The organism is Agromyces sp. 3263 (genome assembly GCF_031456545.1).
Lineage (GTDB): Bacteria > Actinomycetota > Actinomycetes > Actinomycetales > Microbacteriaceae > Agromyces.
In genome coordinates this window covers 226385-457070 of record NZ_JAVDUV010000001.1, presented here as the reverse complement: position 1 = coordinate 457070, position 230686 = coordinate 226385, and the positions used below count along the sequence as shown (strand labels likewise).

The window sequence follows — 230686 nt, the reverse complement described above, 5'->3', positions numbered from 1 at the left end:
CGCCGCAGCTGTGGCCCGAGACAGCGGCCTCGGCGTGAGCATTCCCGATGCGGCGTTCCTCGAAGGAGAGCACCATGCGTCGATCCACTGCGCTCGCCACGACCGCGATACTCACGGGGGTGGCGCTCACGGCGATCGCGTCGCCGGCCGTCGCCGCGCCGAACGGGCCGAAGCCGCCGTCGCCCGGCGAGACGGTGGCGCAGGCCGAGCACCTCATCGGGCCGCTCACGTTCGACGTGACGCCCGACGGCACCCTCTACGTCGGCCAGGACTTCGCGGGCCTGCTCACGAAGATCTCCGGCGGGACCTCGGAGGACCTCGCGACGGGTCCCGGCGTCGCGGCCGTCTCGACGCTCGACGGCGTCGTCACGTGGGGCGAGCGCGAGGGCGACATGGAGCAGGTCCTCGCGTCCCGGCTCATGCGGCGTGGGGCAGACGGAACGGTGACCTCGGTCGACGTGCTGGCGTGGGAAGAGGAGAACAATCCCGACGCGGACGCCGAGTACGGGTTCCGCGACCTGCCGGAGGAGTGCCTCGCACAGATCCCGCCGTTCCTGCTGCCGTTCGTCGGGCCGCACGGCGGCGCTATCGACACGCATGTCTATGGTTCCCTCATGCTGAAGGACGTGACGTACGTCGCGGATGCGGGCGCGAACGCCGTGCTCGCCGTCGACTCGGCCGGTGACATCTCGACGGTCGCCGTGCTGCCGCCGTCGAGCTTCGTCGCCACGGAGGCGCTCGCCGCGTCATTCGGCCTGCCCGACTGCGTCGTCGGCCATGAGTTCATCACCGAGCCGGTACCGACGGACGTCGAGCTGGGCAAGGACGGCTGGCTCTACGTCACCTCGTTGCCCGGCGGCCCCGAGGACGCGAGCCTCGGCGCGAACGGCTCGGTGTACCGGGTGAACCCGACGACGGGGGAGGTGCAGCTGTACGCGACCGGATTCGCCGGTGCCAGCGGCCTCGCGGTCGCGCCGAACGGAACGGTCTTCGTCGCCGAGTTGTTCGCCGACCGGGTGTCGGTCATCACGAAGCGCGGCGAGGTCAGCACCTTCGCCGAGCTGACCTCGCCTGCCGGCGTCGAGTGGCAGCGCGGCCGGCTCTACGTCTCGACCGACGTGTTCGGCGACGGGAGGGTCGTCTCGATCGGGCTGCGCTAGCGGCCGCGCTCGGGGCCGTCGCGGCAGGCGACGGCCCGGCCGACCTCAGACCAGCAGCTGGTGCGCCGCGAGGTCGCGGTAGAGCGGCACGGCGTCGACGAGCTCCGCGTGGGTGCCCTCGCCGATCACGTGCCCGCCGTCGAGCACGACGATGCGGTCGGAGTCGATCACCGTGGACAGGCGGTGCGCGATCACGATGAGCGTGCGGCCCGCCGAGACGGCGTCGATCGCCTCGCGCATCATGCGCTCGTTCAGGCCGTCGAGCGACGACGTGGACTCGTCGAGCAGCAGGATCGGCGGCGCAGCGAGCAGGGCGCGGGCGATGGCGAGGCGCTGGCGCTCGCCGCCCGAGAGCATGATGCCGTCCTCGCCGACCGCCGCGTCGAGTCCGGCCGGGTCGCGGTCGAGCACCGAGCCGAGGTTCACGGCGCGCAGCACGTGCTCGCACTCGGCGTCGGTCGCGTCGGGGCTGCCGAGCTTGAGGTTGTCGCGGAGGGATCCGGCCAGCACCGGGGCATCCTGCTCGACGTAGCCGATCTGCGCCCGAAGCTCGTGCCGGTCGAGCGTGCGCAGGTCGAGGCCGCCCATGCGCACCTCGCCGACGCTCGGATCGTAGAACCGCTCGATGAGGGCGAGGATCGTGGACTTGCCGGCGCCCGAGGGCCCGACCAGCGCCACCCGCTGGCCCCGCGGGACGTGGAACGAGACGCCGCGGAGCACCGGCTGGCGCGCGGTCACGTCGGGCTCGGGCAGGTGCTCGTCGGGGGAGTCGTTGCCGGGGTCGGCCGGGTCCTGCCGGGTGGCGGCGTACGCGAAGTGCACGTCGTCGAGCTCGATCGCGGGGGCGTCGGGCCGCACGGCGCTGTTCGCGTCGCCGACCATGACGGCGAGCGGGGCGAGGTCGCGGTCGTGCGCGTCCTCGTCGGGCAGGTCGAGGATCTCCTGGATGCGGCCGAGTGCGCCGAGCGCCTGGTTCACCGAGGTGACGGCCCCGAACGCCTGGCCGAGCGGCAGGATCATCATGAAGAGGAAGAGGATGAACGCGACGAGGTCGGCGACGGTGATGGCGCCCGAGGCGACGCGGAAGCCGCCGACGCCGAGCACGACGAGGAACGACACCTGCATGGCGATGCCCGCGACGGGCACGATGAGGGCCGAGACCTTGGCGACGCGCACCCCCATCTCCCACGCGCCCTCGGCGGCCGCGTCGACCGAGCGGATCTCGCGCTCGGTGGCGCCCGACGCCCGGATGGTGCGCACGGCGCTGATGGCCCGCTCGACGGAGGCGGCGACGTCGCCGACCTTCTCCTGCGCCTGGTGCGACGCCTCGCGCACCCGCCCCGAGAGCAGGGTGACCGTGGTGATCGCGATGGCGATGACGAGCACGGTGAGGCCGAGCAGCACGGGGTCGATGATGAGCATCGCGATGAGCGCGCCGATGAAGGTGACGGTGCCGCCGATCGCCTCGACGAGACCCTGGGTGAGGGCGGCGCGCAGCATCGTGGTGTCGCTGCCCACGCGCGACACGAGGTCGCCGGTTCGGCGCGTGTCGAACTCCGCGATGGGCAGGCGCAGCAGCTTCGCGACGAGGCGCTTGCGGCTCGAGAGCACGACGCCCTCGCCGGTGCGCTGCAGCAGGTAGTGCTGGTACCCCGAGATGATGCCGCTGATGATCACGAGGGCGATGAGGCCCCACACGATCCACCCGAGCGGCTGGCCGGCCTCCACGATGGTGATCACCTGGGCGACGAGCAGCGGCTGGGCGAGGCTCGTGATGGCGCCGATGATCGAGAGCACGGCGACCCAGATGAGCACGGGGCGGTGCTCGAAGATGAATGGCAGCAGCTGCCGGAACGTGGCGCGCGGGCCGGTCGGCGGGGTTCCGCGCCGGCCGAAGGAACTGCGTCGGGCGGGGGTGGGGGTCTGCGTGGTGCTCATCTGCTCTTCCTGGTGTGCGAGGTGAGCGGATGCCGCATCCGCCCGATGCCTGCGTCGTCGCCGCCTTGCAGCATACGTCGCCTACCTGCGTCCGTACTTCTTGTGCACCGCCTGCTTCGACACCTCGAGCGCGAGGGCGATGAGCTGCCAGCTGGATCCCGCCGCCCGCGCGCGCCGGACGGCGACGGCCTCGGCGCGGTCGAGCGCGAGGTTCACCTCGATGCGGGCGCGGTGCAGGTCGCGGAGCGCCCGGTAGGGGTCGTCGCCGTCGGCGGCGGCGATGGCGGTGCGGAGCGTGCGGTCGTCCATGTCGTCAACCGTAATTGACGAACGGGCGAAAAGTCAATTCAGGTTGACGGATGCCTCGCCGCGACCTCGGCGGCGGCCGGCGCGGTCGCCGCGGTCGGTGCGTGGGCGCCCGGGCTCGTGAGCACGGAGGCCGCGGCGGCATGACCCGCGAGGCACGCCGCCGCGGCATCAGCCCCCTGCAGCGTCGCAGCGAGGAAGCCGGCGGCGAACGCGTCGCCGGCGCCCGTGAGATCGCGGATGCCGGAGACCGGCGCCACGTCCACCCGCTCGGCGAGCTCGCCGGCGACGATCACGTCGGTCGGCAGCGGCCCGTGCTTGACCACGACCACGGGTGCGACGGATGCCGCGACCGCGCCGCCGCCGGCGAGGCCGAGCAGCGCGGCCTCGTCCTCGTTCGCGAAGCACACGTCGGCGCGCATCGCCCGGATCAGGCCGATCGCCGACCCGACGCCGAGCGCCGACAGCAGCCCGGTCGAGGAGGCGTCGACCGAGACGCGGGCTCCCGCCGAGTGGGCGACACCCGCGAGGCGGACGCACTCGCCGCGCATGGGCTCCAGCTCGAGCCCGTAGGCCGGCACGTGCAGCCAGGCCACCCCGTCGAGCCACCGGTCGTCGACGTGGGCCAAGTCGGCGGAGGCGCCGCGGTCGGGGAACATGGAGCGCTCGCCGTCGGGGTCGACGAGGAGCACGACCGTGCCCGTGCGCCCCTCGCGTTGCACGCGCACGTCGACCCCGGCCGCGGCCAGCTCGGTCATGAGCGCCTCGCCCGCGGCATCCGACCCCACCCGACCGATGAAGCGCGCCGGCACGAGCCGTGCGGCGAGGGCGGCGACGTTCGCGGCGCTCCCGCCCCGGGCGCGGAACACTCGTGCCGCCGTATCGGTCGCGGCGCGCACCGGCTCCGAAGCCCACACGACGACGTCCTCGACGAGGTCACCGACCACGGCGAGCACCCCGGCCGATGCCGCCGGCTCGCGCTCATCCGGCGATGGCACGCGCGATCTCCGCCCCGAGCGCGACGTTGCCGCGGTACACCGCGAGGTTGACCTCGAGGCTCCGCCCGCCGGTCGCCCGCTGCATGTGGTCGAGCAGGAACGGCGTGGTGTCGTGCCCGGTGATGCCGGCGTCGGATGCCGCGGCCAGCGCCTCGGCGAGCACCCGGTCGTGGAACGCGGGGTCGAGCTGCTGCTCCTCGTCGACCGGGTTCGCCACCAGCACCGCCGAGGAGAGGCCGAGCTCGTCGCGCGCGTGCGCCAGCGCCGCGGCATCCGCTGCGCTCTCGATGCGGTAGTCGAGTGCGAAGCCCGAGTCGGCGACGTAGAAGCCGGGGAACCGATTCGTGCGGTAGCCGACGACCGGCACGTTGAGCGTCTCGAGGCGCTCGAGGGTCGCGCCGATGTCGAGGATCGACTTGACGCCCGCGCTCACGAGCGTGATCGGCGTTGTCGCCAGCGTGCCCAGGTCGGCCGACTCGTCGAACGTCTCACTCGCCCCGCGATGCACGCCGCCGAGCCCTCCGGTCGACATGACGCGGACGCCGGCGCGGTGCGCGAGCCACGCCGTCGCCGCCACGGTCGTGCCGCCGTCGAGGCCCTTGGCCCGGGCGATGGGCAGGTCGCGCACGCTCGCCTTCACCACGTCGCCCGGGGTGCAGAGCCGCTCGATCTCGGCGGGGGAGAGCCCCACGACCGCGATGCCGTCGACGACGCCGATCGTGGCGGGCACCACCCCGGCGTCGCGCACCTGTCGCTCGGCCGCCAGCCCGACCTCGAGGTTGCGCGGGGCGGGGAGGCCGTGGCTCAGGATCGTCGACTCGAGCGCCAGCACGGGAGCGCCCGCGTCGATGGCGGCGCGCACCTCATCGGACACGCGGATCGCCGGCGTCAGGGTCTGCATGTCGTCATCGTAGGGGCGCGCTGCGACCGTGCAACAGGCCGCCGCGGCATCCGCTCGCCGATGTCGGCGGCCGCGGCTACGGTGGAGTACCGTGCCAGCACCTGTCATCGTCGCCCAGGACCTCGTGAAGCGCTATGGCGAGTTCGCCGCGGTCGACGGCATCTCCTTCGAGGTGGCGCCCGGCGAGTCGTTCGGTCTGCTCGGGCCCAACGGTGCCGGCAAGTCGACCACGATGCGCATGGTCGGCGCGGTCTCCACGCGCACGTCGGGCGACCTGGCGATCCTCGGGCTCGACCCCGACACGCACGGGCCCGAGATCCGGTCGCAACTGGGCGTCGTGCCGCAGGCCGACAACCTCGACGCCGAGCTGCGCGTGCGCGAGAACCTGCTCGTCTACGGCCGCTACTTCGGCATGCCGGGCCGCCTCGTCGCGAAGCGCGCCGACGAGCTGCTCGCGTTCGCCCAGCTGGAGGACAAGGGCAAGGCCAAGGTCGACTCGCTCTCGGGCGGCATGAAGCGGCGGCTCACCATCGCGCGGGCGCTCATCAACGACCCACGGGTGCTGCTGCTCGACGAACCCACCACCGGTCTCGACCCGCAGGCCAGGCACATCCTCTGGGACCGCCTGTTCCGGCTGAAGGAGCAGGGCACCACGCTGCTCCTCACCACCCACTACATGGACGAGGCCGAGCAGCTCTGCGATCGGCTCGTCGTGGTCGACAAGGGCGCCATCATGGCCGAGGGCACGCCGGCCGACCTCATCCGCCGCTACTCCTCCCGCGAGGTGCTCGAGGTGCGGTTCGGCAGCGACCGCAACAGCGAGGTGGCCGAGCGCCTCGCCGGCATCGGTGACCGCATGGAGGTGCTGCCCGACCGCATCCTCGTGTACAGCGACAGCGGCGAGGCCGAGCTGGTGCGCATCACCGATGCCGGCTTCCGCCCCATCACGAGCCTCGTGCGCCGCTCGAGCCTCGAAGACGTCTTCCTCCGCCTGACCGGACGGAGCCTCATCGAATGACCGAACGACTCTCGGTCGTGTCGACCGACCCGGCCACCGCGCGCGCGATCGCCGGCGGGCGCCGGACCCGCCGCTTCGGCGCCTGGTACGTGGCGCTGCACCGGTTCCGGGTGATGAAGAGCTACACCGGTACCGTCGTCGTCGCCGGCATCGGCAACCCGCTGGTCTACCTCTATGCGCTCGGCGTCGGCCTCGCGACGATCGTCGACGTCGACCTCGAGGGCGTCAGCTACCTCGTGTTCGTCGCACCCGCGCTGCTCGCGAGCGCCGCCATCACGGTGGCCAGTGAGGAGTTCACCTACCCGATCATGCTCGGGTACAAGTGGAATCCCACCTTCACCGGCATGAGCGCCTCGCCCCTGCGCCCCACCCAGATCGTCGACGGCATCGTCATCTCGGTGGCGGTGCGCATGACGGTGAACCTCGTGCTGTTCCTCCTGCTCATCCTCGTGTTCGGCGCCGCGCCGTCGCCGGTGGCGGTCGGCATGATCGTCGCCGGCCTCCTCGGCGGGCTCGCCTTCGGCACGGTGCTCATGGGCTACACGTCGACCCTCGAGGAGGACACCGGGCAGCTCGCCATGGTGATGCGCTTCGTGGTGCTGCCCATGACGCTGTTCTCGGGCACCTTCTTCCCGCTGTCCACGTTCCCGATCTGGCTGCAGTGGATCGGGTGGATCTCGCCGCTGTGGCACAGCACCGAGCTGGCGCGGGTGTTCTCCTTCGGGTACGCCGAGCCGATCTGGCTCAGCGTCGTGCACGTCGTCTACCTCGTCGTGCTCATCGCGGTGGGGTGGGCCTGGGCTCGCCGCATCGCCGTGCGGAGGCTCGGACGATGACCGACGTCACGCAGCGCCAGCGTGCGCAGTCCGGCGCCCGGCGCCGGCCGGTGCGCTCGCTCTACTCCGGCAACGCCAGGGCGGTCATGCTCCGGGGCTGGCGCGCCACCCGCAGCACGAACTGGCTGGTGGTGGTCAGCGGCTTCTTCGAGCCGATCTTCTACCTGCTCGCCATGGGCATCGGGCTCGGCACGCTCGTGGGCGATCTGACCGCGGCGAGCGGTCAGGTCGTGCCCTACGCCGCGTTCATCGCGCCCGCGCTGATGGCCGTGGCGGCCATGAACGGCGCGATCTACGACTCGACGTGGAACGTGTTCTTCAAGATCCGGTTCGCGAAGCTCTACGAGGGCATGCTCTCCACCTCGCTCGGCCCCCTCGACGTGGCCCTCGGCGAGATCCTGCTCGCGCTCCTGCGCGGCGCGCTCTACGCCGTCGGGTTCCAGCTCGTCATGCAGGTGCTCGGGCTCAACCTGTCGTGGTGGGCGCTCCTCGCCGTACCCGCCGTGCTGCTCATCGCCTTCGGGTTCGCGAGCCTCGGCATGGCGATCACGAGCTACATGAAGTCGTTCCAGCAGATGGACTGGATCAACTTCGTGCTGTTGCCGATGTTCCTCTTCTCGGCCACGTTCTACCCGATCAAAGTCTACCCCGAGTGGCTGCAGCGCGTCATCGAGGCCCTGCCCCTCTGGCACGGCGTCGAACTCGTACGCGGGCTCACGACCGGCGACGTCGGCTGGGGCCTGCTCTGGCACGTGCTCTACTACGTCGTCATGATCGCGATCGGCCTCGTCTTCACGACCCGCCGGCTCCGGGCGCTCTTCCTCGACTGACACACCGAGCGGGCCGAGGGCCGGTCACCGTGCTTCCCCGTGTTTCCGCGTGTGACGCCGGCCCGCGACATCCGCAGCACCCGCGCGTATCGTGGCCGCAACGATCACCGAGGAGCCCTCATGTCGCACCACGAGCCGCACGCCACCACCGAGCCCCGCACGGGCGCGGCGATGGGCATGCGCGGCTGCGAGTCGGCATCGGAGTGCCGCAGCGACCGCCCCGGGCACGGCCTGCACGCGATGCAGGAGCGGCTCGCGGCCACCACCGCGAGCAAGTGGATCGACGCGGTCGTCTCAGGCGTCGACGCGCACGGCTTCGCCACCGTCGTCGGCTTCCACGACGGCGAGGTGCACCGCGTCTGGCACCACGACGCGTTCGGCGACGCCTTGCGGGCCGGTGAGCCGGTCGCGCTGCACGCGCTCTACGGCGTGCTCGCGCGCGGCCGCGACCGGTTCAGCGTCGCCTACGCCTGAGCTTCCTCGGACCGGATCGCGGCGTCGAGCCGGCCCGCGTCCCCGCGATCTCGGCGATCACGCCACCGGCATCGCCTCGCTCATGGTGCCCATCATCTTCTCCATCGCCATGACGGCCTGATCGCACGCCATCGCGCACATGCGGCAGTGCTCGCTCATCTCGGCGTGCATCGCGCACTCCGCCGAGCAGGCCCGGCACATCATGATCGTCGTCTGCATCATGGACGTCATGACCTGCACGTCCCAGCCGTTCATGCGGAGCATCATCCGCATCATGGTGTCGCAGACGTCGGCGCAGTTCGCGCACATGCCCGCGCAGCGGCCCATGCCCTCGCCCGCGTCGGCATCGGCGCACATGATGCACGCCTGCATGCACGCGGAGAGGGCCTCCAGACACTCCTGCATCATCGCCGGGTCCATGCCCTCCATGGGCTTCCCCGACGACGACATGGCGCCCTTCATCATGTCCATCGTCATGTTCATCTGCGGCTCGCCGTTCCGGGTCCCCGAGCGCCGACGGTGCCGGCGGACGTCTCGACGGCCCTGTTCGCAGCCATGGTACGCCGGGCCGGGAACGGCGAGAAGGGTGCGTGCCGAGCGTTCACGAGCATGAAACAGGGCGGATGCCGCGGGCATGGGCCCGTGGCATCCGCCCCGGTCGATCGCCGTGGGCGACAGGGTCGCCGACCTACAGGCTGGCGGCCTCGGCCTGGCCCTCGGCGAGCTCGGTCTCAGCGTCGCCGGCGGCCTCGTAGTCGACGTCCTTCGTCTCCTTGGAGAGCAGCAGGGCGATCAACGTGAGGACCGCCATGACCGAGAGGTAGACACCCACCCAGAAGGGGCTGCCGCCGCCGGCGGCCCAGAGCGCCGTGCCGATGAACGGCGCCACCGCGGCACCGAGGATCGACGAGACGTTGTAGGCGATGCCCGAGCCCGTGTAGCGCACGTTCGTGGGAAACAGCTCGGGCAGCAGCGCGCCCATCGGCCCGAACGTGAGCCCCATGAGCGAGAAGCCGACGATGAGCCAGAGCATGACGCCCCAGAAGCCGGCGCCGAGCAGGGGCACCCAGATGAGGCCGAAGACGATGATGCCGAGCGTGACCCAGATGAGCGTGCGCCGGCGACCCCAGCGGTCGGCCCAGGGGCCGGACACGAGGGTGAAGATGCCGAAGAACACCACGCCGGCGATGAGCATGAGCACGAAGGTGTTGTACGAGTAGCCGAGTCCGGGCTGCGCGCCCTCGGGCGGCTCGACGGGCGAACGGCCGTACGCCAGCGAGAACGTGGTCATCAGGTAGAAGAGCACGTAGGTCGCCAGCATGAAGAAGGTGCCGAGGATGAGCTGCTTCCAGTGGTTGCGGAACACGCTGGCGAGCGGCAGCTTCGCGAGCTTGCCGGCCTTCGACGCCTTGGAGAACGCGGTGGACTCGACGAGCCGCAGCCGCACCCAGAGGCCCACGATCACCATAACGGCCGAGAACAGGAACGGGATGCGCCAGCCCCAGTCGAGGAAGGCCTGCGACGGCATCGACGGGTCCTCGGACGGCAGGACCGCGGCGATCACCAGGAAGAGGCCGTTCGCGATGATGAAGCCGATCGGTGCCCCGAGCTGCGGGAAGGTGCCGTACCAGGCGCGCTTGCCGGCGGGGGCGTTCTCGGTGGCCACGAGCGCGGCGCCCGACCACTCGCCGCCGAGCGCGAAGCCCTGCGCGATGCGGAGGATCACGAGGAGCAGTGGTGCGAGCCAGCCGACCATCGCGTAGGTCGGCAGCACGCCGATGAGGAACGTGGCGATGCCCATGGTGAGCAGGGCGCCGACGAGGGTCGCCTTGCGTCCGTGCTTGTCGCCGAGGTGCCCGAAGATGACGGCACCGAGCGGGCGGGCGACCATGGCCGCGCCGAAGACCGCGAACGACGCGAGCAGGGCCGCGGTGGGGTCACCGGGCGGGAAGAAGAGGTAGGGGAAGACCAGCACCGCCGCCGTGGCGTAGACGTAGAAGTCGTAGAACTCGATCGTCGTGCCGATGAGGCTCGCGAGCACGACACGGCTGCGCGGGTTGGCGGGAACCGGGGTGGCGGCCGTCGCGGCCGCTGGGGTGGGTGAGGACATCGCCTGCGTGACTCCGTGGAACGTGTGGAACGTGTGGGACCGCTCCGCGACGGGCACGTCGATCAGGCGTGGGCATGGGCGCGGAGGCCGGGAATCGTCGCTTGTGGCAACCGCAACACCCTACGCCCGCGGCATCCGCCGATCGAACCGGGTGCGACGAGCGGCCGGGATCTTGCGATGAGCGGCGTGCGCCGCGGGCACGCGCCGACGGGTCAGTGCCAGGCGACGGCGATGACGATGTTGGCGAAGGTGAGCGCGCCGACCGTCCAGAGCGCCCAGCTCGGAGCCGGCTTCCTCGTGCGGTAGACGAAGACGAGCACCGTGATCACGATCGCGATGAGGAGCTTCACCGCGAGCTTCACGTTGTTCAGCTCGAACAGGTCGCCCATCTGGATGGTCGCCACGAGGAGGACGCCCGTCACGATCTGCGTCAGTGCGCCCCGCCACATGATGGGCAGCACGGTGCCCTCGCCCCGTGCGATCGCCTTCTGTTGCACCAGGAATCCGCCGAAGAGCATCGCGAGACCGACGAAGTGGAGGATGAGGAGGATGATGCGCAAGACGTCCATGCCCAGAGCCTAGGGCGCCGGCGACCGCCGCCACGACGGAATCGGCGTCAGCGGGCCGAGATCATCCGAAGGTCGGAGGCTCGCAGGTCACCGCCAGACGGCGCGGATCGCCCGCGCCGTCGCGATGGCGGCCTCGGCCGCCTCGCGACCCTTGTCCTCCTTGGAACCCGGCAGGCCCGCACGATCGAGGCCCTGCTGCTCGTCGTCGAGCGTGAGCACGCCGAACCCGACGGGCTTGCCGGTGTCGAGGGCGACGCGGGTGAGGCCGTCGGTCGCGGCTGCCGAGACGTACTCGAAGTGCGGCGTGCCGCCGCGGATGATGACGCCGAGCGCCACGACCGCGTCGGCGCCCGCCTCGAGCGCCGCCTTCGACACGACGGGCAGCTCGAAGCTGCCGGGCACTCGCACGAGCTCGAACGAGGCGCCGGATGCCTCGAGGGTTCGGGTGGCGCCGTCGATGAGCCCGTTCGTGATCTCGTCGTGCCAACTGCCGGCGACGATCACCACCCGGAGGCCGGTGCCGTCGACGTCGAGCTCGGGGGAGCCTGCTCCACTCATGATGCGTGTCCTTCCAGGAGGGTCTCAGCCGCGGCATCCGTCAGCTGCTGATCGTCGATGGCGTGGCCCATGCGGCGACGCTTGGTGTCGAGGTAGCCCTCGTTGACGGCGCCCACGCCGACGACGAGCGGGAGCCGCTCGGCGACGCGGATGCCGTGGGACTCGAGCTGGCGCACCTTGTCGGGGTTGTTCGTGAGCAGGCGCACCGTGTCGATGCCGAGGTCGGTGAGGATCGCCGTGGCGGCCCCGTAGTCGCGGGCGTCGACCGGGAGGCCCAGCGCCAGGTTGGCGTCGAGCGTGTCGAGGCCGTCCTCCTGCAGACGGTAGGCGCGCAGCTTGTTGATGAGCCCGATGCCGCGGCCCTCGTGCCCCCGCAGGTAGACCACGACGCCGTCGCGGGCCTGGATCTCGTCGAGCGCGGCGTCGAGCTGCGGGCCGCACTCGCACTTCAGCGACCCGAACGCCTCGCCGGTCAGGCACTCGGAGTGCACGCGCACGACCGCGCCGGCCGCGTCGTTCGCCGGGTCGCCGTGGATGATGGCCACGTGGTCGGCGCCCGTGCTGCGGTCGCGGTACGCGCGAACGGTGAACACGCCGTGGTCGGTCGGCAGCGAGGTCTCGACCTCGAAGGCGACGCGCGACGACTCGGGCACGGCGACCGGGCCGGCGCCGGCGTCGTCGACGTCGGCGTGCCACTCGTTCAGCCAGGCGACGAGGGCCGCGACCGTGGTCACGGGCAGTCCGTCGCGGGCGCCCAACTCGATCAGCCCGGGCAGCCGCATCATCTCGCCGTCGTCGGCCACGATCTCGCCGATCACGCCGACGGGCGAGAGCCCGGCCAGGCGCATCAGGTCGACCGCCGCCTCGGTGTGGCCGGCGCGTTCGCGCACGCCGCCGTCGACCGCCCGCAGGGGAATGACGTGGCCCGGGCGGATGAGCCGATCGGGCGTCGACGCGGGGTCGGCGAGCACGCGCAGGGTGTGCGCGCGGTCGGCGGCGCTGATGCCCGTGGAGGTGCGGTCGGCCGCGTCCACCGAGATCGTGTACGCCGTGCCACGCAGGTCCTCGTTCCGCTCGGTCATGAGCGGCAGCTCGAGCCGGTCGGCGAGAGCGTTCGGCATGGGCGCGCAGAGGAAGCCGCTCGTGTGCCGCACCATCCACGCGATCCACTCCTGCGTGGCGAACTCGGCGGCCATGATGGCGTCGCCCTCGTTCTCGCGCGCCTCGTCGTCGGCCACGAGCACGGGCTTGCCCGCACGGAGCGCCTCGAGCACCTCGGGGATCGTGGCGAGGCTCATGCGAGGCTCCCCACGCTCGTGGTGTGCGCCGGCGGCTCGGCGGCCGGCCGCTCGGCGATCGACGGCTCGGTGAGCGACGACGGCAGGGAGCGATGCGCGTCGAGTCGCAGCATCCGCTCGACGTGCCGGGCCAGGATGTCGGTCTCGACGTTCACGCGATCGCCGACCTCGCGACGGCCGAGGGTGGTGGCGGCGAGGGTCTCGGGGATGAGCGACACCTCGAACCACGACCCGTCGGGCTCGTCGCCGAGCGCGCTCACCGTGAGCGAGACGCCGTCGACGGCGATCGAGCCCTTGTCGACGACGAGCGGGGCATGGGCGTCGTCGAGCGAGAAGCGGATGACGCGCCAGGCCTCGCCCGGACGGATCTCGAGCACGCGGGCGGTGCCGTCGATGTGGCCCTGCACGATGTGGCCGCCGAGGCGGTCGCCGACGAGGGCGGCGCGCTCGAGGTTGACCGGGAGGCCCTCGGTCGCGGCATCGAGGGTGGACATCGCGAGGGTCTGCGCCATGACGTCGGCCGTGAACGACGCTCCGTCGAATCCGACGACGGTGAGGCACACGCCCGAGACGGCGATCGAGTCGCCGTGCTTCACGCCCTGCACGGCGAGCGGTCCGCGCACGGTGAGCCGCACGGCATCCGCGCTGCGCTCGACGCGCGTGACGGTGCCGAGCTCCTCGATGATTCCGGTGAACATTCGTCAGTTCCCTTCGGTCGGTCTGGGGTGGGCGACGACGAGGAGGTCGTCGCCGAGCCGCTCGACGGCGGCGAAGTCGAGGCGCCGGGCGCCGGTGATGGTGGAGATGCCGAGGTCGCCGACCGCGAGGCGGGGTCCGCCGAGCAGCGCGGGCGCGAGGTAGACGAGCACCTCGTCGGCGAGGCCCGCGGCGAGGAACGCGCTCGCCAACGTGGGCCCGCCCTCGACGAACAGCGAGCGGATGCCGCGGCGCTGCAGCTCGTGCAGGTCGGCGGCCAGGTCGGCGCCCTCGAGAAGGACGGCGGCGTGCGGATGCCGCGTCACGGCCGCGCCGGCAGGCACCGGGCGTCGCCCGAAGACCACGGGAACGGGCTGCTCGTCGACGAGCCCGCCGCCGGCGTCGCGCGCGGTGAGCGCCGGATCGTCGGCGAGCACGGTGCCGGTGCCCACGGCGATCGCGTCGGCGGCCGCACGGCGACGGTGCACGTCGGCGCGCGCGGCCGGTCCGGTGATCCACTGGCTGGAGCCGTCGGATGCCGCGGCGCGGCCGTCGAGGCTCGACGCCCACTTCACCGTCACGCGCGGGCGGTGGTGCCGCGCCGCGAAGAGCCAGTCGTCGAGCATCGCCTCGACCTCGGCACCGAGAACCCCGGCCTCGACCGCCACGCCCGCCTCGCGGAGGCGCTCGGCGCCGCCGGCGGAGTGCTCGCCGGGATCGGCGACCGCGTAGACGACGCGGCCGATGCCGGCGTCGATGAGGGCGACCGCGCAGGGGCCGGTGCGACCCGTGTGGTTGCACGGCTCGAGCGTGACGACGGCGGTCGCGCCCTCGGCCGCGCCGGGGGCCAGCTTGGCGAGGGCGTCGACCTCGGCGTGCGCGGTGCCCGCGCCCCGATGCCAGCCCTCGGCGAGCACGTCGCCGTGCGGCGAGAGGATGACGCAGCCGACGCGCGGGTTGACGCCCCGGGCCGGGCCGCGTACGGCGAGCTCGAGGGCGCGGCGCATCGCTGCGGCATCCGCCATCGTGTGCTCACCCGTCGTCATCCCGTGTCCTGTCGTGAGGGCTCCGGGGGATGCATCGGCGATGCCGCGGTGTCGACCACCGCCTCCATCGGCTGCGCACAGCACAGCCGACACGTGCCGCCTCCCATCCGGACTTTCACCGTCGGTACCGGAATTCCACCGGTTCAACCGCTCGTGCGGGGCCTCTCGGCCTCGCACTCGCAGCTCGCGGACTGTCACCGCCGGCTCGGATTTCCACCGACCCCGGAGCACGTTTGTCGTGTCGATTCTAGGTCAACGCGTGCGCGGCCCGGCTATTCCCGTCATCCGGCGCCGCACGGCGCACCTCGCTCAGCGGCACTGCGCGGCGGCGGCGATCTGCGCGTCGGTGGGTCGCCCGTAGGCCTCGATGCCGGCCCCGGGGAGGTCGTAGCCCATGCCGATCGCCCACGCGGTCGCCCACATCTCATGGTCGCGCCGGAACTCGGCGCCCTCGAAGATGGGGGCGCACGACGGGCGGATCGCCTGCGTGTGGCCGACCTCGTGCACGACCACCGCCTCGGCGTTCCGGTCGTCCCAGCTGTCGTCGATGCTGTACGTCAGGGTGAGGTGACCCCAGCCGCCGTCCTCGGGCCAGAACTCCGCCGTGCCGGCGTACCAGCCGTCGCTCGGCACGCCCGCCACCTCGTACGCCCACTCGAAGTCGAGCGTGACGCCCTGCGAGATGGATCGGGCGAAGTCCTCGATCTCCGCGCGGCGCGGATGCTCGGCGCGCGCCGCCTCGACGGCGGCCTGCGACGCGCGCAGCGCGGTGACCGCGTCGACCAGCTGCATGAACCCGGTCGCGCTGTTCGACTGGCCGTCGACGCCGCTGCCGTCGATGAGGTGCCGCACGTCCAGCACCGTGCGGTACGTGGCGAGGGGGTGCGATGCGATCTCCGCGTCGGCTCGTTCCCTGGCATTCGCGAACACCGCGTCGACGCGCTCGGCGACCGTCTCGCGGGCCCGTCGCACCTCGGCTTCCGCCTGCTGGAAGGTCTCGAGCGCCTCGGAGCGCTCGGGAAGCGACTCGGCCATCGCGACGAGATCGGCGTAGCGCTCCCAGGCCGGTGAGAACTCCGTCGGTTCGTCGAAGAGGCCGGTGAGGGGGCCGCTCGCGGCGGGCGCCGTGTCGAGGGACGCGGTCAGCTGATCGGTCTCGGCGCCCAGGGCCTCGACGAGGTCGGGGGAGACGAGGTCGCCGCCGACGACCGTGCGGAGCGCCTCGGCCCGGGCGGCGACGGCGCCGGAGCGATCCAGCCCGGCCTCGTAGTCGTCGATCGTCTCGGTCAGCTCGGCCTCGGTCGAGGCGAGGGCGGTCCAGACCTGCTCGTAGGCGGTGGTCGAGATCCACTGATGTCCGAGGACGCCGAGCGCGAGCGCGACGGCCGTGCCGGCCACGATGGCGGCCACGGGCGGTCGGGACCGGTGCGCCGTCGGGTCGGACCGGTGCGGCGTCGGGTGGTCGCCTGCCTCCACGCCGCTCCTCCCGCCATGCCGCTCGTTGCGGCATCCATACGCTAACCCGGCGGCCGTGGCGTGGGGGTCACGATCTCGTCACGCCTCGACGAGCGCCCGGGCGGTGCCCTCGTCGACGATGAGGTCGGTGATGAGACCGGCCGCGAGCGCACCGCGCAGGCTCGGGAGCTTCGCCCGTCCCGAGACGACGCAGATCCGCCGGGGCGAACGCCGGAGCACGGCGAAGTCGGGTCCGGTCGCGCGTTCGTTCAGGGCGATGCCCTCACTCGTGCCGTCGGCGCGGTAGAAGACCGTGGCGACGTCCCCCACGGCGCCCTCGCGACTGAGCCCCTCGTAGTCGGCCCGCTCGAGGTAGCCGCCCTGGTAGACATGGCTCGGCACCTCGGCGAACGGCGACCCGACGCCGAAGATCGCGACGTCGAGGCGCCCCTGGAGGTCGAGGAGCCGCCGCGTGCTGCGCTCCTTCCAGAACGCCCGCTTCGTGGCGGGGTCGTCAAAGAAGGCCGGCACGGGGAACTGCTGCACGCGCGCGCCGAAGGCGTCGCCGAAGCGGCGGAGGAGCTCGCTCGCGTAGAGGATGCCGGTCGTGCGCACGTTGCCGGCGCCGTTCAGCTGCACGATCTCGGTGTTGTGGGTGGCCTTGGGCACGAGGTGCCGGCTCATGGCGGTCATGGTCGAGCCCCAGGCGACGCCGATGGCCTGGTTGGAGTCGACGTACTGGCCGAGAATCCGTGCAGCCGAGAGCGCGACGCGATCGAGCCGGTCCACGTCGCTGGCGTGGTCGGGCACCGGGATGACGTGCGCGCGCACCTCGTGCCGCGCGAGGATCTCCTGCTCGATCCGGCTCGGCAGGTCGAGCGGCGAGTGGATCGAGATCTCGACCAGTCCGCTGGCCCGCGCGTGGCTCAGCAGGCGCGAGACGGAGGAACGCGAGGTGTGCAGTTCGTGCGCGATGGCGTCCATCGTGAGGTCCTGCATGTAGTAGAGGTGCGCCGCGCGCAGTGCGTCCCTGGTCTTGCCGTTCACGGAGTCGCCGCCCTCGACGGTCGCTCGCGGCTCGTTCTCGCTCATCCGGTCCCCTTGCACATATGTTCACACGGCTTGCAACAGCGTGCGCTCGTGCTCACGATGTATTCATCCACACCCGGCCGATCGACGCAAGCCGACGCGGTCGAGCACCACTCGCACCACTGCACCCGCACCCGCATCGAGAGGACAGCGATGTCTCCGCATCCCACGACCCCGCAGCCGCACGAGCCCGGCCGAATCGACGGCACGCGCACGGATGTCGCGGCGCTCCGCGCCCGCCCGTCCGCCGACGTGCTCATCATCGGCGGCGGCATCAACGGCATCGCGACGTTCCGCGACCTGGCACTCCAGGGCGTCGACGTCGTGCTCGTCGAGCGCGACGACTTCGTCTCGGGCGCGTCGTCGGCGTCGTCGCACATGATCCACGGCGGCATCCGGTACCTCGAGAACGGCGAGTTCCGGCTCGTGCAGGAGTCGGTCGAGGAGCGCAACGGGCTCATCCGCATCGCGCCCCACTACGTGAAGCCGCTCGAGACGACCGTGCCGATCTTCTCCACCTTCTCGGGCATCCTGTCGGCGCCGCTGCGCTTCCTCACGCATCGGCAGGGCAAGCCCACCGAGCGCGGGGCCGCCCTCATCAAGACGGGCCTCACCATCTACGACGCCTTCTCCCGCGACGGCGGCGCCGTGCCCAGGCACCGCTTCCACGGACGTCGTCGGTCGCTCGCCGAGCTGCCCGCGCTGAACCCCGGCGTGAAGTACACCGCCACGTACTACGACGCGAGCATGCACGACCCCGAGCGCCTCGCGCTCGACGTGCTCTTCGACGGCCTCGCTGCCGGCCCGCACGCCCGAGCCGCGAACCACCTCGCCGCCGTCGGGCTCGACGCCGACGGCGTGCGGGTGCGCGACGGCCTCACGGGCGTGGAGTTCGCGATCGCCGCCGACGTGGTGGTCAACACCTCCGGGCCCTGGACCGACCTGACGAACGGCGACCTCGGCCGCCGGACGGCGTTCATGGGCGGCACCAAGGGCTCGCACATCGTGCTCGACAACGACGAACTGCTCGCGGCGACGGGCGGACGCGAGATCTTCTTCGAGCACGAGGACGGTCGCATCGTGCTGATCTACCCGCTGAAGGGGCGCGTCATGGTCGGCACCACCGACCTCGAGCACGACCTGCGCGAGCCCGCCGTGTGCACCGAGGAGGAGGTCGACTACTTCTTCGAGCTCGTCGCGCACGTTTTCCCAGACGTCCACGTCGACCGCTCGCAGATCGTCTACCGCTTCTCGGGGGTGCGTCCGCTGCCCCGCCACGACGAGACGCAGCCCGGCTTCGTCAGCCGGGACTACCGCATCGAGCGGTCGGATGCCGCAGCGCGGCCGGACACGACCGTGCTGTCGCTGGTCGGGGGCAAGTGGACCACCTTCCGGGCGCTGGCCGAGCACCTCTCGAACGAGGTCCTGGACCTTCTCGGGCGTGAGCGGACGCGTTCGACGCGCGGTCTGGCCATCGGCGGGGGAGCGGGCTACCCCGCCACCGACGATGCCCGACAGGTCTGGCTCGCCTCGCACGGCGACGAGGTGGGCCGTGTCCGCGCGGATGAGCTGCTCGAGCGCTACGGCACCCGTGCCGAGCTGCTCCTCGCGGAGACCGCCGGCCAGGGCGACCGCCCGCTCGCGCACCACGCGTCGTACACCCGCGGAGAGATCGCGTGGCTGCTGCGCAACGAGCGCGTCGTGCACCTGCCCGACCTCGTGCTCCGCCGCACGAGCATCGCCTTCACCGGCGCTCTCTCGGCGCCGCTCCTCGAGGAACTGGCCGACCTCGCCGCGGACGTCCTCGGCTGGGATGCGGCCCGCCGCACGGAGGAGGTCGAGGCGACCGGCCGGCTGCTCTCCGAGCGCCACGGCGTGCGCCTCGACGAGGTCGCCTCCGCCGCCTGACCTGGCCGGGCCCCCGCCGCCGGGGCGGTGAGATCTGCACGCATGTGCAGGCGAAACCGCCCCGCGGCGCCCCGGCCGATCGGTACGTTACGTCGGGGCCGATCGCCCCGGACACCACACGAGGCCGCCGAGCGGCGCCCTCGTCACGCAGAGAAGAAAGGTCAACGTGGACAATCTCGGAATCGTGTTCCTGTCGGAACTCGTCGGAACCGCACTGCTCGTGCTGCTGGGCTGCGGCGTCGTCGCCAACGTCGCACTCGTACGCACCAAGGGCAACAATGGCGGGTTCCTCATGGTGAACTTCGGCTGGGGCCTCGCGGTCTTCGCTGGCGTCACGGTCTCGTACGCGTCGGGAGCACAGCTGAACCCCGCCGTCACTCTGGGCCTCGTCGCCAACGGCGCCACCGAGTTCGGCATGGGCGTGCCGGTGAGCGTCCTGTCGGTGCTCACGTACATCTCGGCGCAGATGCTCGGCGCCATGATCGGCGCCGTGCTCTGCTGGCTCGCGTACAAGCAGCACTTCGACGCCGAACCGGATGCCGCGAACACCCTCGGGGTCTTCTCGACCGGTCCCGCCATCCGCTCCTACGGCTGGAACCTCGTCACCGAGATCATCGGCACGTTCGTGCTCGTCTTCGTCGTCATCGGCTTCGGCGGCGGACGCCAGGGCGACGGCGGCCTTGCCGCGCTCGGCGCCCTGCCCGTGGCGCTCCTCGTGATCGGCATCGGCGCCTCGCTCGGCGGCCCCACCGGGTACGCGATCAACCCCGCCCGCGACCTCGGGCCCCGCATCGTCCACGCCATCCTGCCCATCCCGGGCAAGGGCGGCAGCGACTGGTCGTACTCGTGGGTCCCGGTCGTCGGACCGATCATCGGCGGCGTGCTCGCCGGTCTCGCCGCGATCCCGCTCCTGCCGATCCTCGGCTGAGCCGGGGTATCCGCTCACACCCTCATCCCACCCATTCACTGAAGCAACGGAGTTTCTCAGATGGCCGACTACATCCTCGCGATCGACCAGGGCACCACCTCGTCGCGCGCGATCATCTTCGACAAGGCCGGGTCGATCGTCTCGACCGGGCAGCTCGAGCACGAGCAGATCTTCCCCAGGGCAGGGTGGGTCGAGCACGACCCGCTGGAGATCTGGCGCAACACCGGTGAGGTCATCGGACAGGCGCTGGGCAAGGCGAACCTGACCCGCCACGACATCGCCGCCGTGGGGATCACCAACCAGCGCGAGACCGCGGTGGTCTGGGATCGCACCACCGGCGAGCCGGTCTACAACGCCATCGTGTGGCAGGACACCCGGACCCAGTCGATCGTCGACCGCCTCGCCGCGGACGGCGGAGTCGAGCGGTTCAAGGCCAGGGTCGGCCTGCCGCTCGCCACGTACTTCTCGGGCACGAAGATCGTGTGGATCCTCGAGAACGTGCCCGGCGCCCGCGAGAAGGCCGAGGCCGGCGACCTGCTCTTCGGCACCACCGACACCTGGGTGCTGTGGAACCTCACGGGAGGCGTCGACGGGGGCGTGCACGCGACGGATGTCACGAACGCGAGCCGCACGATGTTCATGGACCTCGAGACGCTCCAGTGGGACGACGAGATCCTCGCCGCGTTCGGCGTGCCGCGCTCGATGCTGCCCGAGATCAAGTCGTCGTCGGAGGTCTACGGCGTCGCGAACGAGCACTCCCTCCTGCGGGAGACCCCGATCGCCGGCATCCTCGGCGACCAGCAGGCGGCCACCTTCGGCCAGGCGGCCTTCGACGCGGGCGAGGCGAAGAACACCTACGGCACCGGCAACTTCCTCATCTTCAACACGGGCGAGGAGATCGTCCACTCGAAGAACGGCCTGCTGACGACCGTCGGCTACAAGCTCGGCGACGCACCCGTGCACTACGCGCTCGAGGGCTCGATCGCCGTGACCGGCTCGCTGATCCAGTGGCTGCGCGACAACCTCGGCCTCATCTCGTCGGCGTCGGAGGTCGAGGCGCTGGCTGCGACCGTGGAGGACAACGGCGGCGCGTACTTCGTGCCCGCGTTCTCCGGGCTGTTCGCGCCGTACTGGCGACCGGATGCGCGCGGCGCGCTCGTCGGGCTCACCCGCTACGTGAACAAGGGCCACCTCGCGCGGGCCGCGCTCGAGGCGATCGCGTTCCAGACCCGCGACGTCGTCGAGGCCGTCAACGCCGACGCGGGCATCGACCTCAGCGAACTGCGGGTCGACGGCGGCGCGACCGCCAACGACACGCTGCTCCAGTTCCAGGCGGACATCCTCGGGGTTCCCGTGGTGCGACCTGTCGTCGCCGAGACGACCGCCCTCGGTGCCGCGTACGCGGCGGGCCTCGCGGTGGGGTTCTGGTCGGGCCTCGACGAGCTGCGTGCCAACTGGCAGGAGGACCGCCGCTGGACGCCGGCAATGGACGAGGCGGAGCGGCAGCGGCTCGATCGCAACTGGAAGAAGGCCGTCACGAAGACCCTCGACTGGGTCGACGAGGACGTCGCATAGCCCCCACCGCAGGTACGGTGGGACGACGGGTCGGACGCATGGGGGTGCGTCCGGCCCGTTCCACGTTCCAGGACCGTGCGCTCGCGCGGAGGTGCTGCGCCCTATGCGTTCGGCCGGCCGAGGCGCTGCGCGAGCAGTGCCGGGAGTTCGTCGAGCCCTCGGATGCGCACCACGCCCACCTCGTCGGCCTCGGCAGCATCGGCGGCGACCGGTTCGACGCCGTGGCGATCGAGCCAGACGCCGAGGAGCCCGGCACGGGCGGCGCCGATGGCGTCGGTGCGCAGGCGGTCCCCGACGTATGCGCCGGCCGAGACCGGCGCCGCGCCGCTGAATCGCCGGAGCGCCTCGTGGAAGATGCGGGCATCGGGCTTGGCGACCCCCACGTCGCCCGAGGCGACGACGTGCTCCATGCGCGCCTGCAGCGCCAGCCGCTCGACCTTCGAGGTCTGGAATGCGAGCTCGCCGTTCGTGATGATGCCGTAGCGCACGCTCGGCAGCGCCGCGGCGATCGCGTCGAGCGCGGGCAGGGCGTCGTCGTGCAGGGTCCATGCGTCGCGGTAGTGCCGGACGTACTCCCCGAACCAGGCGGTGGCCGCGGCCTCGTCGAGGTGCTCGCCGAATGCCTCCGCGAACGCGGCGGCTCGGGCGCGGCGCTGGCCCTCGTACGTCAGGGAGCCCTCGAGATAGGAGGTGTAGTGCTGCTCCTCCAGCTGGTGCCAGCGCTGCGCGGCTGCTCGCGTGTCGCCCTGATATGCACGTGCGCGCATGTGACGGGCGATGCCGGTCGCGACCGCCTCGCGATGGGCCATGAGCGTGTCGTCGAGGTCGAAGAGCACGACCGGGGTCGCCGCCGGGCCGGCCGCCGGCGAGGTCATCGATCGCCGCCGAGGATCGGGCGCCAGCTCTCGTCGACCCGCGGATCGACGGGCTCCGTGCGCACCGCGTGCCACGCGGGCAACGTGCCGCCGTCGCGTGTCGGCACCGTCGGCGCGGCCGGCTCTATGCGCCGGAATCCCGCGGCACGCGCCACCCTCGCGGAGGCGGTGTTCCCCTCGACCGCGCGCCACATCAACGAGGTGGCGCCGCGGATGCCGCCGGCCAGGACCCACTCCGTGACGGCCGTGGCGGCCTCGCTCATGAGGCCGCTCCCGCGGTGTGCGGCGCCGAGCCAGAAGCCGAGCTCGTGCTGCGCCTCGCGCACGCTGATCATGCCCATCACGGGCCCGCCGTCGGCGCCCCGGATCGCCCAGGTCAGCTCCCGGCCGCTCGCCCACGACTCGGGCACATACGATCCGAGGAATGCGTCGGCGTCAGCCCTGGTGTAGGGCCACGGCGTCGTGAGGTACCGCTCGAACAACGGATCCTGGCAGTACTCGGTCACGAGCTCGGCATCGGCGAGGCGGGGCTCGTCGAGGGTGAGCCGCGCCGTGCGCAGGGTGACCGGTCGCACGCTACGCCCGGCGGGTGAAGCCGACGCGGTCGTACGCCGCGGCGAGCATGCGCTCGGCCCGCTCGCCCGCCCGTTCCGCTCCGATCGCGAGCAACCGATCGAGCTCGGCCGGGTCTTCGAGCAGTTCGAGCGTGCGTGCCCGGATGGGCGCCAGGCGGTCGACCACCGCGTCGGCGACGTCCTTCTTGAAGTCTCCGTAGCCGCGGCCCTCGTACTCGGACTCGAGCTCGGTGATGGGGCGCCGCGTGATCGCGGCCAGGATGTCGAGCAGGTTCGAGATGCCCGGCTTCTCGGCCGGGTCGTAACGCACCTCGCGACCGGTGTCGGTGACCGCGCTCCGGAACTTCTTCGCGGTGACCGCGGGATCGTCCATGAGCTTCACGAGACCCGACTCCGAGGCGGCGGACTTCGACATCTTCGCCGTCGGCTCCTGCAGGTCGTAGATGCGGGCGGACTCCTTCGGGATGAGGGCCTCGGGCACGACGAACGTCTCGCCGAAACGCGAGTTGAAGCGACCCGCGAGATCGCGCGTCAGCTCGAGGTGCTGGCGCTGGTCATCGCCGACGGGCACGAGCTGGGTGCCGTAGAGCAGGATGTCGGCCGCCATGAGCACCGGGTAGGTGAAGAGGCCGACCGTCGTGGCATCCGCCCCCTGCTTGGCCGACTTGTCCTTGAACTGCGTCATGCGGCTCGCCTCGCCGAAGCCCGTGAGGGTGCCGAGCACCCACGCCAGCTCGGCGTGGGCGGGCACATGCGACTGGATGAAGAGCGTCGAACGGTCGAGGTCGACCCCGGCCGCCAGGTATTGCGCGGCCGTGCGGCGCACGTTGGCGTGGAGCGCCGCGGGATCTTGCTGCACGGTGATCGCGTGCAGGTCGACCACGCAGTAGATGGGGTCGTACTCGTCTTGCAGGGCGACCCAGTTGACGAGTGCACCCAGGTAGTTGCCGAGGTGCAGGGAGTCGCTGGACGGCTGCATGCCGGAGAAGACGACGGGACGGGAGGCGGTCATGCGGTGCGGATCCTTGTCGAGTGGAGTCGTGGGTGCGCGGGTCAGAGGTCGTAGTCGACGACGACCGGCGAGTGATCGGAGAACCGTGCGTCGTACGTCGCCGCGCGGTCGATGCCGTACGAGAGGGCGAGATCGGCGAGTGGGGCCGTGGCCAGCTGGTAGTCGATGCGCCAGCCGGTGTCGTTGTCGAAGGCCTTTCCGCGGAACGACCACCAGGAATAGGGCCCGTCGACCTCGCCGGCGAAGCGTCGGCCGACGTCGATCCAGCCGAGGCCGCCGCCGCGGTTGTAGTCGTCGTCGCCCTCCGCGCCGACGAAGCGATCGAAGTAGGCCCGCTCCTCGGGGAGGAAGCCGGCCCGCTTGACGTTGCCCTTCCAGTTGCGGATGTCGAGCGTGCGGTGTCCGACGTTCAGGTCGCCCACGACGAGCGCGAGCTCGGAGTGCGACGCGAGCTCGGGGAGGCGCGCCTCCATGGCGTCGAGGAAGCGGTACTTCTCCACCTGCTTCGCGGTCTCGGCCTCGCCCGAGTGGACGTAGGCGCTGACGACGGTGATGATGCGGTCGCCGACCTCGTAGTCGGCCTCGAGCCAGCGCCCGGCGCTGTCGAAGTCGGGCGCGCCGAGCTCCACGCGGTGGATGCTCGCGCGGTTGCGGCTCGCGATCGCGACGCCGGCGCGCCCCTTCGCCGTGGCGGGGTCGTGCAGGATGTCCCAGTCGTCGCCGAGCAGCGCCTGGAGGTCTTCGGTGGACGCCCGCACCTCCTGCATCGCGAGGATGTCGACGCCACGGCCGTCGAGCCACTCGCCCATGCCCCGGCGGAATGCCGCCCTGACCCCGTTGACGTTGACGCTGGCGACGCGGAGCGGTTTCGCTGAGGGCATGCCTCGATCCTACGGGAGCCCTCCGACCTCGTCGGGTGCCGGTGAGGCGGCGGCCGCCTCGAGCCGGGCGAGCTCGCCCTCAGCCCGCGAGAGTCGCCGCCGAGCGGAGATCCGCTCGAACCAGCCGGCCCGCTCGAGGTCGGCCCTGGCCTCCCTGACCCGCACCCGCGCCGCCGTGAGCAGCGCCTCCTGCTCGCGGGCGCGTTCCTCCTCCACGAGCTGCTCGGGCGTGACCCGGCGAAGCGTCTCGTTGTGATCGAAGGCCTCCACCGCGATCCAGCTGGCCGCCACGAGGATCACGATGCCGGTCAGGCGGAACCAGAGCAGCAGCGCGATGAACACCGCGAAGGTCGCGAGCAGCGGGTTCTTCCCTGCGCCGGTGATCACCAGTCCACCGAGCAGCTGCAGCACCGTCAGTGCCGCCGAGCCGAGCAGGGACCCGACCCACATCCGACGCCAGGGCATCGCGGCGCCCGACAGGAAGCGGAACAGCACCGCCAGCGCGGCGGCGTCGATCACGAAGACGACCAGCATCGATCCGGCCTGGAACAGGAGGTTCGACCACACCGAGTCGGGTGACAGGTGGAGCAGGGCGACCAGCCAGGTCCAGAGCGAGGTGGTGGCCACGGTGAGCACGGTGGCGAGGAGGAGGATCGTGCCGAACAGGAGCCCGACGATGAAGTCGCGCGTCTTCAGCAGCACATAGGCGCGGGTGTCCTTGGGCAGGAGGAAGATGCTGCGCACGGCGATCCGCGAGTAGGTGATCCACCCGATCGCGGTCCAGATCAGGCCGGCCAGGGCGACGGCGCCCGTCCAGCCGAAGAGGCTCGTGCTCGTCGTGGCGATGGTGTACAGGTCGTCGGTCGAGATGATGCCGTCGTCGCCGATGAGGCCCGGCGCATACGAGTTGAGGAGCGCGATGAACGCGTTGAGCGTCTGCGAGTCCGCGGTGAGCCAGATGCCGGCGACCGCGAACACGACGTAGACGGCCGCGAAGATGGCGAAGAGCGCTTGGTAGCTCATGCCCGACGAGAGCAGGAAGCCGTTGCGGGCGAGGAAGTGGCGCCACACTCGCACCGGGAACAGCGCCATAGTGCGATGCGTCAGGTCGCTGACCCGGCTGATCGGCTCTTCGAAGCGCTCCTTGAAGGCCTCGTTCCGCGACACGGGATGCGGCGCCGCGGTCCCCAGCGGATCATCGTCGATCGGGGTGCGCTCGCTCACGGCTCCACACTAGCGACGGGTCGACCGGGCGGCGGAAAGCGGCTCGGCAGGGACCGCCGAAGCTCATGGCGCACGCCTCGGGCCGCCCCCCGTCTTCGGGGGACAAATACGAGAAATCCTTGGAATGGCACCGGTGACGAGCGCAGACTGGCGGTCCTGAGCCCCTTACCCGAGCCGGCTCTGAACCCGTATCCCTGGAGCTGTCATGTACCCGATCATGCAGACCCGTCACGCGCGCCATTCCTCCGGAATGCGGGCGCGTGGAGGCATTCGCACCATCCTCGCCGGCGCCGTCGTCGGCGCACTCGTGATCTTCGGCGCCCCGACTGTGGCGGCCGCCGAGGAGATCCCGGCGGATCCAGTCGGGACCGAGGCGACCGTCGCGACGGAGCCCGTGGCCGAGCCGGCCGCGGAGCCGGCGCCGGCGCCCGACCCCGTCGTCGAGGCGGAGGCACCGCTCGCCGCGGTGGAGGAGTCGCCGCCGCCACCCGAACCGGATCCGGCGGCGGCGCCCGCGGTCGGGTCCGAACCGGAGGCGACGCTCTCCGATGCGACCGCCCAACAGGCCGCCGCCCGGGTCGCACCCGCCGACGCCGGGGGACCGCCCGTGACGACCATCCCCGAGTGGAACGACCACGTGGACATCTGCCACGCGACGGCGAGCGCGACGAACCCGTACGTGTTCATCAGCCCGAGCGTGCGCTCCATCATCGACCCCAACGGCGACCCGAACGACGAGTACGACGCGAACCACGCGCACTCGATGCACCAGGACTTCGGCGACATCATCCCCGAGTTCGACTACTTCGACAAGGACGGCGGGCAGCACCACTTCCCGGGCCTGAACCTCGATCTCCTGCCGATCTTCGAGAACGACTGCAACCTGCCGCCGGTCGGCGTGGTGCTCTCGGTCGCGCCGTGCCCGGCCGTGGTCACCGAGGGGCGCACCATCGAGTACGACCTGTCCGACCTCGCGATCTCGTTCGACTACGAGCTGACCGTGTACGTCGCCGGCACCACCGAGGTCGTCGGCACGGTCTCGTTCGAAGCCGCGAGCGGAACGCTGAGCGGCACCTTCAACCCGCTCCCGCCGGGCGACTACGACGTGGTGCTCCACCGTGTCGGCGCCGACCCCGAGACCGACCTCATGAGGACCATCACGCTCGAGGCCTGCCCGCTGCCGTTCTGGGAGCTGGAGAAGAGTTCGGACCCCGTTGACGGCGCCACCGTGCCGGCCGGATCCACGGTGACGTACACGCTGACCGCGACGAACACGTCCGAGGTGCCGGTCACCGACGCGGTGGCGCTCGATGACGTCTCCGACGTCCTCGACAACGCGACGCTCCAGCTCCCGCTGGCCAGCGGACTCAGCGGCCCCGTCGATGGCGTGCTGACGTGGGACATCCCCGACCTCCAGCCCGGCGACGTGGCCACCGTCAGTTACTCGGTCACCGTCGACGCCGACGCAACGGGCGAGCTCCTCCACAACGTGGTCGCGCCGACCGGCGACGGCGAGTGCCCCGTGCTCGAGGAGGACGACCCGTGCGTGGTCGACCACCCGGTGGGCGACGTGAACCTCGTGCTGGTGAAGGACGCCGCGACCGATGGCGACCAGCCGGTCGACTCGGGTGAGGGCGACGTGATCACCTACACGCTGACGATCACCAACGAGGGCCAGGTCGCGGCATTCCACAGCCTCGTCACCGACGAGCTGCCCGACGGCGTCACCTACGTCGAGGGCTCCGCGGTCATCTCACCGAACCCGGCCGAGTGGGGTCCGGTCGAGGTGGTGGACGGAGTCATGACCGTCCAGCACGACGGATACATCGAACCGGGCGACGTCATCATGATCACGTTCGATGTGACCGTGGGCGAGCTCGCGCAGCCCGGCACCGGCCCGATCCCCGACCTCGTGAACCGTGCCTGCGTGGCCAGTGAGCCGTACGAGGATCCGGGCATGAGCGGGGACGGTCCCCTGATCGGCTTCGAGGCCGACGAGTCCGACAACTGCGACGACGCGACGACACCGGTCAAGTCGATCGGCCTCACCGCCGCGGCGCAGTGCGTGAACGACACCCCGTTGTTCGATTACTCGATCACGCCGTACAACATTGACGACCCGTCGGCCAACCCGATCGTGCTGATCTGGTGGACGCCCGACGCATTCGCCGACCGTGACCCGTCGATCCCGGCGAGCGACGTCGCGGCGATCCTCGCCGACGGCGCCTCCCAGGTCGACCCGATCGCGTACCCGGACGGATGGATGAGCGGCCAGCCCATCTCCGACCAGAAGCTCTGGCCCGGCGCCGAGGTCGATGCCGCCGGCAACCCGATCGACTGGCCGGGATGGACGCTCCTCGCCGACGGCACCTGGGTCCTCGACCCGAGTGCGCCGTTCTACGACCTCCGGTCCGAGGCGGTCGTCGAGATCCGGATCAACCCGTCGAACGACGCGGTCGCGGTCTACCCGCCGCCGACGCCGAACTGCAACGCGGCGCCGCCGTCGAACACGCCGCCCACCGTGGTGCCGGCTTCGACGTCGAGCTCGGCACTCCCGGGCACGGGCTTCGAGACGGGCGGATTCCTCGCCGCCGCGCTCGGACTCCTCGTCGCCGGCGGGGTGGGACTGGCTGCCGCACGGTCGCGCCGCCGCATGACGGAGTGACCGCACAGCGCCCGTGATGACGGGCACGCGGATGCCGCGACCGAGCCTCGGTCGCGGCATCCGCTGTGCTCAGCCGACGGCCCGCGGAGCGGACGACCACCCCCGTTTTGGGACCAGCCCCCGGCCGTGCCCGACTGACAGGATGACGACTGAGTCCTATTACCCGGGACTCGGGCCCGTTCTACCCGACGGGTCGGTACAGCCCAGGGGCAGTGGCTGTCGCTTGCTGCTCCATCAACCCGAAGGCTGATGATGAGCGCGAAGACGCGTGTGCACGCCCGTTCGACCGACGACCTGCCCGACTCCCGGATGGCGCGACTCCTGCACCGCCGCTCGAGGCGGCGCCTGCTCAGCACCCTCGTCGTCGGCGCGCTGGTCGCGACGAGCGGGATGGTCGCCGTGGCGCTCGCGCCCGCGTCCTCCGCGGAGGCCGCGACGCTCACGAACGGCCTCGTCACGAGCTTCGAGATCGACGGCAACACCGCAGGCGCGAACGACTGGCAGGGCGTGGTGGGGTCCACGCCGAAGCCGCCGTACCAGACGAACATGGGTCCGTCGACCGGCATCATCGCCGCGCAGCGCACGGCCGACAGCGGCGCGACGCTCGGCTCACCCGGTACCTGTGGTGCCGCCGAGACGCTGAGCGTCTTCCCGGGCGGTGCGAAGGTCGACGACAACCCGTGGGCCGGCCTCATCAGCAACTCCGCGAACGCGAAGGGCGACGCGTGCACCGGCGGCTCGGCGTACGAGGTCGTCACGATCGGCGGGGTCCCGCACACGATCTTCTACGCGTACTGGACTCGGCTGTCGGGCAACGGCGACATGACTTCGTACGAGCTCTTCGAGGGACCGGCCGCGGGACGTGCCGACGACTACCTCATCGAGTTCAACTACGACCCGTCGGGAACACCGAACACCTCCATCCGCGTGCTGAGCTGGGACGGCAACAGCTGGGAGCCGATCGGCACGCCCATCGTCTACCAGGCCGCGGTCGGGAAGAACACCGACACCAACACGTCGGGCAACGACGCGACCTTCGGCGAGATGGCGGTCGACCTGACGGCCTCCAACCTCCTGCCGAGCGACGGCGCGTGTCGCACCTTCCTCGACGCCGGATTCATCACCCGCACGGGCAACAGCGACACCGCGACGCTGCAGGACATCCTGAAGTCGTCCAACCCGCTGACCATCACCAACTGCGGCGGCCTCGTCGTGAAGAAGGTCGCGAACCCGGCGGACGCCACGTCCGAGGACGTCTTCGACTACACCGTGACCCGTACCGGCGGTGGCATCGTGCACGACAGCACGTTGACCGGTCCGGTGCTTCCGCAGGGGAACAACAACGCGATCGCCGCGCCGATCGGCGTCGGGGACACCCACACCTGGGGCAACGTGTTCGCCGGCACCGACTACCAGCTCGCCGAGACGGTCGATGCCGGACAGCCGTGGGTGCACCAGTCCACCGTCTGCACGGTGACGAACCCGTCGACCAACCAGGTCGAGACCTACACGAACCAGCCCTTCAAGCTCTTCGTCGGGGCCACCACCACCTGCGTCATCACCAACTCCACCTCGGGCGTGAAGATCACGAAGGTCGCCCAGGGCGACCCGACCACGTTCGACTTCGCCGTCAACGGCACGCCGGTGAAGGTCGACGGCGGACAGAGCTCCGCGGTGACGTACTTCGTGCCCGGATCGACCGTGACGATCAACGAGTTCCCCGAGCCCGGCACGCCCGCCTGGCATCTCACCGACCTCACCTGCTCCACCCCGGCCACCACCACCCTCGCGACCGGCACCGCCGTGGTGACCACGGTCGCCGGGCAGATCACCGAGTGCACGTTCACCAACCGGCAGGACGGCGCGATCAGGATCATCAAGAACGTCGCGGGGGCGAACGGCACGTTCGACTTCACGACGACGATCCCCGGGGGTCCGTTCCAGATCACGACGACCGGAGACGCGAAGACCGGGTCGAAGGACTACACGAGCGTCGCAGCGGGCGACTACACGGTGACCGAGACGACGCCGGCACCCGCGTACGACCTCACCGCCCTCACCTGCACCGACGACGCCACGGGCGTCGCCTCGACGGGCGATGTGGCGACGGGCGTGGCGAGCATCCACCTCGAACCGGGTGAGCTCGTCACCTGCACCTACACGAACACGCAGCGCGGCAACATCATCGTCAAGAAGGAGACGAACCCCGACGGGGCGACGACCTCCTTCGACTTCACCCTCACGGGCCAGCCCGGCTTCGCGTTGAAGGACGGCGGCGAGAAGGCATTCAACCAGGTCAAGCCCGGCACCTACACCCTCACCGAGGCGGCGCTCGCCGGGTGGGATGTCACGAGCATGACGTGCACCAACGAGAACCCCACCACGGATTCGCCGATCACCATCACGCTCGACCCGGGCGAGACGGTCACCTGCACCGTGCTCAACACCGCGACGCGCGGCGAGGTCACCGTCACCAAGCACGTGGACGGCGCCGACGACTGGGCCTTCCAGATCGGGATCGACCCGGTTCCCGGCGGCCAGCAGAACCCGAAGACCGTCTCCGACGAGACCCCGACCGCCAAGTGGACCGACCTCATCGTCGGCCAGACCTACACGCTGAGCGAGCCGACCGTCGCCGGGTACACGACGCAGGGCTTCACCTGCAACGTCGGCGAGAGCCTTCCCGGAGCGAAGTGGCAGTTCACCGTGACCCCGGGTCTCGTCGTGACCTGCGACATCACGAACGTCGCCACCCCCGGCGAGGTGACCGTCGAGAAGACGGTGGCCGGTGTCGCGCCCGACACGGACTGGGAGTTCGACCTCACGATCTCGCCGAGTGTCGGGGTGACCCCCGGTGCCACGCAGACGGTGAGCGGCTCGGGCAACACGAGCGACAGCGTCACGTGGAAGCACCTCGACGTCGGCACCGAGTACACGATCACGGAGAAGCCCCGGGCGGGCTGGACCGGTGGCGCCGTCGAGTGCGGCCCCGACTCGAACCCGAACCTGGCCGGAGACCAGTTCATCGTCACGCCGGGCTTCACGCTCTCGTGCACCGTGTTGAACACGGCCACAGCGGGTTCCGCGAAGATCACGAAGACCTCGGTCGGTGCCGGCGGCACCTTCACCTTCGTGCTCACCCCGCTCGCCCCCGCGGGCGCCCCGGTCGAGCAGATGATCACGACCCCCACCGGCGGCGGGTCGGCCGAGACGACGTTCGCCGACCTCGTGCCCGGAACGACCTACTCCCTGGCCGAGAAGAACCCCGGGAGCGGCTGGGTCGCGGGGGAGCTCACCTGCACCGTGAAGCACGCGGGCAGCGATGCCGCACAGCCGGTCACCGAGAGCGGCTTCACCGTGCAGGCGGGCGATGTCTTCGCCTGCGACATCACGAACACGGCCAAGGGCAAGATCATCATCGTCAAGAACATCGACGGTGCTGACGGGACCTTCCAGTTCACGGGCACCTGGCCCTCGGGCGGCAACCCCTCGGTCGGCGCCTTCGACATCGCCACGGCCGGTGGTGTCGGTACGAAGATCTACGACTCCGTCGTGGCCGGCAGCTATAGCGTCACCGAACTGCTGACGAACAGCTACGTCGGTCACCTCGTCGGCTGCGTGGAATCGCGCACGGGCGGAGCCGATGGCGGCTCCTCCATCGACCAGGCGAACGCGCTGAAGGGCCTCATCGACCTCGATCCGGGCGAGACGGTCACGTGCACCTACTCGAACACCGAACTGTCGACGATCATCATCGACAAGGTGGTGCCGGGCGTGGGTTCGATTCCCGGCGGTGCATCCGTCGCCTTCCCGTTCACGTTCGACAACGGTGACGACCCCGCCACCGACTTCACCCTGACCGACGGCGACCCGGCGAAGGTCTTCGGGCAGCTCCTGCCCGGGACCTACACCGTGCACGAGTCGGGGACGGCGAACTGGGACCTCCAGGGCCTGGAGTGCTCGCCGAGCGGTGGTGTCGAGGTCACGGATGCCACGGCGGCGATCACCCTCGCGGCCGGCCAGACCGTCACGTGCACCTACACGAACGTGCCGGACACGGGCGACGTGACGGTGCGCAAGATCGTCGCAGGGGTACCGCAGGGCTACCCCTTCGACTTCGCGATCACGATCTCGCCGGCGGTCACCGGTCAGGACGCGACCCAGCACGTCACGCAGGGTGACTCCAGCGTGAGCTGGAACGACCTCGTGGTGGGCCAGACCTACACGCTCTCCGAGGGCGACGTGGGTGGCTGGAACGAGGGCGACGTCATGTGCAACAGCGGCGACCTCGAGGACGCCGATGCGGCGCTCGCCGGATTCCAGTTCCTCGTGACGCCGGGCCTCTCGCTCAGCTGCACCGTCACCAACACGGCGCAGCCCGGTGACGTCACCGTCACCAAGCACGTCACCGGCGTCCCCGTCGGATTCGACTGGGAGTTCCCGCTCACGATCACGCCGGCCGACGGCGTGCTGCCGCAGGCCGAGCAGTCCGTGTCGGGAACCGGCGACGAGACCGACAGCGTGACCTGGACGAACCTCGCGATCGGCACCGTCTACACGGTCGCCGAGGGCGAACTGCCCGAGGGCTGGTCTGGCGGCGCGGTGGTCTGCACCGACGACGACCCGGCGACGACGGGGAACCAGTTCGTCGCGACGCCGGGCGCCTCGCTCACCTGCGAGGTGACCAACGACGTCGTGCCGCCGACCGGCGTGATCTCGAAGGACCTCACGTCCATCGAGCAGGACGCCGACGGCACCTGGGACCTCGTCTATGAGGTGACCGTCACCAACCAGAGCCCGGTCGCGCCGCTCGTCTACGACCTCGACGACGAGCCCTACTTCGGCGTCGGCGTCGTGATCAACGATTCGTCGGCGACCGGACCGTCGGATGAAGCCGCGAACTGGGACGCGGAGGCGTCGAACTTCGTGCTGGCGCGGGACGCGTCGGTCGCGGCATCCGGCACCGACACGTACATCATCACGATCAACGCGACCGTGCCTGAGCAGGTCTACGAGACCAGCCAGGACCTCTGCCAGCCGGGCGACACCGAGCCGGGCGGATTCCGCAACACGGCGTTCCTGACCGTCGGGGAGGGTGAACCGCTCGCCGCAACCGACTGCGACGAGCCCGGACGCACGACCGTCACGAAGGACGTCGTGGGTTCGCCCGAGAACCTCGGCGGGGGCGACTGGAAGGTCGTCTACGAGGTCGTGGTGACGAGTCAGAGCGACCACCTCGACCTGTACTACGACCTCGAAGACGACCTCGGCTTCCCGGCCGGCGTCACGATCGAGGACGCCGCGGCAACCAACGACGCCGGCGTCGACACCTCGGCGTGGGACGGCGACAGCGAGACGGTGCTCGCCGACGACGAGGTGATCGCTCCGCTCGACGTGCACACCTACACGATCGTCGTCGTGGCGAACGTGGTGGACATCACCGACCTCGACGACGTGACCTGCCTCGCCTCGACGAGCGGCCACGGGTTCTTCAACGGGGCGACGCTGCTCAACGGCACGATCGTCACCCCGGTCGACGACTGCGCGACGATCCCGGTCGGACGCATCCAGCTCCAGAAGACGGTCGACAACTCGGCACTCGAGGCGATCCTCAGCCGGATCGACCTCGGCGGGGTGACGCCGGGATCGCTCTCGGTGCTCACTCCGGGCGACTGGAACCTCACCGGCGACAACGCCGCGAAGGCGACGCAGCTGCTCGTCAAGGGCGACGCGGGCCTCGTGTTCACGGTGCCCACGGGCGACTACTCGCTGCTCGAGGCGATCTCCCAGGCGAAGGCCGACTACCCGCTCCTCGCGTACTACTTCAACGGCGACTGGCTGTGCGGCGTCGACGGCGGCGCGAGGGTGGACACGAATGACGTCGGTACGGTCACCCTCGGTCACCTGACGAGCTGTGCGGTCGAGAACGAAGCCGAATCGGTCGACGTCAGCCTCGAGAAGGCGTACGAGCTGGCCGAGGGCGCGACCGCGGTCGACGCCGGCGACGAGTTTGACTACGTGCTCACGGTGCGGAACAACGGAACGCTCCCGGTCGCCGAGCTCGACATCGCCGACACCATCGACGCCAGGTTCGCGATCACGGGTGCGGCGACCTTCGACCCCGCGGCCGGATGGACCGAGACGACACCCGTCGACGACCCGGCGACCACCGACATCAACGAGGCGAACCAGTTCTCCGCCCACGGCGTCGGACCGTTCGCGCCGGGTGACGTCGTGACGGTGCACATCCCGGTCACGATGCTCCAGCCCGCACCGGTCGGCACGCCTCCCGTCGTCGGGCCGAACGATCCGCCGCCCGTGGTGGAGCCCGTCGACCTCGGTGACATCCCGAACGACGCGTGCGTCGCGATCACGGAGACCGAAGGCGCGTTGGCGGACCTCATCTCGACCAACGACTGCGATGACGTCGACGTGCCCCAGAAGGCCATCGACTCCGGCGCCTACCCGCGCTGCGTGAACGACGTGCCGTACCTGTACTACGACATCCAGGTGTCGGACAGCGTCGCGCCGGGCCCGATCACCGTGACCTGGACGTCGGGCGACGGCACGCTGACCAAGGTCGAGACGATCCCGTGGGACGCTCGCAGTGGGCGGCTGCTCTGGCCGGGCGCCGCGGTCGACGCGAACGGCATCCCCTACCAGTTCCCGGGATGGCGCCCGATCACCGAGCAGGACCTGATCACGCCGCCGACGCCGGGCACGAGGTTCGTCGACCTCATCCTCGATGAGACCGTGCCGACGTACCCCTGGCGCGACATGGTGAACCCGGCGACGGTGACGTTCTCGATCAACCCGAGCCAAGCGGTCCTCGTCACCTACCCGCAGGCACTGCCGTCGTGCGCGATCGTGCGTCCGCCCGACCTCGACATCGAGAAGACGGCGAGCGTCTCGTCGACGGCGCCGGGCGGCGACTACGAGTACACGCTGAAGGTCACCTCGGTGGGAACCGGGGGAGCGGAGCCCGTCGAGATCTTCGACGCGATCCCGACCGACCTCCGCGTCGACTCGATCGACACGGCGCCGGCGCCCGCCTTCCCCCGCTGGGAGGACTGCCAGGTGACGGGCAAGGACAGCGCCGGCTACGGAGGCGTGCTCCACTGCGACCTCCTGGGCGTGCTCGGGCCGAACCTCACGACGGCGCCGCCGATCACCCTCGGCGTGCACGTGAACGGCGCGAGCCACGCGACATCCATTTCGAACACCGGCGAGGTCTGCTGGGACGACGCGGATGCCCCGGACGACGCAGAACCGGTCATCACCTGCGCGGACGACACCGTCGACGTGCCCGTGAAGCAGGCGGCGATCGCCTCGACCGGACTCGACGTCACGCCGTTCGTCTGGGGCGGCGGGATCCTCGCCCTCCTGGGCGCGGTGCTCGTCGGCCTGACGATCATCCGCCGCCGTCGCGAGGTGCGCACGGAGGCCTGAGACAGGGGGAACGAACCCGATGGGGCCGGCGCGTGAGCGCCGGCCCCATCGGCGTGCGTGGCGCGGCGCGGATGTCCCCCATGGCGTCGTGTCATCCCACGCGAGGGCCGCGGGGCACATACCCCGTTTTCGGGTGACACGATTTCGCAGTGCCTGATCACGTGCGTTTTCGAAGCGGACCATGTCCCCCGTATTGGTGTCGAGTGCACCCTGTCGTGTCCCCCGTTCGCTCTGCTTGACTCGGCGCAGTTGCGCAATCCTCAGATCTGCGCCGCCCCCCGACGCGAAGGTTCGACAACCATGGACAGCTTGTTCGACCGGTCCTCATCCACTGGCGCCTCCACCACGCGCCGAAGCCGTCGAGAGCGGGTCCAGCGGCGCAAGCGCACGCTCCGCGGGGCCGTCGCGGCCGTCGCGGTCGCGGGCCTGCTGGCGATCGGCCTGCCGACGATGGCGTTCGCCGATCCGGCCGACGATCCGGCGACGGATGCGTCGACGAGCGAGACCTCGGAGGCGACGACGACGGTCGCACCGACGGAGGAGTCCTCCGACCCGACGGATCCGGCGACGGACCCGGCCGAGTCGACGCCGACTCCGGACGAGGGGAGCACGGAGCCGACGGACGAGCCGGCGGACGAGACGTCGACCGAGGAGCCCTCGGAGACCGACGAGCCGACCGACGCACCGCAGCAGCGCACGGTCGCCCCCGACGAGGCGCAGGGCGACGTCGGCGTGTTCGCCGTTCCGCCGGCCACGGGTGACAGCGCGGTCATCACCGTGCGCACCGGCGACGTGCGCAGCACCGCCGACCCGAACTCGATCTCGGCGCTCCCGGGGGTGCAGCTCGGGCTGTACACCACCCGCACCGGCGGATCCCTGCTCTTCAGCTGTACCGCGGATGCCGCGGGCGACTGCAGCTTCGTCGTCCCCGACACCGATCAGGGCGGCGTGAACCGCGACCGCGAGATGTGGGTCCGCCAGATCGCCGCGCCCGCCGGCTACTTCACGAACCCGACCCTGCGCACCGGCGACGCCTTCGGCGGCGACAACGAGGCGACGAGCTACAGCTTCCGCGTGGGTCTGCGCCCCCAGCAGGGCAACACGTGGCAGATCCGCCAGGGCCAGACGTACACCACCACCCCGCCTGCCGAGTTCATGGTGAGCTCGGGCAACACCAACCGCGACGCATCCGGCGGCGTCTGGCAGACCTCGCGCAACAACGTGGCCGCCCCCCAGCAGTGCGGACTGGACGTGGCCCTGGTCATGGACCTGTCCGGCTCGGTGAACTCCTCGATCGCGCAGGCCCGCGAGGCCGGAACGACCCTCGTCGACGCGCTCGTGGGAACGCCCTCGAACGTCGGCCTGTTCACGTTCGCCTCGTCGGCGCCTGCGAACAACAGCAACAACCAGAACCGGCCGATCACCGCCGTGTCCACGGCGGCCGGCGCGGCCACCGTGAACGGCTGGATCAACGGACTCACCGCACCGACGAACGGCAACACCAACTGGGACCGCGGCCTCCACCAGGTCGCCGTCTCACCCACGGCGTACGACGTCGCGATCGTCCTGACCGACGGCAACCCCACGGTGTACGGCAGCGAGACGAACCCCGGTGACTTCACCCGAGTGCGCGAGGTCGAGAACGCGATCTTCTCGGCCAACGCGATCAAGGCGGAGAACACCCGCGTCATCGCACTCGGCGTCGGCAACGGCGTGAGCAATGCCGACACCGCGCTGAACCTCCGCGCCATCTCGGGCCCGATCGCCTACAACGGCAGCAACCCGGGCACCGCCGACTACTACCAGACGGCGAACTACGCCGCGGCCGGCGCTGCACTCCGCCAGCTCGCCCTCGGCAACTGCCAGGGCTCGGTGAGCGTCGTGAAGCAGGTCGTGCCTCCGGGCGGCACGATCCAGCAGGCACAGCCGACCGGTGGCTGGGCCATCTCGGCCACGAACCCGACCGCGGGGGTCACGGTCGGCGCGCCGAACCCCGCCAACGGCCAGACCGGTGCCGGCACCGGCTCGATCAACTACCCGTTGGTCTTCGCGGGCGGCACGACGACGGGCACCGTGGTGGTGCGAGAGACGATGCAGGCCGGATTCTCCGGCTTGCCGCAGTCGGGCCTCAACGCCGTCTGTCGCAACCTCAGCGATCCGGCCCAGCCGATCATCGCCGGCGTGACGAACAACAACACCGTCCCCGGGCAACCCGGCGTCAACGTGCCCGTCAGCCCGAGCACCGCGGTCAGCTGCACCTTCTACAACCAGGCGCCCAACCCGGCCGCCACCGTCGTCGTCGACAAGCTGTGGGCGATCAACGGCCAGCCCGCGATCCCGCACGGGCAGAACCCCGCGCTGACCGGCAGCGCGGTGGTGAACGGGCAGGGCACCGGTTTCGGCAACGTCGTCGGCGGATTCTCCGCCGGCCAGACCATCCCGATCAACGAGACGCTCGGCTCCCTGCCGACCCTCTGCCAGGTCGTCAGCAAGACGGTCACCCAGGTCAACGGCAGCGGCACGAACGTCCCTTTGACGAACCCGTACCAGCTCCAGCTCGTGGCGGGGGCCAACACGGTGCAGATCACCAATACGGTGACGTGTCCGACGCGCCTCACGCTGCGCAAGGACGTCGCCGACGACGCGGTGCCCACCAACCTGTGGACGCTCGACGCCCTGACGCCCGGCGGTGGGGCCCTCGCCTTCCCCGAAGGCCAGGACAGCGGTTCGGGCGTCACCGGAACCATCACGCCCGGTGTCGTCTACCCGCTCGCCGAGTCCGGCGGCGACCCGCGCTACACGCAGCTCGACAACCGGGACCCGGTGCTCTCCGTGCCGGGGTCGACCGGCAGCTGGGCCTGTGTGCCCCTCGACGCGAACGGCCAGCCGACCGGTGGCAACGCCGGCGGCCTGAACGGCGGCGTGAACGTGGGCTTCGGCAACTGGGTGCAGTGCACCGCGGTCAACCAGACCGCGCGACTCACGCTCGTGAAGACGCTCCAGCCGCTCGCGGGCATCACCGCGGACCCCGCCGCGTGGAACCTGACGGCCACGCCGAACGCCCCGGCGATCCCCGGGCTGAACGCCCAGACGGTCGCCACGGGCCAGACGATCTCCGTCCGGCCCGGCAAGGCCTACACGATCTCCGAGTCCGGCGGTCCCGCCGGCTGGGAGCAGGTCTCCATCCAGTGCGACACCGGACCGAACGGCACCTACGTCACGACGACGACCGTCACGCTCCCGGCGCTCGACAACGCCACCTGCGTGATCACGAACCGTCCGATCCCGCCGAAGCTCTCCCTCGACAAGGTCGTGACCGGTAGCGTCGCGCCCGACACCGCCTGGACGCTGAGCGCCACCCGGAACGACACGGCCGCCGTCGTGGCATCCGGCGCCGGCGGCACCCCCGGCTTCGTCACGGTGCCCGCGGGCGTACCGTTCACACTCGCCGAGACGACGGCCCTGCCCAACGCCGACCAGTTCCAGGCCGGCACCTGGCAGTGCTCGAAGAACGGCGGCGGCAACGTTCCCGGCCCGGCCGTGGGCGCCCTCAGCGCCGGCGACTCGGTGGCCTGCGTCGTCACCAACACGCTGAAGCCGTTCACGCCGACGGTCGTGAAGAACGTGGCCGTGCCGACGATGAACGCCGACGGCACCTGGACCATCACCTACACGATCGACGTGAAGAACCCGAGTGCCTTCGGCCCGGTCACCTACGGACTGGCCGACCAGCTCGGCTTCGGCGGCGACATCACGATCCTCGACGCCGACTACGCCGAGCCGAACGGCGGCCCGTCGCATCCGTTCTCCGGTGGCTTCGGCAGCGTGCAGACGTTCACCGCCGGCAGGTCGCTGCCCGCCGGTGCGACCGACACCTGGACGGTGGTCGTGCAGGCGCAGGTGGATGCCGGCGCCTTCGCCGACCCCGAGAACGAGCTCGCCTGCCCGGCACCCACCTCGGGTGACGACGGCGGCTTCCTGAACACCGCGACCCTCTCGGTGAACGGGCAGACCGTCGGCGAGGATGACGCGTGCGCCGAGCCGGTGAACCCGACGATCACCAAGGTGGGCGGTGCTGCGGTCGCGAACGGCGACGGCACGTGGACGCTCCCGTACACGATCACCGTGCTCAACCCGTCGGCCACCACTGGCGTGATCTACGACCTCGAGGACGCCCTCGACCTCCCGGCCTCGGCCGAGGTGGTCGGCACCGCGACCGTCGTGTCCGCGCCCGTGCCGACCGTGGTGGGCTGGACCGGCCTCGCGCCGAACACCCTGCTCGCCGACGGCATCTCGCTCCCGGGAACGCCGGGAGTCGACCAGCACGTCTACCAGATCGCCGTGACGGTGCGCATCGGGGCGGATGACCCCGCCTCCACGTGCCCGTCCGACAACGGACTGAACAACACGGCCACGCTGCTCTCGGGCAACCAGGAGACGGATGCCACAGGCTGTGTCACCGTCGACACCCCCGACATCGTGCACGAGAAGTCGGTGGTCTTCGGCTCGGTGTCGCAGGGCGCCGACGGCCTCTGGACCATCGCCTACAACCTCGTCGTGACGAACACGGACGCGTTCGGCGGCACCTACTCCCTGGCCGACGAGCTCCACTTCGGTGCGGGCGTCGACCTGGGCGGAGCGGGCTACGCCATCACGAAGGACGGCGTGCCGTACCCGACGTCGTGGGCCGGATCCGGCGACCTCGCGGTCGACGCGTACCTCGCGGGCAACACCTCGACGACGTACCGGATCACCGTGACGGGCATCGCCCTCGATGGCCCCGACCTCACCCCGGCCCAGACCGCGTGCCCCTCGGGCGCGACCGACGGCGCCTTCAACAACGCCGCCGTGCTCACGGTCGGCGGCGAGGACACCACCGACACCGCGTGCGACAGCCCGAGCGCTCCGACCATCTCGAAGACCGGGGCGACCGCGGCCCAGCAGCCCGACGGCAGCTGGAACGTCAGCTACACGCTCACGGCCGCCAACACCGCGCCGGGGGCGAAGCCGAGCTTCTACTCGCTCATCGACGACCCGCAGTTCCCGGCGGGAGTGATCTACAACTCCTACGTGATCGACGGCGGCCCGACCGTCGCCTACGACGGCACGACGGACATCGTCATCGCGACCGACCAGCCGATCGCCGCCGGCGAGACCGACGTCTTCACGATCGTGCTGAACGTCGACGTGCCGTCGGGCAGCGTGCCCCCGGCCGACCTCGAGTGCACGGTCGCGGCACCCACTCCGGGCAAGGGCTTCTTCAACGAGGCCGTGCTGACGAGCGGTGAGATCGTCCGCGACGACGAGGAGTGCACCGACATCACCGACGGCGGCGTGCCGACGGTGTCGAAGGGCGACCCGATCGTCACCCAGGACGCCGACGGCGTGTGGACCGCCGTCTACGACGTGACCGTCACCGGCAACGCCGACTTCATCACGAAGTACACGCTGAGCGACACCCTGCGCTTCGGCCCCGAGGTCGAGATCCTCTCGGCCGAGTGGACGGGCGAGGGCGACGACGGCGACTGGACCGACCCCGAGGCGAACCCGACCGAGACGATCGTGGGCTCGCCCAAGCTCATCGGCATCGACGAGGTCGACACCTACACGGTGACGGTCACGGCGACGGTCGACGCCGAGGCGTTCGCGGACCCCACCACGGGCACCTGCGCACCGACCGACGGCGCTCCGAACGTCGGATTCCTCAACGAGGCGTCCCTCACCTCGGGCGCGACCACTCAGACCGACACCGGGTGCGGCCTGCCCGCGCAGCCCGAGGTCGTGAAGTCGACGGTCGGCGGCGTGGTGCAGGTCGGCGACCACTGGGAGGCCGGCTACCAGATCACGGTGCGGAACCTCAGTGCCGACCAGGGCCTCGTCTACGACCTCAGCGACACTCCGAACTTCACGGAGGATGTCACGATCGTCGATCGCGAGATCACCAGCGCGGATGTCACGGTGAACCCCGCCTGGAACGGCGCGGACTCCACCGACGACACGGTCGTCGAGGACCAGGCGCTCGCCGGCGGCGTGACCCACACCTTCCAGGTCGTGGTGTCGTTCACGGTCGACGACGTGCCGGGCGACGCCTCGCACCGCTGCGACGGTGAGGGCGGCCAGGGGCTGCTGAACGGGGCGCTCGTCGTCTCGGGCGACGACTACGAGTCCGAGGCCTGCTTCGACGTCCCCGTCGTGGTGGAGCTCCAGAAGCTCTGGGTCATCGACGGCGGCGACCCGATCGCCTGGGACAGCGACGCGCTGCCCGAGGGCTTCGAGGCCACGCCGACGCTCGACGGCGACCCGGTCGCCTGGGGTGAGGAGTACGGGCCCTACGTGGAGGACGACGAGGTGTCGATCGACGAGACCGACGTCGTCATCCCCGAGGGCTGCGAGCTCGTCGGCACCGACGGAACCGGCGTCGAGACCCTCGTCGACACGTACAACGTGTTCACGGTGACGAACGAGGTCGACTGCGAGCAGGAGGTCACGCTCGAGAAGATCGTCGACAACGCGCACGGAGGCGACGGCGTGGCCACCGACTGGACGCTCAGTGCCACGAACGTCGGCGACGACGCCGACACCTTCAGCGGTGACGGCTCCGCCACCGGTTCGGTGCAGGTCGACACGGGCTACACGCTCAACGAGGTCTCCATCGTCTGGGAGGACGGTGTCGCCTACGAGGTCTCGCAGACCTGGGCGTGCACCTCGCCGCAGGGCGACGACGCATTCACCCTCGTCACGAGCGACGGCGCGACGAACGCCACGCTCACCGTCACGCAGCTCGGCGCGAGCGTCGACTGCGAGATCGTGAACACGGATGTCGCGCCGAAGCTCACGCTCGTGAAGACCGTCGAGCCCGTCGAGGTCTCCGGCGAGTTCCCGCCGACGCTGTGGACGCTCACCGCGTCCGACGGCGGCATCGAGGTGCTCTCGGGCGCCGGCGGTGCCACAGGCGAGGTCGACTCGAACACGCCGTACACGCTCGCCGAGTCCGCGGACTTCCCCGGGGCCGACGAGTTCGAGGGGGGTGACTGGGTCTGCACGGTGACGAGCACCGACCCGAACACCCCGGCGCAGCTGGAGGGCTCCGACGTCACCCTCGATCCCGGCCAGACGGTCACCTGCGAGATCGTCAACACCGCCAAGCCGGCCGAGTACCTGGTCGACAAGACCGTGTCATCCACCGAGCAGCTGCCCGACGGCAGCTGGGTGATCGTCTACTCGCTCGAGGTCGAGAACCTCAGCGGGGTGTCGCCGCTCACCTACGACCTCGAGGACGACCTCGACCTGTTCGGCTCGGGCATCACGGTCGACGAGGCATCCTGGACCGGCCCCGATGGCGCATCGGGCAGCTGGGACGACCTGCCGGCGACGACGACCACGACGCTCGCGGACGACGTGGTGCTGCCCTCGGCGACCACCCACGTCTACACGATCACCGTCGGCGCGACGGTGACGGAGGAGGCCTGGGAGGACGAGACCACCGAGTGCAGCCAGGAGAACGTCGAGGAGGGCGGCTTCCGCAACGTCGGCACGCTGACCGTCGACGGGCTGCCGACCGAGGTGAGCGCGTGCGACGAACCCGGACAGGCGACGGCCGAGAAGCTCGTCACCGGCCCGGCGACGAACCTCGGGCTCGGCAACTGGGAGGTCGAGTACGAGATCACCGTCACGAACGACAGCGACGACGACCTGTTCTACGACCTGAGCGACACGCCGGCCTTCCCGGCGGGCGTCAGCATCACGAGCGCGGTGGCCACCGACCCGAACGGCGATGTCGTCGCCTCGTGGAACGGCGACACCGACACGACGCTCACCACCGGCGATGCCATCGCCGCGGGCACGACCGAGGTGTGGACCATCACGATCCAGGCGTTCGTCGCGAACATCGTGTCGATCGACACCGTGGACTGCGTGGCGTCGGAGACCGGCAACGGGTTCTTCAACGGCGCGACGTTCGGCAACGGCACGATCGTGACGGAGCTCGACGACTGCACCGATATCCCGGTCGGCCAGATCGGGCTGCAGAAGTTCGTCGACAACTCGGCCTTCGCGAACATCGACCTCGGCGGGCTCACCCCGTTGCAGGCGAACGCGTGGAACGTCTTGGCGGCGGGCCTCGTGAACGTCGGCGGCATCGGCAGCGGCCAGCTCGTGTTCACCGTCCCGACGGGCACCTACAGCCTGTCCGAGACGCCGAATGCGACCGGCCTCGCGAACCCGCTCCTGCAGTTCTACGAGAACGGAGCGTGGGGCTGCATCCGCGGCGGCCAGCCGACGGACGCGACGGTCGTGCTGGGCGCACGCGTGGACTGCCAGGTCACGAACGTGGCCGAGCCGGTCGACGTGGGCATCGTCAAGGAGTACGTGCTCCCCGAGGGCCAGACGGCCGTCGAAGAGGGCGATGCCTTCGAGTACACGCTCACGGTGACCAACAACGGCACCGAGCCGGTGACGAACGTGGTGGTCAGCGACCTGCTGCCCGACACGCTCGAGATCACGGGGCCCGCGACCTTCGATCCCGACAGCGGCGACTTCGTCGAGAACACGGTCGGCAACCAGTTCAGCGCGACGGCGGCCGGGCCGTTCGGCCCCGGAACGATCACGACCATCACCATCCCGGTGCTCTTCACGGTCGTGCCGGTCGACTCGCCGCCCGCCGTCGGACCCGACGACCCGCCCCCGGTGATCCCGCCGCTCGACAGCGACCCGATCCCCAACGAGGCGTGCGTCGAGGTCGATGAGGACGACCTGTTCACCACGAACGACTGCGACGAGGTGGATGTCCCCGTCAAGCGGATCGACTCCGGTGCCTACGTCCGCTGCGTGAACGACGTGCCGTGGCTCTACTACGACATCTCGGTCACCGACAACGTCGCCCCGGCCGACATCACGGTGACGTGGACGTCGGCGGACGGCACGCTGACCAAGGTCGAGACGATCCCGTGGGATGCACGCACCGGCCGGCTGCTGTGGCCGGGGGCCGCGGTGGACGCGAACGGCATTCCGTACGCGTTCCCCGGTTGGCGTCCGATCACGGAGCAGGACCTGATCACGCCGCCGACGCCCGGAACCAGGTTCCTCGACCTGATCCTCGACGAGACCGTGCCGACCTATCCCTGGCGCGACCAGGTGAACCCGGCCACGATCACGTTCTCGATCAACCCCAGCGAGGAGGTGCTGGCGGTCTACCCGCAGGCGCTGCCGACCTGTGCGATCGAGCGGCCCTCGGAGCTCGTCATCGAGAAGACCGCGAGCGTGACGTCCACGAAGTCCGACGCGAACTTCTCGTACACGCTGGGGGTCACCTCGGTGGGCACGGGCGCCGCTGACACCGTGGAGATCTTCGACACGATCCCGGGTCACCTCCGGGTCGACTCGATCACCACGGATGCCGCACCCGCGTTCCCGCGCTGGGAGGACTGCGAGGTGACGGGTGAGGACTCGGCCGGCTACGGCGGCACCCTGCACTGCGACCTGCTCGGAGTGCTCGGGCCGAACATCACGACGGCGCCCGACATCGTGCTCGGCGTGCATGTGCGACCGGGAACCACGGCGTCCTCCATCGTCAACACCGGCGAGGTCTGCTGGGATGACGCGGACACGGGCGACGACGTGCCCGACCTGATCGAGTGCGCCGACGACACGGTGACGGTGAGCCTGCCCCAGAAGACCGCGGTGACCGGCTTCGCGTCGGAGCCGTGGCTCTGGTTCGGCGGCGGCCTGATGCTCCTCGGCGGCCTCGGCGTCGCCTGGGTCCTCATCCGGCGGCGACGGGGAACGGTGTCCGGCGACTGAGCCCGGTAGCCCGGCGGGGCGGTGACGCCCCGCCGGGCCGGACTCCCGGCACGGCGCAGGGGAACCGCCTGCCGGTGCCACGACGAAGGGCCGGTGCATCGCACCGGCCCTTCGTCGTCTTCGTCAGTGCCTCAGGGCTTGCCGCGCATGATGGCCTGCTTGACCTCGGCGATCGCCTTGGTCACCTCGATGCCGCGGGGGCACGCGTCGGTGCAGTTGAAGGTCGTGCGGCAGCGCCACACGCCCTCCTTGTCGTTCAGGATGTCGAGGCGCACGGATGCCGCGTCGTCACGCGAGTCGAAGATGAACCGGTGCGCGTTGACGATCGCCGCGGGGCCGAAGTACTGGCCGTCGGTCCAGAACACCGGACACGACGAGGTGCACGCCGCGCAGAGGATGCACTTCGTGGTGTCGTCGAAGATCTCGCGCTTCGCGATCGACTGGATGCGCTCCTTGCCGGCCTCGGGCGTGGAGTTCGCGATGAGGAACGGCTGCACCTCGCGGTAGCTCGCGAAGAACGGCTCCATGTCGACGACGAGGTCCTTCTCGAGCGGCAGGCCCTTGATCGCCTCGACGTAGATGGGCTTCGAGATGTCGAGGTCCTTGATGAGGGTCTTGCACGCGAGCCGATTGCGGCCGTTGATGCGCATCGCGTCGGAGCCGCAGATGCCGTGGGCGCACGAACGGCGGAAGGTGAGCGAGCCGTCCTGCTCCCACTTGATCTTGTGCAGGGCATCGAGCACCCGGTCGGTGGGATACATCTCGACGTCGAAGTCCTGCCAACGCGGCTCGGTGTCGACATCGGGGTCGAAGCGGCGGATCAGGAACGTGACGGTGAACGACTGGATGGCGGCATCCGTCGACTGGGCCTCGAGCGTGGCGGTGGTCACGTCAGTACTTCCTCTCCATCGGCTGGTAGCGGGTGATGGTCACGGGTTTCCAGTCGAGCCGGATGTGGTCGTCGGCGAGCGAGGAGTGCGCGTCGCCCGACAGGTAGGCCATCGTGTGCTGCATGTAGTTCACGTCGTCGCGGTTCGGGTAGTCGTCGCGCATGTGGCCGCCGCGGCTCTCCTTGCGGTTGCGGGCCGAGAAGACGACGACCTCGGCGAGGTCGAGGAGGAAGCCGAGCTCGACCGCCTCGAGGAGGTCGGTGTTGAACCGCTTGCCCTTGTCCTGCACGGCGATGTTGCGATAGCGGTCGCGGAGCCCGGCGATCACGTTCGTGACGTGGGCCAGGGACTCGTCGGTGCGGAACACCTGCGCACCCTTGTCCATCTCGTCCTGCAGCTCCTTGCGGATCGCGGCGATCCGCTCGGTGCCGTTCGAGTCGCGCAGCAGCTGCAGCATGCGCCGGATGTCGCCGGCGGGGTCGTCGGGCAGCGGCACGAAGTCGGCCGTCTGCACGTACTCGACCGCGTTGCGGCCGGCCCGCTTGCCGAAGACGTTGATGTCGAGCAGCGAGTTGGTGCCGAGGCGGTTGGATCCGTGCACCGAGACGCACGCGCACTCGCCGGCGGCGTACAGGCCGGGTACGACGGTGGTGTTGTCGCGCAGCACCTCGGCGGCGACGTTCGTGGGGATGCCGCCCATCGCGTAGTGCGCGGTCGGCATGACCGGGACGGGCTCGTACACCGGGTCGACGCCGAGGTAGGTGCGCGCGAACTCGGTGATGTCGGGGAGCTTCGTCTCGAGCACCTCGGCGCCGAGGTGGGTGCAGTCGAGGAGCACGTAGTCCTTGTGCGGGCCGGCGCCCCGGCCCTCCGCCACCTCCTGCACCATGCAGCGGGCGACGATGTCGCGCGGGGCGAGGTCCTTGATGGTGGGGGCGTATCGCTCCATGAACCGCTCGCCCGAGGCGTTGCGGAGGATGGCGCCCTCGCCGCGGGCGCCCTCGGTGAGGAGGATGCCGAGGCCGGCCAGGCCGGTCGGGTGGAACTGGAAGAACTCCATGTCCTCGAGCGGCAGGCCCTTGCGCCAGATGATGCCGACCCCGTCGCCCGTCAGGGTGTGCGCGTTCGACGTGGTCTTGTAGATCTTGCCGAACCCGCCGGTCGCGAAGATGATCGCCTTGGCCTGGAAGACGTGCAGCTCGCCGGTCGCGAGCTCGTAGGCCACGATGCCCGACGGCTGCTCGACGCCGTCGACCTCCGTCATGACGAGGTCGAGTGCGTAGTACTCGTTGTAGAACTCGATGCCGAGCTTCACGCAGTTCTGGAAGAGCGTCTGCAGGATCATGTGGCCCGTGCGGTCGGCCGCGTAGCACGCGCGGCGCACCGGCGCCTTGCCGTGGTCGCGGGTGTGGCCGCCGAATCGCCGCTGGTCGATCTTGCCCTCGGGCGTGCGGTTGAACGGCAGGCCCATGTTCTCGAGGTCGATGACCGCGTCGATGGCCTCCTTGGCGAGGATCTCGGCGGCGTCCTGGTCGACGAGGTAGTCACCGCCCTTGACGGTGTCGAAGGTGTGCCACTCCCAGCTGTCCTCCTCCACGTTGGCGAGTGCGGCGGCCATGCCGCCCTGCGCCGCGCCGGTGTGGGACCGCGTCGGGTAGAGCTTCGAGATGACGGCCGTGCGCGCACCGGGGCCGGCCTCGATCGCCGCCCGCATGCCCGCGCCGCCGGCGCCGACGATGACGATGTCGTACTGGTGGTAGTGGACGCCGTCGACGATCTTCGTCTCGACGTGGGCGCTCTCGGGATTCACAGGTCTCCTAGACGGCGGGGCAGAACGAGGGGAGCAGGTCCGCGGGGGAGCCCGCGGGGCACGGGTCGAACGTGAAGACCACGAGGGTGCCGAGCACGATCAGCACGGCCGCCGCGGCGAAGAGCGCGCCCTTCAGCACCTTCTGCAGCGTGCCGGGGTTCGTGTAGTCGTTCACGATGGTGCGCATGCCGTTGGCGCCGTGGATGAGCGCGAGCCAGAGCATCAGCACGTCCCACCACTGCCAGAACGGCTGCGCCCACTTGCCGCCGACGAACCCGAAGTCGATGGCCTTGATGCCCTCACCGTCGATGAGGTTCACGTAGAGGTGCCCGAAGATGAGCACGAGGAGCACCACGCCCGAGGCGCGCATGTAGATCCAGCCCCACTTCTCCCAGTTCACGCCGCGCTTGCGAGCGGGGCGTGCGGGAGTGCGAGGCGCTTCGATGGCAGTCATGTCGCTGGGCCCCCTCAGTGGCTGAAGACGTTCATCAGGTGCCGGGGCACGAAGGCGAGCATGGTCACGACCCAGAGCGCGATGACCACGTAGAACAGCACCTTCTGGTGCCGGGTGGCCCACGCCCAGAAGTCGACGAGGATGATCCGCAGCCCGTTGAAGGCGTGGAAGACGATCGCGCCGACGAGCGCGGTCTCGCCGAGCCCCATGAGGGGCGTCTGGTACGTGCCGATGACCGCGTTGTAGGCCTCGGGGCTCACCCGTACGAGCGACGTGTCGAGCACGTGCACGAGGAGGAAGAAGAAGATCGCGACACCCGTGATGCGGTGCAGCACCCACGACCACATGCCCTCTCGGCCGCGATACAGCGTGCCGCCAGGCCTCTGCTTCGCCGGCTTCCCGGATGCGGTCAGGGTTCCTGCCGAGGTCTCTGGCATGAACAACCCTCCCTGGCTGTGTGATACGCCCTGGACATGAGGGCACGACGGGCGCACGGCCCGGTTCGAGTGTAGTCCCGAGCCGATCGCGACGCCGCTTAGGGCTGCCTAACTGTCTCGATGTCGAGACACCTGCTCGAGCGGATGCCGCCTGCCGTGTGCCGTTCGCCTGCGCAGCCCCCGGCCGAAACACACGGCCCGGTATCCTCGGACCCATGTCTGATCGTTCCCTTCCCCTCGACGGCTTCTACAGTGTGATTCCCGCCGGAGGCGTCGGCTCCCGACTGTGGCCGCTGTCCCGGGCGGACGCCCCGAAGTTCCTTCACGATCTCACCGGGTCGGGCCAGACGCTCCTGAAGGACACGTGGGACCGGCTCGCGCCGCTCTCGGGGGAGCAGCGCATCATGGTCGTCACCGGGCGCGCACACCGCGCCGCCGTCGAGGAGCAGCTCCCGTCCCTCGCGGACGCCAACGTCGTGCTCGAGAGCGAGCCCCGCGACTCCACCGCCGCCATCGGCCTCGCCGCGGCCATCCTCGAGCGCCGCGAGCCCGGCGTCGTGATCGGCTCGTTCGCAGCCGACCACGTGATCTCGGGCGATGCCCTCTTCCGCTCCGCCGTCGCCGACGCCGTGGCGGCTGCGCGCGCCGGCTACATCGTGACCATCGGCATCACGCCCACCGAGCCGGCGGTGGGCTTCGGCTACATCGAGTGCGGCGGACCCCTCGAGGTGCCCGGTGCCCAGCGCGTCGAGGCGGTCTCCAACTTCGTCGAGAAGCCCGACCTCGACACCGCCCGGCGCTACCTCGCGGGCGGCGACCACCTGTGGAACGCCGGCATGTTCATCGCGAAGGCGTCGACGCTGCTCGAGGAGCTCGCGCGCACGAAGCCCGAGCTGCACGACGCGCTCGTGGAGCTCGCCGCGGCATGGGACGACCCCGCGACGCGCGGACCGGCGGTCGACCGCATCTGGCCGACCATCGAGAAGATCGCGATCGACTACTCCGTCGCCGAGCCGGCGGCCGCGGCCGGGCGCCTCGCCGTGATCCGCGGGCACTTCCAGTGGGACGACGTGGGCGACTTCGCCTCGCTCGCCAAGCTCAACACGGCGGGGCGCTCCGGCGAGCTGGCGATCCTGGGCGAGAACGCGCGAGTGCTCGCCGACGCCTCCAGCGGCATCGTGGTGAGTCGCGCGAACCGGGTCATCAGCCTGATCGGGGTGCACGATATCGTCGTGGTCGACACGCCCGACGCGCTCCTCGTCACCACGAGCGAGCACGCCCAGCGGGTCAAGGCCGTCGTCGACGCGCTGCGCCTCGGCGGTTCGAGCGACGTGCTCTAGCGATCACACGAGGGAACGGGAGCTGCGGATGTCGGTGCGACGGTGGTTCGGCAGTGGGGCTGCGCTCGTCGCGGCATCCGTCATGCTCGCGGGCTGTGCACCCGCGCCCGAGTCGGGCGGCAGCGACGCCGCCGACGCGGGGTGCGTCCGCATGGTGACCAACTCGGGTGGGCTCGAGGACCGCTCCTTCAACCAGTCGAGCTGGGAGGGCCTGCAGCAGGCGGAGGACGAGCTCGGCGTCGACGCCGAGGCCATCGTCTCGACCGGCGAGACCGACCTGGCCCCCAACGTGCAGCAGGCGGTGGACTCGGGCTGCGAGCTCATCGTGACGGTGGGCTACGAGCTGGCCGAGGCGACGCTCGAGCAGGGCGAGGCGAACCCCGACCTCGCCTTCGCCATCGTCGACGAGACCGTCGAGGGCGACAACGTCAAGCCGGTGGTGTTCGACACCGCGCAGGCCTCGTTCCTCGCCGGGTACCTCGCCGCGGGCGTGTCGAAGACGGGCGTGGTGGCCACGTTCGGCGGCGGCAACCAGCCTCCGGTCACGCTCTTCATGGACGGGTTCGTCGACGGCGTCGCGAAGTACAACGAGGTGCACGGCACCGCCGTACGGGCGCTCGGGTGGGACAAGGCGAAGCAGGACGGCGCCTTCACCGGCGACTTCGAGGACATCAACAAGGGCAAGGCGCTCACCGAGGGCTTCATCGACCAGGGCGCCGACGTGATCCTGCCGGTCGCCGGCCAGGTGGGGGAGGGCGCGGCCTCGGCCGCGCTCGAGCGCGGCGGCGTGTCGGTCATCTGGGTCGACAGCGACGGGTACGAGTCGCTGGCCGCCGAGTTCCGGCCGGTGCTGCTCACGAGCGTGCTGAAGAACACGCAGGACGCGATGGTCGAGATCGTCGGCGCCGTACAGGACGGCTCCTTCTCGAACGAGCCCTACGTCGGCACCCTCGAGAACGGCGGCGTCGAGATCGCGCCCTACCACGACCTCGCGGCGCTCGTCACGCCCGAGCTCGACGGCGAGATCGAGGGCCTGCGACAGGCGATCATCGCCGGTGAGCTCGTCGTCGATTCGCCCAGCTCACCCGCTTCGCGCTGACCCGGAGCGGGCACGAGGGCCCCGGCCCGGAGCGCTGGCCCCCGTGCGGGGGAGTAACGGCCTGCTCATATGAGCAGAATGTCGCGTCTTCATAACCATTGCATGTCCCCGGGCGACTGGGCCGGGGCGGCGGCCGCAACATTCGGTAACGTGACTCATCGAGTCCCCGCGACGGTCGGGGCGCAGTCTTTGGAGGACACAGTGAAGGTCACGACCAGGAAGGCCGCCCTCGGCGGTCTTGCGATGTTCGGCGCAGCCGTGCTGCTCGCCGGTTGCGGATCCGCGCCCGAGGACTCGGGCTCCACCGACGGGGCGGCGGCATCCGACTTCCTCCCCTGCATGGTCTCCGACGCGGGCGGTTTCGACGACAAGTCGTTCAACCAGCTCGGGTTCGAGGGCCTGACCAAGGCCGCCGACGAGCTCGGCGTCGAGCCGGTCACCGTGCAGTCCGACTCCGAGACGGACTTCGCGCCCAACCTGACGAACCTCGTCGACCAGGGCTGCAACCTCATCACCACGGTCGGCTTCGCGCTCGCCGCCGCCGCCGGCGAGTCCGCCGCGGCGAACCCCGACATCGAGTACGTCTCGATCGACGACGTGGTCGACAACGACTTCGACGGCAAGACCGACTCCGACAACATCAAGCCGATCATCTTCGACACGGCCCAGGCGGCATTCCTCGCCGGCTACGCGGCCGCCGACTACTCGAAGACCGGCGTCGTCGGCACCTTCGGCGGCATGAACTTCCCGACCGTCTCGATCTTCATGGACGGCTTCAAGCAGGGCGTCGACTACCACAACACCGAGAAGGGCACGAATGTGCAGGTCCTCGGCTGGGATGGCACCGACGGCCTCTTCACCGGTGGCTTCGAGGCCAACGACACGGCGCGCAACACCGCGCAGGGCCTCATCGACCAGAACGTCGACGTGCTCCTGCCCGTCGGCGGCCCGATCTACCAGTCGGCTGCCGCGGCCATCCGCGACTCCGGCCGCGAGATCGCGATGATCGGTGTCGACGCCGACTTCACCGAGACCGACCCGTCGGTCGCCGACCTCATGCTCACCTCGATCCTCAAGGGCATCGACGTCGGCACCTACGAGGCCGTCATCGCCGCGGGCAACGGCGACTTCGACAACACCCCGTTCGTGGGCACGCTCGAGAACGAGGGCGTGGGCATCGCCCCGTTCCACGACTTCGAGTCGAAGGTCCCGTCGACGCTCCAGGGCGAGCTCGACGACCTCAAGGCCGCGATCATCGCGGGCGACGTCGAGGTCAAGTCCTACCTCGCCAAGTAGGAACGACGCTCTCTCGGGGAGGTCGGCACCAGCCGGCCTCCCCGATCGGCGTCCCGGCGCACTTCGGAGCGGAACGCGCAACATCTGCGCAGGACCTCTCCGGCACCCTCAACTTTCGCGCAGCATCTCCGACGGATGCAGCCACCTCAGTAGGATCGGGGACATGAAGCTCGAACTTCGCGGCATCACGAAGCGATTCGGCAGCTTGGTCGCGAACGACCACATCGACCTCACCGTGGAGGCCGGAGAGATCCACTGCCTCCTCGGTGAGAACGGTGCAGGCAAGTCGACGCTCATGAACGTCCTGTACGGCCTGTACCAAGCCGACGAGGGCGAGGTGCTCCTCGACGACCAGGTCCAGCACTTCGCCGGCCCCGGTGACGCCATGGCGGCGCACATCGGCATGGTGCACCAGCACTTCATGCTCATCCCCGTCTTCACCGTCGCCGAGAACGTCATGCTGGGACACGAGGAGACGAAGCTCGGCGGCCGACTCGACCTCCCCGCGGCACGCGCGAAGGTGCGTGAGATCTCCGAGCGGTTCGGGTTCGACGTCGACCCCGACGCGCTCGTCGACGACCTTCCCGTCGGCGTGCAGCAGCGCGTCGAGATCATCAAGGCGCTCTCCCGAGACGCGAAGGTGCTCGTCTTCGACGAGCCCACCGCCGTGCTCACGCCCCAGGAGACCGACGAGCTCATGGGCATCATGCGCCAGCTGAAGCAGACCGGCACCTCCATCGTGTTCATCACGCACAAGCTCCGCGAGGTGCGCGAGGTGGCCGACCGCATCACGGTCATCCGCCTGGGCAAGGTCGTCGGCGAGGCGTCCCCGACGGCGACGAACGCCGAGCTCGCCTCGCTCATGGTCGGCCGCGCCGTCGAGCTGACGGTGCACAAGGAGGAGCCCACGCTCGGCGACGCCGCTCTCCAGGTGCAGGGCCTCACGGTGATCGACCCCATCGGCCAGCTCGTGGTCAACGACGTGAGCTTCGAGGTGCGCCGAGGTGAGATCCTCGCGATCGCCGGCGTCCAGGGCAACGGGCAGACCGAGCTCACCGAAGCGCTGCTCGGCCTGCAGCCGCGGGTGCAGGGCTCCATCAGGATCGACGGCATCGAGCTCGGCTCCTCCAGCGTGAAGCGCATCCTCGACGCCGGCGTGGGATTCGTGCCCGAGGACCGCACGGAGGACGGACTGGTCGGTGAGTTCACCATCGCCGAGAACCTCATGCTCGACCGCAGCGACGGTGCGCCGTTCGTGCGGGGCGGCAGCATCCAGCGCGGCGCCCTCGCCGACTTCGCCCGCGACAAGGTGAAGGAGTTCGACGTCCGCACGCAGGGCATCGACTCCAAGGTGCGGCAGCTGTCCGGCGGCAACCAGCAGAAGGTCGTGCTGGCTCGCGAACTCAGCCGCGAGCTGCGCCTGCTCGTGGCCGCGCAGCCCACGCGGGGCGTCGACGTGGGCTCCATCGAGTTCATCCACAAGCGCATCGTCGAGACCCGCGACGCCGGCGTCCCCGTGGTCGTCGTGTCCACCGAGCTCGACGAGGTCGTCGCCCTCGCCGACCGCATCATGGTCATGTACCGCGGCCGCATCGTGGGCATCGTCCCGGGCGACACCCCCCGCGACGTGCTCGGCCTGATGATGGCCGGCGAACAGCCCGCAGAAGGAGCCGCCGCATGAGCGACCCCCGTCAGCCCGACGCCGCCGGCTCGGCCGGAGCGACGCCCGCCGACCTCGACGCCGACATCGCCATCGAGGAGCCCGGAGCCGTCGCGCCCGAACTCGAGACGGCCGACGAGGCCCGAGCCGCTTCGCGCGCACCCGCGGACGTCCCGCCACCGTCGCGCTGGCACACGACGCTCCACCAGATCACGACCGGAAACGCGATCATCTCGGTGCTCGCGGTGCTGCTGGCCCTGCTCGTCGGCGCGATCATGATCGCGTTCACCGACGAGCGCGTGCAGGAGGCGAGCGGCTACTTCTTCGCCCGTCCGGGTGACACCCTCATCGCCATCTGGGAATCGGTGTCCGGAGCGTACTCCGCGCTCTTCCAGGGCTCGGTCTACAACTTCCGGCGCGACGACTTCATCTCCGGCATCCGCCCGCTGACCGAGACGCTGACCTTCGCCACGCCGCTCATCGCCGGTGGCCTCGGCGTGGGCCTCGCGTTCCGCGTCGGCATGTTCAACATCGGCGGTCGCGGGCAGATGCTCATCGCGGCATCCGTCGCCGGCTGGCTGGCGTTCGGGTTCGACCTCCCCTGGGGCATCCACATGCTGGTCGCCCTCCTCGGCGGCCTCATCGGCGGCGCGCTGTGGGCGGGCATCGCGGGCGCGCTCAAGGCGCGCACCGGGGCGCACGAGGTGATCGTCACGATCATGCTCAACTACGTCGCCTTCTACCTCGTGTCGTGGATGCTGCGCACCCCGGGCCTCCTGCAGGCGCCGGGGTCGAGCAACCCGAAGACCCCCGCGATGAAGGAGACGGCGATCTTCCCGGCCCTCCTCGGACCGCAGTTCAACCTGCACTTCGGCTTCATCCTCGTGGTGGTCGCGACGATCATCGTGTGGTGGATCCTCAGCAGGTCGAGCCTCGGCTTCCGGTTCCGCGCGGTGGGCGAGAACCCCAACGCGGCGCGCGTCGCCGGCATCAACGTGCCGTCCATGTACATCTACGCGATGCTCATCTCCGGCGCGCTGCTCGGCCTGGCCGGCGTGAGCCAGGTGCTCGGCACCGTCACCACCGGCTTCACGGCCGGCATCGACGCCGGCATCGGATTCGACGCGATCACCGTCGCCCTGCTCGGGCGGTCCACGCCGTGGGGCATCTTCGTCGCCGGCATCCTGTTCGGCGCCTTCAAGGCGGGCGGCTTCTCGATGCAGGCGGCCGAGGGCGTTCCCATCGAGATCGTGCTCGTCGTGCAGTCGCTCATCGTGCTGTTCATCGCGGCTCCGCCGCTCGTGCGCACGATCTTCCGCCTGCCCGATCCGGCTTCGCCGAAGCGCAGGCCCGTCCCGAACGTCACGCAGGAGGTGAAGGCGAAGTGAGCACCGCCGTGCAGCACCCCGCTCCCGCGCCGCAGGTCGTCGCGCTCGACACGACCGTCGTCACGAGCTGGAAGGCGCCGATCGCGTTCGCGATCTTCACGCTCCTCGCGATCGCCCTCGCGGTCTTCGCGCCACAGGACGGCGAGACGACCTTCCGCCTGTCGACCCAGTCCGACATGATCCAGCTCCCCGAGATCACCGTGCCCACGATGCCGACCCTCTGGATCACCATCGTGCTGCTCGCGCTCGCCACCGCCTACTCGGCCAGGCTCGTGGCGTCGAAGCGCCGCGTGCCGATCTGGGTCGTCGTGGTCTTCGCGATCCTGTTCATGTTCGGCTTCCTGACGTGGGCGGCGTCCGGTGCGGCGATCCCCGTGATCGGGCTGCTGTTCGGCTCGCTGAGCCTCGCGGTGCCGCTCATCTACGGTTCCCTGGCCGGCGTCCTCGGCGAGCGGGTGGGCGTCATCAACATCGCGATCGAGGGACAGCTGCTCGCCGGCGCGTTCACGGCGGCGGTGGTGGCGTCGATCACGGGCCAGCCGATCCTCGGGCTCATCGCGGCCATGGTGGCCGGCATGCTCGTCGGCATGGTGCTCGCGGCGTTCGCGATCAAGTACTTCGTCGACCAGGTCATCGTCGGTGTGGTGCTCAACGTGCTCGTCGTCGGCCTCACAAGCTTCTTCTTCTCCCAGGTCCTCGCGCCCAACGCGGCCCAGCTCAACACGCCGCCCCGCTTCGAGCGCCTGCCGATCCCCGTGCTGAGCGAGATCCCGATCATCGGGCCGGTGCTCTTCCGCCAGACCCTCGTCGTCTACCTCATGTACATCGCGGTGGCGCTCGTGTACTTCGGGCTGTTCCACACCAAGTGGGGCCTTCGCCTCCGCGCGGTCGGCGAGCACCCGCAGGCGGCCGACACCGTGGGCATCAAGGTGAACCGCACCCGGTTCTGGAACGTCGCCCTCGCCGGCGCCATCGCCGGCCTCGGCGGCACGTTCTTCACCATCGGCTCGGGCATCGCCTTCAACAAGGAGATGACCGCGGGCGCGGGCTTCATCGCCCTCGCCGCCGTGATCTTCGGCCAGTGGGACCCCATCAAGGCGACCCTGGCGGCGCTGCTGTTCGGGTTCGCCTCGAACCTGCAGAACACGCTCTCGGTCATCGGGTCGCCGGTCCCGAGCGAGTTCATGCTCATGCTGCCCTACGTGGTCACGATCTTCGCCGTGGCAGGGCTGGTCGGCAAGGTACGGGGCCCCGCTGCGGCCGGCAAGCCGTACATCAAGTCCTGAGCGGATGCCGCCTGGCCGCGGCATCCGTCATCTCACCGAAGGCCGATCCTGAACGGGGGAGCACCATGACCGCAACGGATGCGATCGACTGGGCCTCGCTGCGCGACCGCGCGCGCGAGGCCATGGCCAAGGCCTACGTGCCGTACTCGGAGTTCCCGGTCGGGGCCGCCGCGATCGTCGACGACGGCCGGATCGTGAGCGGATGCAACGTGGAGAACGCCTCGTACGGCGTGACGCTCTGCGCCGAGTGCTCGCTCGTCTCGGCGCTCGTCATGTCGGGCGGCGGCAAGCTCGTCGCGTTCTCGTGCGTCGACGGGCACGGCAACACGCTGATGCCGTGCGGTCGCTGCCGGCAGCTCCTCTACGAGCACTCCGCCGAGGGCATGCTTCTCGAGACGGTGTCGGGCGTGAAGACGATCGACGAGGTGCTGCCCGACGCGTTCGGTCCCCGCCAGCTCGCGGAGTTCAAGGGGGCGTCCGCATGAGCGCCGTCGAGGCGTTCGACGCGGTCGACCTCATCCGCGCGAAGCGCGACGGCCACGAGCTCGACACCGCCGAGATCGACTGGCTGATCGACGCCTACACGCGGGGCTACGTCGCCGACGAGCAGATGTCGGCGATGACGATGGCGATCTTCCTCAACGGGATGTCCCGTCGCGAGATCCGCGACATGACCATGGCCATGATCGCGTCGGGCGAGCGCATGGACTTCTCGGGTCTCGGCAAGCCGACGACCGACAAGCACTCGACCGGTGGCGTGGGCGACAAGATCACCCTGCCGCTCATGCCGCTCGTCGCGACCTTCGGGGTCGCCGTGCCGCAGCTCTCCGGCCGTGGGCTGGGCCACACGGGTGGCACCCTCGACAAGCTCGAGTCGATCCCCGGGTGGCGGGCCGACCTCACGAACGACGAGATGTTCACCCAGCTCCGCGACGTCGGCGGGGTCATCTGCGCCGCCGGATCGGGGCTCGCGCCGGCCGACAAGAAGCTCTACGCGCTGCGCGACATCACGGGCACCGTCGAGGCGATCCCGCTCATCGCGTCGTCGATCATGTCGAAGAAGATCGCCGAGGGCACGGGGGCGCTCGTCCTCGACGTGAAGTTCGGGTCAGGCGCCTTCCTCCAGGACATCGAACGCTCGCGCGAGCTGGCCCGCACGATGGTCGAGCTCGGCGAGGATGCCGGTGTCGCGACGTCGGCGCTCATCACGAACATGAACGTGCCGCTCGGCCTCACGATCGGCAATGCGAACGAGGTTCGCGAATCCGTGGAGGTGCTCGCCGGCGGCGGACCCGCCGACGTGCGGGAGCTCACGGTCGCCCTGGCCCGAGAGATGCTCGAGCTCGCCGGCGTCCACGACGCCGACGTCGAGGCGGCCCTCGACGACGGCCGGGCCATGGACACCTGGCGACGGGCGATCGCCGCGCAGGGCGGCGATCCCGACGCGCCGCTGCCGGTGGCTCGGGAGCAGCACGTGGTCACCGCCGACCGGGACGGAGTGCTCGTGAAGCAGGAGGCCCTGCCCTTCGGCATCGCCGCGTGGCGCCTCGGCGCCGGGCGGGCGCGCAAGGAGGATCCGGTGCACCACGCGGCCGGCGTCGAGCTGCATGCGAAGCCGGGCGACGCGGTGCGTGCCGGCGAGCCCCTGTTCACGCTGCACGCCGACGAGCCGGCCCGGTTCGGTCGCGCGCTCGAAGCGGTGCAGGGCGCCTATCGCATCGGCGATGCGGGTGAGACCGTCGAAGACGGCGGCCCGCTCATCGCGGATCGGATCGGGCGAGACCGCTAGTCCACGAGCTTCGAGATTGCCGAGACTTCGCGGGCGGGGCGCCGCTATCGTGGACACGTGAACACGATTCCGACGGAGTACCGCCTCGAGGGCGACGGCACGAACATACAGGCACTGCCGAAGGTGTCGCTGCACGACCACCTCGACGGAGGCCTGCGCCCGCAGTCGCTCCTGGAGCTCGCCGACGAGATCGGACTCGAGGTGCCGGCGTCCGACGGCGAGGCGCTCGCGGCATGGTTCGCCGAGCAGTCGAACTCCGGCTCGCTCGTGGAGTACCTCAAGACGTTCGATCTGACGACCGCCGTCATGCAGACCCGCGCGGGCCTGCAGCGCGTGGCGCGCGAGTTCGTGCAAGACCTGGCGGCCGACGGCGTGATCTACGGCGAGATCCGCTGGGCGCCTGAACAGCACCTGGCGCGCGGGCTCAGCCTCGATGAGGCCGTCGAGGCCGTGCAGGAGGGCATCGAGCAGGGAATCGACGATGCCCGGCACCAGGGGCAGGCCATCCGGGCCGGGCAGCTGGTCACCGCGATGCGACACGCCGATCGCGGGCTCGAGATCGCGGAGCTCGCCGTGCGTCACCGCGACCGCGGCGTGGTCGGATTCGACATCGCGGGCGCCGAGGCCGGGTTCCTCCCCGCACGTCACCGCACCGCCTTCGACTTCCTCGCCTCCCAGTTCTTCCCGGTCACCGTGCACGCCGGCGAGGCCGACGGGCTCGAGTCCATCCGCAGCGCGCTCTTCGACGGTCGTGCCCTGCGTCTCGGCCACGGGGTGCGGATCGCCGAAGACCTCACCATCGAGCGGCAGGACGACGAGAACACCTATGTCTCGCTCGGGCCCATCGCGCAGTGGGTACGCGACCGCGAGATCGCCCTCGAGACCAGCCCCTCGTCGAACCTGCAGACCGGCGCGATCGCGGCGTGGGGGGACGAGCTCGTGGATCACCCGTTCGACCTCCTCTACCAGCTCGGGTTCCGCGTCACGGTCAACACCGACAACCGCCTCCAGAGCGGCACCTCACTGACGCGCGAGCTCTCGCTGCTCAGCGACGCCTTCGGGTACGACCTCGACGACTTCGAGACCTTCCAGCTCAACGCCGCGGCATCCGCCTTCCTCCCGCTCGACGACCGCGAGGAGCTCGCCGAGCTCATCCAGGACGGCTTCGACGAAGCCTGACCGGCGCCACGAGGCCTCGCCGCGACCCCACGCGCCCTGAACGGACCCCCAATGACCACTATCCCCTCGCTGCCCGACACTGCCGTGGTGCTCGGCGCCACAGTCGACGACTGGCGCGCCGCCGTGCGCGAGGCCGGCCAGGCGCTCACCCGATCGGGAGCGACGCGGTCGGAGTACGCCGACCGAATGATCGCGGTCATCGAGGAGTTCGGCGCCTACGTGGTCATCGCCCCGGGCCTCGCCCTGGCGCACGCCCGTCCGGGCCCCGACGTGCGGCGCGAGGGCCTCGCGGTCGTCACGCTCGCCGAGGCGGTGCCGTTCGGGCATCCGCACAACGATCCCGTGCGCGTGGTCGTCGGGCTCGCCGTCTCGAACGCCGAGGAGCACGTGGCATCCGTCGCCCGGCTCGCGAACGCGTTCAACGACAGCGGCATCGTCGGCCGCATCGCCCGCGCGACGACCGCCGACGAGGTGCGCAGCCTGCTCGGCGTCGAGGCGAGCCCGGTCGAGGGCGTCGGCATATGAGGATCGTCGCGGTCTGCGGCGCGGGCGTGGGCACATCGGCGATCCTGAAGGTCAACGCCGAGCGCGCCCTCGATCGCCTCGGCCTCAGCGCCGATGTCAGCGCCAGCGACCTCGCCGGCATCGCGGATGCCGCAGCCGACGCCCAGGTGATCATCACCTCGACCGAGCTCGCCGCCGCGGTCCGGCAGGCCATCGGCCGCAGCTTCGCGGAGGTCGTCGAGGTCGTGAACTACTTCGACGTCGAGGAGATCGGCGCGAAGCTCGAGGCCTCGCTGGGCTGAGCCGACCGGCTCGGCTCACCAGCGCACCGCGGCCGGTCAGGCCGTGAGTTGACGCATCCCGGCCTCGAGGGCCTCGACGGCGGCGGATGCCGCGGCGCGGCGCTCGTCGACCGAGCCCTCGGCGCCCACGGCATCGATGTAGACCTTGAGCTTGGGCTCGGTGCCGCTCGGCCGCACCATGACGCGGGCACCGCCCTCGAGCACGATCCGCAGCACGTCGGAGGGCGGGAGCGCGCCGAAGCCGTCGGCGAGGTCCTCGATGCGCTCGACGCGGATGCCGCCCACCGTGGCGGGCGGCTCGGCGCGGAGCCGCGCCATGATGGCGCCGATGCGCGAGAGGTCGGTGACGCGCAGCGAGACCTGCGTCGAGGCGAAGCATCCGAACCGCTCGACGAACTCGTCGAGGTGGTCGGCGACGGTGCGGCCCTCCGCCTTCAGCTCGGCGGCCAACGAGAGGAACGCGACGGCGGCCGAGATGCCGTCCTTGTCGCGCACCGTCCCGGGGTTCACCAGGTAGCCGAGCGCCTCCTCGAAGCCGAAGACGAGCCCGGGGGCGCGGGAGATCCACTTGAATCCGGTGAGTGTCGCCTCGAAGTCGAGGTCGTATGCGTGCGCGACGGCCTCGAGGCCGGGTGACGAGACGATCGAGCACGCGAGCGCGCCGTTCGGGCCGGAGTCGCCGGAGGCGTCGGCGCCAAGGCGAGCCGCGCGCCATCCGAGGAGCAGCCCGACCTCATTGCCGCTCAGGCGTCGGTAGCCGCCCTCGGCGCGAGGGTCGGGGATGGCGACGGCCAGCCGGTCGGCGTCGGGGTCGTTCGCGATCACGAGCTCCGCATCGACGGCGCGGGCCTCCTCGAAGCTGAGGTCCATCGCCCCGGGCTCCTCGGGATTCGGGAACGCGACGGTGGGGAACGCGGGATCGGGGGAGATCTGGGCCGCCACGGGCGCCGGGGCGTCGAAGCCGGCTGCCGCGAAGACGCGCGCGGCCGTCGCCCACCCGACGCCGTGCATCGCGGTGTAGACGACCCGGGGCTGAGCGGCCGGCGGGTCGGCGACCAGGGCGGTGCGGCGGATGTACTCCTCGAGGAGGTCTTCGCCGACCGTCTCGAACGCGCCGCGCGGCAGCTGCGGCACGGTCACGGTCGCCGCGACGCGCTCGATGTGCGCGGCGATCTCGGCGTCGGCGGGCGCGACGATCTGAGAGCCGTGGTCGCTGCCGCCGAGGTACACCTTGTAGCCGTTGTCGTTGGGGGGATTGTGCGACGCGGTCACCATGACGCCGGCAGCGGTGTCGAGGTGACGCACGGCGAATGCGAGGACTGGCGTCGGCAGCAGCGTCGGCAGCAGCAGAGCCCGAACCCCCGCGCCGCCCATGATCTCGGCGGAGTCGCGGGCGAAGACGGCGGAGTTCTTGCGTCCGTCGTAGCCGATGACGACCGAGGGTGTCTCGCCGGGCTCCGCGCGCTCGACCAGGTAGGCCGCGAGGCCCGCGGCGGCCTGCGACACGAGCACGCGGTTCATGCGGTTGGGGCCGGCGGCGATCTCGCCGCGGAGCCCGGCGGTGCCGAACGCGAGTCGGGTGTCGAAGCGGTCGGCGAGGTCGGCGACGGCTGCCGCGTCGCCGGTGCGCGCTCCCTCGACGAGGGCGGCCAGCTCGGCGCGGGTCTCGGGATCGGGGTCCTGCGCGATCCAGGACTCGGCGAGGGCGAGGCGTTCGGCGTCGGCGGCGTTCGTCTGCGGCATCCGTGTCTCCTAGAGCTCTGCGACGATCTTCGCGAGCAGGTCGGAGATCACCGATTCGGCGGCGCGACCGGCTTCGATGACCTCCTCGTGGCTGAGCGGCGTCGTCTGGATGCCGGCGGCGAGGTTGGTGATGAGCGACATGCCGAGGATCTCCATGCCGGCCTGGCGGGCGGCGATCGCCTCGAGCGCGGTGGACATGCCCACGATGTGGCCGCCGATGGCCTTGGCCATCTGCACCTCGGCGGGCGTCTCGTAGTGCGGCCCGCGGAACTGGCAGTAGACGCCCTCGTCGAGGGAAGGGTCGATGGAGCGCGCGAGGTCGCGCAGGCGACGCGAGTAGAGGTCGGTGAGGTCGATGAACGTCGCGCCCTCGAGGGGGGAGTCGGCCGTGAGGTTGATGTGGTCGCTGATCAGCACGGGCGTGCCGGGGATCCACGTCTCGCGGATGCCGCCGGCGCCGTTCGTGAGGATCATCGTGGTGGCACCAGTGGCGGCGGCGGTGCGCACGGAGTGCACGACGCGGCGCACGCCGTGCCCCTCGTAGTAGTGGGTGCGCGCGCCGATGACGAGGGCGCGCTTGCCGTTCGGCAGCGCCACCGAGCGCAGTGTGCCCACGTGGCCCTCGAGGGCGGGCTTCGAGAAGCCGGGCACGTCGGCGGCGGGGATGGTGTGGGTCGTCTCGCCGATGAGGTCGGCCGCGCGGCCCCAGCCGCTGCCGAGGGTGAGGGCCACGTCATGGCGTTCGACCCCCGTGAGCTCCGCGATCCTCGCCGCGGCCTCGGCGGCGATGGCGAAGGGGTCGGCAGTGGGGTCGTCGAGCGGGTTGGCACCGTGCATCCCACCACTCTAATGACGGGGCGGATGCCGCCGCTGGCGCGTGCTCGTTTGCTGGCTCACCGCGCACATACGACAGAATGTGAGCATGGCCTACGAGTTCGAGCGCACGCAACGGATCGCCGTCCTCGGAGGAGGACCCGGCGGATATGAGGCGGCCCTCGCGGGCGCCAGGCTGGGAGCGGAGGTGACGCTCATCGAACGGGCCGGGGTCGGCGGCTCCGCGGTGCTCACCGACGTCGTGCCCTCGAAGTCGCTCATCGCCACCGCCGAGGCGTCCAACGCCGTGAAGGAGGCGGCCGACCTGGGCGTGCAGTTCTACGCCAAGGGGCAGTCCGACAAGGCGGTGAAGCCCAGCGTGGCCATCAACCTCGCGGCGGTGAACAAGCGCCTCCTGGGGCTCGCGGCCCAGCAGTCCGAGGACATGCGCTCGAACCTCATGGACGCGGGCGTGAACCTCGTGCAGGGCGAGGGCCGGCTCGACGGCTCGAACGCGATCATCGTCGCCACGGCCAAGGGCGGCACCGACTTCGACCGCATCGAGGCCGACACCCTCGTCATCTCGGTGGGAGCCACGCCGCGCATCCTCCCCACGGCCGTGCCCGACGGCGAGCGCATCCTCACCTGGACCCAGCTCTACGACCTGCCCGAGATCCCCGAGCACCTCATCGTGGTCGGCTCGGGTGTGACGGGCGCCGAGTTCGCCTCCGCGTACCGCGCGCTCGGCTCGAAGGTGACGCTCATCTCGAGCCGCGACCAGGTGCTCCCGGGCGAGGACGCGGACGCGGCATCCGTCATCGAGAAGGTCTTCAAGCGCAACGGCATGAAGGTGCTGAACAAGTCGCGGGCCGAATCGGTCGTGCGCGACGGCGACGGCGTCGTGGCCACGCTGACCGATGGGCGCGAGGTGCGCGGCAGCCACTGCCTCATGGCGGTCGGCTCGGTGCCGAACACGGCGGGCATCGGCCTCGAGGAGGCCGGGGTGCAGCTCTCCGACAGCGGGCACATCCGGGTCAACCGCGTCGCGCGCACCTCCATCCCCAACATCTACGCCGCCGGCGACTGCACGACCTACATCCCGCTGGCGTCGGTCGCGTCGATGCAGGGTCGAACCGCGGTGTTCCACGCGATGGGCGACATCGTCGACCCGCCCGAGGAGCGCAACATCACCTCGAACATCTTCACGCAGCCCGAGATCGCGACTGTCGGGTGGACGCAGAAGGACATCGAGGAGGGCGTCGTGCCGGGCGTCATCTACAAGCTCCCACTCGCCTCGAACCCGCGCGCGAAGATGATGGGCATCCGCGACGGGTTCGTGAAGCTGTTCGCGTCGAACGGCTCGGGCGCGATCATCGGCGGCGTCATCGTCGCCCCGCGCGCCTCCGACCTGATCTTCCCGCTGACGCTCGCCGTGGAGCACCGGCTCACGGTCGACCAGTTCGCCGAGGCCTTCCCGATCTATCCGTCGCTGACCGGTTCGCTGACGGATGCCGCGAGGGCCATGCACGTCGTACGCTGAGACGACGCGGCGCTGCGGGGGCACCGCGCGGAGGCTCGGGGGGATCCATGAATCTGCGTGTGAAGTCCGTCGAGGCGTCGATGGCCGACGCCGCAGACCACGAGCGGAGCCTGCGGCGATCGCTCGGCACCTGGGACCTCGCCCTGATGGGCATCGCCGTCGCCGTCGGCGCCGGCATCTTCTCGGTCGGTGCGAAAGCGGCGGCGGACTTCGCCGGGCCCAGCGTGACCATCTCGTTCATCCTCGCCGCGCTCACGTGCGGGCTCGCGATCATGTGCTACGCCGAGTTCGCGTCCACCGTGCCGGTGGCCGGCAGCGCCTACACCTTCACGTACGCGACCATGGGGGAGCTCCTGGCGTGGATCATCGGCTGGGACCTCATCCTCGAGATGTTCACGGGTGCGGCCGTGATCGCGAAGTACTGGGGCGTCTACCTCGGCGAGGCGCTGCTCGCCGTCGGCATCCCGTTCCCCGCGACGATCGAGATCGCCGGACTGGAGGTGAGCTGGCCGTCGTTCCTGATCGTCGCCGTCTTCACGGTCCTGCTCGTCGCCGGCACGAAGCTCACCGCTCGTGTGGGCTCGGTCTTCACCATCATCAAGGTCGCGATCGTGCTGTTCGTGATCGTCGTCGGATTCTTCTTCATCAACGCCGCGAACTACGTGCCGTTCATCCCCGAGTCCGTGCCCACCGAGGGCGGCTCGAGCGACGTCTGGGCGCAGTCCCTCTTCTCGTGGGCGACGGGCGCCGAGCCCGCGCAATACGGCATCTTCGGCCTGCTCTCCGCTGCGTCGCTCGTGTTCTTCGCGTTCATCGGCTTCGACGTGGTGGCCACGAGCGCGGAGGAGGTGCGCGAGCCGCAGAAGCGGCTGCCGCGCGGCATCTTCCTCGGGCTCGCCATCGTGACCGCGCTGTACGTGCTCGTGTCGATCGTGATGACCGGCATGGTCTCGTACACGGAGCTGGCCGAGGAGGAGACCCCGTCGCTGGCCACCGCGTTCCGGCTCGTCGGCCAGGACTGGGCCTCAGCGGTGATCTCGATCGGGGCGCTCGTCGGTCTCACGACCGTCATCATGGTGCTGCTGCTCGGGCTCTCGCGCATCGTCTTCGCCCTCAGCCGGGACGGGCTCCTGCCGCGCTGGCTGTCGAAGACGACCGAGCACACCAAGACCCCGGCACGCATCCAGATCATCGGCGGCTCCGTCGTCGCCGTGGTGGCCGCGTTCACCGACGTGGGGCTGCTCGAGGAGATGATCAACATCGGCACGCTGTCGGCGTTCGTGCTCGTGAGCCTCGGCATCGTCGTGCTGCGTCGCACCCGACCCGACCTGCCCCGGGGCTTCCGGGTGCCGTGGTCGCCCGTGCTGCCGATCATCTCGGCGGTGCTCTGCCTCTGGCTGATGCTGAACCTGACGACCTTGACGTGGGTGCGGTTCTTCGTCTGGCTCGTGATCGGCATCGTCGTCTACCTGCTCTACGGCCGCCGCCGCTCCCGGTGGGGCAACGCCGGCGTCAGCGAGGTCGAGCTGCCGACGCCGCAGGGTGCGCCCACGGCCGACTGAGCCCTCCAGGTTCGGCGGGCCCGACGCGCGTCGGGCCTCGCGGACTCAGGCCGCCGGTGCGTCCGTGATGGCGAGCAGCAGGTGGCCGCTCGAGACGGTGGAGCCCGCCTCGGCGTTCACCAGGCCGATGACGCCGTCCTTGTGCGCCATGATCGGCTGCTCCATCTTCATCGCCTCGAGCACGAGCACCAGGTCGCCCTTGACGACCTTGTCGCCCTCGGCGACGGCGACCTTGACCACCGTGGCCTGCATCGGCGCCTTGACGGCGTCGCCCGTCGCCGTGTCGACGGCGTGGGCGGCCGTCCGGCGGCGCGGAGCGGGCCCGGCCGTCGCCGCGCTTCCGGCGGTCGTGCCGCTCACGAGTTTCTTCGGGAGGCTGACCTCGATGCGGCGTCCGGCGACCTCGACGACCACGCTGCTGCGGTCGGCCGGCGCAGCGGACTCGGCGAGTTCGCCCGACCACGGCTCGATGCGGTTGTCGTACTCGGTCTCGATCCACCGCGTGTACACCGAGAACGGCGCGTCGCCGTCGGGCGCGAATGCCGGGTTGCGCACGATGTCGCGGTGGAAGGGCAGCACGGTCGGGAGCCCTGCGACCTCGAACTCGTCGAGGGCACGGCGGGCGCGCTCCAGGGCGTCGGTGCGGGAGGAGCCGGTGACGATGAGCTTCGCGAGCAGCGAGTCGAAGGCGCCCGAGATCTCGTCGCCGGTGGTGACACCGGAGTCCACTCGCACGCCGGGCCCGCCGGGGAAGCGGAGCACGTGCACCGGCCCGGGCGAGGGCAGGAAGTTGCGGCCCGGGTCCTCGCCGTTGATGCGGAACTCGATCGAGTGGCCGGATGCGACGGGGTCGGGGTAGTCGAGCACGCCTCCCTCGGCGAGGCGGAACTGCTCGCGCACGAGGTCGAGGCCGGTGACCTCCTCGGAGACGGGGTGCTCGACCTGGAGGCGCGTGTTGACCTCGAGGAACGAGACCGTGCCGTCCTGGCCGATGAGGAACTCGCACGTGCCCGCGCCGACGTAGCCGACCTCCTTGAGGATCGCCTTCGACGCCTCGTACAGCAGGCGGTTCTGCTCCTCGGTGAGGAAGGGCGCCGGGGCCTCCTCGACGAGCTTCTGGTGTCGCCGCTGCAGCGAGCAGTCACGGGTGGACACCACGACGACGTTGCCGTGCGCATCGGCGAGGCACTGGGTCTCGACGTGTCGGGGCTTGTCGAGGTACTTCTCGACGAAGCACTCCCCGCGACCGAAGGCGGCGACCGCCTCGCGGGTGGCCGACTCGAAGAGCTCGGGCACCTCCTCGCGCGTGCGGGCGACCTTGAGGCCGCGGCCGCCGCCGCCGAAGGCGGCCTTGATCGCCACGGGCAGGCCGTGCACGTCGACGAAGTCGAGCACCTCCGAGGCATCCGCCACCGGGTTCAACGTGCCCGGTGCGAGCGGGGCGCCGACCTTCTCGGCGACGTGACGGGCCGAGACCTTGTCGCCGAGGCGCTCGATGGCCTCCGGCGAGGGACCGATCCAGATGAGGCCGGCGTCGATCACGGCGCGGGCGAAGTCGGAGTTCTCGGCGAGGAAGCCGTAGCCGGGGTGCACGGCGTCGGCGCCCGAGCGGCGGGCCACCGAGAGCAGCTTGTCGATGACGAGGTACGTCTCGGCGCTCGTGGTGCCGTCGAGCGCGTAGGCCTCGTCGGCGAGCTTGGCGTGGCGGGCATCGCGGTCCTGGTCGGCGTAGACGGCGACGGAGCCGATACCGGCGTCACGGGCGGCCCGGATGACGCGGACGGCGATCTCGCCACGGTTGGCGATGAGGACCTTCGTGATGCGCGGCATAATGCTCAAGCCTATTGGCCGGCCCCCGAAGGCCTTTGGGTTGCTTCCACAAAAAAGGAATCCAACCCTTGCGGGCGTCGACAATGGTCGTGGGGGCGGCGCATGCCGCGGGGCCGCTGATCCGGCCGGTCAGGCCCGGTTCCAGAGCGCGGTCCACTCGACGCCGAGCTCGCGAACCAGGTCGCGCAGCGTCGACAGCGACAGGCCGACGACCGTCGACGGGTCGCCCTCCACCCGTCGGACGAACGGACCGCCCAGGCTGTCGATCGTGAAGGCGCCGGCCACGAGCAGCGGCTCGCCGGTCGCGATGTACGCGTCGATCTCGGCGTCGTCGAGCGCGGCGAACCGCACGGTCGCGACATCCGCCCGTCCCACTGCCGCGTTCGCGCGGCCGCCGCGGTGGTCGATCAGCCAGTGCCCCGACCACAGGTCGCCGTGGCCGCCGTTCTGCGCGAGCCAGCGTTCGCGGGCCACGTCGGGCCGGTGCGGCTTGCCGTGAATGGAGCCGCCGGTGAGGAAGGCCGAGTCGCCGCCGAGGATGAGGCCGTCGATCGGCTCGCCGTCGTGGGCGACGCCGACGATCGCCTCGGCCTTGGCCCGCGCGAGCAACTGCACCATGTCGGATGCCTCGAGCCGGCCGGATTCCGCCTCCGCGGCCGCGACGGCGGCCTCCTCGTCGACGCCCGGGGCGATCGCGATGGGCTCGATGCCGGCGGCCCGCAGGGTCTGCAGCCGGGCCGGCGACGTGGAGGCGAGGTAGAGGCGCATGCCCCCATCCTGCCGTGACCGCCGCAGCCTGTGGAATGCTCGGAGCATGGCCGAATCCCGTCGTCGTCCCCGCCGTCCCGATCCGCGTGGCCGCGGCTCCCGGCGTCCGGCCCCCGCTCCGCCCGAGACGGACGGTCCCGTCGTCGAACTCGACGTCGAACGGGTCGCGCACGGCGGGGTCTTCGTCGCCCACCACGAAGGACGTGTGGTGTTCGTCGCCGACGCCATCCCCGGCGAGCGAGTCGTCGCCCGGGTCACCGACCGGCGGCACGACCGCTTCTGGCGTGCCGAGACCCTCGAGGTGCTCACGGCATCGGCCGACCGGCGCGAGCACGTCTGGGCCGAGGCATCCGTTGAACGTCCGCCGGCAGCGCGTGCCGGCGGCGCCGAGTTCGGCCACATCCGCACGGAACGGCAGCGGGCGCTCAAGGGGGAGGTGCTGCAGGACGCACTTGAGCGCATGGGCGGCGTCGAGCGCGACGTCGAGGTACGCGCCGTCGATCCGTCGCTCGCGCCCGGCGTGACCCCCGAGGGCACGGGGTGGCGCACCCGCATCCGCCTGCAGGTCGACGACGACGGCTCGGTGGGGCCCTACGCCGCGCGGACCCACACGGTCGTGCCCGTGGCATCCGTGCCCCTGGCCGTGGCGTCGCTGCAGGAGCTCGCGCCGCTCCACGGGCGGTTCCCCGGCGCACGCGCCGTGGACCTGGTCGCCCCATCGTCCGGCGACCCCGCCCTCGTGGTGGTCGACCATGAGCGGATGCCGCGTGGGTCGCGCCCCACGATCCAGGAGCGCGTCGGCGACCGCACGTTCCGCCTCGACCGCGACGGGTTCTGGCAGGTGCACCGCGGGGCGGCGGCGACCCTCTCGGCCGCCGTGCAGGCGCTGATCAATCCAGATCTCTTCGATCCCCGGGCGGCGAACCTCGACCTCTACGGGGGCGTGGGGCTGCTCGCTGCCGCGGTCGGCGACCGGTTCGGAGAAACGGTGCGCATCACGACCGTCGAGGCCGAGGCCGGCGCCACCGAGCACGCGGGAGCGAACCTCGCCGACTGGGTCGGTGCTCGCGCGGTCACGGCACGGGTCGACCGTTTCCTCGACGACCTCGCCGAGGGCTCGTCCGCCGGAGAGCGGTCCCGCCTGCGTGATGCCACGGTCGTGCTCGATCCGCCGCGGTCGGGCGCGGGCCGTGCCGTGGTCGACCGGCTCGCGGAGCTGCGGCCCCGCCAGCTCGTCTACGTGGCGTGCGATCCGGTGGCCCTGGCGCGCGACGTGGGGCTCCTGCGGGAACGCGGATACCGGTTCGACGACCTCGTCGCGTTCGATCTGTTCCCGAACACGCATCATGTCGAGGCCGTGGCCAGGCTGACCGCTATCGTGTGACTGTCGGGGAAAGGGGGACACGGATGTCTGGTGAACCACCCACGCCGGTTGCGGCGACCGTCGCGATCGTCGACGACCACGAGGCGGTCCGGCTCGGGCTCCGGGCAGCGTGCCGCGAGGCGGGCTACGTGGTGGTCGCCGAGACGGCGAACGTCCCCGACCTCCTCGTCGCCCTCGACGGCCGCTCCTGCGACGTGGTGGTGCTCGACCTGTCACTCGGCGACGGCTCCTCCGTGACGCGCAACGTGCACGCCGTGCGCGACACCGGCAGCGCCGTGCTCGTGCACAGCATCGCCGATCGCGTCGCCGCCGTGCGCGAGGCGCTCGCCGCCGGTGCCGCAGGCGTCATCCCGAAGGCGTCGCCCATGTCCATGGTCATCGGTGCGATCGCGACCGTCGCCAACGGCGAGGTGCTCAACAATGTCGAGTGGGCGAGCGCGATCGAGGCCGACCGCGACTTCGCGAAGGCGCAGCTCGGGCGTCGTGAGCGCGACGTGCTGCACCTCTACGCGTCAGGACTGCCGCTGAAGCTCGTCGCGGTGCAGCTCGGCATCGCCCACTCCACGGCCAGGGAGTACCTCGACCGCATCCGGGCCAAGTACGTCGAGGTGGGGCGACCCGCGCCCACCAAGGTCGACCTGCTGCGGCGCGCGGTGGAAGACGGCATCCTCCCCGGACTCGATGGCGAAGGCGGGGATGGCCGCCGTTGAATGGCGGGTCGCGCGACTCGCCACGCGCCGCCGGACCGCGGTCACGCGTGCGCAGGTCGAGACCGTCTCGGGGCGCGCGCTCGGCCTCTTCGGGCTCGTGTTCGGGGCGCAGACGCTGCCGCTCGCACTCGCGCAGTCCTCGGCGCTGATCCCCGGTGCCGGCGCCGCCCTCATGGCGGTGCTGTACGGCACCATGGCGACGCTCGCCGTCGCGAGCGTCGCGAAGGTGGCCGTGCGCGGTGCGGCCCTCGCGCTCGCGGGCCTCTACGCCCTCGCACTGCTGGTGTGGCCCCTGCTCGTCGTGGATCCTGCCGCACTCGACGGCCAGGCCCCCTGGCTCTACTACATCTGCACCGTCGCCACGGCCGCCGCCGTGATCGCCCTTCCCGTGCCGGGCGCCACGGCCTACACGATCGCCATCCCGATCCTCTACGGCATCATCCGGCTGTTCCCCGCGGGCGGGCAGGTCAACGGCCTGCTCGCGGTGCTCGACGCCATGTACGCGGTCATCCTCGGCGTCGCCGTCCTCGTCATCATCACCATGCTCCGCCAGGCGGCCGAGGCCGTCGACACCGCACAGGAGGGCGCGCTGCAGCGCTACGACCTCGCCGCCCGCCAGCACGCCACCGAGAACGAGCGGGTCAAGGTGGACGCCCTGGTGCACGACAGCGTGCTGACCACCCTGCTCTCGGCCGCGGCCGCGGCGTCACCCGAGGAGCAGGCGCTCGCGGCGCGAATGGCCCGCGATGCGATCAACCGGCTCGACGAGGCCGGCGCATCCGGCCCACGAGCGCTCGAGAACGTGGGACTGCCGGTGCTCGTCCGGCGGTTGCGGGCGGCACTCACCACCTTCTCGGCGCCCTTCACCGTGCGCGTGGTGAACGCGGGCGGGGTGGAACTGCCGGTCGAGGCGGTCGAGGCGCTGTACACGGCGTCCGTGCAGGCGATGGTCAACAGCATGCAGCACGCCGACGAACCCGGACGCGCCACCCGACGCGAGCTCCGGATCCGCGGGGTTCGGGCCGGCGGCTGCGTGATCGAGATCGCCGACAACGGTGCGGGCTTCGACCGGTCGAGCGTGCCCGACGAACGGCTCGGGCTCCGGGTGTCGATCGAGGAGCGCATGGCCAACGCGGGCGGCAGCGCCGAGATCGTCTCCGCTCCGCACCACGGCGCGACGATCACCATCGCCTGGCCGGCCGGCGCGTCAGGGGGCGACGTATGATCACCGTGCCCCGCTGGCTCCTCCTCGCGCTCGGCGCCCTCTTCTCGATCTACCATGTGGTGCTCGGCATCTACTCGCTGAACATCCCGCGCTCACCGCTGCCCACGATCGTCGCGCTGGTGCTCTACTCGGTCGCGACGGCCGCGAGCCTCTGGCCGGCGAAGCGCATGCGGATGCCCGATTGGCTGGCCGCGTTCGACCTCGCCGTGAGCATCGTGATGCCCCTCCTGGTGACGAGCCAACTCGATCCCGATGCCCCGAACGGATACGCGACCTGGTACGTGGCGGCGGTCGGCACGCTCATGACCATCGCGGCGGCCAGGCGTCAGCTGGTGGCGGCCTGGACGGGCGTGATCGTGCTCGCGGTGCAGACGGTGATCTGGGCCGGGCCGATCGCGCTCGGCACCCTGGGCGTGATCGGCAGCATGGTGTGGGTGGCGATCGCCCATATGTTGACGACCGCCCTCACGACCGCAGCGCGCGAGACCCGGCGGTATGCCCAGGCCGAGCGCGAGGCTGCGGCGTGGCAGGCCGCCCAGGACGCGCACCTCTTCGAGGGTCGCATGCGACTGGCCCAGACGAATCGCATCGCGGCGCCGATGCTCCGCCGCATCGCCGATGTCGGGGGCGTCCTGACCGAGGGCCAGCGGCGCGAATGCCGCATGCTCGAGGCGGCGATCCGCGACGAGATCCGTGGGCGGATGCTGCTGACCGACGCGGTGCGCACCGAGGTGCAGCGCGCGCGCGAACGGGGCATCACCGTGACGCTGCTCGACGAGGGCGGCATCGACGACCTCGACGAGCCATCACGCGACCGGGTGCTGTCGCGCCTGGCGGAGGCGGTGGCGCGGTCGAACGCCGATCGCATCATCGCCCGGACCGCTGCGGAGGGGTCTCCGGTCGCGGTGACCGTGGTGGGCCTCAGGGAACCGGCCGACGGCGCGGCGCCGGCACAGAACACCGACGACCTCGAGGTCGAGTTCTGGATGGAGATCCCGCGCAGCGAGGTGACCCGGGCGTGAGGTTCCCCGGACAAGAAGGTGGGGGGCCGATCTGAGATCGACCCCCCATCAAGCCCGAGCCACGGCGACAACCCGAATATCGCCCTGACTCGCCCCCAACGGTCACCGGTTACCCGACCGGTGACGGTGGCGACTCCATCACGGAGCCTGCAACACCAATACTGGACCAGATGCCATCGATCGCAAAGTCATCATTTGGGGGGACAACGAGGGTTTCGGGGGACAGCCCCGACCGATCGTTCCGAGCGGTCCCCGCGATACGGCGGCGGCGGGTTCCCGGCTCCGCATCGGCCGACGCCGAACGGGGGACACGCCGGGTCAGCGCGTGGAGCGCGACCAGGCGCCGCGGCCGACCTCGATGGGGGCGCGGAGGGCGTTGCCGCTCCGGACCCAGGGGTTGCGGCGGGGCTCGTCCTCGATCGCCGCGGTCCCGCCGGCCTCGTCGAGTGCCGCGAGGAGCACCGCGGTCACGGCGGCGGTCTCCTCGTCGCTCACCTGACGGGTGACGAATCGGATGGCGTCGACGCGGTCGTCGCCCGCTGCCTCGCCCGATGGTCGGGCGGTGCCGGATGCGCCGGGTGCGCCCGTCGTGGTGTCGTCGGTCATGGCGCCCCCTACAGCGGGATGTTCCCGTGCTTCTTCGGCGGCAGGCTGGCCCGCTTGGTGCGGAGCGCCCTGAGCGCCTTCACGACGGCCACGCGGGTCGCCGCGGGCTCGATGACGCCGTCGAGCTCGCCGCGTTCGGCGGCGAGGAACGGGGAGGCGACGTTGTACGTGTACTCGTTCGCGAGCTTCGTGCGAACCGCCGCGACATCCTCGCCCGCCTCCTCGGCGCGCTTGATCTCGCCGCGGTAGAGGATGTTCACGGCGCCCTGGCCACCCATGACGGCGATCTCGGCGGTGGGCCAGGCGAGGTTGATGTCGGCGCCGAGCTGCTTGGACCCCATGACGATGTACGCGCCGCCGTAGGCCTTGCGCGTGATGATCGTCACGAGCGGCACGGTCGCCTCGGCGTAGGCGTAGAGCAGCTTCGCGCCGCGGCGGATGACGCCCGTCCACTCCTGGTCGGTGCCGGGCAGGTAGCCCGGCACGTCGACGAGCGTGAGGATCGGGATCGAGAACGCGTCGCAGAATCGCACGAAGCGGGACGCCTTCTCGCCGGCGGCGATGTTCAGCGTGCCGGCCATCTGGCTGGGCTGGTTCGCGATGATGCCGACCGAGCGCCCCTCGATGCGGGCGAAGCCGATCACGATGTTCGGCGCGAACAGCGGCTGTACCTCGAGGAAGTCGCCGTGGTCGACGATGCCCTCGATGACGGCGTGCATGTCGTAGGGCTGGTTGGGGGAGTCGGGGATGACCGTGTTGAGCCGCCGGTCGCCGTCGGTGATCTCGAGCTCGGGCTCGGCGTCGTAGACGGGGGCGTCCGACATGTTGTTGTCGGGAAGGAACGAGATGAGCGTGCGCGCGTAGTCGAGCGCGTCGGACTCGTCGCTCGCGAGGTAATGCGCCACACCCGAGACGGTGTTGTGCGTCAGCGCGCCGCCGAGCTCCTCCATGCCGACGTCCTCGCCGGTGACGGTCTTGATGACGTCGGGGCCGGTCACGAACATCTGGCTGGTCTTGTCGACCATGATCACGAAGTCGGTGAGCGCGGGCGAGTAGACCGCGCCGCCGGCGGCGGGGCCGCAGACGATCGAGATCTGGGGGATGACGCCGGATGCCGCGGTGTTCCGCCGGAAGATCTCGCCGTACTTGCCCAGGGCGACGACGCCCTCCTGGATGCGCGCGCCGCCCGAGTCGAGGATGCCGATGATGGGCACTCCGGTCTTCAGCGCGAGCTCCATGACCTTGATGATCTTCTCGCCGGCCACCTCGCCGAGGGAGCCTCCGAAGATCGTGAAGTCCTGCGAGTACACCGCGACCTGCCGGCCGTGGATCGTGCCGGTTCCGGTGACCACGGCGTCGCCGTAGGGACGCTTCGCCTCCATGCCGAACGCGTGGGTGCGGTGCCGGACGAACTCGTCGAGCTCGACGAACGAGCCGGGATCGAGCAGCTCGGCGATGCGTTCGCGAGCCGTCATCTTGCCCTTGGCGTGCTGCTTCTCGATCGCGGACTCGCCTGACGCGGTCACCGCTTCGTGGTACCGCCGCTTGAGGTCGGCGAGCTTGCCGGCGGTCGTGGAGAGGTCTGGGCCGTCAGTCGATTCGGTCACGCCGTTCACTCTACCGGCGAGCATCCGGCCGACTTCGTTGATGGTTTCCTACAAATCCGCCCGGTGACGTGGTGCATTCCCGTCACGCACGGAACTGGGAGACTGTCGGCATGGACCTTCCGCTCAGCCGCGCGGCGGTGCCGCGCCTCGAGTTCCTCGCGTCGACCGGCTCCACCAACGACGACCTCCGCGCCGCCGCCGCCGGCCCTGAGGCGGCGGCCTGGCCGCACGGATCGGTGATCGTCACCGACGACCAGACCCGCGGGCGCGGGCGTCTCGGTCGCGTCTGGCTCGCCCCGACGGGCAAGGCGCTCGCGATCTCCGTGCTCCTGCGTCCGGCGCTCCCGGGCGGGGCGGAGTTCCCCGCCGACGCGTACGGCTGGATCCCGCTCATCGCCGGCGCCGCCATGACGGAGGCGGTGCGACGCGAGGTCGATGCCGCGGCATCCGCGGTGCTCGACGCCGACGAGGACGACCGCAGCGGCGGCGTCGACGTGGCACTCAAGTGGCCGAACGACGTGCTCGTCTCGGACTACAAGGTCTGCGGCATCCTCTCGGAGCTGCTGCCCGGGGCCGGCGCGGTGATCGTGGGCGCGGGCCTGAACCTCACCCTCGACGAGCACGACCTGCCCACGCTCACGTCCACGTCGCTGCAGCTCGTGACCGGCGTGCCGCCGCACGCCGACCGGGTGCTCGCCGACTACCTGGGCACCTTCCTCGGGCTCGTGCGGGCGTTCTCCGAGCACGGGGCGGATGCCGCGGCGAGCGGCATCGCCGACCGGGTCAGCGCCCTCTGCGGCACCCTGGGAACGGACGTTCGCGTCGAGCTGCCCGGCGGACGGGAGCTCCTCGGGGTCGCCGAGCGCCTCGACCGCGACGGCCGGCTGGTCGTCCGCGACGGGAATGGGGAGCTGCAGGCTGTCGCCGCCGGGGACGTCACGCACCTGAGGTATTAATGGGCGTATGAGCCCAGCCGTGCCGCAGCCCGCCGTTCCGCCGGCGATGCCGGCCGAGCGCGTCGTCGCACGGCTGCGGCGGCATGCGCGAGTGCTCATCGTGCCGGCAGCGCTGCTCGTCGTGGTCGCGGGCGCCGGAACCTACGGGGTCTTCGTGCTGCCCGAGCTCTGGCAGCAGCTCGCCGTCGTCGGGGTCGGCCTGCTCGTCCTGGTGCTCGGGTGCATCCTTCCGTTCCTCGCCTGGCTCGCCCGGCGGACCACGATCACCACCCGGCGGGTCATCTCCCGCAGCGGCCTGTTCGCGCGCGTGCGCCGGGAGTTGCTGCACAGTCGCGGGTACGACGTGGTCGTGCGTCGCACGTGGGGGCAGAGCGCGTTCGGGTCGGGCGACGTGCGCATCAACACCGGGCACGAGCATCCGTTCGTGATCGCCGACGTGCCGAAGCCGTTCCAGGTACAGGCCGCGCTCCAGGAGCTCATGGACGAGGCGCGCTCGCACGTGGCCGACCGGCGCCGCGCGGATCAGTCGAACGCCGACGGCGACACCGTCGCGTGGGGCGGGCGCTGAGCCGATCGCAGTCCGCCGATCGCCCGATGGCGCCGTTCTTTCCACGTGGTGCGGCGGCGGGCGCCCGGAGGACGTAACGTAGACAGGTGGTCTCGTGCGCCCCCGAGCGCGAGCCGCATGATGAAGGGTTCCAGTTGGCCGACGAATGCATCCACGGTTTCGATGACGGCCTCTGCGCCATCTGCTTCCCGCCGAAGGAGCCCGAGCCCAAGCCGGTGGTCGTCGCTCCGCGCACCCGGAACGCCGACGGCACGCGGGCCGCGCGTCCGGCGCGCCCCGCCGCGCGGGTCCCGGGGAGTGCCCGGGCCGGAGCGCCCGCGGCCGGCACGCCCGTCGATCCCAAGACGGTCCGCATCTACCACCTGACCCACGTCGACAACCTCGCGTCCATCCTCGGCGAGGGCGCGCTGCTCGCCGACGGGGCCGGTGCGGCGCCCGCCGTCGACCTCTCGGCGCCCGACGCGCGCGCGTTCCGCCGTGCCGCCCCCATCGACCACGTCGACGCCGTCGTCGCCGATTACGTGCCGTTCCTGCTCTCCACCGACGCGCACGTCTGGAACGCCATCCGCACCGCGACGCCCGATCCGCGTCTCGCGCCCGGGGCCGTCGAGCGCCAGCCGGCCGACCACGTGATCCTCGTGAGCTCCGTCGCCAGCGCCGTCGGGGCGCGAACCGACACGGCGGGAACGGTGGTCGTCACCGACGCCGACGCCGCGGCGGGCGGCGTGGCCGCGGCATCCGAGTGGCCCGACGTGCTCCGGATGCTGCAGCGACTGCATCGCGAGGAGGAGGGGTCGCGCATGCTGTCCGCCGAGTTCCTCGTGCGGGAGTCACTGCCGCTCGAGCGCGTGCTGCTCATCGCGGTCGGGAACGACCGGGTCCGCGACCGGGTGCGCACGGCGCTCGACGCGGTCGGCCTCAGGACCCGCGTCGCGGTGTACCCGCCGTGGTTCCAGCCGACGGCGCTCGTGGAGGAGTGATCTCGGCGGCACTCGTCGCCGGGGCATCCGTCGTCGTCGCGGCATCCGTCGCTCTCGTGCGATCCGAAGCTTCGTCGGGCTCTTCGAAGATGGCGCGCTGCGCCTCCTCGACCCGGTCGAGGTTCGACAGGCCGTCGCTGCGATGCTGCCCGTAGACCCAGTAGCGGTAGAGCACGAATCGGAAGGCCGTGCCGAGCGCGAGGCCGACGACGTTCGTGGAGATGTTGTCGGCGAGCAGGCTGGTGTATCCGAGCCAGTGGTGGGTGATCCACAGGCAGCCCAACGAGATGAGCATGCCGCCGACGGACACGATGGTGTACTCGATGAACTCGCGCACGTAGTTCCGCCGGCGGTGCGCCCGGAAGGTCCAGTAGCGGTTGCCCAGCCAGTTGAAGACGATCGCGACGCTCGTCGAGATGGTCTTCGCGCCGATCGCGGACTGCGCCCAGTGATCGTCGCCGAAGACCCCGAGCCGCAGCAGGTTGAAGAGCGTGACGTCGATCACCAGGCCGATGAGCCCGACCACGCCGAACTTCACGACGTACGCGAGGAGCCCGTGCCAGAGGCGGGCGAAGGCGCTGCCGACTCGTGTGGACACCGCCACATCCTATGTCGTCGGCCTCGGCCTAGACTGAACGAGGCGCCCTCGCAGCGGCGCATCGACGGACGACGGCGAATGGAGTGCACGGGTGCGGGTCGGAGTGATCGGCGGCGGGCAGCTCGCCCGGATGATGATTCCCGCGGCGATCGAGCTCGGGGTGGAGCTCCGGGTCCTGGCCGAGGCCGACGGCATGTCGGCGGCGCTGGCGGCCGACCGGGTGGGCGACTACACCGACGCCGAGACGGTGCTCGAATTCGCGCGGGGCGTCGACGTGGTGACCTTCGACCACGAGCACGTGCCGCAGGACGTGCTGCGGCGTCTCGTCGACGCCGGCATCCACGTGCACCCGGGGCCTGACGCGCTCCGCTTCGCACAGGACAAGCTGCTCATGCGCGAGCGCCTCTCGGAGCTGGGCCTGCCGGTGCCCGACTGGGCGCGCGTGCAGACCACCGACGAGCTCGACGACTTCATCCGCGACCACGGCGGGTCGGCGGTGGTGAAGACGCCGCGCGGCGGCTACGACGGCAAGGGCGTGCGCGTCGTCCGCGCTGCGGCCGAGGTGGCGGAGTGGTTCACGACCGTCGCCGAGGACGGCCGCGGCGGGGCGCTCCTCGTCGAGGAGCTCGTCGATTTCCGCCGTGAGCTGGCCCAGCTCGTGGCGCGCCGACCGTCGGGTGAGATCGTCGCCTGGCCGGTCGTCGAGACCGTGCAGGTCGGGGGCGTGTGCAGCGAGGTCATCGCGCCGGCGCCGCACTCAGCCGGTCGACTGTCGGACGTGGCCGCGGATGTCGCGATCTCGATCGCCGAGGGGCTCGGCGTCACCGGCGTGCTCGCCGTCGAGCTCTTCGAGACGACCGACGATCGGGTCCTCGTGAACGAGCTCGCCATGCGGCCGCACAACAGCGGACACTGGTCGATGGACGGCTCGACGACCGGCCAGTTCGAGCAGCACCTGCGCGCGGTCCTCGACCTGCCCCTCGGCGGCACCGGCAGCCACGAGGCGTGGTCGGTCATGGTCAACGTGCTCGGCGGACCGGCCGAGGGCACCCTCGCCGACCGCTACCCCGATGCGCTCGCCGGGCACCCCACCGTGAAGCTGCACAACTACGGCAAGGCGCCGCGACCGGGCCGCAAGGTCGGCCATGTCACGGCGACCGGCGACGACCTCGACGACGTCGTCTACGAGGCCCGCGCCGCGGCGGCGGTCTTCCAGGACTGAGCGGGCAGCACGCGGCTGCGGCGTTACAGGTCGGCGTGCAGCTGCCAGACCCGCTCGGCGGAGTCGCGCCAGCTGAAGGCGCGAGCGCGGTCATGCCCGGCGATCGAGAGCCGCTCGGCGATCTTCTTATCGGTCACGACCGTCGAGATCGCCGCGGCGAGGCGATTCACGTACCCCTCCCCGGCGACGCCGACCGCAACCGCGAGTCCCGCTCCCGCCGCCGTCTCGACGTACTCGGGGATGTCCGAGTGGATGACGGGCGTGCCGAGCGAGAACGCCTCGATGAGCGTGGCAGGGTCGCCCTCCTCGTGCCTCGGCGCGATGAAGGCCGTGGCGCCCCCGAGCACGACTGCGAGATCCTCATCGGACAGCGTGTCGAACGACTGCACCATGCCGCGACGGAGTCCCGACTCCTCGGCCACGTTCGCGAGCTGCTGCTCGCCCCATTCGCGTGGGCCGATCACGGCCAGCGGAAGCTCGGGCATGCCGAGTCGTCCGAGGGCGGCGAGCACGTCGCCGACGCCCCGGTGAGGCTCGAGCGAGCCGACCGTCATGAGATACGCGCGCGGAAGTCCGAGCGCTTCGAGTCGCCGCTCGGCATCCGCCGGAACAGTGAGCCCGGACCGTGCGGCCGAGCTGATGACGCGGATGCGGTCTCCGAAGTCGTGGAGATCGCCGACTCGCCCGGCGAGGGCGTGCGTGGAGACCACGACGGCGTCGGCATGCTTCCACGCCCGCTTGAGCATCGCCCTCCGCCACGCCCCCTCGGCGGTGGACAGGGACTCGGGATGCGTCGTCGCCATCGTGTCGTGCACCGTCACGACGACCTGGTTCCCGCTCGCGCGGTCATGCTTGCGCAGCGGCGCGAACAGGCTCGTGGAGTGGATGATGCCGCCGCCCGGCGATGTCGTCAGGCCCATCTGCCACGCGGCGGCGAGCTCGCGGCGGGCGAGGGAGGTGCGGTACAGGTCGGCGAGGCCGGGCAGCTCGGCTTCGATGCGCTCGTAGTCGGCGGGGGGCGACGACGAGACGATGCCGGCGACCTCGCAGTCCACCGGGGTCGTCGCGATGAGCGCTCGCGTGAGGTCGAGGGTGTACCTCCCGATCGCGCCGGGCACCGGAGCCGCCAACTGGTCGACGACGACGCGCAGCCGTGTGGTCATGTCCGCTCGCCTCCTGTTCCCGTTCAATCTATCGGCAGCTGCTGATCACCAGCCGTGCCCTGTGGAGAGCACCGGGATGCCCCCTGCGAGCCTTCGGTGAACTGCCAGTGCGGCCGTCTACACTCATCGGGTGACTGCAGCAACCACCCCGCTCGTGGGCGTCGTGATGGGTTCCGACTCCGATTGGAACGTGATGCGCGAGGCATCCGAACTGCTCGACGAATTCGGCGTCGCGCACGAGGTCGAGGTGGTCTCCGCGCACCGCACGCCCGAGAAGATGATCGCCTACGGCAAGGAAGCAGCCGGCCGAGGCCTCAAGGTGATCATCGCCGGCGCTGGGGGCGCGGCGCACCTGCCGGGCATGCTCGCCTCGGTCACGACCCTGCCCGTCGTGGGCGTGCCCGTGCCACTGTCGCGCCTCGACGGGCTCGACTCCCTGCTCTCGATCGTGCAGATGCCGGCGGGTGTCCCGGTGGCGACCGTGTCGATCGGCGGGGCGAAGAACGCCGGCCTCATCGCCGTGAAGATCCTCGCGACCTCGGATGCCGCGTTGAGCGCCGCCCTCGGCGACTACGCCACCGCCCTCGCCGCCCTGGTCGAGGAGAAGAACGAACGGCTCAAGTCCACCCGATGAGTCTCGCCGCAAGCCCGATCCGCTTCCCGGATGTCGCCTCCCGCACGGTCATGACGCGCCGCGCGTGGTGGCTCATCGTGCTCAACGTGCTCATCCCCGGCTCCGCGCAAGTGCTCGCCGGCGACCGAAAGCTGGGCCGCTTCGGACTCGGGGCGACCCTGACGCTCTGGTTCCTCGCCGTCGCCGCCGTCGTCGTCTGGATCCTCTGGCCCACGGTGCTCTACACGCTGTTCTCGACCTCGATCACCCTGTGGGTGGTGGCCGCCGTCCTGGTGTTCTACGCGGTCCTGTGGGCCATCCTCACGCTCGACACCCTGCGCCTCGTCCGCCTCGTCAAGACCGCGCCCTCGGCGCGAGCATGGGTCGCCGCGGCGTCGGTCGCGCTCATGGTGGCCGTCTCCGGCACGGCTGCGTACGGCGCGTACCTCGCGACGACGGCGAGCGGATTCCTCTCCTCGGTGTTCGTGGCCGGACCGAGCGAGCCGCCCATCGACGGCCGCTACAACGTGCTCCTCCTCGGCGGCGACGCCGGGCCAGATCGCGACGGGCTCCGGCCCGACAGCATCCGGGTGGTGAGCATCGACGCGGAGACGGGCCAGGCCGTCACCATCGGCCTCCCGCGCAACATGGTCGACGTCCCCTTCAACGAGGACTCGCCCCTGAATTCGGTCTATCCAGAGGGATACGGAGCCATCGACGGCTGCGAGGTGGACGTCTGCATGCTCAACTCGATCTACACCGAGGTCGAGCTGAAGAGCCCCGACATGTACCCCGACGCGGTCTCGCACGGCTCCGAACCGGGCATCGAGGCGATGCGGGATGCCGCGGAGGGGATCACCGGGCTCCCGATCCAGTACTACGTGCTGATCGACATGGCGGGATTCCAGCAACTCATCGACGCGCTGGGCGGCGTGACGATCAACGTTCCCGAGGACGTGCCGATCCACGCCGACGAGACCTTCACCACCGTTGCGGAGTGGATCCCTGCCGGGGAGCAGCATCTCGACGGCTACCACGCGCTCTGGTACGCGCGGTCCCGCCACGGCACGAGCGACTACGACCGGATGGCCCGTCAGCTGCAGCTCCAGGAGGCGGTGCTCGCGCAGTTCAATGCGGCGAACGTGCTCTCGAAGTTCCAGGAGATCGCGGCGGCCGGGTCGCAGGTCGTGAAGACCGACGTGCCGCAGGGAATGCTCGGGTACTTCGTCAACCTCGCGTCGAAGACGAAGGAACTGCCCGTGATCGACGTGCCGCTCGTCCCGGACAACGGCGTGGATCCGGAGGATCCCGACTACGAGTACATCCGCCAGCTGGTGCAGCAGGCCGTGTTCCCGCCCGCGTCGGAGGAGCCGGCCGAGGGCTGAAGCCGCGCTCGTGCGTCGAGGGTCAGGTGATCAGGGCCTTCAGCCACGTGGGGATCATGCCCCGGCGTCGGATTAGGCCGTGCACGGTGCCGGTGCCGATGGCCAGGACCTGCGCCAGGCGCTGCGGGCCGCTGATCATCGAGACGACCATGACGCCGGTCTCGCGCTTCAGCACGGTCAGCGCCCATCTCGGACGACGAGCCGCGTTCCGGAGGATCAGGTCGACGTTGTTCCTGGCGATGTAGTACCGCCGGAGCGGGGAGTGGTACTGGTACGTCGCGACGCGTCCGGACCGGTGCCGCATCGGCACGCCGAACGGGCGAAGCTCGGCCCGGCGTCCGATGGAATGCCGGATGTCGGTCCCGCGCGCGATCGCGATCCGGAAGCCCCGGTCGCGGGCGCGGAGGCAGTACTCCGTGTCCACGGTGTCGATGACGAGACGCTCGTCGAACAGCCCCGTGACCTCCAGGCATTCGCGGCCGATGACGAATCCGGTCTGAATGGCCTCGGGCACGAGGCCGAAGCCCTCTGGTGACGTCCACGTGGGGAGTGCCGGCGCGCCGTTGACCGCATCGACGCACACGATGCCGATGCGGGTGATCGGGCTGGCAGCGGAGAACACGTCGAGGGCGATGGCCACGTAGTCGGGCGGAAGGTCGCTGTCCTGGTCGACGTTGACAACGAAGTCCGCGCCGTCGCCGAGTGCCCGTCGTACCCCCGTGTTGAGCGCTGACGCGATGCCCGAGTTCTGTGACAGGCGAAGCACGGTCATGCCCTCGGCTTCCAGATCGCGCAGCACTGCGTGCGCCTCGTCGCCGGAGCCGTCGTCCACGGCGATCAGCGAGTCCACCTGATCGCGCAGCGCGCGCAGCCGTGGCACCACGTCGTCGCCCGGTCGGTAGAGGGGCACAACGGCGATCACATGAGCCAAGGGAATTCCTTCCAATGCGGCTCCGGGCGTTGACGGATGCCGCGGACATTAGAGTAGTTCACGGTCGTCAGTCGAGAGGAACCGATCAGGTGAGTCAAGGGGTCGCTGCGGCCGGCTGGAGTTCGAGCTCCGAGCATCAGATGTCCGACGTCGAGCGCGACCGCGAGGCGCAGTTCGGCGTCGTCGATGCCCTGATGGGGCAGCGCGAGGCATCCACGCACGGTCGTGAACTCCCCGCGCACACCCCGATGCCGTTCTACGTGCGGTACCCGCGCGGCGCGATGCGGCGGGTGGTCGCTTCGCCGTTGGGACCGCTGGCGCGGATCGGGATTCGACGCCTCGAGCGTGAGCGGTGGCGGCTCGGGCACTTCCTCGCGCGCCGGCGCCCGGTCCACCTCAGTGCCGCCGGGATCGACGTGGCGGAGGTTCCCGGCGATGCCGTCGTCGGGAATGCGATGCTCGCATCCACGAATGCCTCCCACTTGGTGCTCGTGCGGCCGGGCTCCGAGGTGACGGCGTCCGGGCTGGCGGAGGTCCGGCGGCTCCTCGAACGCGAGCCCGGCGTCGAGCTCGTGTACGGCGACAGCCGTTCCGCGCGCGGAGTCCGTTTCCGCGCTCCGGCGTTCTCGCCGGTTCGCCTCCGCGAGGAGGACTACCTCGGGCCCGCAGTGGTGCTGAACGTCGAGGCACTCCGTACGCGAGGCGGCTTCCGCGCCGCAGCCGACGGGGCGCACGTGCTCGACATCGCACTTCGCACGCCCGCGACGGCGGTCACACGTGTCCGCGAGGTCATCGGCGTCGGACAGCCGGTCGACCGCCCACTGGAGGCGGCGGGCGACGCGGCCGCCCGTGTCGTCTCCGAGCACCTCGAACAGATCGGCGTGGCGGGAACGGTGACGACGGAGTCGGGATATCGCACCGTCGAGTACCCGGTCCTCGGCCGGCCGCTCGTCTCGATCATCATGCCGACGCGTGGCAGTTCCGGTGCGGTCGCGGGTTCCGAACGCACGTTCGTCGTAGAGGCCGTCAGGGGCATCTGCGAACGGACCACCTGGGGTGAGGTGGAGATCGTCCTGGTCGCCGACGACGCGACGCCGCAGGCGGTGATCGACGAGGTGGAGGCCCTCGCCGGAGACCGGCTCGTCCTGGTCCGCTGGAGTGAGGCGTTCAACTTCAGCGCCAAGATGAACCGGGGCGCCGCGGTCGCGCGGGGAGACTACCTGCTCATGCTGAACGACGACGTCGAGGTCGTCACGCCCGACTGGATCGAGCGAATGCTCGGGCTCGCGCAGCAGGACGGCATCGGAATGGTCGGCGCGATGCTCTTCTTCGATGACGGCTCGGTGCAGCACCTCGGGCACATCTACCAGGGCGGGGGCGCAGGCCACGTCGCATTCGGTGTCACACCGGGCGCGCTTCGGCCGCTGGCCTCGCTGACCGTCACTCGCGAGGTGTCAGGGGTGACCGCGGCGTGCGCGCTGCTGCCCGCCGACGTGGTGCGGGAGGTGGGCGGCTTCTCACCGCTCTTCCCCGGGAACTACAACGACGTCGACCTCAGCCTGAAGGTGCGGTCAACGGGCCGTTCCGTCGTGTGCACGGGCGCGGCGCGGCTCTACCACTTCGAGTCGCGCACGCGGGAGGCGACGGTGTTGCCGTCCGAGTTCGCGACCCTCGCTCGTCGATGGGACGCGCTGATCCAGCGTGACGAGTACTCCCGCGAACTCGAGCGCTGACATACCGGCCGTCGCTCCCGGCTCATTCGCCGGCGAGCACTCCCTCGCTCGCCGCTTGGGCGAGCGCCGCCCGCCAGTCGCGCATGGGCGAGAGCCCGGCCGCGGCCCACGCCTCGTGGCCCAGCACCGAGTACGAGGGTCGCGCGGCCGGTCGGGTGAACGTCGAGCTGTCGGTGGGCGTGATGCGCTCGGGGTCGAGTCCCGCCTCCTCGAGCACCGCGCGGGCGAAGTCGAACCACGTCGCCTGACCGGAGTTCGTGCCGTGGTACACCCCCGCCGGAGCGTCGGCATCGAGCATGGCGACGATCTGCGCGGCGAGGTCGGCGGTCCAGGTCGGCTGGCCCAGCTGGTCGTCGACGACGGACCAGGTCTGCTTCGACGCGGCGAGCTTCAGCATCGTCGTGGCGAAGTTGGGCCCGTGGGCGCCGTAGAGCCATGCCGTCCGTACGATGAAGGTGCCGTCGGGGTGGGAGGCCAGCGCGAGCTCCTCACCGGCGGCCTTGGTGCGACCGTAGGCGTTGATGGGCTCGCGGCGGCGGTCCTCGGCGTAGGGAGTGGTCGCGCCGCCGTCGAAGACGTAGTCGGTGGAGATGGTGACGAGACGTGCACCGGTCGCGGCGCTCGCGGCGGCCAGGTTGGCGGGTCCGACGGCGTTCACCGCGTATGCGACGTCTTCGTGCTCCTCGGCGTCGTCGACCTTAGTGTAGGCCGCGCAGTTCAGGACCACATCGTGGCCGGCGACCGCCTCGCGGACTGCCGCCGCATCCGTCACGTCGAGGTCGGCACGGGTCAGGGCGGTCACGGTCCGGTCTGCCAGCACGGCCTGCAGGTCCCGTCCGAGCATGCCGGAGGCGCCCGTGATGAGGTAACGCACGTCGCTACTGTCCCTGCGCCTGGTAACGGGCTTCGGTGGCGTCCTTCTGCGGCGCCCACCATGCCTCGTTGTCTCGGTACCAGGCGATGGTGTCCGCGAGACCAGCCTCGAAGTCGGAGAACCGCGGTTCCCAGCCGAGTTCGGTGCGGAGCCGCGTCGAGTCGATGGCGTAGCGCAGGTCGTGCCCAGGGCGGTCGACGACATGGTCGTACGCGTCCGCCGGCTGGCCGAGCGTGGTGAGGATCAGCTCCACGACGTCCTTGTTGTTCCTCTCGCCATCCGCTCCGATGAGGTAGGTCTCGCCGAGCTCGCCCTTCTCCAGGATGGTGAGCACCGCCGAGGAGTGGTCGTTCGCGTGGATCCAGTCGCGGACGTTCTCGCCCTTGCCGTAGAGCTTCGGTCGTTCACCGCGCAGCACGTTGGTGATCTGCCGCGGGATGAACTTCTCGACATGCTGGTACGGCCCGTAGTTGTTCGAGCAGTTCGAGATCGTCGCCTTCACGCCGAACGAGCGGACCCATGCGCGGACCAGCAGGTCGCTGCCGGCCTTCGTCGAGGAGTACGGGCTCGACGGGTTGTAGGGCGTCTGCTCGGTGAACCTCGCCGGGTCGTCGAGCTCGAGGTCGCCGTAGACCTCGTCGGTCGAGATGTGGTGGAAGCGCGTGCCGTGCTTGCGTGCCGCCTCGAGCAGCGTGTAAGTGCCGACGATGTTCGTCTCGAGGAACGGACGTGGGTCGTCCAGCGAGTTGTCGTTGTGGCTCTCGGCTGCGTAGTGCACGACCGCGTCGTGCTCCGCGAAGAGCGCGTCGACGAGCGGGGCATCCGCGATGTCACCCTTGACGAACCTGAAGCGATCCGTCGGGAGTCCATCGAGGGACGCGAGGTTGCCGGCGTACGTGAGCTTGTCGAGGACCGTCACGGAGTGCTCGGTGTTCGCGAGCACGTAGTGGACGAAGTTCGAGCCGATGAAGCCGGCGCCGCCGGTCACGAGGAGTCTTGACACGCGCTTCATCCTAGCCAGTCGCATCTGGAAGTCACTTGTCGCCTGCGATTCCGCAGGCCACGGCACGGTAGACTTCCGGAGTGCAAATCCGCGAACTGAGCGTGCCCGACAGCTATGAGATCACACCGAAGCAGTTCGGCGACGACCGCGGAGTCTTCCTCGAGTGGTATCGGTTCGATCGCCTCGAGGAGATGATCGGCCACCGGCTCGAGATCGCCCAGGCGAACACGTCCGTCTCGCAGCGCGGCGTCGTCCGGGGCATCCACTTCGCCGATGTCCCGCCCAGCCAGGCGAAGTACGTCACGGCCACCCGTGGGGCCGTCCTCGACTTCGTGATCGACATCCGGGTCGGCTCGCCGACCTTCGGGACCTGGGACTCCGTGCTCCTCGACGAGGTGGACCGTCGGGCGATCTACATCGCGGAGGGCCTGGGCCACTGCTTCGTCGCGCTGACGGACGATGCGACGGTGAGCTACCTCGTCACGTCGCCGTTCAATGCCGAGCGAGAGCACGGGATCGATCCGCTCGACCCCGAGGTCGGCCTTCGATTCCCCGAAGCCGCCGGCGAGTTGCTGCTCTCTCCGAAGGACCGCGAGGCACCGAGCCTCCGCGAGGCGGCGTCAATCGGACTGCTTCCCTCCTGGCAGGCCGCCCGCGACTACTACGCGGCCCTCGGCCGATCGGAGGGCTGAGTCCGTGCGCGGCATCATCCTCGCCGGCGGCTCCGGCACGCGCCTGTGGCCGATCACCAAGGGCATCTCCAAGCAGCTCATGCCGATCTATGACAAGCCGATGGTGTACTACCCGCTCTCGACGCTGATGATGGCCGGGATCAGCGAGATCCTCATCATCACGACTCCCGAGTACAACGAGCAGTTCCGGGCACTGCTCGGCGATGGCTCGTCGCTCGGCATCCGCCTGGAGTATGCCGTTCAGCCGAGTCCCGACGGGCTGGCCCAGGCCTTCATCATCGGTGAAGAGTTCATCGGCGACGAGAACGTCGCTCTGGTCCTCGGAGACAACATCTTCCACGGCACCGGCCTGGGCTCGGCCCTGCGCGAGAACACCGAGATCGACGGCGCGCTGATCTTCGCGTACCAGGTGAGCGACCCGAGCGCATACGGGGTGGTGGAGTTCGACGAGGATTTCACGGCGCTCTCGATCGAGGAGAAGCCCGCGAACCCGAAGAGCGACTTCGCGGTGCCCGGTCTCTACTTCTACGACAACTCGGTCGTCGAGATCGCCAAGACCATCGAGCCGAGCGCGCGTGGCGAACTCGAGATCTCGACGGTCAACGAGCGGTACCTGCAGGCCGGCCGCCTCCAGGTGCGAGTCCTCGACCGAGGCACCGCGTGGCTCGACACCGGAACGTTCGAGTCGATGATGCAGGCGTCCGAGTACGTGCGGGTGATCGAGGACCGGCAGGGATTCAAGGTCGGATGCATCGAGGAGATCGCCTGGCGCGCAGGGTGGATCGATGACGATCGTCTGCGGCGCATCGCTGAGCCGCTCAAGAAGAGCGGCTACGGCATGTACCTCGAGCGGCTCGCGGGCAGTCGACGCTCCTGACCGACCCCCGGCGGCTCGCGAGGAATGCCCGCCGCACCGGAACGGTGGTTCCCAACTCAGGCCCTCGGCGCTAGCGTCGAGCCGTGGGGACAACGATGATGATGTACACGACGCTCGGCGTCTCAGCCCTCGTTTCGGCATTGATGCTCGGTGGGCCGGCAGTGGCGGGGGAGCCGCAGCCCGCGCCCGGCGGGATTCCGGCCGCCACCGCGTCGCCGGGCGTGGGCGACCCGGCGAACGCCGAGGTGACAACACCGGCGACCGCACCGCCGACGGACGATCCAGCGCCGGAGCCGACGGAGACGCCTGCACCGCAGCCGCCTGAGGCGGAGGTTCCGGTGGAGCAGGAACCCGCCGACCCTGAAGGGACGGAGACGGCCACCCCAGATGGCACGTCCAAGAGCGACGCAGTGGGACCCGTCGCCGAGCGTTCCCAATCCCTGCTGCGCGAGTCGGCGGCCCTGGCCGCGGTGCCGAGTTTCACGGCCGGTTACCTCATCAGCGACTTCAACTTCTTCAACTCCTGGGCGATGACCGAGGCCGAGATCCAGGCCTTTCTCCAGGCGAAGGTGGGCAGTTGTGCGAACTCCTACTGCCTGGCGGCGCTCCGAGTCGACACGCCGAATTTCGCATGGAGTTTCGGCACCTGCGATCCGTATCCCGGTGCGCCGGGCGAGCCCGCCGCACGCATCATCTACAAGGTGCAACGCCTCTGCGGCCTCAGCGCGAAGGTCATACTGACGACCCTGCAGAAGGAGCAGACCCTCATCACGGATCCCGACCCGACCGGCGGACAGCTGCGATCCGCCATGGGCATGGCGTGCCCCGACACTGCGCCGTGCGACACGGCATACTCGGGGTTCTTCTCGCAGGTCTATGGTGCGGCACGACAGCTGACGTGGTACACGAATCCGCAGAGCAGCATGTATCAGAGCGGACGGTATGCCGTCGGCCAGGTCCGATCCATCGCATACGATCCTGATCCCGGGTGTGGGTCATCGGGTGTCTACATCAACAACATCGCGACCGCTGCGCTGTATCACTACACGCCGTACCAGCCGAACGCCAACGCCCTCGCAGCCGGGTGGGACGCCAGCAGTGACCCATGCGCCTCGTATGGGAACCGAAACTTCTGGAACTTCTACAACCTGTGGTTCGGCAATCCGACCACTGCGCCGAACCCAGCGGCAACGCGACTTGCCGGCAATGACAGGTTCGAGACCGCCGTCATGATCGCCCGTTCGAGCTTCCCATCGACGGCGCCCGTCGTCTACGTGACCGCCGGCGGCAACTATCCCGACGCCCTCGCAGCTGGCGGAGCGGCAGCCGTCGACGGAGGGCCCCTGCTCCTCGTCGATCCGGGCTACGTCCCGTCGAGCACGCTCGCGGAGCTGAAGCGCCTCGCGCCGTCGAGCATCGTGCTCGTCGGCGGGCAGGCCGCAGTCTCCGTCTCGGTCGAAACCACCCTGAAGACGGTCGCGCCGGTGACGCGCCTCGGAGGGGCCGATCGCTACGACACCGCGATGAAGGTCGCCGACTTCGCATTCGGGACGGCCACCACCGCCTATCTCGCGACCGGCATGGACTTCCCCGATGCACTTTCCGCGAGCGCGGCCGGTGGTGCGAAGAAGGCCCCAGTCCTCCTCGCGAACGGAAGCCTCGGAGCGATCGACGCGGCGACGATCGCCGAGTTGCGCAAACTCGGCGTGACGACGGTGAAGATCGTCGGCGGAACGAGCGCTGTCTCGCCTGGGGTGGAGCAGGGCATCCGGGACGCGGGGTTCACCGTGCAGCGGCTCTTCGGGGCTGACAGGTACATGACGAGCGTCGCGATCAATCGCGACGCCTTCCCGAACCCGTCGAAGGTCTACGTCGCGACTGGAACGGGCTTCGCCGATGCGCTGTCCGGATCGGCAGCCGCAGCGAAGGCGGGAAGTCCGCTCTACGTGACGTTCCCCGGCTGCGTGAACAACGACCTGAGGTCCGATGCGCTCAAGGCGACGTCGCTCGTCATGCTTGGCGGGTCGGCGGTGCTGGGCGACCAGGTGGCCTATCTGGCGGTCTGCTGACCGCGGGTACCGGTGTCGAGGTACTCCCGGAACTCGTTCTTGAGGTCGGCGAGGGCCGGGAACTGGTTGGTCTCGTGCAGGACGAACTCGACTGGCGTGTCGACCTTCGTCAGCGTCCAGCCTCGCGATCGGGCCCTCGCGCACATCCATTGGTCCTCGAGGAAGGAATACCGACGGGGGAGCTCGGTGAAGAACGACGCATCCGCGACGATTTCGACGTCGCAGACGCACCCGCCCGTGCCGACATAGTCCGCGGGGTCGCCGGCCTCGACGGGCACCCGGTCCCAGTGCGACCGACCGAGATACCGCCAGGCCCAGACCCCCGCGATGCGGGCAGGGCCGCCGGCGGCGAGCAGGTCGTCCACGAACGAGCTGGAGATGTCCTGGTCGTCGTCCAGCATGATGAACTCGCGCGAGGCCATCCCCGTCGCGGCGGCCCGGCGGGCCAGGAAGAAGCGGGCGAGGCCGCCGACGTTGTCCTGGCTCGCGACGTACTCCACGCTGCGGAGCGATCCCCCCGCCGTGAACGCGGCAATCCGGTCCCGGTAGTGCAGGTCATCCGCCGGTGCGTTGTTCCACAGCATCAGGCGGATGCCGCGACCCGTGGATTGCCGGTCGAGCTGGTCGAGGATCGCGTCGATTCGACTCGGACGGTTCCAGAGGCAGACGATCACGGCGACATCCGCCGTCGAGACCTGACCCAGCAACGTCTCGATGCGGAACCGACCTGCTGCGGAGCGGCGGACCAAGTTCCGCCAGTGCCGAGCATCGCGTCGGGCGATCGCGCCGGCGCGCCAGAACCGCAGCCGTTCGGAGGTGCGACGCCGGACGGCCGCCACCACTCGCCTGGGCACGCGAACCGTCCCGCCCACGACCCACTTCGCGACGCCGAGCGGTCCGCCGGGAATGTCGGACGGGTGTCTCACGACCTGCTCACCCAGCGCTTCCGCGCTCCCAGGCCCATGCGGAGCAGCAGTCTGACTGGCGCGTGATACCACGACGCATACCGGCGGGAGAGATAGAGGTATGCGCTGTCGTGATGGACGGCCGCCATCCTGCTGCCGTCGCGGGACGTCGAGTGCGCTCCCGTGTGCATGACCGTCGATGACGGCTGATAGCGATTGCGCCATCCGGCTTCGCCGAGCCGAGCCCCGAGGTCCACATCCTCGAAGTACATGAAGAACCTAGGGTCGAACCCGCCGATCTGGTCGTAGGCGGCGCGCCGAACGAGCAGGCAGGCACCCGAGAGCCACCCCGCATCACGCGCACGGGTCGCGTTGTCGTACTCCACCCGATAGCTCCGCGACCAGGGGTTCGAAGGCCAGATCCGACCGAACACCGCATGACCGACGCCCGCGCCGAGCGACGGGAGGTTCCGCGCGGAGGGATATACGCTGCCGTCGGGATCGAGGATGCGGGGGCCGACGGCACCGACGGCCGGATCGGCATCGGCTGCCGCGACCAGCTCGTCGATCGAACCGGGTTCGAACACCACGTCGGGGTTCGCGATGAGGACGTATTCGCTCGGCTCCGAGGCCTCGACCCCGGCGGCGATGCCGGATCCGTATCCTCGGTTCTCCCGGAGGGGGATGAATCGAGCGTCGTATTCCGCGGCCAGCTCGCGTTCGCGGTCCACGGAGCCCGAGCCGTTGTCGACGACGACGATGCCCGGGGAGTCGACACTGGCGGAGCGCAGGCTGGCGAGGAAGGGGCGAAGTGTCTCACCGGTGTGATAAGTCACGGTCACCACGAGCACGCGAGATGTCATCCGAGTCGTGCCCTCGCATTCATGCGGCGGGACCCAGGTCGACGAACGCGGGCCGCGCGTAGCTCGCGCCCACCGCGAGGTCGTCACCCGCAGCGTCGAACGCGCACGCCTGCGCCAGGTCGACGATATGGCGGCCCGAGTGGTCCATCAATGACACGTTCACGAAGTACTTCCCCGCGCCGAACCGGAGGTCTTCCAGCACGAACTTGGCGGTTCGGCGACCGTCCGCGGGTGGCAACTGCAGTCCCATCCGGCGCGTGGTCGTGCCGTAGATCACCTGCCCGAGCGAGGTGTCGATCTGGATGGCCACCAACCAGTCATCGGTGGGGCGAAGGAATTCGAAGTCGACCTCGATCTCGAGGTCGTCCCCGAGGTGGACGTCGTCGGCCGGGCCACGGCCCACCGCGCTCGCGATCGCGCCGTGGATGATCGCCTCTCGTGGCTTCTCACTGGAGTCATCGCCATGGATGCTGCTGACCCGGCGGTCCTCCAGGATGTCGCGGAAGCGTGCGACGGCTTCGCGGGGCTCACCGTCGTAGTCGACCTTGCCCGCGTTCAAGAGGATCGCCCGGTCGCAGAGTTCCGTCACCTGGCTCAGGGTATGGGTGACGAGCACGATGGTGCGTCCCTCGTTCTGGAACGACCGGATCTTGTCGAGGCACTTCCGTTGGAACGCCTCGTCGCCCACGGCGAGCACCTCATCGACGAGCAGCAGATCCGGATCGGTGTGCACGGCCACCGCGAAGGCCAGCCGGACGTACATGCCCGACGAGTAGAACTTGACCTGGGAGTCGATGAACTCCCCGATGCCCGAGAAATCGAGGATGTCCTCGAATCGTTGCTCCGTCTCGGCCCGTGAGAGGCCCATGATCGACGCGTTGAGGAACACGTTCTCGCGTCCGGTAAGGTCCGGGTGGAATCCGGCTCCGAGCTCGAGCAGCGCTGCGATGCGTCCACGACGCTCCACCGACCCCGACGTCGGGTCGATGATGCCGCCGATGACCTTCAGGAGCGTCGACTTTCCCGACCCGTTGTGCCCGATCAGGGCGACCGTGTGACCGGCCTGGATGGTCGCGGAGACGCCGTCGAGGGCCCAGAAGTCCTCGCGGTGTCGGCGCCCCGCACGGCCGAGCGTGACCAGGCGCTCCTTGAGCGAGTTGTCCTTCCGCAGGACGAAGCGCTTCGTCACATCTGCGATGCGGACGACGTCGGGTCCGTCCGAGGCGTGCACTGACATGCTCATTCTCGTTCCTAGAGGGCCTGGGCGAAGTTGCCCTGCAACTTCGTGAACACTCGCTGCGCGCCGAGGAGCAGCGGGATGCCGATTGCGGACGCGATACCCAGCCGGAGCATGAGGTCGGGCGGATACTCCGCCACGCCGGTACCCGCCGTCCAGAGCGATCGCTGGAATGCGAGGACCCCGAGGGTGATCGGGTTGTCGGTGTAGATCTCCAACAGCAGGCTTTCGCCGAGAACGTCCTTGACCATGGACCAGGAGTAGACGATCGGAGATGCCCAGAGGAGCAGGAGCAGCAGCACCTCGACGAGGTACTGGATGTCGCGGAGGTAGACGTTCACCGCCGCGAGGAGCAACCCGAAGGCCGTGCCGTAGATCAGCAGCACGAACAGTCCGGGACCGAAGTAGATGAGCTCGGGGCTGATGGGGAATGCACCGAGCGCGAGCGTTGCCAGAAGCAGGAGCCCGAGCTGGATCGCGAAGTTGAACAGCGCGCCGCCCACCACCGCGAGGGGGAAGACCTCGCGCGGCAGGTAGATCTTCTTGATCAGTCCGGCGTTGCCCACGATCGAGGCGGTTCCGCCGGACACGATCTCGCTGAAGAGCCCGTATGCCGTCAGACCGGTGAACACGTAGATCGCGAAGTCGGGGATGCCACGCTCCGCCGACAGGAACTTGCCGATCACGATGTAGTAGATCAGCAACTGCGTCAATGGTCGGACCAGCGTCCACATGAAACCGAGCGCGCTGTCCTTGTAGCGCGACTTCAGGTCGCGTCGGACGAGGAGCGCGAGCATCTCACGGTGCTGGGCGATCTGGCGCAGCGAGTTGATCGCGCTCCGTTGCTCGCCGGAACCGATCACCTCCATCGGCTGCCGGGCGAGCGCTTCGAATCGCTCTTGAGCTGTCATGGGGTCCGGTCTCGTTCAGCGAATGGGGTACCGCGCAAGTATAGTCAGCGGGCCTGCGCTGCCTGTTCAGCCGCCCTTCGCTCGTTGAGCAGCCGGATGTTGCCGCGCTCGGCTGCGAATCGGCCGGGACTGAAGCGGCTCAGGTGGGTGACGACGGATGCTGCGGCCACCCGGAAATCGCCGTGTCCGCTGGAGCGCATCCGAAGGCCGAGATCCACGTCCTCGAAGCCGTTGGTGTAGAGCGGATCGAACCCCCGCACGGCGGCGAACAGATCCGCGCGCGTGGCGAGCGCGATCGCTGAGGGGAGCTCGATCGCGCGATCTGTCGTGGGTCGTTCCACCACGGGAAGGGGGAGTTCCTCGCCGTCGACGAGTCGGAACCCCGCATTCTCCACCGCTCCATCGGGATCCTCGATGATCGACTGGACGGCATCGGCGCCATCGTCGAGCGCGGCGAGGAGCGGAGGCAGCCAGCCCTGGTGCACCTCGGTGTCGTTGTTGAGGAAGACGACGCGGGCGCCCCGCGATGACGCGAAGGCGAAGTCGGCGCCGAGCGCGAAGTTCAGGTTGCGCTCGCGGAGGATCAGACGGATCGAGGGGTTCGCGCTGAGCGCTGCAGCGATGATGCCGGTGACCGGGGCGGGTGACCCGTTGTCGAGGAAGACGAGTTCGAACCGCGTGCTGTCGCGATCGGCGAAGAGGGCCCGCACGGCCCGGAGGCTCGCCCACCAGTCGGCGTAGGTCAGCATCACGATCGAGACCAGATCGCCGTCTCGCGTCGGAAGATCACGCTCGATCGCCCGCCAGTCCAAGAGGTACTTGGTGAGCGAGCGCTGCTCCCAACCCGTGACCTCGACCGTGCTGATCCGTCCGGTGTCCATCGAGGCGGTGTAGGCGACACCGACGAATGGAAGGAGTTCGAGCCGGCCGATCTCCGACAGGCGGATCACGAGGTCGTAGTCCACCCATCGACGAAGGGATTCGTCGAATCCACCGATCCGGTCGATCGATTCGCGACGCGCGACGAGGGTGTTCAGGTCGACGAAGTTACCGCCGTGCAGGAGGTCCTCACGGCCGCCGTCCAGCGCAAGGTACCGGTGGATCCCCTCGTCGTCGGTCATCTCCACGACCGAGTGCACGGCCACCGCGTCGCCGCGCTCCAACGCGGCGACCGAGGCTCCGAGCAGCTCGGGCAGCCAGCGGTTGTCCGAGTCCAGGAATGCGACGTAGCGACCGCGCGCCGCCCTCAGTCCGATGTTGCGAGAGGCGGACACACCGCCGGCCGACGCTCGGAGGAGCGTGATCCGGGGGTCCCCGGCCGTGTACCGGGCGACGACGTCGGGCGTCGTGTCCGTGGATCCGTCGTCGACCACGATGAGCTCCCAGTCGGGATACGTCTGGGCGAGAACCGATTCGATCGCGGCGCCGACGGTCGCCGGTCGATTCCGCACCGGCAGGACGATGGAGACAAGCGGTCCGGACGATGCCGTCTCCACAGCTCGTGCCGTCCAGGACTCGACCAGCCTGGGGCGGGTGTGCTGGACCCGCTGCCGATGCCAGCGGGTGAGGTCGATGGCGATCCGCCGTGCTTCGCCGAGCGTGGGGGTGCCGGAGCACAGCTCGTGCACCGGCAGTGGTGTGTTCGCGTCGGCGTGGGCGAGAAAGGCCTCGAGCGCCTCGCGCATCGTAGGGACGCGGGTGGGGAGCGCGCTCGCGTCGAACCACGGCGAGCTGCTCGCCGCAGGTTCGGCCCCGAAGAACATGGAGAGGAAGGTCGAGTCGCCCCCGCGGCCGGTGTGGAACGAGTACCACTCGTTCTGGAAGAGGGGGGTGACGGACAGTCCCGCTGCGGCGCCCTCGTCGAAGAAGTGCGTGGCGGCAGCGCGCCGGTTCCGGAAGACCGTGCCGGCTTCCGCCGAATAGAACTCGAGGTCCAGCACGGCGGAGCGGGCGATGCGGCGGATCCGAAGACGACGCTCGGCGCGGACGAGCGCGGCATCGGCGGCGGGGTTCCCGCTCATGCGAACGCGGAGCCCCGGCCAGAGCCGTCGCAGTCTCGCCATCGAGAATCGCGCCATCCGGGCCCCTTTCATGTACGGATACCGTAGCCCACTCGGTGGTGGCCGGGCTCCGAGGCCGTGAGAGAGTACTCAGGTGACTCAGACGACGACCAACTCGACCGACAGACGCAGCTCGTCGAAGCGGCTCGTCGGCGGTCGGGCGTGGGTGACACGAGTTCTTCCGCCGGCGCTCCTCGTCATCGCGAGCCTGCTCGTGGGTATCGTCCATGTCCCCCAGCATGAATCCCTCTCCCCGATCGACGAGTACGTGTACGTCGACTACTTCGACAAGGTTTTCGACCAGGGGGTGGTCCGGCACGGCGAGGAGGTGGGCGACTTCGCGCGACAGGAGCTCGGCTGCAGGGGTCTGCGGATCCTCCTGCCGGTACCCGACGACCGCTGCACGACCGCGGAGTCGATCCTGTCCGACGACAGCCGGTTCCCCATGGCGGGCATGACGTCGGCCGATATCTACACCCCGCTGTACTTCGCCGTCACGAGGGCGTTCGCCCAGCCGCTGCTCTGGACGGGGGTCGTCGATTCCCCGACGCAGGCCGGCCGGCTGGTGGGCACGCTGTGGCTCGCGGCGGCCGCTCTGCTCTTCTTCTTCGCCCTGAGGCGATTGCGACTGGGGCCGTGGTCCTCGGCGGGGATCACGCTGCTCATCGTCGGGTCGCTGCCGGCCTACTGGTACACGACGTACCTCAGCACCGATGCCCCGACACTTCTCGCCGGTGCCCTGATGCTGTTCCTGGGCATCCGTTTCGTGCAGGGCGACCAGTCGGGGTGGTGGTTGGTGGCGGCGGCGCCCATCGTCATCTGGCTGAAGTTCCAGAACTTCGCGGCGATCGGTGCGGTCGCGATCTCGCTGGCCCTGCTCGCCGTGTACACGTCGCTGGCTTCTCCTCGCGGCGGCAGATGGCGGTCCCTGCGCACCGATCGGCGGCTGCTGGTCGCCATCGGAATGGTCGTGGCGGCGCTCCTCGCCCAAGTGATCTGGGTGATCATCCGAGAGCAGCTCTCACTCGGAGTCTCGCCCGAGCAGAACACCGAGCAGGCCCTCACCGTCGACGGCCTCCTCGGCCTCGTCTTCAAGTACGTCTCCTCTTCGGGCCTCGGCGTCGGCGCACCGAGCGGGACGGCGATCGTCGCGTCGTGGATCTCGCAGTGGGTGGCGGTGGCGGGCGTCCTGGGGCTCGCGGCGGTCGCTCGCCCCGGCACGCGGACCTCGGCGCTCGCCTACGGAACACTGCTGATGGCGCTGGTCGTGGGCCCCCTGCTCGCATTGTCGATCATCGCGTCCACGGGGGAGTACTTCGCGCTGCCCGAACGGTACGGACTCTCGCTCTACCCGATCTTCATCGGGTGCGCGGCCGTCCTCGTGCGGCGGCGACGAAGCTCCACGGTCGTGCTGGCCGGGCTGGGAGTGCTCAGCTTCATCTGCGTGCTGCTCATCCCCGCGGTCTGAATTCAAGCCCCGGTTCGAGACCGCCGCCGCGCCACCCACCGAAGCGGCCTCGTGATGCGCCACGACGTGCTCTGCTCGAGGCTCTCGATCCGAATCCGCATCGCGTTCCGCTGCTCGGCGCGGACGGACCGCACGCCGCGGTCCGCCGCCGGCTTCGGAGCGCTGCAGAACTGGACGAGCGGCTGGAGCACATTCGACCAACGCATGCGCTCGGCGTAACGACGGACGTTCTCGCGGAGCCGGGCAGTCTCCATTTCGCTGTACAGGCACTCCTCCAGTGCCGTCGAGAGCGCGTCGACGTCCTCTGGCGGCACCACCCGGCCGAGCTGCTCGCTCAGCACGATGGTCGCGAACGTGTCGTGGTCGGTGCTGACGATCGGCAATCCGGCCCAGAGATAGTCGAGGATCCGCGTACGGAAGCTGAATGCGGTCTCGAGGTGGTCGAAATGGGTGCTGACGCCGAGGTCGGCGTCGAGGAGGTAATCGGCACGCTCGTCGTAGGGAACCCAACCCTCGTTGAAGAAGACGACCCGATCGAGCAGGTCGAGCTCGACCGCGACTCGTCGTGCGTTGACCGACATCTCCATCTCGGGGACGTTCGGATTCGGGTGCGCCACGCCGAGGAAGAACAGTCGAAGGTCGGGATGGCGCTCCGAGAGCTGATGCACGGCGCGGATGAGGGTGATCGGATCGAACCAGTTGTAGATGCCACCGCCCCAGATCACCACCTTGTCCGTCGGTGCAATCCCCTCGACGGCACCCTTGATGCCGTGACGACGCTGCACCGGGGTCTGGTCGCCGATCCCGAACGGAGCGACGGCGAGGAGCGACCGGAGCGTGTTGTCGGCGTCATAGCTCAACGGGTTGATCCGGCCGAGGGCCGCCATCTGTCCGAGCCAGAAGTCGCGCTGCTTCTCGGAGGCGCAGAGCAGGAAGTCCGCTCGTTCGATCTGGGCGTTGAGCACCTCCGTCGTCAGCTGGGAGACGTGCTGGCGATCCTCATCGGTGAGGTATCGCGTCTGCTCGAGCACTTCGAGGTGCATCGGGTCGTAGATGTCCGCCACCAGCACGTACTGCTCGTCCGCCAACCACGGGTGGCTCGCCATCACGTGCCCCTGGAAGACGACGGCGTCGGACCACTCGGCGTGATCGCGCAACGAAGTGTCATCGGCGAAGGCGACCTCGAAGTCGGGATGCGAGAGATCCGCCTGCTGGGTGGAGACGAGACGGACTTCGTTCTGCTGTGCCAGAACCTTGGCGATCTCCAGTGCGCGGATGGCCGGGCCGGCCATCTGCGCGCCGAGGGAATCGGGTGTGCAGACCAGGATCCGCGGTCGTGGTTCCTGATTCGATGCGGCGTTCTCGCTCTTCGGCTCGGTCACCGCAGGGAGACTAGCACGCGGCGGGCGTCGCCAAGCTGAGCTGGGCACCGTTGCTAGACTCCAGATTCGTCGCCGCCCCCAGAAAGGCCCGAATGCCGCCCCTTCGATCGCCGCGCATCCGCTCCCGTTCGGCCGACGACCCTCGATCGCCGCTCCCCGCGTGGCGATGGCTCATCTTCCCCGGCATCGTGCTCGTGATGCTCGTCTCCATGGTCGCGGCAGACCTGAACGGATCCTCGATCGGCGCGTTCTCCGAGTCCCCGTCCGAGCACGGGCTCCTGCTCGGTCATCCGCTCGGCGTTCGCAGCGACGAGTACCTCCTCGAGACGCCGAACGCCCTCTCATCGGCGCAGCAGGGGATGCCCACGTCCGCCTGGATCGGCCTGGCGGACGTCGACCAGGCGGTCGCCGCCGGCGGAGGACCGACGCTCGACTGGTCGACGTCGCTGAAGCCCCAGGACTGGGGATTCGTCCTGCTGGACCCGAGCCATGGCCTGTCCTGGAACTGGTGGTTCCCGTTCGCGGTCTGCCTCTGGGGCACGTTCGCCCTCATCGGGCTCATCACCAGGCGTCCCGGGCTCTCGGCCGTGCTGGCGATCGCCGCGACCTTCACCCCGTACTCGGCCTGGTGGATGCCGGACCTGCTCGTTGGCTTCGCCGCGCTGGCGGGTGCCGCCATCATCGGGGCGTGGACGACCTCGAGCAGGGTCGCTGCGGCCCTCCTCTCGGTGGCGGCCGCATGCTCCGCCGGTGCGCTCGCACTCGTCCTGTATCCCCCGTGGCAGTACTCGCTCGCACTCGTCATCGTGGCGATCTGCCTCGGTTTCGCGCTGGATCGGCGCATCGCGTGGCGACGTGTGCTCTGGACGTCCGGCATCGCGATCGCGGGCGCGGCGGCGGTGCTCTCGGTGTGGATCGTGCAGCACAGCGCGGCGGCGGCTGCGGTCGCCGGAACGTACTACCCGGGGCAACGGCGCACTGTCGCCGGCGGCGGGTCCCTGGCGGTGATCACGGGCGCGCCGCTGAACTTCTGGATGGTCGGCGACGCCGGTGCTTCGCTCGGAGCCGGGGGGGAGGGCGGTCAGTTCTCGAACCTCTCCGAGGCGGCGTCGAGCTGGATTCCGTTCCCCGTGCTGGCGCTGGTCGTGGCGGCCGCCATCGGGCTCGCGTGGCGCGATCGACGTCGCCGGCGGGCAGCCGGCGTCCCGGTCCCATCCAGGGGCGCGGATGATCAGGTGCCCGAGCCGGTCTGGACGATCCTGCTCCCAGCTGGTCTCATCGCGCTGCTGCTCGCGTGGACGTTCCTGCCGCTCCCCTCGTGGTTCGGGGTGATCACGCAGTTGCAGCGGGTGCAGCCGTCGCGCACCACGTTGGCGATCGGCTTCGCTTCGGTGCTCATGATGGCCGCGGCCACGGCGGTCCGCTCATCGCCTCGGGTGTGGAGCTGGCCATGGCTGGGCGCGGCCGCCGTGATCGGCGCCGTCGGAACGGTCTGGTCCGCCGAGAACCTACCGTGGAACGCCGAGCTCGTGCCGACCACGCTCGCCGCACTCAGCGGGTTCGTCCTCACCGGGCTCTTCGCGCTGCTCCTGTGGAAACGATGGGCGATTCCCGCGGCGGCCGGTCTCGCAGTCTACGCCTTCGTGAGCTGGTCGCTCGTGAACCCGCTGCAGCAGGGTATCGCCCCGCTTTCCGATGACCCGTTGGTGCGAGAGCTGCATTCGGTCGCTGACGCCGGCGAGAATCCCCGAACGCTGGTGTTCGGCGACCTCGCGACGGTCGCGCGCGCGCGTGCCGCCGGCTTCCAGAGCGTGTCCGGCACGACGCCGTATCCCGATGCGCAACTCATGGGCGAGCTGGCGCCGGCGCAGGAGGAGCTCTGGAACAACTACGCGCAGTACGAGTGGACCCCGGATCCGGACCCATCGGCGGCCCGGATCGAGCGGGTGACCGGGAGCCTCATGCAGCTGTCGATCTCCCCGTGCAACCCGGTGGTCGCCGAGCGAGCCGATCCGGCATGGGTGGTCTCGGAGACCTCGCTCGAGGACTATGAATGCCTGGTCCCGCTGACGCAGGTCGACGGCGTCGGCGACGCCACCCTGCACATCTATCGGTTCGAGTCGCCTCGGTGACCGCGCGAGCGGCGGCTTCCGATCCGGGGCGGCCTCCGCTCCCGCGCAGGACGTGCGTCGTCAGCGGGGAAGCGCGGACTCCACGCGCGCACCGAGGAACGGCGCGAGCGACATCGCATACGTGTGGCTCACGTGGTTGTCGTCGGCGTACACGACGACGCCGCCGATGACCGTGTAGCACGTCGACTCGTCGCAGTACGCGTCGGTGAGATCGACCAGCGGGACACGTCCGCCGAGGGCCTTCAAAGCCTGCGTTTGCGGATCGTCCACGAATCCCGATGCCTTGGGGATGGCACACGGAGCGGAACGGACCGTGCTGGCCTCGAGACAATTGGGGATGTTGACCCGGCTCGTTCGGGGGATATCGCGGACGGCGACGACCGTCTTCCCGGAGTCCATGACCCGGCTCCACGTCGCTTCGATGTCGCTGGCGTGGAGTTGCGAGGCCTCCGGCACGCCGTCCTCCGCATATCCGCTCGTGAAGCTCGTGTAGACGACGGCGTCGATGCTCTCCGAGGAGACGAGCTCGTCGGTCACGCGTGCCGACCAGTCGGCGCACGCCTGCTCTTCGATCGGTGTCCTGGAACCGATCTCGACCGGTGATTCGGAGAGGCCGGGGCAGCCGAAGCGCACGAAGGTCGTCACGCGCCATCCCACTTGTCGGAAGTACTCGTCGAAGGCGTCGATGAGGGCCGCGGCGTGCGAGTCGCCGACGAGGGCCAGATGCCCAGCCGTACCGGCGGGATCGCCGTACTCGCAGGTGCGCCACGCCTCCGCGAGTCCCGTCAGGCACCAATCGGGGTCGAGGTCGTGGGCCGCGAACGCCAAGTCGGTGCCGGGAGGAAGGGCCAGACGATCGGGGCAGTCGCGCCCGCCGAGCATGGCGTTGGCGCCGAAGCACTCGGCCTGCGTCGCGAGCATCTGCTCCGCGACCGCTGCCGCGTTGTCACGTCGCTCCTCGATGGCCGACACCTGCACGGTCGCGACCATGATGAAGAGTGCCGTGCCGGCCGCGGCGAATGCGAACGCGACGCGGCGGTGCTGTACGAAGCCGCGCCAGTATCTGAAGGGATCCTCGATGAGGTACTTCGTCGCGATGGCCAGCACGATGGCCGCCCCGACGATTCCCACGCTCTCGGCGGTCGAGTAGGACCGGGCGAACATCACTGGGAACGCGATGATGAGCGGCCAATGCCAGAGGTAGATCCCGTACGAGAGGTCACCCACCGATTGGACGGCGCGCAGCCCCAGCACCCGCCCGGGCGCCCTCCGGCCGCTCGGGTTGCCGGCAGAGATCACCGCGAGGGCGCCGAGCACGGGGAACATGGCGACCCAGCCCGGAAACGGCGATCCTCCGTTGAGCAGGAGTGCGCCACCGATGATCACGCCGATGCCCGCCCATCCGAGCGCCCCGCTCGAAACGAGCCGGGTGCGACGGAGTCGCGACAGGAGGTGGGGCGCGGCGGCGGCGAACATCGCGAGGAGCCCGCCGGCAGCGAATTCCCACGCGCGGGCGAAGGTGTCGAAGAACGCGAACGGCTGCGCCACGGCGGTCGCGATGACGGAATAGGTCAGTGAGGCCCCGAAGACCCCCACCAGGCTGATCGAGATCCATCGACGGCGCGTTCGCGCGCTTGGCGCGGTCCCCCGTCGACCGGAGGCGACCTTCACAAGAGTCAGGACGACGGCGATGAGCAACGGCATCACGATGTAGAACTGTTCTTCCACCGACAGCGTCCAGAAGTGCTGCACGAGAGTGGGGCGATTCGCCGCGTCGAGGTAGTCGATCGACTCCGTTGCGAGCAGCCAGTTCAGGACATACGCGGACGCCGCGCCGATCTGGCGCAGGCTGTCCTCCACGACCGAGGGCGGCGACACGAGCAGGGTGAAGACGCATGACGCGGCGAGCACGGTGAACGCGGCGGGAAGGAGCCGCCGGATCCGTCTGGCCCAGAATGTGCTCAGCGCGACGCGGCCGGTGCGCTCCACGTCGCGAACGAGGTGGGCGGTGATCAGGAAGCCGGAGATCACGAAGAAGACGTCGACGCCGATGTAGCCGCCGGGCAATCGGGCGGGCCAGAGGTGGTAGAGGACGACCAGCGCCACGGCGAGTGCGCGAAGGCCCTGCACTTCGGGCAGGAATGCCGCCCGATGCCGGTGGCGGGCAGGCCGACCCGACCCTATCCACGAGCGTTTGGCACGTGCCGGCCTGGGCTGTGCGCTTTCGACTACGACCACGTCGGCCCTATGCGGCAGTCGCGCCATGGCGCAGCGTCGGGACCGATCGAGGCGTCGGATACGGCGCGCTCATCGGTGACGGCGTTCTGCCGCACCAAGTGGACCATCGATCGATGATCGTTCTCCCTTCAGGTGGTGTCACGGGATTCTAACGAAGGGATCCGCCGCTGAAAGACCACGCTCATGGCCGGTCGGATCAGCGGCTCGCATGGTGCGAGGATCCGGCTTCCTCAGTGGGGCCTGCTGCCGTCGGCGGTGCGCTGCCCCGGTGTTGGTCGGTCGCCGGCCGGGTATTCCACCAGATCCAGAGAGCGAGGGCAGCCACGGTCGCCGCGAAAATGAGCGGCGAAGCGAGAGTGCCGCCCGGCGGAGCCCAGGCGGGGGCGCGGACGAGTTCGCTCCAGTGGCTGGGCCACCCTGCCGCGTACCGGCGCAGTACGTGGATGAACGCATCGAGCTGCGCGAACGCCCACGCCGCGGCGACGATCGCGAAGAGGCGACGCGCCGACCAGGCCTCGAATCGCTCCCCGACCGCATCGTCGAGCAGGGCGGCCGCCACGATGACGAGGGCGGCGAACGCCGGCATGGTGTAACGGCCCTGCCAGATGTACCCGCCTTCCGCCACGTAGACGGCCTGGACGAGTGCGGGGAGGAGTACTCCGGCGCCCACGAAGCCCACAAGGACCAGCAGGCGTCGTCCGCGCAGTGCCGCCAATCCGAACGCGACGAGCCCTCCCACCAGCGCTGACCAGAGGAAGTAGGAGAAGGCGGGCGCCGACGTGTCGTTCCAGCCGAACTCTCCGACCACGCCGCGCGCGAAGTCGAACGTCCGCAGCACCATCTCGACGAAGCCGGCGAACGGGTGGGTGCCGACGCCGGGGAAGATCGCATCGGCCTTGTCGTCGGCCATTCCCGTGCCGAGCGAGTTGCTTCCGACGGTCCAGGCCACCGCCGCTGCGGCGGCGACGGCGGTGACGATCGCCGCGACGCGAACGGGCGTCGTCGCGAGCAGGCTCCGCATCCGTGTCCAACCGAGCAGCACCAGGGGCAGGAGGATGCCGACCGCAAGCCACATCGGGCTGATCCCGCGCATGTTCAACGCCACCACCGCACCGACCGCGATGACGATGCAGTGCGCCCTGAGCTGCTCGACGTTCCGGCCTGTCGAGATCGACACGATGCCGACGACGACGGCGAGCGTGCCTGCGACCTCGGGACCGCTCGGATTCACGACGCCGCCCAGGAACAGCACCATCGGCGTGACGGCGCCCAGCAGGCCGAGCATGGGGATCACGCGACGGGGCCAGCTGCCCACCACCATGAAGCTGAGCGCGAGGAGGCCCGAGGTGAGCAGAGCGCTCGCGAATCGCATCGCGTAGATGCCGGCGTCGTCACCGAGGATCAATGACGGCCAGCCGACCAGGAGGTAGTACAGCGGGTTGTAGAGGCCGGCCGTGGTGCGCGCGTCGACGAGTTCGTCGGGATCGCCCGGTTCGAATTCGCAGTCCGCCGGACGCTCGGGGTGGAACGCGAAGCAGGTCCTGGCGTGGGACCGCGCGATGGAGTTCGGGACCTGCACGATCTCGCCGAAGCCGGTCGTCTCTCCGACGAACTGGCCTCGCACGACCGAGGCCGCCTTCACCAGGTGCGCCGGCTCATCCGGCGCGGCGCTGATCGGCGTCGCGATGGCCCAAAGGGTGCACACGGCGCAGAGGAATGCCCAGGCGACGACGAACCGAACCCAGATCGAACGCTCGAACGGTCCGCTCGCCACTGAGTCCTCCATCGTCCGCCGATGCCTCGCGTCATTCGATTCGCCGCGGCACGGCTGGGTACCGACCGACGCTGGTGCGAAGAGTCGAGTCGCTCGCGCTCGAAAGTCGATCCGCGCAAACGACCTCAAGGATAGGCCAATCCGCGCTGCTCATCCTCGCATTCGGCGTCGAACGGTTCTCGATCCCTCCCGATGCGAGTCGGGAAGTGATCATGCTGCGCGGCTCCCGTAGACTGAGTGCGCTGAGCGGGTGAGTTGCGCCCACGTTTCGTCAGCGCCGATGGACAGTTCGCCGGCGAATGGAAGCTGCTTATGACGTCGACCGAGACCGCCGGACTGCTCCCCGAGAAGGTGCGCTGGGCAGCACCAGGATCCATCAGCGAGGCGCTGGCCGGACACCGCAACTCGCTCGGAGTGATCCGCCTCGTGCTCGCGACGATGGTCATCTTCGATCATGCGTTCCCGCTCGGCGGATTCGGGCCGAACCCGAGCCTCGGCTGGTCGCGCGGCCAGGAGTCGATCGGAGGATTCGCCGTCGCCGGGTTCTTCGCGATCTCCGGATACCTGATCGCGAAGTCCGGCCTCAACTCCGACGTGGTGCAGTTCCTCTGGCGGCGAGTGCTGAGGATCTTCCCCGCCTTCTGGCTCGTGCTGCTCGTCGGAGCCGCCATCGTGGGGCCGATCGCCTGGACCGTCAGCGGTCGCTCGCTGAGCTCGTACCTCACGTTCGGCCCGGGCGGCCCGGTGGCGTACGTCATTTCGAACGCGGACCTCACGATGCGCCAGTGGGGCATCCACGACATCTTCATCGAGACTCCGTACGGTCAGGTCGTCGATGGCAGCGTGTTCAACGGATCACTGTGGACCCTGGTCTACGAGTTCGGCTGCTACCTCATCATCGCCCTGTTCGTCCTCTTCGGAATCCTGCGGCGTGCACGGCTCGTCGTCGTCGGGGTGACCGTCTTCTACTTCATCATGGAGATCGTCTCCATCGTCGCGCCGGGAACAGCCGGACAGGTGTTCCCGAACTTCGGAGACGGCTACACCCTGAAGCTGGGCCTCATCTTCCTCATCGGTTCCTGCATCGCGCTGTACTCCAAGGAGATCGTCTTCCACGACGGGCTCGCGCTGCTCAGCATGGTGGTCGTCATCGCGACCCTCCGCACGGGCGGCTGGACGGTGATCGGCTACCCCGCATTCGCCTACGTGCTGCTGTGGTTCGCGGCGCGGCTGCCGAAGTCCATGCAGTGGATCGGTGCCAAGAACGACTACTCGTACGGCATGTACGTCTACGGGTTCCTCGTGCAGCAGAGCACCGCGGCGCTGGGGCTGTACAAGCTCGGCTACCTGCCCTGGGTCGCCATCACCATCGCCATCGCTGCCGGCTGCGCCTGGGTGAGCTGGCACGCGGTCGAGAAGCATGCCCTCGCACTGAAAGACTGGGGTCCCGGGCGAGGTGTCCGGTACTGGTACGAATCATTCCTCGGCTGGGTGCGTGCGATCCGGGGGCGCCGGGCCAGGCCCGCCGCCGACGCCGGTGCGAAGCCCGATCTCGACGTCGGCTAGGCTCGTGGGGTTGTCGAGGTCCTGAAGGGGAGTGCACGTGGCTGAGTTGGGAACCGTCCTGGTGACCGGGGGTGCCGGATTCATCGGTACGAGGATGTCCCAGTTGCTCGCCCACCGCGCCGACCGCTGGGTCGTCGTCGACAACCTCCACCCGCAGGTGCACGCAGAGGCCGTTCGGCCATCCGACCTCGCTCGCGAAGCGGAGCTCGTCGTCGCCGACGTCACGCAGCCCGAGACGTGGGACTCGATCGTCGCCGACACGCGACCCGACACGGTGCTGCACCTCGCTGCCGAGACCGGCACGGGTCAGTCGCTGCACGAGGCCAGTCGCCACGCGAACGTGAATGTCGTGGGCACGACCGAGATGCTCGACGGATTCGGTCGCGCCGGACACGTGCCGGCGCACTTCGTGTTCAGCGGCTCCCGAGCCGTGTACGGCGAAGGCGAATGGAAGCGGGAGGACGGCACGGTCTTCCGCCCGGGTCAGCGATCGCACGCGCAGCTGGAATCCGGCGAATGGGACTTTCCCGGCGCACGATCCCTGCCGAGTGCTGCGGCACGCACGTGGCCGGCGCCCACGAGCGTCTACGGTGCCACGAAGCTGGCCCAGGAGCACATCCTCTCGGCATGGGCCGCGGCTCGCGAGTCGAAGCTCACCGTGCTCCGGTTCCAGAACGTCTACGGTCCCGGCCAGTCGCTGTCGAACCCGTACACCGGAATCGTCTCGCTCTTCTCGCAGATGGCACGTCGCGGCGAATCGATCCCCGTGTACGAGGACGGCCTCATCACGCGTGACTTCGTCTACATCGATGACGTCGCCTCGGCCGTCGCCGCGGTGGTGACCTCGCCGCCCGACGCGGGCGTCAGTTGGTACGACGTCGGGTCCGGTACCGGGACGTCCATCCTTGAGCTGGCCACCCTGCTGGCGGAGTACCACGGCGCTCCGCGGCCGCACGTGAACGGCGCCTTCCGCGACGGCGACGTGCGGCACGCGTCCTGCGACATCTCCGACACGCTCGAACATCTCGACTGGCGCCCCGAATGGCCGGTCGAGCGGGGCATCGCCGCGCTCCAGGAGTGGATCGAGCGCACCCTGTGAGGTCGGGTGTCTGAGGGGCAGGGCACTCGCTCAGGCGCATCGTGGGTACTCTTCGCCACGGCGATCGGCGGAGGCGCCGGGTACGTGCTCTCCGCGCTCGCGGGCCCGCTGCTCGGGGGCGTCGCCTATGCGTCCTTCGCGATCTTCTGGTCGGCGCTCTACCTGATCGTCAGTGCGGCATCCGGTATCCAGCAGGAGGTGTCGCGCAGCGCGCATCCGGTCGAGCTCGACGCAGCGACCCCCGTGCCGCGGAATCGCAGCTATGCGCGACGGTTCGCCCTCGTCGCGGCGGCGACGGTCGGCGTCGCGGTGATCCTGACCTCACCGCTCTGGCTGTCACGCGCGCTCGGACCCGAGTGGGTCTCATTCGTCTGGCCGCTCGCATTCGGCGTCGCCTCCTATGTCATCGTGACGGTCTACGCCGGCGTGCTGTACGGTCTTCGACTCTGGCGTCCCATCGCCGGACTCATCATCATGGACGGCATCCTGCGACTGGTGCTCGTCATCGGGACGATGCTGGTCACCGACGACCTGGTGCTCATCGCCTGGGCCGTGGTCATCCCATTCCTGGCGGCGCCGCTCCTGAGCTGGCCGTTCACCAGGAGCTCCGTGGTCGCGCGATACGACCTCGACGCGGCACCGCGCCGGCTGGCGGCCAACTCGGCGAAGACGGTCGTCGGTGCCGCCGCGACGGGCGTGCTGGTCAGCGGCTTCCCGCTGATCCTCGGGGCGACCACGAGCGGCGCGCAGGCCGCCGAGTTGGCGGCCATCGTCTTCGCGGTGACCCTCACCCGTGCCCCGATCGTGGTGGTCGTCATCGCGTTGCAGAGCTACCTCATCGTGCGGTTCAAGACGCATCGCGATGCTGCCGGCCGTGACGCCGCGCGGCTCATCCTCGTGATCGCCGCAGCTGCGGCGGTCATCTCGCTGGTCCTGCTCGCCTGGGGGGAGTCCGTGTTCCGGCTCGTCTTCGGCGAGGAGTTCGCGCTGAACGGGGCGTTGCTCGCCGGCATCGTCGGCTCGGCGGCCGCGATAGGAGCGCTGTGCGTCACCGGCCCACTGGTGCTCTCACGGTCGCGTCACGCGCTCTTCACGGCCGGCTGGGTGGTCGCGGCGGTGGTGATGGTCGTCGCCCTCATGCTTCCCCTCCCGTTGGAGGTCCGCGCCGTCGTCGGGCTCTGGGCGGGCCCGTGCGCCGGGCTGGTCGTGCACCTGTCTGGCCTGCGGGCGCACGGCCGGCGTGCCGTCATGACGCCCTGATCGTCCGCCGGTCGGGAGCACCGTGCTGAATCGCCGGCGACGCCGTTCAGCGGGTGCGGTCGTTCTGAACTCGCTCCTCGAGCTGGTCGATCCGGAGGGCGTGCAGTGCGGATTCCTCGGCGAGCACCCGCACCTTGTCCTCGAGCCGGGTGAGTTCGGCCGAGTGCTGGATGTTCACGAGGAAGAGGATGAACAGGCTCAGGAAGAAGATCAGGTTGGTCGGGATCTCGATCCCGACCACTCCGGCGGCCCACACCAGCACCTGCGGGAAGACGCCGATGATGAGGGCCAGGACGCCGGCGATGAGCCACCACACCGCGTGTCGCTCGCGCAGGCGTCGCCGGCGCAGCATCTCGATGACGACGATGAGGGTGACCAGGGCTGCGAGGATCCCGAGGAGATAGGTCGCGACGCTCATGCGCTCACCACGGCCGCCCCCATGGATTCACGAGGGCGCAGGAGCGCGATCACGAGGGCCATCGCGGCCCGACCGAGGTAGGCGGTGGACTTCAGCGGATTGTGCGACGGGACGCCGCCGGTGCGCGCGCGCATGGCGACGGGAACCTGGCGCACGGTGCATCCGGCCCGCAGCGCGATCACGAGCGACTCGATCGTGTCACCGAGGTACTCGGCCGGGTAGGTGCGCGTGAAGAGCTCCAGCGCTCGCGGGCCGGTGGCGCGGAATCCCGAGGTGGTGTCGGTGAGGCGGGTGTGCGCGAGCCGGCTCAGCGCAAACGCGAGCACCGACATCGCCCATCGGCGCGGCCCGCGGACGGCATACGACCCCTCGCCCGCAAACCGCGCGCCGAGGACGACATCGGCATCGTCGAGCGCGGCGAGCAGGTGCGGCACGTTCGCCGGATCGTGCTGGCCGTCGGCATCCACCTGGACCACGTACTGGAAGCCGTGCGCGAGCGCGTACTTGAAACCCGCGCGCATCGCGCCGCCCACGCCGAGATTGAACGGGAGCACGATCACCGTGGCGCCGGCCCGGCGCGCGATGTCGGCGGTGCGGTCGCTGGAACCGTCGTCGATCACGGCGATTCGCGCGCCGGGGAGCTTCTCGCGCACCTCGGCCACGACGTCGGCCACCGAAGCCTCTTCATTGAGCGCGGGCAGCACGATGAGCGTCTGCTCGAGGCGGGAGGTCATGGTCCGATCCTACCAATCGCGCTCGCCGCGCCGGGCCGCACCACTAGGAGCCGAAGACGTGCTGGAGGAGGGCGCGCCGGCCGGCGGAGTTCCGGGCGCGGAGTGCGGCGGGGAGCTCGCTGGCGGCGTTCAGCCGCGACGTGAGGTGGTGCTTCGCCGCCGTGGCCGCCCGCCGCCAACCCAGCTCCGTGCACGCCGCAGCCGTCTCGCGGAAGAGCGTCGCCTCCTGCTTGAACTTGGAGCCATCGGGGCCCGTGACCGCCGAGACGGAAGTCGAGTGCCGGCGGTACTCGAAGCACACCACGTCATCGAGCACGAGCACGCCGCCCGCCATGGTGATCTGCATGAGCATCGCGAGGTCCTGCACCACGTCGAGGTCGGTGCGGAACGTGCGCGACCGGAGCTCGTCGACACGCCACACCAGCGACGGGAAGTACGTCCAGTTGCCTCGGAGCAGGCTCGTCGCGAGCGGCTCCCCGGACAGCGCGCGCGTTCCGCTGCCCTTGGCACGGTAGAGCGACTTCACCCGATCCGCGAGCGGATTCGACGGCGCCCCGTTCTCGTCGATGACGGAGACGCCCGGCTGGATGATCGCGGCGTCGGGTCGTGCCGCGATGATCTCCTTCACCCTCGACACGAAGTTCGGGCGGAGCACGTCGTCGCAACCCATGATCACGGCGAACTCGCTCCGCATCAGGCCGATGCACTTGTTGTAGTTCCGACTCGGCCGCAGGTTCTCGGTGTTCCGGATGTACGTGATGCGTTCGTCCTGAAGCGACTCGAGCCATTGCCCCGGACGCAGGTCGGGGTAGACGTCGTCGACCACGACGAGGCGCCAGTCGGGGTCGCTCTGCGCGAGGACGCTCTCGACGGCGCTGCGGAAATGATCGAATCGACCGTAGAACGGCATCATGATGTCGAAGGGCACTGGTTCGGGTCCTGATCGAAGTCGAGGGCGGGGACCATCCATGCTCCCACAACCAGTGCCCCGGACCGGATTCGCCTAAGCTGGAGCGGATGTCTGTGCACGAAGGTGGATCCGACGGAGCGCCCTCGGCCTCCGCTTCCATGGCGATTCGCGTCGCGCTCTCGATGCTCTCCCTGGTGCCCGGAGGAATGGGCGGCAGCGAGACCTACGCACGGCAGCTGTCCCTGGGCCTCGGGCACCGACGAGATGTCGGGCTGATCGCGGTCGTCCCCGGCAACGCCGCGGGATTCACCGGGCTCGCCTCTGAGCAGGCGGTGCCGTCGGTCGTCGCGAGGGACTCCACCATCGGACGGCTGGTCGGAATCGCGGCGGCGAGGTTGGCCGGGCGGCACGTCCGGCGCGGCCTGGACGATCGGGAGGTGGTGCACTACCCGTTCACGATCCCGGTGCCGCGCCCCGCTCGCGGTCAAGCCCGGGTCATGACCGTGCACGACGTCCAGCACCGGGACCTGCCGCACCTCTTCTCGCGTGCCGAGCGTCTGTTCCGCGTGTTCGCGTACGAGATCCCCGCCCGTCGCGCCGACCTCGTCATCACCATCAGCGAATTCGCCCGCGACAGCATCGTGCGCCATCTGCGGGTGCATCCCGATCGCGTGCGGGTCATCCCGCTCGGCGTGGACGCGGCCTCGTTCTCGCCGCAGCTCTCCGGACGTGAGCCGTTCCTCCTCTATCCGGCGCGAGGATGGCCGCACAAGAACCACGCCAGGCTCTTCGAGGCCGTGCGGATCGTGCGGGAGACGTGGCCGGAGCTCCGCCTGGTGCTGACCGGTGGGAACCTCGATGCGCTCGGCCCGGTTCCCGAATGGGTGGACGTCCGTGGGCTCGTTCCCGTTGAGGAACTCCACGACCTCTATCGCCGCGCGAGCGTGATGGTCTTCCCCAGCCTGTACGAGGGATTCGGACTTCCGCCGCTCGAGGCGATGGCGTCTGGATGTCCGGTCGCGGCATCCGATGCCGGCTCGATACCCGAGGTCTGCGGCGACGCCGCCGTGCTCTTCGACCCGACGGACCCGAGGGCCATCGCGCGGGGCATCCTCGAGGCGCTCGATCGATCCGACGACCTCGCCCGGCGGGGCCTCGAGCACGCGGCTCGCTTCACCTGGGACGCATGCGTGGACGCCCACATCAGCGCGTATCACGACGCAGTCGAGCTCCACCGCACGGTGGCCTGAGGGCCGGACCCGCCCTCAGCGAAGCGACGAGGAGCGTCTCGGAAGGGCTACCGCCGCGTTCGCGTGCGGGAGCGGCCACGCCTCGATAAACGTCGCTCGCCCAGGGTCGTGTCGCCCGCGCGACCCAGCACGGTGACGACGTTCGACGACGAGAGCACGACGGGGAGGTCGGGGAAGTACAGCGCCTTCGCGATCGCGCCGATGCACTTGATGATCACGCCGGCAGTCCAAGCGTGGAGTCCATGGATGACCGAGGTCTGGAAGCCCCGTCGTCTCGCACCTCGGATCCGAAGGATGGAGAGCCCGGCCTCCGCGGCGTAGAACTCGAGTTTCAGGACGCCGATCGCATTGACGTGCGTCACATCGCCGTGCTGGAACGGGTTCCCGATCCAGCTGTCCGCGTTCGGGAAGCGCAGGAGGATCACGCCGCCTTCCGCGAGCTTCGCGGACAGCGACCTGAGGAAGGCGACACTCGCCTCGGGAGGGACGTGCTCGAACACGTCGAACGCGGCGACGAGATCGAACGATCCGTCGGGAAGGGTATCGAGCTCGTCGGCTCTGAACGCCTGGTAGCCGGCAGCGCGGGCGAGCTCCACGAGTTCGGGCAGCAGTTCGGTGCCGGTGACATTCCAGCCCACGGAGCGGGAGAATGCGAGGAATGCCCCGTTGCCGTAGCCGATCTCGAGGACCGAGGCCGGCGGGTGGAGTCGACCGAGATCACGCGTCTCACGTGCGAAGTAGTCCTTGTCTCCGCGCGTGAGGACTCCGAATCCGTCGGCGCCCCATCCCTTCCAGCCCAAGTAGCCCGACATTGGTTCCGAGCGATCGTCCGGCCGCATGCCACCTCATCTCCGTCACCCGATGGTCGCACACGGGACCTCGCTCGCGGTATCGGGTCAGCGCTGCGAAGTGAGCCGAGTGGATTCGTCCAGCGGCGGAGTTCGTAGACTATGCAGCAACGGTGCCTCGTCGCCAGCGGAGCGGCGGCCCAGCCGCCCTCCCTGCAGAGCTGAAAGAGATACGTTGACTGGACTTCCCGGCGGCTCGGACGACACCGCAGTGCTCGAGGAGCAGGCCCGCGACCCCCGGGCCCGACGAGGATCGGCCTCCGTCACGTTCCTGTCGGCGTTCGCGGTCTTCGCGCTGCTCGGCATCCTCTGGTCGCTCGCGTCGCCCGTGTTCAGCGTTCCGGACGAGAACGCCCACGCCGTGAAGGCCATCGCCCAGGTTCGCGGCCAGGTGATCGGGTACACGCTGCCCGGGGTGAAGCACATCGTGGTCGACCTGCCGGAGGGCGACGAGTACCACTCGCACATGATGTGCTTCGCAACGCGTCCCGGGGTGCCTGCGGGCTGCAACGGCATCGAGCTCGGGGATGAGGGCGGGCAGGACTGGTTCAACACCTGGGTCGGTGCCTACAACCCCATCTACTACTACCTCGTGGGGTGGCCGAGCCTCATCTTCGACGGCAATGCGGCGGTCTACTCGATGCGGATCGCGAGCTCCCTGTTGGGCGCCGCATTCCTCGCGTGGGCGTTCCTCACCGCAGTGACCGCCCGAGGCGCCCGATGGATGCCGCTCGGCGTCGCGTTCGCCGCAGCGCCGATGAGCATGTACCTGATCGGCGGCGTCAATCCGAACGGCGTGGAGTTCGCGTCGGCCGTCGCCGTCTGGGCGGGGGTGCTCACGCTGCTGCAGACATTCGAGGACGGCGCCGCTCGCCCCGGACTCTCACGGACCGCGCTCTGGAGCGGCGTCACCCTCGCGTCGATCATGCTCGTGAACGCCAGGGCGCTCGGCCCGCTGTGGCTCGTCATCATCGTCGCGCTCTGCTTCCTGGTGAGCGGGTGGGTACCGGTGAAGCGGCTCTTCACGACCGGCCGGACCTACTGGTGGCTGGCGGCCATCGCCGCCGGCGGGCTCTTCTCGCTCGGCTGGACGCTCTCCGGCGGGAGCCTCTCGAACCAGGCCGAGGCATCCGATGCGCCGCTCGTCAACGGCACCTTCCTGCAGGGGTTCGCGCACACGATCCGCACGACGCCCGACTACGTCCAACAGGCGATCGGCTACTTCGGGTGGTTCGACACGCCGTTGCCGGTGTGGACCTACTGGCTCGTCATCGCGCCGTTCGCGCTGCTGGTGCTGCTCGCCTTCGTCGCGATCCGCCGCCGAAGCGCGCTCTCGCTCATCACCGTGGTGATCGCGGCGGTGCTCGTGCCCGCGCTCGTGCAGGGCTACAGCGTGCACCAGACGGGCATCATCTGGCAGGGCCGGTACGGCCTCTTCCTCTACCTGGGAATCACCGTCGTCGCGGGATGGCTGCTGAGCCGGGATGCTCCGGCCGTCCAGGTCCTCGCTCCGCGCGCCGCGTGGATCGCAACGTCGCTCATAGCGTCGTACGGGGTCCTCGCCTTCGCGCTGGTCCTCGTCCGGTACGTCATCGCGAAGGCTCCGTTGGCCGAGATGGTGACGGCGCCGCAATGGCAGCCGCCACTCGGGTGGCCCGCCCTCGTGGTGGGCTACGGACTCGCATCCCTCGCGTTGATCGCGCTCGTCGGCATCGCCACAGAGCGGATCGCGCGCCGCGATGCGATCGACCGCCCGTCGCGTGCGGTGGCGCCCCACGTCGAGGCCCCGGTCCGTGGCTGATTCCCGACGGCACGAGCCGCGCGTCGCGATCGCCTACGACTGCCTCTTCCCGATCGACACGGGCGGTGGCGAACGGGTGTACCGACGCATGGCCGAGCTGCTCGCCGCTCGCGGCGCCAGCGTCACCTACGTGACTCGAACGGGTCGCAGGCCCGGCCCCGGCGCGGAGTTCGCGGTCGCCGGCGTATGGAGCGGCGAGATCGCCGATGCCGACGGCACCCGCACCACCTCGAGCGCCGTCGGGTTCGCGCTCGCCCTGTTCCGCCACTTCGTGCGTCACCGGCGGGGCTACGACCTCGTCGTGGTCGCGGCGCTGCCGGTGCTCAACGTGTTCGCGGTTCGTCTCGCCCTGCTCGGGAGCCGCGCCGTCGTGGCGACCGACTGGCTCGAGATCTGGTCGTGGCGCAAGTGGCGCGACTACTCCGGGCTCGGCGTCGGGACGATCGCATTCGTGCTCCAGTCCGTCGGCGTGCACGTCGGGCGCATCCAGACGGTCAACAGCGGCTTCACCGGAGCGCGGCTGCGCAGATACCGCCGCCGTGCGGATCCGATCGTCCTCGGCCTCGTCGACCTGGTCCACCCATCGTATGCGCCGGCGCGGCGCGAGGGAGCGCCGACCGCGCTCTTCGTCGGACGGCACATCCCCGACAAGCGACTGGCCTCGCTGCCGGCTGCGATCGCGTCGGCGCGATCGGTCCTGCCCGATCTCGAAGCCGTCGTCGCCGGCTCGGGCCCCGAGACCGGGGCGGCGCGCCGGGCCGCCGAGCTGGCCGGCGTCGCCGACGTGATCCGGTTCGCCGGCCGTGTCGGAGAGGGGGAGCTCGAGGCGCTCCTCGCCGATGCGGCGGTGCTCGTGAACCCGTCCGCGAGGGAGGGGTTCGGCCTCGTGGTCGCAGAGGCGGCGTCGCACGGGACGCCCTCGGTCGTCGTCGCCGGCGAGGACAACGCCGCGGCGGAACTCGTGGTCGACGGCGTCAACGGATACGTCGCCGCGTCGGTCGACGCCGAGATCCTGGGCGACGCCATCGTCCGCGCCGTCCGAGGCGGGTCCGTCCTCCGACGATCCACGTCCGAGTGGTTCGACCGCGAGCGACGCGAGCGGTCGCTCGGGCGGTCCGTCGACGAACTCGTCGCCCGGTGGCGGGCGATCAGCGGCCGCTAGCCTCCACGTCCTCGAACACCCGGACCAGCGCCGCGCGGGTGGCTTCCGCCGTCGCCTCCCACGAGAATCGGGCCGCCCGGGCCAGGCCGGCTCGCGACATCTGCTCGCGCTCGTCGGGCGCCTCGAGGAGCGCCCGGATGCCCCGTGCGATGGCGTCGGCATCGGTCGGGTCGACGTAGAGGGCCGCTTCGCCCGCGACCTCGTGCATGACCGGAAGGTCGGAGACGATCACAGGGCAGCCGCGGGACATCGCCTCGAGCGGCGGGAGTCCGAAGCCCTCGAACCGCGTGGGGAAGACGAGCGCCGTCGCCTCGCCGTAGAGGGCCTCGAGCTCGTCGCGGGAGAGCCAACCGCGGAGGTCGACGAATCGCGCGAGGCCGAGACGCTCGACGACCGGAGCGAGCGGGTCGTCACCGTGGCTACCGGTGATCGTGAGACGTGGCCGATCGGGAACGGGTATCCGCGCGAGGGCCTCGAGGAGCGTCTCGAAGCCCTTGTGCGGCATCCGATTGCCCACCGCCAGGAGCAGGTCGTCGCGGCGCGCGCGAGGCGCAGTGGTGTCGAGCGGTCGCGAACCCGCGAGCGGCGTCACCGTGATTCGCCGGGATGGGACACCGAGGCACGCGACGAGGTCGTCGCGCGAGGCGCCGCTGACGGTGAGGAGCGCCGCAGCGGAGCGCGCCGCCGTCCTCACCATCCACCGGAGGGCACGGGCATGGGCCCCGGGGACGAACTCGGGGTGGCGGAACGCGAGCAGGTCGTGGACGGTGAGGACCACCGGCACGCGAGACCGCCATGGCCCGAAGTTCGCGGGGCAGTGCACGAGGTCGGCGCGCTCGCGACGGGCCGCCCGGGCGACGGCGAGCAGTTCGCCCCGTGCCCAGGCCACTCGATCCTCGCCGCTGATCCCGGAGTCGATGACGCGTCCCGGGAACCACGACACGTCGGTCGCCGCGAGCTCGGTCGATGCATACCCGACGTACTCGAACTCGGGATCGTCGACGGAGAACCGCGAGTAGACCTCCCGGACGTAGGACTCCATGCCGCCCTTGGTTCCGGTGAAGAACAGCAGGTCGACGAGCACGCGCCTCACGCGTCACCACCCGCGTCCACCGCTGCGGCCTCGCGAATGCCGCGCGCGAGGCGCCGACGGCGGGCCACCTCGTACACGACCGCCGAGGCGAGCTCGGCCACCAGGAGGCCGAGGAACACGGCGGGAAGGCTGTGCAGCGACAGGCCGATCGCGGCCAGGGCGAAGGTCAGCACCGAGACCGCGGCGCGCAGGCCGGTGACCAGGCGCACCTCGCCCGCGCGGCGAAGCGCCGCGAACGGGATCGTCGTCGCCAGCGATGCCGCACGCCAGGCGCAGGCGAGGAGGAGCGGCACGAGGGTCGCCGACTCGGTCCAGGCGGTGCCGAACACGAAGCCGAAGACCCCGGTCACCTCGAGCACGAGCAACGCGACCACGGCCGCCCCAACGGATGCCGCGGACACGACGATGTCGAGGCGCGAGTGCTCCTTGAGGAGCCGCAGGCGGAGGAAGTTGAGCGGGATTGCGAGCAGGCCGGACACGGTCGAGATGGAGGTGAACAGCACCGCATCGGCCGGACCGAGGAACGCGAGGATCATCGCGTTGAGGAGCGGATACACCGCGCCGGTGATGGCGGTGTCGGCGACGACCCACCCCATCACGGCCGGCTCGGGGCGGCTCGCGTGGTGCGTGACGGGCATGCAGCGCACGCACGTCGCCGCCGCGATGCCCACGACCAGCGGGATCAGTGCCCACTGCTGGTCGGCGAATCCGGCGAGGACTCCGACCAGTGCACCCACGCCGACGGCCACCGACGCCACGATCTCGCGTCGATCGAGGCGTTCTGCCACCGAGACCCCGCGACCCACCTCGAGAGCGGCGATCAGGATGGGCAGACCGACGGCGAGGGCGACGGCGTTCGGCGGGATGACGGCGAGCACGATGGCGGTCACGACCGAGATGGCGGCGAGCCAGAGAGGGAAGACGACGCGACGCTCGGTCGCGGCGGAGCTCAGGCGGGACTCCACGACGACCGCGAATGTGAGCTGACCTGCGAAGGTCGCGACGAGCACGGCGACCGCCAGGAATCCCTGCTCGTCGACCGTGAAGAGGCGCGAGGAGATCGAGACGGTCGCCGCGGGGATGACGGCTAGCGACACGCCGCCGAGGAGCGTGATGAGGCTGAGCGCAGCACGGCGGAGGCGCAGCGGCCCCGGCATCGGCTCGGTCATCTCGTCACCGCCGTCGTGGGCCCGCCGAACGCCCGCCCGAGTATGCCCTCGGATCGCCCGAGGAAGACGGGCCACCCGTCGCCGGGGGTGTTGGTGGACCGGTGTCGCAGTCCGAACGCGAGTCCGCCGGACACGAACGCGAATCGCCACCACCACGGGTACGGATGCCGCGCCACCACCCGTCCCATGCCCCGGCCATAGGCTCGGAGCTTCCGTCGCCGTTCCGCCGTGGACAGCCCCTGGGGGTCCGACACGCCGCCCACAGCGACGTCGGGTGGAAGCCAGTGGAATCCCGCGGCGAGGTCAGGCCGGAGCGCGGCCAGCCGGAGCAGCAGGTCGGTGGCCTCCCCGGCCTGCCAGGGACTCGGCGCACCGGTACCGAGGTCGGGATCGAACCCGCCGACCTCGTCGAACACCGACCTGCGGATGAGGAGGCCCATCTCGATCACGCTCCAGGCGTTCCAGCGGTCGAGGGGGGTCCCCGCCGGCGGCAGCCGGAACTTCGGTCCGTGCTCGTCCGCGACCGTCAACGCGCCCACCGCGATGCCATCGGCCGCCCGGCGGATGGCATCGACGCTCCCGTCGGGAAACCAGGTGGTGTCGTTCGGGAAGTGAAGCAGTCGATCACCCGGGGGAAGCGCGGCCACGCCGGCATTCCGACCGCGGGACGCTCCGCGTTCGGAGGTCGTGACATCGATGACCGTGCCGGCACCGCGGTACCGGTCCGCGAGCGCTTCGACCTCCTCGACGCGGTCCTGCGCGACGATGACGACGCGGTCGTCGGCTCGGAGTTGGGGGGCGAGGGATCGCAGGAGACGCTCGAGCGGTTCGGCACGGCCGAGCGTCGAGACCACGAGACCCAGAGACATTGCACCCATTCTGTACGATGGGGACGCTGCCCCGCGTACGACAGGACCCCTCGCCATGCCCACCTCCACCGAGACGATCGAACTCTCGATCGTCATGCCGTGCCTCAACGAGGCCGAGACGCTCGCCGTCTGCATCGACAAGGCACAGGGATACCTCGCCCGGAGCGGGGTGATCGGCGAGGTGATCATCGCCGACAACGGCTCGACCGACGGCTCCCAGGACATCGCACGGGCGCATGGAGCCCGCGTCGTCGACGTGCCCGCGAAGGGGTACGGCAGCGCGCTCATGGGCGGGATCGACGCCGCGCGCGGCGAGTACGTCATCATGGGCGACGCCGACGACAGCTACGACTTCTCCAAGCTCGACCCCTTCGTCGAGCGGCTCCGGGCCGGAGACCAGCTCGTCATGGGCAACCGTTTCCGAGGCGGCATCGCCGAGGGCGCGATGCCGCCGCTGCACAAGTACCTCGGCAACCCGGTGCTCTCCTGGATCGGTCGGGTGCTCTTCAGGTCGCCGATCAAGGACTTCCATTGCGGACTCCGCGGGTTCAACCGTCAGGCCATCCTCGACCTCCACCTGCAGACCACCGGCATGGAGTTCGCGAGCGAGGTCGTCGTCAAGTCCACGCTCGGCGGCCTCCGGGTCTCCGAGGTGCCGACGACGCTCGACAAGGACGGCCGCAGCCGCCCGCCGCACCTGCGCAGCTGGCGCGATGGCTGGCGTCACCTGCGCTTCCTGCTGATCTTCAGTCCGCGCTGGCTCTTCCTGATTCCGGGCGCGGTCGCCTTCTTCCTCGGCCTGCTCGGCACGCTGTTCATCAGCTTCGGGCCGATCATCCTGGGCGACGTGGGCTTCGACGTGTCGAGCCAGGTGTACCTCGCGGCCCTGACGGTCGTGGGCTACCAATCGGTGCTGTTCGCCATCCTCACCAAGATCTACGCGCAGCACGAGGGATTCCGGATACCCAGGTCTCGCAACTTCGACCGGCTCGAGCGACGCATCAGCCTCGAGAGCGGAGCGCTGGTCGGACTCTTCCTCTTCCTCATCGGTCTCGGCATCGCGATCGGCCAGTTCGCGACCTGGGCGGCGAGCGGCTTCGGCTCCCTCGACCCCTCGAGCACGATGCGCACGGCGGTGCTCGCCGCGCTGCTGATGATGCTCGGCGCGCAGACCATCATGGCCGGCATGTTCCTCGGCGTGCTGAACGTGGGCCTCAAGCGGAACCGCTGATGTCCGCCGAGACGGCGCCCCGGGTCTCCGTCGCACTCGGTACTCACAACGGGGTGCGCTTCCTGCCGCAGCAGCTCGAGAGCATCTTGGCGCAGACGTCGCCGGTCAACGAAATCGTGCTCAGCGACGATGCGTCGTCAGACAACACCACGGCGCTGGCGCGGCAGGTCGTCGCCGCTCACCGGGCCGCGACGGATGCCTCGACGCCCGAGCTCGTCGTCCTGGACAACTCCACCGCGCTCGGCGTGACGGCGAACTTCGAACAGGCGCTGCGGGCGGCATCCGGGGACCTCATCGCCCTGTGCGACCAGGACGACGTGTGGCATCCCGACCGCGTCGAGCGTGCGCTGCGCGAATTCGCGGCACGGCCGGGCCTCGATCTCGTCGCGGCGGAGGCCCGGCTCGTCGACGACGCCGACGAACCGATCGGCTCGTCGCTGTTCGAGACGCTCGGCGTCGACGATGGACTTCGCCGTCGGTTGGCCTCGGATGCCGCCTTCGAAGAGCTCCTCAAGCGCAACGTCCTGACCGGCGCGACGATGATGGTCTCGCGGTCGCTGGTCGAGCGGGCCGCTCCGTTCCCGGCGAGCTGGGTGCACGACGAATGGCTCGCCATGGTCGCGTCCGTCGGTGGCGGCATCGCCGTGGTGGCCGAGCCGCTGATCGACTATCGCCAGCACGGTGGCAACCAGATCGGCGTAGCCCGCCTCGGGCCGGGCGGCAGGGTCGCCCGGCTGCGTGAGCCGCGCACCGAGCGGAACGCCAAGCTGCTCGCCCGGGCCGAGGACCTCGCCGAGCGCCTTCCCTCCATCGCCACGGGCGATGCGCACGTCGAGTCCGAGGCGCGTGCGAAGCTCGATCACGAGCTCATGCGACAGGCCATCCCGCCACGGCGCCTGCGGCGCCTGACGCCAGTGTGGCGGGAGTGGCGCTCGGGCGCCTACAGTCGCTACGGCCGCGGAGCGCAGGACGTGCTGCGCGACCTCGTGCAGCCGGTCTGACACCATTCGTTCGAAACAGCGCGCCGGCGGTCACGCGAATCAGCCGAGCCGCTCCACCGTCGGCGCCGGCGGCCGCCCCGCCGCGAGCGCGTCGCGCCAGCTCATGTCGCGAGCGGCCTTCACCGCGCAGACCACGAGGAGCAGCCAGCCGCCCTCGCCGAGGGCGAAGCTCTCGGCGAAGCTCGTCACCGCGATGACGACGAGCATGAGCGCCGGCCACACGTACACGACGCTCCGTCGGGTCGAGGCCAGCAGCCACGCGCGCACGAGGGCCACCCCGACCAGTCCGACGAAGAGCAGCAGGCCGATCACGCCGACCTGGAAGTACACGTCGACGTAGGCGCTGAGCGCCGATCCGTGCGGACGGCCGGTGGCGAGCTCGATCCACGAGTACGGTGCGGTCTCTCTCCAGGAGCCCACCCATCCCCATCCCTGCAGCGGGTTGAGGCTGAGGTACCGGGAGAGCTCGCGCCAGACGTCGAGCCGCACGTCGAATTCGGCCCGCGCGTCGAGCAGCTCGATGATGCGGATCCTGAGGATCCACGCCGTGACGAGCGCCGCGATCCCGGCGACGAGCAGGGCGATCTGCCAGCGCCAGCGCGTCGCGGGCGCAGCACGCCGCAGCCCGTAGAGCGCCGCGGTCGCCACGCCGGCCGCACCGAGCGCGATCCACGTGGTCGGAGACCCGGCGAACACGATGCAGAAGGCGGCGAGCACGATCGACGCGACGGCCTTGCCTCGCGTGATGATCTTCGTGCGCCATTCGACCACGAAGGTGAGCAGCGCGATGAGTGCGACGAAGCCGAGCAGGTTCCGCGATCCGAACAGGCCCTGGATCGGCCCGAGTCGCGCGAGGTCGCCCTGGATCCCGAGGATGCGGATGGGCACGTCGAGCAGGATGCCCGAGAGCACCTCCAACCCGATCGACACGGCGAGGAGCATCCGCATGACGTCGCCGAACGCCCGCACGATCTGGATGGTGTCGCGCATGAGCGCCACGTACACCCCGAGGAAGGCGAAGGCGATGAGATAGGCCACGCGGAGCGCCGTCGCCGCCGGGGCATTGGCGCCGGGCCCGCTCCAGAGCACGGATGCCGCACACCACCCGACGAACACGAGGATCGTGATCGGGAGGATGCCGTACCACTCGACGGCGCGCCAGCGGGCGACGAGCGACAGGGCGCAGAGCGCGAGCAGGCCGCCGAGCGCGGCGAGGAGACCAGGCCAGCCGATGAGACTGCGTACGGCGTGCGTGGTGAAGGCGAAGCCGACGACGATGAGGGTGAGGGCCTGGGCGAACCTGGCGGAACCGGCGAACTCCCGCAGGGCGCGCGCGAGATGCGCACCGCCGGCGGCATCCGTCATCGAGCGACCTCGGGCGGCGGCATCCGGGAGGCGCGGACCGGCGGGGGAGCGGCGGGGATGGGCTCGGGGTCCCACTGGCGCTGCTTCGTCGACCAGGCGATCGCGATGAGGAGCAGCCAGCCGCCCTCGATGAGGAGCCGGCTCTCCGCGAGGCTCTGGCCGATGAGCGCGACGAGCAGGAGGAGGGGCACGAAGGACGCCGCGGTGTGCGGGAGCAGCCGCCCCGTCTCGTCGCGCGGTCGATCCACCGCCAGGAACCACGAACGCCACAGCGCACCGATCACGATCGAGGCGAAGGCGATCACGCCGACGAAACCGAGCTGCAGCCACACGTCGAGCCACGCATTGTGCGCCTGCAGATACTCGACGCCGTTCCGCACCGCCAGCCCGTCGAACGGCTCGACCCACGGCACCCAGTATCCGACCCAGCCCCAGCCGAACCATGGTCGCTGGGCGGCCAGGCCGATCACCGCGTTCCAGATGTCGAAGCGGCCGGTCAGGTCCTCGCTCTTGCCGAACAGCTCGAGCAGCGCGTTCCAGAAGATGACGAGCAGGCCGACGGATGCCACGAGCGCGCCGGCCGCGGCCCAGTACACCCCCCTGCGACGATCGGGTCCCACCCGCCGAGCCCACACGGCGAAGCCGAGCGCCGCGAGCACGAGGACGGCCACGAGGATGACCGTCGCCGAGCGGGTGAGGAGCAGGACGCCGCCCGACACGACCAACCATCCGATGCCCTGCGCTCGCCGGACGCTGCCTGCGGCCAGCAGGACGCCGAACACGATGAGCCCGAGCAGCGCGACCATGCCGAGGATGTTGCGACTCGCGACGATGCCCTCGATGGGACCGCCGTCGAACAGCAGTCCTCGGGACCAGTAGAAGGCCATGGGCAGCTTGCCCGCGTCGGGGTCGAAGTCGGGGAAGTTCGGCAGCACGGGTTCGCGCACGAAGATCGCGACCCAGAGCTCGAAGACGATCGAGAGCCCGAGCACCCACTTGATCGCGCCCGCGAGGGCCCGCACGAAGCGGTCCCAGGTGAGGCAGAGCACCAGGGCGACGGCCACCAGCGTGGTCACGAGGGTGATGGCGACGCCGAGCGCGCTGGCGCCCGGGTAGTACGACCACGCGATCGACAGCACCGTGATGAGGAGGAACGCGATGGTCGACTTCGGCACGCGCCGCCAGCGCCAGCTCGGGCGCTCGCCGACGAGGAGGGCGATCGCGCCGCCGATGACCACGAGCGCGACCGCGGCGAATCCCCACCAGCCGAGCAGGTTGCGCCAGAACTGGCCGGCGAGCACCGTGAAGAGGGCGAGCGTCGCGTACGCGCCGATGAGGGTGCGACGTCGGCCGGTGGTCATGGGTCCAAGGCTATCGCGCGTGGCATTGCGAGCAGATGACGGATGCCGCGAGCCGAACGCGGGCTCGCGGCATCCGTCGTCGCGGCTTCGTGGTTCAGACGAACGCGGCCGTGCCCGTGATCGCGCGGCCGACGATGAGGGTGTTCATCTCACGCGTGCCTTCATAGGAGTAGAGCGCCTCGGCGTCGGCGAAGAAGCGGGCGACGTCGTACTCGAGCACGATGCCGTTGCCGCCCACGGCCTCGCGGGCCCAGGCGACCGTCTCGCGCATGCGCGCCGTCGTATACGCCTTGGCGAGCGCCGAGTGCTCGTCGCGCTGCTCGCCGCGGTCGAGCATCTCCGAGACGCGTACGACCATCCCGAGCGACGCCGTGATGTTGCCGAGGCACTTCACGAGGAGGTCCTGGATGAGCTGGTGGGAGCCGATGGTCCTGCCGAACTGCACCCGCTCGCCTGCGTACTTCACGGCGGCCTCGTAGGCGCCGACCGCCGTGCCGACGGCGGCCCACGCCACTTCGGCGCGGGTGAGCCGGAGCACCTTCGCGGTGTCGCGGAAGGAGTTGGCGTTCTGCAGGCGGAGCGACTCGGGGACCACGACGTGGTCGAGCGTGATGTCCGCGTTCTGCACGGCGCGGAGGCTGACCTTGCCCTCGATCTTCGTCGCGGTGTAGCCGGGGGTGTCGGTGGGCACGATGAAGCCCTTGACCTGCCCGTCCTCGACGTCCTTCGCCCAGATCACGGTGATGTCGGAGAAGGTGGCGTTGCCGATCCAGCGCTTCGATCCGTTCAGGACCCAGGAGTCGCCGTCGCGCGTCGCGGTCGTGCGGAGGCCCTGCGCCGAGTCGGAGCCCGAGAGCGGCTCGGTGAGCCCGAAGGCGCCGACGATCTCGCCGCTCGCGAGCTTCGGGATCCACTCCGCGCGCTGCTCGGGGGAGCCGCACACGCTGATCGAGCCGGTGGCGAGCCCGTTCTGCACGCCCACGAAGGTCGCGACCGACGGGTCGACGCGGGCGAGCTCCATCGCGACGAAGCCGCGGAAGACCGCGGAGTTCTCGAAGGGCCGGGTCTCCTCCCAGCTGAACGAGTACGCGCCGAGCTCGGCGAGCGGCTTCACGACCTGCATGGGGAACTCGGCGCGATCCCAGTAGCCGGCGACGATCGGTCGCACGTCGGAATCGAGCCAGGCTCGAAGACGGGCGAGCGCCTCCTTCTCCTGGTCGCTGAGAAGGGACTCGTACGAGTAGAAGTCGCTTGCGAGCGGCTCGAACGTCATGACTGCTCCAATGCACAAGGCGTCGTGGGTGGCCCGTCGAGCCTAGGACCGGGCCGGCGGCGCCCGAAGCCGTTGGTAGTTTGGAGCCAAACTCCGCGAAGGGACCACCGAGCATGTTTGTGACGATCGCCAACACTCCGCGCGACTACGCCTGGGGGTCGACGAGCGCGATCGCCGAGTTCCGGGGCGTGGCCCCGTCGGGCGCGCCCGAGGCGGAGCTCTGGCTCGGCGCGCACGCGGGCTCGCCGGCGGTCGTCGTGGACGAGGCGTCCGTGGGCCACGCCGACCTCGCCGAGTGGATCGCCGCCGAACCTGAGCAGGCCCTCGGTGCCCGGCTCGCCCGGCACGGCGCGCGGCTGCCCTTCCTCCTGAAGCTGCTCGCCGCGGCGGAGCCGCTGTCGCTGCAGGCCCACCCGACGCCAGAGCAGGCCCGCGAGGGCTTCGCGCGCGAGGAGGCCGACGGGGTTCCGGTATCGGCCTACGACCGCAACTACCGCGACGAGTTCCACAAGCCCGAGCTCATCGTCGCGGTGAGCGAGACGTTCGACGCGCTCTCCGGGTTCCGTCCGCTCGAGGAGGTGGCCGGCATCCTGCAGACGCTGCGGGCGGCGGATGCCGCGGACGCCGCGCCCGATCCGGGCGCACTCGACCTGCTCGCGGCCCACCTTGGCTCGGCCGATCCGCTCCGCGACACCGTCGAGTGGCTGCTCCGCGACGGACGCGGCGGCGACACGGGGGAGGCCGCGTGGGTCACCGAGCGGGTGACGGCGCTCGCGGCATCCGACACCGCCCGCCGGTCGCCGTACGCACTCTCGTTCGAGACCGTCGGCACCCTCGCCGAGGTGTACCCGGGCGATCCCGGCATCGTCATCTCGCTGCTGCTCAACCGCGTGCGACTCCGTCGGGGCGAGTCGTTGTACCTCGCGGCGGGCAACATCCACGCGTACCTGGCGGGCCTCGGCATCGAGCTCATGGCCGCGAGCGACAACGTGCTGCGCGGCGGCCTCACGCCGAAGCACATCGACGTGACCGAGCTGCTCGAGGTGCTCGACTTCACCCCGATCGCCCCGCCGCGCCTCGAGCCCGAGCCGGTCGCGCCGGGAGTCGTCGCGTTCCGTCCCGACGTGCCCGACTTCGTGCTCTACCGGGCTGAACCGGCGTCGATCGCGGGCACTGCGGCGCTCGACGCAGGTGCCGGCGACCACGCAGCGGATGCCGCGCGCGTGCCGCTCGACGGTCCGGCGATCGTGCTGGCCGAAGGCGGTTCGCTTCGTCTCCGGGGACGGCTGGGGGAGTCACGGCTCGCCCGCGGCGAGGCGGCGTACGTCACGCCCGACGAGGGCGGAGTCGAGATCACCGGCGACGGGATCGCCTGGGTGGCGACGACCGGCGCGTCCGAGGCATCCGCCGACTGATCGATGGCGGCCGGCCGACGCCGGCTGCTCGACGACGACCGGGCGACGCCGCCCGGGCGACGGCGTGCGGTGCGCCCTCGTCAGCTGGCGGCGGCCACCTCGCGGTCGCTCGCCTCCCGCACCCCGAAGAGCCGCCGGTACTGCGTCGGCGTGGTCTGCAGCACCTTCAGGAAGTGGTGCCGCATCACCGCGGCTGCGCCGAAGCCGGTCTCGCGGGCGATCTCCTCGAGGGTGAGCGAGGTCTCCTCGAGCAGTTGCTGGGCCCGGAGGAGGCGCTGGCGGTTCAGCCACGCGTTCGGCGTCGTGCCGGTCTCCGCGCGGAAGCGGCGGGCGAAGGTGCGGGGCGACATCAGTGCCTTGCGCGCGAGCAGGTCGACGGTGAGCTCGTGGTCGAGGTGCTCGAGCATCCACTCGGTGACCTTCGCGAACGAGTCGCTGTGGCACTCGGGTACCGGGGTCTGGATGAACTGCGACTGGCCGCCGTCGCGCTGCGGGGGGACGACCATGCGGCGGGCGACCACGTTCGCGGCGCTCGCCCCGAGCTCGGTGCGCACGATGTGCAGAGCGGCGTCGATGCCCGCGGCGGTGCCGGCACCCGTGACCACCTTGCCGTCCTGCACGAAGAGCACGTCGGGGTCGACCTCGGTCTGCGGGAAGAGCTCGGCCATCTTGTCGGTGTACATCCAGTGCGTGGTGGCCCGGCGGCCGTCGAGCACGCCGGCGTAGCCGAGCGTGAACGCACCCGAGCAGACCGAGAGCACCCAGGCTCCGCGGTCGACGGCGTCGCGGATGACGTCGAGCACGCGCTCGTCGGCCGGCGAGCCGACCAGGGACGCGGGCACGGCGACCAGGTCGGCCTCGTACGCGAAGTCGAGCCCCTCCTTCACGACGACGTCGAAGCCGAGCTTGGTCGTGATGGGGCCGGGGTCGGCGGCCACGACGTGGAAGTCGAAGATCGGGCCGCCGTGCTCGCGGCGATCGATGCCGAAGACCTCGCAGATCACCCCGAACTCGAACGGCGCCATCTGGGGGAGCGCGATGCAGGCGATGGTCTTGAGCACGTGGTCCTCCGGTTGGCAGGAAAAAGTCGTTGTGTGGCCACTCTGCCACTATCGGCAGGATGTCGCAAGGAGTACATTTCCTGCCATGACCACTCTCGTGTTCCTCATCATCGCGGGCCTCGCCGTCTGGGGCGTGCTCGCCACCGTGCTCCGCCTCGAGGGCGACGGCTACGGGCGTCCCGAGATCCGCAACCGCACCCGCCACGCCGAGAACCTGCCCACCCGCACCGTCTGATCGCCGGGCGCGCGCTGCGCCGGCCACTCCCGGCCCGCGCAGCGCGACCCGCCTCGGCTCGACGCCGCCCGCCCCGTTACGATCGTGGGAGCGCGCGGACCTCCCGCACGCGGGAGGCGGGAACATGAGCTGGCTGGTCACCGGAGGCGCCGGATACATCGGCGCGCACGTCGTTCGGGCGTTCGCCGAGCAGGGCATCGACACGGTCGTGGTGGACGACCTCTCGTCGGGGCGGCACGGGTTCCTCCCGCAGGGCGCGGCGTTCGTGCACGGCACGATCCTCGACGGACCGCAGCTCGAGGCCACGATGAAGCGCTACGACGTCCAGGGCGTGGTGCACCTCGCCGGATTCAAGTACGCGGGCGTCTCCGTGAAGCGACCCCTGCACACGTACCAGCAGAATGTCACCGGCACCGCGACCCTCCTCGCGGCGATGGAGGCCAGCACGGTCGAGAAGATCGTCTTCTCCTCGAGCGCCGCCGTCTACGGCACGCCCGACGTCGACCTCGTCACCGAGGACACCCCGAAGCGTCCCGAGTCGCCCTACGGCGAGTCCAAGCTCATCGGCGAATGGCTCCTGGCCGACCAGGCCCGCGCGACCGGGCTCGCGCACACGAGCCTGCGCTACTTCAACGTGGTCGGCTCCGGCACGTCCGAGGTCTTCGACGCGAGCCCCCACAATCTCTTCCCCCTCGTGTTCGACGCGCTGCTCGACGGGCGGACGCCCCGCATCAACGGCGACGACTACCCGACGCCCGACGGCACCTGCGTGCGCGACTACATCCACGTGGCCGACCTCGCCGCCGCCCACGTCGTCGCCGCCCAGCGGCTCGACGCCGGCGAGCCGATCGAGCAGGTGTACAACCTCGGCTCGGGCGACGGCGTGTCCGTCGGCGAGATCATGCGGGCCGTCGCCGAGGTCACCGGCATCGACTTCACCCCCGAGATCGCCGCGCGGCGCGAAGGCGACCCCGCCCGGATCGTGGCCTCGGGCGACCTCGCGGCCCGCGACCTCGACTGGCGGATGCGGCATTCGCTCACCCAGATGGTCGAGAGCGCGTGGGAGGCCCGCCGCGCGGCATCCGACGCCTGATCCCCGCGAGTGACCCGCTGCGGTGGGCGGCCACGCGCGCTCGACCCCGAAGTGCGGCCGCCAAGATAACGTCTCCGGAACGGCCTCGGCGTGTCGCGCGCGGGTTGAAGCCTCGACGGCCGGTTGAGGGTTTACGATCCGCGACTTGACTCGCGCGAATTACACCGGTGTAATTGGTCAAGACACACCCTCTGGGTGGTCGGTACAACTGGGTGGGAGACGATATGGGCAATCCTGAATATCGTTCTGGAGTACCTGACGATTGGTTCGTCGATCCGGTGAGGCTGGGCGTGCCGGGGGTTCGGCAGGGCACTGGCGACGACAATCCGCTGGCATGGCAGAGCGACGCACTGTGTGCGCAAACCGATCCGGAGGCGTTCTTCCCCGAGAAGGGCGGCTCCACACGCGATGCGAAGAAGATCTGCACCGGCTGTGAAGTGCGCGGGGAGTGCCTCGAGTACGCCCTGTCGAACGACGAGCGGTTCGGCATCTGGGGCGGGCTCTCCGAGCGCGAGCGCCGCAAGCTCCGCAAGCGCGCGGTCTGAGCCCGGGTCCGATGCGACGCCGACGTCGCATCGGACCGGGGCGACCACGCGACCGGTCGGCCTGATCCGCGCGGCTCGGTATGGGGCGGCGATTCGTGGCACGCCCGCCTCGGTTGCGGGTGCCGCGGCAGGCGCCGCCTAGGCTGTCCCCGATGTTCCCCAGAGTCACCGCCGTCCTCGTCGTTCGTCACGGCGGCGACCGCCTCGCGCAGACCCTCGACGCGATCCGCGCCCAGGCGCGCACACCCGACTCCCTCGTCGTCGTCCTGTCCCAAGCGGATGCGGATGCGGATGCGCGAGCGCAGGCCGCGGCGGCGGGCGCGTCGCATGTGGTCGAGCTCCAGGAGCCGCTCGCGTTCGGCGAGGCGATCCGGGCGGGCGAGCGGGTGCTCGAGACCCCCGCCTCCGATGCCGATGCGCTCTGGCTGCTTCCCGACGACGCCGCGCCCGAGCCCGAAGCGCTGGCGGCACTCGTCGCGACGCTCGAGACGGGCAAGTCCGTCGCACTCGCCGGCCCGAAGCTGATGGGCTGGGACGAACCCGATCGCATCACGTCGCTCGGACGGACGATCACCCAGCTGGGCCGGAGCGTGCCCATCGTCGCCGACGAGCTGGACCAGGGCCAGCACGATGGGCTGAGCGACGTGCTCGGGCTCGATCCCGCCGGCCTCCTCGTGCGGCACACGGTCTGGCAGGCACTCAGCGGATTCGACCCGGCGCTGCCATCGGCCGACGATGCGCTCGATCTCGGCGTGCGCGCGCGGCTGTCCGGTCACCGGGTCGCCGCCGTCCCGGCCGCGAGGGTGCGCTTCGGCGGCTCCGGCGTCGCCGGTCTGCCGCTCGACGGGCGAGCGCGAACCCGGCGACGGAACACCCGCGTCGCCCGAGCCGCCCAGCTGCATCGACGACTCGTGTACGCGCCCGCGCCGGCAGTGCCCCTGCACTGGCTGACCTTCCTGCCACTGGCGCTCCTCCGTTCCGTGCGGCTGCTCCTCGTCAAGCAGCCGGGCGCGATCCCCGGCGAGTTCGGCGCCGCGATCGCCACCATGTTCTCCGGTATGCGCGTGTCCCGCGCGCGGCGGGTGCTCAAGTCCGCGCGAACGGCCAAGTGGTCGGCGATCGCACCGCTCCGCATGCAGGCCGACGAGCTCCGCCGACGCCGTCAGGCGGCCACCGAGGAGCGCCGCAATCGCGCCAGGGGTCGCTCCCAGGAGCTCCAGTTCATCGGCACGGGCGGTGGATGGGTGCTGCTCGCGACGGCCGCGGCATCTGTCGGCCTCTTCTCATGGCTCATCGGCTCGGGCGGCGTGGGCGGCGGCGGACTGCTGCCCCTGTCGGGCGTGCCCGGCCTGTGGCAGAACGCCGCCTACGGGTGGCGCGACGTCAACACCGGCTTCGTGGGGGCGGCGGATCCGTTCAACGGTGCGCTCGCCGTGCTCGGAACCCTGACGTTCTGGTCGCCGTCGTTCGCGATGGTGCTGCTGTGGCTCGTCGCGCTTCCCGCAGCGGCGATCGGCGCTTGGTTCGCCGCCTCACGACTCACCGAGCGAGGCTCGCTGCGCGCGGTCGCGGCGCTCGCCTGGGCCGCCGCACCGCCGTTCCTGTCGGCGCTGGCGGACGGACGACCGGGGCCGGTGCTGGCCCACGTCCTGCTCGGCTGGCTCGCGTTCGCCGTCTTCGGCGCCGCTACCTCATGGGCCGCGGCGGCGACGGCCTCGTTGCTCTTCGCGGCCGTCATCGCGGCCGCCCCCAGCCTCGCGCCTGCGCTCGTCGTCGGATGGATCGTCGTCCTCGCCGTCAGCGGCCGTGCCGCCGTGCGCCTGGTCGGGCTTCCCATCCCGGCGCTGGCGCTCGCCCTGCCCCTCATCGTCGAGCAGGTGCGCCTCGGCACGGCGCTCGGTCTGGTCGCCGATCCCGGCCCGCCCGTCGATGGATCGATCCCGACCGCCGGGCAGCTCGCGCTCGGGTGGCCCGCCGGGGGATGGGGCGGGTGGGACGAGCTCGTCGAGTCGTTCACGTCGCTCGAACCGTGGATGGTCGCGGGCGCGCTCGCGCCGCTCGTGATCGCCGCGCTCTGCTCGGTCTTCGCCCCCGGTTGGCGTCGCGGGGTGCTCGCGCTCGGCACGGTGCTGCTCGGCTACGCGACGGCCGTCGCGGCGTCGCATCTGTCGGTGGCGGCCGTCGGTGCCGAGTCGGTTCCGGTGTGGGCCGGAGCCGGCATGAGCCTCGCATGGCTCGGCCTCGTGCTCGCGGCGATCGCGGCGCTCGACGCGCTCCGGCGAGGTGGCGGCGCCGTCGGTTGGGTGGTGGCCGCTTTCAGCCTCGCAGCGGTGCTGCCGCTCTCATACGCGATCGCCGTCGACGTCGTGCCGCTCGCGCCCGCGACCGAGCGAGCCCTGCCGGCGTACGTCGTGGCCCAGGCCGAGAACGATCCCAGGGTGACGACGCTGCTCATGCAGCCGCAGGCGGACGGCGGCATGCGCTCCACGCTGGAGCGCGGCATCGGCCCCACCCTCGATGACCAGTCGACCCTCGCGCAGACCAGGACGGACCCGACCGCCGACCAGGAGCAGCTCGCCGAGGTCGCGGGGAACCTCGCCTCCCGCAGCGGATCCGATCCCGAAGCGGCGATGCGCGAGTTCGGCGCCTCCTTCGTATTGCTGGCCCCGGCTCCAGGCGACGGCCGCGAGGCGATCCAGACGGAGACGCGGGCCCGCGTCGCACTCGACGCGAACGCCGCGCTCGTTCCCGTCGGCGAGACGGAGTACGGCACGCTGTGGCGATTCGCCGGAGCCGAGGCGGATGCCGCGGCGGCGCGCATCCCGGCTGACGCGGGGGGCTGGCCGGCCGGCGTCATCACCGCGGTGCAGCTCATCGTCATCGGCGGCACCCTCCTGCTCTCCATCCCGACGGGTGCCGGTCGCGAGGCGGATCGGCGGCCGGTGCGTCGTCGTCCGTCCCGGCGCCGACCCCCGAAGACCGGCGCTGCGGTGACCGCCGTGCCAACGGATGACACGCCCGCCGACGAGGCAATCGCAGGCGAGGCGCCCGCCGACGAGGCGCCCGCCGACGAGGCGGCCGCCGATGGAGCAGCCCCCGATGAGGCAGCCCCCGACGAGTCAGCCGCAGGTCAGCAGGTCGAACGCGAGGCGGACGACGGGGGCGGAGTCGACGACGTCGAAGGAGGGGCGCCCGACCAGGTGTCTCCCGATCTCGCCGATGCATCCGACGCGCCGACGGATGCCGACCGCACTCCCCGAGGAGCCGACCATGCGTCTTGACCGCAAGCAGGCCCTGAACCTCGGCGGACGCGCGCTCGCCTTCCTCGGAGCGGCCGCACTCGCCGTCGGCGCCGTCGGCGCTGCAGCGCTCCTTCCGTGGCCCGACCACCGCATCGCCCCGCCGGCCGTGCTCGTCCAACCGGCGGAGAGCCGCCAGCAGCGCGTCTGTCCCGGGCCGCTCCTCGCACTCGGCGAGGATGCCGCGGCCGCGACCACCGCCTCGTCGATCGGCTCGGCCGACCTCGTGACCGCTGCGGAACCGCCCGACGCGGTGCTCGAGGAGACGCCCCTCGCGGCACCCGAGAATCCCTTCGCGGCCGACGACGGGACGCCCATCGCGATCGCGGCCGAGCCGGGCACCGTGGATGCCGGCATGCTGGCCGGTGCCCAGTCGCAGGCGGTCGCAACCGAGACCGCGGGCGGTTTCGCGGCCACCGCGTGCGGCGAGGCCGTCTCCGACGCCTGGCTGGTCGCCGGCGCCACGACGCTCGGCCGGAGCGGCCTCGTGCTGCTGTCGAATCCGACCGCCGTCGCCGCCACGGTCGACGTGCGCGTGTTCGGGGAGACGGGCCCGGTCGATGCGCCCTCCGCGCTCGGCCTGATCGTGCCGGCGGGCAGCCAGCGCGTGCTCTCGCTCGCCGGACTCGCGCCCAACGTGGCCTCGCCCGTGGTGCACGTCACGAGCGCCGGGGGAGCGATCGCCGCGAGCCTCGAGCACTCCGTCGTGGTCGGACTGGCTCCGGCGGGCATAGAGCTCACCGGCCCGACGGCGGCGCCCGCGACCAGCCAGGTGATCCCCGGATTCGTGGTGCCGCAGACCGGCGGCGTCGAGGCATCGGAGGACCATGCGGACGGCGACGATCATCCGGCGGTGCGGCTGTACGCGCCGGGCGGCGAGGCGGCCGAGGTCTCGATCGCACTCGTCGCGGAGTCGGGTTCGGGCGGCACCACGATCGAGGCCACGATGGAGGCCGGGCGCGTGCTCGACGTGCCGCTCGGCGTGCTCGACCAGGGCGTGTACACCGTACGCGTGGAGTCCGACGCCCCGGTCGTCGCGGCGGCCAGGGCGACCGTCGGCGGCACCCGGGGCCAGACGGATGCCGCTGCGCCCTCCGACCTCGCCTGGACCGTCGCGACGGCGCCGCTCCTCGACTCCGCTGTGGTCGCGGTGCCCGACGGCCCGTCGCCCACGCTCTGGCTCGTGAATCCCGACGGCGAGTCGGTGGACGTGAGCGTCACCCTCGACGGCGCTGAGCGCACCGTGTCCGTGCCCGGTGGGGCCGGGGCATCCGTGCCGCTCGACGGGGCGACCGCTGCGGTGCTCGACGGCAGCTCTGGCCTGCATGCCACGGTCGCCTTCTCGGGCGACGACGAGCTGGCCTCGTTCGGCGTGCAGCCGCCCGGACCGCTGGACTCACCACTGGAGGTCTACCCGCAATGACCAGGCCGGCCGGCGCCGCGCTCAGAGGTGGCGGTACCGGCCAGGGGCGAGCTCCCATGGGTCCTTGTCGAGCAGTTCGGCGACCGCGCGGAAGACGCAGCTCTCGATGAGGAGCTTCTCCTCGCGGTCCTCGCCCTCCTGCAGGCGCAGGAACCGCACGATCGGCAACCGGTAGAACGTGATGCGCCGTTCGTCGTGCGCGACCTTCCACCGGTCGACGTGATCGCCGTGGATCGCCTCGGCCGGGCCCTGCGCCACCTCGAAGACGACGCCCTCGAGCTCGGGCCAGAGGCCCCGCAGGTAGGCGGCCGTCGTCGCGATCGTGAAGTCGAACTCGTCGAGCCGCGTGCGGATGGGCTCGAGGTGCGGGCCGGTGACGGCCGAGCGCATGCCGCGGCCGTGTCGATCCCGGGCGAGCCGCCTGGGGGAGCGAGGCGTGGCGACACGACGGGAACGGGGCATACCTCCATCGTAATGTCCGCGCGGCTCGCTACTCTGGTGGAGCCATGAGACGTTGTTCGCGCACCGCATGCGCCGCCGAAGCGGTCGCGACGCTGACGTTCGACTACGCCGACTCGATGGCGGTGCTCGGCCCGCTGGCCTTCGCGCCCGAGCCGCACGGCTACGACCTGTGCCGCCGGCACGCCGAGCGCACGTCGGCCCCCGTGGGCTGGCAGGTCGTGCGGCACGTGTCACTCGGTGAGGTAGGTTTCAAGGCATGAACCCGGCAGCACCATCCGACGCTCGAGCGCGCCTCGACGCCATCGTCAAGGCCTACGACGTCCGCGGCATCGTGGGCGAGGGGCTCACCGAGCAGAGCGTCGAGGCGCTCGGTGCCGGCTTCGTCGACGAGGTCGGGGCGGCCGGTGACCGTCTCGTCGTCGGCCACGACATGCGCGACTCCTCGCCGGGGTTCGCTGCCGCGTTCGCCCGCGGCGCGACCCGCCGAGGTGCCGACGTCGTGGCGCTCGGCCTGTGCTCCACCGACGAGACCTACTTCGCCTCCGGCTCCATGAACGCGCCCGCCGCCATGTTCACCGCCAGCCACAACCCCGCCGCGTACAACGGCATCAAGTTCTCGCGTGCCGGCGCGCAGGGCATCTCGCTCGACACGGGCCTCGCCGCGATCCGCGACCGGGCCGGCGACTACCTCGACGAGGGCATCACTGATGCCGCGGAGCCCGGCTCGATCGAGCAGGTCGACGTGCTCGCCGACTACGCCGCCTACCTCCGGTCGCTCGTCGACCTCACGGGCATCCGCCCCATGAAGGTCGTCGTCGACGCAGGCAACGGCATGGGCGGACTCACGGTGCCCGCCGTCCTCGGCAAGGCGGCAGGGCTCCCGGCGCTCCCGCTCGAGATCGTCCCGCTCTACTTCGAGCTCGACGGCACGTTCCCCAACCACGAGGCCAACCCGCTCGAGCCCGCGAACCTCGTCGACCTGCAGCGGGCCGTGGTCGAGCACGGCGCCGACCTCGGACTCGCGTTCGACGGCGACGCCGATCGCTGCTTCGTCGTGGACGAGCAGGGCGGAGCCGTCGGGCCGTCGGCCGTCGCTGCGATCGTGGCCCTGCGGGAGATCGCCCGCGTGCGCGCGGCTGGCGAAGACGACATCACGGTGCTGCACAACCTCATCACGTCTCGGTTCGTGCCCGAGGCCATCGAGGAGGCTGGAGCGACGGCCGTCCGCACCCGCGTCGGCCACTCGCTCATCAAGGACCGCATGAAGGAGACCGGCGCCGTGTTCGGCGGCGAGCACTCCGCGCACTACTACTTCCGCGACTTCTGGGGCGCCGACAACGGCATGCTCGCGGCGATGCACGTGCTCGCCGAGTTCGGATCGCAGGACGCGCCACTCTCGCAGCTGGGTGCGCGCTACATGCCGTACGCACTCTCGGGAGAGATCAACTCCACCGTCGACGACGTTCCCGCCGCCTACACCCGCATCGTCGAGGCGTTCACGGGCCGGGCCGAGTTCGACGAGCTCGACGGTCTCACGGTCGACGGCATCACGCCCGAGAGCGAGCCGTTCTGGTGGTTCAACGTGCGCCCGTCGAACACCGAGCCGCTCCTGCGTCTCAACGTCGAGGGCGGCGACGTGGCGACCATGACGGCCATCCGCGACGAGGTGCTCGCGCTCATCCGCGGCTGACGCGACGGTCGGCTGAGCCTGCGACAATGGTGGGCATGACGACGTCGCCTGTCACCACTGCCCTCCCGTTCAAGGTCGCCGACCTCGCACTGTCCGAAGCCGGCCGACACCAGCTGCGGCTGGCCGAGAACGAGATGCCGGGGCTCATGGCCCTCCGCGACGAGTTCGGAGCCTCCAAGCCACTCGCCGGCGCGCGCATCGCGGGCAGCCTGCACATGACGGTGCAGACGGCGGTGCTCATCGAGACCCTCGTCGCGCTCGGCGCCCAGGTGCGCTGGGCGAGCTGCAACATCTTCTCCACCCAGGACGAGGCCGCGGCCGCCGTCGTGGTCGGCCCGGACGGCACCGTCGACGACCCCAAGGGCGTCCCGGTGTTCGCGTGGAAGGGCGAGACGCTCGAGGAGTACTGGTGGTGCACCGACCGCATCTTCGACTGGAGCGCGGAGGCCGTGCAGGCGGGCGCCGACTGGATCGGTCCGAACATGATCCTCGACGACGGTGGCGACGCCACCCTCCTCGTGCATCAGGGCCGTGAGTTCGAGTCGGCGGGCGAGGTGCCGGAGGCGACGGATGCCACGAGCCACGAGTTCCGCGTCGTGCTCGACACGTTGCGCCGCAGCCTCGAACTGAGCGCCGACCGCTGGACCCGCATCGCCGACGAGCTGCAGGGCGTCACCGAGGAGACGACGACGGGTGTGCACCGCCTCTACGAGCTGCACGCCAACGGAGAGCTGCTCTTCCCCGCCATCAACGTCAACGACTCGGTCACGAAGTCGAAGTTCGACAACAAGTACGGCATCCGTCATTCGCTGCCCGACGGCCTGAACCGCGCCACCGACGTGCTCATGGGCGGCAAGGTCGCGTTCGTCGCCGGCTACGGCGACGTGGGCAAGGGGGCTGCCGAGGCGCTGCGCGGTCAGGGCGCCCGCGTCATCGTGAGCGAGATCGACCCGATCAACGCGCTGCAGGCCGCCATGGACGGCTACCAGGTGTCGCGGCTCGAGTCGGTCATCGGCGAGATCGACATCCTCGTGACGGGCACCGGCAACAAGGACGTCGTCCGCCTCGACCACCTCCTCGGCTTGAAGCACCTCGCCGTGGTCGCGAACGTCGGCCACTTCGACAACGAGATCGACATGGCGGGGCTCGAGTCCCTCGAGGGTGCGGAGCGCATCGAGATCAAGCCGCAGGTGCACGAGTGGCGCCTGCCCACCGGGCGCAGCGTGCTCGTGCTGAGCGAGGGGCGGCTCATGAACCTCGGCAACGCCACGGGGCATCCCTCGTTCGTGATGTCGAACTCGTTCACGAACCAGGTGCTCGCGCAGATCGAGCTCTGGACCCGGCCCGACGCGTACCCCGTGGGCGTCTACGTGCTCCCGAAGCACCTCGATGAGAAGGTCGCGCGCCTGCACCTCGACGCGCTCGGCGTCGAGCTCACCGAGCTCACCCCCGAGCAGGCCGCCTACATCGGCGTGCCGGTCGAGGGACCCTACAAGGTCGATCACTACCGCTACTGATCACCGAGCGGATGCCGCGAGAGCGCGCGGCATCCGCTCGCCCGGCGCCCGGGGCGCATCATCGCTCGGGGAACCCGACCCGGGTCGCCGTGAGGGTGGGCGCGAGAGCCGCGAGCCGCGCGTCGGCGAGCTTCAGTGCCGCCAGCTCGCGTTCCCGCCGCAGCGCGACGACCGCAGCCAGGAATCGCTCGGGAGCGGCATCGGGGAGCGGTGACACGAAGGCCGACACCTGCTGCGCGAGCATCGTCGCGACGCGCGCGCGGCTCTCGGGCATGAGGTGGTCGACGTTGGCGAAGAAGGACGCCACCCGTCGCGCAAGCGGATCGGGCAGCCGGGCCACATCGGCGGTCGCCGACCAGCCCACCAACTCGGGCGGCACGCCGAACGCTGCAGACGGCAGCTTGGGCACCCGCTCGACCTGGGAGTGCGTGCCCGCGAGGATGTCGCCCAGCCGCTTCGACGAGGGGTCGAGGAAGCCGACGAGCACCGCGAGCCCGCCGAACGTCAGGTAGATCTCGATCACCCCGGTGAGGGCGCGGATGAACGCATGGCGCAGTCCGATCGCGCCGCCGTCGTCGCGCACCACCCGGAGGCCGAGCGCCAGCTTGCCGAGGGATCGTCCGCGGGTGGCGGTCTCGACGGCGGTGGGGAGCACGACGATGCACACCACGATCGTGGCGATGAGGATCGCGCGGAACGCAGCCTGGTCGAGGGAGAGGCCGGCGAGGGCGAGCAGCACGAGGAGGATGAGGATCACCGAGAGCAGCACGTCGATCGCCGCCCCGCCCGCTCGGATGAGCGCGCTCGCCGGCCTGACGTCGAGGGCGACCGCCTCGCCGGTGACCAGCGCCTCATCGTCGAACCGGGCCGCCCGGCTGCGGGAGTCCGTCGCGGGGGCCATGGGTAGTATTCAAGCAGATGGACCTCGACGCGCTCGCCTCCGCCCGCCACGACGACTGGGAGCGCCTCGACGTGCTCTCGCGATCGTCTCGGCTCGACGGTCGAGGTGCCGACGAGCTCATCGAGCGGTACCAGCACGCGGCATCCGATCTCTCGCTCGTGCAGACGACGGCCGGCTCGACGGCCCTCGGAGATCGCCTCTCGGTGAGCCTGGCCCGGGCTCGACTCCGGTTCACCGGCACGCCCGAGAACCCGCTTCGCCAGTTCACCCGGTTCGCGACCCTCAGCCTTCCGGCCGCCCTCTACCGGCTGCGCTGGATCACGCTCGCCGTCGCGGTGGTCACCGTCGTGGTCGCGGCGCTCTACGCCTGGTGGGTCGGCGGCGACCCACGGGTGCTCGCGACGATCGGCACCGAGGCCGAGCTGCGCCAGCTCGCCGAGGAGGGATTCGTCTCCTACTACTCGGAGAATCCCGCCGCATCCTTCGCGGGCTCCGTCTGGACGAACAACGCCTGGATCGCGGCGCAGTGCGTCGCCTTCGGCATCCTCGGGGTGTGGGTGCCGTGGGTCATCCTGCAGAACGCGCAGAACCTCGGCATCACGGCCGCCGTGATGTTCGCCTACGACGAGGCCGACACCTTCTTCCTGTATATCGCGCCGCACGGGCTGCTCGAGCTCACGTGCGTCTTCGTCGCCGCCGCGGCCGGTCTCCGCATCTTCTGGGCCTGGGTGGCGCCCGGACCGCGGCCGCGCGGGGTGGCGCTCGCCGAGGACGCCCGCTCGCTGTTCACCGTCGCCATCGGCCTCGTGTTCTTCCTCTTCGTGTCCGGGCTCATCGAGGGTTTCGTGACGCCGGCACCGTGGCCGTGGCCGGTGAAGATCGGCATCGGCGTGCTCGCGCTCGCGGGGTTCCTCGCCTACATGCTCGTGCTCGGCGGTCGCGCCCGGCGGGCGGGGGAGACCGGCGACCTCGTCGAGTTCGACGCGGGCGCGAACCGCATCGTGGCGGGCTGAGCGGGGTCACAGCCGGCCGGCGGCCTTCAGCTCGAGGTAGGCGTCGGCGAGGGCCGGCGGCAGTTCCTGCGGGGGAGCGGAGACCGTGATCGCGCCCAGTCGTCGCATCGCGGCCCCGACACGATCGGCATCGAGCCGCGAGCGCTCGGCGGCCGCGGCGCCGTACACCTCGTCCAGCGATCCCCGCTCGCGTGCCGCCGCCACGACCGAGGGGTCGGCCACGGATGCCACCACGACCGTGTGCCGTGCCGTGAGCTGGGGCAGCACGGTGAGCAGCCCGCGTGAGCTGCCCGGGGCATCCGCTGACGTGAGCAGCACGACGAGTGCCCGCCGGCTCGTGACCTGCCGCACGTGACCTGGGACGGATGCCCAATCGGCCTCGATCAGCTCCGCCTCGATGTCGGCCATGGCGTCGACCATGCGGGCGAGGAGCGCCGGGCCGATCGCGCCGTGCACCCGACCGCGCACTCGCCGGTCCCAGGCGAGGAAGTCGACGCGGTCGCCGGCGTGCGTCGCCAGTGCCGCCAGCAGCAACGACGCCTCCCATGCCGTGTCGAGGCGCGGCTCGTCGGCGATCCTGGCGGCCGCCGTGCGCGAGGTGTCGGCCACGATCACGATCCGCCGGTCGCGTTCGGGGCGCCACGTGCGGACCATGAGCCGCATGCCGCCGGGCACCTCGGGATCGGCATGCCGTGCGGTGGCACGCCAGTCGATCGAGCGCACGTCGTCGCCGCGCACGTACTCGCGGATCGAGTCGAACTCGGTGCCCTGGCCGCGGATGAGGAGCGGCGTGCGGCCGTCGAGCTCGCGCAGGCGCGTCAGCCGCGAGGGCAGGTGGGCACGCGAGTGGAAGGGCGGCAGCACCCGGATCCGGCCGGGCGAGGCGAGGGTGGCCTGCCGGGCCCACAACCCCAATGGGCCGGCAGCGCGGACGGTGACCTGCTCGGTGCGTCGGTCGCCGCGACGCCAGGGCGTGAGCTGCAGCGACATCCGCCGTCGCTCACCGGGCGGGATGCGCAGCCGCGTTCGGTTGGGTCCTGCGACCCCGGCGGAGGGTTCCCAGCCGTCGCGGACGACGGCACGGAGCAGCCGCGGCCCGACGTGCTGCACCGCGAGCTCCGCCGTGACGGTCTCGCCGAGCCGGACCCGGTCGGGAAGCACCCGGGTCAGGACGACGCGGCGCGGCGAGGCCGCGAGCGACAGATCGACGAGGCCCGCGCCGAGCGAGACGGCGAGCCAGGCGATGAGCGCCAGCCACGCGGCATCCGCCCCCTGGAGGCCGGCTGCCACGACGGGCACGACGCCGAGCGCGAGGAGGATCGCGAACCGTCCGGAGACCGCCATGTCAGAGCGGCACCTGCACCTGCTGGACGACCCCGCGGAGGACGGCATCGACCGAGACGCCCTCGAGTTCCGCCTCGGGCCGCAGCTGCACGCGGTGCCGCCACACCGGCAGCAGCATGGCCTGCACGTGGTCGGGGGTGAGCGAGTCGTAGCCGGTGAGCCAGGCCCAGGCCTTGGCGGCGGCGAGCAGCGCGGTCGTCGCCCTCGGGCTCACGCCCAGCCGCATCGACGGGCTGCGTCGGGTGGCGCGCGCGAGATCGACCACGTAGGCCAGCACGTCGTCGGACACCCGGACCCCCGCGGCCGCCGACCGGGCCGCGGCGAGCTCGGCCGCGCCGAGCACGGGCGTCACGCCCGCCGCTCCGAGGTCGTGGGGGTCGAATCCGTCGGCGTGGCGTCGCAGCAGCGACACCTCGGCGTCGCGCTCGGGCACCTCGAGCACGAGCTTCATGAGGAATCGGTCGAGCTGCGCCTCGGGCAGCGCGTAGGTGCCCTCGTACTCGATGGGGTTCTGCGTCGCGGCGACCATGAACGGGTCGGGGAGCGGGCGCGTCACCCCGTCGGCCGACACCTGGCGTTCCTCCATCGCCTCGAGCAGCGCCGACTGCGTCTTGGGCGGCGTGCGGTTGATCTCGTCGGCGAGGAGGATGTTCGTGAACACCGGCCCCTCGCGGAAGGCGAAGTCACCGGTGCGCGGGTCGTAGGCGAGCGATCCGGTGACGTCGCCCGGCATGAGGTCGGGGGTGAACTGCAGCCGGCGCGTGTCGAGGCGCAGCGTGCGGCTCAGGGTGCGCACGAGCAGCGTCTTCGCCACGCCGGGCACGCCCTCGAGCAGCACGTGCCCCCGGGTGAGCAGGGCGATGATGAGGCCGGTGACGGCGCCGTCCTGGCCGACGACGGCCTTGCCGACCTCGGTTCGGACGCCGTTCAGCGCCGCCCGCAACTCCTCGTCGGTGGTCGCGATCGCGTCGGTCATGGTCGCCTTCCTGTCGGGTGGTCGGGGTGCTGGTTCGGGTCGGAGCCTGGGCCGTGGTCGTGCGGGCGGTCCTCGACGTGCTGGTGGTCCCGGTCGTGCGGCCGCACCGAGCCGGCCACCTCGTCCTCGAGTCGCGAGAGCTCGGCGGCGAGGTCGACGAGCTCGCGGTCGCCTGCCGGCTGCGCGCCGACGAGCAGGCGCGCGACGGATGCCGCGTCGCGGCCGGTCGCGGCAGCGGCGGCATCCGACACCGCGTCGGCGGCGGCCGCACGCGGCAGGCGCAGCGTCGTCGCGATGCGCCCCATCGCGGCGAGACGTAGCTGGTCGAGCGCGTGCCCTCGTGCCGCACTCCGCGCGTACAGCCGTGCTCGTCCCTCGCTCGTCTCGCCGGCGCGGACCGTGACGGGCAGGCGCTCGGCCACCAGCGGTCCGAAGCGGCGGCCCTGCCAGACGCCCGCCGCGATCACCACGAGGATCGAGAGCACCAGCACCGGGCTGACCCAGCCGGGCGTGAGCTCGGCCATCGTGGGCGCCTGCGACGGATCGGCGTCGGCGGGTCCCGGCAGGTACCACGCCACTTCGTCGGTGGCCCCGAGCAGGCCGATCGCGAGGGCGGCGTTGCCGGCCTCGGAGATGTGCTCGTTCGTGAACACCGTCGTGGCGCCCACCAGGGCGATCTCGCCCCCCGATGGGCCCGGCCCCGTCGCCAACGCGAAGCCGTGCTCCGCGTCGCGGAAGCAGCCCGTCCACCCGGCAGAGGTCGCGTCGGCGTCGATGGTGAGCAGCCGCTGCCCATCGGAGAGCTCGCGGGCCTGTCCGGCGGCACGCAGGTCGCAGGCCACGTCGTCGATCGTCCCGCTCGCGGCCCCGGCGAGCCGGACGCCTGGCGCGAGCGCCTCGAGGGATCGGAAGGAGGGCTCCGCCACGACCAGGCGATCCGCCGTCGTGGCGAGGTCGTCGAGTCGATCCCCGTCGAGCACGTCGAACTCGTCGTAGAGGAGCACGGTCGCGCCGCTGCGCGCGGCGTCGACCGCATCATCGAGCGAGTGCGGCTCGGTCACGGTGACGCCGTGCTGCCGGAGCACCTCGACCAGAGCCCTGGAGCCGGCCGGCGCGGCGTTGCCGGCGCCCAACGTGGGCTCCGGTGCGCGGAAGCCGCCCTGGGCGACGAGCATGACGACCGCACCCACCACGAGCACCGCACCGATGACGATCCACGCGCGCCGCCGGCGCAGCGCCTCGCGGATGGTCGGGGTGACCGCACCCGTCGGCGTGGTCGTGGGAGGTGCGACGCTCATCGAGGAGCCGCCATTGCCGCACGGCCGGCATCCGCCGGGGTGGCGGCCGCGAGCGCGAGGTCGAGCTGCACCAGCTCCTCGTACCGTGCCCGGGATCCCGATCGCCCGAGGTAGCGGACTGCGTCGAACTCCGAGGCGGCGGACCGCAGCGACTCCGCGTGGTCGGGGAACGGGGTCGACGCTGCGACGGCCACGCCCCGCGCAGTGGTTCCGGGATGCACCTGCACGAGGTCGCGGTCGACGGCACCGCGCACGATCGCTCGGTACCGCTCTTCGATGGCGAGTGGCCAGTCGCCCGACTCCGCCGCCGCAGCGGCAGCCGCCCGCAACGCGGTCAGGTCGCGACGATCGTCGTCGTCGAAGAGCGGCGCGGGCGGCCGCTGCCGTCGACGGAGGCGCGGCAGGCCGAACACGAGCAGGCCGATCAGCACGACGAGCACCACCGCGATGACGAGGAGCAGCACGAGGAGGGGCGCCGGAATGCCGACGGCTCCTTCGAAGAGGCTCACGAACCAGTCACGGACCTGCTGCATGGCGAGGTCGAACGGTGTCGGCTGGGCGCTCCGGTACTCGGGTTTCGCGAGCTCGTCCTCGAGCCACCGACGCGCCTCGGGCGCGTCGGGATCGAGTGGCTCGAACAGGAGGGTCAGGACCACGCGGCCGGAGGTTCGCTTCCACGCGGCGCCGACTCGACCGGTACCCGATACGGGTCTTCGGCCTCCTGCCCCGCCTCGCGAAGCTCGACGTAGCGTTCGAGTTCGAGGTCGAGGCCCTCGCGCCGCATCCGGAGGTCGATGTAGATCACGGCGACGAGTGCCGCCTGCACCACCGCCGTGATGGCCCCGATGAGCAGCGAGAGGACGAGCGTGACGATCGTCGTGATCACCGTCACGGCCAGGGCGGCGCCGGTGCCCGACGGATCGATGAGCACGGCCAGGATCGTGCCGACGAGCGAGACCGGCTGCACGACCACCTGCGCGGCCACGTTGAGGATGACGGCCACGAGCACCAGCACGCCGAACGTGCGCCAGTACGCGCCGTCGGTGAGTCGCCACGACCGAGCGACGGCGGCTCGGATGCCGACCTGCTCGAGCACGATGATGCTGGGCACGATCGCGAGCTTCACCCCGATCCAGAAGGCCACCACGAGGAGGCCGAGGCCGAGGAGGAGGCCGACGACGATGCCGACCACGAGCCCGATCGGCGACGAGGTCGAGACGGCGGCGAGGACGACCTCGCCGGCCACCACGCCGAAGGCGACCAGGAGCGCCACGGCGACCAGGAGGGTCCACCCGATCAGCGGCCAGATGCGCGCGGCCGCCCGGCGCCACAGCGCACCGAACCCGAGGCGGTCGCCGACCGTGCCCGTTGCCACGTCGACGACCATGACCCCCTGCAGGAACGCGCTCGCGACGATCGAGAGGAGCACGGGCACGAGCGACAGGAGCAGGAAGCCGCCGACCGCGCCCGAGAGGATGGCGTCGGCATCGGCGCCGGTCGCGCCCTCGAGCCTCGAGAAGGTCAGCCCGAAGAACGGCACGATCACGGCCGCCGCCGCCGCCGCGGAGACGAGCTGCACGATCAGTCCGCTGCCGAACGTCGGCGCGGGGTTGCGCCGGAGCGTGCGGAACGGCGCCCACATCAGGGTGCCGAACCCGAGGGGTCGCAGGGGGAGGAGCCCGGGCTTTGGCGGGGGCACCCATCCGGCTGCCTGCTGCGGCGCGTACCCGGGCGGCGGGACCGTGTAGCCGGGCGGCGGTCCGTAGCCCTGCTGGAGCGGCGCGGACGGAGGCTGCGGCGGTGCGGACGGAGGCATCGGGGGAGGCGTCGGCACGCCGGTCGGCGTGGGGGATGGGGCATCCGCACCAGGCCCGTGGACGGGTGCTGCGCCGGGCGCCTGCCAGTCGTGATCGGACACCTGCGTGCGCTCCTTCCGGGGGTGTGCACCATGCTCGCACACTTCGTGCAGGCCGTGGCGGGCCTGGGGATCCCCGGGGGCTCGAGCGCGCGAAGGCCCCCTCAGGCGTTCAGCCGCCGTGCAGGGCGCTTCCGGACGACGCACGGGTTCCAGCGACTACAGTGGTTCCACTGCCATCGGTCCGTCCCGCGGACCCCGACGGAAACAGACGGATGACCCCACGCGTACTCGTCGTCGACGACGACACGGCCCTCGCGGAGATGATCGGCATCGTGCTGCGCACCGAGGGCTTCGACCCGGTGTTCTGCGCCGACGGCACCGGTGCGCTCGCCGCCTTCCGGGAGACGAAGCCCGATCTCGTCCTGCTCGACCTCATGCTCCCCGGCATGGACGGCATCGAGGTGTGCGGCCGCATCCGGGCGGAGTCGGGCACGCCGATCATCATGCTCACGGCGAAGACCGACACCGCCGACGTCGTCAAGGGCCTCGAGTCGGGCGCCGACGACTACATGGTCAAGCCCTTCAACCCGAAGGAGCTCGTCGCCCGCATCCGCACCCGCCTGCGTCCGGCGCCCGACCCGGTCGTGGAGACGCTGGGCGTGGGCGACCTCACGATCGACGCCGCGGGCCACGAGGTACGGCGAGGCGACCAGCGCATCAACCTCACGCCCCTCGAATTCGACCTGCTGCTCACGCTCGCCTCGAAGCCCCAGCAGGTGTTCACGCGCGAGATGCTGCTCGAGCAGGTCTGGGGCTACCACTACAAGGCCGACACGCGGCTGGTGAACGTGCACGTGCAGCGGTTGCGCGCGAAGGTCGAGCACGACCCCGACAATCCGCGCATCGTCATGACCGTGCGCGGGGTCGGCTACCGCGCCGGCGCGACCACCTAGGAGCCGCATGGCCGCGGCCGACGCCCAGTCCCCACGCGCCGCCCTCTCGTGGCGCGATGTGCCGCGCCGCCTCTCGGTGCTGTGGCGCCGATCGCTGCAGTTCCGCACCGTCATCATCACGCTCGGGCTGTCGGGCCTCGCGATCCTCGTGATCGGCCTGTACATCTCCTTCAGCGTCGCGTCGAACCTGTTCCAGGCGAATCGCGATGCCGTGCTGGAGGCATCGAACAACGCGACCGGCGCGGCCCAGAGCCTGCTGAGCGCGTCGGATGCCTCGGACCGGGCGTCCATGCAGAAATTGGTGGCCGACGCCATCAGCACCGTCTCGAGCGTCTCGGGCAGCAACGACCTCGGCCTCTTCCGGGCACCCGGCCAGGACGCCGTGACCTTCGCCCCGTCGGACCGGCTGAGCCCAGGGCTCTCCGGCGTGATCACGCCCGAGCTCCGTTCGCAGGTGCAGGATCACCCCGACACCCAGTACTGGCAGTCGGTCGCCCTGCCCGACGATGAGGGCGGCACGCATCCCGGCATCGTCGTCGGGAGCGACCTCGAGTTGCCGTCCGACGCCGGGCGCTACGAGCTGTACATCGGGTATGACCTCGCCGAGGCGGAGCAGACGCTCGCGTTCATGCAGATCACCGGCATGGTGGGCGCCGCCGCCCTGCTCGCCCTCCTCAGCGCGATCACCCTCGTGGTCGTGCGCGGCGTCATCGAGCCCATCCGGGCGACCGCCGCCACCAGCCGACGGCTCGCCGCCGGCGACCTCGGCGTGCGCATGCCCGAGAGCGGCGAGGACGAGCTCTCGACGCTCGCGGCGTCCTTCAACGGCATGGCCGACAGCCTGCAGGCGCGCATCAAGGAACTGGCCGAGCTCTCCGTCATGCAGCAGCGGTTCGTCTCCGACGTGTCGCACGAGCTGCGCACGCCGCTGACGACCATCCGGCTCGCCGGCGACGTGCTCTACGGGCAGCGCGAGGACTTCCCCGGCCCGACCTCGCGCACGGTGGAGCTCCTGCACACCCAGACCGACCGGTTCGAGCGGCTGCTCGCCGACCTCCTCGAGATCAGCCGGTACGACGCCGGATCCGTCACGCTTGCGACCGAGCCGACCAACCTCGTGCACCTCGCGGGCGATGCGATCGAGTCGATGCACCAGCTTGCCCTCGAACACGGCACCGAGCTCCGCCTCGAGGCACCCGGCGGGCACCTCGACGCCGAGGTCGACCCGCGACGCATCCGACGGATCGTGCGGAACCTGCTCGGCAACGCGATCGAGCACGGCGAGGGTCGCCCCATCGTGGTGGCGGTCGACAGCAACGAGACCGCGATCGCGCTCTCGGTGCGCGACTACGGCATGGGCATGACGCAGGAGGAGGCCGAGCGGGTGTTCGACCGGTTCTGGCGTGCCGATCCCAGCCGCATGCGGACGATCGGCGGCACCGGCCTCGGCCTCGCGATCTCGTTGGAGGACGCGGTCGCCCACGGCGGAACCCTCGATGTGTGGTCGAAGCCCGGCGCGGGCACGGTCTTCCGGCTGACGCTGCCACGGGTGCCGGGTGCCGAGGTGGTCTCGCCGTTGCCGCTCGAACCTGCCGATGCCGGCGCCGCGGGTCCCGCTCCGACCGGGGCCGTGGGCGCCGTGCCGACGCTCGAGACGGGGTCCAGGGAGGTGCACGGTGCGTAGCAGGATTCTCACCGCGACATCCGCCGCACTCGTCGCAGCACTCGCGCTGGCCGGCTGCGCCTCCATCCCGAGTTCGGGTCCCGTCCAGCCGGGCGAACCCGTCGTCGCCGAAGCCCCGAACGACTTCGACATCCTCGCCGACCCGCCCGCCAAGGGAGCGAGCCAGGCGCAGATCCTCGACGGGTTCCTCAACGCGGCACAGAGCCCGCGGGAGAACTACCAGATCGCGCGGGAGTACCTCACCGACGCGTTCGCCGACGAGTGGGAGCCGGGCGCGGCTGCGACCGTCGACGTGCTCGCCGAACGGGAGGTGGGCGTGGTCGACCCGACGGCGATGCGCGTCGAGGCCACCCCGGCCGCGCTGCTGCGCGACAACGGGCAGTACGAGGAGCCGGCGTCGCGGACGCCCATCCCGTTCGACTACCGGTTCGAGCAGGTCGACGGGGAGTGGCGCATCTCGAGCGCGCCGCAGGGCATCCTCATCGACCAGGGCGAGTTCACGCAGGTCTTCCGCGACTACACGCTGTACTTCCTCGATCCGACCGGGCGCTACCTGGTGCCCGACGTGCGTTGGTATGCCGGGCGAGACTCGGCGCAGACGACCATCGTGCAGGGACTGCTGGCCGGAGCGGCGGACTGGCTTGCTCCCGGGGTCGTCTCCGCGTTCCCCGAGGGCGTGCAGCTCGAGCCGGCCTCCGTCCCCGTCGAAGGCGGCGTGGCGAGCGTGTCGCTCGCGGGCGCGGCGTTCGACGACCTCGGCACCGTGCAGCGCATGCAGGCGCAGCTCGATGCCAGCCTGATCGGCGTGCGCAACATCACGAGGGTCGACCTCACGCTGAACGGCGTCGACCCCGACGTGCCCGAGCCGGCGCGCCGCCCGTCGAAGTCGCCGCGCGTCGACCCGCGCACCGTCGTCTTCGACGGGGAGACGTTCGGCTACCTCGCGGCGTCGGGGGAGTCCATCGACCCCATCCCCGGCATCTCGGAGTCCGTCGCCGCCCTGCTTCCCCTCGGTGCCTCCGTGGGGATCGGCGCCGAATCCGCGGCGGTGCGGTCGCCGGAAGGGGTGTTCCTCGTCCGCGCCGGTGAGGAGACGAAGCCGCTCGATCTGCGCGCCAACCTGGTCGTGCCCGCCATCGACGGCCAGGGCATCGTCTGGTCGGTGCCCGCCGATCACCCCGATCAGCTCATGTGGTTCGCGCCCGACGGCACGACCGGCCAGGTCGCCGTGCCCTGGAGCGGCTCCTCGATCGCGTCCATCGAGGTGTCGCGCGACTCCACGCGACTCCTCGCGATCCTCGCCGACGGCGGCCGGACCCGGTTCGTCGTCGCCGCCATCGAACGGGGCGACGACGGCCTGCCCTCCGAGCAGGGGCTCGGGCAGCTCGTGCTGAACCTGGCCGACGTGACGGGGACACCGCTCGACGTGGCGTGGCTCGACTCGAGCACCGTCAGCTCGGTCACCGGGCTCAGCGACGGTGCCACCCGACTGGTGATCCAGGAGCTCGGCGGCATCTCGCGCGAGCGCGGCGGGCCCGAGGCCGGCATCCAGGTCGACGGCGGCAACGCCGATCTCCGGGTCCTCACGGCCGCGGGTGACCTCGACGTGCAGGTCGGCGTCGGCTGGCAGGCGCGCGCGGTCGGCATCAGCTTCGTCGCGTCGCAGCTGCCCTGATCGTCTCGTCCTCCCGAGGGCGGTGGGACGGACGACCGTCGTGCGCGGTGCCGACTGGTGACACCGCGCCGCCGGTGGGGTCGATGCTGACCGCGTGGCCGCCGACTCGCTCCGCCGCGTGCAGGTGTTCGCCCGCGACGCGCTGCTCGACGCGTGCGCCCTCCTCGTGCCGGTTTCGTGCGCCGGATGCGGCGCCCCCGACCGCTCGGTCTGCGCAGACTGCGTCGGTGCCCTCCGGCCGAGGCCCGAGGTCGTGACGCGGGACGGCATCTCGGCGTGGGCGGCGCTCGAGTACGGCGGCGTGGTGGCGCAGGTGGTCACCGCCTACAAGGACTCCTCCCGAACGGATGCCGCGGCGCCACTCGCCCGGGCGCTGCACGCTGCCCTCGCCGAGGCCGTCGCCGGCCGGCCCGCCGGTGCCCTCGAGGTGTGCGCCGTGCCGTCGACCCCGGCCGCCATGCGCGCCCGCGGGTATGCGCCCGTCGACGCGCTGCTCGCTCGCTGCGGCATCCGCCCGTCGTCCGTGCTGCGCCTCGCGCGCGATCGCCGCGACCAGGCCGGCCTCGGCGCCGAGGCGCGCCGGGCCAACGCCCACGGGGCCCTCGAGGCCCGGCGTCGCCTCGACGAACGCCGGTTCGTGCTGGTCGACGACGTGCTCACGACGGGCGCGACGATCGCCGAAGCCGCCCGCGCCGTGACCGCCGCAGGCGGCGCGATCGACGCCGTGGTCGTGCTCGCGCAGACCCCGCTGCGCAGATCCGGGCCCAGTTCCGAATCTCGGCAACCTCTCCGTGACATCGGGAGCGCGGACGACTACGGTGGCAGGACAGGCGTGGTCGATCCACCCTTCAGATCCGGGTGACACGCCGGTGAATGGAGGTCGTCATGGAACTGAACATCGTTGGACGAAACCTGGGGGTCACCGATCGGTTCCGCGCCTACGCGGCCGAGAAATCGGAGAAGGTCACCCATCTCGCCGAACGAGCCATCTCCCTCGACGTGAAGCTGAGCCGTCACAATGAGAAGAACGGCAACACCGGACCGGATCGCGTCGAGCTCACCCTGGTCGGCAAGGGACCTGTGGTGCGTGCCGAAGCCGACGGTTCGGACAAGTACGCCGCGTTCGACGTCGCCCTCGGGCGATTGCTCGAGCGCATCCGCCGCGCCAAGGACCGCCGCAAGGTCCATCGCGGCCAGCGCAGGCCGACCTCGCTCCGCGAGGCGACCGACGTCGGGTTCGCCGAGGTCGGCGTGCAGGCCGCCGCGCCCGAGGTGCTCGAACAGGTGCGCACGGGCAGTATCCCGGTCATCGACGACGGTCAGGCGGCATCGTCGATGGAGGAGGACGAGGTCTACTGCCCGGTGGTCATCCGCCGCAAGGTCTTCGCCTCCACGCCGATGACCGTCGACGACGCGCTCTACTTCATGGAGCTCGTCGGACATGACTTCTACCTCTTCGTCGACGCCGAGTCGGGACGGCCCAGCGTGGTCTACCGCCGCAAGGGCTGGGACTACGGTCTCATCGGCCTCGACGGGGCGGATGCACCGGTCGACGAATCCGCGCCGGAGCTGCAGCGCGTCACGGTCTGACGCCACGACGATCGACGCACCCGGGCCGGGTGCGGGCCCACCGGCCCGCACCCGGCCCGCTTGCCGCCGTCGCCCAGCCTGCTGGCCGCTAGCATGGCTATGATGGCCGTCTGCACGGCGGCATCGGGCGTGCCCGGGCGTTCCACTCGAGAACGTGCCATCCAAGGGACGTGGCGCCCGACGACTACAGGAGAACATTCGTGGCTTCGATTCTGGAAAGGGTCCTCCGCGTCGGCGAGGGCCGAACCCTCAGGCGGCTGGAGAACTACGCTGCGGCGATCAACTCCCTCGAAGACGACTTCCAGGCCCTCAGCGACGAGGAACTGAAGCACGAGACGGTGGAGCTGCGCGAGCGCTATGCGAACGGCGAGTCGCTCGACGACCTGCTGCCCGAGGCCTTCGCCGCCGTCCGCGAGGCGAGCCGTCGTACGCTCGGCCTCCGGCACTTCGACGTGCAGCTCATGGGAGGCGCTGCGCTCCACCTCGGCAACATCGCCGAGATGAAGACCGGTGAGGGCAAGACCCTCGTCGCCACCACGGCCGCCTACCTCAACGCGCTCACGAGCCGGGGCGTGCACGTCATCACCGTCAACGACTTCCTCGCGAGCTACCAGTCCGAGCTCATGGGGCGCGTCTTCCGCGCCCTCGGCATGACGACCGGATGCATCGTGGCCGGCCAGACCCCCGCGGTGCGCCGTGAGCAGTACGCGGCCGACATCACGTACGGCACGAACAACGAGTTCGGGTTCGACTACCTGCGGGACAACATGGCGTGGCAGTCGAGCGACATGGTGCAGCGGGGCCACTACTTCGCCATCGTCGACGAGGTGGACTCGATCCTCATCGACGAGGCGCGCACGCCGCTCATCATCTCCGGTCCGGCATCGGGCGAGGCGAACCGCTGGTTCAACGAGTTCGCGAACCTCGCCAAGCGGCTCGTGCCCGACGAGGACTACGAGGTCGACGAGAAGAAGCGCACCGTGGGCGTGCTCGAGCCGGGCATCGAGAAGGTCGAAGACTACCTGGGTATCGACAACCTCTACGAGTCCGCGAACACCCCGCTCATCTCGTTCCTGAACAACTCGATCAAGGCGAAGGCCCTCTTCAAGCGCGACAAGGACTACGTCGTCATGAACGGCGAGGTGCTCATCGTCGATGAGCACACCGGCCGCATCCTCGTGGGCCGTCGCTACAACGAGGGCATCCACCAGGCGATTGAGGCCAAGGAGGGCGTGCAGGTCAAGGCCGAGAACCAGACCCTCGCGACCGTCACGCTGCAGAACTACTTCCGCCTCTACACGAAGCTCTCGGGCATGACCGGCACCGCTGAGACCGAGGCCGCCGAGTTCATGTCGACCTACAAGCTCGGCGTCGTGCCCATCCCCACGAACAAGCCGATGGTTCGCATCGACCAGCCCGACCTCGTCTACAAGAACGAGGAGGCGAAGTTCGCCCAGGTCGTCGAGGACATCGTCGAGCGCCACGGCAAGGGCCAGCCCGTGCTGGTCGGCACCACGAGCGTCGAGAAGAGCGAGTACCTCTCGAGGCTGCTGGCCAAGAAGGGCGTTCGCCACGAGGTGCTGAACGCCAAGAACCACGCCCGTGAGGCGGCGATCGTCGCGCAGGCGGGCCGGCACGGCGCGGTCACGGTCGCGACGAACATGGCCGGTCGAGGCACCGACGTCATGCTCGGCGGCAACGCCGAGTTCCTCGCCGTGCAGCAGATGCACGAGCGCGGACTCAGCCCCGTCGAGACGCCCGAGGAGTACGAGGCCGCATGGGACGAGGTGTTCCAGAAGGTCAAGGCCGAGGTCGCGATCGAGGCCGAGAAGGTGCTGGCCGCGGGCGGGCTCTACGTCCTCGGCACCGAGCGCCACGAGTCACGACGCATCGACAACCAGCTCCGCGGTCGCTCCGGCCGTCAGGGCGACCCCGGCGAGAGCCGCTTCTACCTGTCGCTGACCGACGACCTGATGCGGCTCTTCAACGCGGGTGCCGCCGAGAGTCTCATGTCGCGCGGCGTCCCCGACGACGTCGCCATCGAGTCGAAGGTCGTCAGCCGCGCCATCCGCTCGGCGCAGTCGCAGGTCGAGGCGCGCAACGCCGAGATCCGCAAGAACGTGCTCAAGTACGACGACGTGCTGAATCGCCAGCGTGAGGCGATCTACAGCGACCGCCGCCACATCCTCGAGGGCGACGACCTGCACGAGCGCACCCAGACGTTCCTGGAGAACGTGATCGACGAGGTGCTCGACGCCCACACCGCAGAGGGCAACCCCGACGAGTGGGACTTCGACGCGCTGTGGACCGAGCTGAAGACCCTCTACCCGATCGGCATCACGATCGACGAGGTCGTGGCCGAGGCGGGCGAGAAGGGCCGTGTCAACCGCGACTTCATCCGACGCGAGATCCTCTCCGACGCCAAGCTGGCCTACCAGCGCCGTGAAGAGCAGCTGGGCAGCCCGGCGATGCGGGAGCTCGAGCGCCGCGTGGTGCTCTCCGTGATCGACCGTCGCTGGCGCGACCACCTCTACGAGATGGATTACCTCAAGGACGGCATCGGCCTGCGCGCGATGGCCCAGCGCGACCCGCTCGTCGAGTACCAGCGCGAGGGCTACGCGATGTTCCAGCAGATGATGGGATCCATCCGCGAGGAGACCGTCGGCTTCCTCTTCAATCTCGAGGTCGAGGTGGCGCCGCAGCCCGGCGTCGGCGGGGCGACGATCGAGGCCAAGGGCCTCGGCCGCCAGGGCGCGTCCGACGACAAGCTGAGCTACTCGGCGCCGAGCGATTCGGGCGGCGTCGAGGTGCGCAACCAGCGTGGCCAGGTGCAGCAGGCGGCGACGCAGCGCGCGCGCCGTGCCGTGGCGCAGGCACAGGCGCCCGCCGCGGAGGTGGAAGCGTCGCGAGGCGCGTTCGGCCAGCGCACCGGCGGCGGAGACGCCGGACCGCAGAATCGCTCGGAGCGTCGCGCTCAGGAGCGCAAGGGGCGCTGACGCACGAGAACGAGCGGGATCCCTCGGCCGATCGGCTGGGGGATCCCGCTCGTTCGTCGTGCGGGGCGTGTCGTGCGGCTCGTCAGAGGACGCTGATGGCGCTCGCGCGCCAGCGCTGGTCCATGCCCTCGAGCCGGATGGCGACGGCGCGTGCCCTGGCCTTCTGGTGCACCATGACCACAGCCTCGAGCACGCCGTCTGCCGGCTCGCACAGGTGCACGTGGCCGACGGTGAATGCCGGCCGCTGAGGAGCCTGCCCCTTGACGCGTCGGGCGCGGGCGGCCAGCACGACGCGCTTCGAGAGGTTGCGATAGACGTCGTCGGTCACCCATCGGGCGAGCTGCTCGAGGTCGCGGGCGCCGGCGAGCACCTCGATGACGCAATGCGTGAGGCTTCGCAGCAGCGGTTCGGGATCGGGGAGTTCACTGCGGCGTGCCGGCTGACGACCGAAGAACTCGTCGTCATCGAGGAACTGCGGGGCAGCGACTCGCATCGTTGCGTGGCCGGCGGCAGGGCGTGCGGTCATCTCGGCTCCATTGAGGGGATGGCGGCGGCCTTCAGCCGCCCGGTTGGATCACCCCCGATCGGGGGACGTCGGGGAATCCTCGACTGAACCGTACGCATCCGCGCCGACACGTGTCAAGGATTTCGGGCACCTGTGGAGAACGATCCGATCACGGTGTGGCGGAGGGTAACGTGCGTCCATGCGATGGGACCTGCTGTTCGACGACCTCGAGTCGCAGCTCGACCATGAGCAGCGGGAGGAGGAGCGGGCCCTCGCACTCGAGGAGGAACGGCTGCGCCTGGGGCGGCTGACCCTCCGCGATCGACTCATCGCGATGGCCAAGGAGGTCGGAGACGACCCCTCCGCAGTCATCCGGGTGGAACTGCGCGGGGGCGAGGTGCACGACCTCCGACCGCTCGCGTTCGGCCGGGACTGGATGAGCGCGGCCCTGCACGGGCCCGCGCCCGCCGCGCGGCAGTGCATCGTGCCGCTCGGCGCGATCGCCGCCGTCCTGCCTGGTCGCACGCAGATCGAGCCGAGCCTCCGGCCCGTCCCCGAGTCGGCCGCGCGGCTCGCCGAGCGCATCGGGCTCCCGTTCGTCCTCCGTGACCTGTGCCGCAGGCGCCTCGCCGTGCAGCTCACCACGGACGACGGCAGGGTGCACGGCACGCTCGACCGCGTGGCCCGAGACCATCTCGACTTGGCCGTCCACGAGCCGGGCACCGTGCGGCGCGAGCGGGAGGTGCACGGCATCCGCATCGTGCCGTTCGAGCGGATCGTCCTCGTGTCGTTCGGCTGACTACGCCCGGGTTCAGTCGACGGGGCGGAGGCGGGCGGTCCGCGCGCCCGAGAGCTCGGTCACGTTCGCGAACTCGCCCTGGTTCCAGAGGGAGTGCCTGCGCGTCGCCTCGTATTGGTCGTCGATCCACAGCTCGAGTTGCGTGCGCTCGACCCGCCATGGCCCCGACGTGCCGACCCGGATGGCCGGCAACTCGCCCGAGCGGATGAGCTCGTCGACCGTCGCGACATCGACCGCCAGCAGCTCAGCCGCGTCGGCGACCGTCAGGAAGCGGCCGATCTCGTCGCCTGAACCGGGTGTGGTCATGAGACCAGTATCGACCTGTCGTCGGATGCGGTGGGCAGGTGTGGATAACTTCGCAGCGTCCTCCCGGCTTCGGGTGACGATGGATGCCGGCGTTCGCGCCGACCGCTCTGCACCCATCTCTGGAAGGACGCCGATGGCTCGTCGACCCGCCCGCTCGGAGCGCGGCGCCCTCCGCCTCGACCCGCGCCTCGTCATCGGGATCGTGCTCGTCGCGGCCTCGACGACCGGCGTCTGGGCACTCGTGAACGGCCTCGACGACGCCATCGAGGTCTACTCCGTTCGCGACACGGTCACGGCGGGCACGCGTCTCGACGCCGACGACCTCGTCGTCGAATCGGTACGGCTCGGTTCGACGGCCGACCGGTACCTCGCGCCCGACGCGCTCGGCGACGGCGGGCTCGTGGCCATTCGCACCATCGAAGCCGGAGAGCTGGTGCCGCGTTCCGCCGTCGACGAGGTCGACCGCACCGGTCTCGCGACGGTCGTGGTCCCGAGTCGCGGTACGCTCCCGAGCGAGCTCCGCGTCGGTTCCACCGTCGATGTCTGGTCGGCACACGAGATCGAACGCGGCGCGTACGAACCCCCGGCCGTGCTCGTCGCGGGCGCCGAGGTCGCCGGCATCCAGGAGGCCGGCGGCATGGTGGATTCCGGTGCCGCCTCGGTCGAGCTCGTGATCCCGCGGGAGAAGGTCGCGGCGCTGCTCGAGGCGCTCGCCGCCGAGGACGCGATCGACCTCGTGCCGGCGCGGGTGAGCGAGCCCCGATGACCCGGCTGGCGCTCGCGCTCGACCCGGCGACCGAAGACCGCCTCCTCGCCGACGTGGTGGAGCACGGCCACACCGTCGTGGCCCGGCTCGTCGGGTGGCGAGACGTAGTCGACAGCCTCGACGTGCTGGCGCCCGACGTGGTGCTCGTCGGCGCCGGCCGGGTCACGCTCAGCGCAGAGCTGCTCGATGCGTGCGACGAGCGGGGCATCCGCGTCATCGCACTTGCCAGCGGCGACGGCGAGCGATCGAATGCCACGCAGCTCGGCTTGCACGAGGTGGTCGATCGGTCGGCGACCTGGAGTGAGATCGAGCTTCTCGTCCGAGGCGGGGTCCCCGTGCCGTCGCGCGTCGGCGAGGCGGCAAGCGGCTCCGCCCGGCGATCGGCGGAGCTCATCGCCGTCTGGGGTCCCGCAGGCGCGCCGGGTCGAACCACGCTCGCCGTGAATGCGGCCGCCGAGATCGCCGCCGCAGGCCACACGGTCGCACTCGTCGACGCCGATCCCTACGGCGGCGCCGTCGCACCGTCGCTGGGCCTGCTCGACGAGGCGCCGGGGTTCGCCTCGGCGTGCCGCCTGGCGGGCGGGGACGCGCTCGACCGCGCAGAGCTCGAGCGCATCGTGCAGCGGTACTCGGCGCCACGTGCCTCGTTCGACGTGTTCACCGGCCTCGTGGGGCCGAGTCGCTGGCCCGAGCTCGCACACGATCGCGTGACGGCGGCGCTCCAGGCGATTGCCGGGCAGGTCGAATACGTCGTCATCGACACCGGATTCAGCCTCGAGCGCGACGAGGAGCTCACGAGCGATCAGTTCGCGCCGCGCCGCAATGCCGCCACCTTCGCATGCCTGGCTGCCGCCGACCGGGTGATCGCGGTCGGGCTCGCCGATCCGGTCGGGCTGTCGAGGCTGCTGCGCGGCCACGGCGAGCTCGTCGAGCTCGTCGACGCCGACCGGGTCGACGTCGTCGTGAACCGCGTGCGGGCGGCGGCGCTCGGCATCGACGCGCACGCCCAGGTGCGCCAGACGCTCCGGCGGTTCGCCGGTATCACGGAGGCGACGCTGCTTCCGCACGACGGCCGTTCGACGGATGCCGCCATCCTCACGGCGCGCACGCTGCGCGATGCCGCGCCGCGCAGCCCGTTGCGCGCCGCGCTGCGGGAGTACGTGCTCGATCACGTCCTCCCCGTGCCCGAGCCCCTCCGGCGGCGCGGCTTCGCGCTGGCTCCGATGCGTCGTACCGCAGCCGGCTGACGTCGGGCCGCAGCCGGCTGACGTCTCGCGGCGGCACCCGGGACCGCCCACTACGCTGGGTCTGTGTCGACCCTCAGTGAACTCGTCCTCGCCCAGGGCCGCAGCAGTCAGGCCGATGTCGACTGGCTGCACATGCTCGTCGGCGACCTCCAGCTGCTCGCCGACCTCGCCTTCGCCGACATCGTGCTCTGGGTGCCATCGGGCGACGACGACTTCGTCGCGGTGGCCCACGCCCGCCCATCGAGCGCCGCGACACTCTTCTACCGCGACTTCGTCGGCCAGCAGATCAAGCCGCAGTGGCGAGAGCTCGTCACGGGCGCGTTCGAGTCGGGACGGATCACCGATTCCTCCGCGCCCGACTGGTACGAGGAGATGCCCACGCGGGTGCGTGCCGTCCCGGTGATGCGGCGGCTCTCGGCAACCGGCACCCACCTCGCGCCCGAGCCGGTCGCGGTGATCACGCGACACACGAACCTCGGAGCCACGCGGGCGGCCAGCCGGCAGGAACTCACGTTCAACGAGTGCGCCGAGGAGCTCTTCCAGATGATCGCGTCAGGCGACTTCCCCGACCTCGGTGCCCCGACGGGGCCACGTCGCGGTGCTCCCCGGGCGTCGGACGGACTCATCCGCCTCGACCTCGATGGCGTGACCACCTTCGCGAGTCCCAATGCACTGTCGGCCTTCAACCGCATGGGCTTCGAGGACGAGCTCGAGGGCGAGTCGCTCGCCGAGGTCACGACGCGCCTGCTGAGCGGCAAGCTCGTGGTCGACGAGTCCCTTCCGCTGGTGGTCACGGGCCGGGCGCCGTGGCGCACCGACGTGGAGTCCCGGGGCGTGACCGTGTCGCTGCGGGCCATCCCGATCCGGCATCGGGGCGAGCGCATCGGCGCGATCGTGCTGAGCCGCGACGTGACCGAGCTGCGCCACCAGGAGCAGGAGCTCATCACCAAGGACGCGACCATCCGTGAGATCCACCACCGGGTCAAGAACAACCTGCAGACCGTCGCGTCGCTGCTGCGCATCCAGGCTCGTCGCACGCACTCGGACGAGGCGCGCGACGCGCTGACGCAGGCGATGCGTCGAGTGGGGGCGATCGCGGTCGTGCACGACACCCTCTCCGAGGGCCTCACGCAGAACGTGAACTTCGACGAGGTGTTCGACCGTGCGCTGCTGCTCGTCGCCGAGGTCGCCTCCGCACACAACACGACGGCCCACCCCAAGCGCTCGGGGTCGTTCGGCGTGCTGCCGAGCGAGTACGCCACGCCGCTCGCGCTGGCCCTCACGGAGCTGGTCACGAACGCCGTGGAGCACGGACTCGCCGGTCAGGAGGGCGACGTCGAGATCACCGCCGACCGATCGCCGACGACGCTCACCGTCCAGGTGCGCGACACGGGCTCGGGACTCCCCGAGGGGAAGGTCGGCGAGGGTCTCGGTACCCAGATCGTGCGCACCCTCATCCAGGGCGAGCTCGGCGGGACCATCGACTGGCACACGGTGATGGGTCGCGGCACCGAGGTCACGATCGACGTGCCGTTGCGCTGGATCACGCCGGCATAGCGGTCGACCCGGCTGGGCGGCGACGGCGCGCCCCGGTGGCGCGCTGCCCTCAGGAGGCGCGGCGGGCGCGGGCGGCGCGGCGCTTCAGGGCGCGGCGCTCGTCTTCGCTGAGGCCGCCCCAGACACCCGAGTCCTGGCCGGTCTCGAGGGCGTACTGCAGGCAGATCTCGGTGACGGTGCAGCGGCCGCAGACGGCCTTCGCCTTCTCGATCTGGTCGACGGCGGGACCGGTGTTGCCGACCGGGAAGAAGAGTTCCGGGTCTGCGGTGAGGCAGGCGGCCTTGTCGCGCCAATCCATGGAGATGCTCCTTGCGTGTACTTCGATCGCAGACGCGCACGATTGCGCCAGCCGTGTTCGGCTTTGTGCTGCAGGGGGAAAGCCGAATATCGGGAAGTAGGATCATGACTGATCGGCTCACGTCCCTGTGAGCATCAATTCGGCCTCATAAATGGTCGCATAGCGGAGAGATCGAATCAATAGCCGTGTTTGGGATAACGCTGTGAATCAGGACGGCCTCGAGCCGAACATGCCGCACGAGGCATCCGACTCCGGCGGAGTGCGAGCGGCGCTCGTCACCGTCACGGGACTGCTCTTCCTGGAGGCGGCCGCGCTCGTCGCCGTGGTGGTCTGGCTCGTGGTCGACGTGCTGGCGCTCAAACCGTCGTCGTACGCCACGGCCGTCGCGCTCATCGTGCTGGTGGTGATCGGCGCGATCTGGGTCACCGCGGTGGCGGTGGCCTCGATCCGGCGGGCGCCCTGGTCGCGTGCCGCCGCGATCGTGTGGCAGGTGCTGCAGGTGTCGGTGGCCGTCGGCGCGTTCCAGGGGCTCTTCGCGCGACCGGATGTCGGTTGGCTGCTGCTCGTGCCCGCCGTCACGGTGATCGGGCTCCTGCTGTGGGCGCCCGTGCGACTCGCCTACACGCGGCCGGGAGACGTCGATCGGGCGCCCGACGGCGCCTGACGCTCAGCCGTCGAGGCCGAGCTCGCGACGCACGCGGGCGACGTGCCCGGTGGCCTTGACGTTGTACCAGGCGCGCTCGATGCGTCCGTCCTCGCCGATCACGAACGTGGACCGGATGGACCCCACCACGGTCTTGCCGTAGAGGAGCTTCTCTCCCCACACTCCGTAGGCCTGCTGCACCGCGAGATCCTCGTCGGAGAGCAGGGTGTAGTTCAGCCCGTCCCGTTCGGCGAACCGCTTGAGCTTCGCGACGTCATCCTTGGAGACGCCGACCACCCGCACGCCGGCGCCCTTGAACGAGTTGAGGTTGTCGCGGAAGTCGCAGGCCTCGGTGGTGCAGCCGGGCGTCATGGCCTCGGGGTAGAAGTACAGGAGCACCCGGGAGCCGCGCAGCGACGAGAGCGTCACGGGCGTGCCGTCCTGGTCGTCGAGGGTGAAGTCTGGGGCGAGGTCGCCGGGGGCGAGACGTGCGTCGGTCATCCGTCCATCGTAGGCACGTCGGCCGGCGCGACGCTCAGGCGAAAGTCGTGAGCAGCCGCTGCAGGGAGTCGACCCGTGCCCGGCCCGTCTCGCCGAGCTCGCCCGCCTCGACGGCCTCGTTGATGGCGCAGTCGGGTGCGTCGGGCAGGTGCGTGCATCCGCGGGGGCAGTCCTCGGCGATCCGCGCGAGATCGGTGAAGGCGCCGAGGATGTTGGCGGGGTTCACGTGCCCGAGGCCGAAGGAGCGTACGCCGGGGGTGTCGATCGCCCACCCGGTGCCCTCGTCGCCCTCGATGCGCAGCGACACGGTCGACGACGACGTGTGGCGTCCGCGTCCGGTGACCTCGTTCACCCGACCGATCGCGCGGTGGGCGCTCGGAACCAACGCGTTCACGAGGGTCGATTTGCCCACGCCCGAGTGACCGACGAAGACGGTGCGATGGCCCACCAGTGCGCGGGTGATCTCGTCGAGCGGCATCCGGTCGGTGCTCGAACGGAAGACGGGGAGGTCGAGCCCGGCGAAGTTCTCGAGGAACTCGGAGGGATCGGCGAGGTCGGTCTTGGTGATCACGAGCAGCGGCTGGATGCCGGCGTCGAACGCGGCCACGAGGTAGCGGTCGACGAGGCGGATGCGCGGCTCGGGATTGGCCGCGGCCACGACGATGAGCATCTGGTCGGCGTTGGCGACGATGATCCGCTCGACCTCATCGGTGTCGTCGGCACTCCGCCGGAGCAGCGTGGAGCGCTCGCCGATCCGGACGATGCGCGCGAGCGTGCCCTCCTCGCCGGTGGTGTCGCCCACGAGGTCGACGTGGTCGCCGGTGACGACGGACTTGCGACGGAGTTCGCTCGCACGGGCGGCGGTGATCAGGCGCTCGTCGGGTCCGCCCTCGTCGATGAGGACGGCGTAGCGGCCCCGGTCGACGCCCAGCACGACGCCCTTGACGGCGTCCGCATGCTCGGGGCGGGTCTTCGTGCGGGGCCGGCTGCCGCGACGGTTGGGCCGCACCCGCACGTCGGACTCGTCGAACTCGGGCTCGTCCTCGTCCGCGTCGTCGGTGTCCCACCAGGTCATGCCAGCATCTGCTCCCACAGCGCGGTGAACTGGGGCAGGGTCTTCGAGGTCGAGGCGATGTCGTCGACCACGACGCCAGGCACGGCGAGGCCCACGATGGCGCCGGTGGTGGCCATGCGGTGGTCGGCGTAGGCGCGCCACGGTCCGCCGGTGAGCGGCGCCGGCTCGATGCGCAATCCGTCGTCGAGTTCCGTGACCGCACCGCCGAGGCCGTTGAGCTCTGCGGTCAGCGCGGCGAGCCGATCGGTCTCGTGGTGGCGGATGTGCCCGATGCCGGTGAAGGTGCTCGGGCCGTCGGCGAACGCCGCGAGGGCCACGAGGTTCGGCACGAGCTCACCGGCCTCCGAGAGATCGAGGTCGACGCCACGGATGCCGCGGCCTCCGTCGGCCGCGGGTTCGGGTGCGCGCACGGTGAGGCGATCGGCGTCGAGCGCGACCCGGGCGCCGAACCGGGGCAGCAGCTGCGCGAGCTGTGCCCCGACCTGGGTCGTCTCCGCCGGCCATCCGGTGATCGTCACGTGCCCGCCGGCGACGAGCGCGGCGATGAGGAACGGTGCGGCGTTGGAGAGGTCGGGCTCGATGGCCACGTCGATGGCTCGGATCTGCCCGGGTTCGACCACCCAACGGCCAGGTTCGGGGCTCGTCACCTCGACGCCGCGCGCCCGCAGGGTGTCGATGGTCATCTCGATGTGGGGGAGGCTCGGCAGGCGCTCGCCGACATGGCGCAGGTCGAGGCCCTCGTCGAAGCGGGCCGCGGCGAGCAGGAGTCCTGAGACGAACTGGCTCGACGCCGACGCGTCGATCTCCAGCACCCCGCCGGTCACGCGTCCGGTGCCGTGGACCGTGAACGGGAGGCTGCCGCGGCCGTCGTCGTCGAGGTCGACGCCGAGGTCGCGGAGGCCGTGGATCGACCCGCCCATCGGACGGCGTCGGGCTCCCTCGTCGCCGTCGAACGTGGTGGGTCCGAGGGCCAGCGCGGCCACGGGTGGCAGGAACCGCATGACCGTGCCGGCCAGGCCGCAGTCGATGGTCGTCGAGCCGAGGAGTTCGTCGGCGGGCATGACCCGCACGTCGTCGCCGAATCCGCCGGTGCCCGGCATCCGCTCGAATCTCGTGCCGAGGGCCTGCAGGCCTTCGAGCATCAGCTCGCTGTCGCGCGACCACAGCGGCGCATGCAGGGTCGACGGGCCGTCGGCGAGTGCCGCGAGGACGAGCTCGCGGTTGGTGAGCGATTTGGACCCGGGAAGCGCCACGACGGACTCGAGCGGAGCGGTGGCCACGGGCGCAGCCCAGCCGTCGTCGGGCTCGGTCTGCCTGGCCTCGCCGTACGGATCGAACTCGGGTGCGGAATACCTCGAAATCTGCATCGGTTATCAACAGTAGCGTTCGAGACGAGGAAGGAGATGGTGCGCGTGTCGCTTGCGGTGATGGAACGCCCAGTGGTCGCCACGGCCGACGATCTAGGATGGCCGGTGATGACTGCCGACGAGATCGACCCCACGACGAACGACGGCGCGCCCGACGAGGCCCGCCCGCTCGGTGAGCTCTTCGAGGAGCAGGCGCTGCCGTTCATCGACCAGCTCTACGCCGCCGCGCTCCGCATGACGAAGAACCCCGCCGACGCGCAGGACCTGGTGCAGGAGACGTTCGTCAAGGCCTTCGCCGCGTTCGGCCAGTTCACCCAGGGCACCAACCTCAAGGCGTGGCTGTACCGGATCCTCACGAACACCTTCATCAACAGCTACCGCAAGAAGCAGCGCGAGCCCTACCAGGGCACGATCGACGACCTCGAGGACTGGCAGCTCGGCGGCGCCGAGTCGACGACCGCACGTTCGAGCCGCTCGGCCGAGGCCGAGGCGATCGACCACCTGCCCGACAGTGCCGTGAAGGACGCCCTGCAGGCGCTCCCCGAGGACTTCCGCCTCGCCGTCTACTTCGCCGACGTGGAGGGCTTCTCCTACCAGGAGATCGCCGACATGATGAACACCCCCATCGGGACCGTGATGAGCCGCCTGCACCGTGGCAGGCGGCTGCTCCGCGAGTCCCTCGCCGACTACGCACGCGAGCAGGGCTTCGCGGCGGGTGCGGCGCCTCAACCGACGAGGAGCAAGCGATGACCGACTGCGGCTGCGAGAAGGCACGAGCCGAACTCGAGGAGTACCTGCACCACGAACTCCGACGCGAGGACGCCGCGGACATCCGCGAGCACGTGGAGCACTGCGCCGACTGCCAGGCCGAGCTCCGGGTGGGCGTCGCGATCACCGAGGTCGTGCAGCGCGCCTGCAAGGAGAGTGCTCCCGAGGAGCTGCGCGCGGTGGTGCTCACGAGGATCCGCGCCTACCAGGCCGGACACGGCGCGCTCGTCGAGTAGACCCACCGGTTCCGTCTTTCGGACGACGCGCCGGGGACTGACCGGCCCGTACCGTCGGTCAGGATGGAACCTGCAGACCGCTCAGACCCCCGCCCCTCACGCGTCCCCACGTGGCTCCGCGTCCTCATCCCGACCGTCCTCATCCTGCTCTGGTTCGGCGCGTTCGGCGCCGGCGGAGCCTCCTTCGGCGCGCTGAGCGACGTCGTGGAGAACGAGCAGTCGCAGTTCCTGCCCGCCGAGGCCGAGTCGACCCGGGTGCAGGACCTGCAGGCCGAGTTCCGCTCGGCGGACGTGATCCCCGCCATCGTGGTCTACGCACGCGACGGCGGCTTCACCGACGAGGACACGGCCGCCATCGAGGACGATGCGGCGGCGTTCGCCGAGGTCGAGGGCGTCGTCGACGACGGCGTGTCGCCGCCCGTCTTCTCGGAGGACGGCGCCGCCGCCGAGGTCTTCGTGCAGGTGGATGCCGGCGCGGAGGTCGACGTGGCGGTCGACGCGCTGCGGGCGCAGGTCGACGAGACGGCGGCCGACGGGCTCGAGGTGGCGGTCACCGGCCCGGCCGGCTTCACCACCGACCTCAAGGCGGCGTTCGCGGGCATCGACGGGTTGCTCCTCATCGTCGCGTTCGCCGCCGTGTTCCTGATCCTCGTGATCGTGTACCGCTCGCCACTGCTGCCGGTCATCGTGCTCGGCACCAGCCTGACCGCGCTGTGCGGCTCGGTGCTCGCGGTCGTCGCACTGGCCCGCGCCGACATCCTCGTGCTCAACGGGCAGACGCAGGGCATCCTCTTCATCCTCGTGATCGGGGCGGCGACCGACTACTCGCTGCTGTACATCGCCCGCTATCGTGAAGCGCTGCACACGCATCAGGGCAAGTGGGATGCCACGTGGTGCGCCCTGCGCGGATCGTGGGAGCCCATCCTCGCCTCGGGCGGCACCGTGATCGCCGGACTCCTGATGCTCCTCGCGAGCGAGCTGACCTCGAACAAGATCCTCGGCCCGGTGTCGGCGATCGGCATCCTCTTCGCTCTGGCCACGTCGCTCACGTTGCTGCCGGCGCTCATGCTCTGGGCCGGGCGTGCCGCGTTCTGGCCCGTGCGCCCGAAGTTCAGCGTCCACGTCGAGGCCGATGACGTCGTGGGACGCCGTGGCATCTGGCCGCGGGTCGCGCGCCTCATCGCGCGACGACCGCGCGTGACGTGGGTGGTCTCCACGCTCGTGCTGGCGGTGCTCGCCCTCGGGATGACGCAGCTCGAGGCCGACGGCGTGCCGTCGAGCGAATTCGTGCTGGGGGAGTCGCAGGCCCGAGACGGGCAGGCGCTGCTCGGCGAGCACTTCCCGGGCGGATCCGGTACCCCGGCCGTGGTCATCGCGAGCGAGGACCAGCTTCAGGACGTCGCCGACGTGCTCCTCGCCACCGACGGGGTCGACGCGGTGTCAGTGGTGTCGGAAGACTCCCCGAGCGGCTCGCTGCCCGTGACTGAGGACGGCATCCAGCCCCTCGGCCCTCCGGGCACCCCCGCCGGCGAGCCGACCGTGATCGACGGGCGCGTGCAGCTCGACGCGACCTTGGAGGACGCGGCCGACTCCGACGCCGCCGAGGCCGTGGTCGCCGACCTGCGCGCGCAGGTCGAGGAGGTCTCCACGGCTGACGCCCCGGTGCTCGTGGGCGGCATCACCGCCGTCGCGCTCGACACGAAGGACGCGTCGATCCGCGATCGGAACCTCATCATCCCGCTCGTGCTCGCCGTGATCCTGGTCATCCTGATGCTGCTGCTGCGGTCGATCGTCGCGCCGCTCCTACTGATCGGCACGGTCGTGCTCTCGTTCGCCGCCGCGCTCGGCGTCTCCGCAGTCGTGTTCAACGGGGTGTTCGGATTCCCCGGCGCCGACCCCGTGGTCCCGGTGTTCGGCTTCGTCTTCCTCGTCGCCCTCGGCGTCGACTACAACATCTTCCTGATGACGAGGGTGCGCGAGGAGAGCGTGCGGCACGGCACGCGCGAGGGCGTGCTGCGCGGGCTGGTCGTGACGGGCGGCGTGATCACCTCGGCCGGCCTCGTGCTGGCCGCGACCTTCGCAGCTCTCGGCGTGCTGCCGATCCTCTTCCTCGCCCAGATCTCGTTCATCGTCGCCTTCGGGGTGCTCCTCGACACGTTCCTCGTGAGGTCGCTCCTCGTGCCCGCCCTGGCGTACGACATCGGCCGGGCGATCTGGTGGCCGTCGAAGCTGTGGCGGTCGCCCGTCGACCTGGGCATGACGCGAGAGGCGGCGGCGGCCGTCGTGGGCACGGCGCCTGAGCGCGCCGCCGACGCGCTCCGCGATGCGCCGTCGGAGTCGGCCGAGGACGAGCACGAGCCGGCGCACCGGGCCTGAGGCCGGCGCACCCGGGACGACGAAGAGCGGATGCCACGCGGCATCCGCTCCTCGTTCGCGTGCGTTCGACGGGCTACAGCGTGAGCGCCCGGCGCACGAGGTCGGCCTGCTCGGCGGCGTGGCGCTTCGCCGAGCCGGTGGCCGGCGAGGCCGCGGCGGCACGGGCGACGACCGCGACGGGACGCGGGCCCAGCTTGTTCGTCTCGATGATGAAGTACGGCCAGGCGCCCTGGTTCTCGGGCTCGTCCTGCGCCCACATGAGCTCCGCGTTCGGGTAGCTGTCGGCGACCGTCTTGAGCTCGTCCTTCGGCAGCGGGTAGAGCTGCTCGAGGCGCACGACCGCGATCTCGGGGTTCGGGTGCTTCTCGAGCTCGGAGATGAGGTCGTAGTAGATCTTGCCCGACACGAACACGACCCGCTTGACGGCGGCCTTGTCGTCGATGCGGGCGTCGTCGATGACCGGCTCGAACCGGCCGCTCGTGAAGTCGGCGACTTCGCTCGTCGCGCCGCGGAGGCGCAGCATGGCCTTGGGCGTGAAGACCACGAGCGGCCGACGCGGTCGCGCGTACGCCTGGCGACGCAGCAGGTGGAAGTACGACGCGGGCGTCGACGGACGCGCCACGGTCATGTTGTCTTCCGCGCAGAGCTGCAGGTACCGCTCGATGCGGGCGCTCGAGTGGTCGGGCCCCTGGCCCTCGTAGCCGTGGGGGAGAAGCAGCACGACGCTCGAGCGCTGGCCCCACTTCTGCTCGGCCGAGGAGATGAACTCGTCGATGATGATCTGGGCGCCGTTCGCGAAGTCGCCGAACTGCGCCTCCCACATCACGAGCGCGTCGGCCCGCTCGACCGAGTAGCCGTACTCGAAGCCCATCGCCGCGTACTCGCTCAGCAGCGAGTCGTAGATCCAGAACTTGGCCTGGTTGTCGGAGAGGTTCTGCAGCGGCAGCCACTCCTGGCCGTTCATGCGGTCGTGCAGCACGGCATGGCGCTGCACGAACGTGCCGCGGCGGGCGTCCTGGCCGGCCAGGCGCACGGGGGTGCCCTCGAGCAGCAGGGAGCCGAGGGCGAGCAGCTCGCCGAAGCCCCAGTCGATCTTGCCGTTCCGGCTCATGTCGTAGCGCTTGGTGAGCAGCTGCTGGATCTTCGGATGCACCGTGAAGCCGGCGGGCTTGTTGTCGAACGCGTCGCCGATGGCGTGCACGACCTCGGTCGCGACCCCGGTGGTCTCGAGCTCGCCCGAGACGACCTCGTCGGCACGCGTCGACTCGGTGGCGCCGATGATCGGGATCGCGCCGGTCTGCGCGGCGTGCGTCTCGGCGAAGGCGCGCTCGAGGCGGTCCTGGAAGTCGCGGTGCGCCTCCTCGTACTCCTCCTCGGTGATGTCACCACGTCCGACGAGCGCCTCGGTGTAGAGCTTGCGCACCGAGCGCTTCGCCTCGATGAGGTTGTACATGAGCGGCTGGGTCATCGAGGGGTCGTCGCCCTCGTTGTGCCCGCGGCGGCGGTAGCAGACGAGGTCGATGACGACGTCGCGCTTGAACTCCTGCCGGTAGCGGAAGGCCAGCTCGGCCACCCGCACGACCGCCTCGGGGTCGTCGCCGTTCACGTGGAAGATCGGGGCCTGGATGGTCTTCGCGACATCCGTCGAGTAGATCGACGAGCGCGCGTCGCCCGGCACCGTGGTGAAGCCCACCTGGTTGTTGATGTTCACGTGGATGGTGCCGCCCGTGCGGTATCCGCGCAGCTGCGACATCTGCATCGTCTCGACGACGATGCCCTGGCCGGCCATCGCCGCGTCGCCGTGGATGAGGATCGGCAGGGTCGAGAAGGTGCCGATGGGCTTGCGGTCCTGCTTGGCCCGCACGATGCCCTCGAGCACGCCGTCGACCGCCTCGAGGTGCGACGGGTTCGCCGCGAGCGAGACGGGGATCTGGTGGCCGTCGTCGGCGGTGAACGTGCCCTCGGTGCCGAGGTGGTACTTCACGTCGCCCGAGCCGGAGAAGACCTTGGCGTCCATGTTGCCCTCGAACTCGCGGAACACCTGGCCGTAGGTCTTGCCGCCGATGTTCGTGAGCACGTTGAGCCGGCCGCGGTGCGCCATGCCGATGGCGACCTCGTCGAGGCCGTCCTTCGCGGCGCCCTGCAGGATCTCGTCGAGCAGGGCGATGACGGACTCGCCGCCCTCGAGGCTGAACCGCTTCTGCCCGACGTACTTCGTCTGCAGGAACGTCTCGAACGCCTCGGCCTCGTTGAGCTTGCCGAGGATGCGCATCTGCTCGTCGTGGGTCGGCTTCTCGTACTTGCGCTCGACCTCGTTCTGGATCCAGCGGCGCTGCACCGGGTCCTGGATGTGCATGTACTCGATGCCGATCGTGCGGCAGTACGAGTCGCGGAGCACGCCGAGGATGTCGCGGAGGAGCGCGGTGCGCTTCTCGCCGAACCCGCCCGTCACGAACTCGCGGTCGAGGTCCCAGAAGGTGAGGCCGTGGCTCGCGATGTCGAGGTCGGGGTGCGATCGCTGCACGTACTCCAGCGGGTCGATGTCGGCCATCAGGTGGCCGCGCACCCGGAACGCGTTGATGAGCTCCTGCACCCGCGCGGTCTTGTCGATCGCGCTCGCGATGTCGACCGAGATGTCGGGCGCCCAGCGGATGGGCTCGTAGGGGAGGCGCAGCGCGGCGAAGATGTTCTCGTAGAAGTCGCGCTGCCCGATGAGCAGTTCGTGCACCTTCTTCAGGAACTCGCCAGAGCCGGCGCCCTGGATGACGCGGTGGTCGTAGGTCGACGTCAGCGTGATGGTCTTGCCGATGGCGAGGTTCGCGAGCGTCTTCTCGGAGGAGCCCTGGAACTCGGCCGGGTACTCGAGGGCGCCGGCGCCGATGATGCAGCCCTGGCCCTTCATGAGGCGCGGCACGGAGTGCACGGTGCCGATGCCGCCCGGGTTCGTGAGCGAGATCGTGGCGCCCTTGAAGTCGTCGGCGGTGAGCTTGTTCTGCCGCGCACGCTGCACGAGGTCTTCGTACGCGTTCAGGAACTCGTTGAACGTCATCGTCTCGGCGCGCTTGATGGCGGGCACGAGCAGCGCCCGGGTGCCGTCGGGCTTCGGGATGTCGATGGCGATGCCGAGGCCGATGTGGGCGGGCTTCACCAACGAGGGCTTGCCGTCGACCTCGGCGTACGAGACGTTCTGGCTCGGGAACTCCTTGAGCGCCTGGATGAGCGCCCAGCCGATGAGGTGCGTGAACGACACCTTGCCGCCGCGGCTGCGGCGGAGGTGGTTGTTGATCACGATGCGGTTGTCGATCATGAGCTTGGCCGGCACGGTGCGCACGCTCGTCGCGGTCGGCACGGTGAGGCTCTGGTCCATGTTCGCGGCGAGGGTCTTCGGCAGGCCGCGCAGCGGGACGACCTCGTCCTCCCGGGGTGCGCTGGCGATGACGGGCTGCGGGCTCGTGATGGGCACGTCGGCCGGGACGGGCGCCGTGCGGGGGGCCACCGAGGTGGTGCGCGCCTCGGGCGCCTGGCCGATGATCGGCGACGGGGCGGTGACCGGCGCGGATGCCGCGGGCTGGGCCGCGGCAGCGGTGGGCGCCTCGGCAGCGGGGGCGGATGCCGCGGGTGCCGGGGCTGCCGGCGCGGGCGCCTCGGGCGCGGGGGCGGATGCCGCGGGCGCGGCGGCCTCGGGCGTCGTGGCGACGGCGGAGGTCTCGGAGGCCTCGGAGGAGGTGGGGCTCGCGGTAGCCGGTTGCCCGTTCAGGCCACCCTCGACCGCACCGGTGCGCACCTGACGGTAGTGCTCGAGGACCGGCCACCAGGTCCTGTCGACGGAATCGGGGTCGGCGAGGTACTTCTCGTACATCTCGTCGACGAGCCACTCATTGGCTCCGTATTCGCCCGCCGTCGTCTCTTCGGATCCCGACCCGGTCAATTGGCTCGACACAGCCTCTCGCCCACTCTCTCCATTGATGCTGGATTTCTCTGCCGGCGATCGGCCCGTGCGCGCACGCACACCGTGCCCGATCACCCACACAAGCCTAAACCCCTCTGCGAAGGTCGGGCGCCGCCCTTGCGGCGGTAGCGTGGGGCGCATGGAGTTCTACCGGACGGCCCCGAGCCACGACCTGACCTACTCGGATGTGTTCCTCGTCCCGAGCCGATCCGGAGTCACCAGCCGGCTCGACGTCTCGCTCGCTCCCGACGACGGCTCGGGCGCCAGCGTGCCCATCGTGTCCGCCAACATGAACTCCATCACCGGCCCCCGGCTGGCCGTCACGCTCGCCCGCCGGGGCGGCCTCGGCGTGCTGCCGCAGGACCTGCACCTGCAGGATCTCGCCGAGGCGATCCGCTGGGTGAAGGCCCAGTCGCCCCGGTTCGACACGCCCCACGCGTTCTCGCCCGACGACACCGTCGCCGACGCGCTGGCGGTGCTCCCGCCCGTCGCCGGCCACGGCATCGTGCTGCAGGACGCTCGCGACCAGTACGTCGGATCCATCGCCGCCGAACGCCTCGCGACGGCGCTCGGCGATGCGCGGCTCGGCGACCTCGTGCACGGCGGCCTCGCCTCGCTCGACGCCGACGACGTGGACTCGCCTCGCCGGGCGTTCGACCTCATGGCCGACGCCGGGCTCGAGTTCGCCCCGGTGCTCGAGCACGGACGCGTCGTCGGCACGCTGAGCCGGCGCAGCGCCCTGCGCGGCACCATCTACGAGCCGAACGTCGACGCGTCGGGCCGCCTCCGGGTGGCCGCGGCGGTCGGCATCAACGGCGACGTCGCCGCGAAGGCCCGCGCCCTCGTCGCCGCCGGTGTCGACATGCTCGTGATCGACACCGCGCACGGACACCAGGAGGGCATGGTCCGGGCGATCGGCATCGTGCGCGACCTCGACCTCGGGGTGCCGATCGTCGCGGGCAACATCGTCACCGCCGACGCGGTGGCCGACCTCGTCGAGGCCGGCGCCGACGTGCTGAAGGTCGGCGTGGGCCCCGGCGCGATGTGCACGACCCGCATGATGACGGCGGTCGGACGCCCGCAGTTCTCCGCGGTGCTCGAGACGTCGGAGGCCGCCCGCGAGCTGGGCAAGGCGGTCTGGGCGGACGGCGGCGTGCGGTACCCGCGCGACGTCGCGCTCGCGCTGGCCGCCGGCGCGGCATCCGTCATGATCGGCTCGTGGTTCGCGGGCACGATCGAGGCGCCCGGAACGCTCAAGCGAGACGGGTCGGGCCGCCTGTACAAGGAGAGCTGGGGGATGGCGTCGACGAAGGCGGTGCGCGAGCGGTTCGACCGGCTCTCGCCGTACGACCTCGCGCGCAAGGAGCTCTTCGCCGAGGGCATCTCGTCGTCGTCGATCTACCTCGACCCGCTTCGCCCGTCCCTCGAGGACCTGCTCGACATGATCACGTCGGGCGTGCGCAGCTCGTTCACCTACGCGGGGGCGCGCTCGATCGCGGAGTTCCGCGAGCGCGCGCTCGTCGGGATCCAGTCGGCGGCGGGCTACGAGGAGGGCAAGGCGCTGCCGGTCAGCTGGTAGGCGCGCGGCCGGAATGACGGGCCGATCACGCCTCGGCCACCGAGCCGCCGCCGATATACTGGACGGCACAATGGACGATCCTCCCTCTGCGAAAACGCCCGGCCATAGACCCTCGCCCGTGACCGAACGGGGAGGTGCGGATGTCTGAGTGGATTCTCCTCGGCATCGGACTCCTCCTCACGATCGGCACGGGCTTGTTCGTTGCGAGCGAGTTCGCGCTCGTCAACCTCGATCGCGCGGAGCTCGAAGCGCGGCGTGAGCGCGGCGAAACCCGCCTCGGCCTGACGATCTCGGCGCTGAAGATCACCTCGACCCACCTGTCGAGCGCGCAGCTGGGCATCACGCTCACCACGCTCCTCACCGGGTACACGATGGAGCCCGCCATCAGCAGCCTCCTCGCGGGGCCGCTGACCGCGCTCGGACTGCCCGAGGGGATGGTCCGGCCCATCGGCGCCACCACGGCCATCGTCATCGCCACGCTGCTGTCGATGGTGCTCGGGGAGCTCGTGCCGAAGAACTTCGCGCTCGCGCTGCCCCGCCAGACCGCGGTGCTCGTGATGCCGTTCCAGAGCGCCTTCACCTGGGTGTTCCGGCCGGCGGTCGCGCTCCTCAACGGCAGCGCCAACGCCCTGCTGCGAAGCGTGGGCATCGAGCCCAAGGAAGAGCTGTCGGGCGCCCGCTCGGCCGAGGAGCTCTCCTCCCTCGTGCGCCGCTCCGCGAGCGCCGGCCTGCTCGAGCAGGACACCGCGACGCTGCTCGGCCGCACCCTGCGGTTCGCCGACCACGATGCATCCGACGTCATGACCCCCCGCCCGCGCGTCGCCGCCGTGCAGCGGCACGACACCGCCGAGGCCGTGCTCGAGCTCGCCCGGCAGACCGGCTACTCCCGATTCCCCGTGTTCGACGAGAACCTCGACGACATCGTCGGCCTCGTGCACGTGAAGCAGGCCGTCGCCGTACCGCGGGAGCGGCGCTCCGAGGTTCCCGCCTCCGCGCTGCAGTCCGAGGCGCTGCGCGTGCCCGAGACGATGAAGCTCGACATGCTGCTCGGTGAGCTCCGTGCGCGCGGCTTCCAGATGGCCGTCGTGGTCGACGAGTACGGCGGCACGGCGGGCGTCGCCACGCTCGAGGACCTCGTCGAGGAGCTCGTGGGTGAGGTCGCCGACGAGCACGACCGCACCCGTGCGGGCATCGTGCGCCGCGGCGACGTCATCAGCTTCCCCGGCATCCTCCGGCCCGACGAGCTGCTCGAGCGCACCGGCATCCGAGTGCCCGAGAACGGCGACTACGAGACCGTCGCCGGATACGTCATCGCCGAGCTCGGACGGCTCCCGTCGGTGGACGACGAGGTGCCCATCGAGGAGGGCACGCTCGTGGTGCAACGGCTCGACGGCCGCCGGATCGACCGGGTGCGGTTCGTGCCGACGCCCGCGCCCGTGGCCGAGGGCGCCGACGCCGAGGGGGTGGCCCGATGAGCGACTGGATCGGCATCGTCTGGCTGTTCGTCCTCCTGATCGCCAACGCGTTCTTCGTCGGCGCCGAGTTCGCCGTGATCTCGGCGCGCCGGTCGCAGATCGAGCCGCTCGCCGAACAGGGCAGCAGGAGCGCGAAGACCGCCCTGTGGGCCATGGAGCACGCGACCCTCATGCTCGCGATGAGCCAGCTCGGGATCACGATCTGCTCGCTGCTGATCCTGAACGTCTCCGAGCCCGCCATCCACCACCTCTTGGAGGCGCCGTTGCACCTGACCGGCTGGTCGGAGGCGGTCGTGTCGACGGTGGCGTTCGTCATCACGCTGGTGCTCGTGTCATACCTGCACGTCGTGTTCGGCGAGATGGTGCCCAAGAACCTGTCGTTCTCGGTGCCCGACCGGGCCGTGCTGCTGCTCGCGCCGCCGCTCGTCCTCCTCGCCCGCTTCTTCCGGCCGATCATCGTGGCGCTGAACGCGACCGCGAACAGCGTGCTGCGGCTCTTCGGGGTCGAGCCGAAGAGCGAGGCGAACTCCACCTTCACGCTCGAGGAGGTGCAGACGATCGTCGACCAGTCGCGCCGCGAGGGCGTGCTCGACGACGCGAGCGGCACCCTGACGGCGGCGTTCGAGTTCACCACCAAGCGCGTGCACGACGTCGCCCTGTCGATGTCGGGCCTCGTGAGCCTGCCCCCGACGGCCACGCCCGGCGACGTGGAGCGGGCCGTCGCCCGCCACGGCTTCTCGCGCTACGTGATCGTCGGCGACGACGGCGAACCCGACGGCTACGTGCACCTCAAGGACGTCATCGACCTCGACGACGACGAGTTCGACGATCCGCTGCCCGCGAAACGCGTACGCCGGCTCGTGTCGATCTACGACGGCACCGACCTCGAGGACGCCCTGGCGACCATGCGCCGCCTCGGCACGCACGTCGCGCGCGCGTTCGACGAGGACGGCACCACGACGGGCGTGATCTTCCTGGAGGACATCATCGAGGAGCTCGTTGGCGAGGTGCAGGACGCGACGCGTCGCGGCTGAGCGAGGCCCGGATCGGGCCCTCGGCGTTCCTCGGGTCGGCGTAGACTGACGCCGACCCGAGGATCCGAGGAAACATCATGTTTGAGAAGCTCATGGCCACCGCCGTGCTCCCTGCATCCGACATCGACCGCGCCAAGAAGTGGTGGCACGACGTGCTCGGCCGCGACCCCGTGTACGAGGACGCCGAAGGAGGGGCCCTCTTCTACGACGTGGGCGGCACCGTGGTGATGGTCTATCGCACCGACTTCGCGGGCACCGCGAAGAACACCGCGTTCAACCTCATGACCGACGACCTCGACCGCGACATGACCGAGCTGCGCACGCACGGGGTCGTCTTCCACGACTACGACCTGCCCGGCCTGAAGACCGAGGACGGCGTCGCCGTGCTCGGCGACGAGCGGAGCGCCTGGTTCAGCGACAGCGAGGACAACATCTTCGCCATCGGCCAGGTGTCGGCCGAGATGATGCAGATGGCGATGAAGATGCGCTCGGCCGCAGGTTCGTCCTGACCTGCCCGCTCCTCACCACTCGCCGTCGTTGACCTCGGGCCGCGCCCGCAGGTACTGCGCCGGCCACATCGACGTGCCGGCCCCGAGCTCGTGCGCGGCGCGCAGCGCGAAGTGCGGGTCGCGCATCATCGCCTTGCCGAACATCACGGCATCGACCTCACCGGATGCCACGAGCCGCTCGGCCTCGTCGGGCATGGTGATGCGCCCCACCGCCGACACGGGAACGCCGGCATGGTCGCCGACGTACTCGGCGAGGTGCGCCTGGTAGCCGGGCGCCACGGGGATGGGCGCATGCACGAGACCGCCGGTGGAGACGTCGAAGAAGTCGGCTCCGGCCTCCTCGGCCCAGCGGGCGACCGTCGCGGTCTGCGCCTCGTCCCAGCCGCCCTCGGTCCAGTCGGTCGCGGAGAACCGCACGAACAGCGGCATCCGCTCGCCGATCTCGGCACGGACCGCCCGCACGAGCTCGAGCAGCAGGCGGGCCCGGTTCTCGAGGGTGCCGCCCCACCGGTCGTCGCGATGGTTGGACAGCGGCGAGAGGAACTGGTGCACGAGGTACCCGTGCGCGGCATGGACCTCGACCACGTCGAATCCGGCCGCCACGGCGCGGCGGGCGGCCATGCGGAAGTCGTCGATGACGCCGAGGACGCCGGCGTCGTCGAGCGCCTCGGGTTCCCGGAGCCCGTCGAACGCGATGGCGGATGCCGAGACCGTCGGCCAGCCGCCCTCGTCGATGGGCTGCGAGCCGTTGCGGCGTGTGAGCTCGGGCCACACCGAGGCCTTGCGGCCCGCGTGGGCCAGCTGGATGCCGGATGCCGCGCCCTGCGAGCGGATGAACCGGGTGATGCGGCTCCACGCCTCGGCCTGCTCGTCGTTCCAGAGGCCGGTGTCGTGGTCGGAGATGCGGCCCTCGGGGCTGACTGCCGTGGCCTCGGCGACGACGAGCCCGGCCCCGCCCGCGGCCATCGCCCCGAGGTGCACCAGGTGCCAGTCGTGCGGCACGCCGTCGCGCTCGGTGACCGAGTACTGGCAGAGCGGCGGCACCCACACACGGTTCCGGATCGTGAGGTCGCGGATCGTGATCGGTCGGAACAGCGCCGGGCCCGACGCGGCCCCGGGATCGGCGCTCATGCGGCCAGCTCCCGCAGCCACGCCTCGAGCGCGGCGGCGTCCGTGAAGACGTGGCCGTCGCCGCCGACGGCGCGGGCGCCCTCGACGTTCTCGGACTTGTTGTCGATGAAGACCAGCTCCCCTGGCGCGATGCCGAGCTCGTCGATGACGTGCTCGTAGATCTCGGCGTTGGGCTTCACCATGCCGAGCTCGCCGCTCACGAAGACGCGCTCGAAGAGCGGCCCGAACGAGCCCCAGCGCAGCCATCCGGAGAAGTCGGCACCGGCGTTCGAGAGGAGCGCGAGGCGCGTGCCGCCGTCGGCGAGGGCGTGCAGCACCCGGAGCGTGCCGCCGTCGACGCTGAGCCACCCACGGTGGTCGATCGCCCACAGCTCGTGCACGTCGAGGTCGTTCCATTGGGCACCGACCTCGGCCGCGACCGCCGACCAGTACTCGGCGATCGACGCCGTGCCCTGGTCGAGCGCCTCACGATGCGCCCAGTATGCCGGCCAGAACCGGTCGGCGTCGACGCCGGCACGGGCGACGAGCGCGGCGCGGTCGGCGTCGCTCGGCGGACGGGAGATGACCTCGCCGTAGTCGAACACGACGACACGGGGGGCGAGGCTGATCGGGGCGGGGACTGTCGGCGGCATCCACCCCAACCTATCGTTGGTGGATGACCACCGGGTGGCAGGAGTGGACGGCCGAGGATGCGGCCGGATGGATCGCGGCGCCCGCGCCCGACGACGACAAGTACTCGCGCGGCGTGCTGGGCGTCGTCACCGGGTCACCCGAGTTCCCGGGAGCCGCGGTGCTCGGAGTGGAGGCGGCCCACCGCGCGGGCGTCGGCATGGTGCGCTACATCGGGCACCGGGTGCCCGCCCGCGCCGTCCTCGACCGCCGGCCGGAGACCGTCACCGCCCCGGGCCGAGTACAGGCCTGGCTCATCGGTTCGGGGATCGACCAGAACCGTCGCTCGTTCGTGCTGCTCGGCGACCTCACGCACGCGCTCGCCGCGCACGTGCCCGTCGTGGTCGACGCCGGCGCGCTCGACCTCGTCGGCACCCACACCGCGCCCACCGTGATCACTCCGCATGCCGGTGAGCTCGCACGCCTCCTCACGTCCCGCGAGATTCCCGCGAGCGTCGACGAGGTGCGATCGGCGCCCGGGGACTGGGCGGAGCGCGCGGCCGCGGACCTCCGCGTCGCCGTGCTGCTCAAGGGCGCCGTGACGCACGTGTGCGATCCCGACGGCGGCCGGTACACCGTCACCGCGCCCACGCACTGGCTCGCGACCGCGGGCAGCGGCGACGTGCTCGGCGGCATCCTCGGGGCCCTCGTCGCCACCCACCACGAGCAGATCGCCACGGATGCCACGGTGCTGACCTCGCTCGCCGCCACCGCGTCCTGGGTGCACGGCGAGGCGGCACGGCGCGCGTCCGCCGCGGTCGAGGACGGCCCCGTGACCGCCCTCGACGTCGCCGAGGCGGTGCCGCCGGTGATCGGCTCGCTCCTCGCGGGCTGAGCGGGTCAGGCGTCGGGCAGGAACCGTGCGAGGAACTCCTGCGTGCGCTCCTCGCGCGGAGCCGCGAAGAACTCCCGAGCCGGGCGGTCCTCGATGATCAGCCCGCCGTCGAGGAACACCACGCGGTCGGCCACGTCGCGTGCGAACGCCATCTCGTGGGTCGCCATCACGATCGTCGTGCCCGACTCGGCGAGCGAGCGGACGAGCGCGAGCACCTCGCCCACGAGCTCGGGATCGAGGGCGCTCGTGACCTCGTCGAGGAGCAGGAGCTTCGGCGACGTCGCGATGGCCCGCACGATCGCGACCCGCTGCTGCTGCCCGCCCGAGAGGCGGTCGGGGTAGGCGCGCGCCAGCTCGCCGAGCCCGATGGCGGCGAGCAGCTCGAGCGCCCGCGCCTCGGCCGCGGCCCGCGGCATCCGGTGCACCAGGCGCGAGGCGAGCGTGACGTTGTCGAGCACGCTGAGGTGGGGGAACAGGTTGTAGTGCTGGAAGACCACGCCGATGCGGGCGCGCACCCGGTCGGCGTCGACCCGCGGGTCGCTCACGTCGTCGCCGTCGAGGAGCACGATGCCGTCGTCGATGGGTTCGGTGAGGTTGATCGTGCGGAGCAGCGTCGACTTACCGGATCCGCTGGCGCCGACGAGGGCCACCACCTCGTGCGCGGCGACGTCGAGGTCGATGCCGCGGAGCACGACGCGGTCGCCGTAGGCGCGACGGATGCCGCGCAGCCGCAGGACTGGCGTCGTCACAGCACGCTCCCGGCCTGCTCACGCGCCCGCATGCGGGCGCTGAGCCAGTCGGTCAGCCGGATCGTCGGCCACGCGAGCAGCACGAACAGGAGGCCGGCCACCACGTACGGCGTGAAGTTGAAGTAGTGCGCGGTCTCGATCTGCGCGGCGCGCACCGCGTCGACCGCGCCGAGCACCGAGATGAGGCCCACGTCCTTCTGCATCGCCACGAAGTCGTTCATGAGCGCGGGAGTGACGCGTCGCACCGCCTGGGGCAGCACCACGCGACGCATGGCCTGGGCGTGGCTCAGTCCCAGCGACCTCGCCGCGAGGCGCTGGGACGGATGCACCGACTCGATGCCCGCGCGGAAGACCTCGGCGACGTAGGCCGAGTAGGTGAGGATGAGCGCGATCGTGCCCCACAACGCGGCCGGCATGCGCGGGAAGAAGTCGAGGCCCGGCACGCCGTAGCCGACGAGGTAGAGCACGATGATGAGTGGCATGCCGCGGAAGAGGTCGGTGTACCCCGCCGCGAGCGCGCGCACCGGGAAGAACACCGGGCCGCGGAGGGTGCGCAGCGTGGCCAGCAGCAGCGCGACGACCAGCACCCCGGCACTCGCGACCACGAGCACCTGGACGTTGAGCCAGAGGCCCTCGAGGATGCGCGGCAGCGACGCGAGGGCGACCTGCGGATCGAAGAACGTCTCCTGCACCCTCGCCCACCCCGGCGATCCGGCGAGGGTGAGCACGAGTGCGACGGCGAGCACGATCGTCGAGACGACGCCGACCAGGATCGACCGGCGCGTCTGGCGGCGGCGGAACGTGCGTCGTCCGAGCTCGAGCTCGCTCGGCTGCCACGAGGCGTCGACCACGGATGCCGCGGCATCCGTCATTCGAGCTCGGGTGCTGCGTCGTCGCCGCCGAGCCATTCGGCGGCGAGCTCGTCGAGCGTGCCGTCGGCGCGGAGTGCGTCGACCGCCGCGGTGACGTCGGCGGTGAGCGGGGAGTCCTTCTCGAGGACGAAGCCGAACTCGTCGCCGCCGGTCGTCGCGGGCAGCTGCCCGACGATCGTGCCCCCCTCGAGCTCGACGCCCGTCAGGTAGAACGCCGTCGGCAGGTCGACGACGATGGCGTCGACGGTGCCGTTCTGCAGGGCGAGCTTGGCGTCGTCGTTGGTGTTGAACACCTGTGCGCCGGCGGTCGGGGCGATGACCTGCTCGACCGCGTCGAGGCTCGTCGTGCCGGTCTGGGCGCCGATGAGCAGCCCCTGCAGGTCGGCGATCGAGGTGGCGGACGCCGCGGGGGAGTCCTCGACGGTGATGACCACCTGCGTCGTCTCGTAGTAGGGCGACGAGAAGTCGACGGACTCGGCGCGCTCAGGCGTGATCGAGAACTGCTGGAGGTTGACGTCGAAGTCCTTCGGCCCGGGCGCGATGGCCTGGTCGAACGTGGTGCGCACCCAGACGACGTCGTCCTTCGCGAAGCCGAGCTCCTCGGCGACCGCGTACGCGACCGCCGCCTCGAAGCCCTGGCCCGACTCGGGCGCGTCGTCCTGTACCCACGGATAGTACGCCGGCTCGCCGGTGCCGATGGTGAACTTGCCCTCGGTGACGTAGTCGCCCGAGGCCTCGGTCGCGCCGCCTCCGCCGGCGCAGGCGACGAGCAGCAGGCTGGCGGATGCCGCGATGGCGAGGGCGGCGAGGGGGCGTCGGCTCATGTGGTCCTCCGTGGGGATGGGCCTCGATCATCCCAAAATCAGCGACCCGTGGCGCACGCGTGGCGCACTGTGACGCTCCGCTAGGCTCGTCGCCATGACCGTCGGGGAGGTGCGCGCCGCGCCCACGCGCCGCCGCAGCCGGGTCCGACGCTTCCTCTCCGGCCGTGCCGCGCTCTGGATCGCGTTCCTGCTCGTGCACGCGCTGCTCGCCGGCCTCAACCTGTGGGCCCAGGGCGGCCCACTGTACGACGTCACGGGCGTGTACCACCGCTGGGCCGACCTCGCCGCCGACGGCATCGTGCGCATGGGCATCGACGCCCCCTGGGTGTACCCGATCCTCGCCTTCGCACCCATGACGCTGTCCCTCGCGTTCGGGTCCGAATGGTACGGGCAGACGTGGCTGGCGATGGTCGTGCTCCTCGACGCCGCGGCGTTCTCGGTGCTGCTCGGCACGCGCCGACTGTCGCGCACCCGCCGCATCGCGGCGTGGTGGTGGACCGGGTTCCTCCTGCTCCTCGGCCCCATCGCGATGGGTCGCATCGACGCGATCACGGTTCCTTTGGCGCTGACGGGCCTGCTGTGGGCGGCCGGACGGCCGCGCGTCGCGGCGGCCCTGCTGACCATCGGCGCGTGGGTGAAGGTGTGGCCGGCCGCGCTCCTCGTCGCGCTCGTCGTCGCCTCGCGCAAGCGGTGGGACGTCGGAACGGTCGCGGTCGCCCTGAGCGCCGGGATCCTCGGGGTGAGCCTCTTGGCCGGGTCCGGGCTCAACGCGCTGGGCTTCGTCGCCGAGCAGGCGGGGCGCGGACTCCAGGTCGAGGCGCCGCTCGCCGTCGCCTGGCTGTGGCAGATCGTGGCGGGGTCGAGGAACGTCGAGGTCGTGTACGACCGCGACATCCTGACCTTCCAGATCTCGGGTCCGGGCGCGGATGCCGCGGCCGCCCTCACGACACCGCTGATGGCCGCGGGCGTGGCCGTCGTGCTGCTCCTCGGCATCAGGGCGGTGCGCCGCGGCGCCGCGTTCGGACGCGTGTTCCCGCCGCTCGCGCTGTCGTTCGTCGTGGTGCTGCTGCTCGCGAACAAGGTCGGGTCGCCGCAGTTCATCGCGTGGCTCGCCGCGCCCGTGGTGCTGGGGCTCGTGCTGCGGCCGCGGCGATTCCTCGTGCCGGCCGCGCTCGCCGCCGGCATCGCCCTCCTCACGCAGGTCATCTACCCGTACTGGTACGGCTGGCTGCTCGCCGCCCATCCGGGGTTCGTCCTGGTGCTGACGGTGAAGGTGCTGCTGATGGCCGCACTGCTCGTGTGGGGCATCCGCGCGCTGTGGCAGGCTGGAACCACCTGGGATCGGCGCGAGCCCGCACCGGCCGCCTGAACCGGAGGAGGAATCATGCTGGTCGCATTCTCCGTCGCCCCGAGCGGCGGAACGGAGGGGCCCGAGGGGTCCGTGCACGACGCGGTGGCGGCGGCCGTCAGGATCGTGCGCGAGTCCGGGCTGCCCAACCGCACGACCTCGATGTTCACCGAGCTCGAGGGGGAGTGGGACGAGGTCTTCGACGTCATCCGTCGCGCGACCGAGGCGGTCGGCGCGTTCGGCCCGCGCGTCTCACTCGTGCTCAAGGCCGACATCCGCCCCGGCCGCACCGGTGAGATCGACGCGAAGGTCGAACGGCTCGAGCGGGCGCTCGACGAGTCGTGAGCGCCTGAGCCCGCCGCCCGACCGCCGGTATCGAATCGATTCGATCCGTGCGAGAATCAAGGGGTGACCCACTTCCATGACGGGCCGACGACGTTGTCGCCGGCCCGCATCCGTTTCGCGCTGCTGGCCCTCGCCCTCGGCGGCTTCGGCATCGGCTGCACCGAGTTCGTCGCGATGGGCCTCCTGCCCGATATCGCGAAGGACCTTCTGCCCGGGCTCTACGCGCAGTCTCCCGAGGAGGCCAACGCCCGGGCCGGATGGATCATCTCCGCCTATGCGCTCGGCGTCGTCGTCGGCGCACCCACGATCGCCGCGGCCGCCGCGCGCTGGCCCCGCAAGCGCCTGCTGCTCGCCCTGGTCACCGCCTTCACGCTCGGCACCATCGGCTCTGCCGTGCTGCCGACGTTCGAGCTCGTCCTCGTCGCCCGCTTCATCGCCGCCGTGCCGCACGGCGCCTACTTCGGCATCGCGTCGCTGGTCGCCGCGAGCCTCATGGGCCCCGGGAAGCGGGCCCGTGGCGTCGCCCTGGTGCTCTCGGGCCTCACGATCGCGAACGTCATCGGAGTCCCCGCGATCACGTGGCTCGGACAGGCCGCCGGCTGGCGCATCGCCTACCTCGCGGTCGCGGGCATCTTCGCGCTCACCTTCCTCGCGGTCCTGCTGGCCGTGCCGTGGCAGGCCGGCGACCCCGGTGCGACGATGCAGCGCGAACTGCGTGCGTTCGGCCGCGCCCAGGTCTGGTTCGCGCTCGGCATCGGCGCGATCGGCTTCGGCGGCCTGTTCGCCGTCTACACGTACGTCGCTCCGCTCGCCACCGACGTCACGGGCCTCGCCCCGGCCATGGTGCCCGTCGTGCTCATCATGTTCGGCATCGGCATGACCGCGGGCAACCTCGCCGGCGGGCGACTCGCCGACTGGAGCGTGCGTCGCAGCATGTACCTCTTCTTCGGCATCCTCGCGGCCGCCCTGGTGCTCCTGGGCTTCACCGCCGCGAACCCCGTCGGACTGTTCACCGGCGTCTTCCTCGTCGGCGCCGCCTCGGCCGCCCTGTCGCCGACCATCCAGGCCCGGCTCATGGACGTGGCGCGGGACAGCCAGTCCATCGCCGCCGCGCTCAACCACTCGGCCCTGAACATCGGCAACAGCGTGGGCGCACTGCTGGGCGGACTCGCCATCGCGGCGGGCCTCGGCTACGTCGCACCGATCTGGATCGGGCTCCTGCTCACCATCGCCGGGGTCGCGCTCGCCGTCGCCTCGTTCTCCCTCGATCGCGTCCGAGGCCGGCGCGGGGTCGTCGTGCCCTACGCCACGGGCGCCGTCGAGGTCGTCGAGTAGCGCATCGCTCAGTCGGACTGCAGGAGGATGCCGTCGAGGATGGCCCGCTTGCGCAGCGCCACCTTCGTGCCCACGTCGAAGCCGGCGATGCGGTACTTCTCGCGGATGCGCTTGAGGTAGCTCTTCGCGGTCTCCTCGGAGATGCCGAGCTGGAACGCCACGGCCTTGACCGGCTGACCCGCGCCGTAGAGCGCCATCACGCGCCGCTCCTGCGCGGAGAGCTTGGGCACCGCGCCGTCGTCGGCGAGGGTGAGCTCGAGCTCGGGCGTGAGGTAGGAGCCGCCGGTGCGGGCCGCGCGGATCGCCTCGATGATGTTCTCGACCGGCTCGGACTTGACGAGGTACCCGAGGGCACCGGACCCCAGCGCCTCGCGAACCACGGCGGGCTCGGAATAGGTGCTCATCAGCATGGTCTGCACGCCCGCGGACTTCAGCATCGACAGCTTCAGCGAGATCGGGATGTTGTCGCGCAGGTCGAGGTCGAGCAGCACGACGTCGACGGGGAACTGCGGGTGGGCCAGCAGCTCCGACCACGAGGGGACGGCGGCGACGAGGTCGATGTCGGGTGCGGCGCCGCGGATCCACTCGGAGAGTGCCCCGAGCAGCATGCGGTGGTCGTCGACGATCGCCAGCCGGATCGGTGCGTCCGTGTCTGCCATTCAGCTTCCCCTCGATCGTGCGGCCCCACGGGCCGGTGGCCCGCCGGGGCGGGTGCTGTGCGCCACCCGGCAGGAGACGTCGACCGTGAAGCCGTCCGTCCGTGTCACCACGTTGTGCTCTCCGACACTACCGATAGCGTCCCACGTCGCGGGGTCGACGCGGCGTCGTGCAACGCCCGACACGTCGATCGACAGGTCGAATGCGACATCCGGTGACGCCTCGTCGGCGGTCTCCCGGCAGGCGAGGTGCACTCGGACCGGGGTGTTCGCCCCCTTCGGATGCTCCGCGACGAGCAGCCAGAGCGCCAGCAGGAGGCCGTCGCGCTGCGACTGCGTGAGGAGTCCCGCGGAGCCGACCGGGTCGTCGACGGTGACCTGCCCGTTGAGGTACGCCGACTCGGTCACGGCGTGGCGCAGCCACGTGTCGGTGCGGCCCTCGATGAGGCGAACGCGCAGCCGCGCGGCGAGCGTGCCGGCCTGCTCGGCCGCGTCGTCGGGAAGCGGGATGGCGATCCGGCCCGAGCCGACGTCGTCGAGCAGGGTCTCGGCGTCGAAGTCGAGCTGGGCGAGCTCCTCGGACGCGCGCATGCCCACCGCCGAGCGGGACGTGGCCACGGTGGATTGCACGAGCGAGAGGTCGAGTTCGCGCCCGACGAGCCGGCGGAACCCGTCGGTGGCGAGCGCCACGAGGACGAGCGGGAAGGCGGCCGTCGCGGCGACGGCGATGCCCGTCACCACGTCACGGCCCGAGGTGCCGACCTGCACGAGGGCCTCGACCGCGAGCACGATCGCGATGACGGTTCCGACGGTGAGGGGCACGCGCGTGCCCCGGATCGCGGCGACGGGCATCAGCACGGCGCCGGCGGCGGCCGCGGCGGTCGGCGTGATGCCCAGGTCGATCAACCCCGCGGTCGCCGAGACGTCGAGCCAGACCGGGGCCACGAGCCCGACGAGCAGCACGACGTAGAGCCAGTCGGGGAGCGTGCGTGTCGCGAACCGCGACACCACGCCCACGCCGACGACCACGGCGAGCGCGATCCAGGCCGCCCACGGGCTCGGCCCGGGCGGGAAGTACGGTGCAAGCGCCACGGTGTGCAGGAGGTGCGCGACGATGATGAACCCCGCGGCGATCGTGACCCCCGTGGCGAGGCGGCGGCCGCCGTGGCTCTCGCGCACGTCGCCCGCGGCGCGCACGGCGCGCGCGGAGCGGGCCGGGCGACGGAACGTGTGCTCCCGGCGCGGCGACTCAGACATCGACCTGGTCACGGCTTCGGCACCTCGAGCATCACGGTGGTGCCCGAGCCGGGCGACGAGAAGATGCGCGCGCGACCGCCGACGGTCCCCAGCCGGCCCACGACCGACTCCGCATAGCCCAGGCGGGCGCCGTCGACGGACTCGGGCTCGAACCCGTGCCCGGCGTCGGTGACCATCGCGCGCACGGTGTGGTCGTCGTCGGTGACCGTCACGTCCGCCTCGTTGACCCCCGAGTGCCTGCGGACGTTCTCGAGGCACTCGCCGAGCGCGCCGAGCAGCGCGTCGAGGGTCTCCCTGGGCAGGGCGAGCTGTCCGGCTCCGTGCCAGTTGACGTCGAGTCCCATGCGCGCGAAGCGCTGGCGCACCGACTCGAACGTCGTGCTCAGCACGTCGGCGTCGGTCGACTCGGGGGAGAAGATCGCGGTCGATCCGGCGTCGAGCGGCGCCCCGAGTCGCAGTTGGCGCAGCAGCCGGGCATCGTCGCCCGCCTGCTGCCGCAGCGCCGACTTGCCGACCCCCACACCGGAGTGGGCGAGCAGCGACAGCGTGGCGAGCACCGTGTCGTGCAGCACCCGCGCGTCCTGCCGCTGCTGGGCCTCGAGCTCGCTGGCGAGGCGCTCCGCCTCGTGCGCGCGCCCCACCTCCTCGATCCGCACGGTCGCGTCGGCGATGGCGCGGTCGATCCACGCGCCGAGGGTGGTGCACGCGCCCCAGCCGGCCGCCGTGACGACGGCGACGGCGCGCAGGTCGTGGCCCCACCCGGAGACGATCCACAGCGCGGCGAGCACGGCCGCGGCCAACCCGGCGACGATCAGGCCGCCGCGGCGGCGCACGACGATGGGGAGGGCGACGGATGCCGCGGCGACCCCGCACATCGCGCTCATCGCGGTGGTCGTGGGCGCGTCGAGCACCGACGCCGAGCCGAGCACGACGACGAACGCGATGGCGCCCGCCACGATGCCGATCGCCGGCAGCATCGCCCCCCGAGCAGTGGACAGGCCGACGAGCACGGCGACCAGCATGCAGATCACCGATCCCACGGCCAGCTCCGCGGGCGTCGCGACGCCGGGGATCAGCAGGCACGCGAGGGCGCTCGCGGTGCCGACGAGCCCGGCGACGCGGGCGAGACGTCGCAGGAGCCGGTCGCGTTCCTTGTGGATGCGCTTCACGCCACCCCCTCGCAGCGTCGGGCACTCATGACAGAGGGATGCCGACACTCGAACTGTAGCGGAGTCGGCACGGATGCCGCGTCTCCTCCGCGGTGCGCATCACTGAGGAGGCTCAGGCGACGAGAAGCCGGCGCAGGGCGTCGCCGACGGCCTCGTGCTCGATGAGGAACGCGTCGTGCCCGTATTCGGAGTGCACGAGCACCGGTCGGTCGCCGTGCACGCTGTGCCGCAACCCCGCCGCGATCTCCTCCTGTCCCTCGAGCGTGAAGTAGCGGTCGCTGTCGATGCCCAGCACGAGGCTCTTCGCGCGGATGCCGGCGAGTGCCGCAGCCACTCCGCCGCGGCCACGGCCGAGGTCGTGCGAGTTCATCGCCTCGGTGAGCACGAGGTAGCTGTTGGCGTCGAAGCGCCTCGTGAACTTGTTGCCGTGGAAGTCCAGGTAGGACTCGACGGCGAATCGGCCGCCGCCGCCCAGTGGGTCGAGGTCGGACTGCCAGCTCCGCTCGAAGCGGAGGTTGAGTTCGGCGGCGGTGCGGTAGTTGAGCATCGCCATGCGCCGAGCCAGCGAGAGGCCCCGCGTCGGGCCCTCGCCATCGGGTGCGTCGTAGTAGTCGCCGCCGCGGAACGCCGGGTCGGTGCGGATCGCCTCGATCTGCACCGAGTTCAGCGCGACCTGGTCGGCGGTCGCGGCGGCGGGAGCGGCGAGCACGGCGATGCGCTCGACCGCCTGGGGCGCCATGACCGCCCATTCGAGCACGTGCATCGCGCCCATGGAGCCGCCGACGACGGCGGCGAACCGCTCGATGCCGATGGCTGCGGCGAAGGCGACCTGCGCGCGCACCTGGTCGCGGATCGTGAGGAAGGGGAACCGGGTGGCCCACTCCGCGCCGTCGGGCGCGAGGGAGGCCGGGCCCGTCGAGCCCTGGCAGCCCCCGAGCACGTTCGGGGCGACCACGAAGTAGCGGTCGGTGTCGATCGCGAGGCCCGGCCCCACGACGCCGGGCCACCAGCCGGCGCTCGGATGGGCGGGGCCGGCCGGACCGACGACATGGCTGTCGCCGGTGAGCGCGTGCAGCACGAGCACGGCGTTGTCGCGCTCGGGCGAGAGCCTGCCCCAGGTCTCGTAGGCGATGCGCACGCCTGGCAGCGCGCCGCCCGCGTCGAGGGGGACGTCGCCGATGCCGACGAACCGTCGGTCGCCGACCGGGTCGCCCTCCCGCCAGGCGCCGGTGGCCGGCGCTCGCCCCTGCAGCGCCTGTGCGCGCGCCTCCGACACGATGCCCGCGGGCACCGCGTCGGCGGTGGTCTGCCAGTCCATGTCTCGATTCTCCCGAACCCCGGCCACCGGGACGCGTTTGTTACGCCCGGCACCCCGTGCGACGACGGATGCCGCGGGCACGTGCGGCCCGCGGCATCCGTCGTTCGTGTCGGCCGGGGTCAGACCCGGGCGGCCTCCGTGGCGGCGCGCGCCGCGGCCAGGCCGGCCTCGAGGTCGGCCTTGAGGTCGTCGATGTTCTCGATGCCCACCGAGAGGCGCACGAGTCCCGGCGTGACGCCGGTCGTGAGCTGCTGCTCGGGCGTGAGCTGCGAGTGCGTGGTGGAAGCCGGGTGGATGACGAGCGAGCGCACGTCCCCGATGTTGGCGAGGTGGCTGAACAGCTGCAGGTTGTCGACGAGCGCGCGACCCGCGTCGACGCCGCCCTTCAGCTCGAACGAGAGCACCGCGCCGACGCCCTTGGGCGCGTACTTGTTCGCCGCGGCGTACCACGGGCTCGAGGGCAGGCCCGAGTAGTTCACGCTCGCCACGTCGGGGTGGTTGTCGAGCCACTCCGCGATCTCCTGCGCGTTCTGCACGTGGCGCTCGATGCGCAGCGACAGCGTCTCGATGCCCTGGATGAGCAGCCACGCGTTGTTCGGGGCGATCGCCGCGCCGAGGTCGCGGAGCAGCTGCACCCGCGCCTTGATGACGTACGCGAGGCCGTCGCCGACCGCGGCCGTGTAGCTCGCGCCGTGGTACGACGGGTCGGGCTCGGTCAGGCCGGGGAACTTCTCGACGTTCTTCGACCACTCGAACGTGCCGCCGTCGACGATGGCGCCACCGATGACGGTGCCGTGGCCGCCGAGGAACTTCGTGGCCGAGTGGATCACGATGTCGGCGCCGTGCTCGAACGGGCGGATCAGGTACGGCGTGGCGATCGTGTTGTCGACGATGAGCGGGATGCCCGCGTCGTGCGCGACTCCGGCCACGAGCTCGATGTCGAGGACGTTGATCTTCGGGTTGCCGATGGTCTCGGCGAAGAAGAGCTTGGTGTTCGGGCGCACCGCGCGGCGCCACTCGTCGGCGTCGTCCTGGTTCTCGACGAACGTCGTCTCGATGCCGAGCTTGGCGAGCGTGTACTTGAAGAGGTTGTACGTGCCGCCGTAGATCGACGACGACGAGACGATGTGGTCGCCCGCCTGGGCGATGTTCAGCACCGCGAACGTCTCGGCGGCCTGGCCCGAGGCGACGAGCAGGGCGCCGGTGCCCCCCTCGAGCGCGGCGATGCGCTCCTCGACGACGGCCTGCGTCGGGTTCATGATGCGCGTGTAGATGTTGCCGAACTCGGCCAGCGCGAAGAGGTTCTGCGCGTGCTGCGCGTTGTCGAACACGTACGACGTGGTCTGGTAGATCGGGGTGGCCCTGGCATGGGTCACCGGGTCGGGGGCTGCGCCTGAGTGCACCTGCTTCGTCTCGAAGCGCCAGTCGGCGGCATGCTCTGCCATGAGGTCTCCTTCTCGGTCGGGTGTGCGGACCCGCCGCAACCGCGAGCCACGTTACGTCCGCGCCGAGAGGGCGGCAACGGATGCCGACACACGGCGTCATCGGGCGACGGCCCGCGTCACGCCTGGGGAGTCGGGCCCGGCCGCGGCGGATCCTCGGGTCCGGCCGACTCGGCCGGCGGCGCCACCGGAGGGGACGAGTCCTGCGCGACGGGCGGGGGCGGGGGCATCGCGCCGGGCGGCAGCACGAGCGTGCCCGTCGCGGTCGCGGGCTCGGCACGGAACAGCCACCTCGCCCGCGGCTCGACGAGCGGCCGGAAGACCCGGCGCACCGGCTTCAGCGACAGCACCACCGAGATGCCGATGCAGAACAGGATCATGGCGGGCAGCACCCAGAACGGCTGGCGTCCGTGCAGGAGCGGCGTCTCCCGGAACGGGAAGAGGATGAACGTGTGCAGCAGGTAGATGTACATCGTGGCCGTGCCGAAGGGCGTGAACCAGCGCGACCCGCGCGGCATCAGCACGAGGAACGCCACCGCGAGCAGCATCGCGGAGAGCAGCAGCACCAGCCGGATCGCGCCCGACCACGGGTCGTCGTAGCCGATCGCCACGTACGCCTCGTCGTAGAGCATGAAGCGCCGGAGCTTCAGGTCGCGCCACGTCTCGATCGCGAACGGCATGAGCAGGAGGACGCCGGCGAAGAGGGCGATCGCGCCGGCACGCCAGCGCCAGGCCACACGTGACGGCAGGTCGAGCCACCGGCCGGTGAGCTGCCACTGGCGCAGCTTCCACCCGAACACGAAGAACGGCAGCATGCCGAGCGTGCGCGAGATCGCCAGCGTCGAGTCGATCGTCTCGGTGTACCCCGCCCCGATCGAGATCGCGACGGCGATGAGCAGCGGGTAGCGCAGCAGCACGAGGTAGGGCAGCACGATCCGCCAGATCGCCAGCGCGATGAGGAACCACAGCGTCCACGACGCGGTCGTGTAGTCGAGGCTGAACTCGCCGCCCAGCGCCCACTTCACGACCGACCAGATGGTCTCGAAGATGAAGTAGGGGAAGACGATGTCGGTGAGGATCTGTCGCAGCGATCTCGCATTCGGCGGCCCCGACTTCGCGAAGTAGCCGCTCACCGTGACGAAGACGGCCACGTGGAACGAGTAGATGAACAGGTAGACGCTGTACGCGATGTCGTCCTCCGCGATGAGCGGGAGGATGCCGTGGCCGATCACCACGAGCGTGATCGCGATCCACCGGGCGTTGTCCCACAGCGGGACCCGCCGGCGCTTCGTCGGGGTCGTCGGGTGCGGCCTCGTCTGCATCGACCCATTCAACCGCACCGGTTCGACGGATGCCGCGGCGGCAGCTCCACGCGTCCTGCCGGTGCTGTGCCGGATCGGACCGGCCGCAGTGCAGAATAAGGCGCATGGGAGTGCTGCGAGCGGTCGTGACCGGGGCGAGTTCGGGGATCGGCGAGGCCACCGTGCGCGCCTTCCGGGCCGCCGGGTGGGAGGTGGTGGGCGTCGCCCGCCGCGAGGAGCGCCTGCGTGCGCTCGCCGACGCGACCGGGGCATCCGTGTTCGTGGCCGACCTCACCGACCAACGCGACGTCGACGCCCTGCGCGACCACCTCGAGGCCACCGGCCCGGTGCACGCGCTCGTGAACAACGCGGGCGGCGCGAAGGGCCTCGACTCGGTGGAGGCGTCCTCGATCGACGACTGGGCGTGGATGTTCGAGGTCAACGTGCTGGCGCTCAAGCGGGTCACGAGCGCGCTGCTCCCGTTGCTGCGCCGCGGCGCGGTCGAGCGCGGCGTGGCCGACGTGGTGAACGTCACCTCGATCGCGGGGCACACCGCATACGTGGGCGGCGGCGGCTACAACGCCGCCAAGTTCGCGGCGCACGCGCTCACGGAGGTGCTGCGGCTGGAGCTGAACGGCGAGCCGCTCCGAGTGGTCGAGGTCGCGCCGGGCATGGTGAAGACCGAGGAGTTCGCGCTCGTGCGCTTCGGGGGCGACCGCGAGCGCGCCGACGCGGTGTACGACGACGTGCCCGAGCCGCTGCTCGCCGACGACATCGCCGCCGTCATCCTCGACGCCGTGCAGAAGCCCCGCCACGTCGACCTCGACCTCATCGTCGTGAAGCCCGTGGCCCAGGCCGCGCCGCACCGCTTCGCCAAGGGCGAGCTCGCGGTCAAGCCCGAGGCCGCACGGTGACGACCCTCCGCGGAACTCCCGAGGGAGACGAGGCCACCACCCGGCGACGCCGCTACGTCGACGTCACCGGTCGCAGCCTCGCGCTGCTCGGCGTGCTGTTCGTGTTCACCTACACGGTGTACGTGCTGTGGCCCGATCGGCCGCAGACGGCGACGACGGTCATCTTCGTCATCCTCATCGCCACGTGGGTCATCTTCATCGTCGACGTGGTGATCCGGATCGCGCTCACGCCGCGCGGCCGGCGGTGGCACTACGCGTGGCATCACCCGCTCGAGGTGCTCTCGGCGATCCTGCCCGTGTTCCGGGCGCTCCGCGTCGTCGGCCTCCTGCAGGACCTGCCCCTCCTGAAGCGGCACACTCCCAGCGCGGTCCGGGCGCAGTTCATCATCCTCGCGCTCGCCTACGCGACGGCCTGGGTCTTCTTCCTCGCGCTCGCGACGCTGCAGGCCGAGCGGGACGCGCCCGGGGCGAACATCACGACGTTCGGCGACGCCATCTGGTGGGCGCTCGTCACGATCGCGACGGTCGGCTACGGCGACACCTACCCGGTCACCGCGCTGGGCCGCTTCTACGCGGTGCTGCTCATGGCCGGCGGCATCGCGATCGTGGGCACGGCGTCGGCGACGATCATCTCCTACCTCAACGAGCGCGTCGCCGGGCTCCGGCACGCGGGTGCGGGGCTCGCGCCGCCGTCGCTGTCCACCGGCGAGCAGCCCGACCCGGCCGCCACCCACTCGCTGCCGCCCGAGGAGCCCGCCGCACCCGAGCGACCCACGGGCGCCGCCGGGTAGCCTGTTCGGATGACCTTCGATGCGAACGACGCGGGCACCGGCGTCGACGGGATCCGCCGCGAGATCCTCACCTGGGATGAGTTCGGCGAGGCGGCTCGCTCGCTCGCGGGCGACGTGCTGCGGTCGGGGTTCACCCCCGACGTCGTGATCGCCATCGCCCGCGGGGGGCTGCTGCTCGCCGGTGCGATCTCGTACGCCCTCGGCACCAAGGCGTGCGGCTCCATCAACGTGGAGTTCTACTCGGGCATCGACGAACGACTGCCCGAGCCGGTGCTGCACCCGCCGATGCTCGACGCCCCTGCCCTCGGCGGCAAGCGGGTGCTGCTCGTCGACGACGTCTCCGACTCCGGCCGCACGCTCGCCAAGGTGGTGGCGATCATCCGCGACGAGGGTGCGGAGGTGCGCACGGCGACGCTCTACACCAAGTCGCACACGGTGCTCGTGCCCGACTTCGACTATCGCCGCACCGACGACTGGATCATCTTCCCGTGGTCGGCCCTCCCTCCGGTCACCGCGGGGGAGGATGCCGCGTGAGCGTCCACCTGATCGGCGGGGGCGCGACCACGACGGCGGATGCCCCGCTGCATGCGCCGTTCGTCGCCGAGGCGGCCCTGCGGGCGCAGGCCGCCGGTCGGGCGCGGCCCCGCATCGCCGTGATCTCACTGCACCCCGAGGCCGAGGAGAAGGCGGCGGCGCTCGCCGACCTGCTGTCCGCGGCCTCCGGCGGCGACGAGATCGACGCGCAGCTCACCGCCGGACGGCCCGGCGCGCCGATCGGGCTCGAGGCGATCGCCGACGTCGACGGCATCGCCGTGGGCGGCGGACTCGTCGAGGACGTTCGCGCCGGACTGGAGCCGGTGTTCGGCGAACTGCGTCGGCTCGTCGCCGATGGGGTGCCCTACCTCGGCGCCTCGGCCGGCGCGATGATCGCGGCCGAGGGCTCGCTCGGCAGCGGCACGCGCATCGGCGGCGTGGTCGTGTCACCCGAGGACCCCGAGGACCTGGACGAACCGGCATTCGAGCTCGAGATCGAGGCGGGCATCGGGCTCGTCGACGTCGCCATCGAGGTGCACGTCGCCCAGCGCGGCATGCTCTCCCGCCTGGTCGCCGCGGTCGAATCCGGTCTCGTCGCCGGCGGGCTCGGCATCGACGAGCGCACGGCACTGATCGTGGGCGAGGGCGGCCTGCGGGTCGAGGGGAGCGGCAGCGTCTGGCGGGTCCTCCCGACCGAGGGCGGCGTGCTGGTCTCCACGATCGGCAGTTGACCGTGCCCGGGAAGTCCCTCGACGAGCTCTCCGCCGGCGGGCTCATCGACCCGGGCTGGGCACGCGCACTCGCCCCGGTCGGGCCGCGCATCGCCGAGATGGGCGACTTCCTCCGCGCCGAGACCGCGGCCGGCCACGGCTACCTCCCGAGCGGCGAGCACGTGCTGCGCGCGTTCGGCCCCCCGCTCGACGACGTGCGCGTGCTCATCGTCGGCCAGGACCCCTACCCGACGCCGGGACATCCGATCGGCCTGTCCTTCGCGGTCGATCCCGACGTTCGGCCGGTGCCGCGAAGCCTCGCGAACATCTACCGCGAGCTCGCCGACGACCTCGGCACGACGCCGCCGAGCCATGGCGACCTCACCCCGTGGAGCGCGAACGGCGTCATGCTGCTCAACCGGGTGCTGACCGTGCGCCCCGGCGCGCCGGCGTCGCACCGGGGCAAGGGCTGGGAGGCGGTGACCGATCACGCCATCCGCACGCTCGTCGCGCGCGACCAGCCGCTCGTCGCCATCCTGTGGGGCCGCGACGCACAGGGGCTCCGGCCCCTGCTCGGCCGCACCCCCGTGATCGAGTCGGCGCATCCGAGCCCGCTGTCCGCGAGCCGCGGCTTCTTCGGGTCGCGGCCGTTCAGCCGTGCCAACGCGATGCTCGTCGCGCAGGGCGGCGAGCCGGTCGACTGGAGCCTGCCCGCGTGAGGCGCCAGGGGCATCCGGTGCCGCCCCTTCGGCGGTAGTCTGCTGCAATGCTCGAGGAGGAATACCAGGAACGGCGGGTCCTGCCGCGGCATCTCCGCAAGGCCCCCGAGCCCGAGAAGCCGTTCGACTTCACCATCCGTGACGCCGTGCTCGCCGACATGCCGGCCGTGCGGGAGATCTACAACTACTACGTCGCGAACTCCACCGTCACCTTCGACGAGGACGCGATGACCCTCAAGGAGTGGAAGGCGAAGTTCGCCTACCTCGACAAGCTCGGGATGCCCTTCCTCGTGGCCGAGTCGCCGAGCGGGCAGCTGTTGGGATACGCCCTGGTCGCGCCGTGGAAGCAGAAGCGTGCCTACCGCTACACCGTGGAGAACTCGATCTACCTCGGGCCCGCTGCGGCGGGCAAGGGCCTCGGCCGCGCCCTCCTGGCCGAGCTCATCGACCGCTCCAAGGCGGCGGGCCTCAAGGAGATCATCGCCGTGATCGCCGACCAGGGTGCCGACGCGTCGATCGCGCTGCACGAGAGGTTCGGCTTCCAGGAGATCGGACGCATGGGCCGCGTCGGGTTCAAGTTCGACCGCTGGCTCGGCACGGTGCTGCTGCAGAAGTCGCTCAAGTAGCGAGCGGATGCCGCGGGCGCGGGCTCGTGGCGGCGTCGCCGCGCCCCGACGGTGCTGGTGCGGTCGTAGGCTCGGGGGGTGACCGAGCTGCACGAGTACACCGCCCTCCAGCTCCACCAGCTGCTGCAGCGCCGCGAGGTGTCGCCGGTCGAGCTCACCCGGCACTACCTCGCGCGCATCGAACGCCTCGACGGGGAGGTCGGCGCGTTCGCGACGGTGACGCCCGACGCCGCGCTGGCCCGGGCGCGCCACGTCGAGGAGCACGTGCCGACCGCCGCCCCGCTCTGGGGCATGCCGGTCGCCGACAAGGACCTCAACCGCCGCGCCGGCGTGCCGGCGGCCTTCGGCTCGCGGGCCTTCGCCGGATTCGTCCCCGACGAGTCCGACGACCTCGTGCAGGCGGTGGACGCGGCCGGTGCGGTGAGCCTCGGGAAGACCGCCACGCCCGAGTTCGGGCTCCCGTCGTACACGGAGGCACTCGCGGGGACCCCGACGCGGAATCCGTGGGACCTGACGCTCGGCGCGGGCGGCTCGAGCGGCGGCGCGGCGGCGGCCGTGGCATCCGGCATGCTGCCCTTCGCACCCGGCTCCGACGGGGGCGGGTCGATCCGCATTCCCGCGGCGGTGTGCGGACTCGTCGGCATGAAGCCGTCCCGAGGCCGGGTGCCGTCGGGCTCCGGGCTGGCCGGCCTCGCGGGCCTCGGCGTGGCCGGTCCCATCGCGCGCACCGTCGCCGACGCCGCGCTGCTCCTCGACGGGCTCATCGCGCCCCTCGGGTACCCGGCCGCGCACCGGTTCGCGGTGCGCGCGCCCGGTGACGACGGCCCGTACCTCGGCGCGGCCATCCGCGGCGAGGGCCGGTTCCAGCTCGGGGTGATGACGGATTCGCCGTGGGACGACGCCTACGAGATCGACCTCGCCGAGGAGGCGCGCTCGGCCCTCGACCGCGCGATCGAGGCGTTCGAGGGGCTCGGCCACGGCATCGAGGCGATGGCGCCCGCGCCCGAGCCGGGGTACCCCGCGGCGTTCCGCACCATCTGGCAGGCGGGCGCGGCGACGATCCCGGTCGACGGTGCGGCGGAGTCGCTGCTCGAGCCGCTCACCCGGTGGCTGCTCGAGCGGGGGAGGGCCGTGCCGGCGCGGCAGCTCGCCGAGGCGCTCGCCTGGCTCGCCGGCTTCGAGGAGCGCACCATCCGCCGATTCGCGCCGTTCGACGCCGTGCTGACGCCGGCGCTCGCCCTGACGCCTCCGGCCGTCGGCTGGTACGACGCCGACGACGGCGAGCGGAACTTCGCGCAGCAGGTACAGGTCACGCCGTTCACGTCGTTCGTGAACGTGGCGGGGCTGCCCGCGATCACCGTCCCGGTCGAGGAGACCGCCGCGGGGGTGCCGATGGGCGTGCAGCTGATCGGCCGCCCCGGCGGCGAGGAGGTGCTCTTCGCCCTGGCCGCGCAGCTCGAGCGGCGCGTGCGTCGCGTGCACCAGCATCCGCCCGTCTGGTGACGCCTCGACGTCTTCGGATGCACACGATCGGGCCGCGTGTGTAAGACTTAGGTAATGCTTACCTCACTCGTCGAAGCCGCGCCGCGCGAGCGCCCCGCCTACCGCAGCTTCCGCGTGCAGGTGGCCAGGGTCGAACGCCTCGCGCCGCACTTCACGAACGTGACGTTCGCGGGCGACGACCTCGAGGGATTCGGCACCGCCGGGCTCGACCAGCGCGTGAAGGTGGTGCTCCCGCTCCCCGAGATCGGCTTCGCGGCCTTCCCCGACGGCGACGACTGGTACGGCGCCTGGCGCGAGCTCCCCGCCGAGCTGCGGAACCCGTTCCGCACCTACACCGTGCGCGCGGTGCGCCCCCACGCCCGCGAGGTCGACATCGTCTTCGTCGGGCACGGCGACGGCGGCCCGGCGTCCGCGTGGGCCGCGACGGCCGCGCCCGGCGACGAGATCGTGCTCATCGGTCCCGACGAGCTGAGCCCTGGCCGCACCGTCGGCATCGACTGGCGCCCGGGCGTCGTCGACACCCTGCTGCTCGCCGGCGACGAGACGGCCGCCCCCGCGATCGCGTCGATCCTCGAGTCCCTGCCCGCCGACGCGAAGGGCATCGCCCTCATCGAGGTGCCCGCCGACGGCGACCGCCTCCCCGTGCGTGCGCCCGCCGGCGTCGAGGTGCGGTGGCTGTCCCGGGCGGATGCCGCCCGCCGGCACGGCGACCTCCTGGTGCCGGCCGTGCGCGACTGGGTCGTGCGCCACCTCGCCGCCATCGGCGCCGCACGCGCCGCCGACGCCGACCACGCGGCCGCGGCGCTCGCCGCCGCCGAGCACGACGACCTGCCCGACACCCCGCTCTGGGACGTGCCCGAGGGGCACAGCCTCGACGGCGACTGCTACGCCTGGCTCGCCGGTGAGGCATCCGCCATCACGACGCTGCGCCGGTTCCTCGTGCGCGAGGCCGGCCTCGACCGCCGCCAGGTCGCGTTCATGGGCTACTGGCGCCTCGGTCGCGCCGAGCTCGACTGAGCAGGTGAGCGAACGGATGCCGCGTGCCGGGACGCTCGCGACGACGACGGGCACGGCCGGGCAACCGGCACGCGGCCGTCGGCGCCGCCTTCCGCCGGGCGCGACGCTCGGCATCGCCGTCGGCCTGCTCGCCGTCGTCGCGATCGCGAGCCTCGCCATCGGAGCCCGGCAGATCCCGTTCGACGTGGTCGTGCAGGCGTTCACGTCCCCGGTTCCCGGTGACGCCGACCACGTGGTCGTGCGCGACCTCCGGCTGCCGCGGGCCGTCATCGGCATCATGGCGGGAGCCGCCCTCGGCGTCGTCGCGGCGCTCCTGCAGGGCTCGACGCGCAACCCGCTCGCCGACCCGGGCCTGCTCGGCATCAACGCGGGCGCGTCCCTCGCGGTGGTCGTCGCCATCGCGTTCCTCGGCATCGCGTCGCCGTTCGGCTTCATCTGGTTCGCCTTCGGCGGGGCGGCCGTCGCCGCGGCCATCGTCTACGCGATCGGATCCAGCGGGGGAGCGGGCGCGAGCCCGGCCAAGCTCGCCCTCACGGGGGCCGCGCTGACGGCGGCGGCGACCCCGCTCATCACGCTGTTGCTCATCAGCGACGAGAGCACGCTGTCGCAGTACCGGTTCTGGTCGGTCGGCTCCCTCGCGGGGCGCGGCATCGACACGGTCGCCGTGCTCTGGCCGTTCCTCCTCGTGGGGCTCGTGCTCGCCGGCTGGCTCGCCGGGCGCCTGAACCTGCTCGCCCTGGGCGACGACGTGGCCCGCGGCCTGGGCGTGCGGCTCGCGACGGCGCGGGTCGTCACTGCGGTCGCGGTCATCGTGCTCGCCGGCACGGCGACCTCGCTCGCCGGCCCCATCGCCCTGCTCGGCCTCGCCGTCGCGCACGCGGCTCGCGGCCTCGTCGGCGGCGACTACCGCTGGCTCACCCCGCTCGCCGGCGTGCTCGGCGCCATCGTGCTCCTTGCGGCCGACGTCATCGGGCGCGTCGTCGTGGCCCCCGCCGAGCTCGAGGCCGGCATCGTCGCCGCGATCGTCGGGGCACCGGTGCTCATCGCCCTCGTGCGCCGTGGCGGGGCGGCGACGCTGTGAGCGCGGCACCGGTCACGGCGCCCGCACCCGTCGGCGGGGCGATCGACGCCACCGCGCAGCGCGTCGCTGCCGCGCGCACCCGTCGTCGTCGCCGGCTCGCCGGCGTACTGGTCGCGACCTCGCTCGTCGCGCTCGCCGCCGCGACCGCGTCGCTGCTCCTCGGCGCCGCCGGGCTCGGCCTGGGTGACGTGGTCGCCGCGCTGGTCGGCCAGGGGTCGCCGAAGGCGGAGTTCGTGATCCTCCGCCTGCGCCTCCCACGAGTGCTCGCCGCGATCATCGCGGGCACCGCCCTGGGCCTCGGCGGCGCGCTGTTCCAGACGACGCTCCGCAATCCGCTCGCGAGTCCCGACATCCTCGGCGTCACCGGCGGCGCCAGCCTCGCGGCGGTCGGCTCGATGCTGCTGCTCGGACTCCAGGGCCCGGCCGTCTCGGTCGCCGCCTTCGCGGGCGCGCTCGTCGTCGCCGCGCTGATGTGGGGCCTGGCCTGGCGCGACGGGCTCACCGGCATCCGCTTCGTGCTCGTCGGCATCGGCCTCGCGTCGATCGTGTCGGGGCTGCTCGGCTGGCTCATCACGCGTGCCGACGTGCGTGAGGCGTCGGAGGCCCTGGTCTGGATGGTCGGCGGCATCGGATCGATCGCCTGGCCCGAGCTCGCGACCGCGGGCGGCGCGCTCGGCGTGCTCCTCGTGCTCACGGCAGTGTTCGCGCCCCGGATGCCGCTCATCGCCCTCTCGGACGACAGTGCCCGTTCGCTCGGGCTCGACGCCACGCGGGCGCGGCTCGTCGCGATCGTGCTGGGCGTCGCGCTCGTCGCCGTGGCCACGGCCCTCGCCGGACCCATCGCGTTCGTCGCGCTCGTGGCGGCGCCCATCGCGCGGGCGGTCGTGGGGAACGGGCAGGCCGCGCTCGCGGCATCCGCCCTCGTGGGCGCCGCCATCGTGCTCGTGGCCGACCTCGTGGCGCAGCACGCGTTCACGGGCGTCGCGGTGCCCGTGGGCATCGTCACGGGACTCATCGGCGCGCCATACCTCCTCTGGCTGATCGCGAGGGGCAACCGGAAGGGGTCGGACGGATGACCGGGACCGCATCGCACGGACTGCGAGCCGAATCGATCACGCTCGCCTACGACGGCCGAAGGGTCGTCGAGGGTCTCGACCTGGAGATCCCCGACGGACGCATCACGGCGATCGTAGGCCCCAACGCGAGCGGCAAGTCCACGTTGCTGCGGGGGCTCGCGCGCCTCATGCGCCCCGAGACCGGACGGGTGACGCTCGACGGCCGCGACATCCGCTCGTATGCGCCCAAGGAGTTCGCCCGCCGCGTCGCGGTGCTGCCGCAACAGCCGGTCGCCCCCGACGGCGTGCTCGTCGGGGAGCTCGTGTCGAGGGGCCGGCACCCGCACCGAGGCTGGTTCGGCGGGCGTTCGAGCGACGACGACCGCATCGTCGCCGAGGTGCTGGAGGCGACCGGCACGGCCGACCTGGCCGACCGGGCGGTGTCGGAGCTCTCGGGCGGCCAGCGGCAGCGCGTCTGGATCGCGATGGCCCTCGCCCAGCGGGCCGAGATCGTGCTGCTCGACGAGCCGACGAGCTTCCTCGACGTGAGCCACCAGCTCGAGCTGCTCGACCTGCTCACCGAGTCGAACCGGCTGCACGGCACGACCGTGGTGATGGTGCTGCACGAGCTCAACCTCGCCGCGCGCTACGCCGACCACCTCGTCGTCGTCGACGGGGGACGTATCGCCGCCGCGGGCGCACCGGCCGCAGTGATGACCGCGGAGACGGTCGGTTCGGCCTTCGGCCTCGAGTGCGTCATCGCCGCGGATCCGGTGGCCGGTTCGCCCATGATCGTGCCGATCGGGCGGTTTCACCGGGCCTGAAGTTTAGGTTAGGCTAACCTCAATCCACCCCATCGAAAGGGAACTCATGCACGCCCGACGCACGATCGCCGTCATCGCCGCCGCCGCAGCGGCCGCCCTCACGCTCGCCGGCTGCTCCTCGGCCGCCCCCGAGGAGTCCGGCCCGGCCGCGGCATCCGACGGCACGTTCCCCGTCACGATCGAGCACGCCTTCGGCGAGACGGAGATCCCCGCCGCGCCCGAGCGTGTCGCGACCTGGGGCTGGGGGAGCACCGAGGCCGCGCTCGCAGTCGGCGTCGTGCCCGTCGCGATGGCGCAGCAGTCGTACGGCGCGAACGCCGACGGCGTGCTGCCGTGGGTCGCCGACAAGCTCGAGGAGCTCGGCGTCGAGACCCCGGTCATCCTCACCGACGACGGCGAGGCCCCGCCCTACGAGGAGCTCGTCGAGGCCGCGCCCGACGTGATCCTCGCTCCCTACTCCGGCATCACCGAGGAGCAGTACGACCTCCTCAGCGAGATCGCGCCGACCGTCGCGTACCCCGACGAGCCGTGGACCACCCCGTGGCGCGAGACCGTCAGCATCGTCGGCACCGCGCTCGGCAAGGCCGACGAGGCGCAGGGCGTGCTCGACGACCTCGACGCGCAGCTCGCGGCGCAGGCCGAGGCCCACCCCGAGCTCGACGGGCAGACGATCGCCGCGGTCTGGGACGTCGGCGGCACCTTCTACGTCTACACGCAGGAGGACTCGCGCGTGGAGTTCCTCTCCGCGTTCGGCATCGAGGACGCGCCCGCCGTCGCCGAGCTCGCCAACGGCGACTCCCCGTTCTTCTACACGCTGAGCTACGAGCAGCTCGACCAGCTCGACTCCGACCTGATCCTCAGCTACCACGACACCCAGGCCGAGGCCGACGCGTTCCTGCAGTCGGCGCCCATCCAGGCCATCCCGGCGGTCGCCCGCGGCCAGGTCGCCCAGGTCGTCGGCACCGAGCTCATCGCGGCCGTCTCGCCGCCGACGGCGCTCTCGCTCACCTATGGGCTCGACCAGCTCGTCGCGTCGCTCTCGGCCGCCGCACAGGCGGGCTGAGCCGGCCACGACGAACCTGAACGGCCCGGATGCCGCAGCACGCGGCATCCGGGCCGTTCGGCGTCTCAGCGGCGGGGCCGCCGACGCGGGAGGTAGCCGCCGGCCTCGAGCCCGGCCTCGATCTCGAAGCGGTTCTGCAACGGATCGCGCCCGGCGATGAGATACAGCAGCGGGAAGAGCATCCCGTACGTCAGCCACTGCTCCTTGTGCACCGCCTCGTGGCCGAGCACGACGTCTCCAGCGTTCCGGTCGGTGAGGTAGCACCCGCCCACGCAGGAACCGCCGCGCCCGAAGGTCCACTTCGGCATGCCCGTGAAGACGAAGAGCCCCTGGCGCCGCTCGATCGGGCCCGTGCTCCAGAGGAATCCCCAGGTGAATCCGACGAGGGTCGCCCACCGGTACCCGGCGCGGCTGATGGGGGAATCGGTGAGCCGGATCGTCACCCGGCGCTCGCTCATGCCGCCGCCTCGGGCCGGCCGAGGTCCTCGAGCAGGCGCAGCCACACCTCGCTCATGGTGGGGAACGACGGCACCGCGTGCCAGAGCCGCGCGACCGGCACCTCGCCCACGACGGCGATCGTCGCGGCGTGCACCAGTTCGGCGACGTCCTGGCCGACGAACGTGGCCCCGATGACGACGTCGCGCTCGGCGTCGATCACGAGCCGGGCACGGCCGTCGTAGCCGTCGGCGAGGATGCCGGCGCCGCTCGCGGACTGCATCGGCACGTCGGCGATCCGGACCGCACGGCCCGCCTTCGCGGCATCCGCCTCGGTCAGCCCGACCGACGCGCACTCGGGCTCGGCGAACACCACCTGCGGCACGGCGGCGTGGTCGGCGGTGGCCACGTGCACGCCCCACGGCGACACGTCGACCGGTCTCCCGAGCGCCCTGGCCGCGATGAGGTCGCCGGCGGCGCGGCCCTGATACTTGCCCTGGTGGGTGAGCAGCGCGCGGTGGTTGACGTCCCCGACGGCGTAGAGCCAGTCGCGGCCGTTGCCGTCGCCGTCGGCGCCGCGGACGAGCATCGTGTCGTCGACGTCGAGCCAGGATCCGGGCTCGAGGCCCACGGTCTCCAGGCCGGCGCGATGGGTGCGCGGCCGCCGGCCGGTGGCGACGAGCACCTCGTCGGCGATCACCGTGGAGCCGTCGTCGAGGGTCAGAACGACCTCGTCGTCGCCGTTCCGCTCGACCCGCGTCGGCGTGACGCCGAGTCGCACCGTGGCGCCGAGGCCGCGCAGGCCGGCGGCCACCGCCTCTCCTGCGAAGGGCTCCATGCCGCCGAGCAGTCCGCTCCTGGCCAGCACCGTCACCTCGGTGCCGAAGCCGGCGAACGCCGTCGCCATCTCGACGGCGATCACGCCGCCGCCGATGATGGCGAGGCGGGCGGGCGGCGCCTTCACGCTGGTGGCGTCGCGGCTCGTCCAGGGTCGCGCGGCGGCGAGCCCGTCGATGGGCGGCACGACCGGATCGGATCCGGTCGACACCACCACGGCGTGGCGCGCCACGAGCGTCGTCTCGCTGTCGTCGGCGTGCGTCACCACCACCCGGCGGGGCCCGTCGATGCGACCGTGACCGCGTTCGAGCTGGATGCCCACGCTCGCCACCCAGTCGGCCGCGCCGTGGTCGTCCCAGTCGGAGACCCAGTAGTCACGGCGGCGGAGCACGGCGGCGACATCGAGTCGGCCCGTGATCGCCTCCGCGGCTCCCGGCACGCGCCGCGCGGCGCGGAGCACGGCCGCACTGCGAAGGAGTGTCTTCGACGGCACGCAGGCCCAGTACGAGCACTCGCCGCCCACGAGCTCGTGCTCGACGAGCGCCACCTCCAGTCCGCCGGCCCTGGCCCGGTCGGCCACGTTCTCACCGACCGGTCCGGCGCCGATCACGACGACGTCCACCTCGCGCTCCATGCGTCTCCCTCCGGGGCCCGATCGCGGCCGGGCAGCCATGGCCAGCCTAGGCAGGCGGGCGGATCCGCGTCACGCGTCGGTCGCCGTCCGCGTGCCGCCGGCCGACGTGAGCGCCGCCACGATGCGCAGGATCGTGGGCAGGTCGTCTTCGGCGGCCTCGGCCGAGCGCGGCGCGAAGCCGGCGATCGCCGCCCCCGCGAGTGGGAAGCGCGCGGCGACCGCTCGCAGGAGCGCGACGAGGGCGGTCGTGTCGACGCCGAAGGGCATCGGGTACGACAGGCCGGCCAGTGCCGACGGGTCGAGCACGTCGAGGTCGACGTGCACGAACACCTGACCGGCGCCGGTCTGCTCGAGCGCGGCGACGACCGCCGTGGGGTCGAGGAGGTCCTCGACGGTGAGCACGCTCACGGCGTGCTCGTCGATGAAGCGCGCCTCCTCGTCGTCGATCGCGCGGACGCCGCCGAGCACGAGCCGAGCGGGCGGGATGCGCGTGTCGGCGTCGAGGGCGAGCCCGTCGGCGCCCTCGCCCGCGATCGCCCGCAGGGTCATCCCGCCGAAGCCGCCCGAGGGGGACGACTCGGGCGTGTTCAGGTCGGGGTGCGCATCGAGCCAGAGCACGGCGAGGTCGCCGCCGCTCCGGCGGGAGGCGTGCGCGACCGCCGCGAGCGACGCGCCGCAGTCGCCGCCGACCGTGAGCGCCCAGTCGGGCACCAGCGCGAGCGCCTCCTCGGCTCGCTCGCGCACCCGGAGCAGGGCGCTGTAGCGGCGCACCCCCGAGCCGAGCTCGTCGCCGGCCTCCACCGGGACCTCGACGAGGACGGTCGCGGAGGCGGGCAGATCGCCGAGGATCGCGGCGGCACCGTCGGCATGGCTCATCGCGCGCGACGACACGGAGCCCTGCCACTGGGGAACGACGACGAAGGTTGCGGGCATGCCTCACAGTATCGCGCGGGCGCCCGACGTCGTCACTGGTCGGGGAAGCGGACCAGGCGCGCCTGCACGGCGAGCCCGAAGCTCGCCACCATCATGAATCCGAGCCCGAGCAGGCCGCCCACCGTCGTGGCGAGCACCACGGCCACGCCGTTGACGGCGATGAGGACCAGCGTCGTGTTCCAGAGCCACCGTCGCCCGGTGAGGCCCGTCGCGATGGCGGATGCCGCGAGCAGCACGACGCGCAGCCACAGGTCGACCGGCTGCCACACCGGGAGGCCGGACAGGGCGAGCACCGCGCCGATGACGAGGAGCAGCGTCCACGTGGCGAACAGCCCCCAGCTGGCCGGCACGGGACGCACCGAAGCCACGACGTCCACGACGTGCTCGTCGACGATCCGCACCCGCGTGCCGGTCCTCGGATACCCCGGCCCGTCGTCGCCGGACGGGTCGTCGGCGCGGGGTCGTCCGCCCCCGCCCGCGCGGCTCGCGGCGGAGCGCAGCAGCACCTCCTTGGCCAGGGTCGCATCGACGAAGCGCTCGCTCGACTCCTGCACCGTCGAGGGCGCTGCGCCGATGGCCCGGTCGGGATGGAGCTCCCGGGCGAGGCGCCGGTAGGCGTGGTCGATCTCGGGCTCGTCCGCATCGGGTGCGACACCCAGCACCTCGGCCGCCTCATCCGGCGTCATGCCCGAACGTTACCGCGTCACGCTGGGATCGCGCTTCGCGTCTGCGGGCCGGGTCGGCGCGCGTTGCGGCAGGGAGACGCGGATGCCGCGGGCACTGCTGCGCCCGCGGCATCCGTCATGCTCAGGCTCAGCCCGAGATGGCGCCCTGCGACGAACCGCCGGCCTTGAGGGCGGCGAGCCGGGCGTCGACCTCGGTGAGCTCGCCGAGGTCGTCGAGCTCGTTGAACTGCGCGTCGAGGCTGGATGCGGCGAGTTCGGCCTGCCCGCGCACGACGGCCTCCTCGCGGCGGATCTTGTCCTCGAACCGGCCGATCTCGCTGGTCGGGTCGAGGATGTCGATGGACTTCACCGCGTCGTTCACCTGGCGCTGCGCCTGTGCGGTCTTCGCGCGCGCGATCAGCTCGGATCGCTTGTTCTGCAGCTGGACCAGCTTCTCCTTCATGCCGTTGAGGCCCGACTTCAGCTTGTCGACGACCTCGGTCTGCGCCGCGATCTGGGGCTCGGCGGCGCGCGCCTCGTTCTCCGCGGAGATCTGGCGGCTGAGGGCGACCTTGGCGAGGTTGTCGAACTTGTCCGCGCCGGACGCATCGCCGGCCGAACGCAGCTCGTCGCCCTTGCGGCTGGCGGCGAGCGCCTTCTCGCCCCACTCGCGGGACGCCTCGACGTCCTCGCGGTGGTCGTCCTCGAGGAGGCGCAGGTTGCCGATGGTCTCGGCGATCGCGGCCTCGGCGTCGGCGATGCTGTTGGTGTAGTCGCGCACCATCTGGTCGAGCATCTTCTGCGGGTCCTCGGCCTCGTCGATGAGCGAGTTGATGTTCGCCCGCATGAGCTGCGAGATGCGGCCGAAGATGGACTGCTTAGCCATGGTGGTTCCTTTCGGTGATGGTCGGTCGTGGTCGGTCGTGGTCGGTGGTGGGGAGTCGTCGTGGTCCGTCGTGGTGATCGTCGGGTGGGCGGCGTGCTGGTCGGGCTCAGGTCGGCCGCTGCATCGTGGAGCTCAGAATCGACCTCCGCCCCCGCGACGCAACCGCGTGCCCGAGCCTCCGAAGCTGCCCGGCGACCGCCGGCCGCCTCCGCCGAAGCCGCCTCCGAAGCCGCCGCTGCTCCGACCGCCCCCGCCGCCGCCGAAGATGCCGCCGCCCCCGCCGCCCCCGCCTCCGCCGCCGCCGAGCATCGAGTTGATGAGGATGCCGCCGAGCACGGCCCCGAACACGTCGCCGCCCCGTCCGCCGCCCTGGGGCACGCCGCCGTAGCCGCCGCCGAAGCCGCCGCCTCCGCCGTAGGCGGTGTCGAACCCGCCCACGTCCTGCTGGGCGAGCGACATCGCCGTGCCGGCGAGGGACTCGGCCCGCTGGGCGGTGCTGAGCGCCGCAGCCGGATCCACGGAGGCCAGTCCCTCGGCTTCGACGAGCAGGCGCCCGGCCTCGGCGAGGCGGGTCCGCGCTTCGGCGCCCACCGCACCGCGTCGGGCGACGAGGTAGTCCTCGGCCGCCTGCACCTGGGCGCGCGCGGTGTCCAGGGAGCGCCCGAGTTGGGCCTTCGCGCGCTCGAGCCGCACGGCCTGGTCGCGTGCGCCGGCGATCGCGGCGTCGATCTCGGCGTTGACCTGCTGAATCCGTGCGTGCGCCGCGAGCGGGTCGCGGCCCGGCCCCGTCATCCCGGCGCGGATGGCCGCGGCGTCCGACGCGACGCGGTCGGCGAGCGACGCGATGGCCGGGTCGCCGAGTCCGCGCCCGGTCTGCACGTCGCGCTCGAGGTCGGCGACGCCCGCCTCGACGGCCCGATCGGCCGTCGACAGGTCGGCGGCGAGGCGGTCGACGGCATCGACGAGCAGGTTCGCCTGGTCGACGGACTCCTCGGCGGCGCGGATCCCGACGGCGGCATCACCCGATCGTCCGGCTGCGACGGCGGTGGCCGCCTCCGAGAGCTCCTGCCCGGCGAAGGCCAGCCGGGCCTGTGCCTGCGCCTGGTTGTCGGCGACGGGCGCGAGGGCGGATGCCGCGTACTGGGCTGCGAGGGCGGCGAGGCGTTCTCCGGCCGGGCCGACGCGGGCCGCCGCGGCATCCGCTTCTTCGCGCACGCGCTGGAGCTCGGCCGGGGCGTTCCGTTCGAGCGCGCGGAGGGCGTCGAACCGCTCGGCCTGCTCGTCGAGCAGCGCGTCGGCCTCGCCGGCCAGGCGGAAGATGCCGCCGTACCAGGCGCGGCGTTCCGCGTCGGTGTCGGGATCGACGTCGTCGAGCTGCTGCTGCAGCGCGAACGCCTCGGCGAGCTTGGCCTTCGCGCCGTCGAGGGCGGTGCGGAAGGGGGCGGTGGCCTCCTCGCCGTAGGAGGCGACGGCGAACCCGAGCTCCTCCTCGCTCGTCTTCACGGCGTCGTCGGCCTGCACGAGCGCGCTGCCGGCCTGCCGGCGAAGTTCCTCGATCGAGGGCGGGGGAGGCCCGGCGGGCGTGGCGCTGCCCTCACCATCGGTTCCCTGCCGGCGGCGGCGCCGCGAGAGCACGATGGCGATGACGGCCACGACGATCGCCCCGATGACGATGAACCAGACCCAGCCCCACCCGCCGGAGCCGGCTCCGCTGCCGCCGGCGCTGCCGCCGCCCAGCGCGTCGGCTGCGGCGATCGCCGCGCCGGCCCAGTCGCCGTCGCGCAGCTCGGGCTCGATGACGTCCTGGCTGATGCGCTGGAGGTCGGCGTCGGACAGCGAGGCCTCCGAGTCGGCCGAGAGGTAGTAGGTGCGCCCGTCGACCGCGACGGCGAGCAGGTAGTCCTCGGCACCCATGTTGTTCGCGATCGCCGTGTCGTTGGCCCACGCGTCGGCGGCCTCGGGATTCGTGAACTCGCTCACGTAGGCGACGAAGAGCTGCCGCCCGCTCGCGTCCGCGTTCGCGTCGATCGCCGCCTCGACCTCGTCGAGCCGCGCGCCCAGGGCACCGACCGTGTCGACGACCGGGCTCGCGCCGAACTCGACCGGATCCTCAGCCCAGGCGGCCACCGGGGCGCCGAGCGCGAGCACCGCTCCGATGAGGATTCCGAGAACCGCGGACTTCCGACGTAGCGACGCCATGCACCAGTGCCTTCCCCGACCGAGCGGACCCCATCGAGTCTATGGTCGGTGCGGATGCCGCGTCCACGCCGTCGGGCACCGGACAGCACTGCGGGCCGAGCGCATTCCCGCGCATCGGCCCGCCATGTGTGAGTGCCCCCGGAGGGATTCGAACCCCCGACCTACGGTACCGGAAACCGGCGCTCTATCCCCTGAGCTACGGAGGCGCACAGCAGAAGACACTATCACTGCCAGGGGCGTCGCTCCGACACGAAGGGTCAGGCGAGGCTGACGCTCGCGACGGTGTCGAGGAGCTCCTCGCGCACGCGCCCCGCGAGCACGATGCGGGCGCCCCGGAGCACGGCGTCGCCGGGCACCCGGGTCGCCACCACGTCGGGGTACCACCGGCTGATGCGCCGGATCGCACGGCCGACCTCGTCGGCGAACGCGTCGCCGCCGAGGCCCGCGGTGGGCCCGGCGAGCACGAGCCGGCCGGGATCGAGCGTGGCGAGCAGGGGCAGGGCCACCCAGGCCACGCGCTCGGCGAGGTCGTGGAACACCGCCCGACGTGCCGCCTCGGCGTCGGCCGCCGCGAGTGCGGCCCGGGCCGCATGGTAGCCGTGCACGTCGAGGCCGTGATGACGCGCGAGGAGCGCGACCGCGCGCCCGCCCACGAGGTCCTGCGAGGTGCGGGCGCTCGGGTCGAGGGCGTGCGCGTCGACGGGCACCGGGAGGAAGCCGATCTCGCCCGCACCGCCGAAGCTGCCGCGGTGCAGGTCGCCCGCGACGTCGAACGAGGCGCCGACGCCGTTGCCGAGCCAGAGGAGGGCGAACACGTCGCTGTCCGCGCCTGCGCCGTGCTCGCGCTCCGAGACGGCCGCGAGATTCACGTCGTTCTCCACGTACACCGAGCGCGCGAGCTCCTCCTCGAGGATGGACTTCAGTCCGCGCACCGGCCAGCCGGGCAGGGTCTCGCTGAACAGCTCACCCGTGGGTCCGGGGTCGACGTACCCCGGGATGCCCACGCAGATGGAGTGCACCACGGCGGGATCCGTCCCGGCCGCAGCGCTCGCCTCGGCGATCGCCCGCGACACCTCCTCGACGGCGGATCGCTCCGTGGGATCACGCGGGAGCTCGATGCGGATGACCGGGCGGTCGGCGCCGGTCGCGTCGACGACGCTCGCCCGGAGCTCGAACGCGTCGAGGTCGAGGGCGACTCCGAGCGGCCGGTCGGTGCGGGCCGCGTAGACGACCGCACTGCGGCCGGCCGAGCCGGACGTGGTCCCGCGTTCCTCGATGCAGCCGGCCGCGAGCAGCCGCGACATCATCTGCGACGCCGTCGGCTTCGAGACGCCGACGAGCTCGCAGATGCGGTTCCGGGTGAGCGGGCCGTGGTCGAGGAGCACGGCGAGGCCCGCGCGGTCGTTCACGGCCCCCAGCCAGGAGGGCGTGCCGGTCGCGGAGTTGGCCGTCACGGTGCTGCCCGTCAGGCCGGCGGCAGGTTGCCGAGCACGGCGGTCACGAGCTGCTGGGCGTCGCCCGGCTCGAAGATCGCGGCGGAGTCGACCACGATCCAGTAGGGGCCGTGGAACACCTGCGCCTCGCCGGTGCCGCCCGCCTGCAGGAAGTACCCCTCGACGTCGGGCGGCGTGCCATAGGTGGGCACGGGCTTGCTCGTCGTCGCGGCCGCGTTGCGGCGGGCCTCGCCCGCGGTGGTGGTCGGCGTGGCGACGGCGATCTCGATGACCTCGCCGCTCGTCTGGTTGAGGTAGCCGCAGGCCGTGCCCTCGTCCTCCTCGACGACGGCGACGACGTTGGCCGCCGACGGCTCGTAGCCGGGGTCGGTGCCGAAGTTCGGGTTGAACGCGTAGAGCTGGTCGGCGGTGACGAGCGCGTCGCAGTCGATCGCGAACGGGATCGCAGGCTCGGCGGTCCCGGTCGGCTCGGGCGCGGCCGTCGGGCTCGCGGACGCCGTGGCCGTGCCGGTCGGCGCCTCGGATCCGCTGGGTACGGCGGGCCCGGGGGTGCAACCGGCGAGCACCGCGACGGATGCCGCGGCGAGCAGTGCGAGGCCGGAGGAACGGATTCGGAAGGGCGAAAGCGAGCGCGGCATGTGACGAACCCTACCAACCACGACCGGTAGGATTTGCGGGTGACTCCAGACGATCTTTCGCGTGCCCTGTTCGACCTGGTGAACGGCCTCGTCGCGCGACGTCGGGAGGCCGGATCCGAGGTCGAGCTGGAGCTCGTGCCGTCCCAGGTCACCCTCGAACGGCCCAAGCTGCGCGAGCACGGCGACTGGGCCTCGAGCATCGCGATGCGGGTGGCGAAGCCCCTCGGGTCCAACCCGCGCGAGATCGCCACCGAGCTCGCCGCAGACCTGGTGGGCATCGACGGCGTGGCGAGCGCCGAGGTGGCCGGGCCGGGGTTCATCAACATCCGGCTGGATGCTGCGGCGGCGGGTGCGCTCGCGAAGGCCATCGTCGACGCGGGGGCGGCCTACGGGCACGGCGACTCGCTCGCCGGCGGAGCGCGCATCAATCTCGAGTTCGTCTCGGCGAACCCGACCGGCCCCCTCCACATCGGCCACACCCGCTGGGCCGCGCTCGGCGACTCGATCGGGCGGGTGCTCCGCGCCGCGGGTGCCGAGGTCGCCAACGAGTACTACATCAACGACGCCGGCAACCAGATGGACACGTTCGGCGCGTCCGTCCTCGCCGCGGCGAAGGGCGAGCCCACGCCCGAGGGCGGCTATCCGGGCAGCTACATCGCCGACCTCGCCGCACGCGTGCTGGAGCGCGAGCCCAACCTGCTCGAGCTCGACGACTCCGTGGCGCTGCACACCGCGACCGAGATCGCCTACGAGCTGCAGCTCGGCGAGATCCGCCACTCCCTCGAGCGCTTCAACGTGCACTTCGACGTGTGGACGAGCGAGCGCCGCCTCCACGCGAAGGGCGACGACGCGCTGTCCGACGTCGACACCGCGGTCGAGCGCCTCCGCGCGCAGGGCCACGTCTACGACGAGGACGACGCGGTCTGGGTGCGCACCACCGACTTCGGCGACGACAAGGACCGGGTGATCCGCCGCGGCAACGGCGTCTACACCTACTTCGCCGCCGACGCGGCGTACTATCTCGACAAGGGCGACCGCGGGTTCGGGCACAAGATCTACCTGCTCGGCGCAGACCACCACGGCTACGTGCACCGCCTGAAGGCGCTCGCGGGGGCCGCGGGCGATGATCCCGAGAAGGACATCGAGGTGCTCATCGGCCAGCTCGTGAGCGTCAACGGCGCGAAGCTCTCGAAGCGCGCGGGCAACATCATCGAGCTCGACGACCTGCAGGCGTGGCTCGGCACCGACGCGCTGCGCTACACGCTGGCCCGGTATCCGGCCGATTCCCCACTTACGATCGACCCCGAGATCCTGCAGCGCCGCACGAACGACAACCCGGTGTTCTACGTGCAGTACGCGCACGCTCGCACGTGCGCGGTCGACCGCAACGCGGCATCCGTCGGCCTCGACCGCTCGTCGTTCGCGCCCGAGCTGCTCGTACACGAGACGGAGTCGGCGCTGCTCGGCGCCCTGCAGGAGTTCCCGCGCATCGTGGTGCAGTCCGCGGAGCTGCGCGAGCCGCACCGGGTCGCGCGCTACATCGAGGAGCTCGCCGGCCTCTATCACCGCTGGTACGACAACTGCCGGGTGCTGCCCCTCGGAGACGAGCCGATCGGCGATCTGCATCGCACGAGGCTCTGGCTCAACGACGCGACGGGCCAGGTCATCCGCAACGGCCTCGACCTGCTCGGCGTCTCCGCTCCGGAGCGGATGTGAGCGCCGGGCCGGGCCGCGACGACGAGTCGCAGCCGACGGATGCCGCAGCCGACGACCAGGGGGCCACAGCCGTGATCCCCGCCGACGAGCAGGCGACCGAGGTCATCGCGCCCGCGGCCGCCGCCCCGGCCGCGCCGGCCCCGGCGGCACCGGTGCCAGCCGCTGCGCCCGCGCCGGCCGCGGATCCCGCGGTCGCTGAGGCCGACGCCGACGCCGCGCCCCCGCGCCGCCGGCTCTCGCGCGCCGCCCGCATCTGGATCACCGTGGTCGCGATCGTGGTCGCCCTCGTCGCGCTCGTCGTGGTCGCCGACATCGTCATCCGCAACGTCGCCGAGGCCCGCGTCGCCGAGGAGATCCGGGCGAACCTGCCCGACGAGGTGAGCGGCGACGTCGACGTCACGATCGGTGGGTTCTCCGTGATCGCGCAGTACCTCTCGGGCAGCATGCAGCAGGTGGAGCTCTCGGCTCCCGAGCTCGCGGTGCAGGGCGTGCCGGTGAGCGTCGACGTGGTGGCCCAGGACGTTCCCGTCGACCTCGCGTCGCCGGTCGGGCAACTGACCGCTACCATCCAGGCGTCGCCCGAGGCCGTCAACCAGCTCGTGGCCTCGCAGGGCATCGAGGGCGTCGACGGCGACCTGACGTTCGGCGACGGCACCGTCGGCTACACCGGCTCCGTGAGCCTGCTCGGCTTCCCCATCGACTACACGGTCACGGCGCGGCCCACCGCGGCGGGCGACACGGTGCTGCTCGAGCCGGTCGGCGTCGAGCTCGGCAGCGGCGGCGGCTCGTTCGACGTGTCGGGCCTCGTCGACCGGCTGCTCGGCGACGACCCCGTGCCCGTGTGCGTCGCCCAGTACCTTCCCGAGGGCGTCGAGGTGCAGCAGATCGCGGTCGCCCCGGCCGGCGCGGTGGTCACGCTCGAGGGCGATGGCCTGCGCCTCGACCAGGCCACGCTCTCGCAGACGGGCTCCTGCCCCGCCGGCTGATCGGCCATGCGTGCCCCCGGCGGACCCGCGGGCGGGCACGACGCGGTCCGTCACCCGATTTCGGCGGGCCACCGGCGGCTCGATAGACTCGCGGGCAAGGCCGCCCCACAAGGGCGGCGCGCAGCAGGCTTCAGGAACCAATCCGGGTTCGCTCGCCGCGAGCGACCCCGTCGATTCTCCGCATCACGTTGAGGTTTCCCCGTGGCATCCACCGACGCAGCACCCCCATGGCTCCGCACGCCCGATGACGCCAACGCCCTCGCACCGAAGGTGTGGCCCGAGCGCGCCCACCGCGACGCCGACGGCCGACTCGTGCTGGGCGGGATCCCCGTCACCGAACTCGCCGAGCGGTTCGGCACGCCGCTCTACGTCGTCGACGAGGCCGACGTGCGGACCCGTGCGGCTCGCATGCTCGCCGCGCTCCAGGCGGCCGCGGCATCCGTCGGCACCTCGGCGACCGTGTACTACGCGGGCAAGGCGTTCCTCTCCGGCGCCATCGTCCGCTGGGTGACCGAGGCCGGGCTCGGGGTCGACGTGTGCACCGGCGGCGAGCTCGCCATCGCGCTCGCCGCGGGGGCGGACCCCGCGCGCATCGGCTTCCACGGCAACAACAAGTCGGTGGCCGAGATCGAGCGGGCGGTCGCCGCCGGCGTCGGCACGATCGTCATCGACAGCGAGGTCGAGATCGATCGGGTCGCGGACGCCGCCACGCGGGCCGGTCTCGTCCAGCGGGTGCGTCTTCGGGTGAACAGCGGCGTGCACGCGTCGACGCACGAGTTCCTGGCGACGTCGCACGAGGACCAGAAGTTCGGCGTCTCGCTCGACCGGGCCGTGGAGCTCGGCACGCGCATCCGGTCGCACGCCTCGCTCGACTTCCTCGGCCTGCACTGCCACATCGGATCCCAGATCTTCGACTCCGCCGGATTCGCGGAGTCGGCCGAGCGACTGCTCGCCGCGCACGCCGAGCTCGCCCGGGTGAGCCCGCTGCCCGAGCTCAACCTCGGCGGCGGCTTCGGCATCGCGTACACGGCCGCCGACGATCCGACCCCCATCGAGGAGATCGCGCTCGGCATCGCCGAGGCCGTCGCGTCCGGATGCCGCGTGCACGACGTGCCCCTGCCGAAGCTGGCGTTCGAGCCGGGCCGCTCCGTCGTCGGCACCGGCGGCGTCACCCTCTACACCGTCGGCACGGTCAAGCCCGTGCCGATCGAGGGCGGCTGGCGCCACTACGCCTCGGTCGACGGCGGCATGAGCGACAACCTGCGCACCGCGCTCTACGGTGCGCACTACTCGGCCCGCATCGCCTCCCGCGAGTCGGATGCCCCGCCCGCCCTCTTCCGCATCGCGGGGAAGCACTGCGAATCGGGCGACATCGTGGTCGATGCCGAGTACCTGCCGCACGACGTGACGCCCGGCGACCTCCTCGCGGTCGCCGCCACCGGCGCCTACTGCTGGTCGCTGGCCAACAACTACAACCACGTGCCCAGGCCGGCGGTCGTCGCCGTGCGCGACGGGGTGGCGCGCGTCATCGTCCGCGGCGAGACCGAGGCCGACCTCCTCGCCCGTGACGCCGGCCTCGAGGCATCCGACCGCTCCGACGTCGCAGAAGGGGCTCACGCATGATCGAGTACCGCACCATCCGAGTGGGACTCCTGGGCGCCGGATCGGTGGGGTCGCAGGTCGCGCGGCTGCTCCTCGAGCACTCCGACGAGCTCACGCAGCGCATCGGCGCCCGCATCGAGCTCGTCGGCATCGCGGTGCGCGACCCGGCCGCCAGGCGCGACGCCGACCTCCCGGCCGAGCTGCTCACCACCGACGCCGAGGCGCTCATCCTCGGCTCCGACATCGTCATCGAGCTGATGGGCGGCATCGAGCCGGCCCGCACGCTCGTGCTCGCCGCGATCGCGTCGGGCGCCGACGTGGTCACCGGCAACAAGGCGCTGCTCGCCAACCACGGCCCCGAGCTCTTCGCCGCGGCGGAGCAGGTCGGCGCACAGCTCTCGTACGAGGCGGCCGTCGGCGGGGCGATCCCGATCATCCGGCCGCTCCGCGACAGCCTCGCCGGCGACCGCATCGAGCGCATCCTCGGCATCGTGAACGGCACCACGAACTTCATCCTCGACCGCATGGACACCACGGGTGCGTCCCTCGAGGACGCCCTGGCCACGGCGACCGAGCTCGGGTACGCCGAGGCCGATCCCACCGCCGACATCGGCGGCTACGACGCGGCGCAGAAGGCCGCGATCCTGGCGAGCCTCGCGTTCCACACGAGCGTGCCGGTCGACGCCGTCCATCGCGAGGGCATCACGGGCGTCACCGCAGAGCAGGTCGACTCGGCACGGCGAGCGGGCTTCGTCGTGAAGCTCCTCGCGATCTGCGAACGGCTCGTCGACGACGAGACCGGCGAGGAAGGCGTGTCCGCCCGGGTCTACCCGGCACTCGTGCCGCGCAGCCACCCGCTGGCCGCCGTGCACGGCGCCAACAACGCCGTGTTCGTCGAGGCCGCCGCGGCCGGTCCGCTCATGTTCTACGGCGCCGGCGCCGGGGGAGTGCAGACCGCCTCCGCCGTGCTCGGCGACCTCGTGGCCATCGCCAGGCGGCACGTCATCGGCGGCCCCGGCACCGCCGAGTCCACCCACGCCGAGCTTCCCGTGCTCGACATCGGCCGCATCACCACGCGCTACGCGATCACGCTCGAGGTCGCCGACGAGCGCGGGGTGCTCGAGCAGATCGCGCACGTGTTCGCCGAGCACGGCGTTTCGGTCGAGCAGTTGCAGCAGAGCGTCAGCGGCGAGGCCGAGCGGGCTACGCTGGTCATCGGGACGCATGAGGCGAAGGAGTCCGCGCTCGCCGAGACCGTCGCCGCCCTCGCCCAGAGCCCAGTCGTCGCATCCGTCGCGTCCGTCCTCCGAGTCGAAGGAGCAGTGTGAACCACCCCACCCCCAAGGCAGGGTCGCGCCAGTGGCGCGGCGTCATCCGCGAGTACGCCGACCGGCTCGACGTCACGGATGCCACGCCCGTCGTCACCCTCGGCGAGGGCGGCACGCCGTTGCTCCCGGCTCCCGCACTCTCGCGCCGCACCGGCGCCGACGTGTGGGTGAAGTTCGAGGGCATGAACCCGACCGGTTCCTTCAAGGACCGCGGCATGACGATGGCCGTGACGAAGGCCGTCGAGGGCGGCGCGAAGGTCGTGATCTGCGCGTCCACCGGCAACACGTCCGCATCGGCCGCCGCCTACGCGACGCACGCCGGCATCAAGGCCGCCGTGCTGGTGCCCGAGGGCAAGATCGCCATGGGCAAGCTGAGCCAGGCCATCGCACACAACGCGGAGCTGCTGCAGGTGCAGGGCAACTTCGACGACTGCCTCGACATCGCCCGCGACCTCGCCGCCAACTACCCGGTACACCTGGTGAACTCGGTGAACAACGACCGCATCGAGGGGCAGAAGACCGCCGCGTTCGAGGTCGTCGAGGTGCTCGGCGACGCGCCCGACTTCCACTTCATCCCCGTCGGCAACGCCGGCAACTACACCGCGTACACGCGCGGCTACCGCGAGGACATCGCGGCGGGCAACGCGACGCGGCTGCCTCGCATGTTCGGCTTCCAGGCGTCCGGCTCCGCACCCATCGTGCGCGGCCAGGTCGTCCGCGACCCCGACACGATCGCGAGCGCCATCCGCATCGGCAACCCCGCGTCGTGGGAGCTCGCCCTGCAGGCGCGCGACGAGTCGGGCGGCTACTTCGGGGCCATCGACGACGACAAGATCCTCGAGGCGCAGCGCATCCTCTCGGCCGAGGTCGGCATCTTCGTCGAGCCCGCGTCGGCGATCAGCGTCGCGGGCCTCCTCGAGCGTTCGGCGGCAGGGGCGGTGCCCGCGGGTGCCCGCGTCGTGCTGACCGTCACGGGCCACGGACTGAAGGACCCCCAGTGGGCCCTGCGCACCGCAGACGGCTCGGACGTGCAGCCCACGGTGGTGCCGGTCGACACCGCGCAGATCGCCCAGGTGCTCGGACTGGCGTCATGACGAGCGCCGCGGTCGTGCCGGGCGGAGCCGTCGAGGCCTCGCTCGTCGGCCGCCGGGTGCACGTGAAGGTGCCGGCGACGTCGGCAAACCTCGGTCCCGGCTTCGACACCCTCGGCCTCGCGCTCGCGCGGTACGACGAGCTCGACGTCGAAGCGACGGATGACGCGGCCCACGTCATCGAGGTGCACGGCGTCGGCGCGGGGCAGGTGCCGCTCGACGAGTCGCACCTCGTCGTGCGCGCCATGGCGCACACCTTCGCGTACGCGGGCGTGCCGATGCCCACCATCCGCCTCGAGGCGCACAACGCGATCCCGCACGGCCGCGGACTCGGCTCCTCGGGCGCCGCGATCGTCGCCGGCGTGATGGCGGCGAGGGGACTGCTCGACGGGGTCGTGTCCTTCACGCCCGACGAGCTCCTCGAGCTCGCGACCGAGCTCGAGGGCCACCCCGACAACGTCGCGCCGGCGCTGTTCGGCGGCCTGACGATCGCGTGGGTCACCCCCGAGGGGCCGCGGCACAAGAAGCTCATCGTGCACCGGGGCGTCTCGCCGCTGGTGCTGGTGCCCGAACACGAGATGTCCACGGCGCTCGCGCGCTCGCTCCAGCCCGAGTCGGTGCCGCATTCCGACGCCGTCTTCAACGTGTCCCGGTCGGCGCTCCTCGTGGCGGCGCTCATCCAGAGCCCAGAGCTGCTGCTCCAGGCGACGGAGGACAAGCTGCACCAGCACTACCGCGCGCAGGCCATGCCCGAGACCGACCGGCTCATCCGGCTGCTCCGTGCCGCGGGGCATCCTGCCGTGGTGTCCGGTGCCGGCCCGTCGATCCTGGTGCTCGCCAGCGATCCGAGCGAGCGCGCCGAGGCGATCCGCCTGGTCGAGGAGTCGGCCGAGACCGCATGGCAGGCCCTGCCGCTCGCGGTGGACTTCCTCGGCGCCACCGTGACGGACGCCGCGCGCTGAGTCGGCGCGCCCGCGGCATCCGCTTTCCACACCGCGCGTCGTGCGTCGGAAACGGGTTCCGTTCGGTGTTAGGATTGGATCGCACCCGGCAGGCGACGCAAAGTTTCGCGTTCCCGGCCGCATCGTGCAATTCCCAGCAATCCATTGCTTTCGCTCTCGCGCATGTCTGCGCCACCGCGCACCGACATCGCTCGTGCCGGCGATCAAGCTCTCCTGGGTCGGCAACTCTCGCGACCAGGGGAAAGGAACATACCCAGTGACCAACGCAACCGACCACGCCGACGCGAGCGTGGCGAACCGCACCCGCCTGAGCGCCTTGAAGGTGGCCGAGCTCCAGGAGCTCGCCCTCTCCCTCGGCATCGTGGGTGCTTCCAAGCGCCGAAAGGGAGAACTCGTGGAGTTGATCTCCGCCCACCAGGACGGTGACGTCACCGCCGACGCCTCCGCCGAGGCGAGCGCCCCGGCCGTCGTGGCCGACACTCCCGTCGCAGACGCTCCCGCCGCCGACGCTCCCGCCGCCGACGTGCCCGTCGCCGACGCGCCGTCCGGCGAAGACGGGTCGACGGCAGACGCGCCCAGCCCGGACGCTCCGTTCGCGGCGCCCGCAGCGCCCGCCGACCAGCCCGTGCAGGCGCCCGTCGCCGACACTCCCGTCGCCGACGCGCCCGTCGCGGCCGAGGCTTCAGCCGCAGAGCAGGCAGCGTCGACGGATGCCGCATCCGCCCCGGTCGCGGCTCCCGCCACCCGTCAGCGTCGCCAGCCGCGCCGCGCGACGAGCTCCGGCACCGCCGCGGTGCAGCACGTCAACGCCGGCGGCGCCGGCGTCGAGCTCGTGCCCGCCGAGGCTGACGTCGACGCCCGCGAGGCGGCCCGCGCCGCCGTGCGCGAGGAGCTCGCCGCCGCCACCGGCGAGGGCGCCCGCGCCACCCAGCCCGCCGAGGGCGAGGGCGAGGCTCCCTCCGGTGACCAGCCCCGCCAGGGCCGCAGCCGCAACCGCGGCCGCCGCGGCGGAGAGCGCGCCGACCGCACGGAGCGCGCCGGCGACGACACGCAGAAGTCCGACGAGCGCCAGGGCCGCCAGAACGGCCAGGGCGGCGAGCGCCAGAACGGCGACGCCGGCCGCAAGGGCGACGAGCAGGGCAAGCCGGTGCGCGAGCGCCAGACCGAGTCCGACGCCGGCAAGGGGCAGGGCGACGGCCGCGGCCAACAGGGCCAGGCGCAGGCGCAGGCCCGCGATGCACAGCAACAGCAGCAGCTCGACGGCGAGGGCGGCCGCCGCAACCGGTACCGCGACCGCAAGCGTCGCGGGCAGGGTGCGACCGATGAGCTCGAGCCCGAGATCCTCGACGACGACGTGCTGATCCCCATCGCGGGCATCCTCGACGTCCTCGACAACTACGCGTTCGTGCGCACCACCGGCTACCTTCCCGGCCCGAGCGACGTGTACGTCTCGCTCGGACAGGTGAAGAAGTACAACTTGCGCAAGGGCGACGCGGTCGTCGGCTCGATCAAGCAGCCGCGCGACGGCGAGTCGAACAGCCGCCAGAAGTACAACGCGCTCGTGAAGGTCGACTCGGTCAACGGGCAGACCCCCGAGGAGTCGGCGGCACGCGTCGAGTTCCAGAAGCTCACGCCGCTCTACCCGCAGGACCGCCTGCGCCTCGAGACCGAGCCCACGAAGCTGACGCAGCGCATCATCGACCTGGTGGCGCCGATCGGAAAGGGCCAGCGCGGCCTCATCGTCGCGCCGCCGAAGGCGGGCAAGACGATCGTGCTCCAGCAGATCGCCAACGCGATCTCGATCAACAACCCCGAGGTCCACCTGATGGTCGTGCTCGTCGACGAGCGCCCCGAAGAGGTCACCGACATGCAGCGCACGGTGAAGGGCGAGGTCATCGCCTCCACCTTCGACCGTCCGGCCGAAGACCACACGACGGTCGCCGAGCTCGCCATCGAGCGCGCGAAGCGCCTCGTGGAGCTCGGCCACGATGTGGTGGTGCTGCTCGACTCGATCACCCGCCTCGGCCGCGCGTACAACCTCGCGGCACCGGCATCCGGTCGCATCCTCTCGGGCGGCGTCGACGCCTCGGCGCTGTACCCGCCGAAGCGCTTCTTCGGCGCGGCGCGCAACATCGAGAACGGCGGCTCGCTCACCATCCTCGCCACCGCGCTCGTCGAGACGGGCTCGAAGATGGACGAGGTGATCTTCGAGGAGTTCAAGGGCACCGGTAACTCCGAGCTGCGCCTCTCGCGCCAGCTCGCCGACAAGCGGATCTTCCCGGCCGTCGACGTGAACGCCTCGTCGACGCGTCGCGAGGAGATGCTGCTCTCGCCCGACGAGGTCAAGATCACCTGGAAGCTGCGTCGCGCCCTCGCAGGCCTCGACCAGCAGCCGGCGCTCGAGGCCGTGCTCGGCCGTCTCAAGGAGACGCAGTCGAACGTCGAGTTCCTCATGCTCATGCAGAAGTCGATGCCGGTCGCCAACGGCGCCGCTCACTCGCATGGGCACGAGACCGACCACCGGTAGGCCGCGTGTTCGAGTCCGTCCAGGCCATGCTCGTCGAGCACGGCGAGCTCCAGGAGCAGCTCGCCGACCCGGCGCTGCACGCCGACGCCGCGCGCGCCAAGAAGGTCAACCGTCGCTACGCCGAGCTCAGCCGCATCGTGGCCGCGCACGCCGCGTGGCAGGAGGCGGGCGACGACCTCGAGGCGGCGCGTGAGCTGGCCAAGGAGGACGACGCGTTCGCCGAGGAGGTGCCCTCCCTCGAGGAGGGCCTCGCCACGGCGCAGGAGAAGCTCCGGCGACTCCTGATCCCGCGCGACCCCGACGACGGGCGCGACGTGATCATGGAGATCAAGGGCGGCGAGGGCGGCGCGGAGAGCGCCCTCTTCGCCGGCGACCTGCTGCGCATGTACATGCAGTACGCGCAGTCCAAGGGCTGGAAGATCGAGCTGCTCGACCAGAACGAGTCCGACCTCGGCGGCTACAAGGACGTGCAGGTCGCGATCAAGTCGAACGCGACCGACCCCTCGCAGGGCGTGTGGGCGCACCTGAAGTACGAGGGCGGCGTGCACCGCGTGCAGCGCGTTCCCGTCACCGAGACGCAGGGCCGCATCCACACGTCGACGACCGGCGTCCTCGTCTTCCCCGAGGTCGACGAGCCCGAAGAGGTCGACATCAACCAGAACGACCTGAAGATCGACGTGTACCGGTCATCGGGTCCGGGCGGCCAGTCGGTGAACACCACGGACTCCGCGGTGCGCATCACCCACCTGCCGACGGGGATCGTCGTGTCGATGCAGAACGAGAAGTCCCAGCTGCAGAACCGCGAGGCGGCGATGCGCGTGCTGCGCGCGCGTCTGCTCGCGCGCCAGCAGGAGGAGCAGGCGGCCGCGGCATCCGATGCCCGCAAGTCGCAGATCCGCTCGATGGACCGCTCGGAGCGCATCCGCACGTACAACTTCCCCGAGAACCGCATCGCCGATCACCGCACCGGCTACAAGGCCTACAACCTGGACCAGGTCATGAACGGCGCGCTCGATCCCCTCATCGAGTCGGCTGTCCAGGCCGACGAGGAGGCGCAGCTCGCCGGGCTCGGCGACGACTGACACCGGGCGACCCGTGCGTCGATGAAGGGGTGGATGCCGCGGCATCCACCCCTTCGCCGTTCCCGGCTCGACGAGCCACGTCGACCGACCGCGCTAGATGTGCCAGTCGTGCACGCCGCGCGCGGCGTCCGCCGTGGCGTGCGAGAGGGGCTTGAACGTCGCGGGGATGCCGACGATGAGCGAGTGGGGCGGGGCGTCCTTCGTGACGACGGCGTTGGCGCCGACGGCGCTCCAGGCGCCGATCGTGACGTTGCCGAGCACCTTCGCCCCCGCCCCCACGGTGACGCCGTCCTCGAGGGTCGGATGCCGCTTCGCCCCGCGCGGCGTGCCCCGCGGCGCCTTCCCGCCCAGCGTGACGCCGTGGTAGAGCATCACGTCGTCGCCGACGATCGCGGTCTCGCCGATCACGACGCCCATGCCGTGGTCGATGAAGAAGCGGCGGCCGATGTGCGCACCGGGGTGGATCTCCACCCCGGTGAGGAAGCGCACGAACTGCGAGCCGAGCCGGGCGGGCAGGCGGAAGCCGCTCTGCCACAGCCGGTGCATGAGGCGGTAGCCCCAGATGGCGTGCAGGCCCGAGTACGCGAGCGCGACCTCGGCGGCACTCCGTGAGGCGGGGTCGTGGGCGCGAGCGGTGGCGATGTCTTCCCGGAGGCTGGCGAGGATTCCCACCCGCTCAGTCAAGCAGACCTTCGTACAGCACCGTGGACAGGTAGCGCTCGCCGTAGCTCGCGACGATCACGACGATGGTCTTGCCGGCGTTCTCGGGCCGCTTGGCGAGCTCGACGGCGGCGTACACCGTCGCGCCCGACGAGATGCCGCCCAGGATGCCCTCCTCGATGCCGAGGCGACGGGCGGTGGCGACGGCCTGGTCGATGTTCACGTCGATGATCTCGTCGTAGACCTCGCGGTCGAGGATCTCGGGCACGAAGTTCGCCCCGATGCCCTGGATCTTGTGCGGGCCGGGCTGTCCGCCGTTCAGGATCGGCGACTCGGCGGGCTCGACGCCGACGATGCGCACCTCGGGCTTGCGCTCCTTGAGCACCTGGCCCACGCCGCTGATCGTGCCGCCCGTGCCGATGCCGGACACGAAGACGTCGACGCCCCCGTCGGTGTCGTTCCAGACCTCCTCGGCCGTCGTGCGTCGGTGGATCTCGACGTTGGCCACGTTCTCGAACTGCTTTGCGAGCACCGCGCCGGGCGTCTCCGCGGCGATCTGCTCGGCCCGCGCGACGGCGCCCTTCATGCCCTCGCCGCCGGGGGTGAGCACGAGCTCGGCGCCGTAGGCGCGCAGGAGCGCGCGACGCTCCTTCGACATCGTCTCGGGCATGGCGATGACGACCCGGTAGCCGCGCGCGGCGCCGATCATGGCGAGCGCGATGCCGGTGTTGCCGCTCGTGCCCTCGACGATGGTGCCGCCGGGCTGGAGCTCGCCCGAGGCCTCAGCGGCGTCGACGATGCCGACGCCGAGGCGGTCCTTGACGCTCGCGGAGGGGTTGTAGAACTCGAGCTTGGCGAGCACGGTCGCCGCTGCGCCGTCGGTCACGCGGTTCAGGCGCACGAGCGGGGTGCGACCGAAGACCTCGGTGATGTTGTCGAAGACCTGGGCCATGGTGCTTCCTCTCGGGGGTGCAACTCGGTGCGACTCGGGTGTGCGAGCGACGGCGGATGCCGCGGCTCAGCCTACGGCCGCACCCGCGCCCGGTCACGTGCGTTACATTCCATTTCGTGGATGAACGCATGCCGCCGAAGGGCGAACGCGACGTGAGGACCCTTCGCGGGCAGACGGCGGCGCGCCTCGGTGCGGCGGGCGTTCCGGATCCCGAGGTCGACGCCGACCTGCTCATCGGCCACGTGCTGGGGCTGTCGCGTGGCGGCGTGCAGGCGCGTGCCGTCATGGGTGGCGTGCTCGACGACGAGGAGGCGGCGGCGTTGGAGGCGCTGGTCGTGCGCCGTGCGGCGAGGGAGCCGCTGCAGCACCTCACCGGGCGTGCGGCGTTCCGCTCGCTCGAGCTCGCGGTCGGACCGGGGGTCTTCGTGCCGCGGCCCGAGACCGAGCAGGTCGTGCAGCTCGCGATCGACGCGCTGCGCGCCACGGCGGAGCCCGAGCCCATCGCCGTCGACCTCGGCAGCGGCAGCGGCGCCATCGCGCTCTCGATGGCCACCGAGGTGCCGCATGCGCGGGTGTGGGCGGTCGAGAACTCGCCCGAGGCGTTTCCGTGGACGCGGCGGAATGTCGAGGAGGTGGGCGCCGCGAACCTCGAACTCGTGTTCGGCGACCTCGCCACGGCGCTCGCCGAGCTCGACGGGCGGGTGGCGGTCGTGATCTCGAACCCGCCCTATGTGCCTGCCGCCGAGATCCCGGTCGACCCCGAGGTGCACCTGCACGACCCGGTGGCCGCGCTCTACGGCGGCGAGGACGGGCTCGATGTCGTCCGCGTGCTGTCCCGGCGCGCGGCCGAGCTGCTGCATCCGGGAGGCGTCCTCGTGATCGAGCACGCCGAGCACCAGTCGGCGGCGATCGCGGGCATCCTCGCGGGCGACGGATGGCGCGCCGTCGCGCATCACCGCGACCTCACGCTGCGCGACCGGGCGACGACCGCGATTCGCTGAGCGCCGGCATCCGGCCCGGCCTCACCTGGCGCGGTCGAGGCGTTCCCGTTCGCGCTCGGCCCGCTCGCGCTCGCGCCGGTCCCGGTCCGCCCGTTCCCGTCGGGCGGGCGCGTCGGCCTGCTTCTCACGGTCGAGGGCCTGCTTGATCGCGTCGCGCTCGCGCTTGCGGGCGTCGCGCAGCGCCTTCTCCGCCTCGCGCCTGGCCTTCGCGGCCTCGCGCACGTGCCGGTCGCGGGGGAGGGCCACCTCTGGAGCCGGCGCAGCGGGCCGGGGCGGCGCGATGCCGGCCTCGACCTGGCCGACGTGGAACTCGATGCCGTCGAGGATGCGCTGGAGGCCGAACGCGAAGTCGTCGTCGCCCTCGACCGCTGCCGATCCCGGCTCGGCGACGTAGCCGCCGGCGAGGAGGAGCGGCTGGAGGTACGGGAACCGCTCGGGGGTGACGAGTTCGACGAGCGCGCCGAAGGCCCGCTCACCCGACACCTCGGCCGGGTCGGATGCCGCCGCGGCGGCGACCAGGTCCCGCTCCTGGGCGCTCGTGGCCCGCGCGTAGGAGGTGAGCAGGAGCAGCGTCGACATCTTCTCGCCGTCGCTGAGGGGCAGGTCGCGCGCTTCGCGCAGGAACCAATCGACGATCGTGAGGCTGTTGGGCGTGATGGGCGCGCCCGACACCGGGATGTCGACGAGCCAGGGGTGTGCGCGATACGCCTCGCGGATGGCGAGCACCCAGGCGGTGACGCCGTCGCGCCAGGCGCGCTCGACCTCGTCGTCGGGAACCGGCATGGTGCTCGCCGCTTCCTGCATGAGGAGGATCAGGTCGTCCTTGCTCGTCACGTACCGGTAGAGCGACATGGTCGTGAAGCCGAGCGAGGTCGCGACGCGGCTCATGGAGACGGCGCCGAGCCCCTCGGCGTCGGCGATCTCGATGGCCGCCTCGACGATGCGCTCGATCGAGAGCTCGCGCTTCGGCCCCCGTTGCGGGTGGGCCGCGATGCCCCAGGCGAGCGCGACGCCTCGGGGGAGCTCGGGGTCGGGCTGCTCGTCGGGTGACGTGGGGTTGGGCATCGGCTCCCGTTCTCGTCCGTCGCGTGGTGCTCGGGTGTTGACGACAGTCTAGAACTGTGTATTACTTAAACAACAGTGGATCACATACACAGTTTGCCGCATACGCAGACACCATCGGACACCTACGAAAGGAGCAGCACATGACACTCGCCATCGACGCACGCGCGCTGCGCAAGCGCTTCGGTCGCACCGAGGTGCTCGCCGGGCTCGACCTCACGGTCCCCGCCGGCAGCGTGTTCGCCCTGCTCGGGCCGAACGGCGCGGGCAAGACGACCACGATCAACATCCTCACGACGCTCGTGACCCCCGATTCGGGCACCGCCGCGGTCGCGGGCCACGATGTCGTCGCCGACGCCCAGGAGGTGAAGCGCCGCATCAGCCTCACCGGGCAGTCGGCTGCGGTCGACGGCGTCCTCACCGCCACCGAGAACCTCGTCATGATGGGCCGGCTCTCGGGTCTGTCGCGTGGCCAGTCGAGGGTCCGGGCGGGCGAGCTCCTCGACCGCTTCGACCTCGCGGATGCCGCGGCCCGTCGGGTCGGCACGTACTCCGGCGGCATGCGGCGGCGACTCGACCTGGCCCTGAGCCTCGTCGTCGCGCCGGCCGTGCTCTTCCTGGACGAACCGACGACGGGCCTGGACACCCGCAGCAGGCAGGAGGTGTGGAGCGTCATCCGCTCGCTCGCGGGTGCGGGCACCACCGTCTTCCTCACCACGCAGTACCTCGAGGAGGCCGACCGCCTGGCCGACCGCATCGCGGTGCTCGACCGGGGCCGGATCGTCGCCGAGGGCACGCCCGAGGAGCTGAAGGCCCGCATCGGCGGCGATGTCGTCGAGTTGCGCGATGCCGACGGCACCCTGCTGCTCGAACTCCCCACCGACGGCAGCGTGCACGGCCTGCGCGCCGCCCTCGACGAGCTCGACCGCAGTCCCGCGGCGGCCGCCGACGGCGTCTCGGTGTCGATCCGCCGCCCGAGCCTCGACGACGTGTTCCTCGACCTCACCGATCGTGACGCCGCATCGGCGTCTCCCGAGCTCATGGAAGCGAAGTGACCGCGATGACCACCACCAGCACCAGTGCCGCTCCCGGCCGCGCGAGCGGCGTCCCCGCACCGTCGGACCTCGTCCGCCCGCGCATCGGCGCCTTCGCGGCCGAGTCGACGTTCATCGGCCGCAGCCTCCGCCACTCCGTCCGCGACGTCGAGGCGGCGACCATGGCGATCGTCCTGCCGGTCATGCTCATGCTGCTGTTCACGTACATCTTCGGCAACGCCATCGACCCCTCGGGCGGCTACGTCGACTACGTCGTGCCCGGCATCATCCTGCTCTGCGCCGGGTTCGGCGCGGCATCGACCGCGGTCTCGGTCGCGAACGACATGACGACCGGCATCATCGACCGCTTCCGCACGATGCCGCTGCGCAGTGGCGCGGTGCTCACCGGCCACGTCGTCGCGAGCCTCGCCCGCAACCTCGCCGCGTCGGCCGTCGTGATCCTCGTCGCGCTGCTCGTCGGCTTCCGGCCGACGGCCACTCCGATCGAATGGGTCGGCGTGTTCGCGCTCGTGGCGCTCTGGATCCTCGCGATCACCTACCTGTTCGCGGCGATCGGGCTCGCGGCGTCGACACCCGAGGCGGCGAGCGGCTACGGATTCATCCTGCTCTTCCTGCCCTACCTCTCGAGCGCCTTCGTACCGGTCGACACGATGCCCGACTGGCTGCAGTGGATCGCCGAGAACCAGCCGATCACGCCCATCATCGAGACCCTCAGGTCGCTGCTCATGGGCACGCCGATGGGCGACTCGGCCTGGTGGGCCGTCGGCTGGTGCGCCGTTATCATCGCCGGCTCCGCCGCGTGGGGCGCGTGGCTGTTCCGCCGCAAGGCGGGGCGTCGCTGAGCGCGACCGCCGAACCGCCGTCGGATGCCGCGAGCCGCCCGGTTCGCGGCATCCGTCGCGTCCGCCGACCTCGCGCGGGAGCGCGCGTGCCCAGGCCCCGAGGACGGCAAGCCCGCTGGTCTAGAATCGAGCGGTCATGACTGCCATCTACGACTGTTCGGTCGATTCCCAGCTGCTCACCGGCATGCGCCTCGCGCGCGGCGCCATCGGACGCGGCGAGCTCGTGGTGATCCCCACCGACACGGTCTACGGCGTCGCCGCCGACGCGTTCTCGGCTGCGGCCGTCGCGCGCCTCCTCGAGGCGAAGGGTCGCGAGCGCACGTCGCCGCCGCCCGTGCTGATCCCCGGCATCCCCACGCTGGACGCACTCGCCGCCGAGGTGCCCGAACCGGTGCGCCGGCTCGTCGCCGAGTTCTGGCCCGGCGGACTCACGGTCATCCTGCACGCCCAGCCGTCGCTGCAGTGGGACCTCGGCGAGACCCGCGGCACCGTCGCCCTGCGCATGCCGGCCAGCCCGATCGCGCTCGAACTGCTGAGCGAGACCGGCCCGCTCGCCGTGTCGAGCGCCAACCTCTCGGGGCAGCCGTCGGCGACGACCGCGGCCGACGCCGAGGCGATGCTCGGCGAGTCGGTCACCGTCTACCTCGACGGCGGACCGGCCGGCACGGGGTACGAGGCGATCGGCGAACGGCCCGGCGACACGTCCTCGACGATCGTCGACGCCACCGGGCTCACCGCCGACGGGGGAGTGCTCCGCATCGTGCGCGCCGGCGTGATCTCGCGCGAGCGCATCGCGGCGGTCGTCGGCGACGAGCTGCTCGCGCCCATCGAGGGTGCGGCGCCCGCGACGTCCGTCGCCCACGAGGGCTCGCCCGACGCATCCGTCGCCGACGGGGGCTCACCCGCGGCATCCGTCGCCGATGAAGCGGATGCCGCCGCCTCATGACCCTCTTCCTCGCGCTCGCCCTCGTGGCCGCGCTCGTCACCTTCGGCGGATCCGTCCTGGTCTGGAAGCTGAGCCTCAAGTACCGGCTCTACCCGAAGATCCGCGAACGCGACGTGCACACCCGCCCCACCCCGCGCCTCGGCGGCATCGCGATGTTCGTCGGCATCCTCGCCGCGATCGGGGCGGCCGCGTTCGTCTCGTCGCTCGGATCCACCCGGTTCTCGAACGTCTCGATCATCTTCCAGAACCCCGCGCAGATGCTGGCGATCCTCGGGGCGGCGCTGCTCATCGTGCTCATCGGAGTGGCCGACGACATCTGGGACCTCGACTGGACGACGAAGCTCGCCGGGCAGTTCGTCGCCGCCGGACTGATCGCCTGGCAGGGCGTCTCGATCGTCTCGCTGCCGATCGGCGGCATCACGGTCGGCTCGTCGTGGATGAGTGCGACCATCACGGTGTTCACGATCGTGCTCGTGATGAACGCGATCAACTTCATCGACGGGCTCGACGGCCTCGTCGCCGGAGTCGCCCTCATCGCCAACGGAGTGTTCTTCCTCTACACCTACCTCCTGGTGCAGAAGACGTCGCCGCTCAACTACTTCAACCTCGCGTCGCTCCTCGCGATCG

193 protein-coding genes, 1 tRNA gene and 1 riboswitch (1 of these 195 only partly in view) are annotated in these 230686 nt (G+C 71.1%); of the genes, 105 read left to right on the top strand and 89 right to left on the bottom strand.

Going from position 1 to position 230686, the window contains the following annotated elements; genetic code table 11:
• Nucleotides 1-74 precede the first annotated feature (74 nt).
• A complete protein-coding gene (locus J2X63_RS02050) occupies nt 75-1160 on the top strand; it encodes a ScyD/ScyE family protein (RefSeq protein WP_309973379.1) in 1086 nt (361 codons plus the stop codon).
• Between the two features lie 45 nt (nt 1161-1205).
• Here the strand turns inward: J2X63_RS02050 and J2X63_RS02045 are convergent, their stop codons facing one another.
• The 4 genes from J2X63_RS02045 to J2X63_RS02030 form a co-directional block, all read right to left on the bottom strand.
• Entirely contained in the window at nt 1206-3098 is a 1893-nt protein-coding gene (locus J2X63_RS02045; protein ID WP_309973378.1) for an ABC transporter ATP-binding protein, read from the bottom strand.
• Nucleotides 3099-3179: 81 nt separating this feature from the next.
• A complete protein-coding gene (locus tag J2X63_RS02040) occupies nt 3180-3407 on the bottom strand; it encodes a hypothetical protein (protein ID WP_309973377.1) in 228 nt (75 codons plus the stop codon).
• Nucleotides 3408-3445: 38 nt separating this feature from the next.
• Nucleotides 3446-4402 (bottom strand): PfkB family carbohydrate kinase, encoded by a 957-nt coding sequence (locus J2X63_RS02035; RefSeq protein ID WP_309973375.1) that lies wholly within the window; start codon nt 4400-4402, stop codon nt 3446-3448.
• Nucleotides 4386-5303 (bottom strand): pseudouridine-5'-phosphate glycosidase, encoded by a 918-nt coding sequence (locus J2X63_RS02030; RefSeq protein ID WP_309973373.1) that lies wholly within the window; start codon nt 5301-5303, stop codon nt 4386-4388. Before J2X63_RS02030 ends, J2X63_RS02035 begins: the two co-directional genes overlap by 17 nt.
• Nucleotides 5304-5394: 91 nt before the next feature.
• On the opposite strand from J2X63_RS02030, the gene J2X63_RS02025 reads away from it, so the two are divergent.
• The 4 genes from J2X63_RS02025 (at nt 5395) to J2X63_RS02010 (ending at nt 8461) form a co-directional block, all read left to right on the top strand.
• The gene (locus J2X63_RS02025; protein WP_309973371.1) at nt 5395-6321 is read left to right on the top strand and encodes an ATP-binding cassette domain-containing protein; all 927 of its coding nucleotides are present in this window, start codon (nt 5395-5397) and stop codon (nt 6319-6321) included.
• The gene (locus J2X63_RS02020; RefSeq protein WP_309973369.1) at nt 6318-7157 is read left to right on the top strand and encodes an ABC transporter permease; all 840 of its coding nucleotides are present in this window, start codon (nt 6318-6320) and stop codon (nt 7155-7157) included. Before J2X63_RS02025 ends, J2X63_RS02020 begins: the two co-directional genes overlap by 4 nt.
• Entirely contained in the window at nt 7154-7987 is an 834-nt protein-coding gene (locus J2X63_RS02015; RefSeq protein WP_309973367.1) for an ABC transporter permease, read from the top strand. Before J2X63_RS02020 ends, J2X63_RS02015 begins: the two co-directional genes overlap by 4 nt.
• Before the next feature lie 120 nt (nt 7988-8107).
• On the top strand, nt 8108-8461 hold the full coding sequence (locus J2X63_RS02010) for a hypothetical protein (RefSeq protein WP_309973365.1): 354 nt from the start codon (nt 8108-8110) through the stop codon (nt 8459-8461).
• Nucleotides 8462-8518: 57 nt separating this feature from the next.
• On the opposite strand, the gene J2X63_RS02005 is transcribed toward J2X63_RS02010, so the two are convergent.
• The 9 genes from J2X63_RS02005 to J2X63_RS01965 all read right to left on the bottom strand — a co-directional run bounded on the left by J2X63_RS02005 (nt 8519) and on the right by J2X63_RS01965 (nt 17285).
• Nucleotides 8519-9097: a hypothetical protein gene (locus tag J2X63_RS02005; protein WP_309973363.1), complete on the bottom strand. Its 579-nt coding sequence runs from the start codon at nt 9095-9097 to the stop codon at nt 8519-8521.
• Between the two features lie 52 nt (nt 9098-9149).
• Nucleotides 9150-10571 carry an MFS transporter gene (locus J2X63_RS02000; RefSeq protein ID WP_309973361.1) on the bottom strand — a complete coding sequence of 474 codons (1422 nt, stop codon included), beginning with the start codon at nt 10569-10571 and terminating at the stop codon, nt 9150-9152.
• Nucleotides 10572-10783: 212 nt separating this feature from the next.
• A complete protein-coding gene (locus J2X63_RS01995; RefSeq protein ID WP_309973359.1) occupies nt 10784-11140 on the bottom strand; it encodes a hypothetical protein in 357 nt (118 codons plus the stop codon).
• A gap of 87 nt (nt 11141-11227) precedes the next feature.
• Complete coding sequence (gene ribH / locus J2X63_RS01990) at nt 11228-11698, bottom strand: 6,7-dimethyl-8-ribityllumazine synthase (RefSeq protein WP_309973357.1); 471 nt, start codon at nt 11696-11698, stop codon at nt 11228-11230.
• Nucleotides 11695-12996, bottom strand: coding sequence for a GTP cyclohydrolase II (gene ribA, locus J2X63_RS01985; RefSeq protein WP_309973355.1), 1302 nt, complete (start codon nt 12994-12996; stop codon nt 11695-11697). Before ribA ends, ribH begins: the two co-directional genes overlap by 4 nt.
• Nucleotides 12993-13694, bottom strand: coding sequence for a riboflavin synthase (locus J2X63_RS01980; RefSeq protein WP_309973353.1), 702 nt, complete (start codon nt 13692-13694; stop codon nt 12993-12995). Before J2X63_RS01980 ends, ribA begins: the two co-directional genes overlap by 4 nt.
• A 3-nt stretch (nt 13695-13697) precedes the next feature.
• Nucleotides 13698-14738: a bifunctional diaminohydroxyphosphoribosylaminopyrimidine deaminase/5-amino-6-(5-phosphoribosylamino)uracil reductase RibD gene (gene ribD, locus J2X63_RS01975; RefSeq protein WP_309973351.1), complete on the bottom strand. Its 1041-nt coding sequence runs from the start codon at nt 14736-14738 to the stop codon at nt 13698-13700.
• 89 nt (nt 14739-14827) lie between these two features.
• Nucleotides 14828-14973, bottom strand: a riboswitch (FMN riboswitch).
• A gap of 74 nt (nt 14974-15047) precedes the next feature.
• A complete protein-coding gene (locus J2X63_RS01970) occupies nt 15048-16214 on the bottom strand; it encodes a hypothetical protein (RefSeq protein ID WP_309973349.1) in 1167 nt (388 codons plus the stop codon).
• A gap of 78 nt (nt 16215-16292) precedes the next feature.
• The gene (locus tag J2X63_RS01965) at nt 16293-17285 is read right to left on the bottom strand and encodes a sugar-binding domain-containing protein (RefSeq protein ID WP_309973347.1); all 993 of its coding nucleotides are present in this window, start codon (nt 17283-17285) and stop codon (nt 16293-16295) included.
• A 150-nt stretch (nt 17286-17435) separates the two neighbouring features.
• Between J2X63_RS01965 and J2X63_RS01960 the strand changes: the two genes are divergently transcribed.
• From J2X63_RS01960 to glpK, 3 genes are all read left to right on the top strand, one after another.
• Nucleotides 17436-19190 (top strand): glycerol-3-phosphate dehydrogenase/oxidase, encoded by a 1755-nt coding sequence (locus J2X63_RS01960; protein WP_309973344.1) that lies wholly within the window; start codon nt 17436-17438, stop codon nt 19188-19190.
• Nucleotides 19191-19356: 166 nt separating this feature from the next.
• Nucleotides 19357-20118: an MIP/aquaporin family protein gene (locus tag J2X63_RS01955; RefSeq protein ID WP_309973340.1), complete on the top strand. Its 762-nt coding sequence runs from the start codon at nt 19357-19359 to the stop codon at nt 20116-20118.
• A 60-nt stretch (nt 20119-20178) separates the two neighbouring features.
• Complete coding sequence (gene glpK, locus J2X63_RS01950; protein WP_309973339.1) at nt 20179-21693, top strand: glycerol kinase GlpK; 1515 nt, start codon at nt 20179-20181, stop codon at nt 21691-21693.
• 101 nt (nt 21694-21794) lie between these two features.
• Here the strand turns inward: glpK and J2X63_RS01945 are convergent, their stop codons facing one another.
• From J2X63_RS01945 to J2X63_RS01925, 5 genes are read right to left on the bottom strand one after another with little or no spacing between them, the layout of a single operon-like run.
• The gene (locus J2X63_RS01945; protein WP_309973337.1) at nt 21795-22568 is read right to left on the bottom strand and encodes an HAD family hydrolase; all 774 of its coding nucleotides are present in this window, start codon (nt 22566-22568) and stop codon (nt 21795-21797) included.
• Nucleotides 22565-23143, bottom strand: a complete 579-nt coding sequence (locus J2X63_RS01940; protein WP_309973335.1) for a GNAT family N-acetyltransferase — start codon at nt 23141-23143, stop codon at nt 22565-22567. Before J2X63_RS01940 ends, J2X63_RS01945 begins: the two co-directional genes overlap by 4 nt.
• 1 nt (nt 23144) lies before the next feature.
• A complete protein-coding gene (trpS, locus tag J2X63_RS01935; RefSeq protein ID WP_309973332.1) occupies nt 23145-24155 on the bottom strand; it encodes a tryptophan--tRNA ligase in 1011 nt (336 codons plus the stop codon).
• Between the two features lie 41 nt (nt 24156-24196).
• Nucleotides 24197-25036 (bottom strand): exodeoxyribonuclease III, encoded by an 840-nt coding sequence (locus J2X63_RS01930; protein ID WP_309973330.1) that lies wholly within the window; start codon nt 25034-25036, stop codon nt 24197-24199.
• 9 nt (nt 25037-25045) lie between these two features.
• Nucleotides 25046-26260, bottom strand: a complete 1215-nt coding sequence (locus J2X63_RS01925) for a YihY/virulence factor BrkB family protein (protein WP_309973327.1) — start codon at nt 26258-26260, stop codon at nt 25046-25048.
• A gap of 250 nt (nt 26261-26510) precedes the next feature.
• Between J2X63_RS01925 and J2X63_RS01920 the strand changes: the two genes are divergently transcribed.
• The 3 genes from J2X63_RS01920 to J2X63_RS01910 all read left to right on the top strand — a co-directional run bounded on the left by J2X63_RS01920 (nt 26511) and on the right by J2X63_RS01910 (nt 46172).
• Nucleotides 26511-28925 (top strand): hypothetical protein, encoded by a 2415-nt coding sequence (locus J2X63_RS01920; protein WP_309973326.1) that lies wholly within the window; start codon nt 26511-26513, stop codon nt 28923-28925.
• 252 nt (nt 28926-29177) lie between these two features.
• Entirely contained in the window at nt 29178-36374 is a 7197-nt protein-coding gene (locus tag J2X63_RS01915) for a DUF5979 domain-containing protein (RefSeq protein ID WP_309973324.1), read from the top strand.
• 300 nt (nt 36375-36674) lie between these two features.
• Nucleotides 36675-46172, top strand: a complete 9498-nt coding sequence (locus J2X63_RS01910) for a VWA domain-containing protein (RefSeq protein WP_309973322.1) — start codon at nt 36675-36677, stop codon at nt 46170-46172.
• Nucleotides 46173-46303: 131 nt separating this feature from the next.
• Here J2X63_RS01910 and J2X63_RS01905 read toward each other — a convergent pair whose 3' ends face one another.
• From J2X63_RS01905 to sdhC, 4 genes are read right to left on the bottom strand one after another with little or no spacing between them, the layout of a single operon-like run.
• On the bottom strand, nt 46304-47062 hold the full coding sequence (locus J2X63_RS01905) for a succinate dehydrogenase iron-sulfur subunit (protein ID WP_159599891.1): 759 nt from the start codon (nt 47060-47062) through the stop codon (nt 46304-46306).
• 1 nt (nt 47063) lies between these two features.
• On the bottom strand, nt 47064-48872 hold the full coding sequence (sdhA, locus tag J2X63_RS01900) for a succinate dehydrogenase flavoprotein subunit (RefSeq protein ID WP_309973319.1): 1809 nt from the start codon (nt 48870-48872) through the stop codon (nt 47064-47066).
• Nucleotides 48873-48879: 7 nt separating this feature from the next.
• Nucleotides 48880-49326, bottom strand: coding sequence for a succinate dehydrogenase hydrophobic membrane anchor subunit (locus J2X63_RS01895; protein ID WP_309973317.1), 447 nt, complete (start codon nt 49324-49326; stop codon nt 48880-48882).
• Between the two features lie 14 nt (nt 49327-49340).
• Nucleotides 49341-49763: a succinate dehydrogenase, cytochrome b556 subunit gene (gene sdhC, locus J2X63_RS01890; RefSeq protein WP_309973315.1), complete on the bottom strand. Its 423-nt coding sequence runs from the start codon at nt 49761-49763 to the stop codon at nt 49341-49343.
• Between the two features lie 215 nt (nt 49764-49978).
• Between sdhC and J2X63_RS01885 the strand changes: the two genes are divergently transcribed.
• From J2X63_RS01885 to J2X63_RS01835, 11 genes are all read left to right on the top strand, one after another.
• A complete protein-coding gene (locus tag J2X63_RS01885; RefSeq protein WP_309973313.1) occupies nt 49979-51103 on the top strand; it encodes a mannose-1-phosphate guanylyltransferase in 1125 nt (374 codons plus the stop codon).
• Between the two features lie 28 nt (nt 51104-51131).
• On the top strand, nt 51132-52202 hold the full coding sequence (locus J2X63_RS01880) for a BMP family ABC transporter substrate-binding protein (RefSeq protein ID WP_309973311.1): 1071 nt from the start codon (nt 51132-51134) through the stop codon (nt 52200-52202).
• A 201-nt stretch (nt 52203-52403) separates the two neighbouring features.
• Nucleotides 52404-53498, top strand: coding sequence for a BMP family ABC transporter substrate-binding protein (locus J2X63_RS01875; RefSeq protein ID WP_309973309.1), 1095 nt, complete (start codon nt 52404-52406; stop codon nt 53496-53498).
• 163 nt (nt 53499-53661) lie between these two features.
• The gene (locus J2X63_RS01870; RefSeq protein ID WP_309973308.1) at nt 53662-55179 is read left to right on the top strand and encodes an ABC transporter ATP-binding protein; all 1518 of its coding nucleotides are present in this window, start codon (nt 53662-53664) and stop codon (nt 55177-55179) included.
• Nucleotides 55176-56546: an ABC transporter permease gene (locus J2X63_RS01865; RefSeq protein WP_309973306.1), complete on the top strand. Its 1371-nt coding sequence runs from the start codon at nt 55176-55178 to the stop codon at nt 56544-56546. Before J2X63_RS01870 ends, J2X63_RS01865 begins: the two co-directional genes overlap by 4 nt.
• Nucleotides 56543-57832: an ABC transporter permease gene (locus tag J2X63_RS01860; RefSeq protein WP_396133100.1), complete on the top strand. Its 1290-nt coding sequence runs from the start codon at nt 56543-56545 to the stop codon at nt 57830-57832. The genes J2X63_RS01865 and J2X63_RS01860 overlap by 4 nt, the downstream gene beginning before the upstream one ends.
• Before the next feature lie 65 nt (nt 57833-57897).
• Nucleotides 57898-58317 carry a cytidine deaminase gene (locus J2X63_RS01855; protein ID WP_309973304.1) on the top strand — a complete coding sequence of 140 codons (420 nt, stop codon included), beginning with the start codon at nt 57898-57900 and terminating at the stop codon, nt 58315-58317.
• Complete coding sequence (locus J2X63_RS01850) at nt 58314-59621, top strand: thymidine phosphorylase (RefSeq protein WP_309973302.1); 1308 nt, start codon at nt 58314-58316, stop codon at nt 59619-59621. Before J2X63_RS01855 ends, J2X63_RS01850 begins: the two co-directional genes overlap by 4 nt.
• Before the next feature lie 66 nt (nt 59622-59687).
• Complete coding sequence (locus J2X63_RS01845) at nt 59688-60800, top strand: adenosine deaminase (RefSeq protein WP_396133139.1); 1113 nt, start codon at nt 59688-59690, stop codon at nt 60798-60800.
• 51 nt (nt 60801-60851) lie between these two features.
• Nucleotides 60852-61325 carry a PTS sugar transporter subunit IIA gene (locus J2X63_RS01840; protein ID WP_309973299.1) on the top strand — a complete coding sequence of 158 codons (474 nt, stop codon included), beginning with the start codon at nt 60852-60854 and terminating at the stop codon, nt 61323-61325.
• Entirely contained in the window at nt 61322-61606 is a 285-nt protein-coding gene (locus tag J2X63_RS01835; protein WP_309973297.1) for a PTS sugar transporter subunit IIB, read from the top strand. The genes J2X63_RS01840 and J2X63_RS01835 overlap by 4 nt, the downstream gene beginning before the upstream one ends.
• 36 nt (nt 61607-61642) lie before the next feature.
• On the opposite strand, the gene J2X63_RS01830 is transcribed toward J2X63_RS01835, so the two are convergent.
• Nucleotides 61643-63349: a phospho-sugar mutase gene (locus J2X63_RS01830; RefSeq protein ID WP_309973295.1), complete on the bottom strand. Its 1707-nt coding sequence runs from the start codon at nt 63347-63349 to the stop codon at nt 61643-61645.
• A gap of 9 nt (nt 63350-63358) precedes the next feature.
• Nucleotides 63359-64186, bottom strand: coding sequence for a purine-nucleoside phosphorylase (locus J2X63_RS01825; protein ID WP_309973293.1), 828 nt, complete (start codon nt 64184-64186; stop codon nt 63359-63361).
• A gap of 85 nt (nt 64187-64271) precedes the next feature.
• Here J2X63_RS01825 and J2X63_RS01820 point away from each other — a divergent pair, with 85 nt between their 5' ends.
• Both J2X63_RS01820 and J2X63_RS01815 read left to right on the top strand, forming a co-directional pair.
• Nucleotides 64272-65702 carry an NAD(P)H-quinone dehydrogenase gene (locus tag J2X63_RS01820; protein WP_309973291.1) on the top strand — a complete coding sequence of 477 codons (1431 nt, stop codon included), beginning with the start codon at nt 64272-64274 and terminating at the stop codon, nt 65700-65702.
• Nucleotides 65703-65749: 47 nt separating this feature from the next.
• Nucleotides 65750-67264: an amino acid permease gene (locus J2X63_RS01815; RefSeq protein WP_309973289.1), complete on the top strand. Its 1515-nt coding sequence runs from the start codon at nt 65750-65752 to the stop codon at nt 67262-67264.
• 45 nt (nt 67265-67309) lie between these two features.
• Here the strand turns inward: J2X63_RS01815 and J2X63_RS01810 are convergent, their stop codons facing one another.
• Together J2X63_RS01810 and J2X63_RS01805 are read right to left on the bottom strand one after the other, a co-directional pair.
• Entirely contained in the window at nt 67310-69094 is a 1785-nt protein-coding gene (locus J2X63_RS01810; protein WP_309973287.1) for a biotin carboxylase N-terminal domain-containing protein, read from the bottom strand.
• A gap of 129 nt (nt 69095-69223) precedes the next feature.
• The gene (locus J2X63_RS01805; protein WP_309973285.1) at nt 69224-69862 is read right to left on the bottom strand and encodes a Maf family protein; all 639 of its coding nucleotides are present in this window, start codon (nt 69860-69862) and stop codon (nt 69224-69226) included.
• 46 nt (nt 69863-69908) lie between these two features.
• On the opposite strand from J2X63_RS01805, the gene J2X63_RS01800 reads away from it, so the two are divergent.
• The 4 genes from J2X63_RS01800 to J2X63_RS01785 are packed head-to-tail and all read left to right on the top strand — an operon-like array spanning nt 69909 to nt 74203.
• The gene (locus J2X63_RS01800) at nt 69909-71246 is read left to right on the top strand and encodes a TRAM domain-containing protein (RefSeq protein ID WP_309973283.1); all 1338 of its coding nucleotides are present in this window, start codon (nt 69909-69911) and stop codon (nt 71244-71246) included.
• Between the two features lie 23 nt (nt 71247-71269).
• Nucleotides 71270-71956: a response regulator transcription factor gene (locus tag J2X63_RS01795; protein ID WP_309973281.1), complete on the top strand. Its 687-nt coding sequence runs from the start codon at nt 71270-71272 to the stop codon at nt 71954-71956.
• The gene (locus tag J2X63_RS01790) at nt 71943-73181 is read left to right on the top strand and encodes an ATP-binding protein (RefSeq protein ID WP_309973279.1); all 1239 of its coding nucleotides are present in this window, start codon (nt 71943-71945) and stop codon (nt 73179-73181) included. The genes J2X63_RS01795 and J2X63_RS01790 overlap by 14 nt, the downstream gene beginning before the upstream one ends.
• Nucleotides 73178-74203 (top strand): hypothetical protein, encoded by a 1026-nt coding sequence (locus J2X63_RS01785; protein WP_309973277.1) that lies wholly within the window; start codon nt 73178-73180, stop codon nt 74201-74203. Before J2X63_RS01790 ends, J2X63_RS01785 begins: the two co-directional genes overlap by 4 nt.
• Nucleotides 74204-74521: 318 nt before the next feature.
• Here J2X63_RS01785 and J2X63_RS01780 read toward each other — a convergent pair whose 3' ends face one another.
• Both J2X63_RS01780 and J2X63_RS01775 read right to left on the bottom strand, forming a co-directional pair.
• Nucleotides 74522-74809, bottom strand: coding sequence for an acyl-CoA carboxylase epsilon subunit (locus J2X63_RS01780; RefSeq protein ID WP_309973275.1), 288 nt, complete (start codon nt 74807-74809; stop codon nt 74522-74524).
• Nucleotides 74810-74817: 8 nt separating this feature from the next.
• Nucleotides 74818-76416: an acyl-CoA carboxylase subunit beta gene (locus J2X63_RS01775; protein WP_396133099.1), complete on the bottom strand. Its 1599-nt coding sequence runs from the start codon at nt 76414-76416 to the stop codon at nt 74818-74820.
• Nucleotides 76417-76526: 110 nt separating this feature from the next.
• Between J2X63_RS01775 and J2X63_RS01770 the strand changes: the two genes are divergently transcribed.
• The 3 genes from J2X63_RS01770 to J2X63_RS01760 all read left to right on the top strand — a co-directional run bounded on the left by J2X63_RS01770 (nt 76527) and on the right by J2X63_RS01760 (nt 78920).
• A complete protein-coding gene (locus J2X63_RS01770) occupies nt 76527-77372 on the top strand; it encodes a biotin--[acetyl-CoA-carboxylase] ligase (RefSeq protein ID WP_309973271.1) in 846 nt (281 codons plus the stop codon).
• A 7-nt stretch (nt 77373-77379) separates the two neighbouring features.
• A complete protein-coding gene (locus tag J2X63_RS01765) occupies nt 77380-77940 on the top strand; it encodes a PH domain-containing protein (protein WP_309973269.1) in 561 nt (186 codons plus the stop codon).
• A 134-nt stretch (nt 77941-78074) separates the two neighbouring features.
• On the top strand, nt 78075-78920 hold the full coding sequence (locus J2X63_RS01760) for a DarT ssDNA thymidine ADP-ribosyltransferase family protein (RefSeq protein WP_309973267.1): 846 nt from the start codon (nt 78075-78077) through the stop codon (nt 78918-78920).
• On the opposite strand, the gene J2X63_RS01755 is transcribed toward J2X63_RS01760, so the two are convergent.
• On the bottom strand, nt 78859-79518 hold the full coding sequence (locus tag J2X63_RS01755) for a GtrA family protein (protein ID WP_309973265.1): 660 nt from the start codon (nt 79516-79518) through the stop codon (nt 78859-78861). The two genes, J2X63_RS01760 and J2X63_RS01755, sit on opposite strands and share 62 nt — an antisense overlap.
• 91 nt (nt 79519-79609) lie before the next feature.
• Here J2X63_RS01755 and J2X63_RS01750 point away from each other — a divergent pair, with 91 nt between their 5' ends.
• Nucleotides 79610-80740: a 5-(carboxyamino)imidazole ribonucleotide synthase gene (locus J2X63_RS01750; protein ID WP_309973263.1), complete on the top strand. Its 1131-nt coding sequence runs from the start codon at nt 79610-79612 to the stop codon at nt 80738-80740.
• Between the two features lie 23 nt (nt 80741-80763).
• Here J2X63_RS01750 and J2X63_RS01745 read toward each other — a convergent pair whose 3' ends face one another.
• Nucleotides 80764-81903: a glycosyltransferase family 1 protein gene (locus J2X63_RS01745; RefSeq protein ID WP_309973262.1), complete on the bottom strand. Its 1140-nt coding sequence runs from the start codon at nt 81901-81903 to the stop codon at nt 80764-80766.
• Nucleotides 81904-82069: 166 nt separating this feature from the next.
• Here J2X63_RS01745 and purE point away from each other — a divergent pair, with 166 nt between their 5' ends.
• Both purE and J2X63_RS01735 read left to right on the top strand, forming a co-directional pair.
• Complete coding sequence (gene purE / locus J2X63_RS01740) at nt 82070-82537, top strand: 5-(carboxyamino)imidazole ribonucleotide mutase (protein ID WP_309977766.1); 468 nt, start codon at nt 82070-82072, stop codon at nt 82535-82537.
• Nucleotides 82534-83901, top strand: a complete 1368-nt coding sequence (locus tag J2X63_RS01735) for an LCP family protein (protein ID WP_309973260.1) — start codon at nt 82534-82536, stop codon at nt 83899-83901. The genes purE and J2X63_RS01735 overlap by 4 nt, the downstream gene beginning before the upstream one ends.
• A 22-nt stretch (nt 83902-83923) precedes the next feature.
• On the opposite strand, the gene J2X63_RS01730 is transcribed toward J2X63_RS01735, so the two are convergent.
• Complete coding sequence (locus J2X63_RS01730; protein ID WP_309977765.1) at nt 83924-84823, bottom strand: glycosyltransferase; 900 nt, start codon at nt 84821-84823, stop codon at nt 83924-83926.
• Nucleotides 84824-84972: 149 nt separating this feature from the next.
• On the opposite strand from J2X63_RS01730, the gene J2X63_RS01725 reads away from it, so the two are divergent.
• On the top strand, nt 84973-86565 hold the full coding sequence (locus J2X63_RS01725; protein ID WP_309973258.1) for a glycosyltransferase: 1593 nt from the start codon (nt 84973-84975) through the stop codon (nt 86563-86565).
• A 22-nt stretch (nt 86566-86587) separates the two neighbouring features.
• Here the strand turns inward: J2X63_RS01725 and rfbD are convergent, their stop codons facing one another.
• The gene (gene rfbD, locus J2X63_RS01720) at nt 86588-87439 is read right to left on the bottom strand and encodes a dTDP-4-dehydrorhamnose reductase (RefSeq protein WP_309973256.1); all 852 of its coding nucleotides are present in this window, start codon (nt 87437-87439) and stop codon (nt 86588-86590) included.
• 4 nt (nt 87440-87443) lie between these two features.
• The gene (gene rfbB, locus J2X63_RS01715; protein WP_309973254.1) at nt 87444-88442 is read right to left on the bottom strand and encodes a dTDP-glucose 4,6-dehydratase; all 999 of its coding nucleotides are present in this window, start codon (nt 88440-88442) and stop codon (nt 87444-87446) included.
• Between the two features lie 80 nt (nt 88443-88522).
• Between rfbB and J2X63_RS01710 the strand changes: the two genes are divergently transcribed.
• The 3 genes from J2X63_RS01710 to J2X63_RS01700 all read left to right on the top strand — a co-directional run bounded on the left by J2X63_RS01710 (nt 88523) and on the right by J2X63_RS01700 (nt 92080).
• Nucleotides 88523-89134: a dTDP-4-dehydrorhamnose 3,5-epimerase gene (locus J2X63_RS01710; RefSeq protein ID WP_309973253.1), complete on the top strand. Its 612-nt coding sequence runs from the start codon at nt 88523-88525 to the stop codon at nt 89132-89134.
• A gap of 4 nt (nt 89135-89138) precedes the next feature.
• The gene (rfbA, locus tag J2X63_RS01705) at nt 89139-90011 is read left to right on the top strand and encodes a glucose-1-phosphate thymidylyltransferase RfbA (RefSeq protein WP_309973250.1); all 873 of its coding nucleotides are present in this window, start codon (nt 89139-89141) and stop codon (nt 90009-90011) included.
• 101 nt (nt 90012-90112) lie between these two features.
• Nucleotides 90113-92080, top strand: a complete 1968-nt coding sequence (locus J2X63_RS01700; protein WP_309973248.1) for a cell wall-binding repeat-containing protein — start codon at nt 90113-90115, stop codon at nt 92078-92080.
• On the opposite strand, the gene J2X63_RS01695 is transcribed toward J2X63_RS01700, so the two are convergent.
• The 5 genes from J2X63_RS01695 to J2X63_RS01675 are packed head-to-tail and all read right to left on the bottom strand — an operon-like array spanning nt 92062 to nt 98074.
• On the bottom strand, nt 92062-93006 hold the full coding sequence (locus J2X63_RS01695; RefSeq protein ID WP_309973246.1) for a hypothetical protein: 945 nt from the start codon (nt 93004-93006) through the stop codon (nt 92062-92064). The two genes, J2X63_RS01700 and J2X63_RS01695, sit on opposite strands and share 19 nt — an antisense overlap.
• Nucleotides 93003-93827: a glycosyltransferase family 2 protein gene (locus tag J2X63_RS01690; protein WP_309973244.1), complete on the bottom strand. Its 825-nt coding sequence runs from the start codon at nt 93825-93827 to the stop codon at nt 93003-93005. Before J2X63_RS01690 ends, J2X63_RS01695 begins: the two co-directional genes overlap by 4 nt.
• 40 nt (nt 93828-93867) lie before the next feature.
• Nucleotides 93868-95085, bottom strand: coding sequence for an ABC transporter ATP-binding protein (locus J2X63_RS01685; RefSeq protein ID WP_309973241.1), 1218 nt, complete (start codon nt 95083-95085; stop codon nt 93868-93870).
• Between the two features lie 14 nt (nt 95086-95099).
• Nucleotides 95100-95996 carry an ABC transporter permease gene (locus tag J2X63_RS01680; RefSeq protein ID WP_309973240.1) on the bottom strand — a complete coding sequence of 299 codons (897 nt, stop codon included), beginning with the start codon at nt 95994-95996 and terminating at the stop codon, nt 95100-95102.
• A 44-nt stretch (nt 95997-96040) separates the two neighbouring features.
• Nucleotides 96041-98074: a glycosyltransferase gene (locus tag J2X63_RS01675; RefSeq protein ID WP_309973238.1), complete on the bottom strand. Its 2034-nt coding sequence runs from the start codon at nt 98072-98074 to the stop codon at nt 96041-96043.
• 76 nt (nt 98075-98150) lie between these two features.
• On the opposite strand from J2X63_RS01675, the gene J2X63_RS01670 reads away from it, so the two are divergent.
• Nucleotides 98151-99524, top strand: coding sequence for a hypothetical protein (locus J2X63_RS01670; RefSeq protein WP_309973237.1), 1374 nt, complete (start codon nt 98151-98153; stop codon nt 99522-99524).
• Nucleotides 99525-99526: 2 nt separating this feature from the next.
• Here J2X63_RS01670 and J2X63_RS01665 read toward each other — a convergent pair whose 3' ends face one another.
• Entirely contained in the window at nt 99527-100906 is a 1380-nt protein-coding gene (locus tag J2X63_RS01665) for a glycosyltransferase (RefSeq protein ID WP_309973234.1), read from the bottom strand.
• 92 nt (nt 100907-100998) lie between these two features.
• Here J2X63_RS01665 and J2X63_RS01660 point away from each other — a divergent pair, with 92 nt between their 5' ends.
• Nucleotides 100999-103038, top strand: a complete 2040-nt coding sequence (locus J2X63_RS01660; RefSeq protein WP_309973231.1) for a hypothetical protein — start codon at nt 100999-101001, stop codon at nt 103036-103038.
• A gap of 60 nt (nt 103039-103098) precedes the next feature.
• Here the strand turns inward: J2X63_RS01660 and J2X63_RS01655 are convergent, their stop codons facing one another.
• Together J2X63_RS01655 and J2X63_RS01650 are read right to left on the bottom strand one after the other, a co-directional pair.
• The gene (locus tag J2X63_RS01655) at nt 103099-105168 is read right to left on the bottom strand and encodes an acyltransferase family protein (protein WP_309973229.1); all 2070 of its coding nucleotides are present in this window, start codon (nt 105166-105168) and stop codon (nt 103099-103101) included.
• Nucleotides 105169-105472: 304 nt separating this feature from the next.
• Entirely contained in the window at nt 105473-107062 is a 1590-nt protein-coding gene (locus tag J2X63_RS01650) for a DUF2142 domain-containing protein (RefSeq protein WP_309973227.1), read from the bottom strand.
• A 300-nt stretch (nt 107063-107362) separates the two neighbouring features.
• Between J2X63_RS01650 and J2X63_RS01645 the strand changes: the two genes are divergently transcribed.
• From J2X63_RS01645 to J2X63_RS01635, 3 genes are read left to right on the top strand one after another with little or no spacing between them, the layout of a single operon-like run.
• On the top strand, nt 107363-108616 hold the full coding sequence (locus J2X63_RS01645; RefSeq protein WP_309973225.1) for an acyltransferase: 1254 nt from the start codon (nt 107363-107365) through the stop codon (nt 108614-108616).
• A gap of 37 nt (nt 108617-108653) precedes the next feature.
• Entirely contained in the window at nt 108654-109715 is a 1062-nt protein-coding gene (locus J2X63_RS01640) for an NAD-dependent epimerase/dehydratase family protein (protein ID WP_309973223.1), read from the top strand.
• A gap of 6 nt (nt 109716-109721) precedes the next feature.
• Nucleotides 109722-110975, top strand: coding sequence for a hypothetical protein (locus J2X63_RS01635; RefSeq protein ID WP_309973221.1), 1254 nt, complete (start codon nt 109722-109724; stop codon nt 110973-110975).
• 46 nt (nt 110976-111021) lie between these two features.
• Here J2X63_RS01635 and J2X63_RS01630 read toward each other — a convergent pair whose 3' ends face one another.
• From J2X63_RS01630 to J2X63_RS01620, 3 genes are read right to left on the bottom strand one after another with little or no spacing between them, the layout of a single operon-like run.
• A complete protein-coding gene (locus tag J2X63_RS01630; RefSeq protein ID WP_309973219.1) occupies nt 111022-111393 on the bottom strand; it encodes a DUF2304 domain-containing protein in 372 nt (123 codons plus the stop codon).
• On the bottom strand, nt 111390-112127 hold the full coding sequence (locus tag J2X63_RS01625; RefSeq protein ID WP_309973216.1) for a glycosyltransferase family 2 protein: 738 nt from the start codon (nt 112125-112127) through the stop codon (nt 111390-111392). Before J2X63_RS01625 ends, J2X63_RS01630 begins: the two co-directional genes overlap by 4 nt.
• 43 nt (nt 112128-112170) lie before the next feature.
• The gene (locus tag J2X63_RS01620) at nt 112171-113055 is read right to left on the bottom strand and encodes a glycosyltransferase (protein ID WP_309973214.1); all 885 of its coding nucleotides are present in this window, start codon (nt 113053-113055) and stop codon (nt 112171-112173) included.
• 140 nt (nt 113056-113195) lie between these two features.
• Between J2X63_RS01620 and J2X63_RS01615 the strand changes: the two genes are divergently transcribed.
• The gene (locus J2X63_RS01615; RefSeq protein WP_309973212.1) at nt 113196-114287 is read left to right on the top strand and encodes a glycosyltransferase family 1 protein; all 1092 of its coding nucleotides are present in this window, start codon (nt 113196-113198) and stop codon (nt 114285-114287) included.
• 47 nt (nt 114288-114334) lie between these two features.
• On the opposite strand, the gene J2X63_RS01610 is transcribed toward J2X63_RS01615, so the two are convergent.
• Nucleotides 114335-115099, bottom strand: a complete 765-nt coding sequence (locus J2X63_RS01610; protein ID WP_309973208.1) for a class I SAM-dependent methyltransferase — start codon at nt 115097-115099, stop codon at nt 114335-114337.
• Between the two features lie 211 nt (nt 115100-115310).
• On the opposite strand from J2X63_RS01610, the gene J2X63_RS01605 reads away from it, so the two are divergent.
• On the top strand, nt 115311-116936 hold the full coding sequence (locus tag J2X63_RS01605; protein ID WP_309973206.1) for a DUF2142 domain-containing protein: 1626 nt from the start codon (nt 115311-115313) through the stop codon (nt 116934-116936).
• Entirely contained in the window at nt 116929-118098 is a 1170-nt protein-coding gene (locus J2X63_RS01600; protein WP_309973204.1) for a glycosyltransferase family 4 protein, read from the top strand. Before J2X63_RS01605 ends, J2X63_RS01600 begins: the two co-directional genes overlap by 8 nt.
• Here the strand turns inward: J2X63_RS01600 and J2X63_RS01595 are convergent.
• From J2X63_RS01595 to J2X63_RS01585, 3 genes are read right to left on the bottom strand one after another with little or no spacing between them, the layout of a single operon-like run.
• A complete protein-coding gene (locus J2X63_RS01595) occupies nt 118085-119191 on the bottom strand; it encodes a glycosyltransferase family 1 protein (protein ID WP_309973202.1) in 1107 nt (368 codons plus the stop codon). The genes J2X63_RS01600 and J2X63_RS01595 overlap by 14 nt on opposite strands.
• Nucleotides 119188-120360: a hypothetical protein gene (locus tag J2X63_RS01590; RefSeq protein WP_309973199.1), complete on the bottom strand. Its 1173-nt coding sequence runs from the start codon at nt 120358-120360 to the stop codon at nt 119188-119190. The genes J2X63_RS01595 and J2X63_RS01590 overlap by 4 nt, the downstream gene beginning before the upstream one ends.
• The gene (locus J2X63_RS01585; RefSeq protein WP_396133098.1) at nt 120357-121229 is read right to left on the bottom strand and encodes a glycosyltransferase family 2 protein; all 873 of its coding nucleotides are present in this window, start codon (nt 121227-121229) and stop codon (nt 120357-120359) included. The genes J2X63_RS01590 and J2X63_RS01585 overlap by 4 nt, the downstream gene beginning before the upstream one ends.
• 55 nt (nt 121230-121284) lie before the next feature.
• Between J2X63_RS01585 and J2X63_RS01580 the strand changes: the two genes are divergently transcribed.
• Complete coding sequence (locus J2X63_RS01580; protein WP_309973198.1) at nt 121285-122460, top strand: glycosyltransferase family 2 protein; 1176 nt, start codon at nt 121285-121287, stop codon at nt 122458-122460.
• A complete protein-coding gene (locus J2X63_RS01575) occupies nt 122460-123461 on the top strand; it encodes a glycosyltransferase family 2 protein (protein ID WP_309973196.1) in 1002 nt (333 codons plus the stop codon). The genes J2X63_RS01580 and J2X63_RS01575 overlap by 1 nt, the downstream gene beginning before the upstream one ends.
• Nucleotides 123462-123500: 39 nt before the next feature.
• On the opposite strand, the gene J2X63_RS01570 is transcribed toward J2X63_RS01575, so the two are convergent.
• The 3 genes from J2X63_RS01570 to J2X63_RS01560 form a co-directional block, all read right to left on the bottom strand.
• Nucleotides 123501-124826 (bottom strand): O-antigen ligase family protein, encoded by a 1326-nt coding sequence (locus J2X63_RS01570; protein ID WP_309973194.1) that lies wholly within the window; start codon nt 124824-124826, stop codon nt 123501-123503.
• Nucleotides 124823-126187: an O-antigen ligase family protein gene (locus J2X63_RS01565; protein WP_309973192.1), complete on the bottom strand. Its 1365-nt coding sequence runs from the start codon at nt 126185-126187 to the stop codon at nt 124823-124825. The genes J2X63_RS01570 and J2X63_RS01565 overlap by 4 nt, the downstream gene beginning before the upstream one ends.
• 94 nt (nt 126188-126281) lie before the next feature.
• Entirely contained in the window at nt 126282-127460 is a 1179-nt protein-coding gene (locus tag J2X63_RS01560) for an acyl-CoA dehydrogenase family protein (protein WP_309973190.1), read from the bottom strand.
• Between the two features lie 113 nt (nt 127461-127573).
• On the opposite strand from J2X63_RS01560, the gene manA reads away from it, so the two are divergent.
• Nucleotides 127574-128875, top strand: a complete 1302-nt coding sequence (gene manA / locus J2X63_RS01555) for a mannose-6-phosphate isomerase, class I (RefSeq protein WP_309973187.1) — start codon at nt 127574-127576, stop codon at nt 128873-128875.
• An 80-nt stretch (nt 128876-128955) separates the two neighbouring features.
• Here the strand turns inward: manA and J2X63_RS01550 are convergent, their stop codons facing one another.
• Complete coding sequence (locus tag J2X63_RS01550) at nt 128956-129936, bottom strand: helix-turn-helix domain-containing protein (RefSeq protein WP_309973184.1); 981 nt, start codon at nt 129934-129936, stop codon at nt 128956-128958.
• Between the two features lie 85 nt (nt 129937-130021).
• On the opposite strand from J2X63_RS01550, the gene J2X63_RS01545 reads away from it, so the two are divergent.
• The 5 genes from J2X63_RS01545 to J2X63_RS01525 all read left to right on the top strand — a co-directional run bounded on the left by J2X63_RS01545 (nt 130022) and on the right by J2X63_RS01525 (nt 136531).
• Nucleotides 130022-130171, top strand: coding sequence for a hypothetical protein (locus tag J2X63_RS01545; RefSeq protein WP_309973182.1), 150 nt, complete (start codon nt 130022-130024; stop codon nt 130169-130171).
• A gap of 124 nt (nt 130172-130295) precedes the next feature.
• Nucleotides 130296-131264 carry a UDP-glucose 4-epimerase GalE gene (galE, locus tag J2X63_RS01540; protein ID WP_309973180.1) on the top strand — a complete coding sequence of 323 codons (969 nt, stop codon included), beginning with the start codon at nt 130296-130298 and terminating at the stop codon, nt 131262-131264.
• 224 nt (nt 131265-131488) lie between these two features.
• Complete coding sequence (locus J2X63_RS01535) at nt 131489-131809, top strand: WhiB family transcriptional regulator (protein ID WP_159606096.1); 321 nt, start codon at nt 131489-131491, stop codon at nt 131807-131809.
• A gap of 152 nt (nt 131810-131961) precedes the next feature.
• Nucleotides 131962-135090, top strand: a complete 3129-nt coding sequence (locus tag J2X63_RS01530) for a glycosyltransferase (RefSeq protein ID WP_309973177.1) — start codon at nt 131962-131964, stop codon at nt 135088-135090.
• Entirely contained in the window at nt 135080-136531 is a 1452-nt protein-coding gene (locus J2X63_RS01525) for a DUF5719 family protein (protein WP_309973174.1), read from the top strand. The genes J2X63_RS01530 and J2X63_RS01525 overlap by 11 nt, the downstream gene beginning before the upstream one ends.
• A 21-nt stretch (nt 136532-136552) precedes the next feature.
• Here the strand turns inward: J2X63_RS01525 and J2X63_RS01520 are convergent, their stop codons facing one another.
• Nucleotides 136553-136993 carry a hypothetical protein gene (locus J2X63_RS01520; RefSeq protein WP_159605182.1) on the bottom strand — a complete coding sequence of 147 codons (441 nt, stop codon included), beginning with the start codon at nt 136991-136993 and terminating at the stop codon, nt 136553-136555.
• Nucleotides 136994-137037: 44 nt separating this feature from the next.
• On the opposite strand from J2X63_RS01520, the gene J2X63_RS01515 reads away from it, so the two are divergent.
• The 3 genes from J2X63_RS01515 to ahcY are packed head-to-tail and all read left to right on the top strand — an operon-like array spanning nt 137038 to nt 140200.
• Nucleotides 137038-137253 carry a DUF3499 family protein gene (locus J2X63_RS01515; protein WP_309973170.1) on the top strand — a complete coding sequence of 72 codons (216 nt, stop codon included), beginning with the start codon at nt 137038-137040 and terminating at the stop codon, nt 137251-137253.
• Entirely contained in the window at nt 137250-138683 is a 1434-nt protein-coding gene (locus J2X63_RS01510) for a phosphomannomutase/phosphoglucomutase (protein ID WP_309973168.1), read from the top strand. Before J2X63_RS01515 ends, J2X63_RS01510 begins: the two co-directional genes overlap by 4 nt.
• A gap of 35 nt (nt 138684-138718) precedes the next feature.
• Nucleotides 138719-140200, top strand: a complete 1482-nt coding sequence (ahcY, locus tag J2X63_RS01505; protein WP_309973166.1) for an adenosylhomocysteinase — start codon at nt 138719-138721, stop codon at nt 140198-140200.
• Nucleotides 140201-140258: 58 nt separating this feature from the next.
• Here the strand turns inward: ahcY and J2X63_RS01500 are convergent, their stop codons facing one another.
• Nucleotides 140259-141101, bottom strand: coding sequence for an RDD family protein (locus tag J2X63_RS01500; RefSeq protein ID WP_309973164.1), 843 nt, complete (start codon nt 141099-141101; stop codon nt 140259-140261).
• A 17-nt stretch (nt 141102-141118) separates the two neighbouring features.
• Here J2X63_RS01500 and J2X63_RS01495 point away from each other — a divergent pair, with 17 nt between their 5' ends.
• Nucleotides 141119-142114 (top strand): stage II sporulation protein M, encoded by a 996-nt coding sequence (locus J2X63_RS01495; RefSeq protein ID WP_309973162.1) that lies wholly within the window; start codon nt 141119-141121, stop codon nt 142112-142114.
• A 6-nt stretch (nt 142115-142120) separates the two neighbouring features.
• On the opposite strand, the gene J2X63_RS01490 is transcribed toward J2X63_RS01495, so the two are convergent.
• From J2X63_RS01490 to J2X63_RS01470, 5 genes are read right to left on the bottom strand one after another with little or no spacing between them, the layout of a single operon-like run.
• Nucleotides 142121-143458, bottom strand: coding sequence for a DUF58 domain-containing protein (locus tag J2X63_RS01490; protein ID WP_309973160.1), 1338 nt, complete (start codon nt 143456-143458; stop codon nt 142121-142123).
• A gap of 1 nt (nt 143459) precedes the next feature.
• Nucleotides 143460-144434, bottom strand: coding sequence for a MoxR family ATPase (locus tag J2X63_RS01485; protein WP_309973158.1), 975 nt, complete (start codon nt 144432-144434; stop codon nt 143460-143462).
• Nucleotides 144431-145732: a DUF4350 domain-containing protein gene (locus tag J2X63_RS01480; protein ID WP_309973156.1), complete on the bottom strand. Its 1302-nt coding sequence runs from the start codon at nt 145730-145732 to the stop codon at nt 144431-144433. The genes J2X63_RS01485 and J2X63_RS01480 overlap by 4 nt, the downstream gene beginning before the upstream one ends.
• Nucleotides 145729-146388, bottom strand: a complete 660-nt coding sequence (locus tag J2X63_RS01475) for a DUF4129 domain-containing protein (RefSeq protein WP_309973155.1) — start codon at nt 146386-146388, stop codon at nt 145729-145731. Before J2X63_RS01475 ends, J2X63_RS01480 begins: the two co-directional genes overlap by 4 nt.
• A complete protein-coding gene (locus tag J2X63_RS01470; protein WP_309973154.1) occupies nt 146379-147548 on the bottom strand; it encodes a glycerophosphoryl diester phosphodiesterase membrane domain-containing protein in 1170 nt (389 codons plus the stop codon). Before J2X63_RS01470 ends, J2X63_RS01475 begins: the two co-directional genes overlap by 10 nt.
• Nucleotides 147549-147862: 314 nt before the next feature.
• Between J2X63_RS01470 and mtrA the strand changes: the two genes are divergently transcribed.
• The 6 genes from mtrA (at nt 147863) to secA (ending at nt 156488) form a co-directional block, all read left to right on the top strand.
• Nucleotides 147863-148543, top strand: coding sequence for an MtrAB system response regulator MtrA (mtrA, locus tag J2X63_RS01465; RefSeq protein WP_309973152.1), 681 nt, complete (start codon nt 147863-147865; stop codon nt 148541-148543).
• A 7-nt stretch (nt 148544-148550) separates the two neighbouring features.
• Nucleotides 148551-150227 carry an MtrAB system histidine kinase MtrB gene (gene mtrB, locus J2X63_RS01460; RefSeq protein WP_309973150.1) on the top strand — a complete coding sequence of 559 codons (1677 nt, stop codon included), beginning with the start codon at nt 148551-148553 and terminating at the stop codon, nt 150225-150227.
• Nucleotides 150220-151902: a GerMN domain-containing protein gene (locus J2X63_RS01455; protein WP_309973148.1), complete on the top strand. Its 1683-nt coding sequence runs from the start codon at nt 150220-150222 to the stop codon at nt 151900-151902. The genes mtrB and J2X63_RS01455 overlap by 8 nt, the downstream gene beginning before the upstream one ends.
• 94 nt (nt 151903-151996) lie before the next feature.
• The gene (locus tag J2X63_RS01450) at nt 151997-152764 is read left to right on the top strand and encodes a ComF family protein (protein WP_309973146.1); all 768 of its coding nucleotides are present in this window, start codon (nt 151997-151999) and stop codon (nt 152762-152764) included.
• 23 nt (nt 152765-152787) lie between these two features.
• Complete coding sequence (hpf, locus tag J2X63_RS01445) at nt 152788-153492, top strand: ribosome hibernation-promoting factor, HPF/YfiA family (RefSeq protein WP_309973143.1); 705 nt, start codon at nt 152788-152790, stop codon at nt 153490-153492.
• 200 nt (nt 153493-153692) lie between these two features.
• Nucleotides 153693-156488 carry a preprotein translocase subunit SecA gene (gene secA / locus J2X63_RS01440; protein ID WP_309973142.1) on the top strand — a complete coding sequence of 932 codons (2796 nt, stop codon included), beginning with the start codon at nt 153693-153695 and terminating at the stop codon, nt 156486-156488.
• A gap of 82 nt (nt 156489-156570) precedes the next feature.
• Here secA and J2X63_RS01435 read toward each other — a convergent pair whose 3' ends face one another.
• Nucleotides 156571-157014 carry an Rv3235 family protein gene (locus J2X63_RS01435; protein WP_309973140.1) on the bottom strand — a complete coding sequence of 148 codons (444 nt, stop codon included), beginning with the start codon at nt 157012-157014 and terminating at the stop codon, nt 156571-156573.
• Between the two features lie 178 nt (nt 157015-157192).
• On the opposite strand from J2X63_RS01435, the gene J2X63_RS01430 reads away from it, so the two are divergent.
• Complete coding sequence (locus J2X63_RS01430) at nt 157193-157792, top strand: hypothetical protein (protein WP_309973138.1); 600 nt, start codon at nt 157193-157195, stop codon at nt 157790-157792.
• A 12-nt stretch (nt 157793-157804) separates the two neighbouring features.
• Here J2X63_RS01430 and J2X63_RS01425 read toward each other — a convergent pair whose 3' ends face one another.
• Nucleotides 157805-158098, bottom strand: a complete 294-nt coding sequence (locus tag J2X63_RS01425) for a helix-turn-helix domain-containing protein (RefSeq protein WP_309973136.1) — start codon at nt 158096-158098, stop codon at nt 157805-157807.
• A gap of 133 nt (nt 158099-158231) precedes the next feature.
• Between J2X63_RS01425 and J2X63_RS01420 the strand changes: the two genes are divergently transcribed.
• From J2X63_RS01420 to J2X63_RS01410, 3 genes are all read left to right on the top strand, one after another.
• Nucleotides 158232-158864 carry a hypothetical protein gene (locus J2X63_RS01420; protein WP_309973134.1) on the top strand — a complete coding sequence of 211 codons (633 nt, stop codon included), beginning with the start codon at nt 158232-158234 and terminating at the stop codon, nt 158862-158864.
• Complete coding sequence (locus tag J2X63_RS01415) at nt 158861-160111, top strand: regulator (RefSeq protein WP_309973132.1); 1251 nt, start codon at nt 158861-158863, stop codon at nt 160109-160111. Before J2X63_RS01420 ends, J2X63_RS01415 begins: the two co-directional genes overlap by 4 nt.
• Before the next feature lie 63 nt (nt 160112-160174).
• Nucleotides 160175-161668: a histidine kinase N-terminal domain-containing protein gene (locus J2X63_RS01410; protein WP_309973131.1), complete on the top strand. Its 1494-nt coding sequence runs from the start codon at nt 160175-160177 to the stop codon at nt 161666-161668.
• A gap of 49 nt (nt 161669-161717) precedes the next feature.
• Here the strand turns inward: J2X63_RS01410 and J2X63_RS01405 are convergent, their stop codons facing one another.
• Nucleotides 161718-161966: a WhiB family transcriptional regulator gene (locus tag J2X63_RS01405; RefSeq protein ID WP_022881603.1), complete on the bottom strand. Its 249-nt coding sequence runs from the start codon at nt 161964-161966 to the stop codon at nt 161718-161720.
• Between the two features lie 202 nt (nt 161967-162168).
• Between J2X63_RS01405 and J2X63_RS01400 the strand changes: the two genes are divergently transcribed.
• Complete coding sequence (locus tag J2X63_RS01400) at nt 162169-162630, top strand: hypothetical protein (protein WP_309973128.1); 462 nt, start codon at nt 162169-162171, stop codon at nt 162628-162630.
• Between the two features lie 3 nt (nt 162631-162633).
• Here the strand turns inward: J2X63_RS01400 and bcp are convergent, their stop codons facing one another.
• From bcp to aroA, 3 genes are read right to left on the bottom strand one after another with little or no spacing between them, the layout of a single operon-like run.
• A complete protein-coding gene (bcp, locus tag J2X63_RS01395) occupies nt 162634-163110 on the bottom strand; it encodes a thioredoxin-dependent thiol peroxidase (protein WP_309973125.1) in 477 nt (158 codons plus the stop codon).
• Nucleotides 163111-163144: 34 nt separating this feature from the next.
• The gene (gene rsgA, locus J2X63_RS01390; RefSeq protein WP_309973123.1) at nt 163145-164185 is read right to left on the bottom strand and encodes a ribosome small subunit-dependent GTPase A; all 1041 of its coding nucleotides are present in this window, start codon (nt 164183-164185) and stop codon (nt 163145-163147) included.
• The gene (gene aroA, locus J2X63_RS01385; RefSeq protein ID WP_309973121.1) at nt 164182-165552 is read right to left on the bottom strand and encodes a 3-phosphoshikimate 1-carboxyvinyltransferase; all 1371 of its coding nucleotides are present in this window, start codon (nt 165550-165552) and stop codon (nt 164182-164184) included. The genes rsgA and aroA overlap by 4 nt, the downstream gene beginning before the upstream one ends.
• A gap of 60 nt (nt 165553-165612) precedes the next feature.
• On the opposite strand from aroA, the gene J2X63_RS01380 reads away from it, so the two are divergent.
• From J2X63_RS01380 to J2X63_RS01370, 3 genes are all read left to right on the top strand, one after another.
• Nucleotides 165613-166302 (top strand): sigma-70 family RNA polymerase sigma factor, encoded by a 690-nt coding sequence (locus tag J2X63_RS01380; protein WP_396133097.1) that lies wholly within the window; start codon nt 165613-165615, stop codon nt 166300-166302.
• Nucleotides 166299-166556 (top strand): mycothiol system anti-sigma-R factor, encoded by a 258-nt coding sequence (gene rsrA, locus J2X63_RS01375; protein WP_159603199.1) that lies wholly within the window; start codon nt 166299-166301, stop codon nt 166554-166556. The genes J2X63_RS01380 and rsrA overlap by 4 nt, the downstream gene beginning before the upstream one ends.
• 63 nt (nt 166557-166619) lie before the next feature.
• The gene (locus tag J2X63_RS01370; RefSeq protein WP_309973117.1) at nt 166620-168932 is read left to right on the top strand and encodes an MMPL family transporter; all 2313 of its coding nucleotides are present in this window, start codon (nt 166620-166622) and stop codon (nt 168930-168932) included.
• 73 nt (nt 168933-169005) lie between these two features.
• On the opposite strand, the gene J2X63_RS01365 is transcribed toward J2X63_RS01370, so the two are convergent.
• Nucleotides 169006-172872: a multifunctional oxoglutarate decarboxylase/oxoglutarate dehydrogenase thiamine pyrophosphate-binding subunit/dihydrolipoyllysine-residue succinyltransferase subunit gene (locus J2X63_RS01365; RefSeq protein ID WP_309973115.1), complete on the bottom strand. Its 3867-nt coding sequence runs from the start codon at nt 172870-172872 to the stop codon at nt 169006-169008.
• A gap of 148 nt (nt 172873-173020) precedes the next feature.
• Between J2X63_RS01365 and J2X63_RS01360 the strand changes: the two genes are divergently transcribed.
• The 4 genes from J2X63_RS01360 (at nt 173021) to J2X63_RS01345 (ending at nt 177478) form a co-directional block, all read left to right on the top strand.
• Entirely contained in the window at nt 173021-174460 is a 1440-nt protein-coding gene (locus J2X63_RS01360; RefSeq protein ID WP_309973113.1) for a GuaB1 family IMP dehydrogenase-related protein, read from the top strand.
• Nucleotides 174461-174600: 140 nt separating this feature from the next.
• Nucleotides 174601-175935: a hemolysin family protein gene (locus J2X63_RS01355; RefSeq protein WP_309973112.1), complete on the top strand. Its 1335-nt coding sequence runs from the start codon at nt 174601-174603 to the stop codon at nt 175933-175935.
• Nucleotides 175932-176969, top strand: coding sequence for a hemolysin family protein (locus J2X63_RS01350; RefSeq protein WP_309973111.1), 1038 nt, complete (start codon nt 175932-175934; stop codon nt 176967-176969). Before J2X63_RS01355 ends, J2X63_RS01350 begins: the two co-directional genes overlap by 4 nt.
• A 77-nt stretch (nt 176970-177046) precedes the next feature.
• Entirely contained in the window at nt 177047-177478 is a 432-nt protein-coding gene (locus J2X63_RS01345) for a VOC family protein (protein ID WP_309973109.1), read from the top strand.
• Between the two features lie 12 nt (nt 177479-177490).
• Here J2X63_RS01345 and J2X63_RS01340 read toward each other — a convergent pair whose 3' ends face one another.
• Together J2X63_RS01340 and J2X63_RS01335 are read right to left on the bottom strand one after the other, a co-directional pair.
• Nucleotides 177491-178609 (bottom strand): NADH:flavin oxidoreductase/NADH oxidase, encoded by a 1119-nt coding sequence (locus J2X63_RS01340; RefSeq protein WP_309973106.1) that lies wholly within the window; start codon nt 178607-178609, stop codon nt 177491-177493.
• Nucleotides 178606-179241 carry an HAD family phosphatase gene (locus J2X63_RS01335; RefSeq protein ID WP_309973104.1) on the bottom strand — a complete coding sequence of 212 codons (636 nt, stop codon included), beginning with the start codon at nt 179239-179241 and terminating at the stop codon, nt 178606-178608. Before J2X63_RS01335 ends, J2X63_RS01340 begins: the two co-directional genes overlap by 4 nt.
• Before the next feature lie 23 nt (nt 179242-179264).
• Here J2X63_RS01335 and J2X63_RS01330 point away from each other — a divergent pair, with 23 nt between their 5' ends.
• Nucleotides 179265-180113 carry an ADP/ATP-dependent (S)-NAD(P)H-hydrate dehydratase gene (locus tag J2X63_RS01330; protein ID WP_309973102.1) on the top strand — a complete coding sequence of 283 codons (849 nt, stop codon included), beginning with the start codon at nt 179265-179267 and terminating at the stop codon, nt 180111-180113.
• A gap of 5 nt (nt 180114-180118) precedes the next feature.
• Here J2X63_RS01330 and J2X63_RS01325 read toward each other — a convergent pair whose 3' ends face one another.
• From J2X63_RS01325 to J2X63_RS01315, 3 genes are read right to left on the bottom strand one after another with little or no spacing between them, the layout of a single operon-like run.
• On the bottom strand, nt 180119-180862 hold the full coding sequence (locus tag J2X63_RS01325) for an amino acid ABC transporter ATP-binding protein (protein ID WP_309973100.1): 744 nt from the start codon (nt 180860-180862) through the stop codon (nt 180119-180121).
• Nucleotides 180859-181734 carry an amino acid ABC transporter permease gene (locus J2X63_RS01320; RefSeq protein ID WP_309973098.1) on the bottom strand — a complete coding sequence of 292 codons (876 nt, stop codon included), beginning with the start codon at nt 181732-181734 and terminating at the stop codon, nt 180859-180861. The genes J2X63_RS01325 and J2X63_RS01320 overlap by 4 nt, the downstream gene beginning before the upstream one ends.
• Nucleotides 181731-182558, bottom strand: coding sequence for a transporter substrate-binding domain-containing protein (locus tag J2X63_RS01315; RefSeq protein WP_309973096.1), 828 nt, complete (start codon nt 182556-182558; stop codon nt 181731-181733). Before J2X63_RS01315 ends, J2X63_RS01320 begins: the two co-directional genes overlap by 4 nt.
• 94 nt (nt 182559-182652) lie before the next feature.
• On the opposite strand from J2X63_RS01315, the gene J2X63_RS01310 reads away from it, so the two are divergent.
• The 3 genes from J2X63_RS01310 to J2X63_RS01300 all read left to right on the top strand — a co-directional run bounded on the left by J2X63_RS01310 (nt 182653) and on the right by J2X63_RS01300 (nt 185586).
• Nucleotides 182653-183927, top strand: coding sequence for a glycosyltransferase 87 family protein (locus tag J2X63_RS01310; RefSeq protein ID WP_309973094.1), 1275 nt, complete (start codon nt 182653-182655; stop codon nt 183925-183927).
• 15 nt (nt 183928-183942) lie between these two features.
• Nucleotides 183943-184251, top strand: coding sequence for a thiamine-binding protein (locus J2X63_RS01305; protein ID WP_309973092.1), 309 nt, complete (start codon nt 183943-183945; stop codon nt 184249-184251).
• Between the two features lie 63 nt (nt 184252-184314).
• Entirely contained in the window at nt 184315-185586 is a 1272-nt protein-coding gene (locus J2X63_RS01300) for an MFS transporter (protein WP_309973090.1), read from the top strand.
• Nucleotides 185587-185594: 8 nt separating this feature from the next.
• Here the strand turns inward: J2X63_RS01300 and J2X63_RS01295 are convergent, their stop codons facing one another.
• The 6 genes from J2X63_RS01295 to J2X63_RS01270 form a co-directional block, all read right to left on the bottom strand.
• Entirely contained in the window at nt 185595-186245 is a 651-nt protein-coding gene (locus J2X63_RS01295) for a response regulator transcription factor (protein WP_309973089.1), read from the bottom strand.
• Nucleotides 186246-187499: a hypothetical protein gene (locus tag J2X63_RS01290; RefSeq protein ID WP_309973087.1), complete on the bottom strand. Its 1254-nt coding sequence runs from the start codon at nt 187497-187499 to the stop codon at nt 186246-186248.
• A gap of 8 nt (nt 187500-187507) precedes the next feature.
• Nucleotides 187508-188668 carry an ATP-binding protein gene (locus tag J2X63_RS01285; RefSeq protein ID WP_309973085.1) on the bottom strand — a complete coding sequence of 387 codons (1161 nt, stop codon included), beginning with the start codon at nt 188666-188668 and terminating at the stop codon, nt 187508-187510.
• A gap of 112 nt (nt 188669-188780) precedes the next feature.
• Nucleotides 188781-189986, bottom strand: coding sequence for a homoserine O-acetyltransferase (locus J2X63_RS01280; RefSeq protein ID WP_309973083.1), 1206 nt, complete (start codon nt 189984-189986; stop codon nt 188781-188783).
• Nucleotides 189987-190105: 119 nt separating this feature from the next.
• The gene (locus J2X63_RS01275) at nt 190106-191431 is read right to left on the bottom strand and encodes a bifunctional o-acetylhomoserine/o-acetylserine sulfhydrylase (protein ID WP_309973081.1); all 1326 of its coding nucleotides are present in this window, start codon (nt 191429-191431) and stop codon (nt 190106-190108) included.
• Nucleotides 191432-191547: 116 nt separating this feature from the next.
• Complete coding sequence (locus tag J2X63_RS01270; protein WP_309973080.1) at nt 191548-192750, bottom strand: acyltransferase family protein; 1203 nt, start codon at nt 192748-192750, stop codon at nt 191548-191550.
• 104 nt (nt 192751-192854) lie between these two features.
• On the opposite strand from J2X63_RS01270, the gene J2X63_RS01265 reads away from it, so the two are divergent.
• The 12 genes from J2X63_RS01265 to J2X63_RS01210 all read left to right on the top strand — a co-directional run bounded on the left by J2X63_RS01265 (nt 192855) and on the right by J2X63_RS01210 (nt 203566).
• Complete coding sequence (locus J2X63_RS01265; protein ID WP_309973078.1) at nt 192855-193643, top strand: SDR family oxidoreductase; 789 nt, start codon at nt 192855-192857, stop codon at nt 193641-193643.
• Complete coding sequence (locus J2X63_RS01260) at nt 193640-194434, top strand: ion channel (protein WP_309973076.1); 795 nt, start codon at nt 193640-193642, stop codon at nt 194432-194434. The genes J2X63_RS01265 and J2X63_RS01260 overlap by 4 nt, the downstream gene beginning before the upstream one ends.
• A gap of 9 nt (nt 194435-194443) precedes the next feature.
• The gene (locus J2X63_RS01255; protein ID WP_309973072.1) at nt 194444-194968 is read left to right on the top strand and encodes a phosphoribosyltransferase; all 525 of its coding nucleotides are present in this window, start codon (nt 194444-194446) and stop codon (nt 194966-194968) included.
• On the top strand, nt 194965-195699 hold the full coding sequence (locus tag J2X63_RS01250; protein ID WP_309973070.1) for a Type 1 glutamine amidotransferase-like domain-containing protein: 735 nt from the start codon (nt 194965-194967) through the stop codon (nt 195697-195699). Before J2X63_RS01255 ends, J2X63_RS01250 begins: the two co-directional genes overlap by 4 nt.
• The gene (locus tag J2X63_RS01245) at nt 195696-196397 is read left to right on the top strand and encodes a uracil-DNA glycosylase (RefSeq protein ID WP_396133096.1); all 702 of its coding nucleotides are present in this window, start codon (nt 195696-195698) and stop codon (nt 196395-196397) included. The genes J2X63_RS01250 and J2X63_RS01245 overlap by 4 nt, the downstream gene beginning before the upstream one ends.
• Before the next feature lie 47 nt (nt 196398-196444).
• Nucleotides 196445-197023, top strand: coding sequence for an N-acetyltransferase family protein (locus J2X63_RS01240; RefSeq protein ID WP_309973068.1), 579 nt, complete (start codon nt 196445-196447; stop codon nt 197021-197023).
• 78 nt (nt 197024-197101) lie between these two features.
• Complete coding sequence (locus J2X63_RS01235; protein ID WP_309973066.1) at nt 197102-198526, top strand: amidase; 1425 nt, start codon at nt 197102-197104, stop codon at nt 198524-198526.
• Between the two features lie 54 nt (nt 198527-198580).
• Entirely contained in the window at nt 198581-199543 is a 963-nt protein-coding gene (locus J2X63_RS01230; RefSeq protein ID WP_309973064.1) for a siderophore-interacting protein, read from the top strand.
• Between the two features lie 4 nt (nt 199544-199547).
• Nucleotides 199548-200624 (top strand): iron ABC transporter permease, encoded by a 1077-nt coding sequence (locus tag J2X63_RS01225; RefSeq protein WP_309973062.1) that lies wholly within the window; start codon nt 199548-199550, stop codon nt 200622-200624.
• Nucleotides 200621-201700, top strand: coding sequence for an iron chelate uptake ABC transporter family permease subunit (locus J2X63_RS01220; RefSeq protein WP_309973060.1), 1080 nt, complete (start codon nt 200621-200623; stop codon nt 201698-201700). Before J2X63_RS01225 ends, J2X63_RS01220 begins: the two co-directional genes overlap by 4 nt.
• Nucleotides 201697-202503, top strand: coding sequence for an ABC transporter ATP-binding protein (locus J2X63_RS01215; protein WP_309973058.1), 807 nt, complete (start codon nt 201697-201699; stop codon nt 202501-202503). Before J2X63_RS01220 ends, J2X63_RS01215 begins: the two co-directional genes overlap by 4 nt.
• 46 nt (nt 202504-202549) lie before the next feature.
• Nucleotides 202550-203566 carry an iron-siderophore ABC transporter substrate-binding protein gene (locus J2X63_RS01210; RefSeq protein WP_309973055.1) on the top strand — a complete coding sequence of 339 codons (1017 nt, stop codon included), beginning with the start codon at nt 202550-202552 and terminating at the stop codon, nt 203564-203566.
• Between the two features lie 65 nt (nt 203567-203631).
• Here the strand turns inward: J2X63_RS01210 and J2X63_RS01205 are convergent, their stop codons facing one another.
• The 9 genes from J2X63_RS01205 to J2X63_RS01165 all read right to left on the bottom strand — a co-directional run bounded on the left by J2X63_RS01205 (nt 203632) and on the right by J2X63_RS01165 (nt 212247).
• A complete protein-coding gene (locus tag J2X63_RS01205; RefSeq protein ID WP_309973053.1) occupies nt 203632-204024 on the bottom strand; it encodes a Fe-S oxidoreductase in 393 nt (130 codons plus the stop codon).
• On the bottom strand, nt 204021-205472 hold the full coding sequence (locus J2X63_RS01200; protein WP_309973051.1) for an NAD(P)/FAD-dependent oxidoreductase: 1452 nt from the start codon (nt 205470-205472) through the stop codon (nt 204021-204023). Before J2X63_RS01200 ends, J2X63_RS01205 begins: the two co-directional genes overlap by 4 nt.
• 69 nt (nt 205473-205541) lie before the next feature.
• Nucleotides 205542-206405, bottom strand: coding sequence for an arginase family protein (locus J2X63_RS01195; RefSeq protein ID WP_309973049.1), 864 nt, complete (start codon nt 206403-206405; stop codon nt 205542-205544).
• Nucleotides 206406-206437: 32 nt separating this feature from the next.
• Complete coding sequence (locus J2X63_RS01190) at nt 206438-207091, bottom strand: DnaJ domain-containing protein (RefSeq protein ID WP_309973047.1); 654 nt, start codon at nt 207089-207091, stop codon at nt 206438-206440.
• Nucleotides 207092-207218: 127 nt separating this feature from the next.
• Nucleotides 207219-207956 (bottom strand): PspA/IM30 family protein, encoded by a 738-nt coding sequence (locus J2X63_RS01185; RefSeq protein ID WP_309973045.1) that lies wholly within the window; start codon nt 207954-207956, stop codon nt 207219-207221.
• 132 nt (nt 207957-208088) lie between these two features.
• Nucleotides 208089-210155: a TPM domain-containing protein gene (locus tag J2X63_RS01180; RefSeq protein WP_309973043.1), complete on the bottom strand. Its 2067-nt coding sequence runs from the start codon at nt 210153-210155 to the stop codon at nt 208089-208091.
• A 133-nt stretch (nt 210156-210288) separates the two neighbouring features.
• Nucleotides 210289-210361, bottom strand: a tRNA-Arg gene (locus J2X63_RS01175).
• A 51-nt stretch (nt 210362-210412) separates the two neighbouring features.
• A complete protein-coding gene (locus J2X63_RS01170) occupies nt 210413-211609 on the bottom strand; it encodes an ROK family transcriptional regulator (RefSeq protein ID WP_309973041.1) in 1197 nt (398 codons plus the stop codon).
• Between the two features lie 11 nt (nt 211610-211620).
• Nucleotides 211621-212247: an iron ABC transporter ATP-binding protein gene (locus tag J2X63_RS01165; protein ID WP_309973040.1), complete on the bottom strand. Its 627-nt coding sequence runs from the start codon at nt 212245-212247 to the stop codon at nt 211621-211623.
• Between the two features lie 39 nt (nt 212248-212286).
• Here J2X63_RS01165 and J2X63_RS01160 point away from each other — a divergent pair, with 39 nt between their 5' ends.
• The 8 genes from J2X63_RS01160 to prfA all read left to right on the top strand — a co-directional run bounded on the left by J2X63_RS01160 (nt 212287) and on the right by prfA (nt 223541).
• Entirely contained in the window at nt 212287-213963 is a 1677-nt protein-coding gene (locus J2X63_RS01160) for an arginine--tRNA ligase (RefSeq protein ID WP_309973038.1), read from the top strand.
• Nucleotides 213960-214949, top strand: coding sequence for a DUF2993 domain-containing protein (locus J2X63_RS01155; RefSeq protein ID WP_309973036.1), 990 nt, complete (start codon nt 213960-213962; stop codon nt 214947-214949). Before J2X63_RS01160 ends, J2X63_RS01155 begins: the two co-directional genes overlap by 4 nt.
• Before the next feature lie 201 nt (nt 214950-215150).
• On the top strand, nt 215151-216572 hold the full coding sequence (gene lysA / locus J2X63_RS01150) for a diaminopimelate decarboxylase (protein WP_309973033.1): 1422 nt from the start codon (nt 215151-215153) through the stop codon (nt 216570-216572).
• The gene (locus J2X63_RS01145) at nt 216569-217879 is read left to right on the top strand and encodes a homoserine dehydrogenase (protein ID WP_309973031.1); all 1311 of its coding nucleotides are present in this window, start codon (nt 216569-216571) and stop codon (nt 217877-217879) included. The genes lysA and J2X63_RS01145 overlap by 4 nt, the downstream gene beginning before the upstream one ends.
• Nucleotides 217876-218973 carry a threonine synthase gene (thrC, locus tag J2X63_RS01140; RefSeq protein WP_309973029.1) on the top strand — a complete coding sequence of 366 codons (1098 nt, stop codon included), beginning with the start codon at nt 217876-217878 and terminating at the stop codon, nt 218971-218973. The genes J2X63_RS01145 and thrC overlap by 4 nt, the downstream gene beginning before the upstream one ends.
• A complete protein-coding gene (thrB, locus tag J2X63_RS01135; protein ID WP_309973027.1) occupies nt 218970-219932 on the top strand; it encodes a homoserine kinase in 963 nt (320 codons plus the stop codon). The genes thrC and thrB overlap by 4 nt, the downstream gene beginning before the upstream one ends.
• 256 nt (nt 219933-220188) lie before the next feature.
• Complete coding sequence (gene rho, locus J2X63_RS01130) at nt 220189-222459, top strand: transcription termination factor Rho (RefSeq protein WP_309973025.1); 2271 nt, start codon at nt 220189-220191, stop codon at nt 222457-222459.
• 5 nt (nt 222460-222464) lie between these two features.
• Nucleotides 222465-223541: a peptide chain release factor 1 gene (prfA, locus tag J2X63_RS01125; RefSeq protein WP_309973023.1), complete on the top strand. Its 1077-nt coding sequence runs from the start codon at nt 222465-222467 to the stop codon at nt 223539-223541.
• Nucleotides 223542-223634: 93 nt separating this feature from the next.
• Here prfA and epsC read toward each other — a convergent pair whose 3' ends face one another.
• Together epsC and cysK are read right to left on the bottom strand one after the other, a co-directional pair.
• A complete protein-coding gene (epsC, locus tag J2X63_RS01120) occupies nt 223635-224213 on the bottom strand; it encodes a serine O-acetyltransferase EpsC (protein WP_309973021.1) in 579 nt (192 codons plus the stop codon).
• A 4-nt stretch (nt 224214-224217) separates the two neighbouring features.
• Nucleotides 224218-225153, bottom strand: a complete 936-nt coding sequence (gene cysK, locus J2X63_RS01115; RefSeq protein WP_309973019.1) for a cysteine synthase A — start codon at nt 225151-225153, stop codon at nt 224218-224220.
• A 128-nt stretch (nt 225154-225281) separates the two neighbouring features.
• Here cysK and prmC point away from each other — a divergent pair, with 128 nt between their 5' ends.
• A complete protein-coding gene (gene prmC, locus J2X63_RS01110) occupies nt 225282-226154 on the top strand; it encodes a peptide chain release factor N(5)-glutamine methyltransferase (protein ID WP_309977760.1) in 873 nt (290 codons plus the stop codon).
• Nucleotides 226155-226175: 21 nt separating this feature from the next.
• On the opposite strand, the gene J2X63_RS01105 is transcribed toward prmC, so the two are convergent.
• Nucleotides 226176-227219, bottom strand: coding sequence for a TetR/AcrR family transcriptional regulator (locus J2X63_RS01105; RefSeq protein ID WP_309973017.1), 1044 nt, complete (start codon nt 227217-227219; stop codon nt 226176-226178).
• A 140-nt stretch (nt 227220-227359) separates the two neighbouring features.
• Between J2X63_RS01105 and J2X63_RS01100 the strand changes: the two genes are divergently transcribed.
• The 4 genes from J2X63_RS01100 to J2X63_RS01085 form a co-directional block, all read left to right on the top strand.
• Nucleotides 227360-228271 (top strand): ATP-binding cassette domain-containing protein, encoded by a 912-nt coding sequence (locus J2X63_RS01100; RefSeq protein ID WP_309973016.1) that lies wholly within the window; start codon nt 227360-227362, stop codon nt 228269-228271.
• A gap of 5 nt (nt 228272-228276) precedes the next feature.
• Nucleotides 228277-229113 carry an ABC transporter permease gene (locus tag J2X63_RS01095; RefSeq protein ID WP_309973015.1) on the top strand — a complete coding sequence of 279 codons (837 nt, stop codon included), beginning with the start codon at nt 228277-228279 and terminating at the stop codon, nt 229111-229113.
• Between the two features lie 136 nt (nt 229114-229249).
• On the top strand, nt 229250-230059 hold the full coding sequence (locus tag J2X63_RS01090; protein ID WP_309973013.1) for an L-threonylcarbamoyladenylate synthase: 810 nt from the start codon (nt 229250-229252) through the stop codon (nt 230057-230059).
• Nucleotides 230056-230686: the 5' end (the start) of an MraY family glycosyltransferase gene (locus tag J2X63_RS01085; protein ID WP_309973011.1), read on the top strand. Its footprint extends 659 nt past the window's final position; the window shows 631 of its 1290 coding nt (coding positions 1-631); its start codon is at nt 230056-230058; its stop codon lies off the right edge, out of view. Before J2X63_RS01090 ends, J2X63_RS01085 begins: the two co-directional genes overlap by 4 nt.

Excerpts from the sequence above, each read along its gene's own strand:
- J2X63_RS02050 (WP_309973379.1), top strand. The coding sequence starts at position 75 with ATGCGTCGATCCACTGCGCTCGCCACGACCGCGATACTCACGGGGGTG.
- J2X63_RS02045 (WP_309973378.1), bottom strand. The coding sequence starts at position 3,098 with ATGAGCACCACGCAGACCCCCACCCCCGCCCGACGCAGTTCCTTCGGC.
- J2X63_RS02040 (WP_309973377.1), bottom strand. The coding sequence starts at position 3,407 with ATGGACGACCGCACGCTCCGCACCGCCATCGCCGCCGCCGACGGCGAC.
- J2X63_RS02030 (WP_309973373.1), bottom strand. The coding sequence starts at position 5,303 with ATGCAGACCCTGACGCCGGCGATCCGCGTGTCCGATGAGGTGCGCGCC.
- J2X63_RS02020 (WP_309973369.1), top strand. The coding sequence starts at position 6,318 with ATGACCGAACGACTCTCGGTCGTGTCGACCGACCCGGCCACCGCGCGC.
- J2X63_RS02015 (WP_309973367.1), top strand. The coding sequence starts at position 7,154 with ATGACCGACGTCACGCAGCGCCAGCGTGCGCAGTCCGGCGCCCGGCGC.
- J2X63_RS02010 (WP_309973365.1), top strand. The coding sequence starts at position 8,108 with ATGTCGCACCACGAGCCGCACGCCACCACCGAGCCCCGCACGGGCGCG.
- J2X63_RS02005 (WP_309973363.1), bottom strand. The coding sequence starts at position 9,097 with ATGCCCGCGGCATCCGCCCTGTTTCATGCTCGTGAACGCTCGGCACGC.
- J2X63_RS02000 (WP_309973361.1), bottom strand. The coding sequence starts at position 10,571 with ATGTCCTCACCCACCCCAGCGGCCGCGACGGCCGCCACCCCGGTTCCC.
- J2X63_RS01995 (WP_309973359.1), bottom strand. The coding sequence starts at position 11,140 with ATGGACGTCTTGCGCATCATCCTCCTCATCCTCCACTTCGTCGGTCTC.
- ribH (WP_309973357.1), bottom strand. The coding sequence starts at position 11,698 with ATGAGTGGAGCAGGCTCCCCCGAGCTCGACGTCGACGGCACCGGCCTC.
- ribA (WP_309973355.1), bottom strand. The coding sequence starts at position 12,996 with ATGAGCCTCGCCACGATCCCCGAGGTGCTCGAGGCGCTCCGTGCGGGC.
- J2X63_RS01980 (WP_309973353.1), bottom strand. The coding sequence starts at position 13,694 with ATGTTCACCGGAATCATCGAGGAGCTCGGCACCGTCACGCGCGTCGAG.
- ribD (WP_309973351.1), bottom strand. The coding sequence starts at position 14,738 with ATGACGACGGGTGAGCACACGATGGCGGATGCCGCAGCGATGCGCCGC.
- J2X63_RS01965 (WP_309973347.1), bottom strand. The coding sequence starts at position 17,285 with ATGAGCGAGAACGAGCCGCGAGCGACCGTCGAGGGCGGCGACTCCGTG.
- J2X63_RS01960 (WP_309973344.1), top strand. The coding sequence starts at position 17,436 with ATGTCTCCGCATCCCACGACCCCGCAGCCGCACGAGCCCGGCCGAATC.
- glpK (WP_309973339.1), top strand. The coding sequence starts at position 20,179 with ATGGCCGACTACATCCTCGCGATCGACCAGGGCACCACCTCGTCGCGC.
- J2X63_RS01945 (WP_309973337.1), bottom strand. The coding sequence starts at position 22,568 with ATGACCTCGCCGGCGGCCGGCCCGGCGGCGACCCCGGTCGTGCTCTTC.
- trpS (WP_309973332.1), bottom strand. The coding sequence starts at position 24,155 with ATGACCGCCTCCCGTCCCGTCGTCTTCTCCGGCATGCAGCCGTCCAGC.
- J2X63_RS01930 (WP_309973330.1), bottom strand. The coding sequence starts at position 25,036 with ATGCCCTCAGCGAAACCGCTCCGCGTCGCCAGCGTCAACGTCAACGGG.
- J2X63_RS01920 (WP_309973326.1), top strand. The coding sequence starts at position 26,511 with ATGCGGGCGCGTGGAGGCATTCGCACCATCCTCGCCGGCGCCGTCGTC.
- J2X63_RS01915 (WP_309973324.1), top strand. The coding sequence starts at position 29,178 with ATGAGCGCGAAGACGCGTGTGCACGCCCGTTCGACCGACGACCTGCCC.
- J2X63_RS01910 (WP_309973322.1), top strand. The coding sequence starts at position 36,675 with ATGGACAGCTTGTTCGACCGGTCCTCATCCACTGGCGCCTCCACCACG.
- J2X63_RS01895 (WP_309973317.1), bottom strand. The coding sequence starts at position 49,326 with ATGACTGCCATCGAAGCGCCTCGCACTCCCGCACGCCCCGCTCGCAAG.
- sdhC (WP_309973315.1), bottom strand. The coding sequence starts at position 49,763 with ATGCCAGAGACCTCGGCAGGAACCCTGACCGCATCCGGGAAGCCGGCG.
- J2X63_RS01885 (WP_309973313.1), top strand. The coding sequence starts at position 49,979 with ATGTCTGATCGTTCCCTTCCCCTCGACGGCTTCTACAGTGTGATTCCC.
- J2X63_RS01880 (WP_309973311.1), top strand. The coding sequence starts at position 51,132 with ATGTCGGTGCGACGGTGGTTCGGCAGTGGGGCTGCGCTCGTCGCGGCA.
- J2X63_RS01870 (WP_309973308.1), top strand. The coding sequence starts at position 53,662 with ATGAAGCTCGAACTTCGCGGCATCACGAAGCGATTCGGCAGCTTGGTC.
- J2X63_RS01865 (WP_309973306.1), top strand. The coding sequence starts at position 55,176 with ATGAGCGACCCCCGTCAGCCCGACGCCGCCGGCTCGGCCGGAGCGACG.
- J2X63_RS01855 (WP_309973304.1), top strand. The coding sequence starts at position 57,898 with ATGACCGCAACGGATGCGATCGACTGGGCCTCGCTGCGCGACCGCGCG.
- J2X63_RS01850 (WP_309973302.1), top strand. The coding sequence starts at position 58,314 with ATGAGCGCCGTCGAGGCGTTCGACGCGGTCGACCTCATCCGCGCGAAG.
- J2X63_RS01840 (WP_309973299.1), top strand. The coding sequence starts at position 60,852 with ATGACCACTATCCCCTCGCTGCCCGACACTGCCGTGGTGCTCGGCGCC.
- J2X63_RS01835 (WP_309973297.1), top strand. The coding sequence starts at position 61,322 with ATGAGGATCGTCGCGGTCTGCGGCGCGGGCGTGGGCACATCGGCGATC.
- J2X63_RS01830 (WP_309973295.1), bottom strand. The coding sequence starts at position 63,349 with ATGCCGCAGACGAACGCCGCCGACGCCGAACGCCTCGCCCTCGCCGAG.
- J2X63_RS01825 (WP_309973293.1), bottom strand. The coding sequence starts at position 64,186 with ATGCACGGTGCCAACCCGCTCGACGACCCCACTGCCGACCCCTTCGCC.
- J2X63_RS01820 (WP_309973291.1), top strand. The coding sequence starts at position 64,272 with ATGGCCTACGAGTTCGAGCGCACGCAACGGATCGCCGTCCTCGGAGGA.
- J2X63_RS01815 (WP_309973289.1), top strand. The coding sequence starts at position 65,750 with ATGAATCTGCGTGTGAAGTCCGTCGAGGCGTCGATGGCCGACGCCGCA.
- J2X63_RS01810 (WP_309973287.1), bottom strand. The coding sequence starts at position 69,094 with ATGCCGCGCATCACGAAGGTCCTCATCGCCAACCGTGGCGAGATCGCC.
- J2X63_RS01805 (WP_309973285.1), bottom strand. The coding sequence starts at position 69,862 with ATGCGCCTCTACCTCGCCTCCACGTCGCCGGCCCGGCTGCAGACCCTG.
- J2X63_RS01800 (WP_309973283.1), top strand. The coding sequence starts at position 69,909 with ATGGCCGAATCCCGTCGTCGTCCCCGCCGTCCCGATCCGCGTGGCCGC.
- J2X63_RS01795 (WP_309973281.1), top strand. The coding sequence starts at position 71,270 with ATGTCTGGTGAACCACCCACGCCGGTTGCGGCGACCGTCGCGATCGTC.
- J2X63_RS01790 (WP_309973279.1), top strand. The coding sequence starts at position 71,943 with ATGGCCGCCGTTGAATGGCGGGTCGCGCGACTCGCCACGCGCCGCCGG.
- J2X63_RS01785 (WP_309973277.1), top strand. The coding sequence starts at position 73,178 with ATGATCACCGTGCCCCGCTGGCTCCTCCTCGCGCTCGGCGCCCTCTTC.
- J2X63_RS01780 (WP_309973275.1), bottom strand. The coding sequence starts at position 74,809 with ATGACCGACGACACCACGACGGGCGCACCCGGCGCATCCGGCACCGCC.
- J2X63_RS01770 (WP_309973271.1), top strand. The coding sequence starts at position 76,527 with ATGGACCTTCCGCTCAGCCGCGCGGCGGTGCCGCGCCTCGAGTTCCTC.
- J2X63_RS01765 (WP_309973269.1), top strand. The coding sequence starts at position 77,380 with ATGAGCCCAGCCGTGCCGCAGCCCGCCGTTCCGCCGGCGATGCCGGCC.
- J2X63_RS01745 (WP_309973262.1), bottom strand. The coding sequence starts at position 81,903 with ATGACCACACGGCTGCGCGTCGTCGTCGACCAGTTGGCGGCTCCGGTG.
- purE (WP_309977766.1), top strand. The coding sequence starts at position 82,070 with ATGGGTTCCGACTCCGATTGGAACGTGATGCGCGAGGCATCCGAACTG.
- J2X63_RS01735 (WP_309973260.1), top strand. The coding sequence starts at position 82,534 with ATGAGTCTCGCCGCAAGCCCGATCCGCTTCCCGGATGTCGCCTCCCGC.
- J2X63_RS01725 (WP_309973258.1), top strand. The coding sequence starts at position 84,973 with ATGTCCGACGTCGAGCGCGACCGCGAGGCGCAGTTCGGCGTCGTCGAT.
- J2X63_RS01700 (WP_309973248.1), top strand. The coding sequence starts at position 90,113 with ATGTACACGACGCTCGGCGTCTCAGCCCTCGTTTCGGCATTGATGCTC.
- J2X63_RS01685 (WP_309973241.1), bottom strand. The coding sequence starts at position 95,085 with ATGTCAGTGCACGCCTCGGACGGACCCGACGTCGTCCGCATCGCAGAT.
- J2X63_RS01680 (WP_309973240.1), bottom strand. The coding sequence starts at position 95,996 with ATGACAGCTCAAGAGCGATTCGAAGCGCTCGCCCGGCAGCCGATGGAG.
- J2X63_RS01675 (WP_309973238.1), bottom strand. The coding sequence starts at position 98,074 with ATGGCGCGATTCTCGATGGCGAGACTGCGACGGCTCTGGCCGGGGCTC.
- J2X63_RS01660 (WP_309973231.1), top strand. The coding sequence starts at position 100,999 with ATGCCGCCCCTTCGATCGCCGCGCATCCGCTCCCGTTCGGCCGACGAC.
- J2X63_RS01650 (WP_309973227.1), bottom strand. The coding sequence starts at position 107,062 with ATGGAGGACTCAGTGGCGAGCGGACCGTTCGAGCGTTCGATCTGGGTT.
- J2X63_RS01645 (WP_309973225.1), top strand. The coding sequence starts at position 107,363 with ATGACGTCGACCGAGACCGCCGGACTGCTCCCCGAGAAGGTGCGCTGG.
- J2X63_RS01630 (WP_309973219.1), bottom strand. The coding sequence starts at position 111,393 with ATGAGCGTCGCGACCTATCTCCTCGGGATCCTCGCAGCCCTGGTCACC.
- J2X63_RS01625 (WP_309973216.1), bottom strand. The coding sequence starts at position 112,127 with ATGACCTCCCGCCTCGAGCAGACGCTCATCGTGCTGCCCGCGCTCAAT.
- J2X63_RS01615 (WP_309973212.1), top strand. The coding sequence starts at position 113,196 with ATGGCGATTCGCGTCGCGCTCTCGATGCTCTCCCTGGTGCCCGGAGGA.
- J2X63_RS01610 (WP_309973208.1), bottom strand. The coding sequence starts at position 115,099 with ATGTCGGGCTACTTGGGCTGGAAGGGATGGGGCGCCGACGGATTCGGA.
- J2X63_RS01590 (WP_309973199.1), bottom strand. The coding sequence starts at position 120,360 with ATGACCGAGCCGATGCCGGGGCCGCTGCGCCTCCGCCGTGCTGCGCTC.
- J2X63_RS01585 (WP_396133098.1), bottom strand. The coding sequence starts at position 121,229 with ATGTCTCTGGGTCTCGTGGTCTCGACGCTCGGCCGTGCCGAACCGCTC.
- J2X63_RS01580 (WP_309973198.1), top strand. The coding sequence starts at position 121,285 with ATGCCCACCTCCACCGAGACGATCGAACTCTCGATCGTCATGCCGTGC.
- J2X63_RS01575 (WP_309973196.1), top strand. The coding sequence starts at position 122,460 with ATGTCCGCCGAGACGGCGCCCCGGGTCTCCGTCGCACTCGGTACTCAC.
- J2X63_RS01570 (WP_309973194.1), bottom strand. The coding sequence starts at position 124,826 with ATGACGGATGCCGCCGGCGGTGCGCATCTCGCGCGCGCCCTGCGGGAG.
- J2X63_RS01565 (WP_309973192.1), bottom strand. The coding sequence starts at position 126,187 with ATGACCACCGGCCGACGTCGCACCCTCATCGGCGCGTACGCGACGCTC.
- J2X63_RS01560 (WP_309973190.1), bottom strand. The coding sequence starts at position 127,460 with ATGACGTTCGAGCCGCTCGCAAGCGACTTCTACTCGTACGAGTCCCTT.
- manA (WP_309973187.1), top strand. The coding sequence starts at position 127,574 with ATGTTTGTGACGATCGCCAACACTCCGCGCGACTACGCCTGGGGGTCG.
- J2X63_RS01545 (WP_309973182.1), top strand. The coding sequence starts at position 130,022 with ATGACCACTCTCGTGTTCCTCATCATCGCGGGCCTCGCCGTCTGGGGC.
- galE (WP_309973180.1), top strand. The coding sequence starts at position 130,296 with ATGAGCTGGCTGGTCACCGGAGGCGCCGGATACATCGGCGCGCACGTC.
- J2X63_RS01535 (WP_159606096.1), top strand. The coding sequence starts at position 131,489 with ATGGGCAATCCTGAATATCGTTCTGGAGTACCTGACGATTGGTTCGTC.
- J2X63_RS01530 (WP_309973177.1), top strand. The coding sequence starts at position 131,962 with ATGTTCCCCAGAGTCACCGCCGTCCTCGTCGTTCGTCACGGCGGCGAC.
- J2X63_RS01525 (WP_309973174.1), top strand. The coding sequence starts at position 135,080 with ATGCGTCTTGACCGCAAGCAGGCCCTGAACCTCGGCGGACGCGCGCTC.
- J2X63_RS01520 (WP_159605182.1), bottom strand. The coding sequence starts at position 136,993 with ATGCCCCGTTCCCGTCGTGTCGCCACGCCTCGCTCCCCCAGGCGGCTC.
- J2X63_RS01515 (WP_309973170.1), top strand. The coding sequence starts at position 137,038 with ATGAGACGTTGTTCGCGCACCGCATGCGCCGCCGAAGCGGTCGCGACG.
- J2X63_RS01510 (WP_309973168.1), top strand. The coding sequence starts at position 137,250 with ATGAACCCGGCAGCACCATCCGACGCTCGAGCGCGCCTCGACGCCATC.
- ahcY (WP_309973166.1), top strand. The coding sequence starts at position 138,719 with ATGACGACGTCGCCTGTCACCACTGCCCTCCCGTTCAAGGTCGCCGAC.
- J2X63_RS01500 (WP_309973164.1), bottom strand. The coding sequence starts at position 141,101 with ATGGCCCCCGCGACGGACTCCCGCAGCCGGGCGGCCCGGTTCGACGAT.
- J2X63_RS01495 (WP_309973162.1), top strand. The coding sequence starts at position 141,119 with ATGGACCTCGACGCGCTCGCCTCCGCCCGCCACGACGACTGGGAGCGC.
- J2X63_RS01490 (WP_309973160.1), bottom strand. The coding sequence starts at position 143,458 with ATGGCGGTCTCCGGACGGTTCGCGATCCTCCTCGCGCTCGGCGTCGTG.
- J2X63_RS01485 (WP_309973158.1), bottom strand. The coding sequence starts at position 144,434 with ATGACCGACGCGATCGCGACCACCGACGAGGAGTTGCGGGCGGCGCTG.
- J2X63_RS01480 (WP_309973156.1), bottom strand. The coding sequence starts at position 145,732 with ATGAGCGTCGCACCTCCCACGACCACGCCGACGGGTGCGGTCACCCCG.
- J2X63_RS01470 (WP_309973154.1), bottom strand. The coding sequence starts at position 147,548 with ATGCCTCCGTCCGCACCGCCGCAGCCTCCGTCCGCGCCGCTCCAGCAG.
- mtrA (WP_309973152.1), top strand. The coding sequence starts at position 147,863 with ATGACCCCACGCGTACTCGTCGTCGACGACGACACGGCCCTCGCGGAG.
- mtrB (WP_309973150.1), top strand. The coding sequence starts at position 148,551 with ATGGCCGCGGCCGACGCCCAGTCCCCACGCGCCGCCCTCTCGTGGCGC.
- hpf (WP_309973143.1), top strand. The coding sequence starts at position 152,788 with ATGGAACTGAACATCGTTGGACGAAACCTGGGGGTCACCGATCGGTTC.
- J2X63_RS01435 (WP_309973140.1), bottom strand. The coding sequence starts at position 157,014 with ATGACCGCACGCCCTGCCGCCGGCCACGCAACGATGCGAGTCGCTGCC.
- J2X63_RS01430 (WP_309973138.1), top strand. The coding sequence starts at position 157,193 with ATGCGATGGGACCTGCTGTTCGACGACCTCGAGTCGCAGCTCGACCAT.
- J2X63_RS01425 (WP_309973136.1), bottom strand. The coding sequence starts at position 158,098 with ATGACCACACCCGGTTCAGGCGACGAGATCGGCCGCTTCCTGACGGTC.
- J2X63_RS01420 (WP_309973134.1), top strand. The coding sequence starts at position 158,232 with ATGGCTCGTCGACCCGCCCGCTCGGAGCGCGGCGCCCTCCGCCTCGAC.
- J2X63_RS01415 (WP_309973132.1), top strand. The coding sequence starts at position 158,861 with ATGACCCGGCTGGCGCTCGCGCTCGACCCGGCGACCGAAGACCGCCTC.
- J2X63_RS01405 (WP_022881603.1), bottom strand. The coding sequence starts at position 161,966 with ATGGATTGGCGCGACAAGGCCGCCTGCCTCACCGCAGACCCGGAACTC.
- bcp (WP_309973125.1), bottom strand. The coding sequence starts at position 163,110 with ATGACCGACGCACGTCTCGCCCCCGGCGACCTCGCCCCAGACTTCACC.
- rsgA (WP_309973123.1), bottom strand. The coding sequence starts at position 164,185 with ATGACCTGGTGGGACACCGACGACGCGGACGAGGACGAGCCCGAGTTC.
- aroA (WP_309973121.1), bottom strand. The coding sequence starts at position 165,552 with ATGCAGATTTCGAGGTATTCCGCACCCGAGTTCGATCCGTACGGCGAG.
- J2X63_RS01380 (WP_396133097.1), top strand. The coding sequence starts at position 165,613 with ATGGAACGCCCAGTGGTCGCCACGGCCGACGATCTAGGATGGCCGGTG.
- rsrA (WP_159603199.1), top strand. The coding sequence starts at position 166,299 with ATGACCGACTGCGGCTGCGAGAAGGCACGAGCCGAACTCGAGGAGTAC.
- J2X63_RS01370 (WP_309973117.1), top strand. The coding sequence starts at position 166,620 with ATGGAACCTGCAGACCGCTCAGACCCCCGCCCCTCACGCGTCCCCACG.
- J2X63_RS01360 (WP_309973113.1), top strand. The coding sequence starts at position 173,021 with ATGGAGTTCTACCGGACGGCCCCGAGCCACGACCTGACCTACTCGGAT.
- J2X63_RS01355 (WP_309973112.1), top strand. The coding sequence starts at position 174,601 with ATGTCTGAGTGGATTCTCCTCGGCATCGGACTCCTCCTCACGATCGGC.
- J2X63_RS01350 (WP_309973111.1), top strand. The coding sequence starts at position 175,932 with ATGAGCGACTGGATCGGCATCGTCTGGCTGTTCGTCCTCCTGATCGCC.
- J2X63_RS01345 (WP_309973109.1), top strand. The coding sequence starts at position 177,047 with ATGTTTGAGAAGCTCATGGCCACCGCCGTGCTCCCTGCATCCGACATC.
- J2X63_RS01340 (WP_309973106.1), bottom strand. The coding sequence starts at position 178,609 with ATGAGCGCCGATCCCGGGGCCGCGTCGGGCCCGGCGCTGTTCCGACCG.
- J2X63_RS01335 (WP_309973104.1), bottom strand. The coding sequence starts at position 179,241 with ATGCCGCCGACAGTCCCCGCCCCGATCAGCCTCGCCCCCCGTGTCGTC.
- J2X63_RS01330 (WP_309973102.1), top strand. The coding sequence starts at position 179,265 with ATGACCACCGGGTGGCAGGAGTGGACGGCCGAGGATGCGGCCGGATGG.
- J2X63_RS01320 (WP_309973098.1), bottom strand. The coding sequence starts at position 181,734 with ATGACGGATGCCGCGGCATCCGTGGTCGACGCCTCGTGGCAGCCGAGC.
- J2X63_RS01315 (WP_309973096.1), bottom strand. The coding sequence starts at position 182,558 with ATGAGCCGACGCCCCCTCGCCGCCCTCGCCATCGCGGCATCCGCCAGC.
- J2X63_RS01310 (WP_309973094.1), top strand. The coding sequence starts at position 182,653 with ATGACCGTCGGGGAGGTGCGCGCCGCGCCCACGCGCCGCCGCAGCCGG.
- J2X63_RS01305 (WP_309973092.1), top strand. The coding sequence starts at position 183,943 with ATGCTGGTCGCATTCTCCGTCGCCCCGAGCGGCGGAACGGAGGGGCCC.
- J2X63_RS01295 (WP_309973089.1), bottom strand. The coding sequence starts at position 186,245 with ATGGCAGACACGGACGCACCGATCCGGCTGGCGATCGTCGACGACCAC.
- J2X63_RS01290 (WP_309973087.1), bottom strand. The coding sequence starts at position 187,499 with ATGTCTGAGTCGCCGCGCCGGGAGCACACGTTCCGTCGCCCGGCCCGC.
- J2X63_RS01280 (WP_309973083.1), bottom strand. The coding sequence starts at position 189,986 with ATGGACTGGCAGACCACCGCCGACGCGGTGCCCGCGGGCATCGTGTCG.
- J2X63_RS01275 (WP_309973081.1), bottom strand. The coding sequence starts at position 191,431 with ATGGCAGAGCATGCCGCCGACTGGCGCTTCGAGACGAAGCAGGTGCAC.
- J2X63_RS01270 (WP_309973080.1), bottom strand. The coding sequence starts at position 192,750 with ATGCAGACGAGGCCGCACCCGACGACCCCGACGAAGCGCCGGCGGGTC.
- J2X63_RS01265 (WP_309973078.1), top strand. The coding sequence starts at position 192,855 with ATGGGAGTGCTGCGAGCGGTCGTGACCGGGGCGAGTTCGGGGATCGGC.
- J2X63_RS01255 (WP_309973072.1), top strand. The coding sequence starts at position 194,444 with ATGACCTTCGATGCGAACGACGCGGGCACCGGCGTCGACGGGATCCGC.
- J2X63_RS01240 (WP_309973068.1), top strand. The coding sequence starts at position 196,445 with ATGCTCGAGGAGGAATACCAGGAACGGCGGGTCCTGCCGCGGCATCTC.
- J2X63_RS01230 (WP_309973064.1), top strand. The coding sequence starts at position 198,581 with ATGCTTACCTCACTCGTCGAAGCCGCGCCGCGCGAGCGCCCCGCCTAC.
- J2X63_RS01215 (WP_309973058.1), top strand. The coding sequence starts at position 201,697 with ATGACCGGGACCGCATCGCACGGACTGCGAGCCGAATCGATCACGCTC.
- J2X63_RS01210 (WP_309973055.1), top strand. The coding sequence starts at position 202,550 with ATGCACGCCCGACGCACGATCGCCGTCATCGCCGCCGCCGCAGCGGCC.
- J2X63_RS01205 (WP_309973053.1), bottom strand. The coding sequence starts at position 204,024 with ATGAGCGAGCGCCGGGTGACGATCCGGCTCACCGATTCCCCCATCAGC.
- J2X63_RS01200 (WP_309973051.1), bottom strand. The coding sequence starts at position 205,472 with ATGGAGCGCGAGGTGGACGTCGTCGTGATCGGCGCCGGACCGGTCGGT.
- J2X63_RS01195 (WP_309973049.1), bottom strand. The coding sequence starts at position 206,405 with ATGCCCGCAACCTTCGTCGTCGTTCCCCAGTGGCAGGGCTCCGTGTCG.
- J2X63_RS01190 (WP_309973047.1), bottom strand. The coding sequence starts at position 207,091 with ATGACGCCGGATGAGGCGGCCGAGGTGCTGGGTGTCGCACCCGATGCG.
- J2X63_RS01185 (WP_309973045.1), bottom strand. The coding sequence starts at position 207,956 with ATGGCTAAGCAGTCCATCTTCGGCCGCATCTCGCAGCTCATGCGGGCG.
- J2X63_RS01180 (WP_309973043.1), bottom strand. The coding sequence starts at position 210,155 with ATGGCGTCGCTACGTCGGAAGTCCGCGGTTCTCGGAATCCTCATCGGA.
- J2X63_RS01165 (WP_309973040.1), bottom strand. The coding sequence starts at position 212,247 with ATGCCGCGCTCGCTTTCGCCCTTCCGAATCCGTTCCTCCGGCCTCGCA.
- J2X63_RS01145 (WP_309973031.1), top strand. The coding sequence starts at position 216,569 with ATGATCGAGTACCGCACCATCCGAGTGGGACTCCTGGGCGCCGGATCG.
- thrB (WP_309973027.1), top strand. The coding sequence starts at position 218,970 with ATGACGAGCGCCGCGGTCGTGCCGGGCGGAGCCGTCGAGGCCTCGCTC.
- cysK (WP_309973019.1), bottom strand. The coding sequence starts at position 225,153 with ATGGCCCAGGTCTTCGACAACATCACCGAGGTCTTCGGTCGCACCCCG.
- prmC (WP_309977760.1), top strand. The coding sequence starts at position 225,282 with ATGCCGCCGAAGGGCGAACGCGACGTGAGGACCCTTCGCGGGCAGACG.
- J2X63_RS01105 (WP_309973017.1), bottom strand. The coding sequence starts at position 227,219 with ATGCCCAACCCCACGTCACCCGACGAGCAGCCCGACCCCGAGCTCCCC.
- J2X63_RS01100 (WP_309973016.1), top strand. The coding sequence starts at position 227,360 with ATGACACTCGCCATCGACGCACGCGCGCTGCGCAAGCGCTTCGGTCGC.
- J2X63_RS01095 (WP_309973015.1), top strand. The coding sequence starts at position 228,277 with ATGACCACCACCAGCACCAGTGCCGCTCCCGGCCGCGCGAGCGGCGTC.
- J2X63_RS01090 (WP_309973013.1), top strand. The coding sequence starts at position 229,250 with ATGACTGCCATCTACGACTGTTCGGTCGATTCCCAGCTGCTCACCGGC.